At 62.5% G+C, this 230,686-nt stretch carries 189 protein-coding genes, 1 tRNA gene and 10 pseudogenes (2 of these 200 cut by a window edge); 103 read left to right on the forward strand and 97 right to left on the reverse strand.

Annotated elements, in window-relative coordinates:
* The 7 genes from ACZ889_RS23010 to ACZ889_RS23040 all read right to left on the reverse strand — a co-directional run.
* Positions 1-12 carry the beginning of a formate dehydrogenase subunit gamma gene (locus ACZ889_RS23010; protein WP_003248859.1) on the reverse strand. 471 nt of this gene lie to the left of the window's left edge, so only the first 12 of its 483 coding nucleotides appear in the window; it begins with the start codon at positions 10-12; the stop codon falls past the left edge of the window.
* 402 nt (positions 13-414) lie between these two features.
* The gene (locus tag ACZ889_RS23015; protein ID WP_014753898.1) at positions 415-936 is read right to left on the reverse strand and encodes a ProQ/FinO family protein; all 522 of its coding nucleotides are present in this window, start codon (positions 934-936) and stop codon (positions 415-417) included.
* A 122-nt stretch (positions 937-1,058) separates the two neighbouring features.
* Positions 1,059-1,613 carry a helix-turn-helix domain-containing protein gene (locus ACZ889_RS23020; RefSeq protein ID WP_003248854.1) on the reverse strand — a complete coding sequence of 185 codons (555 nt, stop codon included), beginning with the start codon at positions 1,611-1,613 and terminating at the stop codon, positions 1,059-1,061.
* Positions 1,614-1,796: 183 nt separating this feature from the next.
* Positions 1,797-3,155 (reverse strand): aspartate aminotransferase family protein, encoded by a 1,359-nt coding sequence (locus ACZ889_RS23025; RefSeq protein ID WP_003248853.1) that lies wholly within the window; start codon positions 3,153-3,155, stop codon positions 1,797-1,799.
* 69 nt (positions 3,156-3,224) lie between these two features.
* Entirely contained in the window at positions 3,225-3,998 is a 774-nt protein-coding gene (locus ACZ889_RS23030; RefSeq protein ID WP_180689537.1) for a gamma-glutamyl-gamma-aminobutyrate hydrolase family protein, read from the reverse strand.
* Between the two features lie 84 nt (positions 3,999-4,082).
* The gene (locus ACZ889_RS23035) at positions 4,083-5,429 is read right to left on the reverse strand and encodes a glutamine synthetase family protein (protein WP_180689536.1); all 1,347 of its coding nucleotides are present in this window, start codon (positions 5,427-5,429) and stop codon (positions 4,083-4,085) included.
* A gap of 27 nt (positions 5,430-5,456) precedes the next feature.
* Positions 5,457-6,011 (reverse strand): helix-turn-helix domain-containing protein, encoded by a 555-nt coding sequence (locus ACZ889_RS23040; RefSeq protein WP_003248847.1) that lies wholly within the window; start codon positions 6,009-6,011, stop codon positions 5,457-5,459.
* A gap of 213 nt (positions 6,012-6,224) precedes the next feature.
* Here ACZ889_RS23040 and ACZ889_RS23045 point away from each other — a divergent pair, with 213 nt between their 5' ends.
* Positions 6,225-7,118 carry a LysR substrate-binding domain-containing protein gene (locus tag ACZ889_RS23045; RefSeq protein ID WP_004576757.1) on the forward strand — a complete coding sequence of 298 codons (894 nt, stop codon included), beginning with the start codon at positions 6,225-6,227 and terminating at the stop codon, positions 7,116-7,118.
* A gap of 99 nt (positions 7,119-7,217) precedes the next feature.
* Positions 7,218-7,922: an SDR family oxidoreductase gene (locus ACZ889_RS23050; protein ID WP_047604596.1), complete on the forward strand. Its 705-nt coding sequence runs from the start codon at positions 7,218-7,220 to the stop codon at positions 7,920-7,922.
* Between the two features lie 94 nt (positions 7,923-8,016).
* Here the strand turns inward: ACZ889_RS23050 and ACZ889_RS23055 are convergent, their stop codons facing one another.
* Positions 8,017-8,502 (reverse strand): hypothetical protein, encoded by a 486-nt coding sequence (locus tag ACZ889_RS23055; RefSeq protein WP_054889145.1) that lies wholly within the window; start codon positions 8,500-8,502, stop codon positions 8,017-8,019.
* Positions 8,503-8,878: 376 nt separating this feature from the next.
* Positions 8,879-9,805 carry a LysR substrate-binding domain-containing protein gene (locus ACZ889_RS23060; protein ID WP_004576754.1) on the reverse strand — a complete coding sequence of 309 codons (927 nt, stop codon included), beginning with the start codon at positions 9,803-9,805 and terminating at the stop codon, positions 8,879-8,881.
* 186 nt (positions 9,806-9,991) lie between these two features.
* On the opposite strand from ACZ889_RS23060, the gene ACZ889_RS23065 reads away from it, so the two are divergent.
* The 4 genes from ACZ889_RS23065 (at position 9,992) to ACZ889_RS23080 (ending at position 13,860) form a co-directional block, all read left to right on the forward strand.
* A complete protein-coding gene (locus ACZ889_RS23065) occupies positions 9,992-11,338 on the forward strand; it encodes a dicarboxylate/amino acid:cation symporter (RefSeq protein WP_064614117.1) in 1,347 nt (448 codons plus the stop codon).
* 10 nt (positions 11,339-11,348) lie between these two features.
* Positions 11,349-12,257 (forward strand): L(+)-tartrate dehydratase subunit alpha, encoded by a 909-nt coding sequence (gene ttdA / locus ACZ889_RS23070; protein ID WP_004576752.1) that lies wholly within the window; start codon positions 11,349-11,351, stop codon positions 12,255-12,257.
* Positions 12,254-12,862: a L(+)-tartrate dehydratase subunit beta gene (ttdB, locus tag ACZ889_RS23075; protein ID WP_004576751.1), complete on the forward strand. Its 609-nt coding sequence runs from the start codon at positions 12,254-12,256 to the stop codon at positions 12,860-12,862. Before ttdA ends, ttdB begins: the two co-directional genes overlap by 4 nt.
* A 131-nt stretch (positions 12,863-12,993) precedes the next feature.
* Positions 12,994-13,860 (forward strand): isocitrate lyase/PEP mutase family protein, encoded by an 867-nt coding sequence (locus ACZ889_RS23080; RefSeq protein ID WP_108079311.1) that lies wholly within the window; start codon positions 12,994-12,996, stop codon positions 13,858-13,860.
* A 75-nt stretch (positions 13,861-13,935) separates the two neighbouring features.
* Here ACZ889_RS23080 and ACZ889_RS23085 read toward each other — a convergent pair whose 3' ends face one another.
* The 4 genes and pseudogenes from ACZ889_RS23085 to ACZ889_RS23100 all read right to left on the reverse strand — a co-directional run.
* Entirely contained in the window at positions 13,936-14,913 is a 978-nt protein-coding gene (locus ACZ889_RS23085) for a DMT family transporter (protein ID WP_476257843.1), read from the reverse strand.
* Complete coding sequence (locus ACZ889_RS23090) at positions 14,910-15,473, reverse strand: TetR/AcrR family transcriptional regulator (RefSeq protein ID WP_003248835.1); 564 nt, start codon at positions 15,471-15,473, stop codon at positions 14,910-14,912. Before ACZ889_RS23090 ends, ACZ889_RS23085 begins: the two co-directional genes overlap by 4 nt.
* Before the next feature lie 438 nt (positions 15,474-15,911).
* A complete protein-coding gene (locus tag ACZ889_RS23095; protein ID WP_155293966.1) occupies positions 15,912-16,388 on the reverse strand; it encodes a hypothetical protein in 477 nt (158 codons plus the stop codon).
* Between the two features lie 186 nt (positions 16,389-16,574).
* Positions 16,575-16,691 (reverse strand): annotated as a pseudogene (locus tag ACZ889_RS23100) (IS5/IS1182 family transposase); the annotation flags it as partial.
* Between the two features lie 174 nt (positions 16,692-16,865).
* On the opposite strand from ACZ889_RS23100, the gene ACZ889_RS23105 reads away from it, so the two are divergent.
* Positions 16,866-17,483, forward strand: a complete 618-nt coding sequence (locus tag ACZ889_RS23105) for a LysE family translocator (RefSeq protein ID WP_014753910.1) — start codon at positions 16,866-16,868, stop codon at positions 17,481-17,483.
* A 45-nt stretch (positions 17,484-17,528) separates the two neighbouring features.
* Here the strand turns inward: ACZ889_RS23105 and ACZ889_RS23110 are convergent, their stop codons facing one another.
* Positions 17,529-17,837, reverse strand: coding sequence for a chorismate mutase (locus ACZ889_RS23110; RefSeq protein ID WP_012053142.1), 309 nt, complete (start codon positions 17,835-17,837; stop codon positions 17,529-17,531).
* A gap of 446 nt (positions 17,838-18,283) precedes the next feature.
* Here ACZ889_RS23110 and dusA point away from each other — a divergent pair, with 446 nt between their 5' ends.
* From dusA to ACZ889_RS23125, 3 genes are all read left to right on the forward strand, one after another.
* Entirely contained in the window at positions 18,284-19,294 is a 1,011-nt protein-coding gene (gene dusA, locus ACZ889_RS23115) for a tRNA dihydrouridine(20/20a) synthase DusA (protein ID WP_182375230.1), read from the forward strand.
* A 156-nt stretch (positions 19,295-19,450) separates the two neighbouring features.
* A complete protein-coding gene (gene tal, locus ACZ889_RS23120) occupies positions 19,451-20,377 on the forward strand; it encodes a transaldolase (RefSeq protein ID WP_267826451.1) in 927 nt (308 codons plus the stop codon).
* 179 nt (positions 20,378-20,556) lie between these two features.
* The gene (locus ACZ889_RS23125; RefSeq protein ID WP_476257844.1) at positions 20,557-22,410 is read left to right on the forward strand and encodes an alkaline phosphatase D family protein; all 1,854 of its coding nucleotides are present in this window, start codon (positions 20,557-20,559) and stop codon (positions 22,408-22,410) included.
* 144 nt (positions 22,411-22,554) lie between these two features.
* Here ACZ889_RS23125 and rssC read toward each other — a convergent pair whose 3' ends face one another.
* Together rssC and rssB are read right to left on the reverse strand one after the other, a co-directional pair.
* Entirely contained in the window at positions 22,555-23,037 is a 483-nt protein-coding gene (rssC, locus tag ACZ889_RS23130) for an anti-sigma factor antagonist RssC (protein ID WP_161774733.1), read from the reverse strand.
* Positions 23,034-24,215, reverse strand: a complete 1,182-nt coding sequence (gene rssB / locus ACZ889_RS23135; RefSeq protein ID WP_003248822.1) for a two-component system response regulator RssB — start codon at positions 24,213-24,215, stop codon at positions 23,034-23,036. The genes rssC and rssB overlap by 4 nt, the downstream gene beginning before the upstream one ends.
* Positions 24,216-24,485: 270 nt before the next feature.
* On the opposite strand from rssB, the gene ACZ889_RS23140 reads away from it, so the two are divergent.
* Entirely contained in the window at positions 24,486-24,785 is a 300-nt protein-coding gene (locus tag ACZ889_RS23140; protein WP_014859666.1) for a PilZ domain-containing protein, read from the forward strand.
* Positions 24,786-24,819: 34 nt separating this feature from the next.
* Here the strand turns inward: ACZ889_RS23140 and ACZ889_RS23145 are convergent, their stop codons facing one another.
* Positions 24,820-25,527, reverse strand: coding sequence for an MlaA family lipoprotein (locus tag ACZ889_RS23145; protein WP_012053148.1), 708 nt, complete (start codon positions 25,525-25,527; stop codon positions 24,820-24,822).
* 201 nt (positions 25,528-25,728) lie between these two features.
* Here ACZ889_RS23145 and ACZ889_RS23150 point away from each other — a divergent pair, with 201 nt between their 5' ends.
* Together ACZ889_RS23150 and ACZ889_RS23155 are read left to right on the forward strand one after the other, a co-directional pair.
* Positions 25,729-26,292: a hypothetical protein gene (locus tag ACZ889_RS23150; protein WP_014859665.1), complete on the forward strand. Its 564-nt coding sequence runs from the start codon at positions 25,729-25,731 to the stop codon at positions 26,290-26,292.
* Between the two features lie 122 nt (positions 26,293-26,414).
* The gene (locus ACZ889_RS23155; RefSeq protein WP_003248815.1) at positions 26,415-26,678 is read left to right on the forward strand and encodes a DUF4404 family protein; all 264 of its coding nucleotides are present in this window, start codon (positions 26,415-26,417) and stop codon (positions 26,676-26,678) included.
* A gap of 31 nt (positions 26,679-26,709) precedes the next feature.
* Here the strand turns inward: ACZ889_RS23155 and queF are convergent, their stop codons facing one another.
* Both queF and ACZ889_RS23165 read right to left on the reverse strand, forming a co-directional pair.
* On the reverse strand, positions 26,710-27,540 hold the full coding sequence (gene queF / locus ACZ889_RS23160) for an NADPH-dependent 7-cyano-7-deazaguanine reductase QueF (protein WP_012053150.1): 831 nt from the start codon (positions 27,538-27,540) through the stop codon (positions 26,710-26,712).
* 68 nt (positions 27,541-27,608) lie between these two features.
* On the reverse strand, positions 27,609-28,136 hold the full coding sequence (locus ACZ889_RS23165) for a cupredoxin domain-containing protein (protein WP_014859663.1): 528 nt from the start codon (positions 28,134-28,136) through the stop codon (positions 27,609-27,611).
* A 199-nt stretch (positions 28,137-28,335) separates the two neighbouring features.
* Here ACZ889_RS23165 and cinR point away from each other — a divergent pair, with 199 nt between their 5' ends.
* On the forward strand, positions 28,336-29,016 hold the full coding sequence (gene cinR / locus ACZ889_RS23170; RefSeq protein ID WP_476257845.1) for a two-component system response regulator CinR: 681 nt from the start codon (positions 28,336-28,338) through the stop codon (positions 29,014-29,016).
* Positions 29,013-30,365, forward strand: coding sequence for a two-component system sensor histidine kinase CinS (gene cinS / locus ACZ889_RS23175; protein WP_180689528.1), 1,353 nt, complete (start codon positions 29,013-29,015; stop codon positions 30,363-30,365). The genes cinR and cinS overlap by 4 nt, the downstream gene beginning before the upstream one ends.
* Positions 30,366-30,404: 39 nt before the next feature.
* Here cinS and ACZ889_RS23180 read toward each other — a convergent pair whose 3' ends face one another.
* From ACZ889_RS23180 to ACZ889_RS23190, 3 genes are read right to left on the reverse strand one after another with little or no spacing between them, the layout of a single operon-like run.
* On the reverse strand, positions 30,405-31,646 hold the full coding sequence (locus tag ACZ889_RS23180) for a lipoprotein-releasing ABC transporter permease subunit (protein WP_003248806.1): 1,242 nt from the start codon (positions 31,644-31,646) through the stop codon (positions 30,405-30,407).
* A 60-nt stretch (positions 31,647-31,706) separates the two neighbouring features.
* Entirely contained in the window at positions 31,707-32,390 is a 684-nt protein-coding gene (lolD, locus tag ACZ889_RS23185; RefSeq protein ID WP_014753922.1) for a lipoprotein-releasing ABC transporter ATP-binding protein LolD, read from the reverse strand.
* Between the two features lie 7 nt (positions 32,391-32,397).
* Positions 32,398-33,648, reverse strand: coding sequence for a lipoprotein-releasing ABC transporter permease subunit (locus ACZ889_RS23190; protein ID WP_003248802.1), 1,251 nt, complete (start codon positions 33,646-33,648; stop codon positions 32,398-32,400).
* A gap of 93 nt (positions 33,649-33,741) precedes the next feature.
* Here ACZ889_RS23190 and ACZ889_RS23195 point away from each other — a divergent pair, with 93 nt between their 5' ends.
* Together ACZ889_RS23195 and ACZ889_RS23200 are read left to right on the forward strand one after the other, a co-directional pair.
* Positions 33,742-34,326, forward strand: coding sequence for a PilZ domain-containing protein (locus ACZ889_RS23195; RefSeq protein ID WP_476257846.1), 585 nt, complete (start codon positions 33,742-33,744; stop codon positions 34,324-34,326).
* 31 nt (positions 34,327-34,357) lie between these two features.
* Positions 34,358-35,074: a glycerophosphodiester phosphodiesterase gene (locus ACZ889_RS23200; RefSeq protein WP_003248799.1), complete on the forward strand. Its 717-nt coding sequence runs from the start codon at positions 34,358-34,360 to the stop codon at positions 35,072-35,074.
* Between the two features lie 48 nt (positions 35,075-35,122).
* On the opposite strand, the gene sthA is transcribed toward ACZ889_RS23200, so the two are convergent.
* The 3 genes from sthA to ACZ889_RS23215 form a co-directional block, all read right to left on the reverse strand.
* Positions 35,123-36,517, reverse strand: a complete 1,395-nt coding sequence (gene sthA / locus ACZ889_RS23205) for a Si-specific NAD(P)(+) transhydrogenase (protein WP_003248797.1) — start codon at positions 36,515-36,517, stop codon at positions 35,123-35,125.
* A 204-nt stretch (positions 36,518-36,721) separates the two neighbouring features.
* On the reverse strand, positions 36,722-37,720 hold the full coding sequence (locus ACZ889_RS23210; RefSeq protein ID WP_476257847.1) for an FAD:protein FMN transferase: 999 nt from the start codon (positions 37,718-37,720) through the stop codon (positions 36,722-36,724).
* 180 nt (positions 37,721-37,900) lie between these two features.
* Positions 37,901-39,364 (reverse strand): glyceraldehyde-3-phosphate dehydrogenase, encoded by a 1,464-nt coding sequence (locus ACZ889_RS23215; RefSeq protein ID WP_010953137.1) that lies wholly within the window; start codon positions 39,362-39,364, stop codon positions 37,901-37,903.
* A gap of 167 nt (positions 39,365-39,531) precedes the next feature.
* Between ACZ889_RS23215 and mfd the strand changes: the two genes are divergently transcribed.
* From mfd to ACZ889_RS23230, 3 genes are read left to right on the forward strand one after another with little or no spacing between them, the layout of a single operon-like run.
* Positions 39,532-42,981, forward strand: a complete 3,450-nt coding sequence (gene mfd / locus ACZ889_RS23220; RefSeq protein WP_012053155.1) for a transcription-repair coupling factor — start codon at positions 39,532-39,534, stop codon at positions 42,979-42,981.
* A 9-nt stretch (positions 42,982-42,990) separates the two neighbouring features.
* Complete coding sequence (locus ACZ889_RS23225) at positions 42,991-43,563, forward strand: CsiV family protein (RefSeq protein WP_003248789.1); 573 nt, start codon at positions 42,991-42,993, stop codon at positions 43,561-43,563.
* Between the two features lie 4 nt (positions 43,564-43,567).
* On the forward strand, positions 43,568-46,885 hold the full coding sequence (locus ACZ889_RS23230) for a DEAD/DEAH box helicase (RefSeq protein ID WP_476257848.1): 3,318 nt from the start codon (positions 43,568-43,570) through the stop codon (positions 46,883-46,885).
* 368 nt (positions 46,886-47,253) lie between these two features.
* On the opposite strand, the gene nagZ is transcribed toward ACZ889_RS23230, so the two are convergent.
* Together nagZ and ACZ889_RS23240 are read right to left on the reverse strand one after the other, a co-directional pair.
* Positions 47,254-48,252 (reverse strand): beta-N-acetylhexosaminidase, encoded by a 999-nt coding sequence (gene nagZ, locus ACZ889_RS23235; RefSeq protein ID WP_172402813.1) that lies wholly within the window; start codon positions 48,250-48,252, stop codon positions 47,254-47,256.
* Between the two features lie 189 nt (positions 48,253-48,441).
* On the reverse strand, positions 48,442-49,149 hold the full coding sequence (locus ACZ889_RS23240; protein WP_003248784.1) for a TetR/AcrR family transcriptional regulator: 708 nt from the start codon (positions 49,147-49,149) through the stop codon (positions 48,442-48,444).
* A gap of 215 nt (positions 49,150-49,364) precedes the next feature.
* Between ACZ889_RS23240 and lexA the strand changes: the two genes are divergently transcribed.
* Both lexA and sulA read left to right on the forward strand, forming a co-directional pair.
* Complete coding sequence (lexA, locus tag ACZ889_RS23245; RefSeq protein ID WP_003248781.1) at positions 49,365-49,973, forward strand: transcriptional repressor LexA; 609 nt, start codon at positions 49,365-49,367, stop codon at positions 49,971-49,973.
* A 13-nt stretch (positions 49,974-49,986) separates the two neighbouring features.
* A complete protein-coding gene (sulA, locus tag ACZ889_RS23250; RefSeq protein ID WP_003248779.1) occupies positions 49,987-50,463 on the forward strand; it encodes an SOS-induced cell division inhibitor SulA in 477 nt (158 codons plus the stop codon).
* A gap of 50 nt (positions 50,464-50,513) precedes the next feature.
* Here the strand turns inward: sulA and ACZ889_RS23255 are convergent, their stop codons facing one another.
* The 7 genes from ACZ889_RS23255 to ACZ889_RS23285 form a co-directional block, all read right to left on the reverse strand.
* Positions 50,514-50,747: a hypothetical protein gene (locus ACZ889_RS23255; RefSeq protein ID WP_003248777.1), complete on the reverse strand. Its 234-nt coding sequence runs from the start codon at positions 50,745-50,747 to the stop codon at positions 50,514-50,516.
* Positions 50,748-50,797: 50 nt separating this feature from the next.
* Positions 50,798-51,313 carry a DUF6586 family protein gene (locus ACZ889_RS23260; protein ID WP_003248773.1) on the reverse strand — a complete coding sequence of 172 codons (516 nt, stop codon included), beginning with the start codon at positions 51,311-51,313 and terminating at the stop codon, positions 50,798-50,800.
* Positions 51,314-51,502: 189 nt separating this feature from the next.
* Positions 51,503-54,112, reverse strand: coding sequence for a type I DNA topoisomerase (gene topA, locus ACZ889_RS23265; protein WP_003248770.1), 2,610 nt, complete (start codon positions 54,110-54,112; stop codon positions 51,503-51,505).
* 100 nt (positions 54,113-54,212) lie between these two features.
* A complete protein-coding gene (locus tag ACZ889_RS23270) occupies positions 54,213-54,464 on the reverse strand; it encodes a DUF1653 domain-containing protein (protein ID WP_003248769.1) in 252 nt (83 codons plus the stop codon).
* Between the two features lie 75 nt (positions 54,465-54,539).
* On the reverse strand, positions 54,540-55,715 hold the full coding sequence (gene fadA / locus ACZ889_RS23275) for an acetyl-CoA C-acyltransferase FadA (RefSeq protein ID WP_003248768.1): 1,176 nt from the start codon (positions 55,713-55,715) through the stop codon (positions 54,540-54,542).
* A gap of 31 nt (positions 55,716-55,746) precedes the next feature.
* On the reverse strand, positions 55,747-57,894 hold the full coding sequence (fadB, locus tag ACZ889_RS23280) for a fatty acid oxidation complex subunit alpha FadB (RefSeq protein WP_014753932.1): 2,148 nt from the start codon (positions 57,892-57,894) through the stop codon (positions 55,747-55,749).
* Between the two features lie 610 nt (positions 57,895-58,504).
* Positions 58,505-58,942 carry a hypothetical protein gene (locus ACZ889_RS23285; protein ID WP_003248762.1) on the reverse strand — a complete coding sequence of 146 codons (438 nt, stop codon included), beginning with the start codon at positions 58,940-58,942 and terminating at the stop codon, positions 58,505-58,507.
* Between the two features lie 110 nt (positions 58,943-59,052).
* Between ACZ889_RS23285 and ACZ889_RS23290 the strand changes: the two genes are divergently transcribed.
* A complete protein-coding gene (locus tag ACZ889_RS23290; RefSeq protein WP_047604588.1) occupies positions 59,053-59,493 on the forward strand; it encodes a universal stress protein in 441 nt (146 codons plus the stop codon).
* A gap of 107 nt (positions 59,494-59,600) precedes the next feature.
* On the opposite strand, the gene ACZ889_RS23295 is transcribed toward ACZ889_RS23290, so the two are convergent.
* Positions 59,601-61,529 carry an ATP-binding cassette domain-containing protein gene (locus ACZ889_RS23295; protein ID WP_476257849.1) on the reverse strand — a complete coding sequence of 643 codons (1,929 nt, stop codon included), beginning with the start codon at positions 61,527-61,529 and terminating at the stop codon, positions 59,601-59,603.
* Positions 61,530-61,749: 220 nt separating this feature from the next.
* Here ACZ889_RS23295 and ACZ889_RS23300 point away from each other — a divergent pair, with 220 nt between their 5' ends.
* A complete protein-coding gene (locus ACZ889_RS23300) occupies positions 61,750-63,675 on the forward strand; it encodes a transglycosylase SLT domain-containing protein (protein ID WP_003248757.1) in 1,926 nt (641 codons plus the stop codon).
* Positions 63,676-63,786: 111 nt separating this feature from the next.
* Here ACZ889_RS23300 and ACZ889_RS23305 read toward each other — a convergent pair whose 3' ends face one another.
* Both ACZ889_RS23305 and ACZ889_RS23310 read right to left on the reverse strand, forming a co-directional pair.
* Positions 63,787-64,590, reverse strand: coding sequence for an MOSC domain-containing protein (locus ACZ889_RS23305; protein WP_004577097.1), 804 nt, complete (start codon positions 64,588-64,590; stop codon positions 63,787-63,789).
* Between the two features lie 55 nt (positions 64,591-64,645).
* Positions 64,646-65,581: a chemotaxis protein CheV gene (locus tag ACZ889_RS23310; RefSeq protein ID WP_003248753.1), complete on the reverse strand. Its 936-nt coding sequence runs from the start codon at positions 65,579-65,581 to the stop codon at positions 64,646-64,648.
* Positions 65,582-65,932: 351 nt separating this feature from the next.
* Between ACZ889_RS23310 and ACZ889_RS23315 the strand changes: the two genes are divergently transcribed.
* The 3 genes from ACZ889_RS23315 to ACZ889_RS23325 all read left to right on the forward strand — a co-directional run bounded on the left by ACZ889_RS23315 (position 65,933) and on the right by ACZ889_RS23325 (position 68,354).
* The gene (locus ACZ889_RS23315) at positions 65,933-66,442 is read left to right on the forward strand and encodes a hypothetical protein (RefSeq protein ID WP_003248752.1); all 510 of its coding nucleotides are present in this window, start codon (positions 65,933-65,935) and stop codon (positions 66,440-66,442) included.
* Positions 66,443-66,808: 366 nt separating this feature from the next.
* Complete coding sequence (locus ACZ889_RS23320) at positions 66,809-67,705, forward strand: sensor histidine kinase (RefSeq protein ID WP_476257850.1); 897 nt, start codon at positions 66,809-66,811, stop codon at positions 67,703-67,705.
* Positions 67,695-68,354 (forward strand): response regulator, encoded by a 660-nt coding sequence (locus ACZ889_RS23325; RefSeq protein WP_102885181.1) that lies wholly within the window; start codon positions 67,695-67,697, stop codon positions 68,352-68,354. Before ACZ889_RS23320 ends, ACZ889_RS23325 begins: the two co-directional genes overlap by 11 nt.
* Here ACZ889_RS23325 and yegS read toward each other — a convergent pair.
* Positions 68,338-69,225, reverse strand: coding sequence for a lipid kinase YegS (yegS, locus tag ACZ889_RS23330; RefSeq protein WP_003248746.1), 888 nt, complete (start codon positions 69,223-69,225; stop codon positions 68,338-68,340). The two genes, ACZ889_RS23325 and yegS, sit on opposite strands and share 17 nt — an antisense overlap.
* A 256-nt stretch (positions 69,226-69,481) precedes the next feature.
* Between yegS and ACZ889_RS23335 the strand changes: the two genes are divergently transcribed.
* On the forward strand, positions 69,482-70,729 hold the full coding sequence (locus ACZ889_RS23335) for a glycosyltransferase family 4 protein (protein ID WP_180689521.1): 1,248 nt from the start codon (positions 69,482-69,484) through the stop codon (positions 70,727-70,729).
* Here ACZ889_RS23335 and ACZ889_RS23340 read toward each other — a convergent pair.
* Both ACZ889_RS23340 and moaB read right to left on the reverse strand, forming a co-directional pair.
* On the reverse strand, positions 70,718-71,944 hold the full coding sequence (locus ACZ889_RS23340; protein ID WP_180689520.1) for a molybdopterin molybdotransferase MoeA: 1,227 nt from the start codon (positions 71,942-71,944) through the stop codon (positions 70,718-70,720). The two genes, ACZ889_RS23335 and ACZ889_RS23340, sit on opposite strands and share 12 nt — an antisense overlap.
* A complete protein-coding gene (gene moaB / locus ACZ889_RS23345) occupies positions 71,928-72,467 on the reverse strand; it encodes a molybdenum cofactor biosynthesis protein B (protein ID WP_014591793.1) in 540 nt (179 codons plus the stop codon). Before moaB ends, ACZ889_RS23340 begins: the two co-directional genes overlap by 17 nt.
* A gap of 187 nt (positions 72,468-72,654) precedes the next feature.
* Between moaB and ACZ889_RS23350 the strand changes: the two genes are divergently transcribed.
* A complete protein-coding gene (locus ACZ889_RS23350; RefSeq protein ID WP_003248738.1) occupies positions 72,655-72,876 on the forward strand; it encodes a YgdI/YgdR family lipoprotein in 222 nt (73 codons plus the stop codon).
* An 80-nt stretch (positions 72,877-72,956) separates the two neighbouring features.
* A tRNA-Pro gene (locus ACZ889_RS23355) sits at positions 72,957-73,033 on the forward strand.
* A gap of 107 nt (positions 73,034-73,140) precedes the next feature.
* Here ACZ889_RS23355 and ACZ889_RS23360 read toward each other — a convergent pair.
* The 3 genes and pseudogenes from ACZ889_RS23360 to ACZ889_RS23370 all read right to left on the reverse strand — a co-directional run bounded on the left by ACZ889_RS23360 (position 73,141) and on the right by ACZ889_RS23370 (position 76,692).
* A complete protein-coding gene (locus ACZ889_RS23360) occupies positions 73,141-73,908 on the reverse strand; it encodes a methyl-accepting chemotaxis protein (protein WP_409307953.1) in 768 nt (255 codons plus the stop codon).
* A 117-nt stretch (positions 73,909-74,025) separates the two neighbouring features.
* Positions 74,026-74,808 (reverse strand): annotated as a pseudogene (locus tag ACZ889_RS23365) (methyl-accepting chemotaxis protein); the annotation flags it as partial.
* 120 nt (positions 74,809-74,928) lie between these two features.
* The gene (locus ACZ889_RS23370; RefSeq protein ID WP_476257851.1) at positions 74,929-76,692 is read right to left on the reverse strand and encodes an ABC transporter transmembrane domain-containing protein; all 1,764 of its coding nucleotides are present in this window, start codon (positions 76,690-76,692) and stop codon (positions 74,929-74,931) included.
* 210 nt (positions 76,693-76,902) lie between these two features.
* On the opposite strand from ACZ889_RS23370, the gene ACZ889_RS23375 reads away from it, so the two are divergent.
* On the forward strand, positions 76,903-77,076 hold the full coding sequence (locus ACZ889_RS23375) for a PA1571 family protein (protein WP_014591796.1): 174 nt from the start codon (positions 76,903-76,905) through the stop codon (positions 77,074-77,076).
* A 114-nt stretch (positions 77,077-77,190) separates the two neighbouring features.
* Here the strand turns inward: ACZ889_RS23375 and pdxB are convergent, their stop codons facing one another.
* Complete coding sequence (pdxB, locus tag ACZ889_RS23380; protein ID WP_476257852.1) at positions 77,191-78,333, reverse strand: 4-phosphoerythronate dehydrogenase PdxB; 1,143 nt, start codon at positions 78,331-78,333, stop codon at positions 77,191-77,193.
* A 60-nt stretch (positions 78,334-78,393) separates the two neighbouring features.
* Positions 78,394-78,636 carry a sulfurtransferase TusA gene (tusA, locus tag ACZ889_RS23385; protein WP_003248727.1) on the reverse strand — a complete coding sequence of 81 codons (243 nt, stop codon included), beginning with the start codon at positions 78,634-78,636 and terminating at the stop codon, positions 78,394-78,396.
* 316 nt (positions 78,637-78,952) lie between these two features.
* On the opposite strand from tusA, the gene ACZ889_RS23390 reads away from it, so the two are divergent.
* A complete protein-coding gene (locus ACZ889_RS23390; protein WP_012053106.1) occupies positions 78,953-80,131 on the forward strand; it encodes an integrase core domain-containing protein in 1,179 nt (392 codons plus the stop codon).
* Between the two features lie 304 nt (positions 80,132-80,435).
* Here the strand turns inward: ACZ889_RS23390 and rlmM are convergent, their stop codons facing one another.
* Positions 80,436-81,500, reverse strand: a complete 1,065-nt coding sequence (gene rlmM / locus ACZ889_RS23395) for a 23S rRNA (cytidine(2498)-2'-O)-methyltransferase RlmM (RefSeq protein ID WP_003248725.1) — start codon at positions 81,498-81,500, stop codon at positions 80,436-80,438.
* A 224-nt stretch (positions 81,501-81,724) separates the two neighbouring features.
* Here rlmM and acnA point away from each other — a divergent pair, with 224 nt between their 5' ends.
* Both acnA and ACZ889_RS23405 read left to right on the forward strand, forming a co-directional pair.
* Positions 81,725-84,466, forward strand: coding sequence for an aconitate hydratase AcnA (gene acnA / locus ACZ889_RS23400; protein ID WP_180689517.1), 2,742 nt, complete (start codon positions 81,725-81,727; stop codon positions 84,464-84,466).
* Positions 84,467-84,607: 141 nt separating this feature from the next.
* Positions 84,608-86,173: a methyl-accepting chemotaxis protein gene (locus ACZ889_RS23405; RefSeq protein ID WP_102885173.1), complete on the forward strand. Its 1,566-nt coding sequence runs from the start codon at positions 84,608-84,610 to the stop codon at positions 86,171-86,173.
* Between the two features lie 236 nt (positions 86,174-86,409).
* Here the strand turns inward: ACZ889_RS23405 and ACZ889_RS23410 are convergent, their stop codons facing one another.
* The 5 genes from ACZ889_RS23410 to ACZ889_RS23430 all read right to left on the reverse strand — a co-directional run bounded on the left by ACZ889_RS23410 (position 86,410) and on the right by ACZ889_RS23430 (position 89,781).
* Positions 86,410-87,294 (reverse strand): pseudouridine synthase, encoded by an 885-nt coding sequence (locus tag ACZ889_RS23410; RefSeq protein WP_003248719.1) that lies wholly within the window; start codon positions 87,292-87,294, stop codon positions 86,410-86,412.
* A gap of 51 nt (positions 87,295-87,345) precedes the next feature.
* A complete protein-coding gene (locus ACZ889_RS23415) occupies positions 87,346-87,654 on the reverse strand; it encodes a transcriptional regulator (RefSeq protein ID WP_476257853.1) in 309 nt (102 codons plus the stop codon).
* 65 nt (positions 87,655-87,719) lie between these two features.
* Positions 87,720-88,151: a D-Ala-D-Ala carboxypeptidase family metallohydrolase gene (locus ACZ889_RS23420; protein ID WP_047604580.1), complete on the reverse strand. Its 432-nt coding sequence runs from the start codon at positions 88,149-88,151 to the stop codon at positions 87,720-87,722.
* Positions 88,152-88,259: 108 nt separating this feature from the next.
* A complete protein-coding gene (locus tag ACZ889_RS23425; RefSeq protein WP_003248714.1) occupies positions 88,260-88,499 on the reverse strand; it encodes a glutaredoxin family protein in 240 nt (79 codons plus the stop codon).
* Between the two features lie 73 nt (positions 88,500-88,572).
* Positions 88,573-89,781 (reverse strand): ammonium transporter, encoded by a 1,209-nt coding sequence (locus tag ACZ889_RS23430; protein ID WP_003248712.1) that lies wholly within the window; start codon positions 89,779-89,781, stop codon positions 88,573-88,575.
* Positions 89,782-90,093: 312 nt separating this feature from the next.
* On the opposite strand from ACZ889_RS23430, the gene ACZ889_RS23435 reads away from it, so the two are divergent.
* The 8 genes and pseudogenes from ACZ889_RS23435 to dacB all read left to right on the forward strand — a co-directional run bounded on the left by ACZ889_RS23435 (position 90,094) and on the right by dacB (position 99,177).
* Entirely contained in the window at positions 90,094-90,408 is a 315-nt protein-coding gene (locus ACZ889_RS23435; RefSeq protein WP_010953104.1) for an ElaB/YgaM/YqjD family protein, read from the forward strand.
* Positions 90,409-90,417: 9 nt separating this feature from the next.
* On the forward strand, positions 90,418-90,792 hold the full coding sequence (locus ACZ889_RS23440) for a phage holin family protein (RefSeq protein WP_003248706.1): 375 nt from the start codon (positions 90,418-90,420) through the stop codon (positions 90,790-90,792).
* Positions 90,789-91,118 (forward strand): hypothetical protein, encoded by a 330-nt coding sequence (locus ACZ889_RS23445; RefSeq protein ID WP_003248704.1) that lies wholly within the window; start codon positions 90,789-90,791, stop codon positions 91,116-91,118. The genes ACZ889_RS23440 and ACZ889_RS23445 overlap by 4 nt, the downstream gene beginning before the upstream one ends.
* Positions 91,119-91,262: 144 nt before the next feature.
* On the forward strand, positions 91,263-92,594 hold the full coding sequence (locus tag ACZ889_RS23450) for a deoxyguanosinetriphosphate triphosphohydrolase (RefSeq protein ID WP_003248702.1): 1,332 nt from the start codon (positions 91,263-91,265) through the stop codon (positions 92,592-92,594).
* A gap of 282 nt (positions 92,595-92,876) precedes the next feature.
* Complete coding sequence (locus tag ACZ889_RS23455) at positions 92,877-93,494, forward strand: response regulator transcription factor (protein WP_003248700.1); 618 nt, start codon at positions 92,877-92,879, stop codon at positions 93,492-93,494.
* Between the two features lie 8 nt (positions 93,495-93,502).
* Positions 93,503-97,136: pseudogene (locus ACZ889_RS23460) on the forward strand (ATP-binding protein).
* A gap of 41 nt (positions 97,137-97,177) precedes the next feature.
* A complete protein-coding gene (locus ACZ889_RS23465) occupies positions 97,178-97,522 on the forward strand; it encodes a YggL family protein (RefSeq protein WP_003248695.1) in 345 nt (114 codons plus the stop codon).
* Positions 97,523-97,722: 200 nt separating this feature from the next.
* Entirely contained in the window at positions 97,723-99,177 is a 1,455-nt protein-coding gene (gene dacB / locus ACZ889_RS23470) for a D-alanyl-D-alanine carboxypeptidase/D-alanyl-D-alanine endopeptidase (RefSeq protein ID WP_102885170.1), read from the forward strand.
* Positions 99,178-99,307: 130 nt separating this feature from the next.
* Here the strand turns inward: dacB and ACZ889_RS23475 are convergent, their stop codons facing one another.
* Together ACZ889_RS23475 and rlmKL are read right to left on the reverse strand one after the other, a co-directional pair.
* Entirely contained in the window at positions 99,308-101,698 is a 2,391-nt protein-coding gene (locus tag ACZ889_RS23475) for a sensor domain-containing diguanylate cyclase (RefSeq protein WP_180689513.1), read from the reverse strand.
* A 94-nt stretch (positions 101,699-101,792) separates the two neighbouring features.
* On the reverse strand, positions 101,793-103,985 hold the full coding sequence (gene rlmKL, locus ACZ889_RS23480) for a bifunctional 23S rRNA (guanine(2069)-N(7))-methyltransferase RlmK/23S rRNA (guanine(2445)-N(2))-methyltransferase RlmL (RefSeq protein ID WP_012053184.1): 2,193 nt from the start codon (positions 103,983-103,985) through the stop codon (positions 101,793-101,795).
* 562 nt (positions 103,986-104,547) lie between these two features.
* Here rlmKL and rmf point away from each other — a divergent pair.
* The gene (gene rmf, locus ACZ889_RS23485; RefSeq protein WP_003248687.1) at positions 104,548-104,763 is read left to right on the forward strand and encodes a ribosome modulation factor; all 216 of its coding nucleotides are present in this window, start codon (positions 104,548-104,550) and stop codon (positions 104,761-104,763) included.
* 148 nt (positions 104,764-104,911) lie between these two features.
* Here rmf and ACZ889_RS23490 read toward each other — a convergent pair whose 3' ends face one another.
* A complete protein-coding gene (locus ACZ889_RS23490) occupies positions 104,912-105,934 on the reverse strand; it encodes a quinone-dependent dihydroorotate dehydrogenase (protein WP_143999811.1) in 1,023 nt (340 codons plus the stop codon).
* Positions 105,935-106,071: 137 nt separating this feature from the next.
* Between ACZ889_RS23490 and ACZ889_RS23495 the strand changes: the two genes are divergently transcribed.
* The 5 genes from ACZ889_RS23495 (at position 106,072) to cobA (ending at position 111,718) form a co-directional block, all read left to right on the forward strand.
* Positions 106,072-107,286 (forward strand): CmpA/NrtA family ABC transporter substrate-binding protein, encoded by a 1,215-nt coding sequence (locus tag ACZ889_RS23495; protein ID WP_476257854.1) that lies wholly within the window; start codon positions 106,072-106,074, stop codon positions 107,284-107,286.
* Positions 107,287-107,298: 12 nt separating this feature from the next.
* Positions 107,299-107,874, forward strand: a complete 576-nt coding sequence (locus tag ACZ889_RS23500; protein ID WP_476257855.1) for an ANTAR domain-containing response regulator — start codon at positions 107,299-107,301, stop codon at positions 107,872-107,874.
* 184 nt (positions 107,875-108,058) lie between these two features.
* A complete protein-coding gene (locus ACZ889_RS23505) occupies positions 108,059-109,270 on the forward strand; it encodes a nitrate/nitrite transporter (RefSeq protein ID WP_180689511.1) in 1,212 nt (403 codons plus the stop codon).
* Positions 109,271-109,279: 9 nt separating this feature from the next.
* A complete protein-coding gene (locus ACZ889_RS23510) occupies positions 109,280-110,950 on the forward strand; it encodes a bifunctional protein-serine/threonine kinase/phosphatase (RefSeq protein ID WP_476257856.1) in 1,671 nt (556 codons plus the stop codon).
* A gap of 27 nt (positions 110,951-110,977) precedes the next feature.
* Entirely contained in the window at positions 110,978-111,718 is a 741-nt protein-coding gene (gene cobA / locus ACZ889_RS23515; RefSeq protein ID WP_108078209.1) for a uroporphyrinogen-III C-methyltransferase, read from the forward strand.
* An 86-nt stretch (positions 111,719-111,804) separates the two neighbouring features.
* Here cobA and ACZ889_RS23520 read toward each other — a convergent pair whose 3' ends face one another.
* The 8 genes and pseudogenes from ACZ889_RS23520 to ppsA all read right to left on the reverse strand — a co-directional run bounded on the left by ACZ889_RS23520 (position 111,805) and on the right by ppsA (position 120,160).
* Positions 111,805-112,839, reverse strand: a complete 1,035-nt coding sequence (locus ACZ889_RS23520; protein ID WP_010953090.1) for an OmpA family protein — start codon at positions 112,837-112,839, stop codon at positions 111,805-111,807.
* A 111-nt stretch (positions 112,840-112,950) separates the two neighbouring features.
* Entirely contained in the window at positions 112,951-113,517 is a 567-nt protein-coding gene (gene sigX / locus ACZ889_RS23525; RefSeq protein WP_003248665.1) for an RNA polymerase sigma factor SigX, read from the reverse strand.
* Between the two features lie 113 nt (positions 113,518-113,630).
* Positions 113,631-114,455, reverse strand: a complete 825-nt coding sequence (locus ACZ889_RS23530; RefSeq protein ID WP_010953088.1) for a mechanosensitive ion channel family protein — start codon at positions 114,453-114,455, stop codon at positions 113,631-113,633.
* 2 nt (positions 114,456-114,457) lie between these two features.
* Positions 114,458-114,730 (reverse strand): hypothetical protein, encoded by a 273-nt coding sequence (locus tag ACZ889_RS23535; RefSeq protein WP_014591816.1) that lies wholly within the window; start codon positions 114,728-114,730, stop codon positions 114,458-114,460.
* Between the two features lie 87 nt (positions 114,731-114,817).
* Positions 114,818-115,814, reverse strand: a pseudogene (locus ACZ889_RS23540) (zinc transporter ZntB).
* A 27-nt stretch (positions 115,815-115,841) separates the two neighbouring features.
* Complete coding sequence (rraA, locus tag ACZ889_RS23545; protein WP_003248652.1) at positions 115,842-116,333, reverse strand: ribonuclease E activity regulator RraA; 492 nt, start codon at positions 116,331-116,333, stop codon at positions 115,842-115,844.
* Between the two features lie 356 nt (positions 116,334-116,689).
* On the reverse strand, positions 116,690-117,682 hold the full coding sequence (locus tag ACZ889_RS23550; RefSeq protein ID WP_256873100.1) for an alpha/beta fold hydrolase: 993 nt from the start codon (positions 117,680-117,682) through the stop codon (positions 116,690-116,692).
* Positions 117,683-117,784: 102 nt separating this feature from the next.
* Entirely contained in the window at positions 117,785-120,160 is a 2,376-nt protein-coding gene (gene ppsA, locus ACZ889_RS23555; protein ID WP_064614086.1) for a phosphoenolpyruvate synthase, read from the reverse strand.
* Between the two features lie 191 nt (positions 120,161-120,351).
* Here ppsA and ppsR point away from each other — a divergent pair, with 191 nt between their 5' ends.
* Positions 120,352-121,170: a posphoenolpyruvate synthetase regulatory kinase/phosphorylase PpsR gene (ppsR, locus tag ACZ889_RS23560; RefSeq protein ID WP_003248634.1), complete on the forward strand. Its 819-nt coding sequence runs from the start codon at positions 120,352-120,354 to the stop codon at positions 121,168-121,170.
* A 274-nt stretch (positions 121,171-121,444) separates the two neighbouring features.
* Here ppsR and ACZ889_RS23565 read toward each other — a convergent pair whose 3' ends face one another.
* Positions 121,445-126,310 (reverse strand): NAD-glutamate dehydrogenase, encoded by a 4,866-nt coding sequence (locus ACZ889_RS23565; protein ID WP_121783825.1) that lies wholly within the window; start codon positions 126,308-126,310, stop codon positions 121,445-121,447.
* Positions 126,311-126,584: 274 nt separating this feature from the next.
* On the opposite strand from ACZ889_RS23565, the gene ACZ889_RS23570 reads away from it, so the two are divergent.
* Positions 126,585-126,938 (forward strand): hypothetical protein, encoded by a 354-nt coding sequence (locus tag ACZ889_RS23570; protein ID WP_003248629.1) that lies wholly within the window; start codon positions 126,585-126,587, stop codon positions 126,936-126,938.
* A gap of 199 nt (positions 126,939-127,137) precedes the next feature.
* On the opposite strand, the gene ACZ889_RS23575 is transcribed toward ACZ889_RS23570, so the two are convergent.
* Positions 127,138-128,043, reverse strand: coding sequence for a LysR family transcriptional regulator (locus tag ACZ889_RS23575; protein WP_010953080.1), 906 nt, complete (start codon positions 128,041-128,043; stop codon positions 127,138-127,140).
* Positions 128,044-128,166: 123 nt separating this feature from the next.
* Here ACZ889_RS23575 and lysA point away from each other — a divergent pair, with 123 nt between their 5' ends.
* The 8 genes and pseudogenes from lysA (at position 128,167) to ACZ889_RS23615 (ending at position 140,396) form a co-directional block, all read left to right on the forward strand.
* Entirely contained in the window at positions 128,167-129,399 is a 1,233-nt protein-coding gene (gene lysA, locus ACZ889_RS23580; RefSeq protein ID WP_180689506.1) for a diaminopimelate decarboxylase, read from the forward strand.
* A gap of 227 nt (positions 129,400-129,626) precedes the next feature.
* Positions 129,627-130,127, forward strand: coding sequence for a sigma-70 family RNA polymerase sigma factor (locus ACZ889_RS23585; protein WP_014859059.1), 501 nt, complete (start codon positions 129,627-129,629; stop codon positions 130,125-130,127).
* 5 nt (positions 130,128-130,132) lie between these two features.
* Positions 130,133-131,068, forward strand: a complete 936-nt coding sequence (locus ACZ889_RS23590) for a FecR domain-containing protein (protein ID WP_019752143.1) — start codon at positions 130,133-130,135, stop codon at positions 131,066-131,068.
* Between the two features lie 110 nt (positions 131,069-131,178).
* Positions 131,179-133,665, forward strand: coding sequence for a TonB-dependent siderophore receptor (locus ACZ889_RS23595; RefSeq protein ID WP_014859057.1), 2,487 nt, complete (start codon positions 131,179-131,181; stop codon positions 133,663-133,665).
* Positions 133,666-133,972: 307 nt separating this feature from the next.
* On the forward strand, positions 133,973-136,645 hold the full coding sequence (locus ACZ889_RS23600) for a T6SS effector BTH_I2691 family protein (protein ID WP_476257857.1): 2,673 nt from the start codon (positions 133,973-133,975) through the stop codon (positions 136,643-136,645).
* Positions 136,645-137,775, forward strand: coding sequence for a DUF6708 domain-containing protein (locus tag ACZ889_RS23605; protein WP_180689504.1), 1,131 nt, complete (start codon positions 136,645-136,647; stop codon positions 137,773-137,775). Before ACZ889_RS23600 ends, ACZ889_RS23605 begins: the two co-directional genes overlap by 1 nt.
* A gap of 66 nt (positions 137,776-137,841) precedes the next feature.
* Positions 137,842-139,266 (forward strand): annotated as a pseudogene (locus ACZ889_RS23610) (T6SS effector BTH_I2691 family protein); the annotation flags it as partial.
* Positions 139,266-140,396, forward strand: coding sequence for a DUF6708 domain-containing protein (locus ACZ889_RS23615; RefSeq protein ID WP_180689502.1), 1,131 nt, complete (start codon positions 139,266-139,268; stop codon positions 140,394-140,396). The pseudogene ACZ889_RS23610 and the gene ACZ889_RS23615, both read left to right, overlap by 1 nt.
* Before the next feature lie 79 nt (positions 140,397-140,475).
* Here the strand turns inward: ACZ889_RS23615 and ACZ889_RS23620 are convergent, their stop codons facing one another.
* The gene (locus ACZ889_RS23620; protein ID WP_064490993.1) at positions 140,476-141,399 is read right to left on the reverse strand and encodes a LysR family transcriptional regulator; all 924 of its coding nucleotides are present in this window, start codon (positions 141,397-141,399) and stop codon (positions 140,476-140,478) included.
* 269 nt (positions 141,400-141,668) lie between these two features.
* Here ACZ889_RS23620 and ACZ889_RS23625 point away from each other — a divergent pair, with 269 nt between their 5' ends.
* From ACZ889_RS23625 to ACZ889_RS23660, 8 genes are all read left to right on the forward strand, one after another.
* Complete coding sequence (locus ACZ889_RS23625; protein ID WP_003247287.1) at positions 141,669-142,112, forward strand: acetyltransferase; 444 nt, start codon at positions 141,669-141,671, stop codon at positions 142,110-142,112.
* Positions 142,113-142,131: 19 nt separating this feature from the next.
* Entirely contained in the window at positions 142,132-142,956 is an 825-nt protein-coding gene (locus ACZ889_RS23630; protein ID WP_004577449.1) for an AraC family transcriptional regulator, read from the forward strand.
* 108 nt (positions 142,957-143,064) lie between these two features.
* Positions 143,065-143,451: a cupin domain-containing protein gene (locus ACZ889_RS23635; RefSeq protein ID WP_047604560.1), complete on the forward strand. Its 387-nt coding sequence runs from the start codon at positions 143,065-143,067 to the stop codon at positions 143,449-143,451.
* A 169-nt stretch (positions 143,452-143,620) separates the two neighbouring features.
* Positions 143,621-144,331 (forward strand): AraC family transcriptional regulator, encoded by a 711-nt coding sequence (locus ACZ889_RS23640; protein WP_047604559.1) that lies wholly within the window; start codon positions 143,621-143,623, stop codon positions 144,329-144,331.
* A gap of 103 nt (positions 144,332-144,434) precedes the next feature.
* Entirely contained in the window at positions 144,435-145,853 is a 1,419-nt protein-coding gene (locus ACZ889_RS23645; protein ID WP_180689501.1) for an efflux transporter outer membrane subunit, read from the forward strand.
* Between the two features lie 206 nt (positions 145,854-146,059).
* Positions 146,060-147,205 carry an HlyD family secretion protein gene (locus ACZ889_RS23650; RefSeq protein WP_476257858.1) on the forward strand — a complete coding sequence of 382 codons (1,146 nt, stop codon included), beginning with the start codon at positions 146,060-146,062 and terminating at the stop codon, positions 147,203-147,205.
* Entirely contained in the window at positions 147,195-148,709 is a 1,515-nt protein-coding gene (locus ACZ889_RS23655) for a DHA2 family efflux MFS transporter permease subunit (protein WP_014753980.1), read from the forward strand. Before ACZ889_RS23650 ends, ACZ889_RS23655 begins: the two co-directional genes overlap by 11 nt.
* A 93-nt stretch (positions 148,710-148,802) precedes the next feature.
* On the forward strand, positions 148,803-149,540 hold the full coding sequence (locus ACZ889_RS23660; RefSeq protein WP_180689499.1) for a GntR family transcriptional regulator: 738 nt from the start codon (positions 148,803-148,805) through the stop codon (positions 149,538-149,540).
* Positions 149,541-149,593: 53 nt separating this feature from the next.
* Here ACZ889_RS23660 and ACZ889_RS23665 read toward each other — a convergent pair whose 3' ends face one another.
* Both ACZ889_RS23665 and ACZ889_RS23670 read right to left on the reverse strand, forming a co-directional pair.
* Positions 149,594-152,677 (reverse strand): MexW/MexI family multidrug efflux RND transporter permease subunit, encoded by a 3,084-nt coding sequence (locus ACZ889_RS23665; RefSeq protein ID WP_047604555.1) that lies wholly within the window; start codon positions 152,675-152,677, stop codon positions 149,594-149,596.
* A complete protein-coding gene (locus ACZ889_RS23670; protein ID WP_047604554.1) occupies positions 152,674-153,771 on the reverse strand; it encodes an efflux RND transporter periplasmic adaptor subunit in 1,098 nt (365 codons plus the stop codon). The genes ACZ889_RS23665 and ACZ889_RS23670 overlap by 4 nt, the downstream gene beginning before the upstream one ends.
* An 84-nt stretch (positions 153,772-153,855) precedes the next feature.
* On the opposite strand from ACZ889_RS23670, the gene soxR reads away from it, so the two are divergent.
* Positions 153,856-154,311: a redox-sensitive transcriptional activator SoxR gene (gene soxR / locus ACZ889_RS23675; protein WP_003247276.1), complete on the forward strand. Its 456-nt coding sequence runs from the start codon at positions 153,856-153,858 to the stop codon at positions 154,309-154,311.
* Positions 154,312-154,457: 146 nt separating this feature from the next.
* Positions 154,458-154,706, forward strand: a complete 249-nt coding sequence (locus tag ACZ889_RS23680) for a CsbD family protein (protein WP_047604553.1) — start codon at positions 154,458-154,460, stop codon at positions 154,704-154,706.
* A gap of 52 nt (positions 154,707-154,758) precedes the next feature.
* Here ACZ889_RS23680 and ACZ889_RS23685 read toward each other — a convergent pair whose 3' ends face one another.
* The 4 genes from ACZ889_RS23685 to ACZ889_RS23700 form a co-directional block, all read right to left on the reverse strand.
* On the reverse strand, positions 154,759-156,012 hold the full coding sequence (locus tag ACZ889_RS23685) for an OprD family porin (protein WP_476257859.1): 1,254 nt from the start codon (positions 156,010-156,012) through the stop codon (positions 154,759-154,761).
* 63 nt (positions 156,013-156,075) lie between these two features.
* Positions 156,076-157,380 carry a CitMHS family transporter gene (locus ACZ889_RS23690; protein WP_104887274.1) on the reverse strand — a complete coding sequence of 435 codons (1,305 nt, stop codon included), beginning with the start codon at positions 157,378-157,380 and terminating at the stop codon, positions 156,076-156,078.
* A 114-nt stretch (positions 157,381-157,494) separates the two neighbouring features.
* The gene (locus tag ACZ889_RS23695; protein ID WP_104962901.1) at positions 157,495-158,802 is read right to left on the reverse strand and encodes a dicarboxylate/amino acid:cation symporter; all 1,308 of its coding nucleotides are present in this window, start codon (positions 158,800-158,802) and stop codon (positions 157,495-157,497) included.
* A gap of 71 nt (positions 158,803-158,873) precedes the next feature.
* A complete protein-coding gene (locus ACZ889_RS23700; RefSeq protein ID WP_080756776.1) occupies positions 158,874-159,953 on the reverse strand; it encodes a 4-oxalomesaconate tautomerase in 1,080 nt (359 codons plus the stop codon).
* Positions 159,954-160,100: 147 nt separating this feature from the next.
* On the opposite strand from ACZ889_RS23700, the gene ACZ889_RS23705 reads away from it, so the two are divergent.
* A complete protein-coding gene (locus ACZ889_RS23705; protein WP_003247268.1) occupies positions 160,101-160,994 on the forward strand; it encodes a LysR family transcriptional regulator in 894 nt (297 codons plus the stop codon).
* Positions 160,995-161,013: 19 nt separating this feature from the next.
* Here the strand turns inward: ACZ889_RS23705 and ACZ889_RS23710 are convergent, their stop codons facing one another.
* Entirely contained in the window at positions 161,014-161,310 is a 297-nt protein-coding gene (locus ACZ889_RS23710) for a DUF3144 domain-containing protein (protein ID WP_003247266.1), read from the reverse strand.
* 396 nt (positions 161,311-161,706) lie between these two features.
* Between ACZ889_RS23710 and mtlD the strand changes: the two genes are divergently transcribed.
* The 5 genes from mtlD (at position 161,707) to ACZ889_RS23735 (ending at position 168,719) form a co-directional block, all read left to right on the forward strand.
* Positions 161,707-163,851 carry a bifunctional mannitol-1-phosphate dehydrogenase/phosphatase gene (gene mtlD / locus ACZ889_RS23715; protein ID WP_180689497.1) on the forward strand — a complete coding sequence of 715 codons (2,145 nt, stop codon included), beginning with the start codon at positions 161,707-161,709 and terminating at the stop codon, positions 163,849-163,851.
* Between the two features lie 512 nt (positions 163,852-164,363).
* Positions 164,364-165,146, forward strand: coding sequence for an aldolase (locus ACZ889_RS23720; protein WP_004577435.1), 783 nt, complete (start codon positions 164,364-164,366; stop codon positions 165,144-165,146).
* A 44-nt stretch (positions 165,147-165,190) separates the two neighbouring features.
* Positions 165,191-166,078 (forward strand): dihydrodipicolinate synthase family protein, encoded by an 888-nt coding sequence (locus ACZ889_RS23725; RefSeq protein ID WP_014860956.1) that lies wholly within the window; start codon positions 165,191-165,193, stop codon positions 166,076-166,078.
* Positions 166,079-166,227: 149 nt separating this feature from the next.
* On the forward strand, positions 166,228-167,442 hold the full coding sequence (locus ACZ889_RS23730) for a benzoate/H(+) symporter BenE family transporter (protein WP_014860955.1): 1,215 nt from the start codon (positions 166,228-166,230) through the stop codon (positions 167,440-167,442).
* A 59-nt stretch (positions 167,443-167,501) separates the two neighbouring features.
* Positions 167,502-168,719: an MFS transporter gene (locus tag ACZ889_RS23735; protein ID WP_476257860.1), complete on the forward strand. Its 1,218-nt coding sequence runs from the start codon at positions 167,502-167,504 to the stop codon at positions 168,717-168,719.
* A 35-nt stretch (positions 168,720-168,754) separates the two neighbouring features.
* Here ACZ889_RS23735 and ACZ889_RS23740 read toward each other — a convergent pair whose 3' ends face one another.
* The gene (locus ACZ889_RS23740; RefSeq protein WP_476257861.1) at positions 168,755-170,065 is read right to left on the reverse strand and encodes a phospholipase effector Tle1 domain-containing protein; all 1,311 of its coding nucleotides are present in this window, start codon (positions 170,063-170,065) and stop codon (positions 168,755-168,757) included.
* 227 nt (positions 170,066-170,292) lie between these two features.
* Here ACZ889_RS23740 and ACZ889_RS23745 point away from each other — a divergent pair, with 227 nt between their 5' ends.
* From ACZ889_RS23745 to ACZ889_RS23770, 6 genes are read left to right on the forward strand one after another with little or no spacing between them, the layout of a single operon-like run.
* Complete coding sequence (locus tag ACZ889_RS23745; RefSeq protein WP_003247242.1) at positions 170,293-171,252, forward strand: AAA family ATPase; 960 nt, start codon at positions 170,293-170,295, stop codon at positions 171,250-171,252.
* Positions 171,253-171,256: 4 nt separating this feature from the next.
* Positions 171,257-172,201, forward strand: coding sequence for a DUF58 domain-containing protein (locus tag ACZ889_RS23750; RefSeq protein ID WP_014591862.1), 945 nt, complete (start codon positions 171,257-171,259; stop codon positions 172,199-172,201).
* Positions 172,198-172,692 (forward strand): DUF4381 domain-containing protein, encoded by a 495-nt coding sequence (locus tag ACZ889_RS23755; protein ID WP_180689493.1) that lies wholly within the window; start codon positions 172,198-172,200, stop codon positions 172,690-172,692. The genes ACZ889_RS23750 and ACZ889_RS23755 overlap by 4 nt, the downstream gene beginning before the upstream one ends.
* Positions 172,685-173,761 carry a vWA domain-containing protein gene (locus tag ACZ889_RS23760; protein ID WP_180689492.1) on the forward strand — a complete coding sequence of 359 codons (1,077 nt, stop codon included), beginning with the start codon at positions 172,685-172,687 and terminating at the stop codon, positions 173,759-173,761. Before ACZ889_RS23755 ends, ACZ889_RS23760 begins: the two co-directional genes overlap by 8 nt.
* Positions 173,758-175,473, forward strand: a complete 1,716-nt coding sequence (locus ACZ889_RS23765; RefSeq protein WP_108079047.1) for a vWA domain-containing protein — start codon at positions 173,758-173,760, stop codon at positions 175,471-175,473. The genes ACZ889_RS23760 and ACZ889_RS23765 overlap by 4 nt, the downstream gene beginning before the upstream one ends.
* Positions 175,470-177,101 carry a BatD family protein gene (locus ACZ889_RS23770; protein ID WP_180689491.1) on the forward strand — a complete coding sequence of 544 codons (1,632 nt, stop codon included), beginning with the start codon at positions 175,470-175,472 and terminating at the stop codon, positions 177,099-177,101. The genes ACZ889_RS23765 and ACZ889_RS23770 overlap by 4 nt, the downstream gene beginning before the upstream one ends.
* A 72-nt stretch (positions 177,102-177,173) precedes the next feature.
* On the opposite strand, the gene ACZ889_RS23775 is transcribed toward ACZ889_RS23770, so the two are convergent.
* A complete protein-coding gene (locus tag ACZ889_RS23775; RefSeq protein WP_003247236.1) occupies positions 177,174-177,605 on the reverse strand; it encodes a DUF2628 domain-containing protein in 432 nt (143 codons plus the stop codon).
* Between the two features lie 488 nt (positions 177,606-178,093).
* Here ACZ889_RS23775 and ACZ889_RS23780 point away from each other — a divergent pair, with 488 nt between their 5' ends.
* Genes ACZ889_RS23780 through ACZ889_RS23790 form a run of 3 tightly spaced genes read left to right on the forward strand, consistent with a single transcriptional unit; the run spans position 178,094 to position 183,563 of the window.
* Positions 178,094-179,332: an exonuclease SbcCD subunit D C-terminal domain-containing protein gene (locus tag ACZ889_RS23780; protein WP_003247235.1), complete on the forward strand. Its 1,239-nt coding sequence runs from the start codon at positions 178,094-178,096 to the stop codon at positions 179,330-179,332.
* Complete coding sequence (locus tag ACZ889_RS23785; RefSeq protein ID WP_476257862.1) at positions 179,329-182,973, forward strand: AAA family ATPase; 3,645 nt, start codon at positions 179,329-179,331, stop codon at positions 182,971-182,973. The genes ACZ889_RS23780 and ACZ889_RS23785 overlap by 4 nt, the downstream gene beginning before the upstream one ends.
* A complete protein-coding gene (locus tag ACZ889_RS23790) occupies positions 182,970-183,563 on the forward strand; it encodes a glutathione S-transferase (RefSeq protein WP_476257863.1) in 594 nt (197 codons plus the stop codon). Before ACZ889_RS23785 ends, ACZ889_RS23790 begins: the two co-directional genes overlap by 4 nt.
* Before the next feature lie 148 nt (positions 183,564-183,711).
* On the opposite strand, the gene ACZ889_RS23795 is transcribed toward ACZ889_RS23790, so the two are convergent.
* The 11 genes from ACZ889_RS23795 to ACZ889_RS23845 all read right to left on the reverse strand — a co-directional run bounded on the left by ACZ889_RS23795 (position 183,712) and on the right by ACZ889_RS23845 (position 195,774).
* Positions 183,712-183,888, reverse strand: coding sequence for a hypothetical protein (locus tag ACZ889_RS23795; RefSeq protein ID WP_003247232.1), 177 nt, complete (start codon positions 183,886-183,888; stop codon positions 183,712-183,714).
* A 122-nt stretch (positions 183,889-184,010) separates the two neighbouring features.
* Positions 184,011-185,141 carry a lactonase family protein gene (locus tag ACZ889_RS23800; protein WP_004577428.1) on the reverse strand — a complete coding sequence of 377 codons (1,131 nt, stop codon included), beginning with the start codon at positions 185,139-185,141 and terminating at the stop codon, positions 184,011-184,013.
* The gene (locus ACZ889_RS23805; protein WP_003247229.1) at positions 185,107-185,397 is read right to left on the reverse strand and encodes a DUF5629 family protein; all 291 of its coding nucleotides are present in this window, start codon (positions 185,395-185,397) and stop codon (positions 185,107-185,109) included. Before ACZ889_RS23805 ends, ACZ889_RS23800 begins: the two co-directional genes overlap by 35 nt.
* Before the next feature lie 151 nt (positions 185,398-185,548).
* Positions 185,549-187,948, reverse strand: a complete 2,400-nt coding sequence (locus ACZ889_RS23810; RefSeq protein WP_180689488.1) for an efflux RND transporter permease subunit — start codon at positions 187,946-187,948, stop codon at positions 185,549-185,551.
* Positions 187,945-188,985, reverse strand: coding sequence for a WD40/YVTN/BNR-like repeat-containing protein (locus ACZ889_RS23815; RefSeq protein ID WP_180689487.1), 1,041 nt, complete (start codon positions 188,983-188,985; stop codon positions 187,945-187,947). Before ACZ889_RS23815 ends, ACZ889_RS23810 begins: the two co-directional genes overlap by 4 nt.
* Before the next feature lie 271 nt (positions 188,986-189,256).
* Positions 189,257-191,914, reverse strand: coding sequence for an aminopeptidase N (gene pepN / locus ACZ889_RS23820; RefSeq protein ID WP_454238551.1), 2,658 nt, complete (start codon positions 191,912-191,914; stop codon positions 189,257-189,259).
* Between the two features lie 13 nt (positions 191,915-191,927).
* Positions 191,928-192,758 carry a DUF2797 domain-containing protein gene (locus ACZ889_RS23825; RefSeq protein ID WP_003247225.1) on the reverse strand — a complete coding sequence of 277 codons (831 nt, stop codon included), beginning with the start codon at positions 192,756-192,758 and terminating at the stop codon, positions 191,928-191,930.
* Positions 192,755-193,015 carry a YeaC family protein gene (locus tag ACZ889_RS23830; RefSeq protein ID WP_003247224.1) on the reverse strand — a complete coding sequence of 87 codons (261 nt, stop codon included), beginning with the start codon at positions 193,013-193,015 and terminating at the stop codon, positions 192,755-192,757. The genes ACZ889_RS23825 and ACZ889_RS23830 overlap by 4 nt, the downstream gene beginning before the upstream one ends.
* A 13-nt stretch (positions 193,016-193,028) precedes the next feature.
* On the reverse strand, positions 193,029-193,916 hold the full coding sequence (locus ACZ889_RS23835; RefSeq protein WP_060538796.1) for a rhomboid family intramembrane serine protease: 888 nt from the start codon (positions 193,914-193,916) through the stop codon (positions 193,029-193,031).
* Positions 193,913-194,884 (reverse strand): metallophosphoesterase, encoded by a 972-nt coding sequence (locus ACZ889_RS23840; protein ID WP_003247221.1) that lies wholly within the window; start codon positions 194,882-194,884, stop codon positions 193,913-193,915. The genes ACZ889_RS23835 and ACZ889_RS23840 overlap by 4 nt, the downstream gene beginning before the upstream one ends.
* Positions 194,884-195,774, reverse strand: coding sequence for an NAD(+) kinase (locus ACZ889_RS23845; RefSeq protein WP_003247220.1), 891 nt, complete (start codon positions 195,772-195,774; stop codon positions 194,884-194,886). The genes ACZ889_RS23840 and ACZ889_RS23845 overlap by 1 nt, the downstream gene beginning before the upstream one ends.
* Between ACZ889_RS23845 and ACZ889_RS23850 the strand changes: the two genes are divergently transcribed.
* Both ACZ889_RS23850 and ACZ889_RS23855 read left to right on the forward strand, forming a co-directional pair.
* A complete protein-coding gene (locus tag ACZ889_RS23850; RefSeq protein WP_060538795.1) occupies positions 195,773-196,795 on the forward strand; it encodes a DUF1853 family protein in 1,023 nt (340 codons plus the stop codon). The two genes, ACZ889_RS23845 and ACZ889_RS23850, sit on opposite strands and share 2 nt — an antisense overlap.
* A 162-nt stretch (positions 196,796-196,957) precedes the next feature.
* Complete coding sequence (locus ACZ889_RS23855) at positions 196,958-197,503, forward strand: cytochrome b (protein ID WP_003247218.1); 546 nt, start codon at positions 196,958-196,960, stop codon at positions 197,501-197,503.
* Here the strand turns inward: ACZ889_RS23855 and ACZ889_RS23860 are convergent.
* From ACZ889_RS23860 to ACZ889_RS23885, 6 genes and pseudogenes are all read right to left on the reverse strand, one after another.
* Positions 197,494-198,387: a 1-aminocyclopropane-1-carboxylate deaminase/D-cysteine desulfhydrase gene (locus ACZ889_RS23860; RefSeq protein WP_180689485.1), complete on the reverse strand. Its 894-nt coding sequence runs from the start codon at positions 198,385-198,387 to the stop codon at positions 197,494-197,496. The two genes, ACZ889_RS23855 and ACZ889_RS23860, sit on opposite strands and share 10 nt — an antisense overlap.
* Before the next feature lie 236 nt (positions 198,388-198,623).
* Positions 198,624-200,660 carry an NADPH-dependent 2,4-dienoyl-CoA reductase gene (locus ACZ889_RS23865; RefSeq protein ID WP_108079100.1) on the reverse strand — a complete coding sequence of 679 codons (2,037 nt, stop codon included), beginning with the start codon at positions 200,658-200,660 and terminating at the stop codon, positions 198,624-198,626.
* A gap of 263 nt (positions 200,661-200,923) precedes the next feature.
* Positions 200,924-201,832, reverse strand: coding sequence for an AraC family transcriptional regulator (locus ACZ889_RS23870; RefSeq protein WP_014754024.1), 909 nt, complete (start codon positions 201,830-201,832; stop codon positions 200,924-200,926).
* Positions 201,833-201,967: 135 nt separating this feature from the next.
* Positions 201,968-202,426, reverse strand: coding sequence for a phage infection protein (locus ACZ889_RS23875; protein ID WP_476257864.1), 459 nt, complete (start codon positions 202,424-202,426; stop codon positions 201,968-201,970).
* Between the two features lie 347 nt (positions 202,427-202,773).
* Positions 202,774-203,697, reverse strand: a complete 924-nt coding sequence (locus tag ACZ889_RS23880; protein ID WP_476257865.1) for an NADP-dependent oxidoreductase — start codon at positions 203,695-203,697, stop codon at positions 202,774-202,776.
* Between the two features lie 58 nt (positions 203,698-203,755).
* Positions 203,756-203,938: pseudogene (locus tag ACZ889_RS23885) on the reverse strand (LysR family transcriptional regulator); the annotation flags it as partial.
* A gap of 268 nt (positions 203,939-204,206) precedes the next feature.
* Between ACZ889_RS23885 and ACZ889_RS23890 the strand changes: the two are divergent.
* The 3 genes and pseudogenes from ACZ889_RS23890 to ACZ889_RS23900 all read left to right on the forward strand — a co-directional run bounded on the left by ACZ889_RS23890 (position 204,207) and on the right by ACZ889_RS23900 (position 206,347).
* Positions 204,207-204,944, forward strand: coding sequence for an SDR family oxidoreductase (locus ACZ889_RS23890; protein ID WP_012053248.1), 738 nt, complete (start codon positions 204,207-204,209; stop codon positions 204,942-204,944).
* A 29-nt stretch (positions 204,945-204,973) separates the two neighbouring features.
* A complete protein-coding gene (locus tag ACZ889_RS23895) occupies positions 204,974-205,228 on the forward strand; it encodes an Atu4866 domain-containing protein (protein WP_014754027.1) in 255 nt (84 codons plus the stop codon).
* Positions 205,229-205,440: 212 nt separating this feature from the next.
* Positions 205,441-206,347 (forward strand): annotated as a pseudogene (locus ACZ889_RS23900) (helix-turn-helix domain-containing protein).
* A 182-nt stretch (positions 206,348-206,529) separates the two neighbouring features.
* Here the strand turns inward: ACZ889_RS23900 and ACZ889_RS23905 are convergent.
* Positions 206,530-206,649: pseudogene (locus ACZ889_RS23905) on the reverse strand (helix-turn-helix domain-containing protein); the annotation flags it as partial.
* Between the two features lie 296 nt (positions 206,650-206,945).
* Here ACZ889_RS23905 and ACZ889_RS23910 point away from each other — a divergent pair.
* The 3 genes from ACZ889_RS23910 to ACZ889_RS23920 are packed head-to-tail and all read left to right on the forward strand — an operon-like array spanning position 206,946 to position 208,912.
* Positions 206,946-207,710 (forward strand): SDR family NAD(P)-dependent oxidoreductase, encoded by a 765-nt coding sequence (locus tag ACZ889_RS23910; RefSeq protein ID WP_014859533.1) that lies wholly within the window; start codon positions 206,946-206,948, stop codon positions 207,708-207,710.
* 31 nt (positions 207,711-207,741) lie between these two features.
* Positions 207,742-208,029, forward strand: a complete 288-nt coding sequence (locus ACZ889_RS23915; RefSeq protein ID WP_180689481.1) for a putative quinol monooxygenase — start codon at positions 207,742-207,744, stop codon at positions 208,027-208,029.
* Positions 208,030-208,072: 43 nt separating this feature from the next.
* Positions 208,073-208,912, forward strand: coding sequence for an oxidoreductase (locus ACZ889_RS23920; protein ID WP_476257866.1), 840 nt, complete (start codon positions 208,073-208,075; stop codon positions 208,910-208,912).
* A gap of 128 nt (positions 208,913-209,040) precedes the next feature.
* On the opposite strand, the gene ACZ889_RS23925 is transcribed toward ACZ889_RS23920, so the two are convergent.
* Complete coding sequence (locus ACZ889_RS23925; protein ID WP_047604536.1) at positions 209,041-209,385, reverse strand: hypothetical protein; 345 nt, start codon at positions 209,383-209,385, stop codon at positions 209,041-209,043.
* 197 nt (positions 209,386-209,582) lie between these two features.
* Here ACZ889_RS23925 and ACZ889_RS23930 point away from each other — a divergent pair, with 197 nt between their 5' ends.
* From ACZ889_RS23930 to ACZ889_RS23985, 12 genes and pseudogenes are all read left to right on the forward strand, one after another.
* Positions 209,583-210,287 carry a fimbrial biogenesis chaperone gene (locus ACZ889_RS23930; protein ID WP_476257867.1) on the forward strand — a complete coding sequence of 235 codons (705 nt, stop codon included), beginning with the start codon at positions 209,583-209,585 and terminating at the stop codon, positions 210,285-210,287.
* 25 nt (positions 210,288-210,312) lie between these two features.
* The gene (locus ACZ889_RS23935) at positions 210,313-211,302 is read left to right on the forward strand and encodes a fimbrial protein (protein ID WP_476257868.1); all 990 of its coding nucleotides are present in this window, start codon (positions 210,313-210,315) and stop codon (positions 211,300-211,302) included.
* Between the two features lie 70 nt (positions 211,303-211,372).
* A pseudogene (locus tag ACZ889_RS23940) lies at positions 211,373-214,179 on the forward strand (ATP-binding protein).
* Positions 214,176-215,369: a response regulator cyclic di-GMP phosphodiesterase PvrR gene (pvrR, locus tag ACZ889_RS23945; RefSeq protein WP_047604533.1), complete on the forward strand. Its 1,194-nt coding sequence runs from the start codon at positions 214,176-214,178 to the stop codon at positions 215,367-215,369. Before ACZ889_RS23940 ends, pvrR begins: the two are co-directional and overlap by 4 nt.
* 84 nt (positions 215,370-215,453) lie before the next feature.
* Positions 215,454-218,673: pseudogene (locus ACZ889_RS23950) on the forward strand (hybrid sensor histidine kinase/response regulator).
* 69 nt (positions 218,674-218,742) lie between these two features.
* Complete coding sequence (locus ACZ889_RS23955) at positions 218,743-219,390, forward strand: response regulator (RefSeq protein WP_014859525.1); 648 nt, start codon at positions 218,743-218,745, stop codon at positions 219,388-219,390.
* A gap of 117 nt (positions 219,391-219,507) precedes the next feature.
* The gene (locus ACZ889_RS23960; RefSeq protein ID WP_014859524.1) at positions 219,508-220,107 is read left to right on the forward strand and encodes a fimbrial protein; all 600 of its coding nucleotides are present in this window, start codon (positions 219,508-219,510) and stop codon (positions 220,105-220,107) included.
* A 71-nt stretch (positions 220,108-220,178) separates the two neighbouring features.
* Complete coding sequence (locus ACZ889_RS23965) at positions 220,179-220,925, forward strand: fimbrial biogenesis chaperone (RefSeq protein ID WP_012053264.1); 747 nt, start codon at positions 220,179-220,181, stop codon at positions 220,923-220,925.
* Between the two features lie 83 nt (positions 220,926-221,008).
* Complete coding sequence (locus tag ACZ889_RS23970; RefSeq protein WP_476257869.1) at positions 221,009-223,564, forward strand: fimbria/pilus outer membrane usher protein; 2,556 nt, start codon at positions 221,009-221,011, stop codon at positions 223,562-223,564.
* A gap of 50 nt (positions 223,565-223,614) precedes the next feature.
* Positions 223,615-223,737 carry a hypothetical protein gene (locus ACZ889_RS23975; protein WP_257645153.1) on the forward strand — a complete coding sequence of 41 codons (123 nt, stop codon included), beginning with the start codon at positions 223,615-223,617 and terminating at the stop codon, positions 223,735-223,737.
* Positions 223,737-224,855 (forward strand): nitrilase-related carbon-nitrogen hydrolase, encoded by a 1,119-nt coding sequence (locus ACZ889_RS23980; RefSeq protein WP_003247213.1) that lies wholly within the window; start codon positions 223,737-223,739, stop codon positions 224,853-224,855. Before ACZ889_RS23975 ends, ACZ889_RS23980 begins: the two co-directional genes overlap by 1 nt.
* A 4-nt stretch (positions 224,856-224,859) precedes the next feature.
* Positions 224,860-225,900: an AraC family transcriptional regulator gene (locus ACZ889_RS23985; protein WP_476257870.1), complete on the forward strand. Its 1,041-nt coding sequence runs from the start codon at positions 224,860-224,862 to the stop codon at positions 225,898-225,900.
* 327 nt (positions 225,901-226,227) lie between these two features.
* On the opposite strand, the gene ACZ889_RS23990 is transcribed toward ACZ889_RS23985, so the two are convergent.
* From ACZ889_RS23990 to ACZ889_RS24005, 4 genes are all read right to left on the reverse strand, one after another.
* A complete protein-coding gene (locus ACZ889_RS23990; protein WP_476257871.1) occupies positions 226,228-226,953 on the reverse strand; it encodes a transporter substrate-binding domain-containing protein in 726 nt (241 codons plus the stop codon).
* A gap of 55 nt (positions 226,954-227,008) precedes the next feature.
* On the reverse strand, positions 227,009-228,262 hold the full coding sequence (locus tag ACZ889_RS23995; protein ID WP_476257872.1) for an OprD family porin: 1,254 nt from the start codon (positions 228,260-228,262) through the stop codon (positions 227,009-227,011).
* A 110-nt stretch (positions 228,263-228,372) separates the two neighbouring features.
* Positions 228,373-229,689, reverse strand: a complete 1,317-nt coding sequence (locus tag ACZ889_RS24000; protein WP_476257873.1) for an MFS transporter — start codon at positions 229,687-229,689, stop codon at positions 228,373-228,375.
* Positions 229,690-229,749: 60 nt separating this feature from the next.
* A protein-coding gene (locus tag ACZ889_RS24005; protein ID WP_476257874.1) for a lactonase family protein crosses the window boundary here: on the reverse strand, positions 229,750-230,686 show its 3' portion. It continues 116 nt past the right edge of the window; 937 of the gene's 1,053 nt are visible here — the last part of the coding sequence; the start codon falls outside the window, past its right edge — the gene reads right to left on this strand; its stop codon occupies positions 229,750-229,752.

The raw sequence follows: 230,686 nt of genomic DNA on the forward strand, positions 1-230,686 counted from the left end.
TTCATCAGGCATACAGCGGACCTCGGCATCACGGACCCTGCCTGATTTTTTTTAAGGGGCAGGTTTCCGGCGTGTTCTGCTGCGGCGCACCGCCCACGTCACAGTTGCGTGGTACTGGCGGCCTCCTCGCCCACGGCCGCACGTCTGCGCGCACTGACCCTTGGGCATCCTGCTAGCATGGCACTTGTGGCGCCGAGGGGTTGCATGCGAGCGACCAGGCGCATTCTGAAACCGACGAACGTGGTTACGCCCCGGCATCATCTGCCGCGGCTTGCCGATCAGGTGGGTCTTGAAACCATCGTTGCATGCACCAGGCCCTCGAAACCGAACCTGGTCCATTGCCGGGCCTGCCAGACGGCAGCCCCGGCAATGGGCTGCCATCCAGCATGGCTACGGGACAGAACGCGACTGAGTTCAGTCGGTAGACTTCACCGTTGCGGTGTCGGCGGCGGGGGCCGGAGCCTGGGCCTGGACCTGGGCCTTTGACTTCGCTCGATTGCGTCGATCCTGGCTGCGTTGCCGCGCAGCCTGCTGCTTGGCATGCAGCGCCTGAGCGGCGGTCACAGTACCCGCGGCCTGACCGTTCAAGTCAAGGCGCGGAGCATTCTCCACCATGCTCGCCCAGTATCGAGTGCCCCGGCACCACGTGGAAATGCCCAGCTTGAGCTGTTCGCGGGTTAACCCAAGCAGCTCCAGGTGTTGCTCGGCATCCTTGAAAATGCCCTCCTTGAGCGGCACCTTGGGGGCCGGGTTGACCGGGAAAGCCAAGGGAAAATGCTTCTGCAGTGGCCAGATCGCTGCCACCGCCGGGTCCATCTCACGCGGCTTCGCCTGCGGGGGCGACTTGCGCTTGGGCGGTTTCGCGCTCTCGGCCTTTACCTGCCCTTTTTCCGCCCGCAGGCGGTCTCGTAGCTCAGCTAGTTGTTCAAAACCCATTGTTCATTCACTGCTTCGAAGTTGATTGCGTGGTGCAAGGATACCCCATGCAGCCAGCACATTGCTTGCAGGCCAACTTTCCCGGCCAGCCCAGGCACAAGCGCATGCCTGTGCGACGGCCCTCAGCTGAACACCCAAAGCACGCGTGTGGGCTTGTCGGTCAGGTTGGCATACCGAAAACGGGCGTGGGGTTGCAACTGAAAACTGTCATTGGCGTACAGCGTGACCGGGTCAGCATCGCCCAACCATACGGTCAGTTCGCCTTCGAGCACGAAGCAGCCCTGCTCCGAGCTGTCGTCAAGGTACTCCTCGCCACTGCTGGCCCCCGGCTGCAAATGGCTATCGAGCATGGAAAACGCGCCCGTTATGGAGGGCGATGCCAGCACGTCGGTGATGCCACCTGCCAGGTGCAGCGTGCGACGCTCGTGCGGGCGGGTCACCCAGTCGAGCTCACGGGGTTTGTCCAGCTTGTAGAAATAGGCTGTGGATACACCGAGCTCTTCGCTGATGGCTGTGAGATCGGCCACAGTCGGGCGTGACACGCCGCGTTCGACCTGGGACAGAAAGCCCACCGAACGGCCGATGCGCTGTGCCAGCTCGCCCAGTGTCAGGCCCTTGAACTTGCGCAGGTCGCGAATCAGTACTGCCAGGCCTTCGATTTCTTCGTGCACTTTCATGGTTGAATCGCGACTTTCAGACGGGAAATGGATGCCCAGAAAAGTACAGGATTCATTTCACAAAGCAAAATGCTTTGCGGAAGGTGCCTGACGTGAAATGTACGATTGCGGCACCGATCGAGCACCGCGCAGGCGGCGCTCGATCTCACAGGTGCTGAGAACAGCTAACCAGGCCCTCCGTCCTTACCGAACAGCCTCATAGGTCAGGTCAAGGCACTTGCGGGCTTTCTCCACCAGTTCGTCGATCTCTTCGATACTGATCACCAGCGGTGGCGCGATGATCATGGTGTCGCCTACAGCGCGCATGATCAGGCCGTTGTCAAAGCAGTGCTGGCGACAGATCATGCCGACACCTTTGCCTTCATAACGGGCCCGGGTGGCCTTGTCTTTCACCAACTCGATCGCACCGAGCATGCCCAGGCCGCGCACTTCGCCTACCAGCGGGTGGTCGGCCAGTTCGCGCAGGCGTTGTTGCAGATACGGCGCGGTTTTATCGTGCACCTGCTGGATGATCTGCTCGTCACGCAGGATCCGCAGGTTCTCCAGGCCCACCGCTGCCGCCACCGGGTGGCCGGAATAGGTGAAGCCGTGGTTGAAGTCGCCGCCTTCGCTGATCACCTTGGCCACCTCGTCACGCACGATCACCCCGCCCATGGGGATGTAACCGGAGGTCAGGCCCTTGGCGATGGTCATCAGGTCAGGCTTGAGGTCGTAATAATCGGTGCCGAACCACTCACCGGTACGGCCGAACCCGCAGATCACTTCGTCGGCGACGAAGAGGATGTCGTACCTGGCCAGGATTTCCTTGATCTTCGGCCAATAGGTCTGCGGCGGAATGATCACGCCACCGGCGCCCTGGATCGGCTCGGCGATGAAGGCGGCAACGTTGTCCACGCCAACTTCGAGGATCTTCTTCTCCAGTTGCTCGGCCGCCCACACACCGAAGTCGGCCTCGGTCATGTCGCCGCCTTCGCCAAACCAGTACGGCTGCGGGATGTGCACGACATCCGGGATCACCCCGCCCTGCTGGTGCATGCCACTCATGCCGCCCAAGGCGGCGCCCGCCACGGTAGAGCCGTGGTAGCCGTTGATGCGGCCAATGATGACCTTCTTGTTCTTCTGGCCCTTCAGAGCCCAGTAATGGCGGACCATGCGCAGCACGGTGTCGTTGCCTTCGGAGCCGGAACCGGTGAAGAACACGTGGTTCATGCCTTGCGGGGCCACCTCGGCGATCGCCTTGGCCAGCTCCAGCGCGGGCGGGTGCGCGGTCTGGAAGAACAGGTTGTAGTAAGGCAACTGCTTCATCTGCTGGCTGGCGACATCGGCCAGCTCATCGCGACCATAGCCGACCGCCACGCACCACAGGCCGGCCATGCCATCGAGAATCTTGTTGCCCTCGCTGTCCCACAGGTACACGCCCTTGGCCGAGGTGATGATGCGCGGGCCTTTCTCGGCCAGTTGCCTGACATCGCTGAACGGGGCCAGGTGATGGTCGCGGCTCATTGTTTGCCAGGCAAGGGTCTGCGAATTCTGTTCACTCATTGACTTCACTCCATCAAGTTGCGCAGCCGCGCTGCGAGGGTATTTTTTACAGGTGGGAAAGGCCGCTGCTCAGGCAGACAGCAACAGCCTCTGGCGCAGTACCGAGCGGTGCCGGCAGGCCTTGCCGAAGGACTGGAAGATGGCCAGGTAATGGGGGTTATCCATGACCTGGAACTCGGGGTGCCATTGCACACCCAGGGCAAAGCCCTTGCTGCTCTCGACCGAAATCGCTTCCACCAGGCCATCGGGCGCCAGCGCTTCCACCCTCAGCCCGGGGGCCAGTACGTCGATGCCTTGGCCGTGGATGGAATTGACGTCGAATATTGCCGGCAAGCCCATACGGTCGAGCATGCCGCCAGGCTCTACATGCAGGGTGTGGCGCGGCCCATATTGCTTGTCGAGGGGCTCATCCTTGCCTTCGCGGTGGTCCATGAACATGCCGGTCTCGTGGACCTTCTGGTGCAGGGTGCCACCCAGCGCCACGTTCATTTCCTGGAAGCCACGGCAAATGCCGAGTACCGGTACACCGGCGGCGATGGCGGCGCGCATCAGCGGCAACGTGGTGGCATCGCGCAGAGGGTCGTGATGGGTGCCCGCAGCACTGGCCGGGCCGTTGTAGTGGTACGGCTCGATGTTGGACGGCGAACCGGTGAAGATCAGCCCATCCACCACGTCAAGAATATCGGCGCTGTTCATCAACTCACCGAGGCTGGGAATGACGATGGGCAGCCCACACGCCGCCTTGGCTGCCGCGCGCGCGTACTTCTCGCTGATGGTCTGGGTTGCATGCAGCTCAATCATGCTGGTGCATGCGGTAATGCCGATCACGGGCACACGTGGCATATCTTCCTCCGGCAAATCCATATTGCGCGTTGTATTGAAACGGTAGAAAGGGAGGGTGCAGCGTCGCTGTTCCAACCTCGGCACCTACAGGAACCAGCGGTATTCGCGGGCATCGATGTGGTGCATGAAGTCCAGTTGCTCCTGGTATTTGTTTTCGCAATAGACCATCACGAACTCGCTGCCCAGGCCTTCGTTGACCACCGGGTGATGACGCATGGCGGCCAAGGCGCTGAGGGCATCCTTGGGGAAGTCGATGCCGCTCTGGCGGTTGTCGTTCAGCGGGGCGATGGGCTCCACGCCACGATCCAGACCATGCTCCATCCCGGTCAAAATGGCCGCCAGTACCAGATACGGGTTGGCGTCGGCGCCAGCGAGGCGGTGCTCGATGCGCAGGTTGCGCGGGTCGGACTCGGGGATGCGGATGCACGCGTCACGGTCTTCGAAACCCCAGCTGGCCTTGCTCGCCGCGTTGACCATGGCGCCATAACGTCGGTAGGCATTGTGGTTGGGGGCAAAGATCGGCATGCAGTGCGGCAGCAGCTCCAGGCAGCCTGCCACCGCATGGCGCAGCTTGCGCTGTTCGCTTCCCGCCAGGATGTTATTGCCGGCTTCGTCGTACAGGCTGACGTGCACATGCATGCCGCTGCCTGGCGCGTCCAGGTAGGGCTTGCTCATGAAGCTGGCACGGTAGCCGTGCTTCATCGCGATACCGCGGGTACTGCGGCAGAACAGTGCCGACCAGTCCGCCGCACTGAGGGCATCGTCGCTGTGCGAGAAGTTGATCTCGAACTGGCCTGGGCCCAGCTCTGCGGTGATGACGTTCGCCGGCACGCCCTGCTCGTTGGCGCCATCGACCATCTCGTGCAGGACCGACGAGAAGCGCGACAACCGCTCGATGTGCATGTTTGGCTGATCGTCTTCATCCTCGGTTGCCGTGTCACGTGGGTACTGCGGCAGGCCGTTATCAAGCTTGCGGTCGAACAGGTAGAACTCCAGTTCGAACGCCACCACCGGGCGGATGCCACGCTTGGCCAGACGCTGAAGCACACGCGCCAGCACTTCACGGGGCTCGAACTCGATCGGCTTTGCGGTGCCGTCGGACGTGATCAGCATCTGGGCGATCACTTCCTTCTCCCAACGCACCGGCTTCAGCGTACCCGGCACCAGGCGCCGGGCGGCATCCGGGTCGCCGTCGGCGAAGCAATAGTCACCAATCGGGTAAAGGCCGCCCTGGGTCCCCAGCAGCACGCAGTTTTGCGGCAGCTTCAGTGGCGCACCGGCTGCGACTTTTTCCAGCATGTCCATGGGGTAGCGCTTGCCGTAGAAGTGCCCGGGGATGTCCAGCGCAATCAGGTCGACATAGCGAATTGCCGGGTGTTCTGCTCGGAACGAGCGCACTTCAACCAGCAGGTCCGGAAAGATGACACTCATCTTCTTATCCTTGTGAGGTGAACGAATTCAATTGAAGACCCAGAGCACACGGGTGGTTCTGTCCGTCAGGTTGGCGTAACGGAACGGCGCATGGGGTTGCAGCTGGAAGCAGTCGTTGGCTTGCAGGGTCACGGCATCGCCCTGGTCCAGCCACACCGTGAGTTCGCCCTCGAGCACGAAACAGCCCTGCTCGGAACGGTCGCTCAAGTACGCCTCCCCACTGGTGGCGCCCGGCTCGAGAAGGCTGTCGAGCATGGAGAAGGCGCCTGCGATGGTCGGCGAAGCCAGCACGTCGGTGATGCCCGACTCCAGGTACAGCGTGCGCCGCTCGTTAGGGCGCGTGACCCAGCCAATGCTGCGGGGCTTGCTCAGGTTGTAGAAGTACGCGGTTGATACGCCGAGCGCTTCGCTGATAGCGGTGAGGTCTGCCACGGTCGGGCGCGAAACGCCGCGTTCGACCTGGGAGAGGAAACCCACCGAGCGGTTGATGCGCTCGGCCAGTTCACCCAAGGTCAGGTTCTTGAATTTGCGCAGGTCGTGAATAAGGATCGCGAGGGCTTCAACCTCTTCGTGTCTCTTCATCGTTTCGGACTGCCGTGAAATTTTTAGACTTATTTTTCATGAAAATTTACATGAAAAATTTCACGCGTCAAGCTGAACAATGAAAATGTGCAGCCGCCAACAGAGGGCTTGCTGCGCAGCGTGGCGGATTGCCTGCGGTGGCGCGGGTTTCTTTACAGGCGCTCGGCGAGTAGCCTCGTGGGTGAATCCTCCAGCCCGACCCTGTCCATCGCCATGCCAAACGGTTTCCCTGATTTGCCCTCACTCAATGCGCTACGTGTGTTCGAAGTGGTTGCCCGCCACCTGAACTTTCGCCTGGCCGCCGACGAGCTGGGGGTGACCCAGGCGGCAGTTGCACAACAGATACGCGGGCTGGAAGCGAGCCTGAACCTTCGTTTGTTCGAGCGCCTGCCCCGGGGCCTGGCACTGACCGATGCGGGGCTGGGCTACAGCGGCAGCATTCGCAACGCCTTGGCGATGATCGATGAGGCTACCCGCCTGCTGCGGCCACAAGCGTCTCATCTGACGGTCAGCGTGACACCGACCTTTGCCTCCAAATGGCTCATTCCCCGGCTGGGCCGCTTTGCGCACAGCCATCCGGACATCGATTTACGTGTACTGGCCACAGATCGGCTGTCCCACTTCAATACCGACGGCGTGGATCTCGCAGTCCGCTATGGCAAGCCCGACATCGGCGCGGGTTTGAACAGCGAACTGTTGATGGAACAGCGTATCGTCGCCGTGGCCAGCCCAACGTTGTTCGAAGCCAGCAAAGTCCCCACCAGCTTCGAGCAGCTTCAAGCGTTCACCCTGCTTCACGATGCCCATGATTTCTGGCCTCGGTTCCTTGCACAACTGTTCCCGCAACACGGGCAAGCGACTGCCAAAAACCTGCGGTTCAACCAGACTTCATTGGCCATCGATGCGGCCATCAGTGGTCAGGGTATTGCGTTGGCAAGCCTGGCGTTCGTCAGTGATGACCTCGTCGCGGGCAGGCTGACCCAGGTCTTCGCTCAGCAACTCAGGCTCGATAAGTCGTTTTACCTGGTATGGCCACGAAAGTTGCAGCAGCCGGAGTCGCTAGGCATTGTCCAGCGCTGGCTCAAGCAACAAGCAGGCAATAGTTAATCTACTGCCTTGGTGAAGTTTAGCTGTCTCCCTCGCGGCCACGACTGCTGCTAATTTTAGTGCACCTAAGCATTCAGCCATTAACGTTCCGGAGGCAGCATGTCAGTAGAAAAAGTTGCGATCATCACAGCAGGTGGCAGTGGTATGGGCGCGGCTGCGGCACGGCGCCTGGCCGCTGACGGGTTCAAGGTTGGCATCCTGTCCTCCTCGGGCAAGGGCGAAGCGCTGGCTGCCGAGTTTGGCGGTGTGGGTGTAACAGGTAGCAACCAGTCGGTTGAGGACCTGAAACGCCTGGTCGATGCCGTGGTGGAAAAGTGGGGGCGCATCGACGTGCTGGTCAATAGCGCCGGCCATGGTCCGCGCGCGCCAATCCTGGAAATCAGCGACGAAGACTGGCACAAGGGCATGGACACCTATCTGCTCAATGTCATTCGCCCGACTCGCCTGGTGACGCCCTACATGCAGCGCCAGAAAGGGGGCGTGATCATCAACATTTCCACCGCCTGGGCGTTCGAGCCGAGTGAGCTGTTCCCGACGTCTGCAGTGTTCCGTTCGGGCTTGGCCGCATTCACCAAAATCTTCGCCGACCAATTCGCCGGGGACAACGTGAGGATCAACAACGTCCTCCCCGGCTGGATCGACAGCCTGCCGGCCACCGAACAGCGCCGCGACAGCGTGCCGCTCAAACGCTATGGCACCCGCGAGGAAATCGCCGCCACCATCGCGTTTCTCGCCAGCGAAGGCGCTGCCTACATCACCGGGCAGAACATCAAGGTCGATGGCGGCGTCACACGTAGCGTTTGATTGCCCGTTGGCCGCAGCATACGCAACGGCGACCCTCACCTCCTTCGAAGCTATCGGTCAGCGTCACCCTTGCTGGCCGGCGGCGGGTATTAGGTTAGCGAGACGGCGTGCCCATCTGCTGCTGATGCTGCATCATCTGATCCATCATCATCTGTTGCATTCCCATGTATCTGTCCATCATGTATTGGTGCTGCTTCATCTGCTCAGGCGTCATTCCGGCGTAATGGCTGCCCATCTGCCCCCAGCCCATCATGTGGCCGCTCCCCATCATGCGACCGCCCATCATGCCGCCGCAGCACCCCATCATTCCCTTCATCATGAGCATTCCTTGCTGCATCATGGCCTGGTGATCTTGCATGAGTTTCTGGCGCTGGACTGGATCGGTAGTTTTGTGGATCAGGCTCATTTGATCCTGCATTTTTTTCAGGTTTTCTTGAGCCTTCGCCATCTCCTGATCAAATTGCTCAATGTTCATCGACTGTTGAGTCGGCTCGGCGGCGCTGGAGGCCTGCTGGGCAAGGGTTAGAGCAGGAAAAAGAACACCCGCCAAAGCCAGGGCGACGAGTTTGGATGCTGTCATGGTTCAGATCCTTATAGGGAATGGCGGGCAGGGAATGGAACGTTGCTGTTCAGTATAGGTCTCGATTAAGGACGCAAACTGGTGCACGTTGAAAGGTGTCGCTGACACCTAAGCAAGTCGTGAGGGGCGCGCGCAAGCATTCATGGGCTACCGGCGCAAAGTTAAATAATGCGCCATCACCCAAACACTGTGTGTCGACAAGGGTTGTGCCGGCGGCGCCGATGGCAATCCAAACCGCCTCTTCGCGTGGAACGGCCCAACCTTCTGCCGTTCATGCTCGCCCCTGGCTTCATTTTTTAACGCGGGAGGATCGCCAAGAAGACCTCGTGCGCATCATCAGGCGTAACTCAACCAAGCCGATGCGGCTTCGCCAGCGTCATTTCCACGCATCAAGACCGCCAGTAGGGTTCTCAGCTTTGCTTTTGAAAAACTCTCGTAAATGATCCACAAAATAAGCGACTTTCGCAGATAAATTCAGGCGCTCTAAATAGACAGCGTAGATGTCTGCCGGCTCGGTCTCATAATCGTTCAAGACTTCCACAAGCTGACCTGTACGTAGATAACCGGCCAGGTTCCATTCCGCTCGCATCAATATCCCATGCCCGTCCAGCGCCCAAGTCAACGCTACCTCTCCATCGTTAGTACTCAAGCTCCCGTGGACCTTGATGGCGTCGAACTGTTTGCCTTTAGACATACGCCATATCCCGAATGCGGATTCATTTTGACGCAACACGATACAGTTGTGCCGGACCAGGTCTTTTGCCGTCTCAGGAGTTCCGTGGGTACGTAAGTACTCAGGGCTTGCACACAAACGTCGGCGATTAACCGCTATTTTCCTGGCAATGAGCCTTGAATCAGGCAGCTCACCAAAACGGATCGCCACGTCAATTGCGTCATCAGGGAGATGGATAGGCCGGTCCGTCAGGTGAAGCTGAACTTCAACCTCTGGATAGCGCTTGGCGAAGAGTGAGATGGCTGGCCCTACATGGGTGCGGCCGAAGCCCAGCGGTGCATTCACGCGCAACAAACCCTTTGGCTCGGCCCTGCTGCTGGATACCTGCCGCTCCATCTCCTCGATCTCGCCGAGAATGCGTTTTGCATTGATCAGGTACGTCTCACCTTCGGCCGTGAGGCTGATGCTGCGCGTCGTTCGGTTCAACAAACGAACGCCAAGACGCTTCTCCAATTGCGCAAGCCGCTTGGTTACAGCGGGGGGAGTGAGGTTCAGCTCACGGGCTGTCGCTGCCAGGCTGCCAGCCGCCACCAACTGGCTGAAAAAAGCAAGTTCCGACACAGGATTCATAATTAACCTCAAGGAAATAATGTCTTAAATCTGAGTCTATTACACCACTCAGAAAAAACCATTACCTTAGGCCTGCCTGATTAACCACAAAAACGCTGGGCTATTTAGCTTTGCCGGTCTTGCCTGTCTGCCGCTTAGCCCAGTCGCCACATAAATCCGACTCACAACAATAATTCGGAGACGGCAATGGCCAAACGATGGATAAGTAAGCTGTATGTGCAGGTACTGATTGGCGTTTCAATTGGAGTACTGCTAGGCGTGCTCTGGCCGGAGGTCGGCGCAGACATGAAGCCACTGGGTGATGCCTTCATCAAACTGATCAAGATGGTTTTTGCACCGATCATCTTTGCAACCGTGGTTCTCGGCATCGCCAAAATGGAAAACATGAAGGAGCTCGGCCGTGTCGGTGCCCGGGCCCTGATCTACTTCGAGGTTCTCTCCTCTTTCGCATTGGTGCTGGGCCTGATCGTTGTGAACCTGGTGCAACCTGGCCAAGGCATGAACATCGACCCTGCCACCCTGGACAGCAATGCCATCTCTACCTACACCGCTGCTGCCGTTAGCGGATCGGGCGGCTTCACCGACTTCTTGTTGCATGTAATCCCCGGCAGCGTAGTGGATGCCTTTGCCAAGAACGAAATCCTGCAGATTCTGCTGTTCTCGACCTTACTCGGCATTGCGCTGGCCAATCTAGGAGAACGCGGCAAGCCCGTAGTCGATGTGCTCGAGTCGTTTTCTCACGGCATGTTCTACATCGTCGGCATGGTGATGCGCATTGCTCCGCTGGCAGCCTGTGGCGCCATGGCTTTCACCGTCGGCAAATATGGCCTGGGCTCCATCGTTTCGCTGGGCAAGCTGATGGCAACTATGTACGTGACCTGCTTCCTGTTCGTGGTGATCGTTCTCGGCTCAATCGCTCGGATGTCTGGGTTCAGCTTGTGGAAGTTCCTCAAGTACCTGCGGGAGGAGCTGTTCACCGTATTGGGCACCAGCTCATCGGAGTCTGTTGTGCCACAAATGATGAACAAACTGGAGAAGGTCGGCGTCTCGAAACCGGTAGTAGGCCTGGTCATTCCTTCGGGGCTGACTTTCAACCCTGACGGCCAATGCATCTACTACACAATGGCGGCGATATTCATCGCGCAGGCAACCAATACCCCACTGACCCTCATGGACCAGCTGATCGTCCTGGGCGTGCTCCTGCTCACATCCAAAGGCTCTGCAGGCGTCACGGGTTCGGGCTTCATCACCCTGGCCGCAACCCTGGCCACCATGGACAACATCCCTGTAGCCGGCATGGTTCTGCTTCTTGGCGTAGACCGCTTCATGTCTGAGGCTCGCGCCATTACCAACACCATCGGCAACGCCGTGGGCACCATGGCCATCGCCAAATGGGTCGGCGCCCTCGATAGCACCAGGATGAATCAGGTCTTGGATGGCCAAGTGGTGGGCGAGCCAGAAAAAAGCGAATCACTGCCTTCGGCTACCAAGCCTGCCATTGACTCTGACCCAAAAAACCTTGTGATGCACTGAGGAAGTAAACATGGAAACCGTAGACAAAGAAGCCGCTGTGGAATCGCTGACCGACGTCTTGGCGAAGTTCACCGCCTACATCGGCAAGCGCCTGCCCAAGGATGTAAAAGAAAAGACCGCCAAGCTGCGCGCAGCGGAAACCAACCCGCTGGCCATCGCCGTCTACGACTCGATGGCCGACAACCAGGATTACGCTGACAAGCTGAACCGCCCCAGCTGTCAGGATACCGGTGTGATCCAGTATTTCATTTCCGCCGGTGCACGCTTCCCGCTGCTGGGCGAAATGGAGGGCATCCTCGAGAACGCCACCAAGGAGGCGACCATCAAGGGCCCGCTACGCCATAACGCAGTTGAAACCTTCATCGAAAAGAACACCGGCACCAACACCGGCTCGAAGATCCCGTGGCTGGACTGGGAAATCATCCCCGATGCCGACTACGCCATTGTCGATGTGTACATGGCGGGTGGTGGCTGTACGTTGCCGGGCTCGGCCAAGGTGCTGATGCCAGGGCAAGGCTACGAAGGGGTCACAGAGTTCGTCTTCGATGTCATTACCTCCCGCGGTGTCAACGCTTGCCCGCCTTTGCTGGTAGGCGTGGGTGTATCGACCTCGGTCGAGACCGCGGCACGCCTTTCGAAAAAGGCCATCCTGCGCGAAGTGGATTCCAGCCATCCCAACGAAAGTGCAGCGATGATGGAGAAGCTGCTGGAGGAAGGCCTGAACGAAATCGGCATTGGCCCCCAGGGTTTGACTGGCAACAGCAGCGTGATGGGCGTGAACATCGAATCGTCGGCCCGACACCCCTCGACCATCGGCGTCGCGGTATCGACAGGTTGCTGGGCGCACCGCCGCGGCAAGATCCGCATCAATGCCGACCTCACTTATGACATCCTCTCCCATGAAGGCGTAGTACTGTGAAAAAGATCCTGACCACTCCAATAAGTGACGAAGATTTGGCAAGCCTGAACGTTGGCGACGTGGTTTACCTCACTGGCCAGTTGGTGACTTGCCGAGACGTTGCACATCGCCGGCTTATCGAGCTAGGCCGGGAGCTTCCTGTAAATCTTCGCGGCGGCGCCATCTTTCACGCAGGCCCCATCGTCAAGAGAAAGGACGACGGCAGCTTTGAAATGGTGTCGATCGGCCCGACGACTAGCATGCGCATGGAAAAGTTCGAGAAACAGTTCATCGAGCAAACTGGGGTAAAGCTGATCGTCGGCAAAGGCGGTATGGGCCCGGAGACCACCACTGGCTGCCTTGAGAACAAGGCTGTGCATGCAGTGTTTCCAGGCGGCTGTGCAGTCTTGGCAGCGACCCAGGTGGAAGAGATCGAACGCGCCGAATGGCAGGACTTGGGCATGCCGGAAACGCTATGGGTCAACCGTGTACGAGAGTTCGGCCCGCTGATCATTTCTATCGACACCAAGGGCAATAACCTGTTCGAGCAGAACAAAGCCCGGTTCAATGAACGCAAAGGCGCGGTGATCGAGAAGATCAATAGCCAAGTACGGTTCATCAAATAAGCGAATGGGCGGTGAAGGTGATCAACTCCACCGCCCAACACCGCCATCCCCTGCCCTCTCAACGTACTCGCTGAACGTCCAAAGTAGTGGATCGCGACGCGTCATACATCCCAATATGCCAAGAGACAGCCATGCACAACCGCAGTCATCATCAATTGCGAAATGACTTCCGTGTTCTTCTCAACGGTCACGCTTGCTTGAGTACCGCTTCGGTTTTTGACCCTTTATCCGCACGCATCGCTTCGGATCTCGGCTTCGAAGTTGGCATACTGGGTGGCTCTGTTGCCTCCCTGCAAGTGTTGGGTGCTCCTGACATCGCTTTAATCACCCTTAGTGAATTCGCCGAACAGGCCACCCGAATTGGCCGCGTGGCTAGCCTTCCGATAATTGCTGACGCTGATCATGGATATGGCAACGCCCTTAACGCCATGAGGACTGTTGTCGAGCTAGAACGGGCTGGGGTTGCAGCACTCACCATCGAAGATACCCTCCTGCCTGCCCGTTTTGGCAGCGGTGCCCTGGAGCTGATCAGCACCGAAGAAGCCACCGGTAAACTGCGCGCGGCGCAAGAAGCAAGGATTGATAGCTCACTCGCCATCATCGCCAGAACCCACGCTGGTGTGCAGCCGCTACAGGACGTTATCCGTAGAACCAGGGAATTCGAGCGATCGGGTGCCGATGCGGTGTGCCTCGTTGGTGTGAAGGATGTTCATGAACTCGCCGCCATCGCCGATGGATTGACCCTTCCAGTGATGCTAATCACCTATGGCAACAGCGAGCTTCGGGATGCACCTGGCCTGGCAGAACTCGGCGTGCGCATCGTGGTGGATGGCCATCAAGCATACTTTGCCTCGGTTCAGGCCACCTATGAAAGCCTGCGCATACAGCGCCGTCGCCAGGTTAACGCTGACAAATCGGCCTCAACGCTCGTTGCTGGCTATTGCTTGCAAAACGAATATAAAGACTGGGCAGCAAAGTTCATGCTTTTCTCAAAGTAACAACTCAGCACTGTTGATCGCCCCTTTCCGATCCAGGCGACGAATCAATCAAGGGATGATCGCAAACCAGTCCCATCAGTGTCGGCTAAGGTCGGTTATCCCGCCATGTGTCTGGAGGCGTGTTTGCTTGCGGTAAAAGGCGTGAATAGCCCACACCACCCCTACGAACAACAAGCCTGTTCCAAGCGCTTCCATAGGAGACGGCCAGCGTTGGTTGATGAGCAGGCCCATCGTAGTTGCATAAATGGATCCGCTGGCGATCAATTGCCCGCTCAGCGCCAGCGGTAGACGCCGCGTTGCGATTGACCATGCCCAGGCACCTGCAAGGGTGGCCCCTAACCCCTGAATCAGCCCACAGACGATCAGCGCCTGAGTACCTGCCAATCCGCTCGGATGGCTAGCGAAATGAGACAGTTTCAAGTACAGCCCAACCGGGATGAACGCCAGCATTTCGACACTGCACATGAAGATCAACATGGCTGACCACAACATGGGAGACATGCTTGGGCGTCGAGCCAAAGCACTTTCATTCAATAGACCAAAACCGGTCCAGAATGCGATTGCCAGCAACGATGCAAGCAGCCCAAGCAGTAACGATGCGGTTGGGAGCACTGCCGCCGCACGGCTAGCATCAAACACACTCAGATTGACCAGGCTGATGCCCAGACCCGCCACCAGCAGTGGCCCGGCAATGGCGCGCCAGGGCACGCTGGCACTGCGCAGGTTGCCGGCAATCGCAAGCACGATCGGTACTGACCCCATCATCACCGGAGGGATCACCGGCCCGGCTGCCAAGACCGCAGTGGTGATCAGGAAGAAGTAGCCAATGTATCCCAAGAAGCCCAGCAGTGCGGCACAGGCCCAGTCAATCAGTCGCAATTGCCGCACTGCGCTACGGTAAACGAACAGCACCAGCAGGCTACCTAACCCGGCAAAGGCATAGCTCACCACCGCCAGGTCAAAAAGGCTGTAGTCACCGACCAGCCCCGGAAAGATGTAGAGCAGTGACCAGGAAAAGGTGGCGGCAATGGCCGCTAACAAGCCCAGGGTCATACGCCCTGCTCCTGCCTCTGGATCCAGCAATGAGCTATTTGTCGGGCAGTGTCGAATACCCGCATGTCCTGGCCCATCGCGCCGCTGACAAAACTGCCCTCCAGCAAGATAAACAGCCCTTGGGCAACTGCGTCGGGGTCGTTTATACCGGCGCTCATGGCCAAGGCAGCAAGGTTTTCGCGTATCCCTTGCTTATGCCGGCTCACTGCCAAATGCACGGGGTGGCTAAACTGGGGGAATTCAGCCGCACTGTTGACGAACAGGCACCCGCGCTCGCTATCTTTTAAAAGAAAGCGTTCATACAGATCGAAAAAAGCGAGCATGCCACTGACCGGCTCAGGGTGCCTGGCCAAGGTGCACGCTACCTCTTCACGCCAGCGTCGGTCACGCTCCTCAAGGCACGCCACTATCAGCGCATCCTTGGAGGGGAAATGGCTGTAGAGCGTCATTTTGGTAACACCCGCCATCGCGGCAATGGCCGTTACCCCCGTCACGTATACACCTTGCAACAGAAACAGCTTCAGCGCGGCATCAATCAAACGCTCACGGGTATTGTCCAATTCAAGGCACTCCGGCAAAGGGACGGAGCTGACTATACTGACCGGTAAGATTCAGGCCGCATCCAGATACGACCTGAAGCATGGCCGCTACGACACAGAGCGCAGCAGCAAAACGCAGGCCTGGCCAATCAGAGACTTGCTACGCCAGCTAAGCGCCCCCTGTACTTGGGATGCGAATCTGGGCTGTGTGGCTGATCGTGCCGTCTACCCTCTTGCGAAACACCGCTTGGCCCAACGTGTCTTGGGCATGCCGGTGGCAACTGTGTTTACCGAGATCGATCCCGACCCGTGCTGACTCGCTCGTGATGATGGCCTCCAAAACAAAACACCCTGCGAAAGCTTAGCCCTCGCAGGGTGTGGGGGTGACCCATTCATTTAGCCCGATCTACGCTGGGCTTTCGTGCACGCTAAAGCCGGTACGGCATGGATGCGGTCAAATCATCGATCATTTTTTGAAGAAGACCCGACAGCGTTGCTGAGGCCTTTCGAATTATGATCGCCTGGCGTCGTTCGAGAGATGGCCGTGGACTTGGCCAAACCGCGAGTGTCCTTGGAGTGAGCGACACCCGAGGTGGTGGTGCCATGACCGTTGTCGCTGTTGCGCGAGCTTCCGTAATGATTGCCGCTTACCCCATGATCGCGTGTCGCCTTTCCAGCGTGATCACTTCCAAGGCCCTTCCCGCTTCCACTATGCCCTCCCATGCCACCGCCATGTCCGGCGCCGTTTCCACCGCCATGTCCGCCGCCACCGCCATGACCACCGCCGCCGCCGCCACCGCCACCACCACCACCACCACCACCACCACCACCGCCCTTGGCATAGGCGGAACTGATAGGAGAGATATCGGCAGGCAAGAATGCCGTCATCCCGAGTGCCAATGCACAAGCAAAGACAGCAACCAAAGGTTTTTTCATTTTTTGTTCGGCTCCGGAGGCGCGAGTGGGTAGCTAAAGTGCGGGTTGGACCTGACACAGACACCAAAGTTCTCGCATTCCGACAGACTGCCAGGGAAACGCCGATCACGTTTTCCCGAGCGCGTAATGAGCAACATCTCGACCGCGCCAGGCCCATTTTTCGGCCGATAGCGCAGCGTTCAACAACTACCGGCGCCCCATCCACAGGTCCGACAGCGCAAACAACGTGGTCCGTTGTGCAGTGTTCTTGGCCAAGCCACGAAAGCGAGCCTTCACATAACCGAACTGGCGCTCGAGCGGACGACTGTGTCAGCACAGGTAGTCTGCCCCGTCCTGACGTGTTCGGAGAATCCTCGGCCAACCAAGCAGGGCCGAGCCCGCCAGTGCTAACAGCCCTTGAGGTTCCGCCTTGCTATTGGCGTACCCCGCCTTCAGGATGGATGCTTAATCAGGCTTAAGGAGAGAGCCGTGTTTCCCATGAACGTGTGGTTCGCCTATACCGCCGCCTGCGTGCTGTTGGTGCTGGCACCGGGCCCTGACAACGTGTTGGCCATTGGCCGCGGTCTCAGCCAGGGTAAAGTCGCAGCGGCCGTATCCGGCATGGCGTCAGGAGCAGGCATTTTGTTTCACGTTGCAGCCGCTTCGTTAGGCTTGACCCTACTGATGCAAACCTCGGTGCTCGCATTTTGGGTGATCAAGCTCATGGGTGCCGGCTATCTGCTCTGGCTAGGGATCAAGGTGCTGCGCGCTCGTAGCCTGATAAGCTTTCAGCCGGCATCCAGGCAATCGCTGCCCAGCATTTTTCTGACCGGTCTGCTTTCGGCTGCGCTCAACCCCAAGCCCGGTTTGTTCGTGCTGGCGTTCATTCCCCAGTTCGTCGACCCCGCACGCGGGTCGGTCAGCGTGCAGATGTTGGTTTACGGCGTGTGGTTCGCTGCACTCACGGCATTGGGGTTTGCCTTGATGGGTATTTTCGCCACGGGACTGTCTCGCTACCTGTACCGGCGGCCACGGCTGGTGAATGGGCTGAACGTGGGCGCAGGCCTCACCTTCGTCGCGTCTGGCGTCTCGATTGCGGCGTTGAGCCAGAGATAGCAAGCAGGAGAAAGCGGCGGGGCTGCGTATGAGCCCCGCGCTTCATCACGATGCTGAAGCCTCATCGGCCAGCTTCGCATGGGTGTTGAGCTCCTCGGCGATGAAGGCCGAAATCATCGCCCGATAGACCTGTTCCACCACCTCAGCCGAGGCACCGGTTTCGTCAGCCATCTCACGAACCTTCTTGATCACTTGCTCGACCCGGGCAGGCGCACGCACATCATCGGTGGTTTTCTTGAAGCCCGCTGCTTGCGTTACAAGCCTTCCACGTTTGGCGAGAAGCGAAACGAGGCTGCGGTCGATTTCATCGATCCGTTGACGGACTTCGTCCAGAGAGGTGCAAGGTACATCCATTTGCTTGACTTCCTTTTCATGAGCCTGCGATTGATTGGAGCAGGCTGTCGTGGGTGACCGGGTCGTGCAGTGTAGCTTCTATGCTAGGTCCGCTTCACGCTCCTCAGAGGGGTGTAACGCCGCAGGGATATCCCAGTCCATTTCGAATAACCAGCTCACGCCTGCGTGGCGCAGATCGTGAAAATGCAGATCGTCTACGCCAACCATCTTTCGCCCTGGCTTGAGCAGCCTGCTGGCGGGCGAATGTCTGGGACTCTTGGTAGACTAGGACACCCTTTTTCTTGAGGCGGATCTGGACGGTATAGCTAACCGTCGAATCGGCCTTTTTCCTTGCTCTGATCATTGCCATGATTTCCGGTGGTACGAGTGTGTTTGGCGGCGGTAGCCCGCACCACTGTCAAACCCAACACGCCCCCGGAAAATGGTACATAAATGCGTAGCCCAGAATGCTCCTAGAAAACGCTTCAAAGCCACAAACCACGCGCCCTGAGCCGTCACGCCGCTTCAGCGTTGCCCCTATGATGGACTGGACCGACAGACATTGCCGGTTCTTCCTGCGCCTGCTCTCCCGGCAAACCCTGCTCTACACCGAAATGGTCACCACCGGTGCCCTGCTGCACAACGACGCTCACCGTTTCCTGCGCCACGATGCTTCTGAGCACCCGCTGGCCCTGCAACTGGGTGGCAGTGTGCCGGCCGACCTGGCCGCTTGTGCGCGCCTGGCTGAAGAAGCGGGCTACGATGAGGTCAACCTCAACGTTGGCTGCCCGAGCGACCGGGTGCAGAACAACATGATCGGCGCGTGCCTGATGGCTCACCCGGCGCTGGTGGCCGACTGCGTGAAGGCCATGCGTGACGCCGTATCGACGCCTGTCACGGTGAAGCACCGCATTGGTATCAACGGCCGTGACAGCTACGCCGAACTGAGCGACTTCGTCGGCCAGGTGCGTGAGGCCGGCTGCCGGAGTTTTACCGTGCATGCACGCATCGCGATTCTGGAAGGGCTGTCGCCGAAAGAGAACCGCGAGATCCCGCCGCTGCGCTATGACATCGCAGCGCAGTTGAAGAGGGACTTCCCGGACCTGGAGATCGTGCTCAACGGCGGGATCAAGACCCTGGACGAATGCCAGGCACACCTTGAAACCTTCGATGGCGTGATGCTGGGGCGCGAGGCGTATCACAACCCTTATCTGCTGGCCGAGGTGGACCAGCAACTGTTTGGCAGCGATGCGCCGGTGGTCAGCCGTAGCGAGGCATTGGCGCAACTGCGGCCTTACATCGTGACGCATATGGAAAGTGGCGGTGCGATGCACCACGTTACCCGGCATATTCTGGGGCTGGCCCAAGGATTCAAAGGGGCGCGGCGCTTCCGCCAGTTGCTGTCGGCAGACATTCACAAGGCGGCCGAACCCTTGGCGGTGTTTGACCAGGCCGTGGAGTTGTTGCAGGGGCGGTGACCTCAGAGGGAGGGAACCTCGGGCTTGCTTGCGACTCGAATCTTCACCTTTCGTACAGCCCTGTGCGGGCCAGCGGGTCCGCAGGGTTTCGGCGGCCCTTGAGCGGCTGTCGGGCCTCGGGTAATGTCGAGTAAATGCACAGGACAGAGCACGCCCATGACCTCCAAGCTGGAACAACTCAAGCAGTTCACCACCGTGGTCGCCGACACCGGGGACCTGGACGCCATCACCCGCCTGAAGCCGGTCGATGCCACCACCAACCCGTCACTGCTGCTCAAGGCTGCTGCCATCCCGGGCTACGCCGATCTGCTCAAGCAGGTGAAGGCCGACGCCAAGGGTGATGTCGACCTGGCCTGCGACAAGTTTGCGGTGGCGGTAGGCTCGGGCATTCTCAAGGTCATCCCGGGGCGTATCTCCACCGAGGTGGATGCACGCCTGTCGTTCGATGAGCCAGCCCTGCTGAACAAGGCTCGTCAGCTGATCGCCCTGTACGAGGCGGCCGGAGTGCCAAAAGAGCGTGTGCTGATCAAGCTGGCCTCGACCTGGGAAGGCATTCGCGCCGCCGAGCAGCTGGAGAAGGAAGGTATCCAGACCAACCTGACCCTGCTGTTCTCCTTCGCCCAGGCCCAGGCTTGCGCCGATGCCGGGGTGTTTTTGATTTCGCCGTTCGTGGGCCGTATCTACGACTGGTACAAGAAGAGCACCGGCCAGGAATACGTGGGCGCCGAGGACCCAGGCGTGCAGTCGGTTACGCGCATCTACAACTACTACAAGGCCAATGGTTACAACACCGTGGTCATGGGCGCCAGCTTCCGCAATATCGGCCAGATCGAACAACTGGCCGGCTGTGACCGCCTGACCATCAGCCCCGAGCTGCTGCAGCAGCTGAGTGATGACCAGGGTGAGTTGCCGCAGGTGCTGAAACCGGGCAACGCCGGTGAAGCCAAGCAGCACCTGAACGAAAGCCAGTTCCGCTGGGCGATGAACGAAGACGCCATGGGCACCGAGAAACTGGCCGAAGGTATCCGCCAGTTTGCGCGGGACCAGGAAAAGCTGGAGAAGTTGATGGCTGAAAAGGCCTGATACAGTTCGTGTTTGCCTGACGGGCGGGAAGTGTTCAGTATTTTCCGCCCGTTTTGTTTGCCACGCCTTAGTTGTGTATTGAATTCTCGGGCCTGTTCGCGGGCAAGCCCGCTCCTACACCGATCGATGTAAGGGCGGGCTTGCCCGCGAACAGGCCGCCATAGCCACCCGAGCTGTCGATGACCTCCCCTAACCCGTTGCCCCTCGTTCTCGCCGGCCCGGTACTGCGCCGCCTGGAACCCCAGCGTCTGGCCGTCTGGCTGGTCACTACCCAACCGCTGCAGCCCGCGTTCGTCTGCCTGGCAAGCGAGGCCCACGTCGATTGCCAGGTGGTGCCGATTGGCCGGCATGCCTACGTTCACCTGTTGGACATCCAATTCGCCAGCCCCCTGCCCTGCAACCAGTTGCTCGACTATGACCTGCTGATCAATGGCCAGGGTATCGCCGACTGGGCGCCGCACCTGCTCTACCCGGGCGCCCAGCGCCCAAACCTGGTGCTGCGTGAGCGCCTCGACCAGTTGCTGCACGGCTCCTGCCGCAAGCCGCACCACCCTGCTGCCGACGGCCTGCTGTGCGCCGACCGGCTGCTGCAGGGGTGCAAGAAGCCCGAAGACCGCCCCGCCGTGCTAGTGATGACGGGCGACCAGGTTTACGCAGACGATGTCGCGGGCCCCATGCTGCGCGCCATCCATAGCCTGATCTCGCGCCTGGGCTTGTTCGACGAGCAACTGGAGGGTGCGGTGGTAGCCGACAGCCAGGCGCTGTACCAGCACCCGGCCAGCTACTACCACCGCGCCGACCTGCTGCCGGCGCTGGAACGCAACGACACCCTGCGCGAGCGTTTTTTCGGCGGCAAGCGCAAGCCGATCTTCTCGTCCAGCAACGCCGACAACCACCTGGTGACCTTCGCCGAAGTCATGGCCATGTACCTGTTGGTGTGGTCGCCGGTGCCCTGGCAGCTGGTGGACCTGGGCATCCCCAGCGGGCTCAGCGACGAGCATCAAGCCCGATACCAGCAAGAGCTGCCGCTGATCCAGGGGTTTGCCGACAATCTCGGTCAGGTGGCGCGAGTGATGGCCCACCTGCCCTGCCTGATGATCTTCGACGACCACGACATCACCGACGACTGGAACCTCTCGGCGCAGTGGGAGGAAACGGCCTACGGCCACCCATTCTCGCGAAGGATCATTGGCAACGCCTTGCTCGGCTACCTGCTCTGCCAGGCCTGGGGCAACAACCCGGACGGTTGCAATCCGCTGATCGAACAGTGCCAGGTGCTGACCCGCCAGAACCAGGATGAGCTGATTGGCGAGCTGCTGCGCTTCCAGGGTTGGCAGTTCAGCCTGCCGACAGAACCACCGCTGCTGGTACTGGATACCCGCACCCGCCGCTGGCGCAGCGAAAGCAACCTGGCCAAGCCGTCCGGCCTGCTGGACTGGGAAGCGCTGAGTGAATTGCAGCAAGCACTGCTCGATCATCCCTCGGCAGTCATCGTGTCACCTGCGCCGATTTTCGGGGTGAAGCTGATCGAGACGGTGCAGAAGGTGTTCAGCTGGCTGGGCTACCCGCTGCTGGTGGATGCCGAGAACTGGATGGCCCACCGCGGTGCGGCGCAGGTCATCCTCAATATCTTCCGCCACTCGCGCACGCCGGGGCACTACGTGGTGCTGTCGGGGGATGTGCATTACTCGTTCGTGTATGAGGTGCTGATTCGCCACCGCCAGCGCAGCCCGCACTTGTGGCAGGTGACCAGCAGCGGAATCAAGAACGAGTTCCCCCGGCGTTTGCTGGATGTGCTCGACCGGCTCAACCGCTGGTTGTATGCGCCGCGCTCGCCGCTCAACTGGTTTACCAAGCGCCGAGAAATGGAGGTGGTGCCGCGTACGCCCAGCCACAGCAAGGCCGGGGAACGGCTGTGGAATGGTGCCGGGCTGGGACAGGTGTTTTTTGATGAACAGGGGCGGCCGGCGCGGGTGTATCAGCTGGATGCGGGCGGGGGTGAGGCTACAGAGTTTAAAAACCGGGAGCAGTGAGATTCAGAATTTTACAGCCTGTGCCGGCCTCTTCGCGGGTAAACCCGCTCCTACACCTGATTGGGGGTGGACACACATTGGTGTTTGGGCGCAGGCCGTCGTAGGAGCGGGTTTACCCGCGAAGAGGCCGGCAAAGGCTATAGATCAGCTCCGCTCCAGCGCATTGACCAGATCATGGAAGGCTTCGCGGTTGGAGTCATTCAGGCCCATGAGGATCTTGTGCGCCTCCAGCACCTTGGAGCGCACCACCTCTTCATTCTGGTCCTGCGACGGCAAGTCAGTCAGGCAATCGGTGCAGGGTATCGGCCGATCGACAATGTTGAACACCTGATCGAAGCCCATCGACTGCAATAGCCGTGAAATGTCCGGATTGGTAGTCACCACCGTCGGCAGCAGGCCCACCTTCTGCCGCGACAGGATCGACAGCTTCGCCAGCAGGCCCAGTGTGGTGCTGTCGATACTCTCGGTTTCAGTCAGGTCGATGACAATCGCCGAGAAGTTCAGCGCAGTGAAAATCTTCTCGATCGTCGCATCCAGCGCCGAACACAGGGTCAGGCGCACTTCACCAACGAATTTCAGTACGAAGGTACCGCTCTGCTCGGCGAACTGAATTCTACCGGTACTCATTGAAGGTTCCTGCTCAACACCAATAGGGCGATATCATCCGGCATCTCCCCAAGCGTAGCCAATCCAAATCGTTGACGCAGCCCATCCAGACTGCCACCTGCTGCCTTGACGATCTCCGGCAAGGCGGCTTCTTTATCTTTGAGCGTATCACCCGGCAAAAGGTCCAGAATGCCATCGGACATCAGGCTGAGGCTGAACTGCGGGGGCAGTTCCACCACCAGGTCCTGGTAGGTGGCCTCATCGAACAACCCCACCGGCAGGCCGCGGCCTTCCAGGTAGCGGCAATGCTCGGGGGTGTACAGTACCGGCAACGGCAAATGGCCGCCGACAGCGTAGGTCAGCAGGCCGGACTCTTCGTCGATCACCCCGCCGACCATGGTGACGTGCTTGCCCAGCTTGCTGTTGATCAGGCCGCGGTTGATGTGGCTGAGCACTTCAGACGGCTTGAACTCACGCATCCTGCTGCGCTTGAGCTCGAACATGAGGCGCGTGGTCATGAATTTCAACAGCACGGTGACAAAGGCCGACGACGCCCCATGCCCGGATACATCGGCGAGGTAGAAAGCAATGCGCCGCTCGTCCACGCGGAAATAATCGACAAAATCACCCGATAGGTACAACGACGGGATGATCTGGTGCTCGAAGGCGAACTCACCGGCCACCCAGGGGCTTTCCGGCAACATGTTCATCTGCACCTGGCGACCGGCGGTCTGGTCCTCCTGCAACAGGTGCAGGCTAGCCTCCAGTTCACGGTTGGCGGCTTCGAGCTTGTCGCGGTAGCGCTGGTTTTCCAGCACAAGGCGCGAGCGATCGAGGGCGCGGCGCACCGAATGCTCGAGTACGGCCAGGTCTTCCAGCGGCTTGATGAGGTAGTCGGCGGCGCCCAGGCGCAACGCTTCCACCGCATCACTCATGACGCCGGCACCGGACACCACGATCACCGGCAACTGCGGCGCACGCTCGCTGACCTGACGGATCAGTTCGAGGCCGCCCATCTGCGGCATGCGCAGATCGCAGATCACGAGGTCGGGCTGGTGTTCTTCGAAGACCTGAAGCCCCTGCTGGCCATTACTGGCCTGGAGGACGCTGAAACCACTGTCTTCAAGGTAGGCGGCGAGGCTGGCACGGACCACGTCGTCGTCATCGATGATCAGCAGCGTTGCACTGGTTTTCTGCATGTGGGCGAACGGCGCCGATTTAGGTTGGTGCAGCGGTGTCGGCAAGGCAGACGGCCAGCTACGGGAATTCTTTATGGTCACACTCTACTTGAGTTGTAGGACAAGAACACCTGCCCGGCAACTGTCAGAGGTACCTTGTAAGGCGCAGACGGTACTCCCATCCGGCAGGGGTTTCAAGCATGCTGGGGTCGACCTCGCCGCTCTTTACAGGGCAAATCACCGGGAGTTATAAGAAAGTCGACCAGCGCAACCCGACGGGAAGGATGCAGCATGCCCCACACGCCCTCCAGCCATAGCGAGAAACGCGACTTCATTCGCATGCGCATCGACACCGAGGTCAGCCTTTTGCACGAAGGCCAGGTGATTGCGGCAGTGTGCCTGGACCTGTCCAGCGGTGGCATGCAAGTGCAGGCGCCACAGCGCTTTCTGGTGGGTGATCAGATCGAGGTACGGATCGACTCCGACCATCCGGCGCTGAAGGGGCTGCATGCCAGCACCGAAGTGGTATGGATTGCCGACCAGCCGGGCGGGCAGCAGAAGTTCGGGCTGCGGATTCTGGCCATGCATTGAACCCGAGGCCGCTTTGCGGCCCCAGGTTCACAGATCAGAAGTCGTCTTCGACCTCGCCATCCTTCACCTTGAACTCGCGGTTTTGCAGGTAGGCATTGCGAATGAAGATGTACTTGTCACCCTGAATCAGCTTTTCGGCCGAGAGCAGGCTGGCGCGGGTGTCGATCAGGTCCAGCGCGAAGATCGAATTGCGCGTAGGCACGTGGTCGATGTAGCGATAGGGTTTGGTATAGGTGTCCGGGTACTTGGCCACACCGTCACGCACGGTGCTTGGGCCCAGCAGCGGGATGACCACATACGGCCCGCTCGGCACCCCCCAGTAGCCCAGGGTCTGGCCAAAGTCCTCGTCGTTGCGCTGCAGGCCCATCTTGGTACCCACATCGAAGAAGCCACCCAGGCCGAAGGTGGTGTTGACGATCAACCGCGCCGTATCCACGCCCGCCGCATGCGGCTTGAGCTGCAGCACGTCGTTGGCGAGGTTGGTCACGTCCCCCAGGTTGCGAAAGATGTTGTGGATGCCATCTTCGAGGAACTGTGGAGTGACCGCTTGGTAGCCCTTGGCCAATGGTTTGAGGGCATAGGTGTCGAGGGTATCGTTGAAGCGGAAGATCGGGCGGTTGACCGCTTCCCAGGGATCTTCCTCGGTGGCGGCCTGGGTGGCTGCCACGGGCGCCAGCAGCATGCTGGCGCAGACACAGGCCTGGGTGACTCGTTCGATCACACTGGCACCGATCCTACGCATAGATGTTTCTCCATCGAATTTCTCGGCCGCAAGCGCAACAGGTCGCGCTGCTGTTAAGGCGGCAGTATAGAGACTTGCGTGCTGATAAACAGCCTTACACATTTTTGCTGAATATTTTGTGAACAACTGTTGCGCAGCGGCCGATGTCACAAGACGGTAACAATCAACGCATAGCCTTCGAACCATTTGGGGGAAGTTGCCATGGACACTGCGCCCGCCTTCACTGCTGTGCTGTTCGGCTTGCGCGGCTGCCTGGTGCAGGCTACCCATGGCGCGCCATCACCCGCCCCCGGCGCCCTGGCCACCCTTGCCAGCCTGCGTCAGCGCCAAGTGCCGTGCATTTGGCTGGATGACCTCAATACCGCGCAAAGCGAACGCCTGGCCCATGTACTGCCCGACTGGCTGCCAGGGCATGCGGTCAATGGCGTGCGCTGGCCAGCGCCGAACGCTTGCTGGCAGGCACTGATGGCGCTGGACAGCGAGCGCCTGGATGGCTGCGTATTGGTCAGCGGCGACCCGCGCCTGCTGCAGTCTGGCCTTAACGCCGGCTTGTGGACAGTAGGCCTGGCCGCCTGCAGCCCGTTATGCGACCGCACTTCTGCGCAATGGCAAGCCATGAGCCCGCAAGAGCAGGATCTGGCGCGCAGCAAGGCGACGCTGGCGCTGTTCAACCTGGGCGTGCACTCGGTGATCGACCATCTGGAAGCGCTGGACACCTGCCTGGTGGACATCGCCCAGCGCCGGCGCAAGGGTGAAAAACCCTGATACAGCAGCCTTGACGCGGATCATGCAAATCGCCAGCAGGTAGATTACCCTGAAGACAGGCCAGAACCTTTGCCACGCCGCCGAGGTCCATGGCTTGCCAAGCCATTGATGGAGAATAGCCAATGCCTGCCCGCGAATTGCAAGAGCGCCTGAACAGCTTGCGCGAGCAACTGGACCGCAACGTACCGCTTTCGGAAGAAGAGCTGGCCGCCCTGCACGAAGAGGCGCGCCAGATCGAGGCGCAACTGAAACTTGAGGAAGCCACGCCAGACAATAACTTGGTGGACGGCGTGAACCTGGCGATCGAACGCTTCGAGGCCGACCACCCCGACCTCACAGCCACCCTGCGCAGCATTGCCAACTCGCTGCACAGCATGGGGATCTGAAAGAGCGGGGGCCGCAAAGCGGCCCCCTGTATTACTGCCGTACCAGGCGTTTGTTATCCGGGCTGATCGCCCCGGTGCTGCGATACGGGTTGATATCCAGCCCACCGCGGCGCACATAGCGCGCATAGACCGTCAGGTGCTCCGGCTGCAGCAGATTCTTCAAGTCCAGGTAAATCCGTTCCACACACTGCTCATGGAAGTCGGCATGCTGGCGGAAGCTGATCAGGTAGGTCAGCAGGCTGGCGTGGTCCAGCGCCCTGCCCTTGTACTCAACCACCACACTACCCCAATCCGGCTGGCCGGTGACCGGGCAGTTGGACTTCAGCAGATGGCTATGCAGGGTTTCTTCCACCACCCGCGCCGGGTCGCAGCGCAACAGCTCTGGCTGCGGCTGCTCGTAGTTGCTGATGGCCACATCCAGTGCATCGATGCACTGCCCCGGTAACGCCACCACACCCTGGGCTTCAACCTCGGCCAAAGTGCGCACCTTCACCCCCACCGGCTTGCCGGCAGCGGCGGACAGGTCTTTTTCCAGGCATGCCTGCAACGCGTCCAGCGAAGCGAACACCGTCTGGTTCAGCGAGTTGAGGTACAGCTTGAATGACTTGGACTCGATGATGTTTGGCGAGTCCGCCGGGATGGCGAACTCGCCGATCGCCACCACCGGCTTGCCCGAAGGCAGCAGCCAGCTCAGCTCGAAGCAGTTCCAGTAATCCACCCCCTGCCAGGGCAAGGTCTGTGCAGTGACGCCCAGCTCGGCCCACTTGGCAGTACGCGGGATCGGGAACAACTGCTCCGGGGAGTAGGTGGCGATGTATTCGCTGGACTTGCCCAGCGGGGAATGTTCGGCAGCGGGATGCATGGAAACTGACCTAGAGGTTCGAAAATGCCCCTAGTCTACCGGTTTTGCACCCCGCCTTGCAGGGCCAGTCACTCAATGGTCAATGCCCCCACCATACCCGCCTGGTAATGCCCCGGCACGTTGCAGGCAAACTCGATGGGCACCGTTTGGCGGAAGGTCCAGGTCAGCTCGGCGCGTTGGCCGGGCATAACCATCACAGTATTGCCACCCCCGTGACCATGGCCATCGCCGTGGTCCATCATTTGGCCGTGGCTCATCATCTTGCCGTGATCCATGCCTTCGTGGTTCATCGCCTGGGTGAACATCTTGCCTTGCATGGCAACCATTTCCTTCTGGTGTTCGGCATGCATGGCCTTGTCGCCCAGGTTGAATTCGTGCGGCAGGTTGCCCTCGTTGACCAGCACGAAGCGCACCGTCTCGCCGGCTTTTACCTGCAGGCTTTTGGGCTCGAAGGCAATGTCCTTGAGCACCACGTTGACCGTGCGGGTGGCCTTGGCCGCCGGGGCAGGCTCGCCAAAGGCGAAGCTCTGCGCCTGGCTAGCGACAGCCGGCAGGCTGCCCAGGGCAAGGGTGGCGGCAATGAACAGGTGTTTCATGATGACTCCGGGAATACACAGCAGGATGAAGCCACATTAGCCGGGGCGACTGGCAGTTACCTGACAGGCACATTACAACTTCGTCAGTTTGGGCGAGCGGGCACATCGTCACGTATCATTTCACCCACCCCATTATCCCTGTGCTAGCGGTAAAGCGACGCCATAGGCTACGCACAATCTTTCAGAATATGGACAGTGCATGAAACTGCTGATCGTCGAAGACCAGGCCCGCACCGGCCAGTACCTGAGCCAAGGCCTGAGCGAGGCCGGCTTTGCCACCGAGTTGGCTACCGATGGCGAGACCGGCCAGTTCCTCGCCCTGACCGGCGACCACGACCTGCTGATCCTCGACGTGATGCTGCCTGACCGCGACGGCTGGCAGATTCTTCAGGCCGTGCGCCAGGCAGGCCTGGATACGCCAGTGCTGTTCCTGACCGCCCGCGACGCCGTCGAGGATCGCGTGCATGGCCTGGAACTGGGCGCCGACGACTACCTGGTCAAGCCGTTCGCCTTTTCCGAACTGCTGGCCCGGGTACGCAGCCTGCTGCGCCGTGGCACCAGCCCGAGCCAGGACACGACCCTGAGCCTGGCCGACCTGCGCCTGGACCTGATCCGCCGCCGCGCCGAGCGCGCCGGGCTGCGCATCGACCTGACCGCCAAGGAATTCTCACTCCTTGAGCTGCTGCTGCGCCGCCAGGGTGAGGTGCTGCCAAAATCGCTGATCGCCTCGCAGGTGTGGGACATGAACTTCGACAGCGACACCAATGTGATCGAAGTGGCCATCCGCCGCCTGCGCCTGAAGATCGACGACCCGCACCCCAACAAGCTGATCCACACCGTACGCGGCATGGGTTACGTACTCGAAGAGCGCACCGAGTGATGCGCCGGGTTTCCCTCGGTAACCGCCTGGCCCTGCTGTTCGCCGCCTGCACCGCCACTGTCTCGCTGGGCGCCGGCCTGCTATTCAGCCGGGCCAGCGAGCAGCACTTCGTCGAACTTGACCAACAACTGCTGGACTCGCGCCTGTCCTTGTTTCGTACGCAACTGGCTGATGTCAGCACGGCTGATGAGCTCCAGGCCCGCCTGCCTGCCCTGCGCGATGAACTGAGTCACCAGGCCGACCTGGCCTTGCGTATCAGCGCCAGCAATGGCGCCACTTGGTTCGAAAGTCGCAGCGGGCTGCCGCAAGCAGCGCTGGCCACCGGGCTGGCCACCCTGCATGCGCAAGGCATCGACTACCGCAGCCTGTCCGTGCCCCTGAAACAGGGCACCATGCAGTCGCCGCGACTGACCCTGTACCTCGACATCACCCACCACCAGCACTTCCTGCAGGGCATGCAACGGCTGATCTGGCTGACGGTCGGCCTGTCGGCGCTAACCACCGCACTACTGGGTGCCTGGGCCGCCCGCAGCGGCCTGCGCCCATTGCGGCAGATGGGCCAGGTGGCCGCCAGCGTGTCAGCGCGTTCGCTCACCACCCGTCTGCCGGTGGCGCAGATGCCCGAAGAGTTGGCCGAGCTGGCCAGCAGCATGAACGCGATGCTGCAGCGCCTGGACGATGCCTTCCAGCGCCTGTCAGCGTTCTCGGCCGATATCGCCCACGAGTTGCGTACGCCGCTGTCCAACCTGCTGACCCACACCCAGGTCACCCTCACCCGCCCACGTAGCCTCGAAGAATACCGAGAGGCGCTGCATGGCAACCTGGAAGAACTGCAATGGATGGCGCAGATGATCAACGACATGCTGTTTCTGGCCAAGGCCGACCACGGCCTTCTGGTACCGGGGCACGCGCCTTTGGCGCTGCATGACGAGGTGGATGCACTGCTGGAGTACTACGCGCCTCTGGCAGAAGACAACGACGTGCAGATGCTGCGCGAGGGTGAAGCGGTGCTGCACGGCGACCGGCATATGCTGCGCCGGGCGCTGTCCAACCTGCTGGACAACGCCATGCGTTTTACCCCGGCAGGAGGACAGATCAAGGTAACCCTGGGGCCGGGGCCGACGATCAACGTGGCCAATACCGGGCTGGCTATCGACCCGGCCGCTCTACCGCGGCTTTTCGACCGCTTCTACCGGGTGGACCCGGCGCGGCGGGAAGGCAGCAGCGAGCATGCGGGGTTGGGCTTGGCAATTACCCGGTCGATCGTGCAGGCCCATGGCGGGTGCATACGGGCGGAGTGCGAGGGTGGGTGGACCCGATTCGTGATCGAGTTCGCTCAAGATCGGTAACCCTGGGGCGCTTTACGCCCCCAGGATCTCAGGCAAACATCAAACCGCCAGGCCAATCGCCGGCTGCACCTGCGACGCCCGGTAGGCCGGGTAAAGGGTCGCCAGGAAACTCATCACCAGGCCGGCGGTGCAGATGATCGCCACATCCCCCCACTGCAACTGCGACGGCAAGCTGCTGACGAAGTACACATCCGACGTAAAGATGTGCTGCCCGCTCACCCGCTCCAGCCAGCCGACGATCTGGCTCACATTGAACGCCGCAATCACGCCCAGTACGCCACCAATCAGCGTGCCGACAATGCCGATCAGGCTGCCCTGGACCATGAACGTGCCCATGATCTGCGCCGGCGTGGCGCCCAAGGTACGCAGGATGGCAATGTCCGGCCCCTTGTCGTTCACCACCATCACCAGGGTGGCGATGATATTGAACGCCGCTACCGCGATGATCATCATCAGCAACAGGCCGATCATGGTCTTTTCCATCTTCATGGCGCTGAACAGGCTGCCCTGGGTATGCGACCAGTCATCGGCCCGGTAGGCGTCCCCAAGCCCGGCAGCAATCGCCTTGGCCACCTGCGGAGCGGCATACAGGTCGTGCAGCTTAAGGCGCACACCTTGCACCTGGCCCGGCGCCCAGCGCTGCATCTCAGCTGCATCAGCAACATGGATATAGGCCTGCGACCCATCCAGCTCGGCGCCGACCTTGAAGATGCCGACCACGGTGAGGCGCTGCATGCGCGGGGTGATGCCACCCGGTTCCTTGCTGATTTCCGGCACGATCAAGGTCAGCTTGTCGCCGGTGTTCAGGCGGAAGCGGCGTGCGGTCAGCTCACCGATAACCACACCAAACTCACCGGGCTGCAAGCCCTGCAGACGGCCCTGGACGATGTGCTGGCCAACGATGGAAACCTTGCCCTCCTCGGCCGGGTCGATACCACCCACCTGGATCGGCTGCATGGCGCCCTTGTACGACAGCATGCCTTCCATCTCGGTAATCGGCGCCACAGCCATCACCGCCGGATTCTTCATGGCGGCGTCGGCCACCTTGTGCCAATCGTCCAGCGGCTGCACGCCCAGGATGGCGGCATGCGGCACCAGGCCGAGAATGCGCGAGCTCATTTCGCGCTGGAAGCCGTTCATCACCGACAGCACCACGATCATCGCCAGCACGCCCAGCGACAGGCCGATCATCGAAGTCATCGAAATGAACGAGATGAAGTGGTTGCGACGCTTGGCTCGGGTGTAGCGCGCGCCGATAAAGATGGGCAAGGGTCTGAACATGTACGAAATCACCCAATGGAAACAGGAAAACGGGGCAGCACCTGCCACCCCGGCAGTCGATCAGATGGCCACCAGGTGGCCATCGTCGAGCTTCAGCACACGGTCCATCTGCCGCGCCAGGTTGAGGTCGTGGGTGACCACCAGGAATGCCGTGCGCGAAGCGCTGGACAGCTCCTGCATCAGTTCCTGGATGCCCTGGGCGGTATGGTGGTCGAGGTTACCGGTCGGCTCGTCGAGCATCACCAGGCCGGGGCGGTTGACCAGCGCCCGGGCGATCGCCACACGCTGGCGCTCGCCGCCGGAAAGCTCGGCCGGCTTGTGGTTCAGGCGGTGGCCCAGGCCTACCCGCTTGAGCAGCGCCTCGGCACGCTCCCGGGCCTCGGGGATGGGCGTTCGGCCGATCAGCAGCGGCATGCACACGTTCTCGATGGCGGTGAATTCCGGCAGCAGGTGGTGGAACTGGTAGACAAAGCCCAACTCGCGGTTGCGTAGCAGGCCACGGGCACGCTCGCCCAGTGCCGACAACTCTTCGCCAGCCAGCCACACACTACCCTGGGTCGGCCGGTCGAGGCCGCCCAGCAGGTTGAGCAAGGTACTCTTGCCCGAGCCGGAACTGCCAACGATGGCCACCCGCTCACCGGCCTGCAGTTCCAGGTTGAGCCCGGACAGCACCTGCACCGACTCCGGGCCCTCGTCGTAGGACTTGCCCAGGTTGCGGCAACTCAGAACGGCTTTATCACTCATGCGCGACTCACTCATAACGTAGCGCCTCTGCAGGCTGGGTGCGGGCCGCACGCCAGGCCGGATACAGGGTGGCGAAGAAACTCAGGACCAGTGCCGCACCGCAGACCATGTACACGTCCTGGGCCAGGATCTGCGACGGCAGGTAATCGATGAAGTACACGTCGGCGTTGAGGAACTTGTGGCCGATCAGTGTCTCGATGCCGGCGATCGCCGCGCTCACGTTCAGGGCCGCGAAGATCCCGACGACGGCGCCGATCAGGGTACCGATCACCCCGATCACCGTACCCTGGACCATGAAGATGAGCATGATCTGCCCGGGCGTGGCGCCCAGGGTGCGCAGGATGGCGATGTCGCCGCGCTTGTCGTTGACCACCATCACCAGGGTGGAAATGATGTTGAACGCCGCCACCGCCACGATCAGCAGCAACAGCAGGCCGATCATGGCCTTTTCCATACGGATCGCCTGGTACAGGTTGCCGTGGGTACGGGTCCAGTCACGGCTATAGAACTCCTGTTCGCCCAGCTGCTGGGCGATGCTCCAGGCTACGCGCGGCGCCTGGAACAGGTCGTCGAACTTCAGGCGCAGGCCCTGGACCTGGTCGGGCTTCCAGCGGTGCAGGCGGGACAGGTCGCTGATGTTGGTCAGGCCCAGGTAGCCGTCGATCTCCCCCGCGCCAACGTGGAAGGTGCCGACCACGGTGAAGCGCTTCATGCGCGGGAACATGCCAGCGGGGGTCACGCTGACCTCGGGGGCAACGAAGGTGAGCTTGTCGCCGATGGCAACGCCCAGCTTGGCCGCCGCCTTGTCGCCGATCATGATGCCCCACTCGCCCGGCGCCAACTGGTCCAGGCGGCCTTGCAGGACGAAGTTGTCGATGATCGACACCTCGCGCTCGCGAGCGGGGTCGATGCCGTTGAGCAGCACCTTCTGCACCTTGCCATCATGGGTCAGCAGGCCCTGCATCTGGGTGAACGGCGCAACCGCTACCACCTGCGGATTCTGCTTTACTTGTTGGGCAAGGGCCTGCCAGTCGGCAATGGGCTGGCCGCTCTCCAGCGTGGCATGGGGAATCATCCCCAACACGCGGGTGCGCATCTCGTGGTCGAAACCGTTCATCACCGACAGCACCACGATCATTACCACCACGCCCAGGGCGAGGCCGATCATCGAGGTCAGGGAAATGAACGAGACGAAGTGATTGCGACGTTTGGCACGGGTATAACGCGTGCCGATGAATGCGAAAAGAGGTCTGAACATGTCGGGGCTTGTTCGGATGAAAGGGAACGTCCTTGTGGCGAGGCGCCTACGGCGGCTTTACACTCGGACCACCGCCGCTACCTTGGGTTCGCCATGACGACATTAGACGAAGAAGATCGCCGCGAATACTACCGCATCGAAGATCGGATCGCACTTCAAATAAGCCCCCTTAGCGCGGCCGAAGCCCTTGAACCAGATGTGTTGCAAGATGATTCGCCGTTGTTCAACCTGCTCAGCGAGCTGCACCTGGCCGACTTCGAGTCGCAACACCTGTTGCGCCAGCTAAGCGACAAGGACCGCACCCTCGCCGCGTTCCTGCGGGCACAGAACAAGCGCCTCGACTTGCTCAGCGCGGTGGTTGCACAAACCCTGCTTGGCGAGGTCGGCGAGCCGCTGCCGGTGGTCATTTCCGAAGGCGGCATTGAATCCGCCCAAGCCACACAGATTGCCCCCGGCACCCGGGTGAAAGTGAAAATGGTGCTGATGCCGCGCGCCCATGGCCTGCTGCTGCGCGGCAAGATCACCCATTGCGACCCTCGCCCGGAGGGCGGCTTCGAAGTCGGCACCGAGTTCATCGACATGACCGATGCCCAACGACAACTGCTGGCGCGTTACATCCTGCAGCGCCAGCAACAGCAACGGCGCCAGCAGCTGGAACTGAACGACCCCGCCTCCTGAGCCAATTTCTCCCTGATTTGAAGGAACGAACGTGACCCTGATCTACGGCCATCGCGGCGCCAAGGGCGAAGCACCCGAGAACACCCTGAAGAGCTTTCAGCAATGCCTGTCCCATGGCGTGACCCGCTGCGAGCTGGACCTGCACTTGTCATCCGACAACGAACTGATGGTCATCCACGACCCCACCCTCAAGCGCACCACGGGCCGGCGCGGCAAAGTGGTCGAGCACCCGGCCGCCGAACTGGTCAAGATCGATGCCCGCAAAGGCGGCCCGGGCCATGTGCAGCCCTGCCCGATCCCGAAACTGGAAGAGCTGTTCGAAAAATGCCCGTTCGAACACTGGCAACTGGAGGTGAAAAGCGCCTCGCGCACCCGCGCGGCCACCACCGTCCTGGCGATCCGTGAACTGGCCCAGCAATATGGCCTGCTGGACAAGGTGACCATCACCTCCAGCTCACGCGAAGTACTGGGCGCCGCCCTGGAACTGGTGCCAGACGTGAAGCGCGGGCTGGTGGCCGAATACGCCTGGCTCGATCCGCTGAAGGTGGCACAGAACTACGGCTGCGAACTGCTGGCATTGAACTGGACGCTGTGCACCCCCGAGCGCCTGCTCAAAGCACAGGGCCAGGGTTTGCATGTGTCGGTGTGGACGGTCAACGAGCCGGCACTGATGCGCCGGCTTGCTGACTTTGGTGTGGACAGCCTGATTACAGACTTTCCCGGTTTGGCCAAGACCACCCTCGGGTAGGGTTGAAATCGGTCTCTCCGACCGGCTCAGGCCACCGGTCGGAGCCGCTCAAAAAAGCCGGTTCAGGCCGTCATAGGCAGCTACCCGATAGGCTTCGGCCATGGTCGGGTAGTTGAACGTGGTGTTGACGAAGTACTTCAGGTTGTTCTGCTCACCCGGCTGGTTCATGATCGCCTGGCCAATGTGGACGATCTCCGAAGCCTGGTAGCCGAAGCAATGCACGCCGAGGATTTCCAGGGTTTCGCGGTGGAACAGGATCTTCAGCATGCCCTGCGGCTCGCCGGCGATCTGCGCACGCGCCATGCTCTTGAAGAAGGCCTTGCCCACTTCGTACGGCACCTTGGCCTGGGTCAGCTCCTGCTCGTTCTTGCCGATCGAGCTGATTTCGGGAATGGTGTAGATACCCGTCGGCACGTCGTTGACGAAGCGCCAGCTGCCGTTATCGACAATGCTGCCAGCGGCCGACCGGCCCTGGTCATGGGCGGCACTGGCCAGGCTTGGCCAGCCGATCACGTCGCCGGCACCGTAGATGTTCGGCACGGTGGTACGGTAGGCCTCGTCGACCTCGATCTGGCCGCGGCTGTTCACCTTGATGCCGATGTTTTCCAGGCCCAGCTTGTCAGTGTTGCCGGTACGGCCGTTGCACCACAGCAAGGCGTCGGCCTTGATTTTCTTGCCCGACTTGAGGTGCAGGATCACCCCGTTGTCCAGGCCTTCGACGCGCTCGTACTCTTCGTTGTGGCGCACGGTGATGTTGTTGTTGCTGAAGTGGTAGCTCAGCGCCTGGGAAATTTCCGAGTCGAGGAAGCTCAGCAGCTGGCCACGGTTGTCGACCAGCTCGACCAATACGCCCAGGCCACTGAAGATCGAAGCGTACTCGCAACCGATCACGCCGGCACCGTACACAATCAGCTTGCGCGGGGTATGGCTGAGGCTGAGGATGGTGTCGCTGTCGTACACGCGCGGGTGGTGGAAGTCGATGTCGGCCGGGCGGTAGGGGCGCGAGCCGGTCGCGATGATGATGTGCTTGGCGTTGAGCTTCTCGACCACGCCATTCGGGCACACCACTTCCACGGTTTGCTCGTCGGCAAAGCTGCCAGTGCCGAAGAACACGTCGACACGGTTACGGGCATAGTAGCCGGTGCGCGATGCCACCTGCTTGGCGATGACCTTTTCGGCGCTTTTCAGCACGTCCGGGAACGAGAACCAGCGCGGCTCGCCGATGGCACGAAACATCGGGTTGGTGTTGAACTGCATGATCTGCCGCACCGAGTGACGCAGTGCCTTGGACGGAATGGTACCCAAGTGGGTGCAGTTGCCACCGACCTGGCGACGGTCATCGACCATCGCTACCTTGCGCCCTGCTTTGGCGGCATTCATTGCCGCGCCTTCACCGGCCGGGCCGGAACCCAGCACCACTACGTCGTAGTTGTAGACAGCCATGCGTACTCCTTCAGAACTGGCCCGCAAGCCACGGTCGCTCGCGGGGCACGATCATGCCGCCGGGGCGCCATGAGAAAATTCGGGTGCAGTCTAATCAACCCTGAACGCCGCGCACATTAACCCTTGGTCGCGTCGTAGGCCAATTTTGCCCGCACTACATATGCTTCACCCATTCCGTGGCGGCAATCATCCCTGCTTGTGCTTTCACTGGCCTTTCACTGCCCGTTCGAACGCGGGCGTAGCTCGGGAGACGAAGCCTCCCTCTGCTCGAGTCACCAAAACCGCAGCCAAGTCATGCGCCACGGCAAAATCCCAGCCTTGCTGTGGGCCCAGGATGAGTAGCAGCGTCGAATAGCCATCGGCCAGCAGTGCTGAGGCGTCCAGCACCGTAACGGCAGCCAGGTCATGTTCGACCGGGCGCCCGAGGCGGGCATCGAAGGTGTGCGAATAGCGCCGGCCATTCTGCTCGAAATAGTGCCGATAGTCACCCGAGGTTGATACTGAAAGGCTATTGACCGGGATGATCTGGCGGGCGATTTGACGGTCTTCGCGGGGCAGTTCCAGGGCAATACGCCAAGGGCTGCCGTCAGGCTTGCGGCCAACCGCCTTCAGCTCGCCAGTGGCCTCGGCGACAAAACTGCTGACACCCATGGCCTGCAGGCGCGCAGCGATCAAGTCGACAGCATGGCCGGCGACGATGCTGTTGAAGTCGAGCTGCACCGGGGCATCCTTGCACAGGGCTCGACCTTTGACGCGCAGGTGCTGGTAGCCCACACGCTGGCGTACCTGGGCCAGTGCCTGTGGTTCGGGCACCTGCTGGTGACGGGCCTGAGGGCCGAAGCCCCACAGGTCGAGCAAAGGCTCTACCGTGAGGTCGAAGGCGCCATCGCTCTGCTCGGCAAGGTGCTGGCCCAGGCTGACCAACGCGAGCATGTCAGGCGGCAGGGCCAGGCACTGGCCGGCAGGTAAGCGGTTGAACTGGCTTACGATGGAATCGCCGCGGTAGGTCGAGTAGTGGTGGTCGATGTCGTGCAGAATGGTTTCCACCGCCCTCTGCACCAGGGCCGGCTCCGGGCCACCAGGCTCGCGGACATACTGGATGCTGTAGCTGCTGCCCATGGTCGGGCCACCCAGGCGCTCCAGGGTGGGGCCCTGGTTGCAGGCGGTGAGTAGCAGCAGAATGAACAGTAGGGCTGTGCGCACAGTAGGGTTTCTCGGTTGCCGGTGCTGGCCTCTTCGCGGGTAAACCCGCGCCTACAGGGGCAGCGATAATCCTGTAGGCGCGGGTTTACCCGCGAAAGGGCCAGCACTGACAACACACATTCAGAATAAAAAAAAACGGGAACCCGAAGGTTCCCGTTTTTTCATTGCCTTACAAGCGAATCAGCGTGGAAACGCTGGCGGGTTCACACCAGCCATGTCTTCCATCACACGAACCACCTGGCAGCTATAACCGAATTCGTTGTCGTACCAGACGTACAGAACAACGCGGTTGTCGTTGGCGATGGTCGCCTCTGCGTCAACCACACCGGCATGGCGCGAGCCGACGAAGTCGGTCGAAACCACTTCCTGCGAAGCCACGTAGTCGATCTGCTTGTGCAGCTCCGAGTGCATGGCGGTCTGGCGCAGGTACTCGTTGATCTCGTCACGGGTGGTGGCCTTTTCCAGATTCAGGTTCAGGATGGCCATCGAAACGTTCGGCGTCGGAACACGAATCGCGTTGCCGGTCAGCTTGCCCTTCAGCACTGGCAGTGCCTTGGCAGCAGCGGTGGCGGCGCCGGTTTCGGTGATTACCATGTTCAGCGGCGCGGCACGGCCACGGCGGCTGCCCTTGTGGAAGTTGTCGATCAGGTTCTGGTCGTTGGTGAACGAGTGAACGGTTTCGACGTGGCCGTTGACGATGCCGTACTGGTCGTTGATGGCCTTGAGCACCGGCACGATGGCGTTGGTGGTGCAGGAGGCCGCCGAGATGATCTTGTCATCGGCAGTGATGTCACCGTGGTTGATACCGTGCACGATGTTCTTCAGCGCGCCCTTGCCAGGTGCGGTGAGGATCACGCGGGCAGCACCCGGGCAGGCCAGGTGCTGGCCCAGGCCGTCGGCGTCACGCCATACGCCGGTGTTGTCGACAATGAGCGCATTGTCGATGCCGTACTGGGTGTAGTCGACTTCGCTCGGGCTCTTGGCGTAGATAACCTGGATCAGGTTGCCGTTAGCGGTGATGGTGTTGTTGGCTTCGTCGATGGTGATGGTGCCATCGAACGGGCCGTGCACCGAGTCACGGCGCAGCAGGCTGGCACGCTTGACCAGGTCGTTTTCGGCGCCTTTGCGCACGACGATGGCACGCAGACGCAGGCCGTCACCACCACCGGTCTTCTCGATCAGGATGCGCGCCAGCAGGCGGCCGATGCGACCGAAGCCGTACAGGACAACGTCGGTGCCTTTGCGCGCCGAAGCGTTCTGCTGACCGACCACGTCGGCCAGCTCTTCACGGACGAACTGCTCGGCAGTGCGGCCATTGCCTTCCTGCTTGAACTTGTTGGCCAGCTTGCCCAGGTCGACCGATGCCGCGCCCAGTTTCAGCTCGCTCATGGCCTTGAGCAGGGGGAATGTCTCGTGGACGGACAGTTCGGTTTCGTCGGTTTGGCGGTGGCGCGCAAAGCGGTGCGCCTTGAGGATCGAGATAACCGAACGGTTGATCAGGCTGCGGCCATAAATCGAGCTCACCACATTGTTATTGCGGTAGAGCTGACCGATAAGCGGGATCATCGCTTCAGCCAGGGCTTCACGATCAATCCACTCACCAAGACACTGGTCGGGCTTCTGAGTCACGGGAACCTTCCACATGTAGGGACAGAAAAAAGGGGCTACATTATGACGCCCCAACGCGGAACCGGCAATGAGTGCCTGTCACAGTGACGCAAGCCAGCGTTCATGCCCTTTCGAGCCTGACAGCCGGCACTGTCACCGGTACAATCGGTCTCTTTGCCGCAACGCTTGGAGTGCAATCTCCCGTGTCAGTTCTGCGCCTACCGCAAATGTCGGCCACGGCCGGCAAACAAACCTGGGGCAACCTGCCCGGTGCCGCCCTCAGCCTTGCCATCGCCGAAGCCGCCAGCAGCGCTGGCCGCTTCACCCTGCTGCTGACGGCCGACAGCCAGGCCGCCGACCGTCTGGAGCAGGAGCTGCGCTTCTTTGCCCCAGACCTGCCAGTGCTGCCGTTCCCCGATTGGGAAACCCTGCCCTACGACCTGTTCTCGCCGCACCAGGACATCATCTCCCAGCGCATCGCCAGCCTGTACCGCCTGCCGGAGCTGAGCCACGGCATCCTCGTGGTGCCGATCACCACCGCCCTGCACCGCCTGGCACCCACGCGTTTTCTGCTGGGCAGCAGCCTGGTGCTGGATGTGGGCCAGACCATCGACGTGGAACAAATGCGCCTGCGCCTGGAGGCCAGCGGTTACCGTTGTGTCGACACCGTCTACGAGCACGGCGAGTTCGCCGTGCGCGGCGCGCTGATCGACCTGTTCCCGATGGGCAGCAAACTGCCCTACCGTATCGACCTGTTCGATAATGAGATCGAGACGCTGCGCACCTTCGACCCCGAGACCCAGCGCTCGATCGACAAGGTGGATTCGGTGCGCCTGCTGCCGGCACGCGAATTCCCGATGCAGAAGGAAGAAGTGACCCGCTTCAAGGCACGCTTTCGCGAGCGCTTCGACGTCGACTTCCGCCGCAGTGCAATCTTCCAGGACCTGGCCAGCGGCATCATCCCCGCCGGTATCGAGTACTACCTGCCGCTGTTCTTCGAAGAAACCTCGACCCTGTTCGACTACCTGCCGACCGACACCCAGGTGTTCTCGCTACCCGGTGTGGAACAGGCCGCCGAGCACTTCTGGAACGACGTGCGCGGGCGCTATGAAGACCGCCGCGGCGACCTCAGCCGGCCGCTGTTGCCGCCGGCCGAGCTGTTCCTGCCGGTGGAAGATTGCTTCGCCCGGCTCAAGCAGTGGCCCCGGGTGGTGGTCAGCAGCGAAGCGCTGGAGCCTGGCGTGGGCCGCGAGCGCTTCCCGGCGCGCGCCTTGCCCAACCTGGCCATCGAGGCCAAGGCCAACCAGCCGCTGGCCGAGCTGGCCAACTTCCTCGACCAGTTCCCCGGCCGCGTGCTCTTCACCGCCGAATCAGCGGGCCGCCGGGAAGTGCTGCTGGAACTGCTCGAACGGCTGAAGCTGCGCCCGCATACCGTCGAAGGCTGGGACGATTTCATTACCGGTGCCGAGCGCCTGGCGATCACCATCGCCCCGCTGGACGACGGCCTGCTGCTGGACGATCCAGGGCTGGCCCTGATTGCCGAAAGCCCACTGTTCGGCCAGCGGGTGATGCAGCGCCGGCGCCGTGACAAGCGCGGCGAAACCGCCAACGACGCGGTCATCAAGAACCTCACCGAGCTGCGCGAAGGTGCGCCGGTGGTGCACATCGACCATGGTGTCGGCCGCTACCTGGGCCTGGCCACCCTGGAAATCGACGGCCAGGCCGCCGAATTCCTGACGCTGGAATACGCCGAGAACGCCAAGCTGTATGTGCCGGTGGCCAACCTGCACCTGATCGCCCGCTACACCGGCAGCGACGACGCCCTGGCACCGCTGCACCGGCTGGGTTCAGAGGCCTGGCAGAAGGCCAAGCGCAAGGCTGCCGAACAGGTCCGCGACGTGGCCGCCGAACTGCTCGACATCTATGCCCGCCGCGCCGCGCGCAAGGGCTACGCGTTTGCCGACCCGTCCGCCGACTACGCCACCTTCAGCGCCGGCTTCCCGTTCGAGGAAACCCCGGACCAGCAGGCCGCCATCGAGGCCGTGCGCGCCGACATGCTGGCACCCAAGCCAATGGACCGCCTGGTCTGCGGCGACGTGGGCTTCGGCAAGACCGAAGTGGCCATGCGCGCGGCGTTCATCGCCGTGCACAGTGGCCGCCAGGTGGCCGTACTGGTGCCCACCACCCTGCTTGCCCAGCAGCATTACAACAGCTTCCGCGACCGCTTTGCCGACTGGCCCGTGACCGTGGAAGTGATGAGCCGCTTCAAATCGGCCAAAGAAGTGGCCGCCGCCGCCGCGGACCTTGCCGAAGGCAAGATCGACATTCTCATCGGCACCCACAAGCTGCTGCAGGACGACGTACGCTTCAAAGACCTGGGCCTGGCCATCATCGATGAAGAGCACCGCTTTGGCGTGCGCCAGAAAGAACAGTTGAAGGCGCTGCGCAGCGAGGTCGATATCCTCACCCTGACCGCCACGCCGATTCCGCGCACGCTGAACATGGCGGTGGCGGGCATGCGCGACCTGTCGATCATCGCCACGCCGCCAGCACGCCGCCTGTCGGTGCGCACCTTCGTCATGGAACAGAACAAGAGCACGGTCAAGGAGGCGCTGCTGCGCGAACTGTTGCGCGGTGGCCAGGTGTATTACCTGCACAACGATGTGAAAACCATCGAAAAATGCGCCGCCGACCTTGCTGAACTGGTGCCCGAGGCACGCATCGGCATCGGCCACGGGCAAATGCGCGAACGCGAGCTGGAACAGGTGATGAGCGATTTCTACCACAAGCGTTTCAACGTGCTGGTGGCCTCGACCATTATCGAAACCGGTATCGACGTGCCCAGCGCCAACACCATCGTCATCGAGCGCGCCGACAAGTTCGGCCTGGCGCAGCTGCACCAGCTGCGTGGCCGGGTTGGCCGTAGCCACCACCAGGCCTACGCCTACCTGCTCACACCCACCCGTCAGAAGGTGAGCGCCGATGCCGAAAAACGCCTGGAGGCGATCGCCAACACGCAAGACCTTGGCGCAGGCTTTGTGCTGGCCACCAACGACCTGGAAATCCGTGGTGCCGGCGAGCTGCTGGGCGAAGGCCAGAGCGGGCAGATCCAGGCAGTGGGCTTCACCCTGTACATGGAAATGCTCGAACGTGCGGTCAAGGCAATCCGTAAAGGTACCCAGCCGAACCTTGAGCAACCCCTGGGTGGCGGCCCGGAGATCAACCTGCGCCTGCCGGCACTGATCCCCGAGGACTACCTGCCTGACGTGCATGCGCGCCTGATCCTGTACAAACGCATTGCCTCGGCTGCCGACGAAGAGGGCCTCAAGGACTTGCAGGTCGAGATGATCGACCGCTTCGGCTTGCTGCCAGAGCCGACCAAGAACCTGATGCGCCTGACGTCACTCAAGCTGCACGCGGAAAAGCTCGGCATCAAGAAAGTCGATGCGGGGCCCAACGGTGGCAAGCTCGAGTTCGAAGCCGAAACACCGGTCGACCCACTGACCCTGATCAAGCTGATCCAGGGTCAACCCAAACGCTACAAGTTCGAAGGCGCCACCCAGTTCCGCTTCCTGGTACCGATGGAACGCCCCGACGAACGTTTCAATACCCTGGAGGCGCTGTTCGAGCGCCTGACCCCACAGCCTGCCTAAGGAAGACTCATGCGTGCCATCCGTTGCCTGACCCTGCTGCTGGCGCTGTTCGCCCCAGCGGCCTTCGCCGAAGGCCTGTATCAGGTAGAAATGATTCTGGTGCGGCAGAACAGCGTGCCCGCCTTCACCAGCCCGTTCGCCCCCGAAGACTGGAGCGCTGGCGCCCCACGCCTGGCGAAAGAGGCCGAGCGCCCCCCAGCACTTGAAGATGAAGCCACCCGCCTGGAAGCCACCGCCGACTACACGGTGCTGATGCACAAGGCCTGGCAACAGCAGGTGGGCAGCGAACCCAGCCGCATCGCCTTGGGCGAAGGCACCGAACAGTTCGGGCACTTCCCTATCGAAGGCAACCTGAGCATCGCTGAAGGCCGCTTCATCACCGTCGAGGCCAACTTCTGGGTCAACCAGTTGGATGGCAACGGCAACGTGCTGCAAAGCGAGCAGTTCAGGCAAAGCAACAGCAACGTCAAGGGCGGCCAGCTGACCTTTCTCGACGGCGGGCACCTGGCGGTGCTGCTGAAGGTGACCCCACCAGGCACACCGAAAATGCCGGTGATGGACCCGGAGATGATGGAGCAGTAAGCCCATGAAGGACGATGCCGCCGAAATGGTGAACGCCTATCCGAACTGGATTCAATCGTTCAGCAAAGCTGCCCTGCAGCGCGGTGAGCGCTATGCCGAGGAAGGCAGGGCCGAACTGGAAGGCATTCATGGGCCAACCATAACGGCCAGTTGCCAGGGGAGCGGCAACAACCACTACCGGCAACACATCAAGTTGCACGTAGCGGGCGGCCGGTGCCATGTGCGCGGTGACTGCGATTGCCCGGTACGGCAAAACTGCAAGCATTGCGCCGCTGTCCTTTTCTGCGTCAGCGAGCGCTTTTCCAGCAGTAAGGACACGCAAGCCAACCCGGGCGCCTTGTCCGCCGAACTGCAGCACTGGTTGAGCGGCCTGGAGCAGGCCCCACCCAAGACCGACGCGACCGAAGACAAACGCGGGCGCATGGTGTGCTATCAGCTGCAGCTCACCGACGATGCGGGCTGCGCCCTGCTTGTGCGCAAGGGCACGCGAACGGAGGACGGCATCCGCTTCAGCCGCGTCCAGTCCCTTTACGATTTCCTCTACGAGCCACCGCGCTTCGTAACAGACGAAGACATCCGCATTCTGCGCCTGCTCTCGGCCCTGAATCAGGGCGGCGGCCAGGATCGCGGCTACCGACTGAAGGGCCATGAAGGTGGCGAGCTGTTCCAGCGCGCCCTCGAAACCGGGCGGATGTTCTTCGACACCGACCTCCCCCTGCTTCATGAAGGCCCGGTGCGCCACGCCGAGTTTCGCTGGGTACGCCTGGACAACGGAAATTACCGGGGGCGGTGGTACAGCGGCGAAGCGATGCTGCGCTGCGTCATCCCGCTGCTGCCGCTTTACTACCTGGACCTGCCGACCCGTGAAGTGGGCAAGGTCGAGCACAGCCTGGATCCCCACGTCGCCGTACAGCTGACTATTGCACCCGACGTGCCGGAACACCTGGTCGTACCCCTGAGCCACAAGCTCAATGCCCTCAGCCATAAGGTGCCGACCCCGACGCAAGTGCAGGAGCAGGTGCTCGATAACATCCAGCCAAAGCCCCTTCTTGCTCTCGGCAGCCTTGAATACACCGCCTACATGCCGAAAACCGGTCGCATGCAACGGCAAATGCAACACCGCGCCGCATTGGCGTTCGATTATGACGGCTTGCAGGCCAGCGGCACCGACGAAAAGCCGCTGACCCGCCTGGCAGGCAGCACCAGCCAGCGCATTCGCCGCCAGACTCAAGCCGAGCAGGCGCTGCGCAAGGTGCTGCGCGATTTCGGCTTCAAGCCCGCCACACGGCAGAGCAAGGCCCTACCCGACAGCGCCGGCGAAATGCACCAGTTGCCTGACGACGAAGCCTGGCTGCGCTTTGCCCGCGAAGGCCTGCCGCGCCTGCGCGAAGCCGGCTGGGACATCGATATTCACCGCGACTTCGCCTTCAACCTGCAGGAGGTGGACGACTGGTATGCAACCATCGACGAAGCGCCTGGCCATGAATGGTTCGACCTGGAACTCGGCATCGTGGTCGATGGCCAGCGCCACAGCCTGCTGCCGATCGTGTTGCACCTGCTGCGCAGCAGCCCGGAGCTGCTACGCCCTAGCGAACTGGCCCGGCGCAGCGATGATGAACACCTGCTGATCGACCTCAATCGCGGCCGTCTCGATGCCCCGGCTTTGCGCGTCGCCCTGCCCTATGGCCGCATCAAGGCAGTCATGGGCACCCTGGGCGAGCTCTACCTGCACGAGGACACTGCAGGCCCGTCCCTGCGCATGGAGCGCGCCGACGCCGCGCGCCTGAACGAAATAGAAGGCCTGCCCCTGCACTGGGAAGGTGGCGAGCACGTACGCGATCTGGGCCGGCGCCTGCGCGATGCCCGGGACCTGCAGGTAGAACCGCCCACAGGGCTGCAGGCCAGCTTGCGCCCCTATCAGCAGCAAGGCTTGAACTGGCTGCAGGCCCTGCGCGAGATGGGTACCGGCGGCATCCTCGGCGACGACATGGGCCTGGGCAAGACCCTGCAGGCCTTGGCCCATCTGCTGCTGGAGAAACAGTCCGGGCGCCTGAATGCACCGGCCCTGGCAGTCATGCCGACCAGCCTCATACCCAACTGGCTGGACGAAGCCCAGCGCTTCGCCCCCGACCTGCGCGTCCTGGCACTGCATGGGCCGGGGCGCAGCAAGCACTTCACCAAACTCCATGAGTACGATCTGGTCCTGACCACTTACGCCCTGATGCCACGCGACCTGGAACAGCTGCGCCCCCAGGCCTGGCACGTGCTGATACTGGACGAGGCGCAAAACATCAAGAGCAGCAGCAGCAAGGCTGCCCTCGCCGTCTGCGAGCTACAGGCCGGGCAGCGTTTGTGCCTGACCGGCACACCGATGGAAAACAACCTGGGCGAACTGTGGTCGATCTTCCACTTCCTGATGCCCGGCTGGCTGGGCGACCTGAAGCGCTTCAACCAGGATTACCGCAACCCAATCGAACGCCACGGTGACAGCGAGCGCATGGCCCACCTGGCCAGCCGCATCCGACCGTTCCTGCTGCGCCGCACCAAGGAGCAGGTGGCCACAGAACTGCCGGCCAAGACCGAGATGGTGCACTGGGTCGAGCTCAGTGATGCCCAGCGCGATACGTATGAAGCCGTGCGAGTGGCCATGGACCAGAAAGTCCGCGACGAAATCGCCCGCAATGGCGCCGCACGCAGCCAGATCGTGATCCTCGATGCGTTGCTCAAGCTGCGCCAGGTGTGCTGTGACCTGCGCCTGGTCAAGGGGGTAGAAAGCAAAGGCAACCAGGCCGACAAGGGCAAGCTGGGTGCGCTGCTGGAGATGCTCGAAGAACTGCTCAGCGAAGGGCGCCGGGTGTTGTTGTTCTCACAGTTCACCTCGATGCTGGCGCTGATCGAGCAGGAGCTTGAGAAGCGCAAAATCCGTTACAGCCTGCTGACCGGTGATACTCGCGACCGTCGCACGCCAGTGCAGCAGTTCCAGCGAGGTGAAAGCGAAGTGTTCCTGATCAGCCTCAAGGCAGGGGGCGTAGGCTTGAACCTGACGGCGGCGGACACCGTGATCCACTTCGACCCCTGGTGGAACCCGGCCAGCGAAAACCAAGCTACCGACCGTGCCTACCGCATCGGCCAGGACAAGCCGGTGTTCGTGTTCAAGCTGATTACCCGGGGTACGGTGGAAGAGAAGATCCAGTTGTTGCAGCAGGAAAAGGCTGCATTGGCGGCCAGCCTGCTGGACGGCGGGCAGGCTGGGCAATGGCGGCTTGGCGATGAAGAAATCGAGGCCCTGTTTGCGCCATTGCCCGGAAAGCGCGGGCGGTAGACCAAAAGCGGATACAGCCTGTGCGGACCTCTTCGCGGGCAAGCCCGCGCCTACACACGCATCGGTGGTTCGGCACAGGTCGTCGTAGGAGCGGGTTTACCCGCGAAGAGGCCGGACCTGCTGGCCAATTACCACCCGCCGTTCACCGTTGCCGCCGCCACCAAATTCGCGGGTAAACCCGCGCCTACAGGCACGCATCGGTGGTTCGGCACAGGTCGCCGTAGGAGCGGGTTTACCCGCGAAGAGGCCGGACCTGCTGGCCAATTACAACCCGCCGTTCACCGTTGCCGCCGCCACCAAATTCGCGGGTAAACCCGCGCCTACAAGCATGAGATGCGGTACCTGTGAGCGCGAACAGGCCAGCGCAGTCAATCGACCAGCTGAGCTTCCTTCAACGCCCCCAACGCCTCCAGCCAGCGCGGCTGCTGGCGATAATCGGTCCGCGCAAACCCTTGCCCACGCATCCGCGCAATCCGCGGCGATGGCTTGACCTTCATGCGCTGCGCCGCACTCAGCGCCAGCTCCGCCGCCGCCCGGTCATTGCACACCAGGCCCATATCACAACCGGCGCTCAGCGCCGCCTCGATACGGCTGGCCGCGTCGCCCACCACATGCGCACCGGCCATCGACAGGTCATCACTGAAAATCACCCCATCAAAGCCCAGCTCGCCACGCAGGATGTCCTGCAACCAACGCCGCGAGAAGCCAGCGGGCTGGTTGTCAACCTGCGGGTAGATGACATGCGCCGGCATCACTGCCGCCAGCTGCCCACTCAGGCGGGTAAACGGCACCAGGTCGGCCTGGCGCAGTTGTTCCAGGCTGCGCTCATCGGTGGGGATGGCCACGTGCGAATCGGCTTCGGCCCAGCCATGCCCCGGGAAATGCTTGCCACACGCGGCCATACCTGCCGCATTCATGCCTCGGATGAACGCGCCGGCCAGTCGCGTTGCACGCAGCGGGTCACCCTCGAAGGCGCGGCTGCCCACCACGGCGCTACGCTGGTGGTCCAGGTCGAGCACCGGAGCGAAGCTGAGGTCCAGGCCAACTGCCAGTACCTCGGTCGCCATCAGCCAGCCGCACTGTTCAGCCAGGTATTCAGCATTGTCGTTATCGGCCAGCGCACGCATGGCCGGCAGGCGCACAAAGCCCTGGCGCAGACGCTGTACGCGACCACCTTCCTGATCCACTGCCAGGATCAGCTCGGGGCGAATGGCGCGGATGGACGCGCACAGTTCGCGCACCTGGCGCGGGCTGTCGATATTGCGGGCGAAGATGATCAGGCCAGCCACTTCCGGCTGGCGAAGCAGTTGACGGTCTTCGGCGGTCAGCCATTTACCGGCGATATCCACCATCAGGGAGCCTTGCAGGCTGACAGTCATGGGTAATCCTTCATTGAAGACAGAGAGAAGCCCACCGGGGGGCAGCAGACACCGGCAGACACGCGCTGTTGGCCACAGGCGAAGCCATAAAGGCGCTGGTCAGCAAGGGAAATGTGAAGTAGATCGAGATAGGGCATGGGCGCTAGCTTAGCGGAAGCGCCCCGCCACGCCCAGCCTTCAGGCCTTGGCGGTAGCCGAACTGGTCTTGGTTCGCGGACGCAGCTGCGCAGTGGCCATCGCCTCGTCGGTCACACCGCTGTCAGCGCGCATGCCTGCCGCCAGGAACGGCACCATCAGGCGCATCACCTGCTCGATCGAGGTATTGATGCCGAAGTCAGTCTCGGCAATCGCCCGCAAGGCCTTGATACCGGACATGCTGAAGGCCGCGGCACCCAGCATGAAGTGCACACGCCAGAACAGTTCCAGTGGCGGAATGCGTGGCGCAGCCTCGTTCACCAGCAGCATGTAGCGGCGGAACACCTTGCCGTACATGTCTTCCAGATAGCGCCGCAGGTGACCCTGGCTCTGGCTGAACGCCAGACCCAGCAGGCGCATGAAGATCGACAGGTCGTTGTTGCTACGCGGCTGCACGGCCAGCGCCTGCTCTACGAGCATTTCCAGCAGTTCTTCAAGGCTGGGCTTTTGCTCCGGCTTGGCCTGGCGGCGCTCCAGCTCACGCTCGAGACTGGCGCAGAATGGGCCGAGGAAACGCGAAAAAACAGCCTGGATCAGCGCCTTCTTGGAGCCGAAATGATAGTTGACTGCCGCCAGGTTGACCCCGGCCTTGCTGGTAATCAGCCGCAACGAGGTTTCGGCGAACCCCCTTTCCGCGAACAGCTGCTCGGCAGCATCGAGAATGCGTTCAACGGTTTCCGATTGGGCCATGACTACTCCGACTACTCCGCCAGACAAACAGGTGTTTGAAACATACGTTTCAGCCCTGCTTCTGTCAAGGCTCGGTGACTGGGCGGTCGCCATTTAAAAGCGCCAGCCGGCCCACTGCAAGCGCCACCTCTTCTGTTTATTGCGGCTTTTGGCTTGCAGCGCACTCAGTACTGTATATAATCCCAGTCACTGTACAAAAAGACAGAGCGCTTACCATGTTGAAACTGACGCCACGCCAAGCCGAAATTCTCGCGTTCATCAAGCGCTGCCTGGAAGACAACGGCTTCCCGCCTACCCGCGCCGAGATTGCTCAGGAGCTGGGCTTCAAGTCGCCCAATGCCGCCGAGGAGCACCTCAAGGCCCTTGCCCGCAAGGGCGCGATCGAAATGACGCCGGGCGCTTCCCGCGGCATCCGCATCCCTGGCCTGGAAGCCAAGGCCGAAGAAACCGGCCTGCCCATCATCGGCCGGGTCGCTGCCGGTGCGCCGATTCTTGCCGAACAGCACATCGAGCAATCCTGCAACATCAACCCTGCCTTCTTCCACCCCCAAGCCGACTATTTGCTGCGCGTACACGGCATGAGCATGAAGGACGTCGGCATCTTCGACGGTGACCTGCTGGCGGTGCACACCTGCCGTGAAGCCCGTAACGGCCAGATCGTGGTGGCGCGCATCGGCGACGAAGTTACCGTCAAGCGCTTCAAGCGTGAAGGCAGCAAAGTCTGGCTGCTTGCCGAAAACCCCGAATTCGCCCCCATCGAAGTCGACCTGAAAGAACAGGAGCTGGTGATCGAGGGCTTGAGCGTCGGCGTCATTCGCCGCTGATCCAGGAGGCGTCATGCAGCAGTTCATTCACGCACCCGAGCAAGTCCAGTTGCCCCTGTTCGAAGCATTCCTCGCCCAGCCCGTGCTGCCAGGCCTGAAAGCCAGGGAACCGGCACGCAAGAGCAGCCAGCCCGAGCTGTTCAGCGAACTGTCGCTGCGCGGCGCCCCTGGCCACTGCCAAAGCCTGCTGGCGCCCGTGCTGCGCGAGCTGAGCGAAGAGGACGAGGCCCGCTGGCTGACCCTGATCGCCCCACCGCCAAGCCTGACCCAGGCCTGGCTGCGCGATGCCGGGCTCAACCGTGAACGTATTCTGCTGCTGCAACCCCGCAGCAATCAAAGCGCGCTGCAGCTGGCCTGTGAGGCTTTGCGCCTGGGCCTCAGCCACACCGTGGTGAGCTGGCTGGGCAACGTCAATGCCACTGCACGCCAGCAACTGCTACGTGCAGCCAGTGCCGGAAACGCACAAAGCCTGAACATCCGCCTCGGCTGATGTTCAGGCTTTGCCTGTCACTTCAAATAGCCTGATACGCTGCCGCACACTCAGTGCAGCACACGCGGCCCTTCATCACGCTCGAGCTCGCCATCCATCAGGCGACCGGCCATCTGCACGCCCACACTGAGCATGGCCTTGGCCACTTCCACATGCTGACCCTGCAGGAACACCTTGGCGTCTTCCGAGAAATCCAGGGTTACCAGAGAGCCCTCATCCTCGGCGCGACGAAGTTCGATGCGGCCATCAGGCAACTCGACAATTTCCAGAAAAGACGTAGACATAAATGGCAGTTCTCCGCGAAAGGCGATTATTGTACCAGCCGTTGCGGCTATCAGCACTCACTCAACGCGTCGCGGAAACGTCTCACCAAACTTTTGAGGTCGTTGCGCCAGCTTTCCAGCTCGGCACGCGACAGCGCTGGATGCTCAGGCTCATCAAGATTGACGGCTTGAATCAGAGGCTGGGTAACGTCGGTTTTCGGCGCTTTTCTGGCGACCGGTGGTCGGAACAAATCGGCATAAGCACCGAGCATTTGCGCCAGCCAGGTTTCGCGTTGGCGAGCCAGCTCCAGCAACTCGGCCACTTCCGGGATGGCGATACCGTTCAGGGCATCGTCGGCCAGGGCTTGCTCCACCGTTGCGACGACCGGCAGGCGATAGAAGCCCCCGATTTCATGGCACAGCCCCAACAGAGCGCCATACAGGTGGAACAGCGCCGACTCGCGCTCAGCCTGGACCAGGCCTTGGGCATTCATGGCCTGGCTTTGTTCAGCCTTGGCCATGGACTCGAGGGCGAGGCCGGCGAAGAACAGTTTCTGGTTGGTGCGGGTGTAGAGTTCCTGGGCCATTTCAGTGCCCTCCCATAAGGCTACAAGGCGGATATCTGCATCATAAATGATTGGGGCCGCTTTGCGCCCCTTCGCGGGCTTGCCCGCTCCCACCAGTACAGCGCCACATTCAAGGGCGGCGCGATACCTGTGGGAGCGGGCAAGCCCGCGAAGGGGCGCAAAGCGGCCCCAAATCACAGCACCGATGGATCAGCGCTTGTCTTCAACCTTCCAGGCATTGCCGTCGTAAAACGCCTTCCAACCGGTCGGCTTGCCATCGACCTCGGACTGCACGTACTGCTCCTTGGTCTTGCGGCTGTAACGAATCACCGCCGGGCGGCCATCCGGGTCTTTCTGCGGCGCATCGCACAGGAAGTGGTACTTCGGGTCAATCTCATGCTTGTGCGGCACAATCTCCAGCACCAGCGGCGCACGGGTTTCGCGGTTCTTGGGGAACTGGCTGGCAGCCAGGAACAACCCAGAAGCACCGTCGCGCAGCACGTAGGTATCATCGACCTTCTCGCACTTGAGCTCCGGCATGTCCACCTTGTCCATCTTCGGTGGCGCCGCCTCGCCGCTCTTGAGCAGCTTGCGGGTGTTCTTGCATGCCGGGTTGGTGCAGCCGAAGAACTTGCCGAAACGGCCGGTCTTCAATTGCATCTCGCTACCGCACTTGTCGCACTCCAGGCTCGGCCCTTCGTAACCCTTGATGCGGTAGTTGCCTTCTTCGATCTCGTAACCGACACAATCCGGGTTGTTACCGCAGATGTGCAGTTTGTGTTTCTCGTCCAGCAGGTAGGCGTCCATCGCGGTGGCGCAGATCGGGCAACGGTGCTTGCCCAGCAGTACGCGCGACTCCGACTCGCCCTCGTCGTCAGCAGCAATCTCGTCGCCCGGCACCAGGTTGACGGTAGCCTTGCAGCGCTCTTTCGGCGGCAGGCTGTAGCCAGAGCAGCCCAGGAACACACCCGTAGAAGCGGTGCGAATCATCATCGGCCGACCACATTCCTTGCACGGAATGTTGGTCATGGTCGGCTGGTTGGCGCGCATGCCGTCTTCGCTGGACTCGGCAGTCTGCAGCTTTTTGCTGAAATCGCCGTAGAACTCGTCGAGCACGTTCTTCCAGTCACGCTCGCCCTGGGCCACGTCGTCGAGGTTCTCTTCCATGTCGGCGGTAAAGCCGTAGTCCATCAGGTTGGAGAAGCTCTCCGACAAGCGCTCGGTGACGATGTCGCCCATCTTCTCGGAGTAGAAGCGGCGGTTGTGCAGCGTCACATAGCCACGGTCCTGGATGGTGGAAATGATCGCCGCGTAGGTCGATGGGCGGCCAATGCCGCGCTTTTCCATTTCCTTGACCAGGCTGGCTTCGGTAAAGCGTGCAGGCGGCTTGGTAAAGTGCTGGCTCGGGTCGATCTGGATCAGCTTGAGTGCTTCACCCTGAACCATCTCTGGCAGCACGTCGTCTTCGCCCGGCTTGCTCTGCTGTGGCAGCACACGGGTGTAGCCGTCGAACTTGAGGATGCGGCCCTTGGCACGCAGCTCGAAATCGCCGGCAGCGACGGTAACGCTGGTGGACAGGTACTGCGCTGGCGGCATCTGGCACGCCAGGAACTGGCGCCAGATCAGCTCGTACAGCCGCTCGGCGTCACGCTCCATGCCGCTGAGCTTGGTCGGGTGGGTATTCACGTCAGAAGGCCGAATCGCTTCGTGCGCCTCCTGGGCGCCCTCCTTGCTGCCGTAAACCAGTGGCGCCTCCGGCAGGTACTGCTTGCCGAACTCCCGTTCGATGTAGCTGCGTGCCATATCCAGGGCGTCAGCCGACAGGTTGGTCGAGTCGGTACGCATGTAAGTGATGTAACCGGCTTCGTACAAGCGCTGGGCCATCATCATGGTTTTCTTCACGCCAAAGCCCAGGCGGTTACTGGCCGCTTGCTGCAAGGTGGACGTAATGAACGGTGCCGATGGCTTGCTGCTGGTCGGGCGGTCTTCGCGCTTGACCACGCTGTAACTGGAAGCCTTGAGCTTTTCCAGTGCAGCCATGGCCTGAGCTTCGTTCAGCGGCTTGAAGGCCTCGCCCTTCTCGCGCGCCACCTCGAAACGCACCTTGGCGTTCTTGGCGGTGCCGAGGTCGGCGTGGATCTCCCAGTACTCTTCCGGGATGAAGGCGCGGATCTCACGCTCACGCTCAACCACTAGCTTCACCGCCACCGACTGTACACGGCCAGCGGACAGGCCACGGGCAATCTTGGCCCACAGCAGCGGCGAAACCATGTAACCGACCACGCGGTCGAGGAAACGCCGCGCCTGCTGGGCGTTGACCCGGTCGATGTCCAGCTCGCCTGGCTGCGAGAAGGCTTCCTGAATGGCCTTCTTGGTAATTTCGTTGAACACCACGCGCTTGTAGCGGGTGTCGTCACCCCCGATGGCCTCGCGCAGGTGCCAGGCAATGGCTTCCCCTTCGCGGTCCAAGTCGGTTGCGAGATAGATGGTGTCGGCATCCTTGGCCAGGCGGCGCAGCTCTTCGATCACCTTTTCCTTGCCAGGCAGGATCTCGTACTTGGCCTTCCAGCCATGGTCGGGGTCGACGCCCATGCGTGCCACCAGCTGGCGGCGGGCCTTCTCTTTCGGCGAAAGCGCCGGCGCCTCACCCGCAGCCTTGCCACGCTTGGCGGCCGGCTCTTTGCTCGCGCTGGCCGAACCGCTGGTGGGGAGGTCTCGGATATGGCCGATACTCGACTTCACCACGTACTGGTTGCCCAGGTACTTGTTGATGGTCTTGGCCTTGGCCGGGGATTCCACAATGACCAGCGATTTGCCCATGGATCGGAGTATTCCTGAATCTGAAGATAAAAAACGCGCCAAGTGCCAGACGCGGCACCGCTATATATAGTGGCAAAAGTGTGAGGTCAAGCTCGGACGATCACGCGTGCGACTTGCCCAGCAACCCGGGCAGCCCCTCTTCGGCCTTGACCAAAGCAAAGCGTGGCACCTGCTCGCCGTCAAATTCGACGGACTCCTGGAACATCGACAGGGGACGTACCCAGAAGCTGTAATCACCATACAGGCATTGGTAGAACACCATCCACTCTTCGGTTTCGGAGTGCCGCGCAACACTGAAGACACGGTACTCAGGCCCTTTGTAATGCCGGTATACGCCTGGTTGTATCTGCATGTTGCTCACCTCCTGAATAAAACCTGAAAAAACAAAACCGGGGCACTAGGCCCCGGCTGCTGTCCCGCTACGCGATCAGACGCGTTCGAAGACAGTGGTGATACCTTGGCCCAGGCCGACGCACATGGTCGCAACACCCAGCGTACCGCCATTTTGCTTCATGACGTTGAGCAGGGTGCCGGAAATCCGCGCCCCGGAGCAACCAAACGGGTGGCCCAAAGCAATGGCGCCGCCGTGCAGGTTAACCTTCTCATCCATCTTGTCGAGCACTTTCAAGTCTTTCAGCACGGGCAGGGCCTGTGCAGCGAAGGCTTCGTTGAGCTCGATGAAGTCGATATCGGCCATGGTCAAGCCCGCACGCTTGAGGGCTTTCTGGGTCGATGGCACCGGGCCGTAGCCCATGATTGCCGGGTCGACACCGGCCACTGCCATCGAACGGATCACCGCCAATGGCTGGATACCGAGGTCCATGGCACGCTGACCGGACATGACGATCATGCACGAGGCGCCGTCGGTGATCTGCGACGAGGTACCGGCCGTGACCGTACCGCCTTTCGGGTTGAACGCAGGCTTCAGCGATGCCAGGCCTTCGAGGGTGGTTTCCGGGCGAATGGTTTCGTCGAAATCGAACACCTTCAGGAAGCCGTTCTCGTCGTAGCCCTGCATCGGGATGATCTCGTCCTTGAACTTGCCTTCGACCGTGGCCTTGTGGGCCAGCTGGTGCGAACGCAAGCCGAACAGGTCCTGCTGCTCACGGGTGATGCCGTGCATCTTGCCGAGCATTTCTGCAGTCAGGCCCATCATCCCGGAAGCCTTGGCGGCATGCAAGGACAGGTGCGGGTTGGGGTCTACGCCATGCATCATGCTGACGTGGCCCATGTGCTCCACGCCACCGACCACGAACACATCACCGTTACCGGTCATGATCGCCTGGGCGGCCGTGTGCAGCGCGCTCATGGACGAGCCGCACAGGCGGCTGACGGTCTGCGCCGCGGAAGTGTGCGGGATCTGGGTCATCAGCGAGGCCATGCGGGCGATGTTCCAGCCCTGCTCCAGGGTCTGGTTGACGCAGCCCCAGATCACGTCCTCGACTTCTTTCGGGTCAACCTTGCCGTTGCGTTCCAGCAGCTTGCTGATCAGGTGCGCCGACATGTCTTCGGCGCGGGTGTTGCGGTGCATGCCACCCTTGGAGCGGCCCATTGGCGTGCGACCGAAGTCGACAATCACCACGTCTCTTGGATTCAGGCTCATATCAAATCTCTCGCTCTAGCTCGTTGACCGCTCAGTTGAAGAAGCGCTGGCCGTTCTTGGCCATTTCACGCAGCTTGGCGGTCGGGTGGTACAGCGGCCCCAGGTCGGCATACTGATCGGCCAGGGCGACGAATTCGGCCACACCGATCGAGTCGATGTAACGCAGCGCACCACCGCGGAAGGGAGGGAAACCAATGCCGTAGACCAGGCCCATGTCGGCTTCGGCAGCGGTTTCGACGATGCCGTCTTCCAGGCAACGCACGGTCTCCAGGCACAGCGGGACCATCATCCAGTTGATGATGTCTTCGTCAGTGACTTCGCGCTGCTCGAACACGATCGGTTTGAGCACGTCGAGCACGGTGGCATCGAAAACCTTCTTCGGCTTGCCGCGCTTGTCGGTTTCGTAGGCGTAGAAGCCCTTACCGTTCTTCTGGCCCAGGCGGTTGGCCTCGTACAACGCGTCGACTGCCGAGCGGCGCTCGTCCTTCATGCGATCCGGGAAGCCTTCGGCCATGACGTCACGGCCGTGGTGGCCGGTGTCGATGCCGACCACGTCCATCAAGTAGGCTGGGCCCATCGGCCAGCCGAACTTCTCCATGACCTTGTCGATGCGCACGAAGTCGACACCGGCGCTGACCAGCTTGGCAAAACCGCCAAAGTACGGGAACAGCACGCGGTTGACCAAAAAGCCCGGGCAGTCGTTGACCACGATCGGGTTCTTGCCCATTTTCTTGGCGTAGGCCACGGTGGTGGCGACCGCCACGTCACTGGACTTCTCACCACGAATCACTTCCACCAGCGGCATCATGTGCACCGGGTTGAAGAAGTGCATGCCGACGAAGTTTTCCGGGCGCTTGAGCGCCTTGGCCAGCAGGTTGATCGAGATGGTAGAGGTGTTGGAAGCGAGGATCGCATCGTCCTTCACCTGGCCTTCCACTTCCGCCAGTACCGCTTGCTTGACCTTCGGGTTCTCGACCACAGCCTCGACGACGATGTCGACATTGGCGAAATCGCCATAGGACAGGGTCGGGCGAATGGCGTTGAGGGCCTCGGCCATCTTGGCTGGGGTCAGGCGGCCCTTCTCGACGCGGTTGCCAAGCAACTTGGAGGCCTCGTTCAGACCCAGCTGAATGGCTTCTTCGCGGATGTCTTTCATCAGGATCGGCGTACCCTTGACCGCCGATTGGTAGGCGATGCCGCCGCCCATGATGCCGGCGCCGAGCACGGCGGCCTGCTTCACGTCGTGGGCGATCTCGTCATGCGCCTTGGCCTTGCGCTTGAGTTCCTGATCGTTGAGGAACAAGCCGATCAGGCTCTCGGCGACCGAGGTCTTGGCCAGCTTGGCAAAGCCTGCGGCTTCAACTTCCAGGGCCTTGTCGCGACCGAAGTTGGCGGCTTTCTGGATGCTCTTGATCGCTTCGACCGGGGCCGGGTAGTTCGGGCCGGCCTGGCCAGCGACGAAGCCCTTGGCCGTCTCGAAGGCCATCATCTGCTCGATGGCATTGAGCTTGAGCTTTTCCAGCTTCGGCTGGCGCTTGGCCTTGTAGTCCAGCTCGCCACTGATGGCACGCTTGATCAGGTCAAGGGCACCGGCCAGCAGCAGCTCAGGGGCGACCACCGCGTCGACGGCCCCCACTTTCAGGGCGTCTTCGGCACGGTTTTCCTTGCCGGCGGCGATCCACTCGATGGCGTTGTCCGAGCCGATCAGGCGCGGCAGGCGCACGGTACCGCCAAAGCCCGGGTAGATACCCAGCTTGACTTCCGGCAGGCCGATCCTGGCGCTGGTGGACATGACCCGGTAGTCGGCCGCCAGGCACATTTCCAGGCCGCCGCCCAGCGCGATGCCGTTGATGGCGGCAACGGTCGGCACTTCGAGGTCTTCGAAGGCGTTGAAGATACGATTGGCTTCCAGGTTGCCGGCGACCAGTTCGGCCTCAGGCAGCTTGAAGTTGTCGACGAACTCGGTGATGTCGGCGCCGACGATGAACACGTCCTTGCCACTGCTGACGATCACGCCTTTGACCGAGGCATCGGCCTGGATGGCATCGACGGCCTGGCGCAGCTCGTTCAGGGTAAGGCGGTTGAACTTGTTGACGGACTCACCCTTGAGGTCGAACTTGAGCTCGACGATGCCACTTTCAAGAGCCTTAACCGTGATGGCTTTACCTTCGTAAATCATCAACTGATCTCCACGATATGGAAGCTGAACTGTACACGCCGATCACTGCAGCAGAAGCAGGCCTAAGCTGCCTTGCCCCAGGCACACCCGTCAGCGCGCTAGTCGGAAGTATGGCTTGGCGTCATGACATACAAACGCTCAATTCATACGCCCGTTTGATTTGGGTGTGCACACATTCTCCGAAAAGATGGGCGTTGTCAAATGCTCACGAGCACGGCGAAAACGCGACTTTCCAGTCATTTTCTATCGTCCGGGTACAAAACATGATGACAGTGATCGCCGGTCATTCATGTCAGCGATTGACCACAAGCATTGGCTGACTGCTTTGCGCTTGCGCGGCGAGCCAGTGCGACTACACTGGCACTTGCTTGAATGAATAACCCGGCCTGCCTGGCCTTTTCTGCGCAGCAGAACGCAAAGCGGCGACTTGGCACCCCACCCCTTCAGGGTTATGCCGAGCCGCCGCTTTGTCGTTGCAGAACAGATTGACCAGCCTGGATGCCCCGTAGGAGCGGGTTTACCCGCGAAGCAGGCACCGCGCAGTTTGGCACCGGCTCTGCCGGTGTTCGCAGATGAATCCGCGCCTACAGGAGTCGCGCATGGGCGGCGCTCAAGCCAAGGTTTCGAGGGCGTAGGCAACATCCTGCAACACAGCAGTATCGCCACGTTCGGTCCAGTACAGGGCAATCATCCGCGCATCGGCCTCGACCTTGTACACACTCGCCGGCAAGCGCGACAACGCGCCCATGAAACGTGGGTCTTCGCAGGGCTCACGCCACTGGTTCCACCACACCCCGGGGCTGACCTGCCAGAAGCTGAAGCTGTCCTCATGCCCACGGCGCCGGGCTCTGTGATACTGCGGGCAGGGGCTGGGCGGCTCCTTTTCCAGCCAGTGCGGCCACTGCTGCGGCGCCAGTTGCATGGCCAAACCCATGCGCCGCGCCTCCAGGCGCAACTTCATCTGCTCACTCTGCTTGCGCGAGCTGCGCAGCCAGGAAAGCGGACTGAGAATCAGCGCAAGGATTGACACCACCAGCAATACCGTCATATCAGTAGTTCCCATAAAGCGTTGCAAATGAGCTGGTTAGCCATTTTTCACGGTAGACCCGCCCTAAAGCGACCATACTTCTTCTATCGCGATTGTCAGGAGTACCGCTCATGCAATACGAACATTTGTTGGTCGCCGTCGACCTGACCGAAGAATGCGACCCGGTGATCAAGCGCGCCATGGCGCTGGCAGAGCCTTCGAAAGCCAAGGTATCCCTGGTGCACATCGTTGAGCCGATGGCCATGGCTTTCGGCGGTGACGTACCGATGGATCTGTCGCAGCTGCAACAGCAGCAGTTCGACCAGGCCAAGGAGCGCATGGACCGGCTGTTCAACAAATACCCGGGAATCAACCGCGGCGACTCGCACCTGACCTACGGCCAGCCTCGCCAGGAAATTCACCAGTTGGCCAAGGACCAGAAGTGCGACCTGATTGTGGTCGGCAGCCATGGCCGTCACGGCCTGGCATTGCTGCTGGGCTCCACGGCCAACGATGTGCTGCACGGTGCGCCGTGTGACGTGCTGGCGGTACGCTTGCTGAAGAAGGATTGACTGGACCTGAACCCGCCTCTTCGCGGGCCAGTCCGCGCCTGCAAGGGTATGGCAATCCCTGCAGGTGCGGCTTTACCCGCGAAGAGGCCGGAACAGGCTAACGCCCATCAGCTTTCCAGCTCAGCCCAGCGCTCCACCAATACATCCAGCTCGCCCTGCAGCTTCTCGATCCGTGCCAGCACCGCCGAAGTTTCTGCAATCGGCCGCTGATAGAAGCCCGCCGCATTCACTTCTTCCTGGGCTTCAGCCATACGCTGCTCCAGCTCATCAATCTGCCCCGGCAGCATCTCCAGCTCACGCTGCAGCTTGTAGCTCAGCTTCTTCTTCGAAGCGTCTTCCACCACCGGCGCCGCAACAGGCTCAGGCTTGGCCTCGACCTTCTCCACTACCGCGCTGTTGAGCGCAGACTTACCGCCCTTGCTCTCGGTCACACCCAGCAGCTTCGGCGAGCCGCCCTGGCGAATCCAGTCCTCGTAACCGCCCACATACTCACGCACCTTGCCCTCGCCTTCGAACACCAGGGTGCTGGTCACGACGTTGTCGAGGAAGGCCCGGTCGTGGCTGACCATCAGCACGGTGCCCTTGTAGTTGGACAGCACCTCTTCCAGCAGCTCGAGGGTTTCCACGTCCAGGTCGTTGGTCGGTTCGTCGAGTACCAGCAGGTTGGCCGGCTTGCTGAACAGCTTGGCCAGCAGCAACCGTGCACGCTCACCACCCGACAACGCCTTGACCGGCGTACGCGCGCGCTGGGGGCTGAACAGGAAGTCGCCCAGGTAGCTCAGCACGTGCCGGTTCTGGCCATCGATCTCGATGAAATCACGGCCTTCGGCCAGGTTGTCGATCACGGTCTTTTCCAGGTCGAGCTGGTGGCGCATCTGGTCGAAATAGGCCACCTCAAGCTTGGTGCCGCGCTCCACTTTGCCCGCAGTGGGCTCAAGGTCGCCCAGCATCATCTTGAGCAACGTGGTCTTGCCAGTGCCGTTTGCACCCAGCAGACCGATGCGATCCTGCCGCTGCAGGACCATGGAAAAGTCCTTGACCAGCAGGGGCCCGTCCGCGTGATGGAAGCTGACATTCTCCAGCACCATCACCTGCTTGCCGGATTTATCCGCGGCTTCGATCTGGATGTTGGCCTTGCCCTGTCGTTCACGGCGCTCGCCACGCTCCACACGCAGGGCCTTCAGCGCACGCACGCGGCCTTCGTTGCGGGTACGGCGGGCCTTGATACCCTGGCGGATCCACACTTCTTCCTGGGCCAGGCGCTTGTCGAACAGCGCGTTGGCGGTTTCTTCGGCGGCCAGTGCGGCCTCCTTGTGCACCAGGAAGCTGGCGTAGTCACCGTTCCAGTCGATCAGGCCGCCGCGGTCCAGTTCGAGGATACGGGTGGCCAGGTTCTGCAGGAACGAACGGTCGTGGGTGATGAACAATACCGCGCCGTTGAAGCCACGCAGGGCCTCTTCGAGCCAGGCGATGGCACCGATGTCCAGGTGGTTGGTCGGTTCGTCGAGCAGCAGCAGGTCGGGCTCGGACACCAGCGCCTGGGCCAGCAGTACCCGGCGGCGCCAGCCACCGGACAGCTCGGCCAGGGTCTTGTCGGCCGGCAGCTGCAGGCGGCTGAGTGTGCTTTCCACCACCTGCTGCAGGCGCCAGCCGTCGCGGGCTTCCAGCTCGTGCTGGACGTGCATGAGTTTTTCCAGGTCTTCATCGCCCTGGATGTTCATGCTCAGGTGGTGGAACTGCGCCAGCAATTCGCCCACGCCGTCCAGACCAGCGGCTACCACGTCGAACACCGTGCGCTCGTCGGCCACCGGCAGCTCCTGCGGCAACTCACCGATCTTCAGGCCAGGCGCACGCCAGATTTCACCGTCGTCGCCCTTCTGCTCGCCCTTGACCAGGCGCAGCATGCTCGACTTGCCGGTGCCGTTGCGGCCGATGATGCACACCCGCTCGCCACGAGCGATCTGCCAGGACACTTTGTCCAGCAGCGGCATGGCGCCGAATGCGAGGGACACATCGCTGAATTTGAGCAGGGTCATGTTCGTCTCCATAAATCGGGCGCGCATTCTACCTGACTTGGCCTTCGACGGCATCCGCCAGGCCAACCAGTGAGCACCTGGTGACATCTGGTCGAACTTAATATCCCGATACAAGCACAGTGCTTTCACCCACTGCCGGCAAACAGCTAAGCTAAGGCAATAGCTTTCAATAGTGCTGGCTCCGCCGACACTTCCCATGGTTCAACTGCCCGGACGTATCATGCGCAGCCGCCTGTTACATATCGCATCCTGCCTGCTGCTTACCGCTGCCACCTGCGCAGCGCAGGCCACCGACCTGACCCTGCAACGCCAGTACTATGACGAGGCCAAGCGAGCGCTGGCCAAAGGCGACAAAGGCCCGTACCTGCGCTATGCCCAGGCCTTGAGCGACTACCCGCTGACGCCCTACCTGGTCTACGACGAACTCACCGCCCGCCTGAAGAGTGCCAGCAACCAGGAAATCGAAGGTTTCCTTGCCAAGCATGGCGACCTGCCCCAGGCCAACTGGATGAAACTGCGCTGGTTGCGCTGGCTGGCCGAACGCGGCGAGTGGGATACCTTCGTCAAGTACTACGACCCCAAGCTCAACTTCACCGAACTGGACTGCCTCAACGGCCAATACCAGCTCAGCCACGGCCTGCGCGCCGAAGGTTACGCCACCGCCGACAAGCTGTGGAGCGTCGGCAAATCGCAACCTGCCGCCTGCGACACGCTGTTCGGCATGTGGGCAGCCGAAGGCCAACTGACCGAGGCCAAGCGCTGGGAACGCACCAAGCTGGCCGCCCAGGCGCGCAACTACGGCCTGGCCAACACCCTGGTCAAGACCCTGACCACCCTCGGCCCGCAGGGGCGCCTGCTGATCGACGTCGCGCAGAAGCCCGAGCTGCTCAACCAGCCGTCGCGCTTTACCCCGGTCAACGAGGCCATGTCCGACGTGGTCAGCCTCGGCCTTCGTCGCCTGGCCCGGCAGGACCCGGAGCGGGCCATGGCGCTGCTCGACGATTACGCCCAGCGCATGCACTTCTCGCGTGACGAAAAGGTGGCCATCGCCCGCGAAATCGGCCTGACCCTCGCACGCCGCTACGACCCACGCGCGCTCGACCTGATGACCCGCTATGACCCCGAGCTGCGTGACAACACTGTCAGCGAATGGCGCCTTCGCCTGCTGCTGCGCCTGGGCCGCTGGGAGGACGCCTACGAGCTGACCAAACGCCTTCCCCAGGACCTGGCCAGCACCAGCCGCTGGAAGTACTGGCAGGCTCGCAGCCTGGAGCTGGCACAGCCCAACAACCCGCAGATCCCGCTGCTTTACAAGACCGCAGCGCGTGAGCGTGACTTCTATGGCTTCCTCGCCGCCGATCGGGCACAGACACCCTACCAGCTGAACAACAAGCCGCTGCTGCTGAGCCCACAACTGGTCAAGAAGGTCCGCAACACGCCCGGCATCCAGCGCGCACTGGAATTCCACGCCCGCGGCCAGATCGTCGACGGCCGCCGTGAGTGGTACCACGTCAGCCGCCACTTCACCCGTGACGAAATGGTTGCGCAGGCACGCCTGGGTTATGAGCTGCGCTGGTACTTCCCGGCCATCCGCACCATCAGCCAGGCCCAGTACTGGGACGACCTGGACATCCGCTTTCCCATGGCCCACCGCGACACGCTGGTGCGTGAAGCCAAGGTTCGCGGCCTGCATTCGAGCTGGGTATTCGCCATCACTCGCCAGGAAAGCGCCTTTATGGAGGACGCACGCTCACCCGTGGGCGCCAGCGGCTTGATGCAACTGATGCCGGCCACGGCCAAAGAAACCGCACGCAAGTTCAGCATCCCGCTGGCCTCACCGGCGCAAGTGCTGAACCCGGACAAGAACATCCAGCTGGGTGCGGCCTACCTGAGCCAGGTACACAGCCAGTTCAACGGCAACCGGGTGCTGGCTTCGGCAGCCTACAACGCCGGGCCCGGGCGCGTGCGACAGTGGCTCAAAGGGGCCAAGCACCTGAGCTTCGATGTGTGGGTGGAGTCGATCCCGTTCGACGAAACGCGCCAGTATGTACAGAACGTGCTGTCGTATTCGGTGATCTACGGGCAGAAGCTGAATTCACCGCAGCCACTGGTGGATTGGCATGAACGGTATTTCGATGACATGTGATTGCTGTTGAGCCTGTACCGGCCTCTTCGCGGGTGAACCCGCGCCTACAACGACCGCGTAACCCTTGTAGGAGCGGGTTCACCCGCGAAGAGGCCGGCACAGGCAACACACCTATTCCAGGATTTCTACTTCCATCCCCACCTCCAGCCACCCACTGCCATCCACAGCCAGGTTCTGGCCGAACAGCACGTCGCCTTCTTTTTCGCGGAATGTCTTCAGCGTAGCCATCGGCTCACGGTCAGCGCTACGCTCCCCGGTGGCTGGATCGATGGTCGTGAAGATGCACCGCACACTGGGCTTGAGCACGCGAAACGCCAAGCTGCCGATGCGAATCCGCTTCCAGCCATCCTCGGCAAACGGCTCCGCGCCCTGCACCACCAGGTTGGGCCGAAAGCGCCGCATCGACATGGGCCGGCCAATACGCCGGTTAAGCTCATCCAGCGAGCCCTGCCCAATCAGCAGCAAGGGGAAACCATCCGGAAACGCCGCACGGTCACTGTTGAAGCCGTAACCATTGGGCAGGTAACGCGCACGCTGCTCCGGGCAATGTACCAAGCGTACGGCTTTGCCCAGCAACTCACTCAACCAGGCCGCCGCGGCATCGCCAGCGTCCGGCACACGCAGGGTATCGCGCCAGATCGTCACGCCGCGCAGGGCGTCATCGGCAGGCGGTACAGGCACCCGCAACGGCGCCTGTCCAGGGGCTTGCAGCAGCAACTGGCCGCTGTCGTCATCGCTCGCGTCGATCTGGCCAAGTTGTGGCCAGGCACGCTGGGTCAGGAAGCGTCCGTTTTCTTCCTCGACCACCATCCAGCGCCGGTCGCCTTGCAACCCCAGCAACCCCACCGGTGATGCCTTCAGGCTTTGCGCCTGCCCCGACTTCACCGGGTATCGATACAACTCACTGAGAAACATCCCTGCTGCCTCGCTTCATGCCAAAAGCCAAGCTTATACCTGGCCGGCACAACGTTCACGCGGCGGTGGTATCCAGCAGCAGGCGCTGCTTGACCACATCGACCAGGCGATCAGGCTGGAACTTGGAAAGGAAGTTGTCACAGCCCACCTTCTTCACCATGGACTCGTTGAAACTGCCCGACAGCGAAGTGTGCAGCACCACATAGAGCTGGCGCAGACGGGCATCGCTGCGGATCTCGGTGGTCAGCCGATAGCCGTCCATTTCCGGCATTTCTGCATCGGTGAACACCATCAGCAGCTTTTCGCACACGTCCTCGCCGGCGTCGGCCCAGCCCTTGAGCATGCGCAGCGCCTTCAGGCCATCACTGGCCACGTGCAGCTTCATGCCCAACTGAGACAGGGTATCGCGCAATTGCGCCAAGGCCACACTGGAGTCGTCCACCAGCAGCACTTCGCGGCCGCGGGCCCGGGCCAGCACTGGGTCGGCGAGCTTGTCGCCAGAAACCCGGGCGTTGTAGGGCACGATTTCGGCCAGCACCTTTTCCACGTCGATCACTTCCACCAGCTTCTCATCAACCTTGGTGATGGCAGTCAGGTAGTGCTGGCGACCGGCACTGGAAGGCGGCGGCATGATCGACTCCCAGTTCATGTTGACGATGCGGTCGACACCGCCCACCAGGAAGGCCTGCACCGAGCGGTTGTATTCGGTGACGATGATGGTGCTGTCCGGCCCCGGCTGTAGCGGGCGCATACCGATCGCCTGAGACAGGTCGATCACCGGCAGGGTCTGCCCACGCAGGTTGACCACACCACAGACATAGGCGTGGCGCTGGGGCATCAGGGTCAGCTTGGGCAGTTGCAGTACTTCCTGCACCTTGAACACGTTGATCGCGAACAGCTGGCGACCGGCCAGGCGAAACATCAGAATTTCCAGGCGGTTCTCACCCACCAGTTGCGTGCGTTGGTCTACCGTGTCGAGAATGCCAGCCATTGGAAAGCCCCCAGGCTTGAGTCTTAAAAGGTGAAATCATCTACCCTGTATCGGCGGCTTCACGCACACCTTGACCCCTGCGGGAAAATGCCGCGCAGATAATTGATATCACTTTACCATCATGCTTTACTGCCGACACGCCAGGGCAAATCAGGGGCACGACAAAAGTTCCCTACCCTAGCCCTTGATCAGGGAAACCCTTAGCGGCAATCGGGTGCAACCTGATGTTCGCGATATCCTTTAGCCATTAATGTGACGCCATTCTCATTGCATGAATGGAGTCAGGCTTTTGCTAGCTATCGTTTCGGCGTGCCCGCCCCCTGCGCCTACCCCACGCGCGGGGACTTGATGATGGACACTGCCTTATCGTTCGATGACGCCCTGCAGGGCTTCCTGCTGGATGCCCAGGTACTGCTGACCCAGGCCCAGGAATGCCTGCAGCATCTGGAGCTTATAGACAATGACCCGGATGCCTGCAGTTGCCTGAACAACACCCTCGACACTATCGCCCGTCAAGCTACGCGCCTGGGCCTGCGTGAAGTTGCCCACTACACCACCGCCCTGCAACAGTTGCTCGCCCCGGCCTGTCACGGTGGTTGCCTGCAGCGTGAAGCCCTACCCGCCATAGGGGCATGCCTGACCTTGCTGGCCTGGCAGTTGGAGCTGGTCGATAGCCGTACAGGGCGGCTGAACCTGGACATCGGCGAGCAACTGGTGCTGCTGGGTGAATTGGCCAAAGTCGTACAAGCACCCTTTGCGCCAGCCTGCGCGTCCTGCGATGAAGAAGGCAGCGCGTGCATTCACCCGCACAGTGACGTGGCAACCGGCAACCGCCCCAGCCGCTCTAATCGCATGCATTAACCTGACGCAAAGTGCAACTAAGCAACTTGATTGAAACCCGACCATGGTCGAACTTGGAAAGTTCACCAGGCTTTCGGTGCATGCCGTTGAATCATTGCCGCGCTAGTTACAGCACAAGTGGGTACAGCGCGATTAAAGGGTGGCACTTTGCTACCCGAAAAGGCCCGACCAGTAGGCGTTTCAACGCGTTACACGGCCGCGACCAATGCAATGCAAAGTGATAATATGCGCCCCCACAAACGCTTGCTGCCGGAACAACGGTGGCAAGAATGCGTGTTCGAAAAAACATCGAAAGTACTGCGCCAAAGCCTCTGACCAGCATTGTGCAAGGCCTCCATCAGCAATACTTCAGTGGCCTCCCTACCTATGTTTCCACGCTTGAAGACTTCTTTGCATTGCTGCTCCCGCGCCGCCGTGCTGCGTTGGGCAACGGTCGGGCTTTGCGTGGCCTCACTGGTTGCCAACATGGCGCTGTACCTGGCCAACCAGACAATCCCGGCCACCCTGCTGGTGCTGCAGTTGGTCGCCACGCTGGGTGCTGTTGTACAACTGGGCCTGAGCGCCAGGTCGATCCACCTGCGCCCGGCCGAGCTGGCCGAGCGCATGCTCAAGGTGCAAGAAGACGAGCGTCAGCATCTGGGCCGGGAACTGCACGACGACATCGGTCAACTGCTCACCGCTGCCAAGCTGCAACTGCAGTGGCTGCAACGGCGCATGCCCGACGAGTTGCAGGGGCACTGCGACGCCCTGCGCAGCACGCTGGATGACACCCTCGGTAACGTGCGCAATGTTTCCGCGCTGCTCAACCCCCGGCAGTTGGCCAGCCTTGGCCTGGAAGCCAGCCTGCGCACACACCTGGTACGCACCCTGGCCAGCAGCGGCGTGCACTGGAGCCTGGCGTGCAACCAGCGCCTGGGCGGCATCGACGAAGCCGTGGCCATGGCAGTGTTCCGTATTACCCAGGAGGCAGTGACCAACATGCTGCGCCACGCCCAGGCACACAACCTGGTCATCCGCCTGCAACGCACCCCTGAGGGGCTGGCGTTGTCGATCCACGACGATGGTCGTGGTTTCGCCCCTGCCCGGCACCCGGCCGAGGCCGGTCAGCGCGGCTTGGCCGGCATGCAGGAGCGGGTAATCGCGCTGCAGGGCAGCCTCGACATCACCAGTCAGCCTGGCCGAGGCACGCAGATCGAAGCGATGTTCCCGTGGTCCCCGCGCACTCAGCAACGCGCCAGGAGTATTACCAACCATGACCTGTAGACTACTGCTGGTAGATGACCACTCGCTGATCCGCGCCGGGGTGCGCGCACTGGTCTGCGATATCCCCGGCTATGACGTGGTCGGCGAAGCCGACGACGGCAGCCAGCTACTCGACCAGGTACGCACACTGGCGCCCGACATCATCTTGCTGGACATCTCCATGCGTTCGACCAGCGGCCTGGACGCCCTCACCCAACTGCGGGCCAGCGGCAGTACCTGCAAAGTGCTGATCCTGTCCATGCACACCGACCCGGACCTGATCATGCGGGCCCTGGAAAGCGGTGCCCACGGCTACCTGCTCAAGGACACCAGCGCCACCGAGCTGGAACAGGCGCTGGGTGCTGTACGCCACGGTGAGCGCTACCTCAGCCCGGCCATCGCCCACACCGTCATCAACCAGGCGCTGCGGCACACCAAACAAGGCAAGCCAAGCGCTGGAGAACGGCATAATCTGACGTCACGGCAACTTGAGATCCTGCGCCTGATCGTGCGCGGCAAGTCCACCCGGGAAATCGCGGCGGGCCTAGGCCTGTCGATCAAGACCGTGGAAACTCACCGCTCGCAAATCATGAAGCGCCTGCAAATTCACGACGTGGCCGGCCTGGTGCTGTTCGCCGTACGCGAAAAAATCATCAGCCTGGATGACTGAGCAACGGTGACCCGGCCGGCAGGTGCAGGTGCAACGCCGCCGGCCTTGCCTGAAAGCGCAGGTTGGCAGCCTGCAACGGCTCGCCATCGAGGTTGATGTCCAACCCTTGCGAACTCTTGATCTCGACCCATGGCAGCCTGGCCCGAACGAACAGGCCGTCACCGCCCAACAGGTCCCGCAGAGCCCCCACCACTTCCTGTGGTGCAGGCAGAATAGCGACGTCAAGCAAACCGTCGTTGACCATGGCTTCGGGGCACAGCACCTGCCCGCCCCCAGCCTGTCGGCCATTGCCGATACCCAGCGCCAGCAAATCCCCTTGCCAGTGGAAGCCTGGCCCCTGTAGCTCTACCGAAGCCGCCTGTAGCTCACTGAAGCGGGATAACCCGGTGAACAGGTAGGCGGCAGCGCCCAGCACTTTCTTGAGGTCTTCGGAGGTATTGGCGGTGACCTGGCTGCCAAAGCCACCCGTGGCCATGTTGAGGAACAACTGATCGCCAGCCTGCCCCAAGTCTATTGGTTGTGGCGCGATATTCAGCAAGGCCAGCGCCGACGCTGGCTCCAGGGGGATGCCAGCGGCTTTGGCGAAATCGTTGGCCGTCCCCAATGGCAACAAGGTCAGGCTGGCGTTGGTAGCGGCCAAGCCCATGGCCTCGGCCACATCCCGCAACGTGCCGTCCCCACCACCGGCGACGATATGGCTGTAACCCGCCGCCAGTGCCTCGGCGACCAGCCGTTGGGCGTCGCCCGCCTCCCAAGTAACCCGTACATCCAGCACCCAGCCGCTATCGCGCAGGTCGCGCACGGCGCTGCGCACGTCTTCGTTCATCGCCTGCTTGCCGTGCAGCACCAACATTGCCTTGCGCCCTTGCATGTGCGCGTCTCCGTAAAATGGACCACCCCCTATCTCGACCACTGGCCTGCCCGGATCGTTGCATGGCCTGGAAAAAACATTGGGCCGGCGCCAGGCCTGCAACTGATCGCGTCGCCGGTCATTTTTTCCACACTCGGCAATCCCGGCTATGCTCAGCAAATACCCCTATTGCCATGGACGCGCCCGGCAGTGGCTCCCCCACTGCTGTCAACGGGCGCGTTTTGCTATCTGCAGCCTTTTGCGAGGACTTTGGGTCATGCGCATTCTCTGGACACTGCCCTACCTGCCTTGGCCGACCACCAGCGGCCACAAGACCCGGCAATACCATCTGCTGCGCGCACTGGCCCAGCGCGGCCACCGGATTACCCTGCTGGTGCAGTCGAAAATCCCTCTCAGCGATGCAGCACGCGAGGCCCTCGAGCCACTCCTCGAACGCCTGATCGTGCTACCCCGCAGGCCGCTGCACAGCCCACTCAACCTGCTGGCATCACCCATCATCGACTACCCCATGCGGGCAATCATCAATGGCCTGGCGCCTTGCCTGCGGCACCGGTTCGAGCAACTGCTGGACGAACCCTGGGACGTGATCCAGATCGAGCACAGCTACAGCTTCCAGCCGTTCGAAAAAGCCCTACAGGCTCGCAGGCTGCCCTACATGCTTAGCGAGCACACCCTGGAGTCGGTAATGGGCGGCGCCTGCCACGATCGCCTGCCGCTGTGGCTGCGCCCGCTCAATGCCTTCGACCGCTGGCGCTACCGGCGCTGGGAGCACCGTGTGCTGCGCCAGCCCACCGAACTGGTGGCTGTCAGCGCCCATGATGCCGAGCTGATCGCGCAGATCAGTGGGCGCCCGGTGAATGTGGTGGTTAACGGCGTGGACTGTGATTTCTACCAGCAGGTGCAACCTGCGCTGCACAGCCAGCGTCTGTTGTTCGTCGGCAATTTCGAATATGGCGCCAATCTGGAGGCCATCGAATGGGCACTGGACGACATCATGCCGAAGGTGTGGATGAGCAACCCGGCGGTGCGCCTGGCGATTGCCGGGCACGCCATGCCGGCCAACTGGAAGCTTCACTGGAACGACCCACGCATTGAATGGTTCGGCTACCGCCCCGACCTGCGTGAACTGCAACGACGTTCAGCGCTGTTCTTTGCTCCCCTGCGTTATGCCGGTGGCTCGAAGGTGAAAATCCTCGAAGCGATGGCCGCCGGCTTACCCGTGATCACCACCGACAAGGGCGTTTCAGGCCTGACCGTGAACAACGGCGAACACTACTTGGGCAGTGACGACGGTGATCAACTGGCATTGCTGATCACCCAGTTGCTCAATCAGCCCTGGCGCATGAGCCAGTTGAGCGATGCCGGGCGCCAGTTTGCCCGCCAGCGCCACGACTGGAGCGTGGCTGCCCAACAACTGGAGAATGTGCACATACGCCTGACCCAGGCGGCACCGGCCGAGGCAGCGCCGCTGGCCAGTGCCTGGCTGGGCCGCTCAGCCAAGTAGCTCGCTGAAGGGGATGAATGGTACGTTGTCGCCCTGCTTCGGCGTGCTGCCCTCACGCACTTCCACCAGCCCCTCCGCCCAGGCGGCGCTGCGCAGCACACCCGAGCTCTGGTTCTTGTAGATGCGCACGCGGCCCTGTTCGATGCGCGCGCGCAGGTATTCGCGGCGCGTACCCGGCTTGGGCCAGTCAAACCCGGCCGGCATGTCGAACCGCAACGGCGTGACGTCCATCACACCCTGACGACGCAGCAGGTAGGGCCTGGTCAGCAGACCGAAGGTGACCAAGGTCGAGGCGGGGTTGCCCGGCAAGCCAATCACCGGCACGCCCTGGAAGTGGCCGAAGGTCAGCGGCTTGCCCGGTTTGATCGCCAGCTTCCACAACGCCAGTTCGCCAGCCTCGCGCAGGGCGGCACCGAGGTAGTCGGCTTCACCCACCGAGACGCCTCCGGTGGACAGAATCAGGTCTACGCCACCCAGTTCAGCCAGGCAGGCGCGAGTGCGCGCCAGGTCATCCGGCAGGATGCCGGCATCGACCACTTCGCAACCCAGCCGCTGCAACCAGCTGACCAGCAGCCTGCGGTTGCTGTTGTAGATCTGCCCAGGCCCGAGCGGCAGGCCTGGCTCGACCAGTTCGTCACCGGTGGACAGCACCGCCACTTTTACCTTGCGCACCACGTCCAGACGGCCATGCCCCAAGGTCGCCGCCAGGCCCAGTTCGATCGGCCCAAGGCGGGTGCCGGCGCTCATCACCTGCTCGCCCTTGCGGGTCTCCTGACCTTGAGGGCGTATGTTCTGCTCGGTGCGCAACGCTTCGAGAAAGCGCACCCGGCCATCTTCGAGTACTTCGGTGTTTTCCTGCATCTCGACGCAGTCGGCCCCCTCCGGCACAGGCGCGCCGGTGAAGATCCGTGCGCAGGTACCCGGTTGCAGCGGCTGGGGCGCATGGCCGGCGAAAATACGCTGGCTGACCGGCAGCGGCTGGCCCTGCCAATCAGCCAGGCGCAAGGCATAACCGTCCATGGCGCTGTTCGGCCAAGGCGGCAGGTCGAGGGAGGCCACCAGGTCAGTGGCCAGCACGCGGCCTTCGGCTTCGGCCAGCGGCAGGTTTTCGGTCTCGCGGATCGGTGCAGCTTCGGCCAGCGCCAGCAGTTGCTCCAGCGCCTGTTCCACCGGCATCAGCGGCCGGGCCTGGCTGACCTCAGCCACGGCTGTCACAGGCCGCTGCCTGCTTCAGGTGCGCCACGAAGTTGCAAGGGCGATGACGGGCATCAAGCTGCTCGGCCAGGATGCCATCCCAACCGGTGCGCACAGCGTTGGTCGAGCCCGGCAGGCAGCACACCAGCGTACCGTTGGCCAGCCCGGCCAAGGCTCGCGATTGCACGGTGGAGGTGCCAATGTCGGCCACGGAAATCTGCCGGAACAGCTCACCAAAGCCGTCTACTTGCTTGTCCAGCAGGCAGGCCACCGCCTCGGGGGTGCTGTCGCGGCCAGTAAACCCGGTACCGCCCGTAATCAGCACCACTTGCACGTTGTCATCGGCGATCCATGTGGCGACCTGGGCCCGGATCTTGTACAGGTCATCCTTGAGCAGCACGCGCTCGGCAAGGCGGTGACCGGCGGCGCTCAGGCGGTCGACGAACATCTGGCCAGAGGTGTCGGTGTCGAAGGTACGGGTGTCGCTGACCGTGAGTACGGCGATGCTTAGCGCCACGAAGGGGGTATCTGCCTTGGCTTTCATGGGTGTCCGTCACAACAGGATGAGATGGACGCAGTTATATCACAGCGCACCTTTTCCAGCGTTGCCCCCCTCAGCCTTGCCTTGGGTCAAGAGAACGAATTAATCGCTATGCTGCACTTGGAGTGAACTTGCACTAACGTCCTGCGTCATAAAAGTCATCTAGCACCATCGCACTTGGAGAAACACGATGATCAAACGGACCCTACCCGCCTTCCTGCTTGCCTTGGGTTTGGGCGCCCTTGCTGGCTGCTCGACCCCAACCGTCATTACCCTGAACGATGGCCGGGAGATCCAGGCAACCGACAAACCGTCCTACGACGAAGACTCTGGCTTCTATGAATTCGAGCAACTCGACGGCAAGCGCACGCGCCTGAACAAGGACCAGATCCGCACCGTCAAAGAGCTCTGATCAAGGCCCCGTTCAGGCCATGGCCCTTTAAACAACAAGGGCTTGCGGGCAAAAACGGGATGCAGTAGGATTTTGGTCATCGGAGTGTAGCGCAGCCAGGTAGCGCGTCTCGTTCGGGACGAGAAGGCCGCAGGTTCGAATCCTGTCTCTCCGACCAAATCCTTGTCAGAAAGCCCGCCATGTGCGGGCTTTTTGTTGTGTGCGAAAAATACGTCAGTGCGCGGCTTCAGCCTCGATGGGCACCTGCAACTCCTGCAGACCGAGTCAGGCGCTCAGGCGGGAGGTGACTTCGCCCAACTGCCCTGACAAACCATGCAGGCGCTGCCCCGCCTGCTCGGTATGCTGCACCGCTTCCTGGTTGGCCGTGGCAATTCGGGTAATTTCGATCAGGTTACGCGAGATATCTTCGGCCACGCTGGTCTGCTCCTCGGCCGCGGTGGCGATCTGCCGGTTCATGTCGCGGATCGCCTCCACCGCCTGGGTGATACGTTGCAGCATCTGCCCGGCCTGCTCGACCTGCTCAGCCCCTTCCTGGCTGCGTTGCTGGCCGCTTTCGATGGCCTTGACCGCCTCCACCGCCCCTGACTGTACCGCTTCGATGATCTGGTGAATTTCTGCAATCGACGCTGCCGTGCGCTGGGCCAGGCTGCGCACTTCATCGGCGACCACCGCAAAACCACGCCCGGCTTCGCCCGCACGGGCCGCTTCGATGGCCGCGTTAAGCGCCAGCAGGTTGGTCTGCTCAGCAATGCCGCGGATCACTTCCAGCACTTTGCCTATACGTGTGCTGTCATGCTCCAGGTCGCGAATTACCGACGCCGTGCCGGCGATTTCGCGGTTGACCAGCCCGATGATGTCGATGGTCTGCTGCATCACCTGCTCGCCGGCCTGGGCGCTGTGGTCGGCGTCATCGGCCGCGCGGGCAGCCTCGGCGGCGTGGCGAGCGACCTCTTGGGCAGTGGCGGACATTTCGTGCATGGCCGTGGCCACCTGGTCGGTACGCTGGAACTGGTCATGAGTACCGCGGGCCATGTCACCGGCAATACTGCGCAACTGGCCGCTGGCACCTTCCAGCTCCTGAGCGTTGTCCTGCAGCCGGCCGACAGTATCGGCAAGGAAGTCACGCAGGGTGTTGGCCGCCCGCGCCAGGCGCCCCAGCTCATCCTCCCGACGGCTGTCGACCCGGGCAGCAAAGCAGCCTTGGCTGAGCTGCGCGACGTACTCGATCAACTGGCGGATCGGCTCGATCAGGCTACGGTTGACCAGCCACAGGCTGAGCAGCCCCACCAGCACCGCAGAAGCCAGCATCACCAGCAGGCCCAACCATACCGTGCGCTCGGCACTGGCATTGATGCTGGCTGCACGCTGGCGAGCATCGGCGCGCAGTTGCTCGACCAGTTCGCTCATCTGCTCACTGGCGGCACGGTCCACGCCTTTGACCGCCCGGTCGCCCGCTACTGGGTCGCCGCCTGCCGCCAGGAAGGCCTGGCGGCCTTGCGCATAGGCCTGGCCCAACTGGCGGTGGCTGTCGCGTAATTGCTGCAGCGACGCCTTGAGCCTGGCATCGCTGTTGTCGATCAATTGCCCGAGCAGTTGTTGTACTTGCTGTTCGCGGGCCTGAAACTGCTGCCAGTACTTGTCCATCTCCGCAGGCTGGCGCCCGCGCAACAGCACGTTCTTCCATTCCTGCACCTGGATCTTGAACTGCAGGTTGGCTTCGTCAATCAATTGCGAGGCCCGCAGCGGCCCGTCGACCAGCTCGGCGTAGCCACGCACGCTGGACGACAGGAACTGGAAACACACCAGGGCGATCAGCAGCATCGCCAGCACACTGCCGCCGAGCAGCGAGAGAATTTGCACTCTGAGGGATTTACGCAACATCGAGGGTCTCGGAACCAGAGGGAGTAGGCTGAGGCCGCTGTACAGCCCCATTACTGGCAGGCCAAAAAAAAGCTGCCATCACGCAATGGCAGCCAGGTCGAGCACTTACGCAACAGTTGAGGCAAATCTTCTCAGGCAATTACTACAGAAATGTTACAAAGCCACGACACGCTAACCCGTGGTGAACTGCAGCGCTGCCAGCCGCGCATACAGCGGGCTGTCCTCGATCAACTGACGGTGGGTGCCCACCGCCACCAGCCGGCCTTGGTCGATGACCGCGATGCGCTCGGCATGCTGTACCGTGGCCAGGCGATGGGCGATCACCAGCGTGGTACGGCCGGCCATCAGGCTGGGCAGCGCTTGCTGGATCAAGTATTCGCTTTGTGCATCCAGGGCACTGGTGGCTTCGTCCAGCAACAGGATCGGCGCATCGACCAGCAAGGCCCGGGCAATCGCCAGGCGCTGGCGTTGCCCGCCGGAAAGGCCGATGCCGCCCTCCCCCAGTTGTGTCTGGTAGCCTTGGGGCAGTTGCCGGATGAATTCGTCGGCATGGGCGCCGCGGGCTGCTGCTTCGACTTCAGCCAAGGTCGCCTCGGGCCGGCCATAACGAATGTTGGCCTCCACCGTGCCACGGAACAGCGAGGGGTTTTGTGCCACCAAAGCGAACTGCCGGCGTAGCTGGTCGGGATCAAATGCGGTAACCGGCTGGCCATCGAGCAGGATGCGCCCTTGTTGGGGGTCGTAAAAGCGCAGCAACAGATCGAACAGGGTCGACTTGCCTGCCCCGGAAGGGCCAACCAGGGCGACGGTCTGCCCGGGTTCGATGGTCAGGCTCAGGCCGTCGACAGCTGCCACCGTGGGCCGTGAAGGGTAAGCGAACACGACCTGTTGCAGTTCGATATGCCCGCTGGCCCGCGGTTGTGGCAGCACCTGCGCCACGTCGGGGGGCAGGATGGCACTGCGCGCGGCCAACAGTTCGGCAATGCGCTCGGCGGCACCCGCGGCCCGTTGCAGTTCGCCGATCACCTCACTGAGGGTACCGAAGGCACTGCCGACGATCAGGCTGTAGAACACGAATGCAGCCAGCTCGCCTGCGGATATACGCCCGGCGATCACATCCATGCCGCCGACCCACAGCATCACCCCCACCGCCCCCAACACCAGCACGATCACCAGGGTTATCAGCCAGGCACGCTGTGTAATCCGCTTGCGGGCAACAGTAAACGCTGCTTCGACCGTATCGGCGAACAGTTCGCGGTCGTGCGCCTGGTGGTTGTAGGCCTGCACGGTCTTGATCTGCCCCAGCGTTTCAGCCACGTAGCTGCCCACATCGGCGACCCTGTCCTGGCTCTGCCGCGACAGGCTGCGCACCCGACGGCCGAACAACAGGATCGGTGCCAACACCAGCGGCAGCGTTACCACCACGATGCTGGTGAGCTTGGGGTTGGTGATGAACAGCAATACCACACCGCCAATGACCATCAGCGCGTTGCGCAGGAACATCGACAGCGATGAACCGATCACTGATTGCAGCAAGGTGGTGTCCGCAGTCAGCCGAGACTGGATCTCGGAGCTGCGGTTGTCTTCGAAAAAACCTGGGTGCAGGCCGATCAGGTGATCGAAGACGGCACGACGGATATCGGCCACACAACGCTCGCCAATCCACGACACCAGATAGAAACGGCTGAAGGTACCCACCGCCAGCGCCAGCACCAGCAGCAGGAACAGCCCGATGGTCTGATTGAGCTGGTGCGCGGAGCGGGTCATGAAGCCTTGATCCACCAACAGGCGGATGCCTTGGCCCATCGACAGGGTGATGGCAGCGGTGACCACCAGCGCCAGCAATGCCAGCAGCACCTGGCGGCGATAAGGGCGAACGAACTGCCAAGCCAGGCGCAAGGCGCGGCGTTGGCGCGGGGAAACCGATTCGGGCATGGCGACGACCACAAAGGGTGGGGAAGCGGCAGCCTACCACTCATCCCGGTCGGGAGACTGCATGAAGGTTGCTATAACGCATCGATCTAACCAGCTTATGGAGCTTTCACAGGGTTTCTGCTGGACTGTTGCTGCCGTGACCCGGAAGCTGTCACAGGCCAGTCACGGCGCAGGGCTACCCTGAGCTTGAACCTGAAGAGGAGACAGTGCATGAGCTTGCAGCATGGCAGTGATAACCAGAAGCCCCAGACCTCCCCGCAACAGCAAGTATGCGGTTCGATCATCGACGCCAAGGGGCGCGAAGTGCCGATCACCGAGCAGATGATCCAGCAGGCCTGCAAGGCCCTGGAAGAAAGCCGTGTCGAGCGCGTACGCAAAGGTTGATCGGCGAATTTTTTGCAACCCGGCGCTTGCGCCGGGTTTTTATTGGCCCAGCCAGTGGGCTTGGCCGCCCCCACAGGTAACCGCACCTACCTGCAAGATCAAGGCAAGGCGTGCTTAGACCAACACCCCACCCAGGGCACTGACCAACTGCGCCAACTGCGGCGCCTCCCCGTGTAAGCGCACGGCCAGCCCCTCGATCTCGCGCCTTGGCGGGTATTGCTTGCGCAACAGGTCAAACGCCGCTCGCTGTTGCTGCGGATCATCGCTGAGGCTACGGCGGAAATCGGCATCATCACGGCGCGGGTCATACACGGCGCGACACAGGGTGGCCAAGGCCCAGGACAGGTCGGTGCTGGCATCCAGCTCGATCTGTGCCAGCGGTGGTTTGGGCAGCAGCTCGGCCAGCCGCACCTGCTCGTTCACATCGAGGAAGCGGCACAGCGCCTGGTAGATCTGCGCCGTGCCACGCTGGCGGCCATCGAGGCTGTAGCCGGCAATGTGCGGCGTAGCCAGGGTGCACAGGTCGGCCAACTGCAGGTCGACCTGCGGCTCCCCTTCCCACACATCCAGCACCGCGTGCACGTCTTCGCGGTCCAGCAGCAGCTCGCGCAGGGCCACGTTGTCCACTACCGGGCCACGGCTGGCGTTTACCAGCCAGGCACCCGGGCGCAACTGTGCCAGCTGCGCCTGCCCCAGCAGGTGCCAGGTCGGGTGCTGGCCGCCGCGTTGTAACGGGGTATGCAAGCTGATCACATCGCACTGCTGCAGGATGGTTTCGAGGCTGACGTAGTCGCCGCCCTCCGCGGCCTGACGCAACGGGTCGCACACCAGCACCTTCCAGCCCAGGCCATGCAGCACCCGCACGAGGCGGCCACCCACTTCACCCGCGCCCACAACGCCATACACGCGCTCAGGCAATGCCACGCCATCCAGTTCGGCCAGGGTCAGCAGGCTGCCCAGCACGTAATCGACCACGCCGCGGGCATTGCAGCCAGGTGCGCTGCTCCAGCGGATGCCAGCTTCTGCAAAGTAGTCCAGGTCCAGGTGATCAGTGCCGATGGTGCACGTGCCGACAAAGCGTACACGGCTGCCTTCGAGCAACTGACGGTCGACCTTGGTCACCGAGCGCACCAGGAGGATATCGGCGTCCTTGACGCTGGCAGCATCGAGGCTTCGGCCGGGGTAGCGGCGAATTTCACCGAAACCCTGGAAGAAGGCATCGAGCAGCGGGATGTTCTCGTCGGCAACTATCAGCATGGCGCTCTCCTGTCTGGGGAGCGCAGTGTAGGCGCAACGCCGGGCGTGTTCCAGAGCGATTCAGTCGGCTTTCTTGCGGATCCAGTACAGGAAAGTGCCGGCGTCCTCTTGTTGCTGCAGCAGCTCGTGGCCGAGGAAGTTGCAGAACTTGGGGATGTCGCGGCGGGTCGACGGGTCGGTGGCGATGACCTTGAGCAGGCCGCCGGCGGCCAGGTTGCGTACGTGCTGGTGCAGCATCATCACGGGTTCCGGGCAGTTCAGGCCGGTGGCATCGAGGATGGCGTCGGGGGTGAAATCGGTCATGGGGGGCTCCGAAAATGATCGCTATTGTCGCGCATAGCGCGACGCGGTCCAAGCACGGCTTTCAAACCCAGCGCTGAGTCAGGACAGACGAATTTGCTTCTTGCTTCTTGGATGTGGGCATTTAGATTGAGCAGGTATTCGTTCACGCAGGTGGCGCATAGTCACCTTTCCGCCCTTACGGCGGGTCCCTTTTTGTCGTGGCAAAAAGGAACCAAAAACCGTCGGCTGGTATGACTCACCCACATAGGTTACAAATCAGTTCACGCACATAGGTAACAGTCTTTAACTGGCAAGGTCGGTTTTCGAGGATCTGACCATGCCTTGGCGAGAGCTGAAACCTATGGACCTGAAAATGCTTTTCATCGCGGATTACCTGCAAGGGCCGCCCAGCTTCAGCGCCCTGTGCCAGGCCTACGAGATCAGCCGTAAGACCGGCTACAAATGGGTCGAGCGATATGAGAAAGAGGGGCCTTCGGGGCTGGAAGAACGCAGCCGCCGCCGGTTGACGCAGAACTGGGTCGTCCCCGCTGCAGTTCGCGAAGCCATCATCGAACTGCGTAGTCGAGGCGAAACGGAACCTGGTCCGAAAAAGATCCAGGCTGCGCTGCAGGAGCGCTTCCCTGATCAGGCGCCGCCTTCTAAGACAGCGATTTACAACATCCTCAAGAAGGCCGAGTTGGTCAACCCACGCCGTTTACGTCAGCGTGTAGCGGTCTACCCCAAGCCACTGGAGAAGGCAGAGTCGCCTAACCAGCTGTTCAGTGCTGACTACAAGGGCCAATTTCTGACAGGCGCAGGCGTCTGGTGCTATCCACTAACGATCATGGATCACGCCAGCCGCTTCCTGCTCGCCTGCCACAGCATGCCTAATACCAACCTTCTGGAAACGCAGGCCGTTTTCACCCAGGTGTTTCGGGAAAATGGCCTGCCTGAGCGTATTCGTACCGATAACGGTGTGCCGTTTGCCAGTAAAGGACGTGCAGGACTTTCTCAGCTGTCCATCTGGTGGCTGCGTCTAGGCATCATTCCTGAGCGCATTGCACCTGGAAGGCCTGAGCAAAATGGCCGCCACGAACGCATGCATCGGACACTCAAAAGCACGCTGCCATCACCGCCGGCAGTGGCCTGGGAAGCTCAACAGCGGCATTTTGATCGCTTTCGACAACACTACAATTACGAGCGCTTGCATGAAGCACTGAAACAGAAAACACCGGCGTCTTGCTACCAGCCCTCACCACGCCCATTCCCTGAAAAACTTCCTGAGATGACCTACCCCAGCCATGTCGAGAGTTTACCGGCGGATAGCTGCGGCATCATTAACCGCCGTGGCCTGAGGATCTACGTAGGTTACGTGCTCAAGCACCAGACCATTGGGCTGGAGCAAGTCGGAGATGGCATTTGGGATGTTATTTTCGGTCCCATCATCCTTGGTAGAGTCGATGTGCGGGATGCCACTGATGGTTATGTAACACTCAAGGTGTTGTCACCTATGTGAGTGAACTTTTGTGTAACCCATGTGGGTGACCCGTACATCGGCTCCCATCATCCGGCCCCTGCGCTGCGCTCCGGGGTCCCCTCGCTCCGGGCTTGCTCCCGGGAGGACCGCGCTGCAGGCCCCATCCTGGGGCCCAGCGCTTGACGGGCATCCATGCCCGTCACCTCCCTTCGCAAGCCCTGCACTCGGCCTCCTGAAGTCGCAATCTGCGTCGCCTGAACTATCGCGCGCTTAGAAGCAACAGCAAAAGCAGACGCAGAAACAGAAACAGAAACAGAAACAGAAACAGAACGACGTGCTGGCCTCAGCGGGGCTTCAAGTCGAGCCGCCGCAGGTGGCAGGTTACTTCTTCACGGTCGTGGTACAGCTGCTTGCAGGCAATCGACACCTTGATCTTGCGTGCCTTGAATGTTGCCTCCATACGGTCGAGCAGGCGCCGTACTTCGGCATAACGCTGCTTCATCGGCAACTTCAGGTTGACCACCGCCTCGCGGCACAGCCCCTCACCCAGCCAGGTTTCAATCAGCGAGGTGGTACGCGCCGGCTTCTCGACGATATCGCACACCATCCAGTCTACCGGCTGCTTCGGCTGCCAGGTAAAGCCATCGGCCATCAAGTGCTGGACCAGGCCGGTGTCCATCAGGCTTTCGGCCATCGGCCCGTTGTCGATGGCCGTCACCAGCATGCCACGGCGCACCAGCTGGTAGGTCCAGCCACCCGGTGAAGCGCCCAGGTCGACGCCGGTCATGTCGTCACCCAGGCGCTGCTCCCACTGCTCACGCGGAATGAACTGGTGCCAGGCTTCTTCCAGCTTGAGTGTCGAACGGCTAGGTGCCTCACGAGGGAACTTCAGGCGTGGGATGCCCATGGGCCACAAGGCGCTGTTGCTGGCCGATGCAACGCCGACAAATACCCGGCGGCCGCTGATGAAGGTCAGCAGCAAGCGTGGGCGACCGGGGTCGTCGACCAGGCGGCCGGCCTTCTCCAGGGCCTTGCGCAACGGGACTTCGAACTTTCGGCAAAAAGTGGACAATTCCTTGCCTTCGTTGCTGTCCAGCACCTCCAGCCAAAGGCTACCGAACACCGGGAAGTCAGCCAGCTGCGCCAGCAGTACGCTGATGCGGTCACTTTCCGGCAGTTCAACGTAACCGCCACGTGCCCACTGCCGCGGGAAAATCAGCTGGTTGAAACGCAGTTCCCCCATCAAGCGCTCGGCACCGCCCTCCTCGCTACAGACAAACTCGGCACTGGCACTTTGCGGCTTGCCTTTGGCATAGCCGGCAACACCCAGGCGGGCGGCATGTTCGCTGATTTCGGCGCAAACCTCGCCCTCGAAACCGGGCCGGCAATGCATGAACAGGGTATTCATCTCTCACTCCACGACGGCTGGCGCACCACAGGCGCCGGCAGGGCGGCGATGATAAAGGAAGTTCGGAACCTGCGACACGCCCCGCCGGTCCAGAAAAGGGTCAGGTAGCGTAAACCGGTCTAACCTGACCATTCAGCCAGGTCCGTGCCGTGCGGACCGATACAGAGCGGTGCTGCCGGCAAACCGTGAATATTTGCCGGGCACCGGTGCAGAAGGAGTTGGCAATGCCCTCGCTCGATAGCCTGAACACCCTCAAGCCCCTCAAGGTCGGTGACCAGACCTACCACTACTTCAGCCTCACCGAGGCCGCCCGCCAGCTGGGTGACCTGCAGCGCCTGCCCATGTCGCTTAAAGTGCTGCTGGAAAATCTGCTGCGCTGGGAGGATGGCGCGACCGTCACCGGCGACGACTTGCGCGCCATTGTCCAATGGCTTGGCGAACGCCGCTCGGACCGCGAGATCCAGTACCGCCCGGCGCGGGTGTTGATGCAGGACTTCACCGGTGTGCCCGCCGTGGTCGACCTGGCGGCCATGCGCGCCGCCATGGCCAAGGCTGGCGGCGACCCGCAACGGATCAACCCGCTGTCACCGGTCGACCTGGTGATCGATCACTCGGTAATGGTCGACCGCTACGGCACGCCGCAAGCCTTTGCCGAAAACGTCGACATCGAAATGCAACGCAATGGTGAGCGCTATGCCTTTCTGCGTTGGGGCCAGAGCGCCTTCGACAATTTCCGCGTGGTACCCCCGGGCACCGGCATTTGCCACCAAGTCAACCTGGAATACCTGGGCCGCACGGTGTGGACCCGTGAGGCCGACGGCCGCACCTATGCCTTCCCCGATACCTTGGTGGGCACAGACTCGCACACCACCATGATCAACGGCCTGGGCGTACTCGGCTGGGGTGTCGGCGGCATCGAAGCGGAAGCGGCCATGCTCGGCCAGCCGGTATCGATGCTGATCCCCGAAGTGATCGGCTTCAAGCTGACCGGCAAGCTGCGGGAGGGCATCACTGCCACTGACCTGGTGCTGACCGTGACGCAGATGCTGCGCAAGAAAGGCGTGGTGGGCAAGTTCGTCGAATTCTACGGGGACGGCCTGGCCGAGCTGCCCCTGGCCGACCGCGCAACCATCGCCAACATGGCACCGGAATACGGCGCCACCTGTGGTTTCTTCCCGGTCGACCAGGTCACCTTGGACTATCTGCGGCTTTCGGGCCGCCCCGAAGCGACCGTGCAGCTGGTCGAACAGTACTGCAAGGCGCAGGGCATGTGGCGCCTGCCCGGCCAGGAGCCGTTATTCAGCGACACGCTGGCGCTGGACATGGACGACGTCGAAGCCAGCCTGGCCGGCCCCAAACGGCCACAGGACCGCGTAGCGCTGGGCCAGGTCAGTCAAGCCTTCGACCAGTTCATCGCGCTGCAGCCCAAACCGTTGGCCAAAGAAGTTGGTCGCCTGGAAAGCGAAGGTGGCGGCGGTGTAGCAGTGGGCAACGCCGACCAGGCCGGTGCAGTCGACTACAGCCATCAGGGCCAGACCCACACCCTGCGCGATGGGGCCGTGGTGATTGCCGCGATCACCTCATGTACCAACACGTCCAACCCCAGCGTGATGATGGCTGCCGGGCTGGTGGCAAAAAAAGCACTGGAAAAAGGCCTGCAACGCAAACCTTGGGTCAAGAGCTCGCTGGCGCCAGGCTCCAAGGTAGTCACCGACTACTTCAAGGCAGCCGGGCTCACGCCTTACCTCGACCAACTGGGTTTTGATCTGGTCGGTTATGGCTGCACCACCTGCATCGGCAACTCCGGCCCGCTGGACGAGGCGATCGAAAAAGCCATTGGCAGCGCCGACCTCACCGTGGCCTCGGTGCTATCGGGCAACCGCAACTTCGAGGGCCGCGTGCACCCACTGGTCAAGACCAACTGGCTGGCCTCGCCCCCGCTGGTGGTGGCCTACGCCCTGGCCGGCAGCGTGCGCCTGGACCTGACGCGCGACCCACTGGGGTCAGGCAGGGACGGCCAACCGGTCTACCTGCGGGATATCTGGCCGAGCCAGCAGGAAATTGCCGAGGCCGTGGCCAAGGTTGATACGGCGATGTTCCACAAGGAGTACGCCGAAGTGTTTGCCGGTGATGCGCAATGGCAGGCCATCGAGGTGCCACAGGCCGCCACTTACGTGTGGCAGGCTGACTCCACCTACATCCAGCACCCACCGTTCTTCGACAGCATCGGCGGGCCGCCGCCACAAATTGCCAATATTCACGGCGCACGGGTGCTGGCGCTGCTGGGCGATTCAGTGACCACCGACCACATTTCCCCCGCCGGCAACATCAAGACCGACAGCCCGGCCGGGCGCTACCTGCGGGAACAGGGTGTGGAGCCACGCGACTTCAACTCCTACGGTTCGCGGCGTGGCAACCACGAAGTGATGATGCGCGGCACCTTCGCCAACATCCGTATCCGCAACGAAATGCTGGCAGGTGAAGAAGGCGGCAACACGTTGCATGTGCCCACTGGCGAGAAGCTGTCGATCTACGACGCGGCCATGCGTTACCAGCAGGAAGGCACCCCACTGCTGGTGATTGCCGGCCAGGAGTACGGCACCGGCTCGAGCCGCGACTGGGCAGCCAAGGGTACCAACCTGCTGGGGGTCAAGGCCGTGCTGGCAGAAAGCTTCGAGCGTATTCACCGCTCCAACCTGGTGGGCATGGGCGTGTTGCCACTGCAATTCAAGGCCGGGCACAACCGCAAACAACTAGGGCTGACCGGCAAGGAGCAGATCGACGTACTGGGGCTGGACGGCGCACATATCCGCCCCGGCATGAGCCTGCCCTTGCGCATTACCCGCGAGGATGGCCAGCAGGAACAGATCGAGGTGCTATGCCGGATTGATACCCTGAACGAGGTGGAATACTTCAAGGCGGGGGGGATTCTGCACTATGTGTTGCGCCAGATGATCGCCGGTTGAGTCTGGCCGAAGATTCGTTCCGTTCTTGAAACCGAGCGCCGCGGGGGCGGCGCTCGATCTCTGCAATCAATGAATCAAATATCCATTCAATAAAACCAGCGGCTTGCCGATACCTGTCGAAAGCCCTGCGGACTATCACCCATGCGTAACAACCAGCCGATTACCCAGAGAGAACGGACTTTCCCTGCCCAGCAGCGGTTGATCTCCACTACCAACGCCAAGGGTGTGGTCACCTACTGCAACGATGCCTTTATCGAAATCAGTGGATTCACCCGCGAGGAGCTGACTGGCGCACCGCACAACCTGGTGCGTCACCCCGACGTACCGCCTGCCGTGTTTGCCCATATGTGGCAAACCCTCAAGCAGGGCCAGCCGTGGATGGGCATCGTCAAGAACCGCTGCAAGTCCGGTGACCATTACTGGGTCAACGCCTATGTCACACCCATCTTCGATAACAACCAGGTTGTCGGTTTCGAGTCGGTGCGGGTCAAGCCCACCGCCGAGCAGATCCGCCGCGCCGAGGCCCTGTATCAGCGCATCAACCAGGGCAAGCCACCGGTACCGCGCCGCGACAAGTGGCTGCCAGTGCTGCAGGACTGGCTACCGTTCATCCTGATCAGCCAGGTGGGCTTCCTGATCGGCAACTGGCTGGGTCATTCCTGGGGCTTTGCCTTGGCCGCAGGGCTTTCGGTACCACTGGGCCTGCTCGGCCTGAGCTGGCAGCAGCGCGGCCTCAAGCGCCTGCTGCGCCTGGCCGAGCAAACCACTTCCGACCCACTGATCGCGCAGATGTACACCGACAGCCGTGGCGTGCAGGCGCGCCTGGAAATGGCCATGCTCAGCCAGGACGCACGCATGAAAACCTGCCTGACGCGCCTACAAGACAGTGCCGAACACCTGAGCGACCAGGCACGCCAGTCCGATGCCTTGGCGCACAAGAGCTCTACGGGGCTGGAGCGCCAGCGGGTGGAGACCGAGCAAGTCGCCGCCGCGGTAAACCAGATGGCCGCCACCACTCAGGAAGTGGCCAACCATGTACAGCGCACCGCCGATGCCACCCAGGAAGCCAACCGCCTGACCAGCCAGGGCCGGCAGATTGCCGGAGAAACCCGCGAGGCCATCGAGCGCCTGTCGGCGGCAGTGGGCGAGACCGGCCAGACGGTTACGCAACTGGCCAAAGACAGCGACGAGATTGGTGGCGTGGTCGACGTGATCAAGGGCATCGCCGACCAGACCAACCTGCTGGCGCTTAACGCAGCCATTGAAGCGGCGCGCGCCGGTGAAATGGGCCGTGGCTTTGCCGTGGTGGCTGATGAAGTGCGTCAGTTGGCCCAGCGCACCGCCGAATCCACCGGGCAGATCCACGGCCTGATCGCCAAGCTGCAACAGACCGCCAGTAACGCAGTGCTGACCATGGAAACCGGCCACCGCCAGGCACAGGAAGGCGTCGATCGGGTAATGCAGGCCGACGAGGCGCTGATAGGCATCAGCGAAGCAGTGGCCAATATCACCGACATGGCCACCCAGATTGCTGCTGCGACCGAGGAGCAGACCGCAGTGGCTGACGAGATCAGCCGCAACATCAGCACCATTGCCGAACTGGCCGACCAGACCGCCGAACAGGCGCAGCACTCGGCACTGCTGAGCGAAGAACTGACCAGCACGGCGGGCAGCCAGTATTCGCTGGTGGAGCGCTTCAACCGCTGAAGCTCGAGACTTCCGCTGGGGGTGACACCGGCTCTGCCGGTGTTCGCGGGTAAACCCGCTCCTACAGCGGCCTGTGTTCAACCACCGAGGTGCGTCCGCCACCGATCTGTGCCGAACCACCGATGCGTGCGTAGGAGCGGGTTTACCCGCGAATACGGTAGCGGCGGCAACGGTGAACGGCGGGTGGAGATTGGCCAGCAGGCCCGGCCCTTTCGCAGGTGAACCCGCTTGCTGTGTTACCAGTCCAACCGCAAGCGGCTCTCGAAGTAGCGCTCTTCGCCACTCAGCGGGTCCTCGAAACGCAGGCTCTGCGCCAGCAGTTTCAGCGGCCGCTGGTAGTCATCCTCTTCGTTGAGCAATTGCGGATAGAACGGGTCATTGCTGATCCCTGCCCCCAAAGCCGCCATGTGCACACGCAACTGATGGGTCTTGCCGGTCACTGGCGACAGCCCATAGCGCCATCGCTCACCGTTCTTCTCCAGCACCTCGGCCAGGGTTTCACTGTTGGCCTCACCCTCCACCTCATGCATGCGGAAAAATGGCTCGCCATGCACCAGGCGGCTTTTGTGCACCAGCGGAAAGGCATGCTGTGGCATGGCAGCGGCAATGGCCTGGTAACGCTTGTCGATACGCCGCTCGGGGAACAGCCGCTGGTAGGCGCTGCGGCTGTGCGGGTTGGCGGAAAACAGCACGAGCCCGGCGGTGTGCCGGTCGATGCGGTGCAACGGCACCAGGTGCGGGTTGTCCAGGCGCCGGATCAGGCGGCGCAACAAGGTCTGCTCGACGTATTCACCGGTCGGCGTCACCGGCAGGAAATGCGGTTTATCGGCCACCACCAGGTGCTCGTCCACATGCAGCACCACCTCCTGCACCGGGATCGGCCGTTCGTTCGGCACTTCGCGGAAGTAATGCAAACGCATGCCACGCTTGTAAGGCAGGTCGGCGGCAACTGCGTGCCCGTTGGCATCCAGCACCCGGCCACGGGCAAAGCGGTCAAGCCACTGGGCGCGGTCGATGGCCTTGAAATGGTCACACAAGCAATCGAGCACCGTCACCCAGTTACCAGGTGGCAGGCACACCGTACTGGCTTGCTGGCGGGCGGGGTCGAAAGGCGTGGTCATGGCTGGGCTCGAGATGTTCATGGCCGCGCATTATCGCCCAAGCCCGCCCCCTCAACCAACCTGGGCCATCGCCTCGCAGCGCTCCTTCAGCCAGCGCAGTACCTGCACCGGCTCCCAGCGGCCAGGGTCGTAGAGTGCATAGAGCAACCCCTCATAACCCACCACATCCAGCCCTCGGTGGTAACCGGCCCGCTGGAACAAGGCCTCGATCTCGGCGAAGCAGGTATTGAAGTGGACTTTGCCGAACGGCGTGCAGTCGCCCGTCACCAGGCCTTCGAGGCGCAGTTCCAGAACGGCGTCAGCCACCCGATCCACGGGCATGCGGTTGACGCTGTACTTGAGTTGCTCGACATTGAGCATGGCTTCACCTCGATACTGTATTTATATACAGCATACGAACATCCCCTTGCTGCCGTCAATGCGCTTCATTGCAGCCCCGCCAGGTAGCCGCTGCCTTTACGCAGGGTCAGCACCTGCCTGCGCGGCGTGCCGCGCGTCACCGACAGGTGCACCCATTTATCGAATTCCAGGATCAGCTGATCGAAGGGCACCTTACTTTCGCTGACTCGCCGAACGGTCTCGCGCGGGCTGACCTCGATCACCGTGAAGTCCGCCGCCAGCCCTTGCACGTGCTGGCTATCGGAGGCGCCACCGATCAACCGATTGACCCTTTCACTGCGATACCCGCTGCTGATGATGATGGGCGCGTCGAACAATGCACGTACCTGTTCCAGCGCACAGCACAGCAATTGCAGGTTGGCCCTGGCTTCGAGGGGCGGTGCATTATCGAACCCTTCGCGGGCGGCGAGCTGGGAAACGGTCATTTCATCGAAGGTGAAATGTGGAGTGATGAACATGGCGAGCTATTCCGATGATGGAGAAGGTTACCGGCGACGGTGCGCCTCCACCGGATCATCAGCTCGCTTCACAGATCATGGAGCAGGGTTGCAACTCCTCTGCAGCCATCATTGCCCAAGAAAAGCCACCACTTGTTCGGTATCGAACGGCCAGTGCAGCTCGGCGCCGTTGTCACAGCGCCGCAGCACCGGAATGATCAGGCCATAACGTTCGAACAAAAGCTCGCTCTCGGCGATATCGACCAGCTCTACCAGCAGGCCATGATCGACGAGAGGCATCAACACAGCCTCGGCCACTTCGCAGAGGTGGCAGCCGAGGGTGCCGAACAGTTGACATTCAGGCAGCATGTGGCAGGTCCCGGGTTGGCATACACAGAAGCCTATTCTAGGCGCGCCACGCCCACCCTGCATCTGACCTGGCTCAATCCTGGCTGGTAGCACCGATCCGGTGCAGCGACAGGTCCGCGCCCTGGAACTCCTGCTCATGGCTCAAGCGCAGGCCATGCAACGCACGAATGGCTCCGTACACGGCAAAGCCACCGGCCAACGCCACCAGCACGCCCATCAGGCTGCCCAGCAACTGGCTGACCAGGCTGACACCGCCCATGCCGCCCAGCGCCACCTGGCCGAACACGCCACAGGCGATGCCACCCCACACGCCACACAGGCCATGCAACGGCCACACACCCAGGACATCGTCGATTTTCCAGCGATTTTGCGCGGCGGTGAAGGTCCAGACAAAGAGCGCCCCCGCCACCAGGCCGGTGACCAGCGCTCCAACCGGGTGCATCAGATCGGAACCTGCGCAAATCGCCACCAGCCCGGCCAGCGGGCCGTTATGCAGAAAGCCCGGGTCGTTGCGCCCGGCCAGCAACGCCGACAGGGTGCCACCCACCATCGCCATCAGCGAGTTGATCGCCACCAGGCCGCTGACGCCCTGCAAGGTCTGGGCACTCATGACGTTGAAGCCAAACCAGCCGATGATGAGGATCCACGAGCCCAACGCCAGAAAGGGAATGCTCGACGGCGCAAACGCCACCAATCGGCCCTCGCGGTAGCGCCCACGGCGCGCCCCCAGCAGCAGCACCGCCGCCAGCGCCAGCCAGCCCCCCATGGCGTGTACCACCACAGACCCGGCAAAGTCGTGGAACGGTGCGCCGAAGCGTGCCTGCAGCCAAGCCTGCACGCCCAGGTTGCCGTTCCACACCACGCCCTCGAAGAACGGATAGACGAACGCCACGATCAACGCCGTGGCGCACAACTGCGGCACGAACCGCGCCCGCTCGGCAATGCCCCCGGAGATGATCGCCGGAATCGCCGCCGCAAAGGTCAGCAGGAAGAAGCACTTGACCAGCGCATAGCCATGGTCGACAGCCAGTGTTGTCGCCGGCTGGAAGAAGTTGACTCCGTAGGCGATCCAGTAGCCTATAAAGAAGTAGACCAGCGCCGAGATGGCAAAGTCGCTGAGGATCTTCGACAAGGCGTTGACCTGGTTCTTGTGGCGCACCGTGCCCACTTCAAGGAACGCGAAGCCGGCATGCATGGCCAGCACCAGAATGGCGCCCATGAGAATGAACAGGGTGTTGGAACCGTGGACCAGAGAGTCCATAGCGCTGTGCATGTTTTCCATGAAATAGGCAGACCTGCTGAAAAAGGCACCAGGACAGTTCAAGAACCTGCATCCCTGCACCGAATCGGTGCCAGCCCCTACCCTGTTCAGGTGAGCGGGGTGAAGCCTGCGTGGTTTTTTCTTGGGTTTGTCGTGGATTGGGTTAAGGTTTATCGGTATCCGCTGCGCGGGCGCCCTGAATCGGCGCATAACCGGTCACAGGCGCTCCGCAACGTGGCAAAAACATAGCAAGGCCCATACCAGCAGCCGCACTTGAACCTTCCATGCGTGCTGTCACTCGAAGTACCAACACTCATCGACAGGGAGAGACCCATGGCCAGCAAATCGGCAAAGAATGCACAAGAGATATTGATGGCTGACTTCCAGGCCTTGGTGCGCGACACCGAGAAACTGCTGGCCGACACCGCCAACCTGGCCGGCGACCAGGCCGACGAATTGCGCGAGCAGATTCACGAGCGCCTGGCCCAGGCCCGCGAAACCCTGCAACTGACCCAGGACTCGGTCCGTGAACGCGGTCAGGCAGCGCTTGGCAGCGCCGAGCAGTACGTGCAGGAAAACCCGTGGCGGGCAATCGGCATCGCGGCCGGCGTCGGCCTGTTGATCGGTCTGCTGGCCAACCGGCGCTAAGGGGAACCCATGGAGAATGACGCCAACGGCGCCGGCGCTTCGGGTAAGCGCCTGGGCGCGGCCATGCTGGGGCTGCTGCACAGCCACATCGAGCTGTTCGGTATCGAGTTGCAGGAGCAGAAGGGCCGTACCTTGAGCCTGCTGCTGTTCGCCGGCCTGGCGCTGGTGTTCGCCCTGCTGCTGCTGACCGCGCTGTCCGGGCTGCTGCTGGTGCTGCTGTGGGACAGCTATCGACTGGCCGGTATCATTGGCCTGTGCGTGTTCTATGGCATTGCCGCCCTGTACTGCGGCGTGCGCCTGAAGGCGGCGGTGTTCGACGAATCATCGCCCTTCGGCGCCACCCTCGACGAACTTGCCAAGGACAGGGAGCGCCTGTTGCCATGAGCCTGCCAGAACTGCCAAACACGCGTAACCCGCGCGAACTGCGCAAGGCGCTGCTGCGCCTGCGCATGGAGATGCACCGCCAGGAAATCCGTCATGAGTCCGGTCAGTTGCTTGAACCGCTGCGCCGCGTGCGCGGCATGGGCAGCTCGCTACATGAAGGCCTGGGTATCAAGCATGCGCCACTGTGGGGCATCGGCGCTGTGGTGGCGCTGGGCTTTCTCACCGGCAAGGGCGTACGCAGCGGCAACCTGACGCGCCTAGTACGGTTGGGCAGCACCCTGCTGCCGCTGGTACGCCTCTACCTGCAAGGCGGCCGCCGGCCCTGACGCTCGCCCCGGCAGAAGCAGCCTTGTGCTGCGAAGAGGCCCGTACGATCGATACAAATGCATCAAAGGGCCGGCCTTTTCTTCGCAGCACAATGCGCTCCCTGCAGGGTATGCTGCTGCCTTCGAACGACAGGAGACCGCGCCTTGGACTGGCACACCTTGCTTACCCGCGAACGGCTGGGCAAAGCCCTGTACAGCGCCGATGAACTCGGGCGCAGCCCCTTCCACAAAGACCATGACCGCATCATTTTCTCCGGTGCCTTCCGCCGCCTCGGCCGCAAGACCCAGGTGCACCCGGTGTCGAGCAACGACCATATCCATACGCGCCTGACTCATTCGCTGGAAGTCAGCTGCGTCGGCCGCTCGCTGGGGATGCGCGTCGGCGAGACCCTGCGCGACAACCTGCCGGACTGGTGCGCCCCCAGTGACCTGGGGATGATTGTGCAGTCAGCCTGCCTGGCCCACGACATCGGCAACCCGCCATTCGGCCACTCCGGCGAAGACGCCATTCGCCACTGGTTCCAGCAGGCCGCCGGGCGTGGCTGGCTGGACGACATGAGCGATGACGAACGGGCCGACTTTCTCAACTTCGAAGGCAATGCCCAGGGCTTTCGTGTGCTCACCCAACTGGAATACCACCAGTTCGATGGGGGGACCCGGCTGACCTATGCCACCCTCGGCACCTACCTCAAGTACCCGTGGAGCGCCCGCCATGCCGACGCCCTGGGCTACAAGAAGCACAAGTTCGGCAGCTATCAGAGCGAACTGCCCCTGCTCGAACAGATCGCCCGCAAGCTCGGCCTGCCGCAGCTGGAACACCAGCGCTGGGCGCGCCACCCACTGGTGTATCTGATGGAGGCTGCCGATGACATCTGCTACGCGCTGATCGACCTGGAAGACGGCCTGGAAATGGAGCTGCTGCAATACGCAGAAGTCGAAGCGCTGTTGCTTGACCTGGTCGGCGAAGACCTGCCAGAAACCTACCGCCAGCTCGGCCCACGCGATTCTCGTCGGCGCAAACTGGCCATCCTGCGCGGCAAGGCCATCGAACACCTGACCAACGCCGCCGCCCACGCCTTCGTCGAGCAGCAGCAGGCGTTGCTGGCCGGGCAACTGGCGGGCGACCTGGTGGAACACATGCATGGCCCAGCCAAACGCTGTGTACTGCAAGCCAAGGACATGGCGCGCAACAAAATCTTCCAGGACAAGCGCAAGACCCTGCACGAAATCGGCGCCTACACCACCCTGGAGATTCTGCTGAACACGTTCTGCGGTGCGGCCCTCGAGCAGCACGGTGGACGTACGCCATCGTTCAAGAGTCGCAGGGTACTGGACCTGATCGGCAACAATGCGCCAGACCCGCATGCCTCGTTGCACAGCGCCTTTCTGCGCATGATCGACTTCATCGCCGGCATGACCGACAGCTATGCCAGCGAAATGGCCCGGGAGATGACCGGGCGCTCCAGCCCGACCTGAAACGCGTCGGTGCAGCGCGGGCTCGGCCAGGCGCTGCACCACGCTTGCAGGAAACTTCCTACACCGAGGGTAACCACACTAAACGGCACGAATAAAAACTAATGAAAAGTTACCAAAATCGCTTTGACAGCGAGTTAAGCACACCTATTCCGTAGCCCATTTTGTTTTATCTTGTAAGCCGTTTCCCATATAGGCCTAACAGCCATTCCTCGCACGCCTGAGGACTTCCAACTGCGATAAGGTGCCCACTGTCACCCTCAATCGACCGCAGGGAAGTTGAACATGCACTCCATATTTATCGTTGACGACCATCCGGTGATTCGCCTGGCCGTCCGTATGCTGCTGGAAAACCAGAATTACAAGATTGTCGGCGAGTCGGACAACGGCGTAGACGCCATGCAGATGATCCGCGAGAGCAACCCCGACCTGGTCATTCTCGACATCAGCATCCCCAAGCTAGACGGCCTGGAGGTGCTGGCCCGCTTTCAGAGCATGGCCCTGCCCTTGAAGGTTCTGGTACTGACTGCACAGTCCCCGGCATTGTTTGCCGTACGTTGCATGCACTCGGGCGCAGCGGGTTATGTTTGCAAGCAGGAAGACCTGAGCGAACTGCTCAGTGCAATCAAGGCCGTACTGGCCGGTTATAACTACTTCCCCAGCCAGGCAATAAAAAACAACCAGACGACCGACAGTGACCTGCAACTTTTCCGCCAGGTAAATGACCGCGAATTGATGGTGCTTCAACTTTTCGCCCAAGGCCGCAGCAACAAGGAAATTGCCAAGGGCATGTTTCTCAGCAGCAAGACTGTCAGCACCTACAAGAAGCGCCTCATGCACAAACTGCAAGTCAATACGCTGGTCGATCTGATCGAGATGGCCAAGCGCAACGCGCTGGTCTGAACATGGTCATGGCCCGAGCTATCAACTGCCTGCTGCTCGTTCTGCTGCTGCTCAGCGGCGCAACACAGGCTGGCCATCGTGAAGCCGCGTCTTTTACGTTACTGGCGCGCTCATCGGCCCGCCCGGTCCAGCCCGTGCTCACGCCCGAACAACGGCAATGGCTCGAAGGCCAGCAGGAACTGGTACTGGGCACGTCGGCCCCCGACTATCCGCCGTTCGACATCACCGGTGGCGGCAACGACTACCAGGGCCTGACCGCCGAGTATGCAAGCCTGATCGGCAAGGCCTTGCAGTTGCCAGTGAGGGTGCTGCGTTTCTCCAGCCGGCAGGCGGCGGTGGAGGCGCTCAGGCACGGGGATATCGACCTGCTGGGCAGCGCCAATGGCTACGAAGCGGCCAGTGACGGCCTGGCACTGTCGCGCCCCTATGCCGTCGACCAACCTGTACTGGTAACGCGTGAAGATGAAAACCGGGCACTGGACATGGACCTTGCCGGCATGCGCCTGGGTATGCTCTACCACTATTTGCCCAGACAGGAAGTACTCACCGCCTACCCCAAGGCCGAGCTGCTGGCCTTTGGCTCTTCCAGCCAGGCACTGAATGCTGTCGCATTCGGCCAGGCCGACGTGTTCATCGGCGACACCATCTCCACGCACTACCAGCTCAACCGTGGTCATCTGCCCCGCCTGCGCATGGCCAACTTCGGCAAACACGAGGCCATCGGCTTCGGTTTTGCCTTGCGTCAGCAAGATACCGTGCTGCTGGACCTGGTGAACACCATCCTGGACAGGCAAAGCCCGGCCATACGCTCCAGTATCTTCAAACGCTGGAGCGCCGGCAGCGACCTGTTGCTGAGCGATCGCCAACTGCAATTGAGCGCGGCCGAGCAGCAGTGGCTGCAGAAGCATCCCGTGATGCGCGTGGCAGCCGATGACGCGGCTGCACCACTGTCCTATTTCGATGATTCGGGGCATTTCCGAGGCATCACCGCCGACCTGCTGGAACTCATTCGCCTGCGCACCGGGTTGCGTTTCGAAGTGCAGCGCGCCAGTGGCATTGCCGACATGGTCGCCCGCCTCAAGGATGGCCGGGCCGATGTCATCGCCGCACTGGCCAGCGCCGGTAAACCAGGGGACGACCTGCAAATCAGCCGCCCCTACCTCGAAAGCGCCTATGTGCTGGTCAACCACAAGGACAACAACACACTGAGTTCACTGGAGCAGTTGCAGGGGCATCGCATCGCCATTACCCGGGACAGTACCATGAACGCCATGCTGTCCCGGGACTACCCAAAGATAAGCTGGGTCGAGACCGAAAGCGCGTTCTACTCCATGGCGTTGCTCAACAGCGGGGCCGTCGATGCGGTGATCACCACCCTGATCGACGCCAACCACGCCTTGGCCAGCAACCCCGAACTGGTCATCCGCACCTCGGTCGGCAGCGAACCCGCCAACTTCGCCATGGCCACCACGGCTCCGTCACCGGCGCTGCTGTCTATCCTCGATAAGGCTTTGCTGAGTATCTCACCCGAGGAGCTGGGGGTAATCAACAACCGCTGGCGCGGCTTTGGCAGGCATGAGGATGACAACACCAAAGTCTACAGCCGCCTTGCCCTGCAGGTGGTGCTGGCCACGGTCGTGCTCTTGTTGCTGGCCCTGCTCTGGAATGCCCGCCTGCGCCTGCAGATTCGCCAGCGCCAGCGCGCCGAACGCGCGCTGAACGACCAGTTGGCATTCATGCGCGCCCTGCTCAACGGTACGCCCCACCCCATGTATGTGCGCGACCGCGAGGGTTGCCTGAAAAGTTGCAACTACAGCTACCTTGAAGCCGTGCAGGCCCGCTCCGATCAGGTGATCGGCAAAAGACTCAAGGACAGCCTGTTTGCCGATTCCGAGCAGGCTCGGCAGATCCAGGCTGATTACCAGAAAGTCATGGCGGCGGGCTCGCCGCTGATCAAGGACCGCCCACTACGGATCAAAGGCCGGGCATTGACTATCTACCACTGGATCTTGCCGTACCGCGACTCTCTGGGTGAGGTACAGGGGATCATCGGCGGCTGGATCGACATCAGCGAACGCCGGCAACTGGTCATGGAGCTGCGCCAGGCCAAGCAGCAGGCCGACGATGCCAACCGCGCCAAGAGCACGTTCCTGGCGACCATCAGCCACGAAATCCGCACCCCGATGAATGCCGTCATCGGCATGCTGGAACTGGCGGTCAAGCGCGCCGACCAGGGCCGGGTGGACCGCAGCGCGCTGGAACTGGCACACCATTCGGCCAAAGACCTGCTAGGCCTGATCGGTGACATTCTCGACATCGTGCGCATCGAGTCCGGGCACTTGTCCCTGGCCCCGGAGGTGGTCGATCTGGCGGCGCTGGTCGAATCGGTGGCGCGCATTTTCGATGGCCAGGCGCGGCAAAAAGGCCTGGCCCTGGAGGTGCAGATCGCCCCGGCCGCACGCTGCCATGTCCTGCTTGACCCGCTGCGCTTCAAGCAGGTGCTGTCCAACCTGGTGAGCAATGCCATCAAGTTCACCGAGCATGGTCAGGTGCGCATCTGCGTCAGCCTGCTGGATGACGGTACCAGCACACCCGCCGTACTGGAGCTGGAGGTGCGCGACAGTGGCATCGGCATCCACCCCGACGACCTGCAGCGCCTGTTCAACCCGTTCATCCAGGCCAACCCGCACAGCCAGGGCGCCCGCGCAGGTACCGGGCTGGGCCTGGCCATCTGCCGCAACCTGTGCGAAATGATGGGCGGCAGCCTGTCCATGAAAAGCCTGGAGGATGTCGGTACCCAGGTGCGCCTGAAGATGCCCGCTGCAACGGGTGGATGGCGCAGAGCAGCCGAAACCGCTGCCCGAGCAGCTCGACGTGCCCGACCCACGGCTGAACGTGCTGGTCATTGATGATCACCCGGCCAACCTGCAACTGATGGCGCAACAACTTGGCTACCTGGGCCTGGAGCACGCCAGCGCCCGCGATGGGCGGGAAGGCCTGGCGACCTGGCGGGAAGGCGACTTCGATGTGCTGGTACTCGACTGCAACATGCCGCACATGAACGGTTACCAGCTGGCGACTGCCGTGCGCGCCGAAGAACGCCATGGCAAGCGACCACCCTGCACCATCCTCGGCTATACCGCCAACGCACAGCCGGAAGTACGCCGCAAGTGCCTGACCGCCGGCATGGACGACTGCCTGCTCAAGCCCATCAGCCTGAGCACCCTCAGCCAGCGCCTGGCTGGCATTCGCCCGCGCCGCCAGCAACGCCCCCGCCGCAAGCTGTACCAGCTGGACGGCCTGGCCGCCGTGGTCGGGCCTGACCCGGTCGATCGCCAGCGCTTCCTGGAGGCCCTGCACCAGAGCCTTCAGGCCGATCTGGCCAGCCTGATGGCGCTTCACCCGCAACAGGACAGCGGCGCCATTGCCGAGCAGGCCCACAAGGTGCTAAGCGCCGCACGCATGCTGGAAGCCCCTGACCTGATGGCGGCCTGTGAAGCCCTCGAGGCCAGCGACTTGCCCACTGCCCAGGTGCGCCTGCGGCGCCAGGCACTGGCACGGCATATGTGCCGAGTGGAACGTGCCCTGGCCAAGGAATTGGCCACAAGCACGGATACTCAGGCAGGCAACCACACGTGTTAACTGGTAGACTGCGCGGCGTTATTACCTAAGAGGATTGTTTCATGGCCACAAACCGCTCCCGTCGTCTGCGCAAGAAGCTGTGTGTCGACGAGTTTCAGGAATTGGGCTTCGAGCTGAACCTGGAATTCAAGGAAGATCTGGATGACCAGGCAATCGATGCTTTCCTCGACGCGTTCCTGGAAGAAGCCATGGACGCCAACGGCCTGGATTATGTAGGCGGTGACGATTTCGGCCTGGTGTGCTCGGTCAAACGCGGCTCGGTCAGCGAAGAACAGCGCGCTGCCGTTGAAGCCTGGCTCAAAGGCCGCAGCGAACTGACCAAAATCGAAGTCAGCCCGCTGCTGGATGCCTGGTACCCGGAAAAGCCTATCAACAAGGCTGAGTGATACTTGTCAGCTTCGGGCTGAAAGGTTGATTGCTGAAAAGGCCACCCCATTCGGGTGGCCTTTTTATTGGCGATGCTTTTCCGTCGAACGTGACGCATCGCGGCTGCGCTTGGGGCATAATGCGTACTGTTTACGTCGTGGGGCCATCATCTTTTACAGCCCCAAAGCCCTTTTCCCTCGCCGCAGGGTATTCACTCGCTATGATCAAAACGCTTCGTCCCCTCATACTTGCCGGCCTGCTGTTGCCACTTGCCTTGCCCAGCCACGCCGCCGTCAATACCACCCTGCCTGCCAAAGTGCAGCAGGCGCTCAAGGCCAACAAGCTGCAGGACACAGCGCTGTCGCTGGTGATGCTGCCGCTGGATGGCCCCGGCACCCCGACCGTGTTCAATGCCGATGTGTCGGTGAACCCGGCCTCGACCATGAAATTGGTCACGACCTACGCCGCCCTCGAACTGCTTGGCCCGACCTTCCAGTGGAAAACCGAGTTCTACACCGACGGCACCCTGAGCAACGGTGTGCTTAACGGTAACCTGTACCTTAAAGGTGGCGGTGACCCCAAACTGAACATGGAAAAGCTGTGGCTGCTGATGCGTGACCTGCGCGCCAATGGCGTGCGCACCGTCACCGGTGACCTGGTGCTGGACCGCAGCCATTTCGTGCAGCCCAACCTGCCGCAGTTCAACGACGACGGCGGTGATGATAACAAGCCGTTCCTGGTCAAGCCCGACTCGCTGCTGGTCAACCTCAAGGCCCTGCGCTTCGTGGCGCGCAATGATGGTGGCAAAGTCACCGTCGCAGTCGAGCCGCCGATTGCCAGTATCCGTATCGACAACCAGGTCAAGCCGGTAGCCTCAAAGAAATGCACCGGTGATGTACGCTACAACCCGGTGCCCCAGGCCGACGGCATCAGTGTCACGGTCAGCGGCCAACTGGGTGACGGCTGCAACTCGCAAACCTACTTGTCGCTGCTCGACCATTCCACCTACGCCGCCGGTGCCGTGCGCGCAATCTGGAACGAACTGGGTGGCAACATCCAGGGTGGCGACCGCATCGAGAATGTGCCCAAGAGTGCTCGCCTGCTGGCCCGCGCCTTCTCGCCAGACCTGGTGGAAGTGATCCGCGACATCAACAAGTACAGCAACAACACCATGGCCCAGCAGCTGTTCCTGAGCCTTGGCGCGCAGTTCCGCACCGATGCCGATGGTGACGACGCCCGTGCTGCCCAGCGCGTGGTACGCCAATGGCTGGCGAAAAAGGGTATTACTGCGCCGCATCTGGTGATGGAAAACGGCTCTGGCCTGTCGCGTGCCGAACGGGTCAGTACCCGGGAAATGGCCGAGATGCTGAAAGCCGCCTGGAAGAGCCCTTACGCTGCCGAATTCATGAGCTCGATGCCGCTGGTGGGCATGGACGGCACGATGCGCAAGCGTCTCAAGCGCACCGCGATGACCGGTGAAGGGCACATCAAGACCGGCACACTGAACACTGTGCGGGCGATTGCCGGCTTCAGCCGCGACAGCAACGGCCATACCTGGGCGGTGGCGGCTATTCTCAACGACCCTAAACCGTGGGGTGCCTCGCAGGTGCTGGATCAGGTGTTGCTTGACCTGTATCGCCAGCCGAAGCTGGCTGGCAGTACAGCAGCTAATTGATTGGTTAGCCTGTATTGGCCTTTTCGCGGGTGAACCCGCTCCTACAGGGGTGAGCACGGCTTACCAAACCTGTGCAACCTGTAGGAGCGGTTTTCGCCGCGAAAGGCTCGGTACCGGCAACCGACAGCGCTTAGGCCGACTCCCCCTCCACCCGGTCCCGCCCGGCCTGTTTGGCCGCATACACGCCGGCGTCGGCGCGCAACAGCAAGGCATCAGCGCCTTCGCCCGACCGCCAACCCGCCACCCCAAAGCTTGCAGTCACCTGGCCCACGCCTTCCACCGGCACATTGCGCACCCCTTGCCACAACTCCAGCGCCAGCAACCGCGCCTGATCGACATCGCTGCCCGGGCAAAGCACCATGAACTCTTCCCCGCCCAAGCGGCAAAACACATCGGTACGCCGTAAACGCTGACCGATGCGCTGGCACAGGCTACGCAGCACCCGGTCGCCGACGGCATGGCCGAAGCGGTCGTTGATGCGCTTGAAGTGATCGATGTCGAGCATGATCACCGCTAGCGCCAAGCCATCGCGCTGGGCCCGCTCCAGTTCGATCTTGAGCCGCTCCTGGAAGTAGCGACGGTTATGGATACCGGTCAGCGAGTCGGTGACCGACAGCGCCCGCAACTCTTCCTCCACGCCCTTCAGGTCGGAGATGTCAGTCAGGTAGCCATGCCACAGCGTGCAGCCCTGCTCGCCCACTTCCGGGGTCGCCTCGCCACGCACCCAGCGCAGTCCGGCCCGGGGCAGGCAGACCCGATACTCCTCGCGCCAGGGTGACAGGTGTTCGGCCGAATAGCGCACCGAGCGGCGCACGCGCTCCAGGTCATCGGGGTGGATACGTTCGAACACCCTCGAGGCATCCTCACGTAATTGCATGAGGTCGACCTCATAAATGTCATACAGGCCCATGCTGGCATATGGAAAACACGAATGGCCGTTGGCATCCAGGCGATATTGGTAGATGCCGCCCGGCACCTCGGCACTGAGCTTTTCCAGCAACCGGTCACGCGCTGCCAACGCCTCATGCACCCGGCGCCGCTCGGTCACGTCAATGCAGATGGCCAGGTAGCCAACCCACAACCCCTGTTCGTCGAGCATGGCAGTCACTAGCATGTTGGCGACCAGCTGGCTGCCATCAGCCCGTAGCAAGGTCCACTCGCCAGGCTCGGCCCCGTGTTCCTGTACCGTTTCAGCGAACATCGCCTGGCCCCCAGCAATGGCGCGGCCAAAACGCAAGCTCAAGGCATGGGCACGCAGGTTGAGCTCCTCCGGCAGCACCAGGTCTTCAAGGCGCAAGCGGCCGATCGCTTCGCTGGCCGCGTAACCGAGCATGCGTTCGGCACCGGCGTTGAACGTGCTGACCACGCCCTTGAGGTTGGTGGCGATGATCGCCACCTGGGTCGCGGCATCCAGCACACTGCGCAGTTGGTTGTGGGTGCCACGCAACGACTGCTCGCTGACCTGCAACTCGGCAGTACGCTGAGCGACCAGGGCCAGGGCGCGCTGACGCTGGCTGAACAGGCTGTAGAGCAGCACGCTGAGCAACAGGCTCAACAGTCCGCCCAACAACCCGACCGCCATCACCGCCGAGGAGCGGTTCGCCTGCGCGAACGCCTGGCTTGGCTGAATGCTCAGCTGGAAATGGTGATCGGCCAGGCGCAACAACTGATTGCTGGCCAGGGCCAGGGGCGCAACCGGATTCTGCGAATCGAACATCACGACGGGGCCTTGTAACCCGGACGGGTCCGTGATGCGCACGACAAGGTTGTCATCAACCGCTACCGGTCGACCGTCGCTGACCAGCTCGCGCATGCTCAGCAACGCCATCACATAGCCCACTGCCGCACCGCGGGGGTCGGCATCGGAAAATACCGGCGCCACCATCAGCAGGCCGCGCTCAGCCGAGTGGGTATCGAACAGGGCCAATGGCTCAGACACCGCCATGCTGCCCGGCGCCAGCGCCCGCGCCAATGCCGCCTGGGGCCCGCTTTGACCAGCGAGGTCCAGGCCATAAGGCAACCCGGGCCGTTCGCTCGATTGGGTATAGAGCACCGGGAAGTAATGGTCGCGCTGCGAAGCCGGGCGCCATTGGCCTTGCGCGTCCTGGTCACGGATCACATAGCCTGGGCCGGTATGGGCACTGGCCAGGCGCTCGAATTCGGCGCGTTGCGCAGCCTCGACGCGCGGCGCCCAGGCATAGGCCAAGGTGCGTTGCAGCAGTGGTCGGGCATAGCCGTCGAATTCGCGCGGGGTGATCTCGCTGGAAAAACTGAAGAACCGCCGCAGCCCGTCCAGGCGCTGCTGCTGTTCGTCAAAGCGCTCGGCAATACGGCTGGCGCGTTCGCTGGCCAGCAGCTCAAAGCGCTGGCGCAGCTGCTGCTTGTAGAAGGTGTGCGCGGCAAATGCCAAGGCAGCGGTCAACAAGCCGCCCGCCACCAGTGCAAGCAGCGCCATCGCCCAGGCGGACGCCCTCTCTGTGCACAAGCCAAGCAACCGCGCACGCACGCCACACTTTGACATACACCCATCTCGTCACGTCAGCGTCCTGCGGATTATCTTGCCCTGCCCTCAGTTATAGCTATTGGCCATTAGCCGTGCAATGTACCTCGTCGCCTCAACGAAGCTGCAAACGCCAGGCGCGATGGATACGGTTATTACGGGCGAAGTCCGGGTCCAGGGTCTGCGCGCTGATTTCTTCCACCACGTAACGCGCCATCAGGTGCTCGTCCAGCTGGAACTTGCGGAAGTTGTTGGAGAAATACAGCACACCACCCGGCGCCAGACGGGCCATGGCCAGGTCCAACAGCTGAACATGGTCACGCTGCACGTCGAATACACCTTCCATGCGCTTGGAGTTGGAGAAGGTTGGCGGGTCGATGAAGATCAGGTCGTAGCTGTCACGGTTGCCTTCCAGCCACGCCATTACATCGCTTTGCTCAAGGCGGTTGCGCTCGGAATAGCCATTGAGTGCCAGGTTACGCCGCGCCCAGTCCAGGTAGGTTTTCGACAGGTCGACGCTGGTGGTGCTGCGCGCACCGCCCTTGGCCGCGTGCACGGTGGCCGTGGCGGTGTAGCAGAACAGGTTGAGGAAGCGCTTGCCGGCAGCCTCGCGCTGGATGCGCATACGCATCGGGCGGTGGTCAAGGAACAGCCCGGTATCCAGGTAGTCGGTGAGGTTGACCAGCAGCTTGACGCCACCTTCGTTCACTTCCTGGAAGCGGCCCTCGGTAGCCTGACGTTCATACTGGCGCGTGCCGCTTTGCCGCTCGCGACGCTTGAGCACTACACGCTGCGGCGAAATGCCCAGCGCCTGCGGGATGGCAGCCAGTGCATCGAGCAGACGCGCCTGAGCCTTGTCCGGGTCGACCGAACGTGGCGCGGCGTATTCCTGCACGTGTACCCAGTCCTGGTACAGGTCGACCGCCAGGGCATATTCAGGCATGTCGGCATCGTACAGGCGGTAGCAGTCGATCTGCTCGCGACGGGCCCACTTGCCCAGTTGCTTGAGGTTCTTCTGCAGGCGGTTGGCAAACATCTGCGCCCCTTCCGACAGCCGCGCGGGCTCGCTGGCCTGCGGCACCTGCTGGCGGGCTTCGGTGCCTTCAGGCTGCGCTTCGCGGCGTTCACCGGTGACGAACTGGTCAGGCTGCACCTTGAACAGCAGCAGCTTGCATGGCAATGCGCCGTTCCAGAACGCGTACTGCTTGTGGCTACGAATGCCCATGCGCTTGCCCAGTTGCGGCGCACCAGTGAATACTGCTGCTTCCCAGCCCATGCAGGCCTGGCGCAGGCGCTCGCCCAGATTCTGGTAGAGGTACAGCAGGCTGGCTTCGTCACCCAGACGCTCACCGTAGGGCGGGTTGCTGATGACCAGGCCTTTCTGGTTCTGGTCCGGGCGTGGCTCGAAGGTGCTCACTTCGCCCTGGTAGATCTTCACCCAGTCGCCCAGGCCGGCACGCTCGACGTTGTTGCGGCCCGGCTGGATCAGCCGCGGGTCAGCCTCGTAGCCACGGATCCACAGCGGTGGCTTGGCCAGGCCGGCCTGCGCGCGCGCCTGCGCTTCGTCATGCACCTTGCGCCACAGCGCCGGTACATGGCCGAGCCAGGCACTGAAGCCCCAGCGTTCGCGCTTGAGGTTGGGGGCGATATCGGCGGCGATCATCGCGGCCTCGACCAGGAAGGTACCCACACCGCACATCGGGTCGGCCAGCGCACCACCTTCGGCAGCAATACGCGGCCAGCCAGCACGGATCAGCACCGCTGCCGCCAGGTTTTCCTTCAGCGGCGCGGCGCCTTGCTGCAGGCGGTAGCCACGCTGGTGCAGGCTGTGCCCGGACAGGTCGAGGGACAAAATGGCCTCGCCGCGGTCCAGGCGCAGGTGCACACGCACGTCAGGGTCGATCTTTTCCACTGACGGGCGCAGGCCTTCGCGGTTACGCAGCTTGTCGACGATCGCATCCTTGACCTTCAGCGCACCGAAGTGGGTATTGTCGATGCCTGAGCCATGGCCGCTGAACTCCACAGCCAGGGTGCCGTCGGCTGCCAGGTGGTCAGCCCAGTCGACCGCGTGCACACCGTCGTAAAGGTCGTCGGCGTTCTTCATCGAGAAGCGCTTCAGCACCAGCAATACGCGGTTGGCCAGACGTGACCAGACACACAGGCGGTAAGCAGTTTCCATGTCGGCGGCGCCGCGAATGGCCGAGGTGTGCTCGCGCACCTCGTCAAGGCCGAGGCCCTTGGCCTCTTCGGCGAGCAGGCTTTCAAGGCCTTTGGGACAGGTGAGGTAAAGTTCGAAACGGTCCGACATGAGTATTCCAGCGCCTTGGGCTATTTGACTGACGGGGCGACGCATCGCCCCGCGATGTTTGCCCGTACACCTTTCCAGCAGGCGTGCGGGTGGCCTTCTGCGGCACACAACGTGCTTCGGAAAAGCCGGGCCGCCTGACCGATCCGTGCCTGGCCCAGTGGCAAAGACAGCTTAGATCATCAGGCAGTACGCGTAATTCTGGCGATCTGCGGGCCAATGTGACCCTTCGTCGCATTTCAAATTATTTCTGTCATCCGCAAACAACGCTGGCGAAATGACGTCAAAGAACGGCAAACCCCGATCATTGCGGGGCTAAACACCAAACAAGGTTGAGTCGCATTTATTTACTTATCCCCTCACCCTTGGAAAGGTTACGTGCTTATGACAAATCGATCATTCACACCGTGACTCGCATTCGATAGAACTGGTCTCAGGCCGCTTCGCAACGAGGCGGCACTTTCAGCTCGCCACGCCGGCAGCGAGCGCAAACCGGCAGAACGACTCTGCCCGGCCTCGGAGAGGCCGACGGGACATTACAGTCAACAAGTGAGGGCAACACCCTATGAGAAGACTTAAGCGTGATCCGTTGGAAAGAGCATATTCACGTGGCTACCAATACGGGGTCACCGGCAAATCCCGCGAACTTTGCCCCTTCAATCTTCCTTCTGTTCGCCAAGCCTGGATCAACGGCTGGCGTGAAGGTCGCGGTGATAACTGGGACGGAATGACTGGCACCGCTGGCATCCATAGACTCAACGAAAATCACGCCGTTGGCTGAACGAGGACACTGAATTCGATTTACCATGCACGCCCCATCCGGGCGGCGGGCGAAGGCCCAGGGGCCCCTTGACGGGGCCCTTTTTTATGCCTTGGCAAACCTCATCAGCTGTACCCACCCTCCCCCCTGCAGGGGCGGGCTGGTCAGGTTACCGCGGCATTGCCGCGATAGCATCCACCGCTTCGCGAATCAGCGCCGGCCCTTTGTAAATGAAGCCCGAGTATATCTGCACCAGGCTCGCCCCGGCCGCGATCTTCTCGGCAGCATGGCGGCCTTCGGTAATGCCCCCGGCGGCAATGATCGGCAACTTGCCGCCCAGCTCACCTGCCAGCACCTTGACGATATGGGTGCTCTTCTCCAGCACCGGTGCGCCCGACAGGCCGCCCGCCTCGCCACCGTACGGCAATGCTTCGACACCTTCACGGCCCAGCGTGGTGTTGGTGGCGATCACCGCATCCATGCCCGACTCCATCAGCGCGGCGGCCACCAGCGCCGTTTCTTCGTCGCTCATGTCCGGCGCGATCTTGATTGCCAGGGGCACGCGTTTGCCATGTGCACCGGCCAGTTGCTCGCGTCGCTCGGCCAGGGCATCGAGCAACTGCTTGAGCGAGTCGCCGAACTGCAGGCTGCGCAGGCCCGGGGTGTTGGGCGAGCTGACATTGACCGTGATGTAGCTGGCGGCGGTGTAGACCTTGTCCAGGCAGATCAGGTAGTCATCGACGGCACGTTCGACCGGGGTATCGAAGTTCTTGCCGATGTTGATGCCCAGCACCCCCTTGTAGCGCGAGGCGCGTACGCGGTCGAGCAGGTGATCAACGCCCAGGTTGTTGAAGCCCATGCGGTTGATGATGGCCGTGGCTTCCGGCAGGCGGAACAACCGTGGCTTGGGGTTGCCTGGCTGCGGACGCGGGGTGACAGTGCCGATTTCGACAAAGCCGAAGCCCAGCTGGGCGAAGCCGTCGATGGCCGCGCCGTTCTTGTCCAGGCCAGCTGCCAGCCCCACCGGGTTGGCAAAGTTCAAGCCCATGACCGAAACCGGCAATGACGCCGGTTGCTTGCACAGCATGCCGTTGAGGCCCATACGGCCACCGGCGCCGATCAGGTCCAGGGACAGGTCGTGGGAAGTTTCCGGGGAAAGCTTGAACAGCAGCTGGCGGGCCAGGGTATACATGGGCGGGCAAGGCTCAGGGTGAGTGAGGGGGCGATTATAGCCAGCGTGGGGCTGGCAGGACAGCAAATCGTGGAGCGCTTGGCACATCGGTTGCACCTGTTCAGCCCACAGCCTTATCAGTAAGGGCGAGGACTCTTGTGAACACTGTACCCCGAGCAACGCCCCTGGCCTGGGTCAACGGCAGCGACGCGCCGGAAAAAACCAGCCTGAACATCGGCTACATGGCCCTGACCGACTGCGCCTCGGTCGTGGTCGCCGCCACCCAGGGTTTCGCCCAGCAGCACGGCCTTACCCTCAACCTCCAGCGCCAGGGCTCGTGGGCCGGGCTGCGCGACAAGCTGGTCAGCGGCGAACTGGACGCCGCGCATTGCCTGTATGGCCTGGTCTACGCCGTGCACCTGGGCATTGGCGGCGTACCCGCCAGCGACATGGCAGTGCTCATGGGCCTGAACCAGAACGCCCAGGCTATCAACCTGTCCCCTGCCCTGCAGCGCAAGGGCGTGACCAACCCTGAGGCACTGGCGCGCCTAGTGCACCAGCATGGCGCACGCCTGACGTTCGCCCAGACCTTCCCCACCGGCACCCACGCCATGTGGCTGTATTACTGGCTGGCCAGCCAGGGCATTCACCCGCTGCGCGACGTCGACAGCGTAGTGGTGCCACCGGCGCAGATGGCTGCACACCTCCAGGCCGGGCGCATTGACGGCTTCTGCGTCGGCGAGCCCTGGGCCGCCGACGCCGTGAACAAAGGCCAAGGCTTCACCCTGGCCACCAGCCAGTCGATCTGGCCGGATCACCCGGAAAAGGTCCTGGCCTGCGCCCGCGTCTTTGCCGAGCAATACCCCAACAGCGCCCGTGCGCTGATCAAGGCGATCCTCACCGCCAGCCGGTTCATCGAGCAAAGCCCGGAAAACCGCCGCAGCACCGCGCAACTGCTCAGCGCAAGCGCTTACCTGGACACCCCGCTGGACAGCATAGCCCCCCGCCTGCTCGGCCATTATGAGGATGGCCTGGGCAACCAGTGGCAAGACCCACACGCCCTGCGCCTGTTCGACCAAGGCCGGGCCAACCTGCCCTATCTGTCCGACGGTATGTGGTTCATGACCCAGTTCCGCCGCTGGGGCCTGCTGCGCGAAGACCCCGACTACCTCGGCGTGGCCCGGCAGGTCCAGCAACTGCAGTTGTACAGCGAGGCCGCACAGAGCCTGGGCATCGCTTGCCCAGGCCAACCGATGCGCAGCAGCCTGCTGATCGATGGCTCCCGCTGGGACGGCAGCGACCCCTTCGGCTATGCCCGCAGTTTCAGCTTGCATGCCTTGGGCGACCTGCCCGATGCCCGTGTCGGCGCGTGAGGGGGGACGAACATGTTGCGCATCCTGCTGATCGACGACACCCAGAACAAGCTCGGTCGCCTCAGGGCGGCGTTGAGTGAGGCCGGCTTCGAGATCATCGAAGCCCCAGACCTGACCATCGACCTGCCCGCCTGCGTCGAAACGGTGCGCCCGGACGTGGTCCTGATCGATACCGACTCGCCAGACCGCGATGTGATGGAACAGGTAGTGCTGGTGAGCCGTGACCAGCCGCGGCCCATCGTGTTGTTCACCGACGAGCACGACCCCGGAATGATGCGTCAGGCGATCCAGGCAGGGGTCAGTGCCTATATCGTCGAAGGTATCCATGCTGCGCGGCTTCAGCCGATCCTGGACGTGGCCATGGCCCGCTTCGAAAGCGACCAGGCACTGAAGGCGCAGCTGCTGGCGCGCGACCAGCAATTGGCCGAACGCAAGCGCATCGAGCAGGCCAAAGGCTTGCTGATGAAAATGAAGGACTGCAACGAAGAGCAGGCCTACACCCTGATGCGTCGCCAGGCCATGAGCCGGCAGCAGAAGCTGATCCAGGTGGCCGAACAGATCATTGCCATGCATGAGATGCTCGGCTGATGCGCTGAAAAATCCGAGCAAGCCGCCCCGGAAGTTGGCCCATCTCTTGCTGAACAAATCTCACCGGTAGCCAACGGCGGTTACCCCACTTGAATCCCGACAAAGACGTCGCTCTCCCCTCCACACCCATGGAGCGGGTAGCGGCGTCTTTTTCGTTCCGTTGTACTACCGAGTGAGGTGTTCGATGAGTGCCAGCTTCTGGAAATCCGGGCATGTGCCCACGCTGTTCGCCGCGTTTCTGTACTTCGACCTCAGCTTCATGGTCTGGTACCTGCTGGGCCCGTTGGCGGTGCAGATTGCTGCCGACCTGCAACTGAGCGCACAACAACGGGGCCTGATGGTGGCCACGCCGATCCTGGCCGGGGCGATCCTGCGCTTTGCCATGGGCGTTCTGGTCGACCGCCTGTCGCCCAAGACGGCTGGCCTGATCGGCCAGGTGGTGGTCATCGTCGCCCTGGCCGCAGCCTGGTACCTTGGCGTGCACAGCTATGAACAGGCCCTGCTGCTAGGCGTGTTCCTGGGCTTTGCCGGTGCGTCCTTCGCCGTCTCGCTGCCGCTGGCCTCACAGTGGTACCCGCCACAGCACCAAGGCAAGGCCATGGGCATCGCCGGCGCCGGCAACTCCGGCACGGTGTTCGCGGCCTTGCTGGCACCGGCACTGGCAGCGGGCTTTGGCTGGAACAATGTGTTCGGCTTTGCGCTGATCCCGCTGTCACTGGCGCTGGTGGTGTTCGCCCTGTTGGCGCGCAATGCCCCGCAACGGCCCAAGCCGAAAGCCATGGCCGACTACCTCAAGGCACTGGGCGACCGTGACAGCTGGTGGTTCATGTTTTTCTACAGCGTTACCTTCGGCGGTTTCATCGGCCTGGCCAGTGCCCTACCCGGCTACTTCAGTGACCAATACGGCCTGAGCCCGGTCACCGCCGGCTACTACACCGCCGCTTGCGTGTTCGCCGGCAGCCTGATGCGCCCGCTTGGCGGCGCCCTGGCCGACCGTTTTGGCGGCATCCGCACCCTGCTGGGCATGTACGGCGTGGCCGCCATCTGCATTGCCGCAGTCGGCTTCAACCTGCCCTCTGCCACGGCCGCACTGGCGCTGTTCGTCAGCGCCATGCTCGGCCTCGGTGCCGGCAATGGCGCCGTGTTCCAACTGGTGCCCCAACGCTTCCGCCAAGAGATCGGGGTAATGACCGGTCTGATCGGCATGGCCGGTGGCATCGGCGGCTTCCTGCTGGCGGCCGGACTTGGCACCATCAAGCAGCACACTGGCGATTACCAACTGGGGCTGTGGCTGTTCGCCAGCCTGGGCCTGCTGGCCTGGTTCGGCCTGCACGGGGTGAAACAGCGCTGGCGCACCACCTGGGGCTCGGCTGCAGTCACAGCAGCGCGGGTCTGAGGCACGCCGATGAGCCTGCAACTGAGCTTTGCCCAGGCCAGCGCCACCGGGCCGCGCGCGGAAAACCAGGACGCCCTGCGCCTGGTGACACCGGCACCAGAAGTGGCCGCCAGCAAAGGCTACCTGTTCGCACTGGCCGACGGCGTCAGCCAATGTGCCGACGGCGGCCTGGCGGCACGCGCCAGCCTGCAGGCACTGGCCCTGGATTACTACGCCACGCCGGCCACCTGGAGCGTGGCCCAGGCCCTCGACCGTCTGCTGCTGGCGCAAAACCGCTGGTTGCGCGCCCAGGGCAGCGGCCAGCCGTTGTTGACCACGCTTAGCGCGTTGGTGTTGCGCGGCCGACGCTTTACCCTGGCCCATGTAGGCGACTGCCGGGTGTACCGCTGGCACGGGGGGACGCTGCAATGCCTGAGCGAAGACCATGTCTGGGACCAACCGGGCATGCAGCATGTACTGAAACGGGCACTGGGCCTGGACCAGCACCTGCTGGTGGATTACCTGGAAGGCGAGCTGCAACCGGGTGAATGCTTCCTGCTGCTCAGCGACGGGGTCTGGGCCAGCCTGGGCGAACAGCACATCCAGGCCGTGCTGCGCGAGCAAACTGACCTGCAACTGGCCGCCGACACCCTGGTGGCCAGTGCCCACCTCAACGGCAGCAAGGACAACGCCAGCGCCTTGCTGGTGCAAGTCGAACAACTGGGCACGGCCAACCTGGGCGATACCCTGGCGCAACTGCAACAATGGCCAGTGCCCGGCGCGCTGCGCGAAGGCCAGGTGATCGACGGCTGGCAGGTCGAAACACTGCATGCGCACAGCCGCCAGTCCTTGCTGTACAAAGTGCGCGATAGCCAGAACCAGCCTTGGCTGCTCAAGACCCTGCCCCCGGCACGCGAACAGGAACCGGGGGCGGCACAAGGGCTGTTGCTGGAAGAGTGGTTTCTGCGCCGCATCGCCGGCCGGCACTTCCCCGAGCTACACACCGCCAGTCAGCGCCAGCACCTGTACTACGTGATGCGCGAATATCCCGGCCAGAACCTGGCGGCGTTGCTGGCCGAACAAGGCCCGCTGCCCTTGCCGCAATGGCTGGAAGTCGCCCGGCAACTGCTGCAGGCAGTCGGTGTGCTGCATCGGCGCAACTTGCTGCACCGCGATATCAAGCCAGACAACCTGCACCTGGGCCGCGATGGCCAGCTGCGCCTGCTGGACTTCGGCCTGGCTTATTGCCCGGGCCTGTCCGAAGACCCTCTGCACGAGCTGCCCGGCACGCCCTCGTATATCGCCCCGGAAGCATTCGATGGCCACCCGCCCAGCCCGCGTCAGGACTTGTATGCAGTGGGCGTGACCCTGTACCACCTGCTGACCGGACACTACCCGTACGGCGAGGTAGAGGCCTTCCAGCGCCCGCGCTTCGGCCAGCCGGTCAACGCCGCGCGCTACCGACCCGACCTGCCGGAATGGCTGCAGCACAACCTGCTGCAGGCCGTGGCGAGCGACCCGGCGCAGCGCTTCGAAACCGCCGAACACTGGTTGCTGCTGCTCGAGCGCGGCGACCGCCAGGAACTGCCCAGCCGACCCCGGCCGCTGCTGGAACGCGAGCCGCTGAAGGTGTGGCGCACCCTGGCCCTGTTGTCGTTGCTGATCAATCTGATACTGCTGTTCACCCTGCTCAAGGGCTGAACGCGCCTTGCCGATGAGGAAACCCTGATGAATGCAAAAGTATGGCTGGTCGGTGCCGGCCCTGGTGACCCTGAACTGCTCACCCTCAAGGCAGTGCGTGCGTTGCAGCAAGCCGCCGTGGTCATGGTCGACGACCTCGTCAACCCGGCAGTGCTCGAGCATTGCCCGCAGGCCCGGGTAATGACCGTGGGCAAGCGCGGCGGCTGCCGCTCTACACCGCAAGCGTTCATTCAGCGCCTGATGCTGCGCCACGCGCGACAGGGCCGTTGCGTGGTGCGGCTCAAGGGCGGCGACCCTTGCATCTTCGGCCGTGGCGGTGAAGAGGCGCTGTGGTTGCAAGGGCATGGCATCGAAGTGGAGGTGATCAATGGCATCACCGCCGGCCTGGCCGGGGCCACCCAATGCGGGATTCCCCTGACTTCACGGGGCGTGAGCCGAGGGGTGACGCTGGTGACGGCGCACACCCAGGACGATAGCGAGCTGAACTGGGCGGCCTTGGCTCAGGGCGGGACAACGCTGGTGGTCTACATGGGGGTGGCGCGGCTGGAACAAGTGCGCCAAGGATTGCTGGCGGGGGGCATGGCGCCGGAAATGCCGGTGGCGATGATCGAAAATGCCTCGTTGCCGCAGCAGCGGGAGTGCAGAAGCGATGTGCAGGGAATGGTGGAAGCTGCGCGGGCGTTTGGTTTGCGTAGCCCGGCAATCCTGGTGATTGGGGAGGTGGTCGGGGAGCAGCAGGCTGTGGGGCGGATCGCAATCGCAGGCTGACCGCAGGAGCGGCCTTCAGGGCCGGTTAAAACCCAGGCAAAGAAAAACCCGGCCGAGGCCGGGTTTTTCATGAAGCTTCAAACCAATTACTTGGCCTGGGCTTCTACCTGAGCTTCAACGCGACGGTTGACAGCACGGCCTTCTTCGGTGGCGTTGTCAGCAACCGGACGGGTTTCGCCGTAGCCAACCGAGTCAACACGGCTGGATTCTACGCCGTACTGCTGGGTCAGCACTTGCTTGACAGCGTTGGCACGACGCTCGGACAGCTTCTGGTTGTAAGCGTCTGGACCCACGGAGTCAGTGTGACCTTCAACCACGGTGGTGGTTTGTGGGTACTGCTTCATGAAGTCAGCCAGGTTTTTGATGTCGCCGTAGCTGTTAGGCTTGACGACCGACTTGTCGAAGTCGAACTTGACGTCCAGCTCAACGCGAACGACTTCGGCAACAGCCGGGCAGCCGTCGGCGTCAACGGTAACGTTGGCCGGGGTGTCTGGGCACTTGTCGACGTTGTCGCACACGCCGTCGTTGTCGGAGTCGGAGCAGACTTCAGCAACTGGAGCAGGAGCAGCTTCAGCTTGCTTCGGGCTACCGCCGAAGTTCAGGCCAACACCAACGCTCGGGGCCCACTCGGTGTCGCCCTGGTCGATGTTGTACTGAGCTTCTACGCCGGCACGGGCATAGAACATGTCGGTGATGTACCACTTGGCGCCAGCGCCAACGTTGGCGAAGGTGGAGTGGTCACGACCGCCACGGCCGGTCTGGCCCAGCGACTGGTGCGAGAAACCAGCGGAAACGTACGGACGGATGGCGTCGTACGGGTTGTTGAAGTGGTAAACGGCGTCCAGGGCGGTGTTCGAGCCCTTGATGTTCTTGCCGTCTTCGCCACGAGCGTTGTGCACTTCGTCGTAGCCCAGACGCAGCTCAACGTCGTCGGTCAGGAAGTAACCGATCGAGCCGCCGAACAGGTTGCCGTCGTTCTTGAAGTCGCGCTGGCTGTCGAAGAATTCTTTCTTGTAGAAGATTTCAGTCTCGACGGCGCCTTGACCTTGTGCCATAGCGCCAATCGAAGTGGCGGCTACAAGCGAACCAATGGCCAAGCCCAAGGTGTTTTTCAATTTCATCCGTTAAATCCCCATCTGGTGATAGTTAAGCAGTCCCACCACAAACAAGAGGGACAACTCGACGGCGAGTCTAGCAGAACTCGCCGGTTCGTTAGAGATATTTGCACGCCACTAAGTTTCATCAAGGCCGGCAAATTTCTCCCGAAGCTTGTCTAGCGCGCGCTTGTAACGCATTTTCGTCGCGCTCAGGCCCATGTGCATGATGTCGGCAATTTCCTGAAACTCCAGCTCTGCGACAAAACGCAGCACCAGAATTTCCCGGTCAATCGGGTTCACATGCACCAGCCACTTGTCCAGCCCGCCTTTTTCTTCCGGCTTTGGAGCCTTGTCTTCGGACGCCTCTTCAACAGGGTCCAGACTCAAGGCATCCATCAACCGACGTTTGCGGCGCTCCTTGCGGTACTGGGTAATGCACTCGTTGTAGGTGATGCTGTAGAGCCAGGTCTTGAACTTCGACTTACCCTCGAAGTTTTTCAGCCCGTACAGCACTTTCAGCATCACTTCCTGACAGACATCGTCCGCGTCACGGTCGTTCCCCAGATAACGCGCACAGACGTTGAACAGGGTCCGTTGGTAGCGCCGCATGAGCTCTTCATAGGCGCGGGTAACGTGGTACAGCTCCTCATGCGAACGCGCCACCAACTCTTCGTCTGTGAGCTCGCGGGGGTCATAGCGCATGGGCGGCGAATGAACTTTATTCAAAACGGATCTGGCCGACAGTCAGGTCAATGTCGCCGCGCGACCCCGTGGGTCGAATTTCGCGGCGGCATACATTAACAGCTTTTGTGCGGTTAGCGGCTATTGACGCGCTGTTCAAGCAGCTCGCGGTTAGCCAGTGACACCAGTTCGCCATCATCGGTCAGCAGCGTCGTCTTCACCGTACCGATCTCCTCGATATGCCCTTCGACCTCTCCAATCCGCACCTGCTGGCCGACTTGGTACAGCTCGCGCACGTAGATGCCGGCCAGGATCTGCCCGGCAATTTCGCGACTGCCAAGGCCCATTGCCAAGGCAACGGCCAGACCAACGGTAATCAACCCGATAACGATGACGTGGTTCAGCAGGTCGGTTTTCACTTCAAGCTGGCTGATGGCCACCGAGATGCTGATGATGATCACCAGGCCTTGGGTAATACGCCCCAGGCCCGCCGAATATTCCAGGCCGATACCTTCGGCAGCGCCACGCACCAGGCCGTTGGCCACCTGCGCCAGCAGTACGCCAGCCAGCAGCACCAGGGCCGCGCCGAACACCTTGGGCAAGTACAGGGCGAGCATGTCGAGGGTTGCCGAAACCCGCTCAAGGCCCAGCGATTCGGCAGCCGAGACCAGGAAGATGAGCAGCACGAACCAATAGACGATCTTGCCGATCAGGGTCGAGATCGGCACCTGGATGCCGCCCCGACCGAGCATTTTGGTGAGGCCGGTACCGGCCATCAGGCGGTCCAGGCCAAATTTGGCCAACAGTTTGGACAGCAGCGTGTCGAGCAGCTTGGCCACCACGAAACCGAGCAGCACCACGACCAGCGCGCCGAACAGGTTGGGGATGAAGTTCGCTACCTTGGTCCAAAGGGCAGTCATCGCGGTGACCAGGCTCTGGGTCCAGAGATCGAGTTCCATATTCAATCGGCCTTATCTGCTTTGCTGCCAGTGGCAGCGTTGCGGGAAGAGTGTCGACGCACCGGCGCAACATGCGCCGAGCCATTGTTCACGGCAATCAGCAGCGCCTGGCTCCAGCGGCCAAGCAGGCTGAACAGATCACCCGCGCCAACCTGGCGGTTGGCGGTTTTCAGCACGCGACCCAGGCAAGCGGCGTCGTCCCGGTCGTCCCGGTCATTGCCGGAGGGTGACGCCTTGAGCAGGTCGCGCAGGGATTCTTCAAACGGATCGTGCATGGGCACCTCGCGCAGTGTCAGCAAGAGACGAGATGGCCGGGCGACGGGTCACACATCCCGTTGGCACGACGGTTTCAAATTGCACCGCTATACCCATCGCAACCGCCGGAACAGCCACCACTGCCCCACGGCCAACCCCAGCACGACGATGCAGGCGAACAGGAAGCCCAAAGGGTTTTCCGCCCCGGGGATGCCGCCGACATTGATGCCCAGCAGCCCGGTGACGAAGCTCATGGGCAGGAAGATGCAGGTGATGATGCCAAAGCGGTACATGGTACGGTTCATCCGCTCGCTGCGCCGCCGGTCCTCGCTTTCCAGCACCAGCGCAGCGCGTTCGCGGGCCAGTTCCAGCTCTTCGAGGTAGCGGATCAGGCTGTTGTTGAGTTCATTCCAGTAATCGGCGTCGGCATTGGCGAACCAGCTCCATTTGCTGCGCGACAACTGCGCGTAGATTTCCCGTTGCGGGGCGAGAAAGCGGCGCAAGCCAGCGGCACGGCGGCGAATCTGCTGCAGGCTGCCCTGCTCCGGGGCATACCGCTCGTCGGATTCGACCTTTTCTTCCTCCAGGTCGACGAGCTCGGCCCAGGTCGCTGACCAGGCCCTGGACCTTTTCGGTCAGCAACTCGCCCATCAACAGCAACAGTTCCGAGGCCGATTTCGGTCCCCTGCCCTGTTCCAGCAGCTGGAGAATTTCATCGCTGGCGCGCAACGGCCGCAGGCGCAGCGAGATGACCCGCTGCGCCTCGGCGAAGATGCGTACCGAAACCATGTCTTCGGGCTCGGCACCCGGGTTGAGGTTGACCCCCCGCAGGAACAGCAACAGCTGTTCGTCCGCCATGGGCAGCAGGCGCGGCCGGGTGTTTTCTTCCAGCAGCAGCTCGCAGGCGAACTCGCTAAGGCCGCTGTCGTGCAGCAGCCAGGAACGGGTTTGCGGGTGGCTGCGGTCCCAGTGCAGCCACAGGCTCTGCTCCGGTTGCAACTGCAGGTCGTCCAGTTCGGTACGGGCAATCGAGCGCGCGCCGCCTTTGCCATCGAGCACCAGGGCATGCACCAGCCCCCACTGCGCGTTGTCTTCCTCGAACATCAAAGCTCCATCAGCGCGTGCGGCGCATTACTCCGGCATTTTCAGCGGGCTCGGCGAGACCAGCACGCCATTGTTGTCGGCATACACATACTCACCCGGGCGGAAGGTTACCCCGGCGAAGGTCACCACCACGTTGAGATCGCCAATACCCCGTTTATCAGTCTTCATCGGGTGGCTGGCCAGGGCCTGCACGCCAACGTCGGTCTGGATCAGCACGTCGACATCACGCACGCAGCCGTAGATCACCAAGCCTTCCCAACCGTTTTTTGCGGCTTTTTCGGCGAGCATGTCGCCGAGCAGCGCACGGCGCAGCGACCCACCGCCATCGACCACCAGCACTTTGCCCTTGCCGTCGAGTTCGACCTGCTCCTTGACCAGCGAATTGTCCTCGAAACACTTGATGGTAACGATCTGGCCACCGAACGAATCGCGGCCACCGAAATTGCTGAACATCGGCTCCAGCACTTGTACCAGGTCCGGGTAGGCGTCACACAGGTCGGGCGTTACGTAATGCTGCATGGGAAGCTCCTGTCAGTCACAACGAAAGCGGGTATCGGCCAAGGCTACACCTTGGAGGCTGTCGTAGTCATCCGGGACCGGGCAGTCATTTGTATTCATCCTGTATCGGCCCTTCCACGCGTGCCCCGTTCCTGCACAGGAACGCGCCGTTATCCAGGTGTAGGAGCGGGTTTACCCGCGAATACGGTGGCGGCGTCAAAGGTGAACGGCCGGTGGAAATTGGCCAGCAGGCCCGGCCCTTTCGCGGGTAAACCCGCCCCTACGACGGCCTGTGTCCAACCCCCGATGTGCGTCCACCACCAATCCGGTGTAGGAGCGGGTTCACCCGCGAAGAGGCCATGACAGGTACAGCAAACTCAACTGGCAGGCACAGCTTCCGCAACGACAGTGGACGCATGCACCGGCAGCAGCGGGTTGCGCAGCCAGCGCTCCACCAGCGGCCACACCTGCACCTGCGCGGCCTTGCTCACCAGCATGTCGACATGCCCAAAGGCCTCGAAACCTTCTTCACGACCCAGCCGCAGGAACTGCTTGCGCTCGCCGCCCAACTGCTCGAACAGCTTGCGACAGGCCCACACCGGGTCCTGGAAGTCCCCTGCACCGGCCACTGCCAGCAGCGGTACATCCACTTCAGCCAGCCCTGCCCACCAATCGTTCTGCTTGTCGCCAAAGCGCCCGAACAGGCCGTGCCAGCGCATGCTCTCCAAGGCGAGGCCTATCGGCTCGTCTTCAGGCCCACGCTTGAAACGTGGCCCGGATATCTGTCCCCAACGCTTGAGCACCAGCTTCGCGCCCCAAGCCAGCGGCGGCACTTTCAATGGCCAATAGACACGGCTGATCTGGGTACCGAACAACGCCACACTGGCGACTTGCCCAGGCTCCAGGAAGCCGCCACCCAGTGCTGCCGCCAATGTCGTCCCCCCCAGCGAATGGCCCACCCAGTGCGGCGCCTGGCCCGATTGCTCGCGCACGAAGGCGTTGATCAGCGGCAGGTCATCACGGGCGTAGGCAGCAACACTGTTGTGCTTCCAGGCAAGGTTGCGCGGCGACAAGCCATGGCCTCGCATTTCCGGGATCCAGACATCGAAACCGGCGCGCGCAAGGTAGGCGCCCAGGCCAACCCCTTTGGGTGAATACCAGAAACGCCGATTGGAAAAACTGCCGTGCAGGAGAATGACCGGCACGCCTTGGGCCTGAACCTGGTCGGCCAGCCCCAGACGGGTGATGGCGAGCTCGACGCTGGGGTCCGGGCCGTTACCGGCCTTGATCCGATACACGTCTTCGCTGAGATCGCCGCGGCGCTCGGCACTGAGCAGGGCCACGGGGAATAGAGTGCTGCTGCTTTGCATAAGGTTGCTTGGTGCACAAAAAAGGGCGGGGTCCATTGCTGGAGCTCGCCCTGGAAAAAACCAGGCAGGAGGACGCCAGACGTCCCCCCGCGTTTTACTGCATCAGGCCGCGCCTTGGCCTTCGGCCAGGAAGAACCAGGTCTCGAGTACCGAGTCCGGGTTCAGCGACACGCTTTCGATGCCCTGCTCCATCAGCCACTTGGCCAGGTCCGGGTGGTCCGATGGGCCTTGGCCGCAGATGCCGATGTACTTGCCAGCCTTGTTGCAGGCGGCAATGGCGTTGGCCAGCAGCTTCTTCACCGCAGGGTTACGCTCGTCGAACAGGTGGGCGATGATGCCCGAGTCACGGTCCAGGCCCAGGGTCAGCTGGGTCAGGTCGTTGGAGCCGATCGAGAAGCCGTCGAAGTATTCCAGGAACTCTTCGGCGAGGATGGCGTTGGACGGCAGTTCGCACATCATGATCACGCGCAGGCCGTTGTCGCCGCGGGCCAGGCCGTTTTCGGCGAGCAGGTCGACGACCTGGCTGGCTTCGCCCAAGGTGCGCACGAACGGCACCATGATCTCGACGTTGGTCAGGCCCATCTCGTTGCGCACGCGCTTCAGCGCACGGCATTCCAGCTCGAAGCAGTCACGGAACGATTCGCTGATGTAGCGCGACGCACCGCGGAAGCCCAGCATCGGGTTTTCTTCTTCCGGCTCGTACAGCTTGCCGCCGATCAGGTTGGCGTACTCGTTGGACTTGAAGTCCGACAGGCGCACGATGACCTTTTTCGGGTAGAAGGCCGCCGCCAGGGTGCTGATACCCTCGACCAGCTTCTCGACATAGAAGCCGACCGGGTCGTTGTAGCCGGCAATGCGCTTGTCGACGCTGTCTTTCAGGTCGGCAGGCAGGCCCGCGTAGTTCAGCAGTGCCTTGGGGTGCACGCCGATCATGCGGTTGATGATGAACTCCAGGCGTGCCAGACCGACACCGGCGTTGGGCAGCTGGGCGAAGTCGAAGGCGCGGTCCGGGTTGCCGACGTTCATCATGATCTTGAACGGCAGTTCCGGCATGGCATCGACCGAGTTCTGCTTGATGTCGAAGCCCAGCTCACCTTCGAAGATGAAGCCGGTGTCGCCTTCGGCACAGGAAACGGTCACGCCCTGGCCGTCTTTCAGCACCTGGGTAGCGTTGCCGCAACCGACAACCGCCGGGATGCCCAGCTCACGGGCGATGATCGCCGCGTGGCAGGTACGGCCACCGCGGTTGGTGACGATGGCACTGGCGCGCTTCATCACCGGTTCCCAGTCAGGGTCAGTCATGTCGGAGACCAGTACGTCGCCCGGCTGGACCTTGTCCATTTCCGAGACGTCGTTGATGACGCGAACCTTGCCGGCGCCGATACGCTGGCCAATGGCACGGCCTTCGACCAGCACGGTGCCTTTCTCTTTGAGCAGGTAGCGTTCCATGACGTTGGCGCTGGAACGGCTCTTCACCGTCTCAGGGCGGGCCTGGACGATGTACAGCTTGCCGTCGTCACCGTCCTTGGCCCACTCGATGTCCATCGGGCGCTGGTAGTGCTGCTCGATGATCATGGCCTGCTTGGCCAGCTCGCTGACCTCGGCATCGGTCAGGCAGAAGCGTGCGCGCTCGGCGCGGTCGACTTCGACGGTCTTGACCGAACGACCGGCCTTGGCCTCGTCGCCGTAGATCATCTTGATCGCCTTGCTGCCCAGGTTACGGCGCAGGATGGCCGGGCGGCCTGCCTGCAGGGTGTTCTTGTGCACGTAGAATTCGTCAGGGTTGACCGCACCCTGCACCACGGTTTCGCCCAGGCCGTAGGCGCCGGTGATGAACACCACGTCGCGGAAGCCCGACTCGGTGTCGAGGGTGAACATCACCCCGGCAGTGCCGGTTTCCGAGCGGACCATGCGCTGCACGCCGGCAGACAGGGCCACCAGCTTGTGGTCGAAGCCCTGGTGCACGCGGTAGGCGATGGCGCGGTCGTTGAACAGCGAAGCGAACACTTCCTTGGCCGCGCGGATCACGTTATCGACGCCGCGGATGTTGAGGAAGGTTTCCTGCTGGCCGGCGAACGAGGCGTCCGGCAGGTCTTCAGCGGTAGCCGAGGAACGCACGGCAACGGCCATGTTGTCGTTGCCGGCGGCCATTTCGGCGAAGGCCGTACGGATTTCCGAATCCAGACGCGCAGGGAATTCGGCTTCCATGACCCACTGGCGAATCTGCGCGCCGGTCTTGGTCAGGGCATTGATGTCGTCAACGTCCAGCGCGTCGAGCGCGGCGTGAATGCGGTCGTTCAGCCCACTCTGCTCGAGAAAGTCACGGTACGCCTGAGCCGTAGTGGCAAAGCCGCCCGGCACCGACACGCCGGCACCGGCGAGGTTACTGATCATCTCGCCCAGGGATGCGTTCTTGCCCCCCACATGCTCCACATCATGGACGCCGAGCTTATCGAGGGAAACTACGTACTCTACCAAGGTGATCTCTCCACTAACTGTGTTGGAAAAGCTCAAAAGGCGCCCGCCTGTCTTCTATGACTTGGCCGGGCGTTTGTGGCCTGTACCTGGAAAATAGGCGCTGCAAATGTGGCAGAATGTCGACAGCCGCATTCGGCAAACCGAACTTATCATATCCAAGAATCGTCATCAGCTTAAGGCCCAGATCGCAAATGAAACGAACCGCGTTCTTCATCTCCGACGGCACCGGTATCACTGCCGAAACCCTGGGCCAGAGTTTGCTCGCGCAATTCGAGAGCATTCCCTTCAACAAATTCACCCGTCCTTACATCGATTCGCCGGACAAAGCGCGGGCCATGGTCCAGCAAATAAACGCTGCGGCCGAGCGGGATGGGGTCCGCCCGATCATCTTCGACACCATTGTCAACCAGGACATCCGCGAGATCCTGGCGACGTCGAATGGCTTCATGATCGACATCTTTTCTTCGTTTTTATCCCCACTTGAGCAGGAATTGATCGCCCATTCGTCGTATTCCGTGGGCAAATCCCACTCGATTGGTGGCAATTCCAACTACATGGAACGCATCGAGGCGGTGAATTTCGCCCTGGATAACGACGATGGTGCACGCACCCACTACTACGACAAAGCCGACCTGATTCTGGTTGGCGTGTCGCGTTGCGGCAAAACCCCAACCTGCCTGTACATGGCCATGCAGTTCGGTATCCGTGCCGCCAATTACCCGCTGACCGAGGACGACATGGAGCGCCTGCAGCTGCCGGCGGTGCTGAAAAAGCACCACAGCAAGCTGTTCGGCCTGACCATCGACCCCGACCGCCTCACCGCCATCCGCCACGAACGCAAGCCCAACAGCCGTTATTCCAGCTTTGCCCAGTGCGAATTCGAAGTGCGTGAAGTGGAAAGCCTGTTCCGCAGGGAGAACATTCCCAATATCAATTCCACGCATTTTTCGGTGGAAGAGATTTCCGCCAAGATCCTGGTCGAAAAAGGCGTGGAGAGACGGTTCAAGTAACAGCCCCGCCCCCCCCTGTAGGAGCGGGTTTACCCGCGAAAGGGCCGGCCCTGCTGGCCAATCTCCAGCGGCCGTTCACCGTTGCCGCCGCCACCGTATTCGCGGGTAAACCCGCTCCTACACGGAGGTGAAAACGCATCGGTGGAGTGGACCCAGCTCGGTGGTTGGGCACAGGTCGCTGTAGGAGCGGGTTCACCCGCGAAAGGGCCAGCCCAGGCATACAAAAAAAGCCCCGGCATCACTGCCGGGGCTTTGTTTTACCTCACCAGAAGGCTCAGGACGGCACCACCGCTGCCTGCCCGCTCATGGCCAGGTCGACCAGCTCGCGGTTGGCCACCGCGTACATCGCATAGTCAGTGCCCGTGGCATTGCGCAGGTCGTCGAGCATGGCGCGCCAACGCTCCACCATTCCCCGATGCTGCTCTGACCACAGCGCCACGCGGGCATCCATGTCTTGCGGTGCATCGGCCATCTGCAGGACCGAAATGGTGATCGCCCGCTGCTGCAAGTCGATATCGTCGCGGAATGCCTCGCGCGCCAGCGCCTGCCAGTTGTTTTCCACCGGCAGGTTGCTGATTTCCTGCAGGTACCAGGTCAGGTCCAGCGCGCTGCCCACGGCGAAGAATGCCTTGGCCACCTGCGCAGGCTCATGGCCGGTCACATCGGCCGCTTCAATGATCGGCAGCAGGGTGTACAGGTGGCTGGTACCCGCCACCATACGCGCCAGCAACTCCGGCACACCGGCGTCGACAAAGCCCTGGTAGCGGACCATCCAGCGTTCGCGGGTAGGGCCTTCGAGCAGCTCATCCAGCTTCAGACCCAACTGCGCAATCTTCGGCCCGAAGTGCGCAGTATCGCGCCCGGCGTCCTGTTCGTTGCGGCGGCTACGCAGGAACCAGCGGGTGGCACGGCGGCCCAGGCGCATCAGCTCGTCCATCAGGGTAAGCTGGATTTCCGCCGGCACCTGATAGTCCAGCGCCTCGATCTGGCGGAACCAGTGCGGCAGGTGGAAGATGTCGCGCACGATCACGTAAGCACCGGCCACGTTGGCCGGGCTCATGCCGGTCGACTCCTTCAGGCGCTGGACGAAGGTGATACCCATGTTGTTGACCAGGTCGTTGGCGATCTGGGTGCTGACAATTTCGCGCTTCAGGCGGTGGCGGCGCATGGCCTCGGCGAACTTGCTGACCAGGGACGGCGGGAAAGCGGTTTCCATGTCACGGGTCAGGTAGTCGTCGTCCGGCACCAGCGACTTGAGCAGTTGCTCCTTGAGGTCGATCTTGCTGTACGAGATCAGCACCGACAGCTCGGCGCGGGTCAGGCCGTGGCCGGCAGCCAGGCGTTCGGCCAACTGCTCTTCGGACGGCAGGAATTCGATGGCACGGTCCAGCTTGCCCCGCGCCTCGAGGTCGGCCATCAGGCGCTTGTACTCGGCAATCCGCTCGCGGGCGCGGCGGGCAGCCAGCGACAATGCCTGGGTCTGCTTGTAGTTGTTGCCCAGTACCAGCCCGGCGACTTCGTCGGTCATGCTGCCCAGCAGCTGGTTGCGCTGCTTCTCGGTCATGTCGCCACCCTGCACCACTTCGTTGAGCAGGATCTTGATGTTGACCTCGTGGTCGGAGCAGTCCACGCCGCCGGCGTTGTCGATGAAGTCGGTGTTGGTGGCGCCGCCGTTCAGGCCGAACTCGACGCGGCCGAGCTGGGTCATGCCCAGGTTGCCGCCCTCGCCCACCACCTTGCAGCGCAGTTCGTTACCGTTGACCCGCAGCGCATCGTTGGCCTTGTCGCCGACATCGGCGTGGCTCTCCGTACTGGCCTTGACATAGGTCCCGATGCCACCGTTCCACAGCAGGTCTACCGGGGCCTTGAGCAGCGCATTGAGCAACTCGGTCGGGGTCAGGCGGTCGGCTTCGATGGCGAAGCGCTCTTTCATCTGCGGGCTGATGGCGATGCTCTTGGCACTGCGCGGGAAGATCCCGCCGCCTTCGGACATGATGCTGGTGTCGTAGTCGCTCCAGGCCGAGCGCGGCAGGTCGAACAGGCGCTTGCGTTCAGCGAAGCTGGAAGCGGGCTCCGGGTTGGGATCGATGAAGATATGCAGGTGGTTGAACGCTGCCACCAGTTGCAGCTTGTCGGACATCAGCAGGCCATTGCCGAACACGTCGCCGGCCATATCGCCCACACCAATGACGGTGATCGGGTCTTCCTGCACGTTGATGCCGCGCTCGCGGAAGTGGCGCTGCACGCCCACCCAGGCACCGCGCGCGGTAATGCCCATCTTCTTGTGGTCGTAACCGGCCGAGCCGCCGGAAGCAAAAGCATCGCCCAGCCAGAAACCGTAGTCGATAGCGATGCCGTTGGCGATGTCGGAGAAGGTCGCAGTACCTTTGTCCGCCGCTACCACCAGGTACGGGTCGTCATCGTCATGGCGCACCACGTTGGCCGGCGGCACCACGCCACCGTCCTTGAGGTTGTCGGTGATGTCGAGCAGGCCGGAAATGAAGATGCGGTAGCACGCCACGCCTTCGGCGGCAATCTCGTCACGGCTGCCGCCCAGCGGCAGGCGACGCGGCAGGAAACCACCCTTGGCGCCGACCGGCACGATGACCGAGTTCTTAACCTGCTGGGCTTTCACCAGCCCCAGCACTTCGGTACGGAAGTCCTCTTCGCGGTCGGACCAGCGCAGGCCACCACGGGCAACGTTGCCAAAGCGCAGGTGCACGCCCTCGACGCGTGGCGAATAGACGAATATCTCGAACTTTGGCACCGGTTTGGGCAGTTCGGGGATCAGCTTGGGGTTGAACTTGAAGCTGAAGTACGACTTGTTCTGGCCGTTTGCGTCGGGCTGGTAGAAGTTGGTACGCAGGGTGGCCTTGATCAAGTCCAGGTAGCGCCGCAGGATGCGGTCTTCGTTGAGCACCTGCACGTCATCCAGGGCGCTCAGGATGGCCTGTTCCAGGCGCTGCTGCTTGTCGTCAAGGTCGTCCTGGGTAAGCTTGCGCGCCAGGTAGAAGCGGGTCTTGAACAACCGGGTCAGCTCACGGGCGATGTCGGTGTGGTTGTTCAGGGTGCTGGCGATATAGCCCAGATCGAAGCCCAGACGGATCTGTTTCAGGTAACGGGCGTAGGCACGCAGCAAGGCCACGTCGCGCCACGGCAAGCCGGCGGTGAGCACCAGGCGGTTGAAAGCGTCGTTCTCGGCATCACCACGGACGATGTGGATGAAGGCGTCCTGCAGGGTGTCGTTGAGCTGCTGGATGTCCAGGCTCAGGCCTTCGCTGTAGGTGAAGGCGAAGTCGTGGATCCAGTATTCGCGGCCATTGGCATGGCGCAGGCGGTACGGGAACTCGCCGAGCACGCGCAGGCCGAGGTTTTCCAGAATCGGCAGCACGTCGGACAGCGCCAGCGGGGTGTCGGCGTGGTACAGCTTGCAGTGCAGGATGCGCTCGCCAACCTGGGTCAATGGTTGGTAGAAGCTCATTGCCAGCGGCTTGCTTTCCGACAGGTTCAGCACATGCTGCAGGTCGACCACCGCCGAATGCGCGGCGAAGCGCTCGCGGTAACCGGCCGGGAACCCTTTGGGGAATTCGGCAAGGATGTTGGTGCCCTGGGCTTCGCCGAAGTTCTCCACCACCAGTGCCGAGTAGTCGTCATGCCACGAGCGGCAGGCCTGGATGACTTCGCGTTCCAGCTGCTGCGGGTCGATATCGATACGGTTCTTGGGGTCGACCCGCAGAATCAGTTGCACACGGGCCAGTACCGATTCGGAGAAGAAGGTCCAGAACTCGCAGTCGCTGGCCTTCAGGCGCTCCATCAGCACCTGCTGGATCTTCTGCCGCACTTCGGTGGAGTAGATTTCCCGCGGGACGTAGGCCAGGCAGTAGCAGAAGCGGCCATACGGGTCCTTGCGCAGGAACACGCGGATCTTGTTGCGCTCCTGGATCTGCACGATTGCCATGACCGTGCTGAACAGCTCGTCGATCGGCGTCTGGAACAGGTCGTCGCGCGGCAGCACTTCCAGCACCTGGGCCAGTTCCTTGCCCAGGTGGGCCTTGGGATCGAAGCCCGAACGGCGCTCGACTTCGGCCACCTTCACGCGGATGTACGGAATGGCATGCACGCTTTCGCCATACACCGACGAGGTGTACAGCCCCATGAAGCGGTGCTCCTTGATGACCTTGCCGTCGGCGTCCAGCTGGCGGATCGACACATAGTCCGGGTAGGCCGGGCGATGCACGCGGCTGGGCAGCGCGGCCTTGGCGAACGACAGCAGCAGCGGCTCGTTGAGGTAGGCCACAGCGTAGTCTTCGATGCGCAGCTCTTCTGCGGTCAGGCCCACGCGCAGACGGCGCGGCAGGCCGAGGAACGACTGCTCGTCGTAGACCATCTGGCCGCCATCGGCGTCGCCCTTGACGGTGAATTCTTCATAGCCCAGGAAGGTGAAGTGGTTATCCAGCAGCCATTCGAGGAAGGCCTTGACTTCGCCTTTCTCGTTTTGGGCAGGACCAAAGCCGGTCTGTTCCACCTGCGCCACCACTTCACGCAGCTTGGCCTTCATCGGTTCGAAGTCGGCCACCACCACCCGTACCTCGGCCAGCACCTGCTCGATCTCGCGGGTCAGTACTGTCAGCTCGGCGGCATTGGCGCAGCGGTCGATCTCCAGGTACATCAGTGACTCGTAGCGCACGCCCTCGCCCTGGGTGCCCTTGGGCAGCAGTTCCAAAAGCTCGCCTTTGGCGCCACGGCGCACGCTGAGCACGGTGGTTTGCAGGGTGTGGATGCTGTAGCCACGGCGGTTGAGCTCGGTACGCACCGAGTCGACCAGGAACGGCAAGTCATGGTGCAACACTTCGACCACGGTATGGGTCGACTGCCAGCCATTACGTTCGTAATCAGGGTTGTACACCCGCACTTGCGGGTATTCGGGGTCGAAACGCTCGATGATGCGCCAGGCTGACAGGGTGCAGCCGGCCAGGTCGGAAAGCCTGCGCTGGGTGAGTTCGTCCAGAGAGATGATGCCGAAGAACTGCTCGGCGAACAGCGCCACTTGTGGCAGGGACTGTTCGCTGATGTGCTGCGCCAGGGCCGCTTGCAGTTGATGCTGGAAGTCGGCTTTGCTGGCTGCGGTGAAGAACGCCATCTGTGGTACTCCGCTTGGGCTTTGTAATAATTGAAGCGTCGCTGCGTGCGCCGTGTACGGATCAACGATAGCCAACCCGTGGCATGGCGGACGGTAAAAACCAGACGTTGAACGTGCGCAGGCACGCCCAGGGCTCGCCGAAGCTTAACGACTGATCGGTCATCTACGCTTGCAGCGCTGCGACAATTTCGGTCAAGGGGCGGTAACTTTACGTTTATGCCTGTACGCAAGACTGTCAGAATTCCCTTCCGTTTCCTTTGACCCGAGCCTGCTCATGCAAATCAACACCGCCCTGCTGTTCGCCACCCCTTGCGATGACGAGGAAGACAACATGGCGACCCTGTGCTGCCACAGCGACAAGGGTCAGATGTTCCTGCTTACCCGTTACCCGGACGAGGACACCGTCGACCTGACGCTGGATGACGAGCCGTCGACGCTGGATGGCCTTAAAGTGACCCTGAGCGCCAAGCGCCTGCTGATCGAAGTGGCGGCCGGCGACCGGGACGCGCTGAAGGGGGATGAAGCACTGGAAATCAACCTGACCAGCGAGCTGAGTGACATGGATGAAGTGAAGGAAACCCTGGAGAACATCCTGGCCGGTACTGGAACCTTGGTCTGCGAGCTTTGAGCCCTACCCCTGCCTAGTGGGAGCGCGGTCCCTGTGGGAGCAACTGTCTTGCTCAATTTCTAAAAGCTGGCGCGATCCCTGTGGGAGCGGCCTTGCGTCGCGATAGGGCCGCGCAGCGGCTCCAGGATCTCGACATCATGCATAGATTGCTGGGGCCGCTTTGCGGCCCTATCGCGACGCAAGGCCGCCCCCACAATGATCAGGCCAGCGCCTGCTGCATCTCTTTGGCCTGCACCCGCAACGCCTCGCAAAACGGCTCCACCGCTGCCGATGCCGGCCGATGGTCCGGGCGTATCAGCATCACCTGATAGGGCACCGATACCCGTAACCTGCGGATCGGCAACCCGCCTTGCGCCGCCTCCAGCCCGCTCAGCGGGTTGATGATCGCCACCCCCAGGCCTTGCCTGACCATGGCGCACACCGAAGCGGCACTGGTGGTCTCGATGACCGTGCGGCGGTTAACCCCGGCCGCACGAAAGTGCTGATCCAGGCGCTGGCGGTAGGTATCCAGGCTGGCCAGGTTGATGAAATCGACTTCATGGAAATCACTCAGCTCCAGTTCAGCCTTCACCTGCAGCGGGTGATGCTCGGGCAACACGCACACCATGTTGGCACTGAACAGCAATTCACCATACGCGCCGCGCGGTATCTGTTCGACTTCAGTCAGGCCAAGGTCATGCTGCTGGGCAACCAGTGACTCCTCCAGCAAAGGCGACTCCTGCGCCAGAATGCTCACACTCACGCCGCTGTGCTGCTGGTGAAAGCGCTGGCAGGCCTTGGGCAACAAGGTTTGCGAGAACAGCGGCAGGCAGGTGATGGCCAGCCGGCCCTGCTCGAAGTTGCGGATGGCCTGGGCAAAGCGATCGATCCGCTCCAGCCCGACGTAGGCGCGCTCGACCTCTTCGATCAACAGCAGCGCCTGGGCCGTCGCCACCAGGCGCCCGCCCTCGCGCTCGAACAGGTTCAGGCCAGTCACCTGCTCCAGCCGCGCCAGTTCGCGGCTGACGGTCGGCTGCGAGGTGAACAGCAGGCGCGCCGCACCGGTGACACTACCAGCGGCCATGATGGCGCGGAACACTTCGATGTGGCGGACGGACAGTTTCACGGCAGCACCCAGTGAGTCGACAATGGGTATATCAGATATGAATGACTGGCAGAAAAATAGCTATTTTTCTGAATCCCCGCTTTGATTCATCCTCGTGGTCTTCCTTATCCGAGTAGCGCCACCATGACCGCACCCTTCACCCTTCTGGCCGAGGCGGTTCGCCAGCACGGCTCGCCGCTTTGGGCGTACGACGCCAGCACCATCGCCGAGCGTGTCGAGCAGTTGAACGTATTCGACACCGTGCGCTTCGCCCAGAAAGCCAACCCCAACCTGCATGTGCTACGCCTGATGCGCGCCCATGGCCTGGTGCTGGACGCCGTGTCGCTGGGTGAAATGGAGCGGGCCTTCGCTGCGGGTGCGAGCGTGGACGGTGACCCTGCCGGCGTGGTGCTGACCTGCGACGCGCTGGACCGGCCAACCCTGGAGCGAGTGGTGGCAGAGAAGATCGAAGTCAACGCCGGCTCCATCGACATGCTGCGCCAACTGGGTGAACGCTCGCCCGGCCACCGCGTGTGGATCCGCATCAACCCGGGCTTCGGCCATGGCCACAGCCGCAAGACCAATACCGGCGGCGAAAACAGCAAGCATGGCATCTGGCACGAAGAGCTGGACGAGGCGCTGGCGTGCATCAAGGCCCATGGCCTGCACCTGGTGGGCGTGCACATGCACATTGGTTCCGGGGTGGACTACCAGCACCTGGAACAAGTGGCCCGCTCGATGATCGAGCTGATCGGCCGCCTGGGCGTGGACATCGAGGCGTTCTCCATCGGCGGCGGGCTTTCCACGCCTTACCGCAGCACCGACAAACCGGTCGACCTGCAGCGTTATGCGCAGACCTGGGCGGTGGCGCGCAAGGAGATCGAAGCGATGCTCGGCCACCCGGTGCGCATGGAGATCGAACCCGGGCGCTTCCTGGTGGCGGAGTCGGGCTACCTGGTGGCCGAAGTCCGTGCCGTGAAACAGGTGGGGCGCAATACCTTCGTCATGATCGATGCCGGCTTCAACGACCTGATGCGCCCGGCGATGTACGGCGCCTACCACGGCATGACCCTGCTCGATGCCGATGGCCAGGCAGTAGATCGCCCGCGCCAGCCGACCGTGGTGGCCGGGCCGTTGTGTGAATCGGGTGACGTGTTCACTCAGGATGACCAGGCGCTGACCCCGCAGGACCTGCCTCAGGCACAGGTGGGCGACCTGCTGGTGATCCACGATGCCGGGGCCTATGGCGCGTCGATGTCGTCGAACTACAACAGCCGGCCGCTGCTGCCGGAGTTCCTGATCGAGAACGGTGCCCTGCGGATGATCCGCCGGCGGCAGACGGTGCAGGACCTGCTGAGCCTGGAGGCCGGGTTCTAACCACTGCCCTGCAAGCCTGCACGACTCTTTGTGGGAGCGGCCTTGCGTCGCGATAGGGCTGCACAGCAGCCCCACAAATGTAGCCGTGATGCCGAAACCCGGGCCGCTTTGCGGCCCAATCGCGACGCAAGGCCGCTCCCACAGGGTGTGTGCTCGCGGTCCTTGCAATAAGCCCCGCCTCTCGCGACAATGCGATCAATTCCCATTAATATTGCGATCTTGACGCCATGGCAACGCTCGATCCCCAGGCCCTGCACGAGCTGTACAGCGAAAACAACAGCTGGCTGAAGGGCTGGCTGCGCGCCCGCCTGGGCAACGCCGCCGACGCTTCCGACCTGGCGCACGACACGTTCTTGCGGGTAATGACCGCGCGTAACCCGTTGCCGATCCGTGAGCCGCGCAGCTACCTCAGCGCTATCGCCCGCGCCCTTCTGATAGACAAAGCTCGCCGTCGCATCATCGAAAAAGCTTACCTGCAGGCGCTGGCCCTGCGTCCGGAACCGGTAGAGGTGTCGCCGGAGGTGCGCTTGTCCATCATAGAGATGCTGGTGGCCGTGGACAGCCTGCTCGACGAACTCGGCGCCAAGACCCGCGCCATCTTCCTTGCCGTTCAACTCGAAGGCCTGACCTACGGCGCTGCGGCCGAGCGCTTCGGCGTGTCGATCACCACCGTGAAGAATCACCTGATCAAGGCCATGACTCGCTGCCTGCTGGCAGTCGAAGGCTGACGCCCATGGATCTCAAGACACTCGAAGCCGCTGCCACCTGGTATGTTCAGCTCAACGACGGCGCCAATAGCGAGGCCCGCACCCAGGCCTGGCGACAGTGGCTGCAGGCCAGCCCCCTGCACGCAGCCGCCTGGGCGCGGGTAGAAAAGCTGCAGCAGCAATGGGCCATGGTGCCGCCGCAGGCGGCGCTGTCCGGCCTTGGCGCGGCCCAGGCGCAGCGGCGTGACGTGCTGAAAGTGCTGGGCCTGCTGATGGCCATGGGGGGCGGCAGCTGGCTGGCGGCCGAGCAGGTGCCCTATCGTGCCTTGCTGGCCCAGCACAGTACCCGCAGCGGCGAGCGCCGCGCCCTGCACCTGGAGGATGGTTCACAGCTGGAACTGAACGTGGATACCGCGCTGGATGTGCGCTACGCCACAAAGGTGAGGGCGATTCAGCTGTATCAGGGGGAAATTCTGGTGCGTCCGGTCAGCGATCGTCAGCAGCGCCCGTTTATCGTGCACACCGATGACGGCAGCGTACTGGCCCGCAGTACCGCGTTCAGCGTCCGCAAACTGGCGCAGCAGACCCGCGTGGGTGTGCTTGAGGCCAGCGTCGAAGTTCGCCCCCTGCGCCACCCTGATCGAGTGCTGCAACTGCACGCTGGCCAGCAAGTGAGTTTTGATCAGGATGTCGTCCTCGACGCCCATGCCCTCCCCGCCGATTCCACGGCCTGGTTGCAAGGCATGCTCAGCGTGAACGACTGGCGCCTTGGCGATTTCCTCGAAGAACTGGGGCGCTATCGTCCAGGTGTGCTGCGCTGTGCCTCGTCGATCCAGGCCATGAGCATTTCCGGTGCGTTCCGCATTGACGACACCGATATCGCCCTGGCCAACCTGCCGAAAACCTTGCCCGTGAAAGTGCGCTACTTAAGCCGCTACTGGGTGAGTGTGGAGCCCGCCTGAGCAACTGCGGAAAAACTTTCGCCGCAATCTTGCTGATTTCTATTCTCGTCCGTCCCTGACACAAGCCGCGACGACAGCGACTTTCTGCCATGACTCGGAAGGACCACGAAATGCCACACCTGCACCCTACCCCAGCAACCAAGCTCAGCCAGGCCGTCCGCCTGGTGCTGTTCGGCATGTCCCTGGCCAGCGCGCCCGGCCTGTTGCTGATGCCTGCCCAGGCAATGGCCCAAAGCCAGGCCACCTACCATGTCCCCGCTGGCTCACTGGGCAACGCCATCACCCAGTTTGGCGTACAGGCGGGTGTGACCATTTCGTTCGACACCGCACAGACGCGCAACCTCGACAGCGCGGGCCTGGAAGGCAGCTTCAGTGTCGAGGAAGGTCTGGCGCGGCTGCTGGGCAACAGTGGCCTGCAGGCGCAGCGTCAGGGTAATGGTGGCTATGTGCTGGTCGCTGCGCAAAACGGCTCGGCCATGGAACTGGCGCCGATGAACATCGACGCCAACCGCCTGGATGCGACCAGCGAAGGCACCCAGTCCTACGCCGCCCGTGCCATCACCATCGGCAAGGGCGTACACACGCTGAAAGAAACCCCGCAGTCGGTCACCGTGATGACCCGCAAGATGCTCGACGACCAGAACCTCAACACACTGGAGCAGGTACTGGACAAGACCCCGGGCATCACCGTGTATGACTCGCCCATGGGCGGCAAGTATTTCTATTCCCGTGGTTTCAACCTGGATGGCCAGTACCAGTACGACGGCGTGCCCTTGGACGTGGGCGGCAACTACGTGCAGGCCAACAGCTTTTCCAGCGACATGGCGTTCTATGACCGCGTCGAGGTGCTTAAAGGTGCGGCCGGCATGATGAAAGGCTCTGGCTCCTCCGCCGGGGGCGTCAACTTCGTGCGCAAACGGGGGCAGGAAAAAGCCGCCACCACCGTCACCCTGTCAGCCGGCAGCTGGGACAACTACCGCGGGCAAGTGGACGTGGGCGGCCCGCTGAACGCGTCGGGCACCGTGCGGGGGCGCGCCGTGGCGACGCTGCAGGACCGCCAGTACTTCTATGACACGGCCAAGCGCCAGGACCAGATACTGTACGGCGCCATCGACTGGGACGTCACGGCCGACACCACCGTGGGCGCTGGCCTGGCTTACGAGGATGTCGATGCCACCCCTTGCTACGCCGGCCTGCCACGCTACGCCGATGGCAGTGACCTGAAGCTGTCGCGCTCCACCTGCCTGGGGGCCAGCTGGAACGACATGCAAAGCCAGCGTATTACCGGCTTTGCCGACCTCAAGCACCGCTTCAACGATGACTGGACCCTGAACTTCGCCTCGATCTACACCCACAACACCCAGGACATCGAATACGCTTATTCCGAAGGCACGGTACCCGTCGGCGCCAGCACCGCCAGCATGAACGTCCGGGCCGGCCGTTTCGACTACGACCAGGACGACTACGGCTTCGATAGCTATGTCGATGGCAAGTTCGAGGCGTTCGGCCTGCAGCACGAGCTGATCATGGGTGTCAACGCCAGCCGACAGAAAACCCATGATTACTTCGCGCTGATGCTGCTGGACGGCAAGCAGGACCCGTTCAACCCATCCGCGAACTTCACACACCCGTCCAAGGCCGATTACCTGGTCAACCCGAGCCGCGGTGGCAGTGTGCCAACCGATACCACTACCACCCAGTACGGCACTTACGCCAACCTGCGCCTGAAACTGGCAGAGCCACTGACCTTGGTGCTGGGCGCGCGGGTCAGCTGGTACCGTAACAAGAGCGACTCCTATACCCAGTTCTACGATTACTGGGTGCATAATCGCAGCCAGGAAAACGGTCAGGTCACGCCGTTTGCCGCCGTGCTGTACGACCTGAACGAGCAGTGGACCGCCTATGCCAGCTACGCCGACATCTTCCAGCCACAGAGCGACAAGGTGAATGCCGAGCGGCAGGCGTTACAGCCAAAGACCGGCGCCAACTATGAAGTCGGCATCAAGGGCGAGCTGCTCGACGGCGCGTTGAACACCTCCTTCAACCTGTTCCGCACTGTCGAGAATCACCGCGCAGAAACGGACTACGTCGATACCTGCCCCTCAGGCGACGGGTATTGCTACAACGACAGCGGCAAGGTACGCGCACAGGGGTTCGAAGCCGAGATCAGCGGCTCGCCGATCGAGCGGTTGCAGCTGTTGGCGGGCTACACCTACACCCAGACGAAGTACCTGAGTACCATCGAAGACACTGACCCGACCGAACTGACCTTCACCTCCAGCTTCATCCCACGGCACATGCTCAAGGTATGGGGTGACTACCAGCTGGGCGGTGCTCTGGAGCGCTGGACCCTCGGCGCAGGCCTGAACAGCCAGAGCGAGAACTTCCGTACCACCGGCACTACCCGTGTCGAGCAGGCGGGCTACACCGTGTGGAACGGCCGTGTGCAGTACCGCCTCGACCCGAACTGGACTGTCGCGCTCAACGGCAACAACCTGTTCGACAAGAAGTACTACGCCACCATCGGCGCGCCGGCGTGGGGCAACTTCTATGGTGAACCGCGCAATTTCATGGTGACATTGCAAGGGGCGTTCTGAAGTACTTTCCGGGGAACGATCGGGCCGCTTTGCGGCCCTGTCTGGATGCGGACCGTATTTAAAATAGCGACCAGGGTGGCGCCTCCACCCAGTAACGATGGGCCTGCCCCGTGACAGCGGACGGGTTGACGTGAAAGGCGATGAAAACCCTGGTAACGTCAACGATACCGCTTAATCAGAAATTTCCTACGCACCTATCGGAAGCGCAATGCTCCTTTGAGAAGTGATTCCTCGCTAGTGTCCAGCCTCGGGTCGAATGCAACGCTTGCATGCATTTGATGATCATCCCTGCTCGCTGGAGCTATACATGGACTCGTTGAAAGAAACCCTCGAACTGTGCAGGCGCATCACCTCCGGCTACCGCCCGGCCCTGCGCAACAGCCCCGTCGCCGACTGCACCCGCCGCTTCGAACTGCTGCCCCTGCGCTACGCCGCCGTCGGCGGCAACCCGGCACAACGTGCCCGCCTGCCCAAATTGCCGGGCTATCTCAGCCCGTTCCAGGAGGTCGGCGAGCTGACCCATTCCAGCTACGCCATCCGCCCTTTGCGCGAGGGCTTTCTCTACCTGCTGATCAAGCGCCATAGCGCACCGGCCTACGAATGGCACAGCCAGTACCGCGTGGCGCCCAATGGCTCGCTGCTGTACATCAGCAGCGACGCCCCCTGGGCGCCTGCCCCCAGCGCCGGCAATCTGGATGAGATCCTTCGCGGTTTCGGCTGGACCATCACCCTCTACGACCTGGATGACATCCAGGAGCTGCGCCCATTGTTCAGCCCTTCCCCGCTGACCCCGCGCATGCTCGACAACTACCGCCTGCTCGACGACGAATACCGCAGCAGCCTGCCCACGATCGATATCGCCCGCTTCATCCAGCCTTCCGACGCCCCGCCACAGCCCCACGTCCTCAAGCATGACCAACTGAACTGGGTGGCCGACTTCAAGGCCCAAAACGATGCAGACCTGCAGGCACTGCTGGACCTGCAGCCGTTCAACAACGACCAGATCGTCTCGCCGCACGCATCACGCCAAGCGCTGGCACCGCTGGTGAACCACAGCAAACCCCGTGGCGCCGCCATCGTCATCGAAGACGCCATCGGGATCACCCAGGAGCTCAACGCCTGGCGCAACGCCGCTGTCGAGGATGTGAAGACCCAGTGGCTGGCGCGCACTGTGGAACCCGGGGTGGACAACGAACGCAAGCTGCTGGTCGCGCAGTCGTTCCTGGAAATCGAAAAACTCTACCCGCAGATGGTGGCCGAGCAGATCGTCAAGCGCGAAGTCATGGCCGAAAAAGTCCGCAACCAGCCCCACCTGCATCCCGAGATCTACTTGTTCTCCGAACGGGCCAATCAACAGGCAGATGCCCATGATGAACGCATGAAGCCCCACCTGGCGCAGTTCGAGCGCGAGGTCCGCAGCAAAGTCCAGGCCCGCCAGGATGCCGGCGAGTTCCGCAAGCGGTTCGACCAGAAATACGGCCACCTGGTCGACCGCCAGGCCATGCACGATCAGCTCGACGGTTTCGAGCAGGCCATGCAATACGCCCAGCAAGCCGCCGAAGACCGCGCCAAGGACCATACCCGCTGGGTGGTCAGCGAACGCTTGTTGCAAGCGCTGGACCGCTACGACAACGCCGACCTCATCAACGGCCTGGCCTTTGCCGAACAGACCGGCCAGTGCGTGATCGGCATGGAGTTGAGTGAAGGGGGTACAAAGGTGCTGGACCACTGGTGGCGCAGCGACGTAGCAGACCGGGGCAACCTGGCAATACGCGGCATCACCTACAACCAGGAGGACCTGCGGGAAGAACTGGCGGCGCTGCTGGAAGCCGCCAAGGCCGAACCGTCGTCAGCGTCATACTTCGCCCTGCCGGAAGCACTTGCCCGGCAAGCCCATGCCGCTGCCAATGCCTTTGGGCGCATCAACACCCTGTACGAACAGATGCAGGCACAGAGCAGCACGGCCAGCATCGGCCTGTATGCCTGGTACGTCGCGCTGGGGCGGCAAGTGCTGCGCACCGCGACCCCCAACAGCATGGACCGCGCGTTGCACCAGGGTTTGCGGCTGACCTTGTTCGCTTCGGTGCATGAAGCGGCTGTCGATATTCGCCTGAGTGAAGCTGCACGTAGCGGGCAGCCCATCAACCCACAACGCAGTGCAGGCCAGGTATCAAGGTACCTCGACCAGGCCTGGGCTGAAGGGTTGATGCAGGCCCGTAACAGTGACTTCTACAAAGTGCGTGTCTCCGGGCTGGTGTGCCTGCTGGAGGGGATGCTGATGGCCTTCAAAGCGCGCGAACTGCCTGACAGTGATGCGCGGGTGAAGACCGAACTCCTGGCGGCCGCGATGACTACGGCTGCGGCGGGCTTTGAAATTGGAGCCAGCTATGTGGACCAGGTGGTCGCGCGGTACGGCGCGAACAGTGTGACCGGACGAGGAGCAGCGGCCGCTTTAGGGCGTTTGAAACTATGGGGCGCCAGTTTAGCTGGCACCGGGGGGTTGGTACTCGCGTGGTGGGATTATTCGGACAGTTCCAGACATCTCAACGAGTTGCTGGGCACCTCCAAGAACCATCCGGCATACAAGTCTGGTATTTTAGCTTTCACGTATGTAACGCGAGCCACGGCAACCATAGCGCTTTCGTTAGCCGAGCTAGGAAGCGCCATCGCCATTGCGAAGCCGTTATTCGATCATTTATCAAAGAATAGCAGATCAAAAATCATCCATAGCCTGAGCCGCTCAGCCAGTGTACTCGCAGGAAAACTTGGCACACAGGCAGCTCGACTATTATTAGCTCGATTAGTCTTGGGCGCCTTCTGGCTTGGTCTGGTCATGACAGTGATCATCCTCATCCTTGAAGACGACGCACTCGAAAAATGGTGCAAACGAAGCACTTATCGCATTAATAAAGACGCAGATGCCTACGATATAAACGACGAACTCCCCGCACTGCATTCTGCCTTTAGCGAGGTAATTTAATGTTTTTGATTGAGTGGGGCTTTTGGAAAATGGCCACTGAGTCAAGTGCTTCCTGCAAAGCAGACTATGCGCAGAGGAGCCTGCCAGATAAAAGATCTGACAGTAACGTGAGCGACGTGGATCTGGATATTAGCTTCAAGTCTGCAAGCGAGCACCCGCATACTCGGGGTCCCATTTACGCTTTCAACGAAACATATTTCGACATGCGCTGCGGCGGGTCGGAAGAAAAACGCGGCCTGATCACGCTTATGACGCTCGGAGGAGTAGCTCCGACTATTTATGCATGGGCACAACTGACACATGGTTTTTTAGTTTTCAACATCTCCGCCCTACCTGAGTTCAACATACCCATCATCCTGCTTAATACACTTGCACTCTTGATTGGCGCCGGCCTCACTTACCTCTATCTCAGGTATGGTTTCCACCTTACACGCCTCGAGCTATTTACAAGCAGACACCTACTGATTCGCTTCAACAGAAAAACTCAACAAGTCCACCTGCACCGCCCCACTTACTGCGGTGGAATAGTGACATTTCCATGGAGGGAAACTGGCAGCACATCTACTTATCAAGAGGACGATCCGCTCAGCCTCGGCACGCGACTAGGCCTGGTCTGGCACCCCAGCCGCACCGGCTTGCCCCACATGGAAATGGCCCTGCTGGGCAAACAAGGCCAAGGCGGCAGCGAACTGCGTGATGAGTGGGAATTCATCCGTCGTTACATGGAAGAAGGCCCACACGCCGTCCCCCGCCCCCGCCTGAGCACCCAGCTACCCTCACCCATCCAGGCATTCAGCGCCCAGTTCGAAGGCCTTGGGCGTTTCTTCCGCAAAAGCAGCTGGCTGTTCAAAGTTGCACTGCTGTTTGTCTGGCCCGCGTTCATCATCATCGGCACCGGCCACTGGCTCAGCCTGCTGCTGTGCTGGCGACCGCGCTGGCCGAAGGTCATCCGCGAGGCCGGCCTGCCCGGCAAGCCGGTCCCCCCCGTGACAACTCTGAGCGACTACCCACCCGCAATCCAGGCACGCCTGCTCGCCAACGCCGACCGCTGGCAGCTCAAGCCCGGCAAGCGGCCGGAGAAAAAGCCACGCAAACCGCGCACGCCCAGAAGGCCCAAGGAGATCAATTGATGCCATACATCATCCTTGCAGATGGAGCGTACCCATGGACTCTTTGAACCATCACTTCCTGCTACCGCCGAGGACCGCGCCAAGGACCATACCCGCTGGGTGGTCAGCGAACGCTTGTTGCAGGCGCTGGACCGCTACGACAACGCCGACCTCATCAACGGCCTGGCCTTTGCCGAACAGACCGGCCAGTGCGTGATCGGCATGGAGTTGAGTGAAGGGGGCACGAAGGTGCTGGACCACTGGTGGCGCAGCGACGTGGCAGACCGGGGCAACCTGGCAATACGCGGCATCACCTACAACCAGGAGGACCTGCGGGAAGCACTGGCGGCGCTGCTGGAAGCGGCTAAAAGCGAACCACAGTCAGCGTCATCCTTCGCCCTGCCGGAAGCACTTGCCAGGCAAGCCCATGCCGCTGCCAATGCCTTTGGGCGCATCAACACCCTGTACGAACAGATGCAGGCACAGAGCAGCACGGCCAGCATCGGCCTGTATGCCTGGTACGTCGCGCTGGGGCGGCAAGTGCTGCGCACCGCGACCCCCAACAGCATGGACCGCGCGCTGCACCAGGGTTTGCGGCTGACCTTGTTCGCTTCGGTGCATGAAGCGGCTGTCGATATTCGCCTGAGTGAAGCTGCACGTAGCGGGCAGCCCATCAACCCACAACGCAGTGCAGGCCAGGTATCAAGGTACCTCGACCAGGCCTGGGCTGAAGGGTTGATGCAGGCCCGTAACAGTGACTTATACAAAGTGCGTGTCTCCGGGCTGGTGTGCCTGCTGGAGGGGATGCTGATGGCCTTCAAAGCGCGCGAACTGCCTGACAGTGATGCGCGGGTGAAGACCGAACTCCTGGCGGCCGCGATGACTACGGCTGCGGCGGGCTTTGAAATTGGAGCCAGCTATGTGGACCAGGTGGTCGCGCGGTACGGCGCGAACAGTGTGACCGGACGAGGAGCAGCGGCCGCTTTAGGGCGTTTGAAACTATGGGGCGCCAGTTTAGCTGGCACCGGGGGTTCACTGCTGGCGTGGTGGGATTTCACTGATTCGGTTGAGCATTTCAAAAGCAGCCAGAGTGGCGCTACCAAGCAGGTTCAAAAAAACTCCAGACTCTTGGCGGCTACTTATTTTGTAAGAGGGGTCGCTACAGTGACTCTCTCACTTGCTGAGTTAGGAACGGCCGTTGCGACTGCAAAACCTTTTTTCGACTACCTTTCTCAAAATGCCAAGACCAAGCTCGTCAGGATGCTATCCACCTCCTTGGGAGCACTTGCAAAGAAGCTCGGCACGCAGGCTGCTCGGTTATTACTTGCGCGCCTCGTTCTTGGGGCGTTCTGGATTGGCCTGGTCTTCACATTGATTATTTACATACTTGAAGACGATGCTTTGGAAAAGTGGTGCAAACGCAGCAGCTTCCGCCTTGCAAAAAACTCAAAACCGTTTGAAGAACAAGAAGAGCTGAAGACCCTGCACTCCGCATTCAGCGAGGTATTGTGATGTATCTGATCGAATGGGGTTTTTGGCAAATGGCTACTGAATCCGAAGCCGCGCGAAAAGCATATGAAGCAGAACTGACACCGAACGAAAAGCGTCAAGATTTATATGAGGGTGACCTGACTGAAGAAATGCACTTCCAATCCGTTAGTAAGCAACCCTATGCAAGAGGACCTGTTTTCGCGTTCAGCGACACTATTTTAGAAATGCGCTGCGGAGGTTCAGAAGAGAAGCGTGGACTTATTACGCTCGCAACGCTCGGCGCTGTCGCCCCGGCCATTGCTGTGGGACTAATGATCACCACTGGATTTTTATGGATGGACATCACCGATCCGGATGGGCGTTCCGTAATCACTATTCTTTCAACACTTATAATGCTCTCAGTCAGCTCTACCTTAGTGTATCTTTATTCAAAGTATGGAATCCACTTAACCCGACTAGAAATGCTGACTAGCCGTCACTTGCTCATTCGCTTCAATCGAGTAACCCAACAAGTTCACCTACATCGACCGAAATACTGCGGTGGAATCGTAACTTTTCCATGGAATGCAACCGGAAGCACTGGCCTATATCCAGAAGATGACTCACTCAGCATGGGCATGCGACTCGGCCTGATCTGGCACCCCAGCCGCACCGGCCTGCCCCACATGGAGATGGCCCTGCTGGGCAAACAAGGCCAAGGCGGCAGCGAACTGCGTGATGAGTGGGAATTCATCCGTCGTTACATGGAAGAAGGCCCACACGCCGTCCCCCGCCCCCGCCTGAGCACCCAGCTACCCTCACCCATCCAGGCATTCAGCGCCCAGTTCGAAGGCCTTGGGCGTTTCTTCCGCAAAAGCAGCTGGCTGTTCAAAGTTGCGCTGCTGTTTGTCTGGCCCGCGTTCATCATCATCGGCACCGGCCACTGGCTCAGCCTGCTGCTGTGCTGGCGACCGCGCTGGCCGAAGGTCATCCGCGAGGCCGGCCTGCCCGGCAAGCCAGTCCCACCCGTGACAACCCTGAGCGACTACCCACCCGCAATCCAGGCACGCCTGCTCGCCAACGCCGACCGCTGGCAGCTCAAGCCCGGCAAGCGGCCGGCGAAAAAACCACGCAAGCGCTCTGCACCTCAACAGGCCAACAAAAGTGACTGATCAAACTGCACCCGGCGCGCGGGTACATTTGCGACACTTTCACTTCATCGGCAGCCAGTTGCAGCACGATGCAAAGCCATCATCCCATGACCGCTTCCCGTAGTCCGCCCATGTAGTGCTCCAGGCGACTACGCAGCCAACGCTCGGCCGGGTCGCTGTCGGTGGTGCTCAACCAGACCATGGCCAGCTCCAGTGCAGCAGTCTCGAACGGCAGCGTCTCGGCCTGCAGGTTGCCCCAGCGTTCCATACCCTGTGCGGCATAGTCCGGGCAACAGGCCAGCAGGTCGGTACCGGCCAGAATCGCCGGCAGCGAACTGAACTGCGGCACCGACAACACCACCTTGCGTTCACGGCCGATGTCTTTCAACCAGTCATCGACCACACCCTGGGTGTTGGCGGTTGGCGAAACCTGGACATGCGGGCGTTGGCAAAACTCATCCAGTGAAAGCGGCGTGCTGGACTTGTCGGCCCGCACTACCCTGGCTTGCAGGGTGCGTAGCACCTTGCGTTTGGCATTGGCGGGCAGGCCCTTGGTCTGGCTGATACCCACCGTCACATCGCCCGCCGCCAGCAGGTCCGGAATGCGCCAATAGTCCACATGCTGCACGACCACCACCACGTTCGGCGCCTCCACCCGCAGCGCCCGCAACAGCGGCGGCAGCAGGCCCGACTCGACATCATCGGACAAGCCGATGCGGAAGGTCATCTTGCTGGTCAGCGGGTCGAAATCATGGGTCATGCTGAGGGCGACAGACATCGCATCCAAGGCTGGCGTGAGGTACTTGATCACCTCTTCGGCCCTGGCCGAGGGCTCCATGCGGTTGCCCACTCGAACCAGCAACGGGTCGTTGAACATCGCACGCAACCTGGCCAGCGCGGCGCTGACCGTGGGCTGGGCGACGAACAGCTTCTCCGCGGCACGGGTGAGGTTGCGTTCCTGCATCAGCGCTTCGAACACCACCATCAGGTTGATATCGGCTTTGCGCAGTTCGTTGCGGTTCATGGGTGCTCCCGGGCCGTGCTTGTTGTTCGGGTTCAATTCCGGCATCGACATGCATCCTAGCCGAGTCGAAACTTGCACTGCACCCTATGCGATCGCCATTGCCCCCTACTGCGCGACCGGGGTAATCTTCCGCGCTCTTCCCTTCCGGCCTCCCCTGCCGTGCACCGCCCAGGCGTTGACTCGCGAAGCGGTCATTCATGATGCCGACACTTGCATGGCCGCCGCTCACTGGCGCGCCCATCCGCCATCAATACACTCAGGATGACACCATGATCATTCGCCAAGGCATCGCTGCAGACTACCCGCAGCTGCTCGACATCTGGCTGCGTGCTGTTCGCGCGACGCACCACTTCCTGCAACCCTCCGACATCGACGCACTGTTGCCACAGCTGCGCGACGTGTACTTCCCGGCCGTCGAGCTGTGGGTTGCGGTAGACACCGATGACCAGCCACTGGGCTTTATCGGCTTCAATGAAAACCATGTGGAAATGCTCTTCGTCGACCCAGCGCACCACCGCCAGGGCATTGGCCGTGCACTGCTGGATTTCGGCCGCCAGTCACGCAGTGCGATGAGTGTCGATGTCAACGAGCAGAACCCACAGGCAACAGCGTTCTACCAGCGCTATGGCTTCGTCCAGACCGGCCGTTCACCGCTGGATGGCGAAGGTCGCCCGTTCCCTTTGCTGCACATGAGCTTGCCCACCCGGGCGTGAGCAGGAGGCACTCACCGCGATGGCCCGTAAAGCGAAGCCCCTACCGCCGTCCGACTGGGTCATCCGTAGTGCCCAACCGGGCGGTATCGAGCGTATCGAAGCCTGGTTCGGTAGCCACGGCTACGACCCGCATCGCCACGATACCTATTCGATCGGCCGCACGCTGGCCGGCGTGCAAAGCTTCCACTACAAGGGTTCGCTGCGCCACGGCATACCGGGCAACACGCTGGTGTTGCACCCGGACGAACTGCATGACGGCATGGCCGGCACCGACGCAGGCTTTCGCTACCGCATGGCCTACGTCGACCCGGCACTGATCCAGAACGTGCTGGGTGGTCAGCCTTTGCCCTTCATCGCTGGCGGGCTGTCCAGCGACCCTCGCCTGTACCACGCCAGCGAAGCGTTCGTGCAGGCAGTGGACCACGCGCTGGAGCCATTGGAAGAACAGGACGCCCTGTATGACCTGGCGATCGCCTTGCGGGCCGTCGGCGGCAAGCCGCGCGGGCGCAAGCGCCTGGATTACCAGGCAGCCGAACGCGCCCGGGCCTTCATCATGGAACACCTGCATGTGGGCATAACACTGGACATGCTGGAACAGGCCAGCGGCCGCGAACGCTGGAGCCTGTCGCGTGACTTTCGCACACTGTACGGCACCAGCCCCTATCGCTTTGTCACCCTGCGCCGCCTCGACAGCTTTCGCCGAATGATCCTGGACGGCTTCACCTTGGTCGAGGCAGCCCTTGCCGCAGGCTTTCATGACCAGAGCCACATGACCCGGCACTTCACCCGTTGCTACGGCGTACCGCCCTTACGCTGGCTGGAGCGTTTGCGAGCGTCACGCTGAGAAACCGCAGTCGCCCGCGTATCCCGTGGGAGCAGGCGTGCAGGATCGTACAAGAACCGGACTCGCCCGGCGCGATAGGCTGACCACTCCACTTTCCGAGGAACTGTCATGCCTGAGTCCCGTCACCCACACCCCTCCCTGCCAGTGAACCTGGTCCACAAGGCAGCGCTTATCGAACAGCAATGGAGCCCCAGGGTCGTTGCCGAGATGAACGATTACCAGTTCAAGGTCGTGCGCATCGAAGGCGAATTCATCTGGCACGCGCACCCGGAGACCGACGAAGCATTCCTGGTGCTGGAAGGCACGCTGCGTATCGACCTGCCGGATGGCTGCGTGCATGTGAACCCTGGGGAACTCTATGTGGTGCCACGCGGCGTCGAGCACCGGACCGCCGCGCAAGGCGAAGCGAAACTGATGATGATCGAACCGCGGGGCATTCTGAATACCGGTCATGAAGGGGGGGATCGCACAGCAGAGAGCGATGTCTGGATTTAACAACACTCACAACTTTCAAGCTGTAGTCGCTGACTTCACAGCAATAATTAACCATAAAAAATCGCCTTACAGCCATTTGTAACCATGGCAACTCACTCGCAGCCCACACTTCGCAACCCGGGACAGGTTCGCCTCGATATAATTGGATCCAATAACGAGGGTGGCCTGCATGCAAGCACTGGAAAGGGACTACGGACACGGCGATGAAGTGGCCAGCCACTGCCACGCCGAAGACCAGCTGATTTACGCCGCCAGCGGCGTGATGCGGGTCAGCAGCGAGGGCGGCAGCTGGGTGATCCCCGGCGGGCATGCCTTGTGGATGCCCGCCGGGGTCAGCCATGCCATCCGCATGGAAGGCGTGGTCTGCATGCGCACTTTGCTGCTCGATGCCCACATCGAACGCTGCCAGGTCATCGTCGTGTCCGGCCTGCTGCGCGAACTGATCCTGGCGGCGTCACGGGTGCTGAACCTGCGCGACGGCGCGCATGCTCGGGCGCTGATCCTGTACGAACTCGCCGCCGCCCGGCGCATCGATGCCTTCGTCCCTACGCCGCAGCACGCACGCCTGCGTGCCTGGTGCGAGCGCTTCCTGCAGGACCCGGCCCAGGACCTGACCCTGGAGCAATGCGGCGCACAACTGAACATGAGTGCCCGCAGTGTGGCCAGGCTGTTCCAGCGCGAGGTGGGCATGTCGTATGGCCAATGGCGCGCCCGTGCCCGGGTGATGCTCAGCCAGCAGTGCCTGGCCGATGGCAAGCCGATCCTGAACGTTGCGCTGGAGCACGGCTACCAGAGCGCCAGCGCATTTACTGCCATGTTCAAGCGCATCCTCGGCCATGCACCGAGTGATTGGCAAAACGGTACCGCGCGCGAGCACTGAGCCTCAGGTTGTCCCGCTTGCGCGCAGGGTTGTCCCGCTTGCGACAGCGACGCCCATGCAACCCTCGTTAACCTCGTATCACGACCCTTGAGCGACAATCGTGATGCCCTTACTGCACTCATTTCCCGGCCCTGCCCGGCTTGCCACAGCCCTCGGCATGCTCGCTGCACTCGCGGCGTGCGGCCACCAACCAACACCTGCCGAACCCGCTGTAGCGCTGCAGGCAGACCCGCTGGCGAACATGCCGGCCAGCGTCAGCAAACAGCCCCTGCCCGAACGCTGGTGGGCACTGTATCAAGACCCCCAACTCAACCGCTGGGTACAGCAAGCCCTGGCGCACAACCAAGGCCTGGCACAGGCCGAGGCCAACGTGCAGGCCATGCTGGCCGGCATCGGCGAGTTCGACGCCAGGCGCTGGCCGTCTACCGACATGGGCGTTGCCGCTACCTATGGCAGGCGCGCCGATGACCAGACGCTGGCCGAGGCGACCGACAGCAACGCGCCGTCGCAATGGCAATTCAACCCGGGCATCGAGCTGGCCTATCAGGTGGATATCTGGGGCCAGGTCCGCGCCGCCATCCAACGTGCCCGGGTGCAAGCCGAAGCCAGCGCTGCGGCGCTAGACCTGGTACGCCTGCAGGTAGTCGCCCAGACCACCCGCGCCTACATCGACCAGTGCACCTACGCGGCGCGTCTGGAGGCAGCGAAGCAGGCCTTGCAAACCCTCGACCACAGCGTGCAACTCAGCCAGCGCCAGCACCAGGCCGGTGTGGCCACTGCCCTCGACAGCGAGCGCCTGTTGGGCTTGCGGGAACAGGTGCGTGCGCAACTGCCGATGCTCTCAGCCCGGCGGCAGATGGCGCTTTACGAACTGAGCATGCTCAGTGGCCAGGCCTCGGTGGCCGAAGCCACGACCTGCGTAGCCATCCCCACACTGTCGGCGCCGCTGCCGGCTGGCGATGGCTGGCATTTGCTCGAACGCCGGCCAGATGTGCGCCAGGCCGAACGGGAACTGCAGGCGGCCACCCTGGAGACCGACATCGTGCGGGCTGACCTTTACCCAAAGGTCAGCTTCGGCGCTTCGTTGACGTCTTCGGACCATCACCTTGCCAACCTCGGCGCCAGCCGCGCGGTGATGTTCGGCATTGGCCCGCTGATCCGCTGGGAGTTTCCCAACCTGAAGGCCAACCGCGCACGGGTGAGCAAAGCCGAGGCATTGCAGCGGGCGCAGGTCGCCCGTTACCACGGCGTGGCGCTGAGCGCGCTGAAAGACGTGCGCCAGGCACTGGCCCGCTACGACGGTGAGCGACAACGGTTGCAGGCGCTGGACGCAGCCCTGGCGCACAGCCAGCACAGCTTTGCCCTGGCCCAGGGTAACTACCGTGCCGGCACCGTGGACGGGCTGGCCCTGCTCGACAGCGAGCGCGAAATGATCAGCCTGCGGGCCAGCCACACAGAAGCCCGAGGGCGCCTGGCGCAAGCGCAGGTAAACCTGTTCCGCGCGCTGGGCGGGCGGTGGTAGCGAGAAGCAAGACCAGCAGCGAGCACCGCCCACTGTAGGAGCGGGTTTACCCGCGAAGAATACACCGCGGTGGATAGCACGGGCGTCGCCCGTGTTCGCGGGCAAGCCCGCTCCCCCACCAATCGCGCCAGCTTTTAGAAATTGAGCAAGACAGTTGCTCCCACAACGGACAGCCAGCAGGCCCAATTCGAGAATGGAAACCAACCATGAATGTTGCCGTAGACAAACCCTCACTCGCCGAAACTGAACAGCGGCCGAGCGCTAAAACCCGTCGCCGCCTGGCAGTCATCGCCAGCGGCAGCCTGGCCACAATCACCCTGCTGGCCTTCACCAGCTACTGGTTCAGCACCGGCCGCTATCTGGAAACCACCGACGATGCCTATGTCCGCGCCGACTGGGTGGCCCTGAGCCCACGCGTGCCGGGCTACGTAGCCGAGGTCGAGGTGGCTGACGACCAGCCAGTGAAAGCCGGTGATGTGCTGGTGCGCCTGCAAAACCGCGACTACCGCGCCCGCCTCGACCAGGCCCGGGCTGGCGTGACCGAGGCACAGGCGGCACTGGCCGCCGCCCAGGCCAGCCAACAGGTAGCGACCGAGCGCATCGACCTGCAACAGCAAGCCATCCTCCAGGCTGAGGCCGTCGTGCGCAGCGCCACCGCCGAACAGCGCCGCAGTGAACTGGATGTTCAACGCTACCGTGGCCTGGTGCGTGACGATGCAGCGACCGTGCAACGCCTGGAAACCGCCAGCGCCCATGCCAGCCAGGCACAAGCCGCGCTGCAAGGTGCCCAGGCCGCGCTGCGCCAGCAACGCGCTCAACTGGCCATGGCCAAGGCCCGGTCAGCCCAGGCCGAGGCCGAACTGCAACAACGGGCAGCGGCCCTGGCACGCGCCCTGGCCCACCAGCAGCTCGCCGAGCAGGACGAACAGGACACCGTGATCCGCGCGCCGATCACCGGCGTGGTCGGCCAGCGCCGCGTGCGCACCGGCCAGTACGTGGTGCCGGGCCAGCCGCTGCTGGCTGTGGTGCCCCTGCAACAAGCCTATGTGGTGGCCAACTACAAGGAAACCCAACTGGCCCGCATGCGCCCCGGGCAACCGGTAGAAATACATGTAGACAGCTTCGCCAGCCAGCCACTGCATGGCCATGTGGCCAGTTTCTCGCCAGCCTCGGGCAATGTCTTCGCCTTGCTGCCGTCGGACAATGCCACCGGCAATTTCACCAAGATCGTCCAGCGTTTCCCGGTGCGCATTTTGCTCGACAAACCGTTGGATGGCCCGCAGGTACTGCCCGGCATGTCGGTGGTCAGTACAGTCGACACACGCCCCGCAGAGGTTGCCGATGCGCACTGAGCAAACGGTCTCGCTGCGTGCCTGGGTAGCGGTGCTTGGCGGCCTGTTCGGCTGCTTCATGGCGGGCATGAACGTGCATGTCACCAGCGCCGCCCTGCCGGAAATCCGCGGCTCGCTGGGTGCCAGCTTCGAGGAAGGCTCATGGATTTCCACCGCCTACCTGGTGGCGGAAATCGTGATGATTCCACTGACGGCCTGGCTCGTGGAAGTGTTCTCGCTGCGACGGGTGATGTGGACCGGTTCGCTCATCTTTCTGATCGCCTCGGTGGCCTGTTCCTGGGCGCCCAACCTGGAGGCGATGATTGTAATCCGGGTGATCCAGGGGGCTGCGGGCGCGGTGCTGATTCCCCTGTCGTTCCAGTTGATCATCACCGAACTGCCGGCCAGCAAGATGGCCATGGGCATGGCGCTGTTCAGCCTGGCCAACAGCGTGGCGCAGGCCGCCGGGCCGTCGATTGGCGGCTGGCTGACCGATGCCTATTCGTGGCGCTGGATCTTCTATCTGCAACTTTTCCCCGGCATTGCGCTGCTGCTGGCCATCGCCTGGTCGATCGAAGCCAAGCCGATGAAGCTCGAACTGTTACGCAAAGGTGATTGGCTGGGTATCGCGGCCATGGTGATCGGCCTGGGCGGCTTGCAGATCGTGCTGGAAGAAGGCGGTCGGCTGGACTGGTTCGGCTCGCCGCTCATTGTCGGCATGAGCGTGGTCGCTGCCATTGCGTTGGTGGTGTTCGTGGTGACCCAGCTGTTCGGCCAGCGCGCGTTCATCAACCTGCGCTTGCTCGGGCACTACAACTTCGGCGTTGCCAGCGTGGCGATGTTCATCTTTGGCGCTGCCACGTTCGGCCTGGTGTTCCTGGTGCCCAACTACCTGTCGCAGTTGCAGGGGTTCAGCGCGCACGACGTGGGCGTGGCGCTGATCGCCTATGGCGTGGTGCAGTTGCTGCTGGCGCCGTTGATGCCCCGGCTGATGGGCTGGACCAGTGCCAAGTTCATGGTCGCCAGCGGCTTTTTGATCATGGCGCTGGGCTGCTGGCTGGGGGCTAGCCTGAGCGCCGACAGTGCCGACAACGTGATCATCCCGTCCACGGTGGTGCGCGGTATTGGCCAGCCTTTCATCATGGTTGCGTTATCGGTGCTGGCGGTGGCCGGGCTGGACAAGCGTGAAGCCGGCTCAGCCTCGGCGGTGTTCTCGATGTTGCGCAACCTGGGTGGCGCCATCGGTACGGCCGGGTTGACGCAACTGGTGGCGACCCGTGAACGCTTTCACAGTGAGCGCATTCACGAGCAGGTGACGCTGTTCGAGCCAAGCGTGCAGGCGCGTATCAACCAGACGGTGCAAAGCTGGCTGCCGCCTCAGCAGCAAATGCTGGAAGCGTTGGCGGCAACCATTCGACGAGAGGCTTACCTGATGGCCTACAGTGATGCGTTCTACCTGGCGTGCCTGGCATTGGTCGGGTGTGCCCTTGCAGCGTTGCTGCTGCGGGCCAGACAGCAGCATTGAAGGCAGTATCGACCTCTGTGGGCGACCGAAGCGTTCGGCATTCGGCCGCTGTTACACTGTCAACCGATGAAATTGGCGAACCCGAGCAAAGGTATGAACCCGACGCGCTACTCCACCGTGGCAAAGGACTTGATGCAAGCGATTGCCAGCGGCCGCTACCCAGTAGGCAGCCTGCTGCCGACCGAGTTCGAGCTGTGCGACCTTTACAATGTGAGCCGGCACACGGTGCGTGCCGCTATCGACCAGTTGCTCACCCAAGGGCTGGTGTCGCGGCGCAAGCGCGTGGGCACCCGGGTGGAGGCCAGCAGCCCGCGCGGCGGCTATTCGCAGTCGTTGGCCAGTGTGGCTGACCTGGCGCACCTGGCAGACACCCAGCAGCGGGAAATCCAGAACGTGCGCCACTTTGTCGCCGACCTGAGCGAGGCGGCGAGGCTGGGGCTGGTGCCGGGGGAGCATTACTTCTGCGTATCGAGCATCCGCGTCGACAGGCAGCACCCTGCCGCGCCGCTGGGCTGGACCGACGTATATGCGCAGCGCGACTACACCGCGGTCATCGAACTGGCACGCGAGCACCCCGACCAACTCATTGTCGGGTTGATCGAACAGCACTATGGCCGAGCGATCGCAGCGATCGACCAGCAGGTGCGCGCGGTGTTGCTGACAGCGGAAATGGCCAGGGCGCTGAAGGCAGAGGCGGGCTCACCGGGGCTGAAGATCATCCGCCAATACCGCGAGGAAAATGGTGATCTGATGGCGGTCTCAGAGACCGTGCACCCGGATGACCGCTTTACCTTGGTCACCCAGATGCGCCGCGACCGCTCCCCCGCCTGAACCCGCTCGTACAGGGATGGTGCAACTTTCAGCTGATGAACAGGCCGTTGCGCCTAAAGCGCCCCCAGTTGCCTTTCAGCTTCGACCAACTGCCTCGCCCGCGCCGTGCTCACCCGGTGGTCGCGTGCCAGCCAGGCGTAGATCGTCGGTAGCACAAACAAGGTGAACAAGGTCCCCACCAGCATCCCGCACACAATCACCACCCCCAACCCGAAACGGCTGTTGGCGCCGGCGCCGCTGGCGAACAGCAGTGGCAGCACGCCAAAAGTCATCGCCGCCGTGGTCATCAGCACTGGCCGCAAGCGTATTTGCGCCGCACGAACAATGGCGGCGGCACGATCGAGGTTGTCGCGCACCTGAATCTCGTTGGCGAACGCCACCATCAGGATGCCGTGCTTGCTGATCAGGCCGATCAGCGTCACCAGGCCAATCTGTGTGTAGATGTTCAGCGTGGCCCAGCCCAGCGCCAGCGGCAGCAGCGCACCGCAGATCGACAGCGGCACGGTCACCAGAATGATCAGGGGGTCGACCAGGCTTTCGTACTGCGCCGCCAGCACCAGATAGATCACCACCAGGGCGGCGAGAAATGCCCACATCAAGGCAAAGCCCTCCTGCACATACTGGCGCGATTCCGATTGCCAGTCGTGGCTGAAGCCCGGTGGCAGCTCGGCGGTGAGCTGTTCCAGAAATGCCACGGCGTTGCCCATCGATACACCCGGGGCCGGGATCGCCTGCAGGGTACTGGCGTTCTGCTGATCGAACTGCAACAGGCGGTTGGGTGCCACTTCGATATCCAGGCGCACCAACGTGGCTAGCGGCACCAGGCTGCCATCTTCGGCGCGCACATACTGCCGGCTCAACGCCGCAGGCGTCAGGCGTTGGTCCTGGATACTCTGCGGGATGACGTCATAAGAGCGCCCGAACAGGGCGAAGCGGTTGAGGTACTGCTCGCCCACCAGCACCCCCAGCGACTCACCAATGGCCTGCATGCTGATGCCCAGGCTCGCCGCCTTGGCCCGGTCCACGCGTACCTTGACCACCGGGTTGTTGTAGTCGAGGTCGCTGTCCACCACGGCGAACAGGCCGCTGTCGCGGGCGCGTTGCTTGAGCACTTCCATGGTCTGGAACAGCTCGGGGTAATCCCGGGCGCTGCGCAGCACCATCTGCACCGGCAGGCCACCGCTGGAGCCCGGCAGCGACGCGACCTGGAAGGCGAAGATGCTGCTGCCCTCGATATCCGCAACGGCCTGCTGCAACTGCGCCTGCACCTGTGCGGCGGAACGCTCGCGCGCCTGCCAGGCGCTGAGGTTGATGCCACCGAAACTGGCGGCCGGGCCGTCGGTGCCGTTGATGATCCAGGTGTCGGTGGTTTCGGCAATGGACTTCATCACCTGGTCGAGCTTCAGCGCAAAGCGTTCTGCGTATTCGAGGCTGGCATGCTGCGGCGACTTGATGGCGGTCAGCACCGCCGCCTGGTCCTCGGGTGGCGCCAGCTCGCGCTGGGGCAGCAGGTACAGCCAGGGCAGGCTCAGGCACACCAGCAACGCCACGCCGCCACTGATCCAGCGGTGTGCCAGTGTGTAGGCCAGCACCCGTCCATAGGCCCCGCTCAGCGTACCAAACAACCGATCGGCGAGAGTGGCCATGGCGCCATGCTGCTGACCGGGCTGCAGCAACAGCGAGCTCATCACCGGCGACAAGGTCAGCGCCACAATGCCGGACACGATCACCGCCCCCGCCAGGGTCAAGGCAAACTCACGGAACAGCGTGCCGGTCAGCCCGCCCATCAAGCCAATGGGCGCATACACCGCCGCCAGGGTCAGGGTCATGGCGATCACCGGCCCGGCGATTTCCCGCGCCCCGGCCAATGCTGCCGCGACCGGCGACTTGCCCTCCTCGATATGCCGATGCACGTTTTCCACCACCACAATGGCATCGTCCACCACCAGGCCGATGGCCAGCACCATCGCCAGCAAGGTCAGCAGGTTGAGGCTGAAACCGAACATCAACATCAGGCCCGCGGCCCCCAGCATCGACAGCGGAATGGCCACCACCGCGATCAGCACGCTGCGCAGCGAACCCAGGCACAGCCAGATCACCAACACCACGATCAGCATCGCCTCCACCAAGGTGCGCAGCACTTCATGGATCGACGCATCGATGAAGCGTGCGGTTTCATAGGCCAGCGCCACGTTCACGCCAGGCGGCAAGGTCTGCTGGATCTGTGGCAGCAGTTGGCGAATTCCCTCGACGATCACCAGAGGGTTGCCGCTGGGCGTGGGGAACAGCCCCAGGTGCACGGCAGGTTTGCCGTCCATGGTGGCGCTGGTCTGCGTGACCGCCGCACTCAGCTCGACGGTGCCGATATCGCGCAGGCGCACCAGGTCGGTGCCATCGTTGCGGATGATCAGCTCACGGAAGTCTTCGACCCGGGTCAGGTCGGTGTCCACCTGGATATCGGCCAGCACGTACTGCCCGCGCACCTGGCCCGGCGTTGCCTGGTAGTTGTTGGCACGTACCGCCTGCGCCACGTCCGCCGCCGTCACCCCGCGCCCGGCCATCTGCTCACTGTCCAGCCACAGGCGCATGGCCAGGCGCTGCCCGCCGAACGACTGCACCTTGGCCACGCCGTCGATACCGGAGAACTGCGGTTCCACCACCCGTGACAGGTAATCGCTCAGTTCCGGTATCGACAGGCTGTCGCTGGCAAACCCCACATAGGCCACGGCAGTGGAGTCACCTGCTGACAGTTCCACCACTGGGTCGTAGGCTTTTTCCGGCAGGCGATAGCGCACTTGGTTGACCTTGGCCATGGTTTCGGCCAGCGCCTGGGTCGAATCGCGGTTGAGCACCATGCGCAAGGTGATCAGGCTGCGCCCCTGCTGCGACGACGAGGACAGGTAGTCGATGCCTTCGACCGACGACACTGCCTGGGTGATCGGCTGCGTCACGAAACCCTGCATCAACTCGGCGGAGGCACCGGGGTACTCGGTGCTGATGGTAATGGTCGAGCTTTCCAGCAACGGATACTGGCGGATCGGCAACTTGCCCATGGCAAACAGCCCCATCAGGATGATCAGGCTGCTGACCACCAGCGCCAGCACCGGGCGGCGCACGAAGACGTCGGTAAACCTCACGACTGCCGCCCTCCCTGGCTGGCCTGCAGGCTGTCCTGCGCCACTGGCTCGACCGGCATGCCATCACTCAGTTTCAGCTGGCCGGAAACCACCACACGGTCACCGGGCGTCAGGCCGGAGGTGATTTCCACCCGCCCCTGCCAGCGCTCACCGGTGGTTACCTGCACCCGGCTCACCCGGGTGCCATGCTGCGGGTCCTGGGTCGCGACAAACACCGTCTGCCCATAGGCGGTGTAGGTGATCGCGGTTTCCGGCACGGCCAGCACGGTCGACGGCTGCGCAGCATCCAGCCGCACGCCGGCATACATACCCGGCTGCAACTGTCCTTGCGGGTTCGACAAGGCCGCCTGTACCTGCACAAGGCGTGCTGTGCTGACCACCGGGTCGACCGCCACCACCCGCGCCTGGAAGTCTTGCCCACGCACCGCATCCACCGTCAGTGCCAGCACTTGCCCGGCGTGCACTTCGGGGGCGGCCTGCTCGCCCAAGGCGAAGTTCACATGCAACTGGCTGATGTCGGCCAGGCTGACGATGGTCTCGCCAGCGCCCAGGTACTGGCCCTGATGCACACGGCGGATGCCGAGCTTGCCGGCAAACGGTGCACGAATGGCCTTCTGCGCGATCAGCGCCTCGACATGCTGCAGCTCACCACGGGCCACGTCCACGGCCGTGGCGGCGTTGTCCAGCAGCTCTTGCGACACGGCATTCATCGCGCGCAGTTTGCGGCTGCGCTGCAGCACCACGTCAGCGTTACGCAACCTGGCCTGCAACTGCACGCGCAGGGCCTGCTCGGGCGCGTCGTTGAGCTGCACCAGCAACTGCCCGGCCGCGACTGTCTGCCCCGACTCGAAGGCGATGCGGGTAATACGCCCTGGCATCTCGGCCGCCACCTGCACCTGGTTGAACGCCTCCAACTCCCCCGAAGCAAAGCGCTGCCGCGCCAGTTGCACCTGCTCGGCCGTGGCCAGCGCCACCTTGGTCGCCGGCCACACCGCCGCAGCGGGTGGCGCCGAGCCGCTTCCCACCAGCGCATAGGCAGCGGCCAGCGCACCGGCAACAGCGCCGGCCCAGGCCAGTAACGTACGTTTGTTCATGCACAGCTCCGATCACAGGGAAAGCGGTTGCAGGGAAGATCGGGCAGGACTATAAAAGCTCAACTTTACTTGAGGTCAACAGGCATGGCAGCGGACAACACACGGATGCTCACAGTGGGTGAAGTGGCCAAGCGCAGCGGTGTGGCGGTATCTGCGCTGCACTTCTACGAAACCAAGGGGCTGATCGCCAGCGTCCGCACGGCAGGCAACCAGCGCCGCTATCCCTCGCTGGTGCTGCGTACCCTGGCGATCATCAAGGTAGCCCAGCGCACGGGAATTCCGCTGGAGGAAATCAAACAGGCCTTCAGCCGTTATGCCCCCAACAGCAAGCTCACGGCAGCACAATGGAGCGAGATGTCCACGGCCTGGCGCGAAGACCTGAATGCCCGCATTCGCACACTGGAAGCACTGCGCGACAGCCTCGACAACTGCATTGGCTGCGGTTGCCTGTCGCTGGAAGACTGCCCGCTGCGCAACCCCGAGGATGTGCTGGGCAAGGAAGGGACCGGGGCGCGAATCCTCGAAAAGAAGGCGCGCTAACCTCGCGCGCTCATGCCAGGTGCGCCGCTTTGCCGGCGCGCATGACCTGCAGGTGACAAACAGTCGCTTTGAACCATTGCGGCGATTCACCGCCCTAACCCTGTGCTGTTAACCCAAAGCCGCTCACAGGAAGGAACTAAGCCATCATGAAACGCGAACAGATCGAAGGTGTAGCAGAGGACCTGGCTGGCAAGGCGCAAAGCGCCGTAGGTCGCCTGATCGAAGACCCGGCACTGGAAGCCGAAGGCGATGCGCGTCAGGCCGCAGGCCAGTTGACCAAGACCTACGGCGATACCCTGGACACGGTGTCCTCGTTCGTCAAGGAAAAGCCCTTCGCCGCACTGGCCATCACCGCCGCCGTCACACTGGTGGTCTCTCGCCTGCTGCGCCGCTGAACCACGGCGCCTCAGGCGGTTCAGGGCCGGATATCTTGTCCGGCCTGCGCCATCACCAGATGGCGATATCGTAGGTCAGGTAAAGGCGATTGCTGTCTCGGCCGCGGGCGAAATCTGATCGATACACATAGTTTCGCAGCTTTACGCCCAGCCCTTTCAGCGGCCCACCCTGCACCACGTAGGCAATCTCGGCGTCACGCTCCCATTCTTTGATGCCCTCGCCACCTGAGCGGCCATTGTCGCCACTCAGGTAGCGCGTCATGAAGGTCAGCCCCGGCACCCCGGCGGCAGCGAAGTTGTAGGCGTAGCTGGCCATCCAGGTCTTCTCTTCCTCTTCGATGAACTTGCCGATGCCGACGTTGCTGAACGAATAGACCGTTGCCCCACTGATATACGGCAGCCCCGCTTCACCATCGAGCACCTGGTAACCTGCGCCGACGGTATGCCCGGAGTGGGCGTACGACAGTTGGCCGCTGAACATGTCGTTGTCGATGCCACCGCCATACGCCGTACCGCTGTCGCGGCTTTTGAAGTAACGCAGGTCGGTGGTCAGCACGCCGCCGCCCAGCGGCAGGTCGTGCACCAGCCCGGCGAAGTCCTGGCGGTAGAAATGCTCGAGCTCGCCATGGAAATAACTCAGGCGCAGTTGCTTGCTGACGGCATAGTCAGCACCGGCGAAGCTGAAGTCGCCAGACGCTGGGCCGCCATACCCGTCCAGGTACAACCCGGTACTATTGGATGAGTCGCGCTGTTTGAAGCGGTCCAGGTGGCCAGCGGTAAGGGTGAGGTTATCGATGTCGGTGCTGGTCAGCTGGGTTCCCTGGTAAGTCTGCGGCAGCAGGCGTGCATCGTTGTACACCAGTACCGGCGTCTTGGGCAGCAAGGTGCCATGCTTGACCACGGTGCTGCCCAGGCGGGCTTTGGCCGTGATACCGGCGCTGGCGAATTCGTCGGCCGCGTGGCCATCGTCATGCACTGGCAGCAACCCGGTGCCGCTGCGCCCACGGCCGGAGTCGAGCTTGAAGCCGACCAGGCCCAAGGCGTCGAGACCCAGGCCGAGGGTGCCTTGGGTGAAGCCGGACTGGTAATCGAGCAGAAAGCCTTGAGCCCATTCCACCCGTTCGCTTTTGGCAGTGGCGGCGGCGCGGGCGCTCATACCCTGCTCGTCACGGAAATTCTCGTTGAAATACACGTTGCGCAGCTGCAGCTTGAGCTTGCTGTCTTCGATGAAACCGGCGGCACCGGCCACAGGCAGCCAGCCGCACAGCAGGCCACAAGTGGCCCCACGGAAAAGAAATCGGGACATGATGGTTACTCTGTTGTTGTTCTTGGGTGAGTCAGCGGGGCGCCGAGCGGCGCCCTGGGTGCTTCAAACCATGAAGGACAAGGCGCCCGTCAGCAGTGCCAGCGCAGTGATCACCAGAGAGGTGAGCACGGCCCACTTGAAGGTGGCTTTCTGGAAATCACCGATATCCCTGTCGACCATACCCACCAGCAGCAGGGTCGAGGCCACCAGCGGGCTCATGAGGTGAACCGGCTGGCCAAGCACCGAAGCGCGGGCAATTTCCACCGGATCGATGCCGTACGCGGCAGCGGCGTTAGCCAGGATCGGCACAACGCCGAAGTAGTACGCGTCGTTGGACAGCACGAAGGTCAGCGGCATGCTGGTCAGCGCCACCACCAGCGGGAACCAGTGGCTCCACGCTTCCGGAATCCAGTCCACCAGCGTCTGGGCCAATGCATCGACCATCTTGGTACCCGAGAAAATACCGGCAAAGATGCCCGCGGCGAACACCAGCAACACCACGGTCATTGCGTTGCCCGAATGGGCGAGGATGCGCTCTTTCTGCAGGTCCAGCTGCGGGTAGTTGATCATCAGTGCGGCGACGAAACCGATCATGAACAGGATGGCCGCATGCATCAGCCCCAGCACCAGCGCGGTCATCACGGCGATCACCAGCACCAGGTTCACATAGGCAAGGCGCGGGCGCTTGTGCGGGTTGTCGCCGAGGATTTCCTTGATGTAGCAGTTGCCGCCACCGGACTCCAGGGCAATATTGCCGATACGCCGGCGCTCGGCACGGCCCAGCAGGTAGGCGGTGAACACGACCCATGCCGCCCCACCGATGACGGTGGGCAACATCGGAATGAAGTACTCGGTCGCATCCAGCCCGAGCGCGGCAATGGCACGGGTGGCGGGACCACCCCACGGGCTCATGCCGCTCATGATGCTCAATGACAGCATCGACACGGTCGCCAGGATCATCGGGTTCATGCCGATGCGCTTGTACAGCGGCAGCATGGCGGCGCAGGTAATCATGTAGGTCGTGGTGCCGTCACCGTCCAGCGCCACCAGCAGCGACAGCAAGGCCGTGCCGATGGCGATCTTGATCGGGTCACCATTCACCCGCTTGAGGATCTTGCGGATCAGCGGGTCGAACAGGCCGGCGTCGATCATCAGGCCGAAGAACAGGATGGCGAACAGCAGCAGCGCGGCAGACGGTGCGACCATTTTCAGCCCATCGAGCATCATCTTGCCCAGGTCTGGCGCGAAACCGCCAACAAGGGCGAAAACAATCGGCACGATGGTCAGCGCGACGATCGGGGACAGGCGTTTACTCATGATCAGGTAGGTGAAGGTCACCACCATGATCAGGCCCAGAAGTGCGAGCATGGTTTGTTCTCTTGTTTTTATTGTCTATGTGGCCACCTGCAGCGCAGACGGCCCCCTGACCCCCACCCGGCAACGCCTGGTGGGGGCCTGTGAAAAGCTTGAGGGTGTCGGGGCTCAGCCGTGGCGGTGTGGTTCGGCGACCCAGTCGGCTGTTTCAGCAACGGGGCTGACCACCGGCTCGCCGTTCAGGCGGCTGTGCAGCGTCTGGCGGTCACAGGCGTTTTCCGACAACGAAACCACCACCGTCGCCACTGCGTTGCTGGCAAGACTCGTCAGCGCACGGGCTTCCGACATGAAGCGGTCGACCCCGATCAACAGGGCCAGGCCGGCCAGGGGTATGTCGTGGATCACGGTAAGGGTCGAGGCCAAGGCCACGAAACCGCTGCCGGTGACACCTGCCGCGCCCTTGGAGGACAGCAGCATGATCGCCAGCATGGTGACTACCTGGCCCAGGCTCAGGTCGATGTTGCAGGCCTGCGCGATGAACACTGCTGCCAACGACAGATAGATGGCAGTACCGTCCAGGTTGAACGAGTAGCCAGTGGGCAGCACCAGGCCAACCACGCCTTTCTTGCACCCAAGCTTCTCGAGTTTCTCGAGCATTCGCGGCAGCACCGGCTCGGTTGAGGAAGTACCCAGCACCACGAGGAACTCTTCGCGGAAATAGCGCAGCAACTTCCACAGGCTGAAGCCATGGGCGCGGCAGATGCCACCGAGCACCACCAGCACGAAGAACGCGCAGGCGATGTACAACGTCCCCACCAGCTTGGCCAGCGCGCCAAGGGACGTAATGCCGTACTGGCCCACGGTGAATGCCAGTGCGCCGAAAGCGCCGATCGGGGCAAAGCGCATCAGGTAGCCGAAGATGCGGAACACCATGGTCGAGGCCGACTCCAGCACGTCCAGTACCGGCTTGCCCTTTTCGCCCATCGACGAGAGGGCGAAACCGCTGAGTACGGCGATGAACAGGACCGGCAAGACCTCACCCTTGTTGAAGGCACCGATGAAGGTGTCCGGGATGATGTGCATGAAGAAGTCCACCACGCTCAGCTTGGCGGCCGACGCGGTGTACTGGCTCAGGCCCGCTGTGCTCAAGGTGGCAGGATCGATGTTCATGCCGGCACCTGGCTTGAACAGATAGACCGCCGCCAGTCCGATCACCAGGCTGACCACCGTCAGCCCCAGGAACAGCAGCAGGGTCTTGCTCATCAAGCGCCCCAGGGAACGCTTGTCGGTCATGCCGGCGATGCCGGTGACGATGGTGCAGAACACCACCGGCGCGATCATCATCTTGATCAGCTTGATGAACGCATCACCCAGCGGCTTGAGGGCCACGGCCTGTTGCGCCCAGAAGTGTCCGACCACCACGCCCAGCAGGACGGCGCAGAGAATCTGGAAATACAGCGATTTGGCGAGTCTCATGGCATCACCCATTGTTGAAATTGTGCGGATGCGCTTGTTACGAATGTGCAGGTCTGGATCGGTGCCTGGAACTACCCGGCCAACCTGCGGAATGTAGGGGCGTAGACGAACCCTGAGAAGAGCCGCCGGGCGGTTCGCACCACCGAAGCCTGGATCGTCTGGCCCTCGGCACCGCTGCGCGTCAGCGCAACATCGATGCCGCCACTTGGGTGCTCCAGGCGGACCTCGGCCAGTTGCTGCGCGCCTTCGCCCAACAGGTCGACAATCACGGTGCCAGGGCTGACGCAGGCAGTCGCCAGCCCCACCGCTCCCGTGATCGCCAAGGCACGATGGCAATTGTGCGGCATGAAATAGCGAACCTGCAGCGTGCCGTCGTAGCGCGGCTTGGACACCAGCACTGGCTTGGGGATGACCATGCCACTGACGTCGCCCAGGCCCATGGCCTTTCCGGCCTTCAGCCGCAACGCTTCCAGGCGTTCGAGCAGCGCGCTGTTGGCGTCCAGCTGAGCCGGGGTTTCCGAGCCGCTGACACCCAACTGGCTGGCCTCCACCACCATCATCGGCATGGCCATGTCGATGCAGGTCACCGGCACGCCATCAATCACGTCCTGGGCCTTGCCCGTGGGGAACAGCTTGCCGGTCTTGCTGCCGACCGCGTCGAGGAAGGTCAGGTGCACCGGGGCGGCAGTGCCCGGCACCCCATCGATCGCCGTACGGCCTTCGTAGCGCACGATACCGCCGGGCGTTTCGACCAACGAATTGACGAAGGTGCCAGTGTTGAGGTTACGGATGCGCACCAAGGTCTTGCCTTCCTGGCCTTTTACCAACCCCTGTTCGATGGCGAATGGCCCAACCGCACACAGCATGTTGCCGCAGTTGGGGGCCGTATCGACCCGGCGCTGTGCGACCATCACCTGCACGAACAGGTAGTCGACGTCGGCGTCGGCGTGCAATGACGGGCTGATGATCGCCACCTTGCTGGTCTGCGGGCTGCCGCCACCGATGCCGTCGATTTCCAGCTCATGGCCAGAGCCCATGAGGTTGATCAGCAACTCGTCGCGCTCGACCACATTGGCAGGCAGGTCCCAGGCGTGGAAGAACGGCCCTTTGGAGGTACCGCCGCGCATGAGTACGCAAGGAATTCGTTGCATGATTTCGCACTCTTGTTGATCAATGGACATCATTGATGCTGTGAGCAAAAGAGTGACAGGGATGGATAAATCAATCCAATGCAAATATCGTAGCTATTATTGCGATTCAAACATAAATAAAGCGCCAGGCCAGTCGAAGGTTTTCTTATGGAATATGAGCTGCAAGACATCAGATCTTTCGTGAAAATCGCCGAACTGGGCAGTTTTCATGAGGCCGCCGAAGCGCTTCACCTGTCCCAGCCGGCCCTCAGCCGGCGGATCAAGAAGCTGGAGGAAGGCCTGGGCACCTCCCTACTGGAACGCACCACTCGCCGGGTCAGCCTGACCAGCGTGGGCCGCGACTTCCTGCCCAAGGCCAGGCGCCTGCTGGATGATTTTGAAGACTCGATCCTCAGCATCCGCGAGCTGGCCGAACGCCAGACCGGTCAGGTTACCCTCGCCTGCATCCCTACCGCCGCGTTCTACTTCCTGCCGTCGGTGATCCGCGATTACAACGAGCAATACCCGAAAATCCGCATTCGCCTGCTGGACCTTAGCGCCAACGACGGGCTCGAAGCCGTGCTGCGCGGCGAAGCCGACTTCGGCATCAACATGATGAGCGGCCAGCACCCGGACATCGAGTTTGTCTCGCTGGTGCAGGAGCACTTTGTACTCGCCTGCCGGCGTGACCACCCACTGGCGAACCGCGCCTCCGTTACCTGGACAGAGCTGGCTGATTACCGCCTGATCGGCGTCGGCCGCCTGAGTGGCAACCGCATGCTGCTGGACCATGCGTTGTCCGGGCTCAACCTGCGGCCCAAGTGGTTCTACGAAGTGCAACACCTGTCCACGTCACTGGGCATGGTCGAAGCCGGGCTGGGCGTGTCGGCCATGCCCAGCCTGGCCATGCCCAATGCCGACCACCCCACGCTGGTGAGCGTGCCGTTGATCGAGCCGCAAGTCACCCGCACGCTAGGGCTGGTGTACCGGCGCGGCGCATCGCTGTCGCCGGCTGCGGAGAAATTCGTTTCGATCCTGCTGCAGAAATGGCCAAATCGCTGAGGGGAGCGGCGCGCCTGGCTTAGTCGTTCTTGCCCAGCATGTACTGGTCAAAATGCTCGATATGCTCGTCTAAGTTGTCCTCGAGCATCATCCGGTACTGATCACAGAAGTACTTCAGAATCTCTTCCCGTGCCGCACCCAGCTCCGCGCCGCTCTTGAAGCTGCGGGCGCTCATCCAGGCGCTGAAGCGCGCGGCACCGAAGGTCAGCGAGGCGCTTACCTTGCCCAGGTCTTCGAACTTTTCGATCTGCTGGTTCGCCAGTTCGATGTGCGCATCGGCGCGATCGTAAAAGGCCTGGTCGGTAGCTTGGGTCATTGGGGTTCACCTTGTTGCGCAATGCGAGCGGGAGGCCAAGCCTTGCATGTCGCGGCGCATACGTGCAAGGCTGAAAAAGGATCACCCATGACGAAAAGGAAGCAAAGCACCTCATGCTTGGAATCACACGTATCCATCGCTATTTGCGCCCACTGCCTGCAAAACCGACTGCAGCCAGTGGGCGTGACCTCAAGGCCAAACGCGCCACCCACCTCGCCTCAACGGTTGCCAACCTCCTCTGCACGCCCCGCTCCGCCCCGCCTTACCTCTGCGTCACTCCTGAGCGTCCCCCTGTCGAACGTGTGCCCCCGACCTGACTGCCTGCACTGCAGCTCACACACCGTTCTCGCCTGTTGCAGGCGGGATGCCTGACGCAACGACAAGGGGCAACAACCAATGCTTTTCTTTCACGGTAAACACATCTTCAGCGCCATCTTCGATATGGATGGCACCCTCTTCGACACCGAGCGCCTGCGCTTCAAGACACTCAAGCAAGCGTCTCTGGAAATCTTCGGCAAAGCGCTGAGCGAGCAGACCCTGATTGGCTCGCTGGGCCTGAGCGCAAAAAAGGCCGAAGCCCTCGCCAAGGCGCATAACGGCGAAGACTTCCCGTACGCACAAATCCGCCAACGCGCCGATGAACTTGAGCTGGAGTACGTGCGCAATCACGGCGTACCAATCAAGGCCGGCCTGCTGGAGGTGCTGGAGCGCTTGCGCAAATCAGGCCTGACCATGGCGGTGGCCACCTCCAGCCGCCGTGCCATCGCCGAGGAATACCTGATCAACGCCAACGTGCTGAAGTACTTCGACATCACCGTTTGTGGCGATGAAGTCAGCCAAGGCAAACCCCACCCCGAGATTTTTCTGAAAGCCGCCCGCGCGCTCAATTGCGAGCCAGGCCAGTGCTTCATGGTCGAGGACTCGGAAAACGGCATGCTGTCAGCGATGCGCGCCGAAGGGCAGGCGATCCTGATCGAGGACATCAAGCCGCCTGCGCCGGAAATCAAGGCGGGCGCGCTCAAAGCCTACCGCAGCATGCATGAGTTTCTCGCCGACCTGAGCGCGTGCGTACCCGACCTGGGCATGCCTGCATTGAGCGAGCCGTTCCCGGCCTCGATGAACCAGTTCAGCGTGGGCATTCATGGTTTCGGCGCCATCGGCGGCGGTTACCTGACGCAGGTATTTTCCCATTGGGACGGCTACACCCGACCGCGTGAAATCATTGCCGCAACCCGCTCGCGCATGCTGCGCGAAAGCGTCAGCGCCTTCGGCCGCTACAGCGTGCGCTACGGTGCCACATCGTTCGACCAGACCATCGACAACGTGCGCATGATCGACATGGACGATGACGACGCCGTGATCGGCATGTACACCACTGCCGAAATCATCGGCCTGAGCCTGCCCGAGCAGGCCATCAGAAGCCAGGCCAGGGTGATCGCCCAAGGCCTGCTGCAACGCTTCGAGCGCCGAGGCCGGGAGCTGACCCTGCTGATCGTGCTGAACAAGGTTGGCGGTGCGGCGTTCGTGCGGCGTCATGTGCAAGCCGAGCTGGCGTTACTGTGCCCGCCTGCGATCAGCGAGCAGGTTTTGCAAAAGACCCATTTCGCCGAAACGGTGGTCAGCCGCATCGTGTCCAAACTGGGCAATGACGCGCTGGTGCGGCAACTGCGCATCAAGTCGCAGATGTTCCAGAACAGCCTGGAAGACGAGCCCGCAAGCACCTGCAAACCTTCAGCGCCGCAACCGGAGTACGAACGGCTGATCGGCCACTTCAGGCCCTTTGCACAGCCCAGCAGCGCCATGAGCCAGCTGCATCTGGTGCTGTTCAACAGCGAAGCCGACATGCCGCTTTACGCAGAGCGCGGCAGCGATCTGCTCGAACGCCTGCGCCAAGTGAAGACAGTGCCAGACATTGCCCAGATCCAGATCATCAAGAACCGCCTGTGGAACGGCCCGCACGCCATCGTGGCCTGGTACGCCAGCCTGCTGGGCCATGCCTGGGTCGGCCAGGGCATGGGCGATGCGCGGGTGAGTGAACTGGCCGAGCGCCTGATTCGCCAGGAGGTCGCGCCCGCACTGGTGGCCGAATACCCACAGATGGCCGAGGTGGTCGGCCGCTTTGCCGAGGCATTTCTCGAGCGCTGCAAAACCTCGTTCAAAGACCCGTGCGCCCGGGTAGGCCGCGACCCCTTGCGCAAGCTGCAACGCAACGAACGCATCCTCAGCAGCATCGACCTTGCCCGCAAGCACGGTATTGCAACCCCGGCCCTGGCGTTTGGCGCGGCCCTGGCCATTCACCATGCCCTGCAATGCGAGGACGACAAGGATCAGGAAGCCCGGGCGATCAGGCAGGTTTATCGGGATAACCACACCAGCGTCGAGGCCGTGCTTACGCATGACAGTGACTGTAATGGCAAGCGTTTTCCAGGGCTGGACCCGATCACGGATGCGCAGCTGATCACCGCCATTTCAGATGCTTTCCGGCAGTACCCGCAAAGGGATATGGCCACCCGACGGGATGACCTTTGCATAGGCGCATGAGGTACTGCATATGCCTGAAACCATCGCGGTGAATGGCACCGGCTCCGTCGATGTTCGCGGGGCAAGCTCGCTCCCAACTTGATCGCGCTAGCTTTCAGGTGTTGTGCAAGACAGTTGTCCCCACAGGTATTGCATCAGCCTCAAGCCTTCGCGATACCTGTAGGAGCGGGCTTGCCCGCGAAGAATCCAGCGCGGTAAATGGCACCGGCTTCGCCGGTGTTCGCGGGGCAAGCCCGCGCCCAACTTGATCGCGCCAGGTTTCAGCATCTCGTGGTTTTGCTAACAGACGTACCACGCATGCCTGCATGCTCGAATCCTGCATTCAACCTCTGCCGCAGCCGCTGCGGCATGGACAGCCTGAACACTCCATTCCCCATGACGCCTGCCGACCTTCACTTGATATGACACAAGGCTTGCTAATGACACAATGTGTCATTAAGATCGCTGTGTGTCCTGGCAGCGCCATCACGACGATCAGCCAGCGCCCGCCCTTTTCCCTGCAGGTACCGCCCATGACGACCACCATGCACACCCCCAAGGACCAGCTTGTCAAACTCGCCCAGCAACAAATGCTGACGGCGCTGACCGACAACACCTACACCGTACGACAAAAGCTCGCCCTCACCTGCCGCATCCTGTTCGACGGCGGCCACGACTCTGGCCTGGCCGGGCAGATCACTGCGCGTGCGCAGGAACCTGGCACCTACTACACCCAACAACTGGGGCTTGGCTTCGACGAAATCGCCGCCTCCAACCTGCTGGTGGTGGACGAAGACCTGACGGTGCTGCAAGGCCGTGGCATGGCCAACCCGGCCAACCGCTTCCACAGCTGGCTGTACCGCGCCCGCCCCGACGTCAACTGCATCATCCACACCCACCCGCTGCACAGCGCCGCCTTGTCGATGCTGGAAGTTCCGCTGGCCATCTCGCACATGGACCTGTGCCCCCTGTTCGACGACTGTGCATTCCTCAAGGAATGGCCCGGTGTGCCGGTGGGCAACGAAGAAGGCGAAATCATCGCGAACGCGATTGGCGACAAGCGCGCAATCCTGCTTTCCCATCATGGCCTGCTGATCGCTGGGCGTTCGATCGAGGAAGCCTGCGTGCTCGCCCTGCTGTTCGAGCGCGCAGCAAAGATGCAACTGCTGGCCATGGGCGCCGGTGACATCCGCCCCATCCCCGAAGCACTGGGCAAAGAGGCCCACGACTGGATTTCCACCCCCAAACGTCACGGTGCCGCCTTCAGCTACTACGCGCGCCGAGCCTTGCGTGCCCATGGCGACTGCCTGGGCTGATCGAAGCTGTACTCTTTCCTCAACAACGGCAAAGGTGCCTGGTCATGTCTACACCTGTAATTCGCGGCGTTATCGGCTACACCATCACTCCCTTCACGGCAGACGGCACACTCGACCTGGATGCCTTGGGCACGTCCATCGATAGCCTGATTGCAGACGGCGTGCACGCCATCGCGCCGCTGGGCAGCACCGGCGAAGGGGCTTACCTGTCCGACAGCGAATGGGAAACCGTGGTGCGCTTCAGCCAGGTACGTATTGCCGGGCGCGTGCCCAGCGTGGTCAGCGTCTCCGACCTGACCACCGCCCGCACCGTGCAGCGTGCCCGCCTGGCACAGGCCTGCGGTGCTACGGCGGTGATGGTGCTGCCCATCTCTTACTGGAAGCTCACCGAAGCCGAAGTGGTCGCCCACTACAAGGCGGTCGGCGCCGCCATCGACATTCCGATCATGCTCTACAACAACCCGGGCACCAGCGGCACCGACCTGTCGGTGGAGCTGATCCTGCGTATCCTCGGCGAAGTGCCCACTGTGACCATGGTCAAGGAAAGCACCGGTGACATCCAGCGCATGCACCGCCTGTTCACGGCTACAGATGGGCAGGTGGCGTTCTACAACGGTTGCAACCCGCTGACCCTGGAAGCCTTGGTGGCCGGCGCCACGGGCTGGTGTACCGCCGCGCCCAACCTGATCCCGGCACTCAACCTGGCGCTGTGGGACGCCGTACAACAAGGCGATCTGGCCGAAGCCCGTGCGTTGTTCTACCGCCAGTACGAGCTGCTGGAGTACATCACCCGCCGTGGCCTGCCGACCACCATCAAGGCCGGCCTGAAAATGCTCGGCCAGGAGGTCGGCGCCCCACGCCTGCCCCTGCAGCCGCTGGATGCGCAAGGCAGTAATCACCTGAAAAGCTTGCTGGTGGCGCTGGCCAACTGACGCCCAAACCTGCCCGGCAGCCTGTCGCTGTCGGGCAGTCTTTTTCTTCAGGAGCAGCCTTGGGCTGCGAAAGGGCCAATGACGCTGCAGTCGGATTACCCCTTCGCCGCACAAAACTGCTCCTCATCTGACCATTACCAGAGGCAACCATGGACGCGCCTGCTCAAAGCTCTACCACCCCGCTCAGGCTGACAGACATCCTTCACCCGGTGATTGCCGGAATCGTTTCGGTGATCGTCAACTACGGCGGCACGTTCATCCTGGTGTTCCAGGCGGCCAAAGTGGCCGGGCTGAGCCCGGAGCTGACGTCATCGTGGGTCTGGGCGGTGTCGATCGGCGTCGGCCTCAGCGGCCTGGCATTGTCCTGGTACAGCCGCGAGCCGGTCATCACAGCCTGGTCCACGCCAGCCGCCGCGTTCCTGGTCACCGCCCTGGCCAGCGTGCCCTACAGCGAGGCCATAGGTGCCTACCTGCTGTCGGCCGCCGGCTTCGTGGTGCTGGGGCTGAGCGGGTGCTTCGAGCGGCTGGTGCGCGTCGTGCCCGGCGGCATTGCCGCCGGCCTGCTGGCCGGCATCCTGCTGCAGTTCGGCATCGGTGCCTTTGCCAGCCTGTCGGTCGACCCCACCCTCGCCGGGCTGCTGATTGCAGCCTATGTGGCCTTCAAACGCTTCACCGCCCGTTACGCCGTGGTCGCCATACTGCTGCTGGGCCTGGGCTACCTGTTGCTGCAGGGGCAAGTGGGCCTGACCACGTTGCGGCTGGAATTCGCCTCACCGGTTTTCACCGCGCCCACCTTCTCCCTCAATGCGGCCCTTAGCGTGGCCCTGCCATTGTTCCTGATCACCCTCACCGGCCAGTACATGCCCGGCATGCTGGTGCTGCGCAATGATGGCTTCAAGACCAGCGCCAACCCGATTGTCGCCGTCACCGGCATCGGCTCGTTGCTGATGGCGCCCTTCGGTTCACACGCGTTCAACATCGCCGCCATCACCGCGGCCATCTGCACCGGCAAGGAAGCCCATGAAAACCCGGACAAGCGCTGGGTGGCGGGTATCGCCGCCGGTGTCTGCTACATCCTCGTCGGGGTGTTCGGGGTCACGCTGGCGAGTGTCTTCATGGCCCTGCCGGGCACCTTTATCACCACCCTGGCGGGCCTTGCCCTGCTGGGCACCATCGGCGCCAGCCTGGCCAGCGCCCTGGCCGATGCCCGTTCACGCGAGGCAGCACTGATCACCTTCCTGGCGGCGGCGGCCAACATCAGCCTGTTGGGCATTGGCGGGGCTTTCTGGGGCCTGGTCATTGGTCTGCTGGCCCACGTTGTCCTGAACGGTCGCCTGCCCGGTTTGCGCGGCGCCTCCCGCTAAGCGGGCTTTCCACCACCTTGCCGTGCGCCAGGGGCGCACGCTGTTCAACAGGTATCGACATGCCCCACGCTGGCCCCAAGCTGCTTACCCAAATTGCTGCCGTGCACTTCGTCAGCCATGTGCACATCATGCTGATCCCGGCGCTACTGCCCGTGCTGCCCGGCCTGCTGGGCGTGGGCTTCGTAGAGCTGGGCGTAGCCCTGGCGGTGTTCAACATCGTCTCCGCGCTGGTACAGGCCCCGCTGGGTTACGCCGTCGACCACTATGGCGCACGTAAAGTGCTCAAGGCTGGGCTGTTGCTGGGCAGCCTCAGTTTCGTGCTACTGGCGGCCAGCCCCGGGTATGCGGTATTGCTGGTGGCGATGGCCATGGCGGGCCTGGCCAATGGTGTGTACCACCCGGCCGACTATGCGCTGCTGGCCAACGGCATCGAGCCCGCACGCCTGGGGCGGTCGTTCTCTATTCATACCTTTGCCGGTTTCCTCGGTTCAGCCGTTACCCCAGCCGTATTTCTCGGCATCGCCGCGGCGCTCGGCACGCGGGCAGCCCTGGCGGCGGGCGCGTTATTCGGGGTAGCCGCGCTACTGCTGATATCGATACCAGGCAGTGGCGTTTACCGGGTCGCCAGGCGTGCCAACAAACAAGACGCAGGCCCGGCCGCAGCAACAGGCCGCGTACGTTTGTTCACCCCCATGATCGGCGTGCTGACGGTGCTGTTCATACTGCTCAACCTGAGCACCAGTGCCATCGAGAAGTTCTCCGTAGCCGCCCTGGTCCAGGGCCAAGGCCTGACACTGGCCTGGGCCAACGCCGCGCTCACCGCTTTCCTGCTGAGCAGCGCAGCCGGCGTGCTGTGCGGGGGCGCTTTGGCCGACCGTACCCGGCGCCATGGCCTGGTGGCGGCACTGGCCTTCGCGCTGGCGGCTGCGCTGACTGCACTGGTGGCGCTGGGGCTGCTGCAGGGCTGGGCATTGGTGGTCGTACTGGGCGCCATTGGCTTGCTCACGGGGGTCATCGCCCCATCACGGGACATGCTGGTCAAGGCGGCGGCGCCACCCGGGGCCGAGGGCAAAACCTTCGGCCTGGTGTCGACCGGGTTCAACATCGGCGGCGCCATCGGGCCGGTAGCGTTCGGCTGGATGCTCGATCAGCGCCTGCCCAACGGGATTTTCATCGCATCAGTGGTATTCATGCTGCTGACAGTGCTGCTGACCCTGGCACAGGAGATGTATTCAGCCAGAAGGCGCGCGACTGAACAGCTGGCGCGCGCCCTGTAGGCCCGGTGCAGCATTGCCAGGCCACGATCAATCATTCATTGCGCCGGGTTGGCATGCATCACTCGCCCGCCTGCCCCCGGCCGATTGACGAACAGCACATCCAGCACACTGTTGCGCAAGCCCTTCAGTGCATTCCAGTTCGCTGACGCATGCACGTATCTGTCGCGCAACAGCCGCTGTTCTTCCTCGCTCAACCCCACCTGGCCAGTTTCCCCCAAGGCAAAGGCATGCAATTTGCGGCTGATGCCCGACAACTCATCCGGCAGCCAATGCTCAGCCTGCGCCCCCAACGGCGCTAACGGCACACCCGCGCGCACCGCCAACGCCCGCATCACGCTCAAGTACACCCGGGACAAGTGCCCCGCCACGTACCGCTCCCGGTACACCGCCGCATAGACCTGCTTTTGCGCCTCGTCCCGCCGCCCACCGGCGATCGGCTCCTCCCAGGTCATCACGCGCGGCCTGGGTTCGCCCATATCGGCAAACGTCGAAGCCAGCAAGGCGCTCACCTTGGCATGTACGCGGCACTGCTCGACACGCGTGCCTGCAGGCACACACTGGGACTGCGGCTTGCACAGCAGCACCTGCTCCAGAAGGGTCTCCGGGTAACCACCCCCAATATTCGAGTGCACGCCCGGCAGCACGATGTCGTGGCCACTGCGCACCAGCGGGAAGTTATGCCGCCGCTCATCCTCGGCCACCAGTTGCACCACGTGCCGGGCAATACCCGCACCCAGGCCCAGGCGCAGGCCACCGTGGCGGCCGTCTGCAGGGTCGAAGTCACCCTGTAAGGGCGCGATGATCGCCGCCACGGTGTCGAACAGGCCGATAAAGTTGATCGAGGTTTCGCACGCCACCGACAACAGCCCGCCCGCGCCCTCGTGCAGCAGGTTGGCCAGATGCCGCACCGCCGCCGCACCGCGGCTGAAACCGAAAAGATCGAACTCGACCCCCTCCAGCGTTGCCTGCGGATGCGCCTGGCACCACGCCTGCAGTTGCTCGGCCATCGCCTGCAACGCCTCGGCAACCCGCGCCTCGGCCCCTGTGCGCCCATGCCCGGTGGCCGAGGCGTAGACATGGTCGGCTTCACCCGCCAGCGTGCCCACGCCTTCCACATAGCGCTTCAAGAACGCCTGCGGCCCGTCGGCATAGGCCGCATCAGCCGGATACAACGCATGCAACAGGGCCACATTGCTCAAGGCGTTGCCATAGCTGCCGCCCTTGTCACCCTGCTCACCCTCCGTCGTGGCATTGTGCAGGTTGTTACCGGTGCCATCGAAGAACACGCCAAATCGCAGGGTGACCGGCGTAAGGTTTGCCGTGCTGGCGCTGCTCATTTTCATCATCGTGCCTCCTGCTTGTCCGAAAAGCACAAGCAGGCGCCAGCACGCCGTCACGGACCATCAGGCAAAGGCCAGCCATACGTGGGACATTTCTTTGCCCGCAGGCCCGTCTGCAACGATAAATTTACCCGCCGCCATTGGTGGTCGCCCCCCCGGATAGATTAAAGTATCCCCCCTTGCCAAGGCTGCTGCCTCACGCCGCCTCAGGCCCCTACCAGGAACCGTCGCCGATGGAACACCGTGAAGCGCTGATCGCGCTGCGCACTTTTCTTTCTACCCAGATCCTAGGCCAGGAGAAACTGGTCGAACGGCTGTTGATCGTGCTGCTGGCCGACGGCCACATGCTGGTCGAAGGGGCACCGGGCCTGGCCAAGACCAAAGCCATCAAAGAACTCGCAGAAGGCATCGAAGCGCAGTTCCATCGCATCCAGTTCACCCCCGACCTGCTCCCGGCCGACATCACCGGCACGGAGATTTACCGCCCGGAAACCGGCAGCTTCGTGTTCCAGCAGGGGCCTATCTTCCATAACCTGGTGCTGGCCGACGAAATCAACCGCGCACCGGCCAAGGTGCAGTCGGCGCTGCTCGAAGCCATGGCCGAGCGCCAGGTCAGCGTGGGCCGCAGCACCTATGACCTGTCGCCGCTGTTTCTGGTCATGGCCACGCAGAACCCGATCGAGCAGGAAGGCACCTACCCGCTGCCCGAAGCCCAGCTCGACCGCTTCCTGATGCATGTAAAAATCGGCTTCCCCGACGCCGCCGTAGAGCGGCGTATCCTGGCGCAGGCCCGGGGTGAAGCCCTGGGCGGCGAGACCAAGCCTGAGCGCCGGGTCAGCCAGCAGGCCATCTTCGCCGCGCGCAAGGAGATCCTTGGCCTGTACATGGCCGACGCCGTGGAGGAATACCTGGTGCAGCTGGTCATGGCCACCCGCACCCCGGCCAAGTTCGACACCGAGCTGGCCGACTGGATCGCCTACGGCGCCAGCCCGCGTGGCTCCATCTCGCTGGACCGCTGCGCGCGTGCCCATGCCTGGCTGGCCGGGCGCGACTTCGTCAGCCCCGAAGACATCCAGGCCGTGCTGTTCGACGTCCTGCGCCACCGCATCATCCTCTCGTTCGAGGCCGAGGCGGCAGGGATCGACCAGGACCGCGTGGTCCAGCGCATCCTCGACGTCGTCGCCGTTGCCTGACCCCATGCCCACTGCGCAGCTGGCCGAACACGGCATCCGCATTGGCCTTGCCGAGCTGATCGACATGCGCCACCGCGTGCGCGAAATCCAGCTGTTTTCCAAGCCCGGCCAGCGCAGCCCGCTGGTCGGTCTGCACCATTCCAGGCTGCGCGGGCGCGGCGTGGACTTCGACCAGGTGCGCGTTTACCAGGCCGGCGACGATGTGCGCAACATCGACTGGCGTGTCACTGCGCGTACCCAGGAGCCGCACACCAAGCTGTTCCACGAAGAACGCGAGCGGCCGATCTTCATCCTCGTCGAACAAAGCCAACGGCTTTTCTTCGGCTCAGGGCTGATGTTCAAGTCCGTGCTGGCGGCCCAGGCGGCGGCACTGTTCGGCTGGGCAGCGCTGGGCCACAACGACCGCATCGGCGGCCTGGTGTTCGGCGACAACGAACACCACGAGATCAAGCCCCGACGCAGCAAACAGAGCCTGCTGCAACTGCTCAACCGCTTGGCAAAGGTCAACCAGTCACTGCACACCGAAGCCATACCCGGGGCCGACAGCCTCGGCCTGGCCCTGCGCCGCGCCCGCGAAGTGCTGCGCCCCGGCAGCCTGGCCATCGTGATCTGCGATGAACGCTCGCTCAGCGCCCAGGTGGAACAGCACCTGGCCATGCTCTCACGGCATTGCGACCTGCTGTTGCTGCCGGTATCCGACCCGCTCGACCACGCGTTGCCCGCCGCCGGCCTGCTGCGCTTCGCCCAGCGCAGCGCCCAGCTGGAGCTCGATACCCTCGACGCCAACCTGCGCCAGGCCTACCGCCAGCAGGCCGAGGCCCGCATCGAGCGCTGGGAACTGATGGCGCAAAAGCTGAGGGTGGTGCTGATGCCACTGAGCACGCAAAGTGAAATGGTCGAACAACTGCGCGAGTACCTGAACGCCCAGCGGCCACGGAGCGCGTCATGAACCCGCTCGACCAGTTGCACCCACTGATCGCCCCGGCACCGATCAGCCTGTGGCCACCCGCACCGGGTTGGTGGCTGCTGCTGGCCGTCCTGCCACTCCTGGGCTGGGGCCTGTGGCGGCTGCGCCGCTGGCGCCCGGGCAAACGCCGCATCGTGCGCGCCGAACAACCCCTGGACCCGGTACGCCTGGAGGCCTTGGCCGAGCTGGCTCGCCTACCACGCCCGTATGACGGCGCCCCGGCCGGCGCCTGGCTGCAACAGATCAACGCCCTGCTCAAACGCCTGTGCCGCAACCACTACCCAGGCGCCAACAGCCACACCCTCAACGGCCGCCAGTGGCTGGCCTTTCTCGACAACCGCTGCCCGGCCGCCGGCCTGACCCGCTGGATGGTACTGGTCGAAGGCGCCTATAAACCCGAGTGCAAGCTCGATGACAAGGCCATCGCCGGGCTCAGCCAAGCCGTCGAAACCTGGATCCGCAAGCATGTTTGAACTGGCCTGGCCGTGGGTCTTCGCCCTGTTGCCGTTGCCATGGCTGGCGCGCCTGCTGCTGCCCGCCGCCGACAGCGGTGAACCGGTGCTCAAGGTGGGCTTCCTCAGCGAGCTGGAAGGCCTGGCCGGGCGCCGCGCACGGCTCAACCTGCCCACCTGGCGCCAGCAGGCACCGTTCGTCGTCATCTGGCTGTTGCTGCTGTGCGCCGCCGCTCGCCCGCAATGGCTGGGCGAACCGGTGCCGATTGCCGCCAGCGGCCGCGACCTGCTGGTGGCGGTGGACGTGTCCGGGTCGATGGACTTCCCTGACATGCAGTGGCAGAACGAGGACATCAGCCGCCTCGACCTGGTCAAGGCGCTGATGGGCGACTTCCTCCAAAACCGTGAAGGCGACCGCGTGGGCCTGATCCTGTTCGGCAGCCAGGCCTACCTGCAGGCGCCGCTCACCTTTGACCGGCGCACCGTGCGCACCTTCCTCATCGAGGCGCAGATCGGCATCGCAGGCAAGAACACCGCCATCGGCGACGCCATTGGCCTGGCGGTCAAACGCCTGCGCGAACGCCCGGCACAAAGCCGGGTGCTGGTGCTGATCACGGACGGTGCCAACAACGGCGGGCAGATTCACCCGCTGACAGCCGCCCGCCTGGCGGCCCAGGAAGGCGTGCGCATCTACACCATCGGTATCGGCGCCAACCCCGAAGCCAGTGGCACCCCAGGCCTGCTCGGCCTCAACCCGAGCCTGGACCTGGACGAAGCCGCGCTCAAGGAAATTGCCGACATCACCCACGGCGCCTACTTCCGTGCCCATGACGGCGCCGAACTGGACGCTATCGGCGATACCCTCGACCAACTGGAGCCCGTGGCCCAGCAACCGACCCAGGCGCGCACAGCCCAGGCCCTTTACGCCTGGCCCCTGGCGCTGGCGCTGCTGCTCAGCGTGCTGCTGGTGGTAGCCGTGCAGTGGCCCGACAACCTGTTGCAGCGCCTGATGCGCAAGCCGCGCTTCCTGCAGCCGCACCCGGAATGGCGCCAGCGCTTGAAGCGCCTGCGTTTAAGGAGGCGGCGATGATCGACTTGTGGCCCCAATGGCTGCGCCCGCTCTGGCTGCTGGCGGTTCCCGTGCTCGGCTGGCTGCTGTACAAGCTGTGGCACCGGCGCAAGCGCGCCGGGCGCTGGCAGATGATTCTGCCGCCCGCCTTCCACGGTGTGCTGCTGGGTGGCGGCAGCGGCAGCACCAGCAAACTGCCGTGGGTGGCGCTGGGCCTTGCCTGGTTACTGGTGATCCTGGCGCTGCTCGGGCCCAGCTGGCAGCGGCTGGAAGAAAGCCGTCAGCGCCCGGCCGACCCCCTGGTGATCCTGCTCGAACTGACCCCGCAAATGCTCGCCGAGGACAGCCCGCCCAACCGCCTGGAACAGGCCCGGCGCAAGATCCTCGACCTGCTTGAACACCGCCGCGACAGCCAGACGGCGCTGGTGGTGTATGCCGGCTCCGCGCACACCCTGGTGCCGCTGTCCGACGACCTGGCCACCACCCGCAATTTGCTCGAGGCCATCGACCCGTCGATCATGCCAAAACCCGGCCAGCGTGCCGACCTGGCCGTGCAAAAAGGCCTGGCGCTGCTGGCCCAGAGCGGCCTCGGCCAAGGTCGCCTGCTGCTGGTAGGCTCGGCACTCAGCGCCGCCGAGCGCCAGGGCATCACCCAGGCCCTCGGCCGCCAGGGCCCAAGCCTGCTGATGCTGGGCATCGGCAGCCGCGAAGGCGCCCCGGTGCGCCAGGCCAATGGCGAATACCTTAAAGACGACCAGGGCGGTATCCTCTTGCCTCGCCTGGACAGCGCCAGCCTGAAGGGTTTTATCAGCGGCACGGGCGGGCGCTACCGGCACGCCCGCATCGACGACCTTGACCTGCGTGGCCTGGGCCTGTTCGACAACCCGCGGAGCGGGCGCAATGACGGCCAGACCCTGCAACTGGACAGCTGGGCCGACCAAGGTTACTGGCTGCTGATTCCGTTGTTGCTGCTGGCCGCCTGCGCCGGCCGGCGCGGCTGGCTGTTCTGCCTGCCGCTGCTGCTGGCCTTGCCGCAGCCTGGCCAGGCTTTCGAGCTCAACGACCTGTGGCTGCGCCCCGACCAGCAAGGTCAGAAGCTGTTGGAACAAAACCGCCCGGCCAGCGCTGCGCGTCACTTCCAGAACCCGCAATGGCGCGGCATGGCCCTGTACCAGGCCGGCGACTATGCCGGTGCCGCCGAGGCATTTTCCCAAGGCGACACTGCAGCAGCCCACTACAATCGAGGCAATGCCCTGGCCCACAGTGGCGAGCTGGAAGCCGCCCTGGATGCCTACGAGCAAGCCCTGGAGCGTCAGCCCGACCTGCAGGCCGCGCTGGACAACCAGGCGCTGGTGCAGCAACTGCTGCAGCAACGTGAAGCCAAGGCCGAGGAACAACCGCCCGGCAGCGATGCCCAAGACACGCCCGGCAGCGAAACCGAAGGCAACAGCAGCTCGGCCAGCAGCCCGGCCCAAGGCACACCCGGCGACGACCAACAGGCCAGCCCCGAACAACCCGGCGAAAGCAGCAGCAACAGCCAGGCCGCACCCGGCAACCAGGCCGGCGACGACAGTGTCATCCAGCCGCCACAGCGCCCGGTGTCGACCAGCCTCGACGGCGAACAGCGCCAAGCCCTGGAGCAATGGCTGCGGGAAATCCCCGACAACCCGGCAGAGCTGCTGCGACGCAAATTCTGGTATGAACAGCAATTGCATCAGGAAAAATCACGATGAGTCGCCTCGGCGTCTTTCTCTTCACCCTGCTGTGGGCCGTGCTGGCCCAGGCCGAACCTCTGCTGCATGCCAGCGTCGACCGCACCCGCCTGGAAGCGGGAGAAAGCCTGGAACTGACCCTGGAAAGCCAGGACGTCACCCAGTTCGGCAAGCCCGACCTGCGCGCCCTGGAAGGTGACTTCGAAGTGCGCGGCACACGCCAGCTGAACAGCCTGCACACCCTGGACGGCGAAACCCGCGCCAGCACCCGCTGGATCATCACCCTGCTGCCACGGCGCAGCGGTAGCCTGCGCATCCCCGAGCTGCAGCTGGGCCAGTCGCACAGCCAGGCCATCGAATTGCAAGTGCTGCAGGCCGATGCCAGCCGCCAGGACAACGCTCAGGTCTTCATCGAAGCGACCCTCGACAGCCATGACGTCTATGTCCAGGCCCAAGCCGTGCTGACCCTGCGCATCTACCACTCGGTAGCGCTGTACGACGACAGCAGCCTCAGCCCACTGCAACTGGAGAACGCCAAGGTCGAGCCGCTGGGCGAGTCGCGCACGTATGAAAAGGAAATCAATGGTGTGCGTCATGGCGTGATCGAAACCCGCTATGCGGTGTATGCCCAGCAAAGCGGCACCCTCGACATCCCGCCACTGACGTTCACCGCCACGGCAGCCGCCAGCAGCGACGAAGCAGCACAGGCCAATGGCACGGCCCGCGCCGGCCACCAGGTGCAGGTCAGCTCGCTGCCCTTGCGCCTCACGGTACGGCCGATTCCGGCAGCCTGGCCGGCTGGTTTGCCGTGGTTGCCCGCCAGCAGCCTGACCCTGGAAGAGCACTGGAGCCCCGACCCGGGCAGCCAGCAGGTACAGATTGGCGACTCGCTGACGCGCAACATCACCTTGCGTGCCGAAGGCTTGTCCAGCACCCAACTGCCGCCGCTGCCGGCCACAGAAATCATCGGCCTGCGCCGCTACCCTGACCAGCCGCTGTTGCGCAACGAAATCAGCGAACGGGGCATGACCGCCAACCGCGAAGAGCGTGAGGCCCTGGTGCCCACCCACAGCGGCACGCTGGCCTTGCCGGCGCTGGAAGTGGCCTGGTGGAACACCCGCGAAGACCACCTGGAGCACAGCAGCCTGCCGGCGCGCACGCTGAACGTGCTGGACAACCCGGCACTGAGCGCCGACACCCCGGTGGGCGACAACAGCAGCGCCAGCACCCTGCTGTGGCCCTGGCAGCTGTCCACACTGGTGTTCGCCCTGACCACCGTGCTGGGTCTTGCCCTGTGGTGGCGCGCCCGTTCGCGGCCAGCGGTACTGCGCACCGCGCAGAACGGGCCAAGCCCACGTACCTTGCTGGACGACCTCAAGCGCGCATGCCAGGCCAACGACCCCCAGGCTACGCGCCAGGCGCTGGATGCCTGGGCCCGGCAGCAACCGGAAACCCTGGCCGAGATGGCGGCGCGCTTCGTGCCGTTGTCGGATGCGCTGGATGGGTTGAACGGGGCGTTGTACAGCGAGAGCGGGCAGTATTGGCAGGGGGAGGATTTGTGGCGGGCGATTGGTACCATTCCGCCAGCTGAGCAGGTGTTGCTGCCGGCGGGCGAGAGCGGCAGCTTGCCGCCGCTCTATCCCAAGTGATGCGCAGTGGCTGGTTGCGAATTATCAGCTCATGGCCGCCCCTGACAATGCTTGCCGAATGTACCAGCCGAGTCAGATGAACCGCTGCCCCTCGAACGGGTTCCAGCTCTGCTGCCCTTTGGCCTGCTTCAGGTAATAGGCCCGGTTGGTCAGGAAACTGTACAGAAACGCAAACCCCATGCTGATACCGTTATCCAGAGGACGCGGGATTTCGCTGCCCGTCGCCACCTCATAGACGCTCAGCAGCAGCCCGATGCCGATGATGATGGCCAGCATGACCAGGTTCTTCTTCCACAGCCCCAGCACGAACCAATAGATCGGGCCGAAGAAAAAGGCTATGAAATTGTTGTTGATCAGCAACTTCTTCCCGAATGGCAAGGCGCGGAATGCGGCTTTGTAGGACTCGGAGGTGGGGGCGCCGTACTGATCGAAGAAGGCGAAACGCTCCCGCCATTTTGGCTTGAGGTTATCCGGGGATGATTGGGTCTGAGGGATGCCTTCCATTGGTGACTCCTGTGATTGTCGTCCGTGGGTTTCGAATAGCCGTGATCATGGCCGTTTTGGAGGGTAAATCAGCCTACTTTTGAGGGCAAGCTTGATCCCTGGTGCAAAGCGAGAGCCAGCTCACAGAACGTTCAAGGCGGAAATGGCCGAGCGTGTGCTCGACGCTTTGCCGCGACACGTCCGTGGGGCAAACCGAGATGAGCGACACCCTGCTATCAATGTCAGCTTTTCATGGAACCAACGTGGCAACCCGCGTCAACGCCTGGAGTCGCAGGACGCTACCGCGATAAGCCAATGCCATCCATGAACAAGGGGTTTAATGCGCGGGCTTGCCTGTAGGACAACCAGCACCGTGCGCCTATGAGATCAAGCGCTGAACTTTCGGGCCGCACAGCGGCCCCGTGCTTGGGTTACCATACCGCCCTTGCGCAACACCCATCACCCAAGCCAAGCCCTCGCTTGCTCGACTCGACACCAACAGGTCATCCATGCGTCTGTTTCATACCTCCGACTGGCACCTGGGCCAAAGCCTGCACGGCCAGGAACGCGACTTCGAACACGCCTGCTTCCTCGACTGGCTGCTCGGCCAGCTGCGCCTGCGCCAGCCGGATGCGCTGCTGATTGCGGGCGACATCTTCGACACCGTCAACCCACCCGTCAAAGCCCAGGAACGCCTCTACGACTTCATCGTCCAGGCCCATGAGCAACAGCCCAAGCTGGACATTGTGATGATCGCCGGCAACCACGACTCCGGTTCGCGCATCGAGCTGCCCGCCGCACTCATGCGCCGCCTGCGCACCCATGCGTTGGGCCGTGTGCACTGGCTGGACGAGGGTCAGCTGGATGCCGAGCGCCTGTTGATTCCGTTGACCAACGGCCGGGGCAAGGTCGCTGCCTGGTGCCTGGCCCTGCCCTTCCTGCGGCCGGCCGAAGTCACCGGCCCGCAGCTGGGTGACGATTACCTGCAAGGCATCACCCAGGTGCACCAGCAACTGATCGCCGCCGCCCTGAAGAAACGCAAGAAAGACCAGGCGCTGATCGCCATCAGCCACGCGCACATGGCCGGTGGCGCGGTGTCGGAGGACTCCGAACGCAGCCTGATCATCGGCAACGCCGAGGCGCTGCCGGCCAAGCTGTTCGACAAGGCTATCAGCTACGTCGCCCTGGGCCATCTGCACAAACCGCAGAAGGTCAACCGCGAAGAACGCATCCGCTACAGCGGCTCGCCAATCCCGCTGTCGTTCGCCGAAATCAACTACCCGCACCAGGTCCTGGAAGTGGAGCTGGACGGCAACGGCCTGGTCAGCGTCGAGCCACGCCCCGTGCCACGCGCCGTGGCCCTGCAACGGGTGGGCCCGGCACCGCTGGGCGAGCTGTTGCAGCAACTGGCCGACCTGCCCGTGGTCGACCTGCTTGAAGACCCCAACCGCCAGCCCTGGCTGGAGGTGCGGGTGATGCTCGACGAGCCGCAACCCGACCTGCGCCAGCAGATCGAAACCGCGCTTGAAGGCAAGGCGGTACGGCTGATCCGCATCAGCGCCGAGTACGCCGGCCGCAACAACGCCGAGGACGATGACCTGGCCTTTGTCGAGCTGGCCCAGATGACCCCGCAAGACCTGTTCAGCCGCGCCTGGGAGCAAGCCTACGGCAACCCCGCCGACGAGCAGGCGCTGGCCGACTTCGCCCTGCTGTTGCAGGACGTGCAGCAGGAAGAGGAACAGCCATGAAGATTCTCGCCATCCGCCTGAAGAACCTGGCATCGCTGGCCGGCCCGATCGACATCGATTTCACCGCAGAACCGTTGGCCAGCGCTGGCCTGTTCGCCATCACCGGGCCTACCGGTGCTGGCAAGAGCACCTTGCTTGACGCCCTGTGCCTGGCGCTGTTCGGCACCGTGCCGCGCCTCAATGCCATTGGCCGTGAGGCCAAGGTGCCGGACGCCGACGGCGACATCCCCACCTCCGACCCGCGCAACCTGCTGCGCCGTGGCACCGGCAGCGGGTTTGCCGAGGTCGATTTCGTCGGCATCGACGGCCGCCGCTACCGCGCCCGCTGGGAAGCCAACCGCGCCCGCGACAAGGCCAACGGCAAACTGCAGCACAGCCGTCAGAGCTTCTACGACCTCGACAGCGAGCAAGTGCTCGGCAGTGGCAAGAACGAATACAAGCAACTGGTCGAAGCCCGTCTGGGCCTGAACTTCGAACAGTTCACCCGTGCGGTGATGCTGGCCCAGAGCGAGTTCGGCGCGTTCCTCAAGGCCGACGACAAAGACCGTAGCGAGTTGCTGGAAAAGCTCACCAACACCGCGATCTACACCCGCCTGGGCCAGCGTGCCTTCAGCAAGGCGCGCGAAGCCGGCGAGGCGCACAACGCCCTGAAAGAACGCGCCAGCCATCTACTGCCGATGGCTGCCGAGGCACGTGCCGAGCTCGACCAGCGCCTGGAGCAGGCGCAACAGCACTTCAAGGCCGACCAGGCCGGCGAGCGCCAGCTGGAGCAGCAACGCAACTGGCTGAATGAACAACACCAGCTACAGGCCCAACACACCGAAGCCAGCACCGCGCTGCAGGCCGCCGAACTGGACTGGCAACAGCTGGCCGAACCACGCCTGGACCTGGCACGCCTGGAGCGCCTGGCCCCACAGCGTCACCAGTTCCACCGCCGACAGGCCCTGAGCGCACAGCTGGCCCCAATGGCCGCGAAAATGGCCGAACAACAACAGCAGCAAGCCGAACTGCAGGTGCGCACCCGCGAACTCGAACAGGCGCTGGACACTGCGCACCAAGCGCTTGCCGACCGCCAGGCCGAGCACGGCGAGAACGCGCCGCGCCTGCGCCAGGCCTTTGCCGCCCAGGATACGTTGGCACGCCTGGACCAGGAGCTGGCCGCCCAGCGCAGCATCAACCAGCAGGCGCAACAGCAGGTCGCTGACGGTCAGCAGCAACTGCAGCTGCTGGAAGACAACCAGCAGCGCAGCGTGCAACAACTGGCGCAGATCGACACCGCGCTTGCCGACAGCCAGCACCTGGCGGGCCTGGCCAATGCCTGGCACGCCTACCTGCCGCAACTGAAACAGGTGATGCTGATCGGTGGCCGCCTGACCAAGGGCCGAGAAGAGCTACCCGGCCTGCAGGCCCAGGCCAGCCAGGCCAATGCGCGCTTGCAGGCCGAGCGCGACGCCTACGACCTGTTGTTCCGTGAAGCCAAGGCCGAACCCCAGGCCCTGGCCGAACAGATCGACCTGCTCGGCGGCATGCTGCAGGACAACCGCAAACAGCAGCGCGCCGTAGAAGAAATGTCACGCCTGCACGGCCGTGAACAGGAGCTGCGCCAGCAGCTGGATGCCCTGCGCGAACGACAGCAGCAGGCCATGCTGCAACGCCAGCAACTGATTACCGAAGGCACCGCCGCCAAGGCCGAGCTGGAGGCCGCCGAGCAGGCGTTGATCCTCACCCGTCAACTGCTGGAACGGCAACGCCTGGCACGCAACACCAGCGTCGAAGAACTGCGTGACCAACTGCGTGACGGCGAACCCTGCCCGGTCTGTGGCAGCGCCGAACACCCCTTCCATCAGCCAGAAGCGCTGCTGCAGAGCCTGGGTCGCCATGACCAGGCCGAAGAGCACGCCGCGCAGAAGCAGGTCGAAACGCTCAACAACAAGCTGGTGGAGCTGCGTACCCAGCTGGGTGTGGTCAATGCCCAGCTCAAGGACTTTCAGCAGCAACAGCAGCAACTGGGCGAACAGTTGCAACCGCTGGTGGCTCAGGTACAGGCACACAGCCTATGGCCAGCCCTCGCCCCGCAGGACGACAAGGCCCGTAGCACCTGGCTCGACAGCCAGCTGCGTCGCCTGGATGAAGAAATCAGCCAGGACGAGAAACGCCAGAGCGCCCTGCTGGCCCTGCAAAAAGACGCCGCCCGCCTGAACCAGCAATTGCAGGCGGCCCACGACGCCCAGCAACAGGCCCAACGCCATCTGGAGCAACAGCACCAGGCCCTGGCCAACGACGAACAGCTGTTGCAGCAAGGCCTGAACGACCTGGCCGGCGTACTGCCAGAGGAAGCGCTCAAGGCCCTCAACGACGACCCGGCCAATGCCTTCCTCGCCCTCGACCAGCAGATTGCCCAGCGCCTGCAGCAACTGGAACAGCGCAAGGACGAACAGGAAGAACAGCAAGCCCGGCAAGCCCAGCTGGACAAACTGCGCGATCAGCAACAGGCGCGCGTGCAAGGCCTGCAGCAGTTGCAACACACACTCGCGGCCCTCGACGAACAGCGCCAGCAGGCCCAGGCGTCGCTCGGCGAGCTGCTAGGCGAACATGCCAGTGCCGAAGCCTGGCAGCAGCATATGGAAGCCACGCTGGAACAAGCCCGCGCCCTCGATGCCGACACCGCCCAGCGCCTGCAAGATCTGCGCACCCAAGGCGTGCAACTGGCCAGCGAGCTCAAGGCCAATACCCAGCAACAACAGGCACTGGATGCCGAATGCCAACAGTTGCAGGCCCAGATCGCCCAGTGGCGCAGCGAGCATCCGGAACTGGACGATGCCGGCCTCGATCGCCTGCTGGCCATGGATGACGCGCAAGTCAATGAATTGCGCCAGCGTTTGCAAGCCGCGGAAAAAGCCATCGAGCAGGGCCGCGTGCTGCTGCAGGAACGTGAGCAGCGCCTGCAACAACACGCCGCACAAATGACCGTGGACACCTCGGCCGAAGCCTTGGAACACGCCCTGACCGAGCTGCGCGGGCGGCTGGTCAACCATGAGCAGCAATGCGCCGAATTGCGTGCACAACAGGCCGACGATCAGCGCCGGCAGCAGGCCCACCAGGCGCTGGCGGCAGAAATCGAACAGGCCCACCAGCAGTGGCAACGCTGGGCCCGCCTCAATGCCCTGATCGGTTCGGCCTCCGGTGATGTGTTCCGCAAGATCGCCCAAGGCTACAACCTTGATCTGCTGCTGCACCACGCCAACGCCCAGCTACGTCAGCTGGCCCGTCGCTACCGCCTGAAGCGCGGCGGCAGCGCCCTTGGCCTGCTGGTGCTGGACACCGAGATGGGCGACGAACTGCGTTCGGTGCACTCGTTGTCGGGCGGGGAAACCTTCCTGGTGTCGCTGGCCCTGGCGCTGGGCCTGGCGTCGATGGCGTCCAGCACCTTGCGTATCGAGTCGCTGTTCATCGACGAAGGCTTCGGCAGCCTCGACCCCGAGTCGCTGCAACTGGCAATGGACGCCCTCGACGGCTTGCAAGCCCAGGGCCGCAAAGTGGCGGTGATTTCCCACGTACAGGAAATGCACGAGCGCATCCCGGTCCAGATCCAGGTGCGGCGCCAGGGTAATGGCCTCAGTGACGTGGAGGTGTGCGGGTGATCCTCTACTCGTTCCGCCGCTGCCCGTGGGCCATGCGTGCGCGCCTGGCCCTGCGCTATGCCGGCTGCGAGGTGGAAATCTGCGAGGTGGCGATGAAGAACAAGCCGGCAGAGCTGCTGGCCTTGTCGCCCAAGGGCACGGTACCGGTGCTGGATACCGGTGCCGAGGTACTGGAAGAGAGCCTGGACATCATGCGCTGGGCGCTGACGCAAAACGACCCGCAGAATTGGCGGCTACAGGCCAACCCTGCGGCTGCGCAGCAGGCTGAAACACTGATTGCACGCAATGACACCACGTTCAAGGCGCACGTGAACCTGTACAAGTATGCCGAACGTTACCCGGAGCATTCCCGCGAGCATTACCGCCAGCAGGCCGAGGCCTGGCTGGCGGAGCTCGAAGGCTTGCTGGTGGGGCGGGCTTACCTGCTGGCCGACCACCCGAGCATTGCCGATGCCGCGTTGCTGCCCCTGATGCGCCAGTTTGCCGGGGTCGAACCTCAGTGGTTCGCCGAGGCGGCTTATCCGCGTGTGCGGAGCTGGCTGGAGGGGTGGCTGGCTTCGGAGCTGTTCAGGTCAGTGATGGCCAAATGAGTTCACGCGATACCTTGCAGGAGCGGCCTTGTGTCGCGACAGGGGCGCGCAGCGGTCCCAAAATATCTACATCACAGCAGAGATAGCCGGGGGCCGCCTTGCGGCCCTGTCGCGACACAGGCCGCTCCTACAGGACACCGCACAAGGCTCAATGGTGGTGCTTGCCACTCAGGGCCGCATGGAAATTGGCGCTCTGGCGCAGGTACTGCTCGGTGTAGCTGTGGGTGGCAGAAGCCTTGCTGCTGTCGGCATGGGCATGCGCTGGCAGGACGACCGATGCGGAAATGGCGGATGCGGCAATAACCGGGAAGAGATTGAAGTTCATCTGGGCTGACCTCGACGGCGGTGGTTTGACGGTGGCCCTTTTGGGCCTTGGGTCAAACTTACGCCGCCGAGGCCGCACGCAAAAATTCATTGCGGCAGTACCGATTATCACGCTGATCGATATCACTCGATGAACTTGAGGTCCGAGGGTGCATCCTGCTTCAGCGTCTGCACCGTCTCCAGCAGCTTGCCACTGCGCGGATCGCGACGTATCACCACGATCTGGTTGCTCTTCTGGTTGGCCACCAGCAGGAAGTTGTCACTCGGGTCCAGGGCAAACTCCCGAGGGTGATCACCTTCTACCGGGCGACGCTGCAGGAACGTCAACTGGCCGTCCTGCTTGCCCACGCTGAACGCCACAATTTCATTGGCTGTGCCACGGTTGCTAACGTACAGGAAGCGCCCGTCCGCCGACAGGTGCAAGCCACCTGCTGCCTTCGCTGCGGCCTCCTGGCGCTCGGTCAGGGGTAAGCGCTGGCGTTCAACCAGGTTGCCGTCCTGCACATCGAACATCACCACCTCGGCGTTCATTTCCAGGGTGAGGTAGGCGTGCCGGCCCTTGGCGTCGAACAGCAAGTGACGCGGACCGCTGCCCGGCGGCAAGGCCACGGACGCAGGTATCGCCGCTGTCAGCGGGTGGTCCGCACTGGCACCGTCGTAGCGGTAGATGAACACCTTGTCGGCACCCAGGTCGCTGGCATACAGGTGCTGGCCATCCGGCGACAGCACCAGCGAATGCACGTGGGCACCGGCCTGGCGCTCAGGGTTGACCCCGCTCGCCTTATGCCGGGCCTGTTGCACCACGGGCTTGAGCGTGCCGTCCTTGGCCACCGGGATCACCACCAGGCTGCCACCGGGGTCGGGGTTGACCGCGTAGTTGGCCACAAACAGGTAGCGCTGGTCACGGCTGAGGCTGGCGTGGGTGGGCTCGTCGCCCTGGGTGACCACTTGGTTGAGCGGCTTGATTTCGCCGTTGCTGCTGATGCTGAAACTGCTGGCATGGCCCTGCGGGGTCTCATTCACCGCGAACAGCTGACGCTGGTCGGCCGACAGCACCAGCCACGAAGGGCTGACGCTTTTCACCACCTGCAGGGGCGTGGGGCCGATTTGGCCGGCCTTGTCGTCGAAATGGTAGCGGTAGATACCCTGGCTGGCGCCATCGGTGTAGCTGCCCACCAGCAAGGTGGCGGCGTGGGCAGAGATTGTCAGGCTCATCAGGCTAGCGGTCAGCAGGCTCGTCCAGGTCCGGTTCATCTTGGTCATCATCCGGGGCACGAAAGGCACTCATACAGACTAGCCGATGCTCGCCGTTGGCATCGTTGAGTTGCCATTCATCGCCGGAGGCGATAGCGGCGGCGACTTGTTCGGGGGTGAAGGACCAGCGGCGAAGCTGGCGGCCGTCCATGCATTCGACGGTGAGACCGGATGCGTCGGCGGTGAAATCGAAGGCATGCAGGCCGTCAATCAGGAGCATGTCGCAGGACTGCAGGGCGGTGGCGAGGGGGGACATGGGGGTACCTGTGGAAGATGTGGCGGCATTATAACCCTGGTGCTGCTTTGCAGCCCAATCGCGACACAAGGCTGCCTCCACACGGGAACGCGAACCTAGTGGAGGAGCGGCCTTGTGTCGCGATTGGGCCGCAATGCGGCCCCCTTGCGATTCAATGGGCGAAAATCGAGCCCCCCTCCTTGCCCACCATCTTCTCCGGCTTGATCAGGAACCGTGCCAGCGCCGGCAGCAGCCACAGTGCGCCAAACATGTTCCACAGCAGCATGAAGGTCAGCATCAGCCCCATATCAGCCTGGAACTTGATTGCCGAGAAGATCCAGGTGCACACGCCGATGGCCAGGCACAAGCCAGTGAACAACACGGCTTTACCCGTCGAGCGCAGGGTCTGGTAATAGGCCTCCTGCAACGGCAGCCCCGCACGCAGGAAGCTTTCCAGGCGGCTGTAGATATAGATGCCATAGTCCACGCCAATGCCCACCCCCAACGCCACCACCGGCAAGGTCGCCACCTTCACCCCGATGCCCATGTAGGCCATCAGCGCGTTGCCCAGCACCGAGGTCAGCACCAGGGGCAGCACGATGCACAGCGTGGCGGCGAACGAGCGGAAGGTGATCAGGCACATCACTGCCACGCAGATGTACACCAGGATCAGGATGGTCAGCTCGGCCGACTTGATCACTTCGTTGGTCGCTGCCTCGATACCGGCGTTGCCCGCCGCCAGCAGGAACTGCAGGCCTTCCTTGTCATGGCTGTCGGCAAACGCCTTGGCCACGGCGGTGACGCGCTCCAGCGTTTCAGCCTTGTGGTCATTGAGGAACACCAGCACGGGTGCCAATGAGCAGTCGCCGTTGTAAAGGCCGTCGGCCCGGGCGATGGAGTTGTTGAGGATGTCCGGGTTGCGCGACAGGGTTTCCCATTTCAGGCTGCCCTCGTTCATGCCCTTGATCACCTGTTTGGAAACGGTGACCAGGGAAATCGCCGACTGCACGCCAGGGGTGTTTTCCATGGTCCACATCAGCTCGTCGATCGGCGCCATGGTCGAATGGACCGAGCACTTCTCCGACGGTGTCTTGACCATGATCACCAGCACATCGGAACTGGTCGAGTAGTTGCTGATGATGAAGTTGTTGTCCTGGTTGTAGCGCGAGTCGGGGCGCAGCTCCGGTGCGCCCTGGTCGAGGTCGCCGATCTTCAGGTTCTGGCTGTACCACAGGCCACCGCCGAAGGCGAGCAGCGCCAGCACCACCGACACCGGCGCCACCTTGGCACTGGCGAAATTCGACAACAGGCGCCAGAACGGGTGCTCGCGGGTCGCGTCTTTCTTGCTGCGCTCGATGGCCTTCTTGCTGATGCCAACGTAGGAGATGGCCACCGGCAGCAGGATCAGGTTGGTGAACACGATCACTGCCACGCCGATGGAAGCGCCAATGGCCAGTTCGCGAATCACCCCGATGTCGATGATCAGCAGGGTAATGAAGCCCACTGCGTCGGCAAGAATGGCGATCATTCCCGGCAGGAACAACTGACGGAATGTGCGCCGGGCAGCGGTAAGGGCGTTGTCGGCATCACTCGACTGCAGGGCGATGCCGTTGATCTTCTGCACCCCGTGGGAAATGCCGATGGCGAAGATCAGGAACGGCACCAGCATCGAGTACGGGTCCAGGCCAAAGCCCACCGCATGCATCAGCCCCAGCTGCCAGACCACCGCCACCAGCGTGGTGATGAGCACGGCGACAGTGCTGCGGATGCACCAGGTAAACCAGTACAACAGCACCCAGGTGATCACCAGGGCAACGCCGAAGAACATCGCCACCATCACCAGGCCATCGATCAGGTCACCGACCTTCTTGGCAAAGCCGACGATGTGGATTTTTACATTGGGGTTCTGCGCCTGGAACTTGTCACGGATCTTCTCTTCCAGCAGGTGAGAGAACTGCTGGTAGTCCAGCTTCACCTGTTTGCCCGGGTCCTGCGGGTCGGGGTAGCTCTCCAGCAGCGGCACGTCGACGATGCTGGACTTGAAGTTGTTGCCTACCAGGCGCCCCACCTGGCCTGACTTGAGCACGTTGTCGCGCAGGGTATCGAGGCTGTCCTGCGACCCGTTGTAGGTGTTAGGGATGACCTCACCACCGGAAAACCCCTCTTCGGTGACCTCGCTCCAGCGCACGCTGGGGCTCCACAGTGACTTCAGCCCGGCCCGATCGACACCCGGGATGTAGAACACTTCGTCATGGATCTGACGCAGGGTCTCCATGTAGTCCTTGTCGAAGATGTCACCGTTCACCGCCTCCACCGAGATGCGCACGGTGTTGCCGAGGTTGGCCAGGTCGTTGCGGTGCTCCATCATCTGCTCGATGAACGGATGCTGCAGCGGGATCATCTTCTCGAAGCTGGTGGAGGGGCGAATCTGCGTGGCCTGCCAGAACAGAAAAATGCTGACCAGCACGCACAGGGCGATGACCACTGGGCGGTTGTTGAAGATCAGGCGTTCGAGCAGCGTGGCCTTGTCCTGGTGATGCGGGTGCATGGCAATGCTCTCCCTGCTGGTCATGGGCGCACCTCCCGGGCAGCCTGATCAGCCCCTTCGGCGCTGGCCAGGTGTACACCCCCCTGCCCCACCAGCAGCAGGCCGCCGTTGGCCAGGCCACTGACGCCGGCCAGGGCCAGGCGGTCGGCACGGTTGTACACGCTGAAGGTCTGGCCGTCGTCCGTGCTGCGCAGCACGCTGCCACCATTGCCGACCAGCACCAGGCTGCCATCATCGACAAGCGTAGCGCCTGCCAGGCCGAACTCCAGGGTACCGCGCGCGGCCTTGAGTTCGATCGGCTGCCAGCTGTCACCGAAGTCGCTGGAGCGGAACAGGTTGCCGCGAAGGCCGTAGGCCAGCAGGGTCTGCGGCCTGGCGGTGCCGATCACGCCGAACAACGAGCCCTCGTAGGGGCCCTGGACCTTGGCCCAGGTCTGGCCGTTGTCGGTGGAGCGGAACATGCCGCCCTGCTCACCCACGATGAACAGGCCGGCATCGCGCACGTGGGCGATACCGTTCAGGTGCAGCTGGTCCGGGTTGTCCAGCCGCTCGGCCACATCCTGCCATTGCTGCCCGCCATCGGTGGTTTCCAGCAAGGCACCATAGGCCCCCACGGCAAAGCCGTGCTGGGCGTCAAGGAAGGTGACATCGAGCAAGGGCGCTTCACGGGCGAGGTCTTCGAACTGCTTGCTCCAGGTGGCGCCGCCGTCGCTGCTGGCGAGGATCTGCGCGTCATGGCCGACGGCCCAGCCACGCTTGTCGTCGAGGAAAAACACAGCAGTGAGCAATTGCCGGGTGGGTACCCGGGCCTGGGTCCAGGTACTGCCTTGGTCGTCGGAGAACAGAATGTGGCCGCGATCACCCACCACCACCAGGCGCTTGCCGGCATGGGTGGCGTCGATCAACAGGCTTTGGCTGGCCCTGGCCGATTCGGTGGAGTATTCGTCGGCGGCCGCGGCCTGGGCGCTGTCTGCCCACACCCCCAATGCCAATGCCAGCATCGCGCTGGCTGCCCATGGCCAGGCACCACGCCTGGCTGGCGTACGCAACTGTTCCCTCATGACTGCCCCCTTGTTGTGTTCTTTTTGGTGGGTCAATGCATTGCAGGCTTTGCAAAAAGCCTGATCTAGAGGCCTGCAATAGCTTGAGGGGATCGTAGCGGGGATGTTTGCGGGAAGACAACGGGCGGGGTGTTATGTTTTGTTGTCGGCCGGGGAAAGCCGGGGCCGCTGGGCGGCCCTTCGCGGGTAAACCCGCTCCTACAAGGTTACGCCCCCCTGTAGGAGCGGGTTCACCCGCGAAGGGCTGCAAAGCAGCCCCAATTCACAACAATTACGCCAGACTCTTGCTCACAACCTCATACACATCACTGGACAGCTCACCCGAAGCCAGAATCCGCTCCAGCTCACCCTTCATCAGCGCCTGACGCGCATCGTCATACTTGCGCCAGCGGGTCAGCGGCGCCAGTTGCCGCGATGCAATCTGCGGATTCAGCGCATTCAGCTCGATCACCAGGTCCGCCAGGAAGCGATACCCGGAGCCATCGGCAGCATGGAAGTTGACCAGGTTCTGCCCGGCAAAGGCACCGATCAGCGCACGCACCTTGTTCGGGTTCTTCAGGGTGAAGGCCGGGTGTTGCATCAATGCCTTGACCCGCGCCAGCCCACCCGGCAGCGTGCTGGCCGCCTGCACGCTGAACCATTGGTCCATGACCAACGGGTTGTCCTTGAAGTGCTCGGCAAAGGCCGCCAGCGCTTTGGCGCGCTCGGCCTCGAACGGCGAGTTGACCAGTACCGCCAGCGCGGTAAGGCGCTCGGTCATGTTGTCGCAGTGCTCGAACTGCTCCAGGGTCGCGTCCAGCACCTGTTGCTTGCCACTCTGCATCAGGTACGACAGCGCGATGTTCTGCAGGCTGCGGCGGGCAAAGTGCTCGGCCGAGGCCACATAGGCAGTGCTGCGCGACACTTCACGGTTGGCCTGGTAACGCGCCCACAGGGCGTCGAACAAGTGTTCGGCGATCTGCTGGCGTGCGAACTCACGGGCGGCGTGGATGGCGTCAACGTCGGCCACCTGGCTGATCTCGGTAAGGTACGCCTCACCTGGCAGCGAGAGCATTTCGGCCACCATGGCAGGGTCCAGCGATTCGTTGCCCAGCACAGTGCCCAGGGCGGTGATCAGGCGCTGGTCGAGCTTCAGGGCTTCACCGCGCTGATGCTGGCCGATCAGTTCCTGCAGTACCTGCACCGACAGCTGCTGGCCCGCTTCCCAGCGGTTGAAGCCGTCGCTGTCGTGCTGCATCAGGAACATCAGCTGGTCGCGGTCATACGGGAAGCTCAGCTTCACCGGGGCGCTGAAGCCACGCAGCAGCGACGGCAGCGGCTTGGCCTGGATGCCCTGGAAGGTGAAGGTTTGCTCGGCCTCGGTCACCGACAGCACGCGGCTGGTCCCTTGAGCAGCGTCTTCGCCAGCCAGCTGCAGCGGCAGGTCGTTGCCGGCGGCATCCAGCAGGCCCAGCTCCACCGGGATCACGAACGGCAGTTTCTCGGCCTTGTCCGGGGTCTGCGGGCAGCTCTGGCGGAACGTCAGGCTGTAGGTCTGCGCGGCGGCGTCATACGCCTCGCTGACCTCCAGGCGTGGGGTGCCCGCCTGGCTGTACCAGCGCTTGAACTGGGTAAAGTCGACGCCGTTGGCGTCTTCCATGGCCTTGATGAAATCGTCGGTGGTTACCGCCTGGCCATCGTGACGTTCAAAGTACAGGTCGCTGCCTTTACGGAAGCCTTCGCTACCCAACAGGGTACGGACCATGCGCACCACTTCGGCGCCCTTCTCGTAGACGGTCAGGGTGTAGAAGTTGGAGATTTCGATGAAGCTGTCCGGGCGCACCGGGTGGGCCATGGGGCCGGCGTCTTCGGCGAACTGGTGGGTGCGCAGGTAGGCGACGTCTTCGATGCGCTTGACCGTGCGCGAGTTCATGTCGGCACTGAACTCGGCATCGCGGAATACCGTGAAGCCTTCCTTCAGCGACAGCTGGAACCAGTCACGGCAGGTGACACGGTTGCCCGACCAGTTGTGGAAGTACTCGTGGGCGACCACCCCTTCGACGCGCTGGTGCGCAGCATCGGTGGCGGTTTCGGCGCGGGCCAGCACACAGCTGGAGTTGAAGATGTTCAGGCCCTTGTTTTCCATGGCGCCCATGTTGAAGTCATTGACCGCAACAATCATGAAGATGTCCAGGTCGTACTCGCGGCCATAGACTTCTTCGTCCCAGCGCATGGACTTTTTCAGGCTGACCATGGCGTGGTCGCACTTGTCGATGTTCTCGGGCTCGACGTAGATGCGCAGGGTCACCTCACGGCCGGACTGGCGGGTGAAGCTGTCTTCAACGCACCACAGGTCACCGGCCACCAGGGCGAACAGGTAGGCCGGCTTCATGAACGGGTCTTCCCAGGTCGCCCAGTGGCGGCCATCTTCGGCCGGCCCGCTGCCGATCGGGTTGCCGTTCGACAGCAAGACCGGGTAGCGATGTTGCTCGGCGATGACCGTGGTGGTGAAGGTGCTCATCACGTCCGGGCGGTCGAGGTAGTAAGTGATCTTGCGGAAGCCCTCGGCCTCGCACTGGGTGCAGAACATCTTGCCCGACTTGTACAGGCCTTCCAGGGCGGTGTTGCTTTCCGGGTGGATCTTCACGCTGGTATCGAGGGTGAAGCGCTCGGCCTTGGGCTGCACGGTCAGGCTGTCGGCGTCGAGCCGGTAGTCGCCTGGCTGCAGTTCCTGGTCATCCAGGGAGGCGCGCAGCAGTTCCAGCTGCTGGCCATCGAGTTCCAGTGGCGGCAGGCCGGCACCGCGTGCCGGGTTGCGGCGCATGACCAGTTGCGCGTGAACCAGCGTGTGGTCCTCGAACAGCTCGAAGGTCAGGTGCGTCTCGTCGATCAGGTACTCCGGCGCCTGGTAATCCTTGAGGTAGATCACTTGCGGTTGTTCGGTACGCATGTGCAGGTCCTTTTTACTGGAGCACGGCCAACTGGTAGGCCGTGTACTTGCGAATATTGATCACACCGGTGTCGAAGATCAGGTACTGGCCCTTGATGCCCAGCAGCGTGCCCTCGGCCACCGGGTCCTTGTCGAGGTTGAAGCTGACAATCTTCTTCGGGTACGCCTCGACCGGGTAGTTCATCTGCACCACTTCGGCGTCCGGCAGCGGCTGGATCGCCTGCAGGCCAAAGCGCCCCTGCAGTTCGCGCAGGCCGTCGGCGCAGGCTTCGAAGACCTGCTCCCGGATGGCCGGCAGGTCGAGCACCTCGGCATCGCCCTTGAGCAGCGCGCGCCAGTTGGTACGGTCCGGCACCTGGCTGCGCAACACGTCTTCAACCAGGCCCGATTGCTGCCGGGTGGCCACGCGCATGATCGGCAACGCCTGGCTGGCGCCCTGGTCGAGCCAGCGGGTGGGCAGCTGGGTGGCACGGGTGATGCCGACCTTGATCCCCGACGAATTGGCCAGGTAGACGACGTGGTCGGTCATGCAGAACTGTTCGCCCCACGACGGCTCCCGGCAGGTGCCGGCGTCGTAGTGGCATTTTTCCGGGGCCATGATGCACACATCGCACTGGGCCAGCTTGGTCATGCACGGGTAGCAGTAACCCTGGCTGAAGCTGGTCTTGGTGCGCTTGCCGCAATGGCTGCAATGAATGGCGCCGAGGTATTCCAGGCGCAGGCGCTGGCCGATCATGGGGTTGACCGGCACCTGCGTGTCATCCAGGCGGAAGCTGTACTGCACCACCGGTGCCTGCAGGCTTACCGCCATCTTGCTCAACGAGCCACGTGCGAGTTCGATCAATGTACCGAGTCCGACTTGAACAGAATGTTGGCGATGGGCGCGGACTTCGACGCGCATTCCTGAGGGCCCATGTAGCCGGTGCGCTGGTCTTCAGGCAGGTTCTTCATCTCCCAGGCGATGACCGCCTGCAGCGACAGCTCTTTCTGCTCGGCGGTGAGCTTGCGGCCATCGGACCATTTGCCGATTTCCACGGCCAGTTTCAGGCTCTGGTAGATTTCCGGGGTAATGTTTTCAATCATTTGCGCGAAAGTGGACATAGTGTCTCCTGATTCAAGCCGACAGTTTACGCCGGGCCAGCGCCCCACCCAAGAGCCCGGTCAGGCATCCGATGAGCAGCCCGCCGACGTGGGCGGCATTGGCGATCTGGCCAAGGCCGAGCGTGCCGACCACGCCGGTCAGGCATACCACCAGCCAGATCAGCATCATCACCAGCACGCCCTTGGGCAGGTTGAAGTAACGGTCAGGCGCCAGCCACTGGTACAGCCAGATATGCCCGAGCAGGCCGTACAGTACGCCGGACAGGCCGCCAAACAGGCTCGGCCCGCTGGTGTAGTGCTGGGCCAGGTTGGACACCAGGCTGAACAGCAGGGTCAGGCCCAGCAACGCCCACGGGCCCTGGCGCAGTTCGATGCGTTTGCCCAGCTCCCAGTACCACAGGCTGTTCATGGCCAGGTGCAGCACGCCGAAATGCAGCAGCATGGGCGATACCAGGCGCCACCACTGGCCGTCATCCAGGGTTTGCGCCAGCGAGGTGAAGTACAGGTAGTCGCCCTGGACACGGAAGTCGAGGAAGGTGAACCAGCTGATGGTGGTGAAGTTGTCACCAAGCCCCGTAAGGCCGGCGACGATGAAGCACAGCAGCAGGGTCAGGGTGGTGATTTTGCAGGCCTTGGCCTGGGCTGCCAGAGAAGGCTGTGTGGGGGCATTCGCGGGTGAACCCGCCCCTACAGGGTCGGCGCTGGCCGGCAGGTCGGCGTTGCCGTCGGGGTAGCGCTGGTAAAGCTGCAGCACATCTTCGGCCAGGGTGTCGGGGGCCCAGAGGACCTGGGCATCGCCCTCCTCGCTGACCCGGTGCGGTACCTGCAGGCGTTGCAACAGGTGGACGAAGCCGCTGAGGTCGACCGACAGCGGCAGGCGCATCACTTCGATAATGTTCATTGGTTGGCCTGTGGGCGGTCGACGTCGACCCAGACGAACTTGTGTGGGTCGATACGGGTTTCATCATCCAGCCGGTAGGCGACCAGCTTGCCGTAGAGCACGGCGCTGTAGTCCAGGCAGGCCAGGTTGGCGCGGATCGGTGCCGGGCGGCCGCTGCGCCAGTAATGCCCGACGAACAGCATCGGCTGGTCTTCGTCATAGCGCAGCAAGGCGTTCTTCTGGCTGTGGCTGAGCGGGGTGCTGGCCACTTCCTCGGGCAGGGCATCGGGCTGGAACACGATGTCACCGTAGGTTTTCGGGTCTTCTTCCCAGAACTTGGTGCGGAAGAACGCGCGGGTCAGGCCGTCGCCGCCGGTCAGCGTCAGCCCGTCCGGCAGGCGCATGTCGGTACCGCGCAACAGGCGGTTGCACACCGTGTCGGCAAAACTGCCACTGACCGCCGAGGCCTGGATGAAGTGCTCATCGATGCGTCCGTCGGGGTATTGCCGGCGCAGCGGCTCGATCAGCCGCGGGTCCCAGCAGGCGTGCACCAGACGGAAACGCCCTGCATCGATGAACAGCGGCAGCTGGTAGAACCAGTTGACGAAATCGTGCCAATCGCCGGGGTGTTGGGCAAACTGGGTCAGGGTTTCGTCGATCAGCCGGGCATGCCGCGGCGTGTGTTCGCGGACATAGGCCTTGCCGCTGCCAGGCAGCGCCGGGGTGACCCAGCCCAGGGCATTGTATTCGTGGTTGCCCATGATGCAGAACGCCTGGCCGGCTTCGACCATGTCGTGGACGATGTGCAGCGCCTCGCGAATGCGTGGCCCGCGGTCGACGATGTCGCCAAGGAACAGCGCCTGACGTCGCGGGTGGCGCCACACGCCAGCCACGCGCTTGTATCCGAGGGCGTCGAGCAGGCGTTCAAGGGTCAGTGCACAGCCGTGCACGTCGCCGATGATGTCAAAACTTCGCGCCGGATCGAGCATCAGTCGTCACTGCTCCCCAGGCGGCTGCCCCAACCCAGTTTGGTGCGGCAGACCTCGTAGTAATTGTGGTCCAGCGGGTGGATCAGGCGCAGCTTTTGCGGCTTCTTGCTGACCGTGATGGTGTCGCCGGGGGCGCACGTGAAGTGGTTCTGCCCGTCACAGGACACCTGCGGGTAGATCTGCAGGTCCTTGGACACCACGATCTTCAGCTCGCTGTTGCCGTCAACCACGATCGGCCGGCCCGACAAGGTGTGTGGGTACATCGGCACGATGACGATGGCATCGAGCTTGGGGTGCATGATCGGGCCACCGGCCGACAGCGCATAGGCGGTGGAGCCGGTGGGGGTGGCGACGATCAGGCCGTCGGCCTTCTGGCTGCAGACGAACTGGCCGTCGATGTAGATCTCGAACTCGATCATGCGCGTGGACTTGCCTGGGTGCAGCACCACGTCGTTCAGCGCATCGCCCTGGCCGATGGCCTCATGGTGGCGACGCACCTCGGCCTGCAGCAGGAAACGGTTTTCTACCAGGTAGTGGCCGTCGAGCACTTCGGCGACCTTTTGTTCCAGCTCGTCGGGGCGGATGTCGGTGAGAAAACCCAGGTTGCCACGGTTGATACCCAGCACCGGAATGTTGTGCCGGGCCAGCGCGCGGGCAGCGCCCAGCAGGCTGCCGTCGCCGCCGACCACGATGACCAGGTCGCAGACCTCGCCCAGCAGCTTGCGGGTGGACGTCTGCAAGCCATGACCGGGCAGCACTTCGGCAATGGTGTCCTCGAGGATCACGTGCAGGTGGCGATCGAGGAGGAATTTTTTCAGTCGGCGAATGGTGTCGAGCACCTGCGAGCTGCCAAGGCGACCGATGATACCGATATTGCGAAATTGCTCCATGGGGCTCCTGCGAGGCTCTGCGGCGGGTGACGATGCGCCGATTATGGGCGAAACCACCGGGCAGCGGCAAACCGGCTATGCTCGCAGGATGACGCCATTCGCCCAGCTTCACGACCTGCCCCGACAACTGCAGCACTCTACCGTGCGTGACCTGGCATGGGCCCTGTTGTCGCCGCCCCTGCTCAGCGCCCCGCCCTGCCCCCAGCGACACCCGCTGGCGGGCAGCCTGTGGGCGCAGCAGCCGCAACGCCTTGAACAATGGTTGCGGGCCCTGGATGCCGATGAGCGACCGTTGCGCGAGTGGCTGGCGCAATTGGGCAGCCGGCGCCTGGGGCATTACTACGAACGCCTGTGGCAATTTGCCCTGGGCCAGGCGCCAGGCATCGAACTGCTGGCCGCCAACCTGGCGATTCGCGACGGCGGGCGCACCTTGGGCGAGCTCGACGTGGTGTTGCGCGACTGCGACGGCGTGCACCACCTGGAACTGGCGATCAAGCTGTACCTGGGCCCGGAAGGCGCCGGGCACGATCCCCATGCCTGGCTGGGGCCAGGTTGCCATGACCGCCTGGGGACCAAGCTTGCGCACCTGGCGGGGCACCAATTGCCCATGTCCAAGGGGGCGCACAGCCGTCAGGCGCTGGCCCAGCTAGGGGTGGAGCAGGTGCAGGCGCAAATGTGGCTGGGTGGTTACCTGTTCTATCCACGGCCTGGGCATGCCGAGGCGCCGGAGGGCGCCAACCCGCAACATTTGCGTGGGCGCTGGCTTCGTCGGCGGGACTGGGTGATGGCCGAGGGCGAGCGTTGGCAGCCGCTGCAGCGGCATGCCTGGCTGGCACCGGCTAGGGTGGCGTCAGGTGAGTGCTGGCAGGCGGAGCAGTTTGCGGCGTGGCTGCATGTGCTGGAGCGGCAGGCACCGGCGCACTTGCTGGTACGACTGGTGCCTGATGCCGAGGGCGCCTGGCAGGAGGCAGAGCGGGTGTTTCTGGTGGCTGATGACTGGCCGTATCTGCCCGGTAACTGATGTCGCCTGTTCCTGCCCCTTCGCGGGCCCGCCCGCGAAGAGGCAGGTGGCTGGCAACACAATTTTCACAGACCCAGCGCAAAGATTCGTTTCTGGTAACCATTACAATGGTGCCTGAGCGCCAGCAAGAGCGCCTTTCCGACCTGATGACGAGGACCGATCATGGTTTCATCCAACCCCGCGACCCATTACGCGCGCCTGTCCATCGCCCTGCATTGGCTGATGCTGGTGCTGCTGGCCGCTGTCTATGCACTCATCGAACTGCGTGGCCTGTTCCCCAAGGACAGCGTCGAACGCAACCTGATGAAGGACCTGCACTTCATGCTCGGGCTCAGCGTGTTCGTGCTGGTCTGGCTGCGTCTGGCCATGCGCCTGAGCCGCCCGACTCCGCCCATCGTGCCAAAACCACCGGCCTGGCAGACTGGCCTGGCGCACCTGATGCACCTGGCACTGTACCTGATGATGATCGGCCTGCCGCTGGCCGGCTGGCTGATCCTCAGCGCCGCCGACAAACCGGTGCCGTTCTTTGGCCTGGAGCTGCCACATCTGATCGGCCCGAACCCGGACCAGGCCAAGTTCATCAAAGGCTGGCATGAGCGTATTGGCAGCTGGGGCTACTGGCTGATCGGCCTGCATGCACTGGCCGGGCTTTACCATCACTATGTGCAGCGCGACAACACGCTGTTGCGCATGCTGCCTTACAAGTAACCGCGTCGCCCCTGCAGGCCGCCTGTGTGCACGAAGATCAGGCGGCTGCCGGGCTTGAACAGCCCGGCAGCGACCTGATCACGCAAGGCCAGCAGAGCCTTGCCGGTATAGAGGGCTTCGAGCGGCACGTCAGTGTGCTGCTCGCAGTCGGCGATGAACGTCAGTAGCGCATCGTCGAATTTTCCGAAACCGCCACGGCAGGCGTCGTGTAGCTGGTAGCCGTGCGTGCCGGCCAGTGCTGCCACCGTCTCCGGCACCCCATGATCCCTGGGTACGGCCAAGGCGCCATGCACGGCATGCGCCCCTGCCTCCGCCATTACCAGGCCGGCCAAGGTAGTCCCCGTTCCGGCAGCCAACCACCAGGCGTCGTAGTCTGACCACCCCAAGGCCGAGATTTGCGCGCGCGCCTGCTGCATGATCAGCGCGCAGCCCTGCGCACCGGCCAGCCCGCCGCCCCCTTCGGGGATGCAGTGCCAGCCTGGGTAGCGCGCCTGCCAGGAAGCCCAAAAGCCTGGCTCGTTACGCGCACGGTAGCCGCCGTAGCCTAGCCAATGCAGTTTCATGCCCAGCGCCTGCAGGTCACGCACGGTTGGCGTGTCCTGGGCATGGCCGCGTAACAGGCCGACGGTGGCGAAGCCGAAACGCTTGCCGGCAGCGGCCAAGGCGTGCAGATGGTTGGAATGGTTGCCGCCAAGGCTGATCAGGCCTGGAGCATGGCTGGCGCCGGCCTGTTGCAGGTGGTGGCGTAGCTTGAACCACTTGTTGCCGCTGATCAGCGGGTCAATCAGGTCCAGGCGCAGAGTGGCGGCCTGGACCTGGGCTTGCCGCAGCCAGGGCAAGTCCAGAAACTGCAGGGGGGCTGGGGGGAGGTCGAATACATGCATGGATCGCAGTGTACAGGGTAATCCCGCAAGCGCTTGTAATCGATGAGTCGCCCCCGCCGAGGCATCACAGTGCCAGGGTGGCTCGACACAGGCATCGATGCCCCGGCACAGGCCGTCGTAGCAGCGGGTTCACCCGCGAACACCGGCAAGGCCGGTGCCATCCACCGCGTCACCTGTTTCGCGGGCATGCCCGCTCCCACACGTGCAGGTGTCGGGTTCACGCAGCCCCAACGGCCTCAGAGCTCAGCCGCCAACCGCGAGCCTTGGTTGATCGCCCGCTTGGCATCCAGCTCGGCCGCCACATCCGCGCCACCAATCAGGTGCACCGACTGCCCCGCCGCCACCAGCCCTTCCTGCAGCTCGCGCAGCGGATCTTGCCCGGCACAGATCACCACGTTATCCACCGCCAGCACCTGCGGCTCGCCGCCGTCCACACGAATGTGCAGGCCGGCATCGTCGATAGCCAGATACTCGACGCTGTTGAGCATCTGCACCCCCTTGTTCTTCAACCCGGTGCGGTGAATCCAGCCGGTCGTCTTGCCGAGCCCGTCACCCACCTTGGATTTCTTGCGCTGCAACAGGTACACCTGCCGCGCCGGAGCATGCGGCTCGGCCTTGATCCCGGCCACACCACCTCGCGCCTGAAGGTGGGTATCGATGCCCCACTCTTTCCAGAATGCCGCTCGGTCCTGGCTGGTGGCCACGCCCTCATGTACCAGGTACTCGGACACATCGAAGCCGATACCTCCCGCGCCAATCACGGCCACCGACTTGCCCACAGGCTTGCGCTCGAGCAGTACGTCCAGGTAGCTGAGCACCTTGGCGTGCTCCACGCCCGCAATGGCCGGGGTACGCGGGGCGATGCCGGTAGCCAGGATGATTTCATCAAAGCCGCCGCCCACCAGTGCCTGCACATCCACACGGGTATTCAGGCGCAGGTCGACGCCCGTGCTTTTGACCTTGTTGCGGAAGTAACGCAGCGTTTCGAAGAATTCTTCCTTGCCCGGCACCCGCTTGGCCACGTTGAACTGGCCACCGATTTCGCTGGCGGCGTCAAACAGGGTCACCGCGTGGCCCCGCTCGGCCGCCACGGTGGCCGCCGCCAGGCCAGCCGGGCCGGCGCCTACCACGGCAATGCGCTTCACCGTACGTACAGGCAGGTAGTTGAGTTCGGTCTCGTGGCAGGCACGCGGGTTGACCAGGCAACTGGTCAGTTTGCCGCCGAAGGTGTGGTCCAGGCAGGCCTGGTTGCAGCCGATGCAGGTGTTGATTTCATCCGCGCGACCGGCAGCGGCCTTGTTGACGAAGTCCGGGTCGGCGAGAAACGGTCGGGCCATCGAGACCATGTCCGCATCGCCCTCGGCCAGCACCGCCTCGGCCACCTCCGGGGTGTTGATGCGGTTGGTGGTGATCAGTGGAATGCTCACCACGCCCCGCAACTTGGCGGTGACTTTGCTGAAGGCCGCACGCGGCACCTTGGTGGCGATGGTCGGAATGCGCGCCTCGTGCCAACCGATTCCGGTGTTGATCAAGGTAGCGCCGGCCTGCTCGATGGCCTTGGCCAGCAACTCGATCTCGTCCCAGGTGCTGCCACCCTCGACCAGGTCGAGCATCGACAGGCGGAAGATGATGATGAAGTTCGGCCCTACCGCGCCACGCACCCGGCTGACGATTTCCACTGCCAGGCGCATGCGGTTTTCATAACTGCCGCCCCAGCGGTCGGTGCGGTGGTTGGTGTGGGCGGCGAGGAACTGGTTGATGAAGTAGCCTTCCGACCCCATGATCTCGACACCGTCGTAACCGGCACGCTGGGCCAGCACGGCACAATTGACGAAGTCGGCAATCTGCTTCTCGATACCCTCCTCGTCCAGCGCCTTGGGCTTGAACGGGTTGATCGGCGCCTGAATCGCGCTAGGTGCCACCTGGCGTGGGCTGTAGGCGTAGCGCCCGGCATGCAGGATCTGCAGGCAGATCTTGCCACCGGCAGCGTGCACCGCCTCGGTGACGATGCGGTGCTTGTCGGCCTCTTCCTCGGTGCTGAGCTTTGCCGCACCGGAATACACCCCGCCTTCATCATTGGGCGCGATGCCGCCCGTGACCATCAGGCCAACGCCGCCGCGGGCGCGCTCGGCAAAGTATGCAGCCATGCGCTCGAAGCCGCCGGGGCGCTCTTCGAGGCCGGTGTGCATCGAGCCCATCAGGGTGCGGTTGCGCAAGGTGGTAAAGCCCAGGTCCAGCGGGGCAAGCAGGTGCGGGTAGCGGTCGGCGGCCATGGAAAGGTCCCCTGATGGCGTGATCACGGATTGCGGGCACCTCACTGGGTGGCGGGCCCCGTCGTTTGTCTGTCAGCGACATTAAACAGCCGTTTGAAAGGGCTCAATGATCGAAACTGACAAGTTATTGATCCTGGCGCACAGCGAGACTGCTGAGGGCTGACGCATAGGCCCGACCGGTATCAATACCCCTACGCTGCCCCCCTTTACTTGCTTGCGGGGCATAGGGGGAGCCTCTTTGCATGCCCGTTCCACCTTGCAACTCATCCCATCGATCGAATCTTTGCGATGTCCTTGCTTGGAGGGGCTCCGAACATCCGGCTGTATTCTCTGCTGAACTGTGACGGGCTCTCATAGCCCACCGTGAACCCGGCCGTGGAAACATCCAGCCCTTCTGAAATCATCAACCTTCGTGCGTGCTGCAGGCGCAGTTGTTTCTGGTACTGCAACGGGCTCATCGCGGTGATTGCCTTGAATCGGTGGTGAAGCGTGGAATTACTCAAATTGACATAGCTCGCCAACTCATCGATGTGCAGCGGCTGCGCATAGTTGTTGTTCAACCATTCGATAGCTCTTGTCACCCGGTGGGTCTGGCTGTCGTTGATGGCTATCTCATGTAATCGCTGGCCCTGCTGGCCTTTGAGCAACCGGTAGAATATTTCCCTGAGGGCCAGCGGAGCCAATGCCGGGATATCGGAGGGCACATCCAACAGACGTACCAGTCGCAACATGGCATCAAGCAATGGGGTATCAATCCTGTCCAGATAGAGGCCGCGACGAGATGGCTGGCTGGGTACGCCGATCGGGCTGACGTCGGCAATCAGCTGAGCGATTTCTGCCGGGTCGATATCCAGGCGAATGCAGAAGTAGGGCCTCTCTGGAGAGGCCTCGGTCACTTGCCCAGCCAGAGGCAGTGTCACAGAGACAACCAGATAGTTCAGTTGATCGTAGGTATAGCTTTCATCCCACAACTGGATCTGTTTCCGGCCCTGTACAATTATGCACAATCCCGGTTTATGAACCGTATGGATGACGTCTGTTGGCGTGTCGCTGCGTATGAAATGCAACGGATCAATCGCCGTTTGATAGACGCCGTATGTCGGAGCAAAACGTTGCATCGCTGATGCCAGTTCGGCCCTGAGGCGTGTCAGCTCATCGTCCAGATCACTCACTACCGTTACCTCCCCGTTCGGCTGTCCCGATTGCAGAGGATAGGTGGGTTCGCATCCATTTGGGTAGATGCCGAATGGATCATTTGATCTGCCAAAAGCCCGGTTTTTCCGGGCTTTTGGCGCAGCCCAGGCACATCAGGCATTGATGACTCGGTCCGAACCGTCCTCGGCGACCCGACGGCCATTGAGTCGGTCTGCACCGTCCTCGGCGACCCGACGGCCATTGAGTCGGTCTGCACCGTCCTCGGCAACCCGACGGCCATTGAGTCGGTCTGCACCGTCCTCGGCGACCCGACGGCCATTGAGTCGGTCTGCACCGTCCTCGGCAACCCGACGGCCATTGAGTCGGTCTGCACCGCCCTCGGCGACCCGACGGCCATTGAGTCGGTCTGCACCGTCCTCGGCAACCCGACGGCCATTGAGTCGGTCTGCACCGTCCTCGGCGACCCGACGGCCATTGAGTCGGTCTGCACCGTCCTCGGCAACCCGACGGCCATTGAGTCGGTCTGCACCGTCCTCGACCAGGATTGGTGAACACAGGTATTTGCAAGGTTTATGGGTCCAGTTGCCTTGCTCTTTGGCTGGAAGCGCCATCGAACTTGCGCTCAGAACAGTTAAGGCGACTCCAATCATCATTTTGTTAACATTTTTCATGACAGCGACTCCGAAATTAGCGATGGATTCGTTGCCGGTTGTCAGTGCAAAGCGTGACGTTGATGCCTGTATGCTTCCAGGCTTGGTCGCTCTGATGGCCGGCAGCAGCAGTGGGTTCGCTTGCTGCTTGGGCTCAGATTAAGGCGGCGGTAATGAACCCGTTATGGGTTTCCTGCGATGATTTTGCACATTCCTGCGGCGAGGCATCTCGGGGACGAGGCTTCAGCCAGGAGCAGGCATCCCTTTTCTAGGCTTTTCATAAAAAGCCTAATACAGTTAACCGCTGTTCAACGATTGACATCCAGGACACGTTTGCCGCGGGTATGCCCCCCTGAGCTCAGCGTTATAGCGTCGGTCACCTTGGAAAGTGGCATCACCTCAACCTCGACGCGCAACTTCTCCTCAGCAATCAATTGCGCGATCTGTGCTAACTGGCGCCCGTCCGAACGGGTAGCGAAATGTTTGCCGACAGCGTCGTGTTCACGCGCCTTCTGCGGGTCGGGTGGGCTGACGGTAGATACAAGTACACCTCCTCGTTTGACAATCGTCCATGAACGGTCTTGCGTTTCTCCTCCTACCAGGTCGAGAACAACATCGATCTCTTCAGCCAAGTCTTCGAACCGTTGCGCGGTATAGTCAATGACCTGCTGTGCCCCGAGTGAATTCAGGTAGTCTCGGTTGCCGGCCGAGGCCGTTGTCAATACATAGGCACCGGCCAGGCGAGCCAGCTGTACGGCGAAACTTCCTACGCCTCCCGCAGCCCCGTGAATCAACACTGTTTGACCCGACTGTAGGTTGGCGTGTTCATGCAGTGCTTGCCAGGCGGTAAGCGCTGCAGCAGGAATGCCACTGGCGTGGAGGAGCGGCAGGCCGGCGGGCTTATGCGCAAGCCTGTCGGCGGCTGCCACGGCCTGAGTCGCGTAGCCACCGACTATGCCTATGAAACCGAATACCTCATCCCCCACAACAAACCCTTGGACATTTTTGCCAACCGCTGCAACGGTACCGGCAACCTCGACCCCCGGCGTATAGGGCAAAGACAATGGGATGAATTGCTTCATTGCCCCTGAGAGGATCTTCCAGTCAATCGGGTTGACTCCACTCCCCGCGACATTGATTAAAACCTGGTCGTCATTGGGCACCAAATCTGGGATATCTTTGAGTTCCAACCCCTGAACCTGACCGTACTGTGCCACTTGGATAGCTTTCATAGTTTTTCCCATTGGTAAGGTGATGATGCCCCAGACGCTCTGTGCCGCTGCACTTCGACTACTGACGACGGGCGTCCAAGCTGAAGCGGCCTGCACCAAAAGCCAAGGTCTGCAGCAAGCCACCGGCCATCGCGATGTTCTTGAAGAAATGGATGAACTGGGCCTGGTCGGCCAGCGCGCTGTGGAAAATCGCTGCGGTGAGAACACTGAACAACGCCAGTACGACTGCAGCAGTTCGGGTGAGAGTGTGGCTCCATACGCCTTTGCTTAATAGCCGGTTAGTTTCGGCATTTATGTTCGAATAAATAGAAAAGTTGTATCCGGTTCGTGCAGCCCTCAGACAGTCCAGGATCGGGCAAAGGGCTGACATAAGTCGCAGATCAATCATGCAGGATCGTGCATGACCGTCGCAGGAATCACATAACGCTGTTCCCCCCAGGATTCTTACTCTTGCCTTAACACCTGCCGTTCAGCAGGTGCCTCTGAAACCAGGAACAGGAGTGAGAAAAATGCACGGCATCGAACACAAAGTCATCGTGATTACAGGCGCCAGCAGTGGTATCGGCGAAGCCACAGCCCGCCTGCTCGCCAGCAAAGGCGCTCGCGTCGTTCTGGGGGCCCGCCGTACCGACCGCCTTGAAGCCCTGGCCGATGACATTCGTTCAGCAGGCGGTACCGCTGATGTGCTGGCACTGGACGTCACCAGCCTGGACGACATGCAGTCCTTCATCGATTTCGCTGTCGAATTGCATGGTCGCGTCGACGTACTCATCAACAATGCCGGCGTAATGCCACTCTCGAAACTGGAAGCGTTGAAGGTCAATGAGTGGAACCGGATGATCGACGTGAACATTCGCGGCGTACTACACGGTATTGCTGCAACGCTGCCGCTCATGCAACAGCAGCGTGCTGGCCAGATCATCAATATCGCCTCAATTGGTGCCTACGCCGTGAGCCCTACCGCTGCGGTGTACTGCGCCACCAAATATGCCGTCCGGGCAATTTCCGAAGGTCTGCGTCAAGAGGTCGGGGGTGATATTCGAGTCACGGTGATTGCACCAGGCGTTACCGAATCGGAGCTGGCCGACAGCATTTCGGATGAAGGCGGACGCACGGAGATGAGGGAGTTCCGCAAGATCGCGATTCCCGCTGCGGCCATTGCCCGTGCGATTGCCTACGCGGTCGAGCAGCCAGCGGATGTCGACGTCAGCGAGCTGATCGTGCGTCCAACCGCGAGTCCATTCTGATGCTCTATTGACGATAGCGAGGAACAGAGATGGGCAAGCCATATGGAAACCAGAACACATACGTTGGCATGTGGGTGACGGCTGACGGTCGGATTCGCCATGAACTCTTGCCCGGGGGCCGCTACGACGAAGCACGCGGTCGGCAAGCAAGTGCTTACCAGGGCCGCTATTGGTTGGAGGGTGATCACATCGAGTATGTCGATGACACTGGATTTACCGCTGATGGTGAGTTTCGCAACAATGTGTTGTACCACGCCGGGATGGTTTTATACCCCGAACGTTGAAGCGCAAGCCGGAATGGAGACATTCCGGCTTTGTCGTGACTCTGAACCCTGAAAGCCCTGCCGTTGCGTCCAGAGTGTGTTCTCACTGCCGTGACCAGATCAGGTGAAATACACCGCGCTCTGTCCGCCTTGAACCTGTACCTGACCGTACGGCACCCAGGAAGCGAGGCAGCTTTTATCCTGCGTACTCGCCAAGAAAGAGGGAGGACACTATGACCCTGGATGTGACAGAGCGGACTTCTGCCCATGGTTTGGAGGCACACATCCGGGGCAAGCGAATTGCCGCTTCGGACGTGCTGGCCGACCGGGACATCTTGGTGCAGATTTTCAACCGGGAACGTGAGGAAGGTAACTTCATCGTCCCAGCGGTGGCCGAACCCTTGCTGGTCTGGATCATTTCGGGAAACGCTGCCGTACAGGAACGTGAGCTTGGGGGCCAATGGGAAACCAGCGAAGTTGCTAAAGGCGATTTCTTTTTGACCACTTCGGCGCAACCGTATGAGATGCGTTGGAACGTCTCCAGCGCAGACGACTTTGAAGTCATGCACATCTATCTCGGTGTCCCGCTCCTGGAAAAAGCCATCCATGAAATACTGGGCGGGCCTGTCGAGGCCGTTCGCCTGCGGGAAGTGTCAGGCGGGCGTGACGAAGGACTGTCGGTACTGCTGGAGCATGTTCGGCAGGAACTCATGGGACGTGGCGCGAGCCCGCTGTATTTGCAAGGTCTTGCCCAATGCATCGCCGTCTACCTTGCCCGCAATTACCTGGATAGCTCAGCGGACGATCGCCCACGCCGCAACGCTCTCCCTGCGTACAAGTTTCGGCGCGTGCTGGCGGCCATGGAAGCCGATCTGGCTAAGGACTTCAATTTAAGACAATTGGCCGAGGTTGCCGGGATGAGTGAATGCCACTTCAGCCGAATGTTCAAAAAAGCCGCCGGATATTCACCCTTGCAGTTCTTCATCAGGTTGAGGATGGCTCGGGCCCGGCAGCTTCTCCTCGAGACCGATCAGAGCATCATCGATGTAGGCCTGGAGGTTGGGTATTGCAGTCACAGCCATTTCTCACAGGTGTTCAAACGCGAGTGTGGGCGTAACGCCCACGCAATACCGCCAATAGGGGAACACGATGCCGTATAGAAGCTCGGCGAACGCATCGGTTTTTGTTACCGACCGCCCAGTGTGCCTTCAAGATCCCTCCAGCCGAACAGCCAGGGGCTCAGCGAGCCGGCAACCGTGCAGCGGCGTTGCGTAAGCGCGAGCGACACCTTAACTGGCCAACGCAGGAATCGGCGCATTCAGGGCAACGGCAGCCCGGACCGGATGCAACTTGCGCGCTGCTCCAGCAAAACTGCCGACATCGACTACTGCAAGAAATACCCGCAGTTGATCGAGCGTTGGGGTACCCGGGTCTGAAATCATTGCTCTTCTCTCGAACGTTCCGGCTCATATTATCTGAGGTTTGCAGGTAAGCCAGCGGGTCAAAGCCCCGATGAGCCAGGTGTCCCTGTGTTTACTCCGCTCCTGGATGGCGGGGTTGGCTGCGATTCAAAGCATGATTTGCGCTTACGGACCGAGGGACTGCATATCGGCGCAAAATCCCGACAGCCTCGGCAAGCTTACGAAAGCCTCTCTCTGCGCGTTGCGCGACAGTAAAGCCGTTCCTTACAGGCTAGAGCCGGCGAATGTCTCCTCGGCTCACAACGCAGGAGAGCATCATGACTACTATCACGCCCAACATTCCCCATGAAGTCGAAGGCAAAGTCGCGCTGGTCACCGGCGCCGCCAGTGGCATCGGCAAGGCAATTGCGCTTTTGCTGCATGCACGTGGCGCCAAGGTCGTTGCCGAAGATATCGACCCTGCCGTAGAAGACCTCGCACGTCCAGGGCTGGTCCCACTGGTGGCGGACATCAGCGAAGATGGCGCTGCAGAACGTGCCGTAGGCCTTGCCGTCGAGCGGTTCGGCCGGCTGGACATTTTGGTGAATAACGCCGGGATCATCATCAACAAACTGGTCATCGACATGACCCGCGAAGACTGGGAGCGCATCCAGGCGGTTAATACCACCGCGGCCTTTCTGCATTGCCGCGAGGCAGTCAAGGCAATGATGCCTAACAAGTCCGGCGCAATCGTCAATATCGCCTCCTATGCCGCCTACTTCGCCTTTCCAACCATCGCGGCGTACACCGCCTCCAAGGGTGCGCTGGCACAGCTGACCCGTACGCTGGCACTCGAAGCCATCGAGTACGGTATCCGCGTCAATGCCATCGGCGTCGGCGACGTGGTCACCAACATCCTCAATGACGTGGTCGAAGACGGTCCTGGCTTTCTTGCCAAGCACGGCGAAGCGGCCCCCATCGGCCGTGCCGCACAGCCGGAAGAAATTGCCGAGCTCGTCGCGTTTCTCGCGTCCGAACGGGCGAGCTTCATGGTCGGTTCGGTTGTCATGGCCGACGGCGGCATGACCGTGACCGCCGGTTGATCGGTCTATCACCCATAAAGGAGCCCATAGCATGCTCACAAAGCTCGCGTTCTTCACCGCACGCCCCGGGCAAAGCGGTGCCCTCGGCCAGCGCCTGTTGGCGCTGGTCGGCCCCACACGGCAGGAGCCTGGCTGCATCCGTTACGACATCTACCAATCGGGCGACTCGGTCGAGGGGTGGCTCGTTTACGAGGACTGGCACTCGTCCGAGGCCTTTGACGGACATCTGCAGACACCTTATGTGCAGGCCTTCATGACCGAACTCGACACGTTCTGCAGCGAGGTCCCCAAGGTCCATACGTTCGAGCGGCGCGCCTAGACGATCAAGCACTGAACCCGACCACTTGCAGGAGGACCCTACCATGAGTACACAGAACACCTGGCTGGTAACCGGCTGTTCCACCGGTTTTGGCCGCCACATTGCAGCCCATTTGCTCAAGCAAGGCGAGCGCGTGGTTGTCACCGCACGCAAGACCGAACAGGTGCAGGATCTCGCCAGCCTCGGCCAATCGCTGGTACTGCCACTGGATGTAACCGATGCTGAACAGGCCAAGGCCGTGGTGGCTGAAGCTGAACGCGTATTCGGCAGGGTGGATGTACTGGTCAACAACGCCGGTATCGGTTACTTCGCCGCTGTCGAGGAAACAGACCCGCAGGCGGCGCGCCGCCTGTTCGACGTTAATTTCTTCGGCACCTCCCATATGATCCAAGCAGTGCTGCCCGGCATGCGCCAGCGGCGTCAGGGCATGATCGTGAACCTGACCTCCATAGGTGGGCTCGCGGGCTTCCCCGCAGTGGGCTACTACTGCGCGAGCAAGTTCGCTGTCGAGGGGTTATCGGAAACCTTGCGTGCTGAGCTTGAGCCCCTGGGGATCGGTGTCATGACGGTCGAGCCCAGCGCATTTCGCACCGAATGGGCAGGCTCATCGGGTGAAGTGCCGGAACCGATAGCGGACTACGAGGTTACCGCAGGTAAGGCGCGCCGTGCCTACCACGCTTCGGTCGGCAAGCAGGAGGGGGACCCGGCCCGTGCAGCTGCGGCGATTCATACTGCGGTTACTTCGCCTCAGCCACCACACCGCCTGCTGCTAGGCAACAGAGCATTCGATGTGGCGATGGCCAAGCTGTCCGCCATGCGTACGGAGTTCAGCGTCTGGGAAGCCACCGCTCGCGGCGTCGATTTTCCAGCGCCCCAGGTTTGAGAACCAGCGGCTCGCTTCCCGAGCCGCCATCCAAACGAACCGGCGGATTGCCTGTACGGCAATTCATGTTGTGTTGAGAGCTGAAGCTGAAGATGTTCTCCAAAGCGCGAGCGAGCGGCTGCCCGCCCTCAAGGTGAGGTCAGGATCACCACGTAATGGCCTTGGGTCAGCGGCTCGCCGCGCCCGTCGACCAGCCTGTAGGCCTGGTCGACCGTGGCCCCCTGATCGACGCGTACCGCCTGCACCGGCAGTGCCTGGCCGTCCACGCCCTCAATGCCGATGACGCTGTCACGCGCCAGCGCCGGACAGTCATCCATACGCCAACCGGCACTGCCCACGGTAGTCGTGCAGGACGGCTCGACGATGCTGCCAGTGAACTGCAGCATGCCCGAGGCGACGACGGCGCCTGCCTGGGCCTGACCGACCAGGGCCAGACTCATTGCAACACTCAATGCGAATCGCTTGCCGCTCATGGTTTCCACTCCCCGATACCCACGTTTGAGCCTATCGGATGAGCAGTGACCGGGCCGTCTGCGCGCGTGAGGCAGTTCACAAAGCAGGCATTTAAACCGCGCGGCAATTTAAGAAACGTCTCAAAGCCGGGGGCGGCCCAACTGTCTAGGATGCCCAGGCCCTTCCCAGTCAACCTCACCGGAGCCCTGCCCTGACCATGTCGCGCTTGCTTCATACCCTCTCGCGCCCAGCCATGGCGGCGCTGGTCCTGATGGGCCTGGCGTCCGGTGCCTGGGGCCAGCTCAAAGTCGAGGGCACACGCCTCATTTACCCAGGCTCGAACAAGGAAGCAAGCATCAGCGTGGTCAATCGCAGCGACCTCGACACGGTCATGCAAAGCTGGGTCAGCAGTACCGACAAACGCGACGATGCGCCCTTCGCCATCGTCCAACCGTTGGCATTGATACCGCCCAACGGCCGGCACATGCTGCGGGTGCTGTACGCCGGCAAGGGCCTGCCCGAGGACAGGGAGTCACTGTTCTGGCTGAACATCCTCGAGATCCCGCGCAAACCCGAACAGGCCAATACCCTGCAATTCGCCGTTCGCCAGCGCCTGAAGCTGTTCTACCGCCCTGCCGGCCTGCCAGGCTCGGCCAGCGAGGCGGTCGTGGGCCTGGCATGGCGCGCACGTCAGCCTGGCCTGATCGAAGTCAGCAACCCGAGTGCCTTTCACGTTTCGCTGGTCAACCTCCAGCTCGACAGCCCCGGGCAGTCGCGCCAGCTTGCGGACTACGTTCTGCTGCGCCCGGGGGCATCGCTCACCCTCGAGGCGCCCTCGCCCCTGCCCGCGCAAAGTCGCGTGGCGTTCAGCGAACTCACCGATATCGGCCTGCAGAAGCGCCACCACATCGCGCTGCCGTGAACACACCGCCACAGGATACCCACTCATGAACCTGATCCGGAAACACTTGCTTGGCCTGCTTTTCGTCGCCGCCAGTTGCCCCGCCACCAGCTACGCACTGTCCTGCAAGCTGGACCCGTCCATGGCGGCGGTATTCAAGGAGGCACTGGGCACCGCACTGGCGGTACCGGCCGACGCGCCCGACGGCACGATCATCTGGGAATCGGCACCACACTCGGTTCCGGTCATCTGCGCCGACGACTATGAAACCGGCATCAAGGAAGATGTCTATTTCTATGTCAACCCGGCCAAAGCCAGTATAGGCAAGGGCATACGGGTCGGGATTCGCTACGGCTCGCAGAACATCACCCAGACGTCGGGCGCCGTCACCACTGGCTACAACTCGCTTTATGGTTGCAACTGGGCGAACTGTGCGGGCTGGGACAAGGCCCGCTTCATCCTGAACTTCACGGTGTTCATCGAAAAGAACGGCGCAACGCCAACCGACGGACAAGCCAGCACGCTCAGCGAGTACCGGGTATTCCAGTTGGACGGCAAGGGCGGCCTTAACCCAAAACCCGACAGCAACCTCAACTATGTCGTCACCGGCATGAACAACATCCGCTTCGTGCCTTGCTCTCCCGAGTTGACCATCTTGCCTTCGGTGGTCAATTTCCGCCGTGCCCTGGCCAGCTCGGCACAGGTCGGCCAGGTCGCCAGCTCGGCCAGCTTCAGCCTCGACCTGACCAGATCCTGCGACACGCCCTACACCGTCAGCGCCCGCTTCACCCCGGTCGCTGGCAGCGCCAGCATCATCGACAAGCTGCTGGTGCCCGCCAACAACACCTCCGTGGGCATCGCCCTGACCCAGCAGGACAGCAACCAGCCGGTGCCTTTCGCCACCTGGTTCAAGCTGGCCGACCTGGCTGCGCCGGGCGTGATCCACAACCCGTTCCGCGCCGACCTGATCTGGCGCTCGGCGCCCATTTCCGGTCCGTTCGAAGCCACGGCGCTGGTCGACCTGTACTACCAGTAAAACCTTCGGCCAGGCGGCCTTTAAGGATCGTCTGATGTCCAGTTGCCAGCGGCCTGCCTACATTTGCGGGATGCGACTCAAAGCCTACCTGCAACAGATCAACCCCCTTCTCTCCAACCCCGAGGCAGCACGCCGCCTGCTTCGGCTGCTGGCAATCGTGCTATCGGCCGGCATTCTCGGCGCGGCCTACAATTTCCTGTCCTTTACCTTCAACACCGATATCGCTCGGCGCCATGGTGCCATGAGCAGCGCGATCGCCGAGGCCCATACCTTCTTCACCAACCGCGAGGCGCTGCTGGAGAGCCTGAGCCTGGCAGCCGTGCGTCAAACGGCGCCGGGTGTCGACTGGCTGCCCCTGGCACCGGGCGAGGAAGTGCACCTGCAACTGGGCAGCCAGCCAGGCAAGCGCTGGAGCCTGTGGCTGACCCAGCGTATGTGTGCCTACCTCAAGGCCCGGCAGGTCAACCTGCTGTATGTCGACACAGCGGCGCAGGCCCCCATGCGCTGGCTGTACAACGCTGACGCCCAGGCCTCGCTGCCTTCATCTGCCCTGCTGGAGCAGCTGCTGGCTGCTGGGCAGCGGGGCACGGCCCCTCGGGAACTGTGGCTGGCCGACCAGGGTGCCCAAGGTTCGCGCCTGTTCATCTTCCTGCGCCTGGACGCACGCGACCCGGGCTCTGGCTGGCTGGGCCTGGAGATCGACAGCCATGCAGTGTCGCCGTCGCTCGAGGATGCCAGCGCGGGTAAGTTCATGATGTTCAATGCCGACGGCATGCTGGTGTTCACCAACACCCCAGGCCCGGCGCTGGACCGTTCGCTGCACCATCCCGTGGGTAACAACTTCTTCGGCTTCGCCGGCCAGGGGCTCCTGCCAGAGTACCTGGTCATCAGCAAGCCGTTGATGTCCTCGGACTGGCAACTGGTTTACGCGATCGACCTGTCCGCGATCCTCGCCGGTCTGTGGCAGCAGCTGCTGGGTGCCTTGCTGTTCTGCGTGCTCAGCATCACCTTGATTCGGGTGTTGATCCAGCGGTTCGACCAGCGCTTGTTCACCCCCACGGTTGAACGCATCCGCGCGCTGGTGGAAAGCGAGATGTTCAGCCGCGACGTCATCGAAACCGCACCTGTCGCCCTGTGCGTGTTGCGCCGCAGCGATGGCCAGGTGGTGCTGGAGAACCACCTGGCCCAGCAGTGGCTGGGCCAGGACCCGGCACGCGGTGCGCGTAGCGCGCAATGGATCGAGCAGGCTTTCGAGCGACACGAAGGCCAGTGCAGCGACTATTTCGAGAGCGCCGAAGGGCGCCACCTGTACCTGAGCTGCTCGCCAACCCGCTACAAGGGCGAGCCGGTGCTGCTTTGCGCGTTCAGCGACATCAGCGCACGCAAGCAGATCGAGGCCGCGCTGGACGACGCCCGGCGCGCGGCCGACACCGCCAACGAAGCAAAGACCCAGTTCCTGGCGACCATGAGCCACGAAATCCGCACACCGCTGTACGGCGTGTTGGGGACCCTGGAGCTGCTGTCGCGCACCGTGCTCGACGCCCAGCAACGCGATTACCTGCGGGCAATCGAAGGCTCCTCGTCAACCTTGCTGCAGTTGATCTGCGACGTGCTGGACGTGTCCAAGATCGAGGCCGGTCAGCTGGCCCTCGAACTCAGCGAGTTCAGTGCCCCGGACCTAGTCCGCGAGGTGGTCCAGGGCTACAGCGCGGCAGCCAGGAGCAAGGGGCTGCAGCTCTACAGCTGCCTGGACCCACGCCTGCCGGAACACCTGATCGGCGACGTCAACCGGATCCGCCAGATCCTCAACAACCTGCTGAGCAATGCGGTCAAGTTCACCGATTGCGGCCGCGTGGTGCTGCGGGCCAGGCTGCTCAACCGCGACGGCGAACGCTCCTGCCTGTTGTGGCAGGTCTCGGACACGGGCAAGGGCATCGCCGAACAGGACCAGCCGTTCATCTTCGAGCCTTTCTACCAGACCGAAGGCCATAGCCAGGTCATCCCCGGCACCGGGCTCGGCCTGCCGATCTGCCAGCGCCTGACGCAATTGATGAACGGCCAGCTGCGCCTGGTCAGCGAGCTGGGCCTGGGCAGCAGCTTCAGCCTGACCCTACCCCTGGAAGTGGCGTCAGGCCGCACCAGCGCCCCGTTCAACCTGCTGGGCGAACGCATTCACGTGGTATCGCCCGTACACGAACTGGCTGAAGCCATCAGTGGTTGGCTCTGCCGCTGGGGGCGCGTGCGCAGGTCGGCGCGCCGGCGCCAGGCAGCGCCCTGCCCGGCGAACTGCTGGTCGAGCTGCATCCCGGCACTGTCGAACGCTGGCTGGTCGCCGAATGGCCCGGCCCACGAATCCTGGCCAGCGCCCAGGACTGCTGGGAGGCGCGGCACGAGGCCGGTCACTGGCAGGTCAACCTCAACGACCTGGGCGCCCTGCACCATGCTGTCGGCCAGGCCCAGGGCCTGCGCCGTCCCAGGGACCCCGCCGCGCCGGCCCCCTTGACCGAGCCGCTGGGGCTGCACGTGCTGGTTGCCGAGGACAATGTCATCAACCAGTTGATCCTGCGCGACCAGCTCGAGGAGCTCGGCTGCAGCGTGACCTTGGTCAGCGATGGCGAGCAGGCCTTGCAAACCTGGCAGCGCGAGCATTTCGACCTGCTGCTGACCGACGTCAACATGCCCGGCACGAACGGCTACGAACTGACCCGGGCCCTGCGCCAGTTGGGCTGCACCCGCCCCATCGTCGGCGCCACTGCCAATGCCCTGCGCGGCGAGGAAGAACTGTGCCTGGCCGCCGGCATGGATCGCTGCCTGATCAAGCCCTTCAACCTGCAAGTCCTGTTCAACTGCCTGGCCCCGTATCGAGGTAGCCCTTGAAGACCTTTAACATCCTGATCGTCGAAGACCACCCCTTCCAGCATATGTACCTGCAACACTTGTTCAGCGAGCTTGGCAGCTTCAACCTGGAAGCAGCCCGGGATGGCCAGGAAGCGCTGGAGCGCCTGCGCCAGCGTGACTTCGACCTGGTGCTGACCGACCTGCTGATGCCCGGCATGGACGGTGTGCAATTCATCCAGCACCTTGCCGGCCTGCGCCACAAGCCAGGCCTGGCGATCATGAGCGTGGCCTCGCGGCGCATGCTCATGGCGGCGAGCCTGGTGGCCAAGAACCTCGGCGTGGACGTGCTCGGGCTGATCTCCAAGCCGGTCGAACCCGCCGCGCTGCGCAGCCTGATCGACCAATTGCAGTTGCACCATCAGGCACCGGCCCAGGCGGCACCGGCCACGCCCGAGTTCGATCGCCAGACCTTGGTCGATGCCTTGAACAACCGAGCTTTTCAGGCCTGGTTCCAACCCAAGAAGTCCTTGCACAATGGTCGCATCGTCGCGGCAGAGGCCTTGGTGCGCTGGATGCACCCGGAGCAAGGGGTGTTGCTGCCAGGCACCTTCCTGCCAACGATCAATGCCTTTGGCCTGGAGGAAAGGCTGCTGTGGGTGATGCTCAAGCAAGCCATGGATGCCCAGGCGCGCTGGCGCGAACGGGGCTATGACATCCCGGTCTCGATCAACCTGCCGACCCACCTGCTGAATAGCCATGACCTGGCCGACCGGCTGCTGGAATTCGTCCTGCACCACCAAGGCGTGCCCGGCAAGCTGTGCTTCGAGCTGATGGAATGCTCCATTCCCGAAGAGCTGAGCAACTTCTATGCAGGCGCCTGCCGCTTGCGCATGAAAGGTTTCGGCCTGTCCCAGGACGACTTCGGCAAAGGCTACAGCTCGTACATGAGCCTGGTCTCGACGCCCTTCACCGAACTGAAGATAGACCGGGCGCTGGTGCAGCGTTGCGATGAAAGCGAGACCCTGGCCTCGGCCTTGGCCAGCATCGTTGCCCTGGGTCGCAAGCTCGGGCTCACCGTGGTCGCCGAAGGGGTCGAGACGCCTCAGGAGCTCGAAATGCTGCGCAAGGTCGACTGCAACCAGGTGCAGGGCTTTTTGATCTCCCATGCCGTGTCGGCGGAACAGTTCCAGCGCCTGCTGCACAACGACGGTCCCCCGTCAGCCTACTGACCGGCTGTAACTCACAGCGCCGGCCGGGCATCAAAGGTAATATTCGTTGGGTATCGATGCCCCCACGCCCTTGCGGACCCTTGCATGAAACAGTACAACGCCCTGCTGGAAAACCTGGCCCGCAGCTCTCTGCGCCTGAACAAAGGCATGACCGTCCTGCTGGGCCTGGCGCTGCTGCTGGCCGGCTTCAGTCTCTGGTCGCTCGAGCGCCTGATCGACGAACACAGCGACACGGTCAGCATCCATTTCGCCCGGCTGATGGAGAATGTCCAAGAGCAGGAAACCTTCCTCGAGGCCCTCGTGCAACGCAGCGCCAAGGGGGAGCTGCTCGACTACCCACGTGCGCTCGAGCCAGCGCTGGCACCCATGCCCGAGGAAGGGCCGGACATCTACAAGGGCCAGATCTTTCCATTTTCCATGCCGTTCAGCCTCAAATTCGACCCACGCAACCTGGCTGACCGCGAAGTATCGGACATCTTCACCCTGGGGGCGAACCTGGCCAGCTTCTACAGCATGTTCTGGTCGGCCTCTCCGTACCGTTCACCACAGGTGTTCCTGTTCTCGCCGGATGCCCGTTACGACATCACGGTTCCCGCCGCAGGACGCGGGCGGGGCAAGCTGGAGAATGAACCGTTCATCGATGTGATCAGGCAGGTCATTGTGCGCCAGCCTCAGGACAAGGACTGGGGCCCAGGCAGCAGGATCGTCTGGCGCAGCTATGTCGAGCAGCCGGACCAGGCCTCCCCGCCGCGCGTGCTGGCCTACGCCAACGTCCCCCTGCGCTCGGGCAAGGCAGAGGGCCAAGCCACGCAAGTGGCGTCGCTGGTGGACCTGGCCCAGATCGATGATTTCGAACGCATCATGGACTGGACCGTGTATGACCACTTTAACCTCATCACCCCAGCCGGCGAGGTGCTGATCGGCGCGCCCACGCCCCTGAAGGGGGTGCATGAAGGCCTCAACATCAAGCCCGAAGGCCTGGTGTTCCGTCTCCACGAACAGGCCAACGGTGGCTGGAGTGCGATCTACACCGTGACCTACCGGCACTTCTTCCGTTACGCGTTCTGGTCGCTGGCCAGCATCGCCGCCACGTTCCTGGTCCTCATCGGGCTGGGCCGGGTGGCCATCCGCTGGTATCAGCGCCAGGTCATCCTGCCTGCGCGCGCGGCCCACGAGGTCATCACCGAGAGCGAGGCCTTCAGCCGGGTGGTCATCGACACCGCCCCGACCGGCCTGTGCGTAATCCGCAGCGCCGACAACGAGGTGCTGCTGGAGAACCAGCGGGCGCAGCAATGGCAGGGCACCCGCGAGCTGGTCAGTACCCTCGCCTCGGCAGTGGGCAACACCCGCAGTGGCGAGCACTACCTGCAGGTCGAAGGCCGCCACCTGCAGGTCGGTTTCGTGTCGACCCGCTACCACGGCGAAGACGTGCGCCTTTACGCATTCAACGACGTCACCCGCCATGTCGAGGACGCCCAGGCGCTCGACGAAGCCCGGCGCGCCGCCGACGCCGCCAACACCGCCAAGACCCTGTTCCTGGCCACCATGAGCCACGAGATCCGTACCCCGTTGTACGGCGTGCTGGGCACCCTCGAGCTGCTTGGCCTGACGCACCTGGATGCACGCCAGAAAGGCTACCTGCACACTATCCAGCGCTCCTCGGCAACCCTGTTCCAGCTGATCAGTGACGTGCTCGACGTGACCAAGATCGAATCCGGGCAGATGGCGCTCGAACCCGTGCCGTTCTGCCCGCTGGACATGCTCGAGGACACCGTGCGCACCTATCGCGCCTTCGCCGAGCGCAAGGGCCTGTTGCTCTATGCCTGCCATGACGCCCGCCTGCCGGCGCAGGTGGTGGGCGATCCGATACGCATCCGCCAGATCCTCAACAACCTGCTGAGCAACGCCATCAAGTTCACCGACACCGGCCGGGTGGTGCTGCGCACCCGCGTGCTGGCGCTCGACGACACCCACGTGCGCCTGCAATGGCAGGTAGCCGATAGCGGCATTGGCATTTCCCAGGCACAGCAGGCCAGGCTCTTCGAGCTGTTCTACCAGGTCGCCGACGCCTCCAGCGAGGGCGGTGCGGGCCTGGGCCTGCCGATCTGCGGCTGGCTTGCCGACATGATGGGTGGCCAGATCAAGGTGGTCAGTGAGCCGGGGCTGGGCAGCAGCTTTTCCCTCAACATCAGCCTGCCACTGGCCCAGGGGGCGCTGAGCGACAGCCCAAGCGCAGTGCCCGACCCGACCCCGGTGTATGTGCGCGCGCCGATACCGGAGCTTGCCCAGCATGGTGTCGACTGGCTGCAGCGCCTGGGTATCGCCGCGACCCTGACGATTCCACCCCTGGAGAAGGACAACCACCAGGCCCTGCTGGTAGACCTGCTCGACTGCCCGGACGCCGCCACCTGGCATGGCCAGCGGATCTGCGCCAGCAGCGACGGCCCTACCCCCGGCGCGTTCGTCGACGGCTGCTGGCGGGTAGACCTGCATGACGTGCGGGCCATCGCCCAGCTCATCGCGGTCGTGCGCCAGGGCGGGTCGCCCGATGACCAGAACACCGCGCAACAGCAACGCGCCGCTCTGCGCCTGCATATCCTGGTGGCCGAGGACAATCCGATCAACCAGGCGATCCTGCAGGAGCAACTCGAGGCGCTGGGCTGCACCACGGTGGTCGCGGCCAACGGCGAACAGGCCATGCAACGCTGGCAGCCAGGCCAGTTCGACCTGGTCCTGACCGACGTAAACATGCCGTTGATGAATGGCTACGAACTGGCCAGGACCCTGCGCCAGCACGACGCCCGGTTGCCGATCATCGGCGTCACCGCCAATGCACTGCGAGAAGAAGGCCAGCGCTGCCTCGAGGTGGGCATGAATGCCTGGATGGTCAAACCGTTGAGCCTGCAGGCGTTGCGCAGCCATCTGGTCCGTCTGTGTCGGCCAGCAACTGGCCGAAGCGCCCAGCCGTCCGCAAGCGGACAGCCTCAGCGCCTCCCCCTCCCGCTCCCCTGCAGCCACCGATACCGTGCAAGTGTCCGACGCCATGCGCGCGCTGTTCATCACCACCCTGCGCGAGGATATGCAGCAGTTGCGCCTGGCCCTTGAGCAAGGCGACCAGCGGCGTCTTGGCGAGCGCCTGCACAGCATCGCCGGCGCCCTGGGCGCGGTACAGTCCCGGCCCCTGGCCGAGCAGTGCTGTGCGCTGGAAACCGCGCTGGCCGAGTCGCCGCTCGACGCAGCCCTGGCCGATAAGCTGGGGGGGGTGCTGGACAGGCTGTCAGCAATACTCGATGCCCTCGCATAGAATCAACTTCAGCGCTGATAGCGCATGGAAACAACCCTCCCATCCGCACCGGCTAACGGGTCGTCTTTTATGGAAAAACTCAAGGTCATCATCGCCGACGATCACCCCATCGTGCTGCTCGGCGTCCGGGAACTGGTCGAACGCGACCCACGCTTTAGCGTGGTCGGCGAAGCCGTCTGTTCGCAAGGGCTGATCGAACTGCTCGAACGCCAACCCGTGGACATGGTCATCTCCGACTACAACATGCCGGCAGACTCACCCTACGGTGACGGCCTGAAACTGATCGACTACCTCAAACGTCACTATCCCGCTGTCCGCATCCTCGTGCTGACGATGATTTCCAACCCGCTGATCCTGACACGGCTGCAGGAACTGGGCGTGGACGGCGTGATCCAGAAGAGCCAGTTGCATGGCGAAATCGAAAAGGCCCTCAATGCCGTCGCCCGCAACAGCACCTACCGGGCGCCGGCACCGGCAAGGCAGTCGGTGGTCGCCTGTAACACCGCCATCGATCAACGGGTGGAAAACCTGTCACCCAAGGAATTCGAAATACTGCGCCTGTTTGTTGCCGGACAAAGTGTCAGTGAGATCGCCCGCAGCCAACACCGAAGCACCAAGACCATTAGTGCGCAGAAAGTTTCCGCGATGCGCAAACTTGAAGTGAACAGCGATCAGGAATTGTTGGCCTATTGCCTGGCGAGTCATATCTTTAATTAACTAGCGCGCGTCATTGCCCCACCATTAAGATTCGTCTGATGGGCCAGAGAAACCACCTGACTTATTGTGAGCGTGCATTAAGTTGCAGCACTTACTCACTCTCATGTGGACATCAATATGAATAAATTTTCCCTGGCCGCCCTGACCCTCTCGCTCCTGACCGCTTCGGCCGGTGCACTGGCCGTCGAGGCCACCGGGCCAGTCACCGGTGGCAGCGGCAAGATTTCCTTCACCGGCGTAATCAACAATGACGCCTGCTCGGTCGATGGCGCCAACGCCGACCGCGTGATCGCCGTGGACATGGGCAGCGTCGCGATCAAAGACATGGGCACCGCCGAAAACCCGACAGCTGGCCGCGTGACCGGCAAGGACTTCAACCTCAACGTCAACTGCAACCTCGGCACCAAGGTGGCGATGATCTTCGATGCCAACAGCGGCGGCTCGGGCCTGGTGACCGGCAAGAAAGTCCTGGCGCTGACCAAAGGCACCGGCACTGCCGCCAACGTTGGCATTGCCCTGCTCGACCCTAATGGCAACCTGATCGACCTGAGCTCGGCTGCCACTGCCAAGATCCAGAGCGACGTACACGGCACTGGCGCCGAGGGCGGCGACGCCACCCTGAGCTTCTCTGCGGCGTACGTCACCACGGGCGCCGCCGGCACTGCCACCGCCGGTCGCGGTGACGCCACCCTGCCGTTCATCCTGCAGTACGAGTAATCACTTCGCCGCTGCTCCCTGCGCGAGGCTGACCAGCCTCGCCACTTCTTCGCCCCGCAAGGTACCCAACCATGTTGCGTCGTTCTCTGTACCCCGTTCTCGGGTTGCTGGGCATGCTCGTCGCCGCCCAGGCAACTGCCAGCATCTCCCTGAGCGCTACGCGCGTCGTGTTCGACGGTGCGCACAAAGAAGCCAATGTCATCGTGCGCAATGGCAACCAGGAAGTCCTGGTGCAATCCTGGGTAGATGCCGGCGACCGTGCACAGGCACCGTTCGCCATTACTCCACCGTTGGCCAGAGTATTGCCCAAGCAGGAACAACTGCTGCGTATTCTCTATGAAGGCCAAGGCCTGCCGACCGATCGCGAGTCGGTGGTCTGGCTCAATGTCCAGGAAATTCCGCAAGCCAGTACCCAGGCCAATACCTTGCAGTTGGCGGTGCGCCAACGTATCAAGATTTTCTTCCGCCCGGCCAACTTGCCCGGCAATGCCCTGCTGGCCCCCGAACAACTGGTCTGGCAATTGACCCAGCGCGCCGGGAAGCCACAACTGACCGTGAACAACCCCAGCCTGTATCACGTGTCGATGGCCGATATCGAACTTAAAAGCGGGAAACAAACCGTGCTTAACGCCGATTCGACCATGATCGCCCCTGGCGAACAAAAGACATTCACCTCGGTATTTTCCCAGGTGGACGGCCCGTTGACGCTGACGTTCAAGAGCATCAACGACTATGGCGCCCAACATGGATATTCCTTGCGTTTGAACACTGCCCAGCCGGGTAGCGCCAAGCCTGCCGAACCCGCCATCACCTTGTGAAATCGTAGCCCCCACCTCGTGCCCTGGTCGCGTGCGGCCTCCCCGTGCCCAGCCCGTGCCGGGATATGAAATAGGTTTCTGGTATGTCTCTGTCCATCGCCCCCCACCCCGTCGAGGGAGCCGATGCAGGCGCGCACGCGTTCAGTGGCGGCACGCTTCGTCCGGCCTGGAAGCTCAACGCCCTGTCATTGGTCATCTGCACCGCGCTGCCCAGCCTTGCATCGGCGCAGGACGCCGCCCACCTGCAGGGCTTCAACACCACCTTTCTGCAGGGCGCGCAATCGGCGGTCGACCTGCAAATGCTGCTGTCGGCCAACAGCGTGCTGCCGGGCAACTACCGGGTAGACCTGTACAGCAACGAAGTGCTGGTAGGCCGGCGTGACATCGAATTCAACCGCCACCCACAGACTGGGCGGGTGGAACCCTGCCTGACCCTGGAACTGCTCGAGCAGCTGGGTATCGACATGGACAAGCTCAAGGCACAGGGGCGCCTGGATACCGCCTCGGCCTGCCACGACCTGGCCGCACTGATCGACCAGGCCAGCCTGAGCTACGACTCGGGTCACCTGCGCCTGTCCGCCAGCATCCCGCAGGTTGCCATGAAACGCGGCCTGCGCGGCTACGTCGACCCGCAACTGTGGGACGCAGGGGTGTCTGCGGCGTTCGTGAACTATCAGTTCAACACCAGCCGCAGCGCCGGCGATGCCGAGACCCGCATCGCCAACAACCTGAGCCTGCGCAACGGCATCAACCTGGGCAGCTGGCGCTTGCGCAACGAATCGAACTTCAGCAGCGGCACCGGGCAGCCGGACACCTTCAAGAGCAACCGCAGCTATGTGCAGCACGACGTGACCGCGCTCAAAGGCCAGTTCAGCGCCGGTGACATTTTCAGCGACACCGACCTGTTTGACAGCGTGCGCTACCGGGGCCTGAAGCTGGCTTCGGACGAAGGCATGCGCGCCGACAGCGAGCGCGGCTACGCACCTGTGGTGCGTGGCGTGGCGCAGACCAGTGCCAGGGTCGAGATTCGCCAGAACAACTACGTGCTCTACACCGCCAACGTACCGCCCGGCCCGTTCGAGATCAGCGACATCTACCCCAGTGGCTCCAATGGCGACCTGGAAGTCACCATCATCGAGGCCGACGGCCGTCGGCGGGTCACCGTGCAGGCCTTCTCCAGCCTGCCGCTCATGGTCCGTGGCGGTCAGGTCAAGTACAGCCTGTCCGCTGGACGCTACAACAGCAACACGGAGGGCCTGACCACGCCGCAGATGCTCAGTACGACGCTGGCTTACGGCCTGACCAACACCGTGACGGGCGTCGTTGGCCTGCAAGCCACCCAAGACTATAAGGCAATGGCCGTGGGCAGCGGCCTGAACACACTGCTGGGCGCCTTTTCGCTCGATGTCACCCACTCCTCGAGCAAGGCCCAGGGCCAGACCACCCAGGGCAACAGCTTGCGGGCGCTTTACGCCAAGACGTTCACCGGCACCGACACCAACTTTACCCTCGCGGCCTACCGCTACTCCACCGAGGGCTTCCGTACCCTCACCCAGCATGTCGAGGACCTGAGCGCCAACGCGATCAAGCGCAGTGGCAACTCCAAGACCCGCACCGACCTGACCATCAACCAGAGCCTGGGCCGCAACCGCGCGTTCGGCAGCCTGTACCTGACGGCCACCGACCAGCGCTACTGGAACCGCGGCGGTTCGCAGAGCCTGACCGCCGGATACAGCAACAACTGGGGCGAGATCTCCTACAACCTGGACGTCAGCCGCACCAAGGAGCTGGGGAACTCAGGCCCTTCGGGGCAAGATACCCAGCTCAACCTGTCGGTATCGTTCCCACTCGGCAGCCGCGCCCGCGCACCGCGGGCGTTCGTCACCACCAGCACACAGAAGGGAAACGACACCACCCAGGCCGGCATCAACGGCTACCTGTCGGAGACCAGCGACACCTTCTACTCGATCCAGGGCGGCCACAGCCGCACCAGCGGCAGCTCGGCATCGGCCAACCTGAACACCCGCACTTCGGTCGCCGACATCAGCCTGGGCTATAGCCAAGGGCGCGGCTACGACTCGCAGAACCTGAACATTGCCGGCGCCGTGGTTGCCCACCAGGGCGGCATCAACCTCGGCCAGTCGCTCAGTGAGACCTTCGCCCTGGCCGAAGTGCCAGGTGTGAAGGGTGCAAAGATCAGCAGCTATAGCGGTGTGGAGACCGGGCACAATGGCTATGCGGTGATCCCCAGCGCCCAGCCCTATCGCGTCAACTGGATCAGCCTGGACACCAGTGACCTGGGGGGCGACATCGAAATCGACAATGCCACCCAGCAGTTGGTGCCTCGCCGCGGTGCCGTGGTGCTTGCCCGCTATACCGGCAAGAGCGGGCGTCGGGTGCAGTTCGAGCTGTTCGACGAGCGCGGTCAACTGATACCGTTCGGGGCCTCGGTTGAGGACGCCGCGGGCCAGCAACTGGCAATTTCCGACCCGAGCGGCAAGGCGTTGTTACTCCTGGAACAGGACCAGGGCAGCCTGACCATCAAGTGGGGTGAGCGCCAGTGTTCGGCACCTTACAACCTTCCGGAACGGGACAAGGCAGTTAACTATGAACGTCAGCGCCTGGCTTGCCGGCCGTGACACCCGCTCTTGTCTACAGAGAATGCTCATAAGCGCCCGGTAGCTTTGGTATGATCAAACGCGACTCTGCAAGAAGGCAGCGCAACAAGGATTCCGATGCTGATGAAAAAGGCCGCACCATGTCCTTGATTTCCCGCATGGCCACTCCATTTTTAGCGAATACCCACGCTTGATGCGAAAACTCCTGGCAAGCGCCCTGGCGCTGGTGATGATCGCCGCCCTCTGCGGCTATGGCTTCTGGACCCAACAGCGCCCGGAAGGCCACTACCTGTCCGATCTGCGCATCGAACTGGCGCTTAACCATGGCGTCCCGGGCGAGCACGGCAACCTGCTCGGTGTCGAACCACTGCTGTACCCGGGCGACTATCAGAACTTGCAACGCCTGCACCGCAAGCTCGCAGCCTATCTGGAGCAAGCCCGCGCCCAAGGCCTGGTGAACCCGCGCACGGTGGTCGTGCTGCCGGAACACATCGGTACCTGGCTGTGGGCGCGCGGAGAGAAGAGCGAGCTGTATCAAGTTACCCAGAGCCGCGAAGCCCAACAATGGCTGGAACTGAGCAACCCGCTGCGCTATGGCCTCGCGGTTCTTGGCGCTGACGGCGACGACTGGCGCGCCGATGCGCACTTGCGCATGAAGGCCGAGCAGATGGCCGCAGACTACCAGCAGCTGTTCGGCGGCCTGGCCAAGGAATTTGGCGTCACCTTGGTGGCCGGTTCGATCGTGCTGCCCGAACCTTATGTGAAACAAGGCGTACTGCATACCGGCCGTGGCCCGCTGTTCAACAGCAGTGTGGTGTTTGCCGGTGACGGCTCGCTACTGGGACAGCCCCAGCGCCAGCAATATCCCGACAGTGAAATGCGCCGCTACGTCCACGACGGCCGCCAGCACCCGCTGCAGGTCGTGCAGACCCCGGCCGGGCGCCTGGGGATACTGGTGGGCAGTGACAGCTGGTACCCGGAAAACCACCAGCAACTGACTGAACAAGCCGTACAACTGATCGCCAACCCAGCGTTTCTCAGTGGCAAGGGCAGCTGGCAAGCACCCTGGCGGGGAAATCGCCACCAGGATGCCAGCGCCGGGCTGGCCTTGCAGCGCGGCGAAGTCAGTGAACAGGCGGCTTGGCAACGCCTGACCGAAGTGGCCGGAACCGACATCAGCAGTATGAGCGTGTTCATGCGCGGGCAGTTCTGGGAACAGGGCAGCGATGGCCAGGGCTTTGCCCGCCAGTCGGGAGCGTTGCTTGCCGCTCCTCCCAGCCCAGGTGCCCGCCTGCTGAATGTGTGGCTGTAAGCCCATGGCCCGCCCCCGCGTGCGCCTGGGCGAACTGTCGGTTGGTTTTGTCCAGCCTTTGAGCGAAGCCCTGCGCGAGCTGGGCCACGACCCTGAACCATTGCTGCGCCGCTACGGCCTGGACGCGACACGCCTGGGCGAAGCCGGCGCACGCCTGTCCATCCCCCGCTACATGCATCTGGGCCACGCGGCAATCGAAATGAGCGGCGAGGCTGCTCTAGGCCTGCGTATGGGGCGCCTGAGCCGTCTGGCGCATGCTGGCCTGGCCGGGGTCACCGCGGCCCAGGCCCCCACCTTGGGTGAGGCGGCGCGCACCCTGCTGCGCTTCGAGCCGCTTTACGCGGCCAACTACCGTGGCCGTTCCCGCTTTGTGGAAGATGCCCAGGGCGCCTGGCTGCGCTTCTACTCCATCAGCCCGTATAACGACTACAACCGCTTTGTGGTCGACTCACTGCTGGCCGGCTGGCTGGCCCAGTTGACCGACCTTGCCGGCACCCCAGTGCAGGCTGAACGCCTGGAGATCGAGTTTGCCGCACCCTCCTATGCCGCGCGCTATCAACCGCTCTGCAGCACGCCTGTGCAGTTCGCCGCCGACGGCAATCAGCTGCGTCTGAGCCGCGCCACCTTGCAACTGGCCAATCCAGGGCATTGCCCAAGTACCTGGCAGCACCTGTTGCAGCTGTGCGAGGCAGAAATGCTGCAACGCACAAGGGTCCGCAGCCTGGGTGAGCGCATCACCCACCTGCTGGGACCCCTGCTCAATGGCGGCCGCGAACCGGACCTGGAGGAAGTGGCACTGCAACTGCAACTACCCACCTGGACCTTGCGCCGTAAGCTGGCCGAGGAAGGCACGCGCTTTCGGGATTTGCTCAATGAAACACGGCGCGACCTGGCCGAGACCTATATCCGCGATACGGAGCTGGCGTTCGGCGAGATTGCCTTTCTGTTGGGTTTCGCTTCGGCAGAGGCCTTCCAGCGCGCATTCAAGCGCTGGACGGGCCTTACACCGGGGGAGTTCCGCCGCAGCCAGCGACGCGCAGGTTAAAGCTCGGTGGCGTCGTCAGCCGGTTCCGGGGTGTCCAGTTCGTAAGCCTGGGTTTCGAGTAGTTCTTCCTGGTATTCATCCATAGCCCTGCGTCCTCTTTACTCATTTTGTCTTCGTAGGTGTCGCCTTCAAGCTAAGCAGGTGGCATGAAGGAATGATGACAAGCTTATGATCTGGTACGTAGCAACCGTTAGATCTCTGCGCTCTATGCATACTAGGACAAAGTTTTCATATGCAGGTTCTGCCTAATTTCCCCCTCAGCGGATCGACATGGGCATTCAAGATCGGTAAGCGGTTTCTCGGCTGCGCCATGCGTTCCGGCAACGCTCAGCGGGGAGCACTGACGTCTGTCTGTCCGCTAGCGAGCAACGCGCCGCGGACGAAGCCCTCGGCAAGACGGCGCTCGACAAAATTGCGCACATAGGCGGCGCCTGCTTCACGTCCGCGAGGTACGGCCATGGCTTGCCGGATCGACGTGAATGCACCGTCAAGCACGCGATAGCGTTGATCACTGGCGGCGACCCTTTCCAGCGGCTGACGTACGCCTGCAGCAGCATCCAGATCGCCCTCGATAAAGAGGTCCACTGCGCCGGCAGAAGTTTCAGCCCGGACCAGCCCGGCATGCTGCAGCGTGCGCGTGAGATACAGGTCATAGGCTGCACCTTTCCCCACAGCCAGGCGAAGGCCAGGCCGGTCCAGCTCGTCAACGTGCTGGAACGGTGCTTCTCGCTTGACCAGATAGGTACCCTCGATCAGCACATAGGGCTCACTGAACGCGATTTGCGCCTCACGCACGGGTTCGATGGCCAGAAACGCCAAGTTCCAAGCCCCTTCTTCCAGTGCAGCAAAGACTTTTCCCGCAGCATCGAAAGTGCGCATGTGCAAGGTGACACCCAGCTCTTCGGCCAAAGCCTTGGCCAGGGCTACGGATACACCCTGCGGCTCGCCCGTCGAGCCTAGCTGGGCCAACACCGGGTTGCCGAGGTTGATCGCGACGCGCAGGGTGCCGTCAGGGGCCAGATCTTTGAGGACGCTGGTGGCGATAGTGTTCATGCAGGTCTCCTATAGAAGTCGTGTGATACTTTTCCCAGCCATGTCGGCAAAAACGTCACCAAACCGGCAAGGTATACGAAACGATCAGACGGTTTTCATCTGCGCCACGGGCGAAATTGGAACGATAGACTGCGTTGCGCCAGCGCACACCGACATTCTTCAGCGCGCCGGACTGGAACACATAGGCGATATCGGTGTTGCGCTCCCACTCGCGACCTTCATCGCCACGCGTAGCGGCATCGGCTTGATCACCCTTGACGTAGCGTGTCATGAAGGTCAGCCCCGGGATGCCAACCGCGGCGAAATTGTAATCGTAACGCAGCTGCCACGAGCGCTCGCCGGGTTCGGCGAAATCATTGATCTGGATGTAGTTGGCCAGGTAGGGATCGGTGCCGTCGAGAAATGGCATTGAGGTATCGCCGTTCATTTTCTGCAGGCCTAGGCCCAGCGCATGGCCGCCCAGGCTGTAGGTGAACAGGCCGCTGAGCGCGCCGCTGTCGATCGCACCGCCGCGAGCATTGCCGGCGTCATCGCTGAGCATGTAGCGCAGGTCGCTCTTGAGCTTACCCGGGCCAATGCTCCACGTATGGCCGATGCCGAAAAAGTTCTGACGGTACACATCCTCAAGTTCGGCGTACTGGTAGCTTAGGGTCAGCGCCTTGCTCACCGCGTAGTCGGCGCCGCCGACCCAGTATTCGTCGCCTTCGACAGCACCGGCAAAGCGGCGGTTCTTGTTGTTCAGGCTGATCTTCTGGGCGTCGCTCGAGTCGCGATCGGTCACCCGGTCCAAGCGTGCACCGGTCACGGTCAGGCCAGCGATCTCGTTGCTGGTCAGCAGCCCGCCCTCGAAGGTCTGTGGCAAGATACGGCCAGTGTTGGCTTGCACTGTCGGCAACTTGGGAATCAGGGTGCCGTACTTGAGTTCGGTTTCGGCCATCTTGACCTTGGCCGTCAGGCCCAGGCGGGTGAACTCATTGGCGGCGCGGCCGTTGTCATGCACCGGCAGCAAACCGGAGCCTGCACGGTCGGGGCTCGAGTCAAGCTTGATACCTAGCATGCCCAGAGCATCAAGGCCAAAGCCTACGGTGCCTGGGGTATAGCCCGAGCGGAAGTCGAGCAGAAACCCTTGAGCCCATTCCTCCCGCTTGGACTGGCCAGTGCCGTCACGAAAATCACGGTTGAAGTAATAGTTGGACATCTGCAGGTTGAGCTTGCTGTCTTCGACAAAGCCCCCTGCGTCAGCAGTACCGGCGAGCACGCAAGGTGACAGGGTAATCAGAGTGCGCAGGATGTTCTTGTTGTTGTGCATCTGGCGGTTCCGTTTGGTTAACACAGGAATGCCCGGCCTGGACGCTCAGTCCGGGCTTGGAGAAGTGCAAAGGAGTCCGGCGGATGGGGGCCGCGTGGCAGCCCCCACGATCAATGTGCAGAAGCTGCCATCGGTTGATCCGGCTCTTTGTTATTGACCCGCATCAGCGCTGTCATCAGGAACGCGATGAGCAGCAGCGCACTGAGGAACAGCAGGCCTGTGGCCGCGCTCTGGCTGTTACCCTTGACTACGCCAATCATCGACGGACCAACAAAACCACCGAGGTTGCCGATCGAGTTGATCACCGCAATGGATACTGCAGCGGTGGCGCGGTCGAGGAACAGTGTCGGCAGCGCCCAGAACGGCGACTTGAAACTGTACAACCCAGACAGCGCAACACAGATCATCGCCATCGAAGCAATCGGGCTGGCTAGCATGCCGGCGCCGACTAGGCCCAGTGCAGCGATTGCAAGGGGGATGGCCGAGTGCATCTTGCGCTCGTTGCGCCGATCAGAACTGCGCGACCAGATAATCATCGCCGCGGTTGCAACGATATACGGCAGCATCGCGATCAGGCCGATCTGGGTATGGGTCAGGTCGCTGGAGAAGCCCTTGATGATCTGCGGCATCCAGTAACCGACGCCCAGGCTACCGCACTGATAAACGAAGTAAATGAACGCGAGGTACAGCACCTTTTTGTTGACCATGGTCTTGAACACACCCAGGCGCTTGACGTTCTTGCGGCTCTGGCGGTCGCGTTCAAGCTCGGCCAGCAGCCACTCTTTTTCCTGCGAGGTCAGCCATTTGGCCTGCTCGGGTTTGTCGGTCAGGAAGAAGAAGCAGGCAATGCCCAGGAACACGGCAGGCACGCCTTCGAGGAACAGCATCCAGCGCCAGCCGCTCCAGTCGAGCCACTTGATGTTGTCCATGATCCAGGTCGAAAGCGGTGCGCCGATGATGTAGCTCACCGGAATCGCCGCGGTGAACAGCGCCACCGTGGTGGCCAGCTCACGCGAGCGGAACCAATAGGTGAGGTAGACGATCACGCCCGGAAAGAAGCCCGCCTCGGCTACGCCGAGGAAGAACCGCAGTACATAGAGCTGGTTGGCCGTCTGGGCAAACGCCGTGGCTGCGGCGATGACGCCCCAGGTCACCAGAATGCGAGCAATCCACACCCGCGCACCAAACTTGTTGAGCATGACGTTGCTGGGCACTTCGAACAGGAAGTAACCGATGAAGAAGATTCCGGAAATGAAACCGAAGGCTTCGCTGGTCAACGCCAGCTCCTTGTTCATCTCTAGCGCGGCATAGCCGATGTTGGCGCGGTCAAGATAGGACACGATGTACAGCAGGAACATGAACGGGATGATGCGCAAGGTCACCTTGCGGACAATCGCCTGCTCGTCGACAGTATTGTTGTTGTTCATAAGGACCTCATCTGGAACGGACCGTAGCCCGTCCCTTAATTGTTATCGTTGTAACGGGTGTCAGGCAGAAAAGATCATGCACACCGGACTTCCGGTCGAAACCGAGAAGCCGGTCTTGCTGAGTGCACCACTGCACGGGTCGACTGCAAACGAGACGATGCTGTCGCTGTCTTCATTGAGCGCGAACAGAAAGCGCTGATCAGGTGTCAGGGTGAAGAAGCGCGGCGTCTTGCCTTCGGTGGGAACGAACTCGACCGGGCTGAGCAGCCCACTGACCTGGTCGATGGCGTATACCGCGATGCTGTCGTAACCGCGATTCGAGGCGTAGAGGAAACGCCCGCTACGGTCGATTTCAATTTCCGAAGCGCGGCTGTTGCCGGTGTAGCTTGCGGGCAATGAAGGGAGCACCTGGATCGGCTGTAGCGCGCCGCTATGTGGGTCGAAACGATAGCTGGTGACACTGGAGTCCAACTCGTTGATCACATAGGCGAACCCCGCCTTGGGATGCATTGCAATGTGGCGCGGGCCGGCACCTTCACGCGCAGCAATGAAGGGTTGCTCGGCAGGATGCAACCTGCCGTTGTCGAAGCGGAAGCTGAACACTCGATCGAGCCCCTTGTCCGGTACCAGGACAAAGTTGCCGGACGCATCGAACGGATTGAAATGCGGCTTGGCGAACGGCTGTTCGACGCGGTGCGGGCCGACTGGGCCGTCAAGTGTGAGCAAATGGTTGACACTGCCCAGCGCGCCGTTTTCGGCCACATTCAGCACGGCCAAGGTGCCGGTGATGTGGTTGGACACCACCATGAAGCGCTCGCTTGGGTCCAGCGCCAGGTGCACCGGGTTCTTGCCCTCGCAGCTCTGGCGGTTGAGGAAGGTCAAGGTCCCACTGGCCTTGTCGACGCTGAAGGCGCTGACTTCGCTGCAGTCGCCGTGAACGGTATACAACCGGTCTCCGGCACGGTTGAGGGTAAGGAAGGAAGGGTTGACCAGATCA

The organism is Pseudomonas sp. TE3895, assembly GCF_056278855.1.

What these genes read in the sequence shown, in the direction of transcription:
- ACZ889_RS23015 (WP_014753898.1), bottom strand. Translation starts at nt 936, where the DNA reads ATGGGTTTTGAACAACTAGCTGAGCTACGAGACCGCCTGCGGGCGGAA.
- ACZ889_RS23020 (WP_003248854.1), bottom strand. Translation starts at nt 1,613, where the DNA reads ATGAAAGTGCACGAAGAAATCGAAGGCCTGGCAGTACTGATTCGCGAC.
- ACZ889_RS23025 (WP_003248853.1), bottom strand. Translation starts at nt 3,155, where the DNA reads ATGAGTGAACAGAATTCGCAGACCCTTGCCTGGCAAACAATGAGCCGC.
- ACZ889_RS23030 (WP_180689537.1), bottom strand. Translation starts at nt 3,998, where the DNA reads ATGCCACGTGTGCCCGTGATCGGCATTACCGCATGCACCAGCATGATT.
- ACZ889_RS23035 (WP_180689536.1), bottom strand. Translation starts at nt 5,429, where the DNA reads ATGAGTGTCATCTTTCCGGACCTGCTGGTTGAAGTGCGCTCGTTCCGA.
- ACZ889_RS23040 (WP_003248847.1), bottom strand. Translation starts at nt 6,011, where the DNA reads ATGAAGAGACACGAAGAGGTTGAAGCCCTCGCGATCCTTATTCACGAC.
- ACZ889_RS23045 (WP_004576757.1), top strand. Translation starts at nt 6,225, where the DNA reads ATGCCAAACGGTTTCCCTGATTTGCCCTCACTCAATGCGCTACGTGTG.
- ACZ889_RS23050 (WP_047604596.1), top strand. Translation starts at nt 7,218, where the DNA reads ATGTCAGTAGAAAAAGTTGCGATCATCACAGCAGGTGGCAGTGGTATG.
- ACZ889_RS23055 (WP_054889145.1), bottom strand. Translation starts at nt 8,502, where the DNA reads ATGACAGCATCCAAACTCGTCGCCCTGGCTTTGGCGGGTGTTCTTTTT.
- ACZ889_RS23060 (WP_004576754.1), bottom strand. Translation starts at nt 9,805, where the DNA reads ATGAATCCTGTGTCGGAACTTGCTTTTTTCAGCCAGTTGGTGGCGGCT.
- ACZ889_RS23065 (WP_064614117.1), top strand. Translation starts at nt 9,992, where the DNA reads ATGGCCAAACGATGGATAAGTAAGCTGTATGTGCAGGTACTGATTGGC.
- ttdA (WP_004576752.1), top strand. Translation starts at nt 11,349, where the DNA reads ATGGAAACCGTAGACAAAGAAGCCGCTGTGGAATCGCTGACCGACGTC.
- ACZ889_RS23080 (WP_108079311.1), top strand. Translation starts at nt 12,994, where the DNA reads ATGCACAACCGCAGTCATCATCAATTGCGAAATGACTTCCGTGTTCTT.
- ACZ889_RS23085 (WP_476257843.1), bottom strand. Translation starts at nt 14,913, where the DNA reads ATGACCCTGGGCTTGTTAGCGGCCATTGCCGCCACCTTTTCCTGGTCA.
- ACZ889_RS23095 (WP_155293966.1), bottom strand. Translation starts at nt 16,388, where the DNA reads ATGAAAAAACCTTTGGTTGCTGTCTTTGCTTGTGCATTGGCACTCGGG.
- ACZ889_RS23105 (WP_014753910.1), top strand. Translation starts at nt 16,866, where the DNA reads ATGAACGTGTGGTTCGCCTATACCGCCGCCTGCGTGCTGTTGGTGCTG.
- ACZ889_RS23110 (WP_012053142.1), bottom strand. Translation starts at nt 17,837, where the DNA reads ATGGATGTACCTTGCACCTCTCTGGACGAAGTCCGTCAACGGATCGAT.
- dusA (WP_182375230.1), top strand. Translation starts at nt 18,284, where the DNA reads ATGCTCCTAGAAAACGCTTCAAAGCCACAAACCACGCGCCCTGAGCCG.
- tal (WP_267826451.1), top strand. Translation starts at nt 19,451, where the DNA reads ATGACCTCCAAGCTGGAACAACTCAAGCAGTTCACCACCGTGGTCGCC.
- ACZ889_RS23125 (WP_476257844.1), top strand. Translation starts at nt 20,557, where the DNA reads ATGACCTCCCCTAACCCGTTGCCCCTCGTTCTCGCCGGCCCGGTACTG.
- rssC (WP_161774733.1), bottom strand. Translation starts at nt 23,037, where the DNA reads ATGAGTACCGGTAGAATTCAGTTCGCCGAGCAGAGCGGTACCTTCGTA.
- rssB (WP_003248822.1), bottom strand. Translation starts at nt 24,215, where the DNA reads ATGCAGAAAACCAGTGCAACGCTGCTGATCATCGATGACGACGACGTG.
- ACZ889_RS23140 (WP_014859666.1), top strand. Translation starts at nt 24,486, where the DNA reads ATGCCCCACACGCCCTCCAGCCATAGCGAGAAACGCGACTTCATTCGC.
- ACZ889_RS23145 (WP_012053148.1), bottom strand. Translation starts at nt 25,527, where the DNA reads ATGCGTAGGATCGGTGCCAGTGTGATCGAACGAGTCACCCAGGCCTGT.
- ACZ889_RS23150 (WP_014859665.1), top strand. Translation starts at nt 25,729, where the DNA reads ATGGACACTGCGCCCGCCTTCACTGCTGTGCTGTTCGGCTTGCGCGGC.
- ACZ889_RS23155 (WP_003248815.1), top strand. Translation starts at nt 26,415, where the DNA reads ATGCCTGCCCGCGAATTGCAAGAGCGCCTGAACAGCTTGCGCGAGCAA.
- queF (WP_012053150.1), bottom strand. Translation starts at nt 27,540, where the DNA reads ATGCATCCCGCTGCCGAACATTCCCCGCTGGGCAAGTCCAGCGAATAC.
- ACZ889_RS23165 (WP_014859663.1), bottom strand. Translation starts at nt 28,136, where the DNA reads ATGAAACACCTGTTCATTGCCGCCACCCTTGCCCTGGGCAGCCTGCCG.
- cinR (WP_476257845.1), top strand. Translation starts at nt 28,336, where the DNA reads ATGAAACTGCTGATCGTCGAAGACCAGGCCCGCACCGGCCAGTACCTG.
- ACZ889_RS23180 (WP_003248806.1), bottom strand. Translation starts at nt 31,646, where the DNA reads ATGTTCAGACCCTTGCCCATCTTTATCGGCGCGCGCTACACCCGAGCC.
- lolD (WP_014753922.1), bottom strand. Translation starts at nt 32,390, where the DNA reads ATGAGTGATAAAGCCGTTCTGAGTTGCCGCAACCTGGGCAAGTCCTAC.
- ACZ889_RS23190 (WP_003248802.1), bottom strand. Translation starts at nt 33,648, where the DNA reads ATGTTCAGACCTCTTTTCGCATTCATCGGCACGCGTTATACCCGTGCC.
- ACZ889_RS23195 (WP_476257846.1), top strand. Translation starts at nt 33,742, where the DNA reads ATGACGACATTAGACGAAGAAGATCGCCGCGAATACTACCGCATCGAA.
- sthA (WP_003248797.1), bottom strand. Translation starts at nt 36,517, where the DNA reads ATGGCTGTCTACAACTACGACGTAGTGGTGCTGGGTTCCGGCCCGGCC.
- ACZ889_RS23215 (WP_010953137.1), bottom strand. Translation starts at nt 39,364, where the DNA reads ATGTGGAAGGTTCCCGTGACTCAGAAGCCCGACCAGTGTCTTGGTGAG.
- ACZ889_RS23225 (WP_003248789.1), top strand. Translation starts at nt 42,991, where the DNA reads ATGCGTGCCATCCGTTGCCTGACCCTGCTGCTGGCGCTGTTCGCCCCA.
- ACZ889_RS23230 (WP_476257848.1), top strand. Translation starts at nt 43,568, where the DNA reads ATGAAGGACGATGCCGCCGAAATGGTGAACGCCTATCCGAACTGGATT.
- ACZ889_RS23240 (WP_003248784.1), bottom strand. Translation starts at nt 49,149, where the DNA reads ATGGCCCAATCGGAAACCGTTGAACGCATTCTCGATGCTGCCGAGCAG.
- lexA (WP_003248781.1), top strand. Translation starts at nt 49,365, where the DNA reads ATGTTGAAACTGACGCCACGCCAAGCCGAAATTCTCGCGTTCATCAAG.
- sulA (WP_003248779.1), top strand. Translation starts at nt 49,987, where the DNA reads ATGCAGCAGTTCATTCACGCACCCGAGCAAGTCCAGTTGCCCCTGTTC.
- ACZ889_RS23255 (WP_003248777.1), bottom strand. Translation starts at nt 50,747, where the DNA reads ATGTCTACGTCTTTTCTGGAAATTGTCGAGTTGCCTGATGGCCGCATC.
- ACZ889_RS23260 (WP_003248773.1), bottom strand. Translation starts at nt 51,313, where the DNA reads ATGGCCCAGGAACTCTACACCCGCACCAACCAGAAACTGTTCTTCGCC.
- topA (WP_003248770.1), bottom strand. Translation starts at nt 54,112, where the DNA reads ATGGGCAAATCGCTGGTCATTGTGGAATCCCCGGCCAAGGCCAAGACC.
- ACZ889_RS23270 (WP_003248769.1), bottom strand. Translation starts at nt 54,464, where the DNA reads ATGCAGATACAACCAGGCGTATACCGGCATTACAAAGGGCCTGAGTAC.
- fadA (WP_003248768.1), bottom strand. Translation starts at nt 55,715, where the DNA reads ATGAGCCTGAATCCAAGAGACGTGGTGATTGTCGACTTCGGTCGCACG.
- fadB (WP_014753932.1), bottom strand. Translation starts at nt 57,894, where the DNA reads ATGATTTACGAAGGTAAAGCCATCACGGTTAAGGCTCTTGAAAGTGGC.
- ACZ889_RS23285 (WP_003248762.1), bottom strand. Translation starts at nt 58,942, where the DNA reads ATGACGGTATTGCTGGTGGTGTCAATCCTTGCGCTGATTCTCAGTCCG.
- ACZ889_RS23290 (WP_047604588.1), top strand. Translation starts at nt 59,053, where the DNA reads ATGCAATACGAACATTTGTTGGTCGCCGTCGACCTGACCGAAGAATGC.
- ACZ889_RS23295 (WP_476257849.1), bottom strand. Translation starts at nt 61,529, where the DNA reads ATGACCCTGCTCAAATTCAGCGATGTGTCCCTCGCATTCGGCGCCATG.
- ACZ889_RS23300 (WP_003248757.1), top strand. Translation starts at nt 61,750, where the DNA reads ATGCGCAGCCGCCTGTTACATATCGCATCCTGCCTGCTGCTTACCGCT.
- ACZ889_RS23305 (WP_004577097.1), bottom strand. Translation starts at nt 64,590, where the DNA reads ATGTTTCTCAGTGAGTTGTATCGATACCCGGTGAAGTCGGGGCAGGCG.
- ACZ889_RS23310 (WP_003248753.1), bottom strand. Translation starts at nt 65,581, where the DNA reads ATGGCTGGCATTCTCGACACGGTAGACCAACGCACGCAACTGGTGGGT.
- ACZ889_RS23315 (WP_003248752.1), top strand. Translation starts at nt 65,933, where the DNA reads ATGGACACTGCCTTATCGTTCGATGACGCCCTGCAGGGCTTCCTGCTG.
- ACZ889_RS23320 (WP_476257850.1), top strand. Translation starts at nt 66,809, where the DNA reads ATGTTTCCACGCTTGAAGACTTCTTTGCATTGCTGCTCCCGCGCCGCC.
- ACZ889_RS23325 (WP_102885181.1), top strand. Translation starts at nt 67,695, where the DNA reads ATGACCTGTAGACTACTGCTGGTAGATGACCACTCGCTGATCCGCGCC.
- yegS (WP_003248746.1), bottom strand. Translation starts at nt 69,225, where the DNA reads ATGCAAGGGCGCAAGGCAATGTTGGTGCTGCACGGCAAGCAGGCGATG.
- ACZ889_RS23335 (WP_180689521.1), top strand. Translation starts at nt 69,482, where the DNA reads ATGCGCATTCTCTGGACACTGCCCTACCTGCCTTGGCCGACCACCAGC.
- moaB (WP_014591793.1), bottom strand. Translation starts at nt 72,467, where the DNA reads ATGAAAGCCAAGGCAGATACCCCCTTCGTGGCGCTAAGCATCGCCGTA.
- ACZ889_RS23350 (WP_003248738.1), top strand. Translation starts at nt 72,655, where the DNA reads ATGATCAAACGGACCCTACCCGCCTTCCTGCTTGCCTTGGGTTTGGGC.
- ACZ889_RS23360 (WP_409307953.1), bottom strand. Translation starts at nt 73,908, where the DNA reads ATGGCCCGCGGTACTCATGACCAGTTCCAGCGTACCGACCAGGTGGCC.
- ACZ889_RS23370 (WP_476257851.1), bottom strand. Translation starts at nt 76,692, where the DNA reads ATGCCCGAATCGGTTTCCCCGCGCCAACGCCGCGCCTTGCGCCTGGCT.
- ACZ889_RS23375 (WP_014591796.1), top strand. Translation starts at nt 76,903, where the DNA reads ATGAGCTTGCAGCATGGCAGTGATAACCAGAAGCCCCAGACCTCCCCG.
- pdxB (WP_476257852.1), bottom strand. Translation starts at nt 78,333, where the DNA reads ATGCTGATAGTTGCCGACGAGAACATCCCGCTGCTCGATGCCTTCTTC.
- tusA (WP_003248727.1), bottom strand. Translation starts at nt 78,636, where the DNA reads ATGACCGATTTCACCCCCGACGCCATCCTCGATGCCACCGGCCTGAAC.
- ACZ889_RS23390 (WP_012053106.1), top strand. Translation starts at nt 78,953, where the DNA reads ATGCCTTGGCGAGAGCTGAAACCTATGGACCTGAAAATGCTTTTCATC.
- rlmM (WP_003248725.1), bottom strand. Translation starts at nt 81,500, where the DNA reads ATGAATACCCTGTTCATGCATTGCCGGCCCGGTTTCGAGGGCGAGGTT.
- acnA (WP_180689517.1), top strand. Translation starts at nt 81,725, where the DNA reads ATGCCCTCGCTCGATAGCCTGAACACCCTCAAGCCCCTCAAGGTCGGT.
- ACZ889_RS23405 (WP_102885173.1), top strand. Translation starts at nt 84,608, where the DNA reads ATGCGTAACAACCAGCCGATTACCCAGAGAGAACGGACTTTCCCTGCC.
- ACZ889_RS23410 (WP_003248719.1), bottom strand. Translation starts at nt 87,294, where the DNA reads ATGACCACGCCTTTCGACCCCGCCCGCCAGCAAGCCAGTACGGTGTGC.
- ACZ889_RS23415 (WP_476257853.1), bottom strand. Translation starts at nt 87,654, where the DNA reads ATGCTCAATGTCGAGCAACTCAAGTACAGCGTCAACCGCATGCCCGTG.
- ACZ889_RS23420 (WP_047604580.1), bottom strand. Translation starts at nt 88,151, where the DNA reads ATGTTCATCACTCCACATTTCACCTTCGATGAAATGACCGTTTCCCAG.
- ACZ889_RS23425 (WP_003248714.1), bottom strand. Translation starts at nt 88,499, where the DNA reads ATGCTGCCTGAATGTCAACTGTTCGGCACCCTCGGCTGCCACCTCTGC.
- ACZ889_RS23430 (WP_003248712.1), bottom strand. Translation starts at nt 89,781, where the DNA reads ATGGAAAACATGCACAGCGCTATGGACTCTCTGGTCCACGGTTCCAAC.
- ACZ889_RS23435 (WP_010953104.1), top strand. Translation starts at nt 90,094, where the DNA reads ATGGCCAGCAAATCGGCAAAGAATGCACAAGAGATATTGATGGCTGAC.
- ACZ889_RS23440 (WP_003248706.1), top strand. Translation starts at nt 90,418, where the DNA reads ATGGAGAATGACGCCAACGGCGCCGGCGCTTCGGGTAAGCGCCTGGGC.
- ACZ889_RS23445 (WP_003248704.1), top strand. Translation starts at nt 90,789, where the DNA reads ATGAGCCTGCCAGAACTGCCAAACACGCGTAACCCGCGCGAACTGCGC.
- ACZ889_RS23455 (WP_003248700.1), top strand. Translation starts at nt 92,877, where the DNA reads ATGCACTCCATATTTATCGTTGACGACCATCCGGTGATTCGCCTGGCC.
- ACZ889_RS23465 (WP_003248695.1), top strand. Translation starts at nt 97,178, where the DNA reads ATGGCCACAAACCGCTCCCGTCGTCTGCGCAAGAAGCTGTGTGTCGAC.
- dacB (WP_102885170.1), top strand. Translation starts at nt 97,723, where the DNA reads ATGATCAAAACGCTTCGTCCCCTCATACTTGCCGGCCTGCTGTTGCCA.
- ACZ889_RS23475 (WP_180689513.1), bottom strand. Translation starts at nt 101,698, where the DNA reads ATGTCAAAGTGTGGCGTGCGTGCGCGGTTGCTTGGCTTGTGCACAGAG.
- rlmKL (WP_012053184.1), bottom strand. Translation starts at nt 103,985, where the DNA reads ATGTCGGACCGTTTCGAACTTTACCTCACCTGTCCCAAAGGCCTTGAA.
- rmf (WP_003248687.1), top strand. Translation starts at nt 104,548, where the DNA reads ATGAGAAGACTTAAGCGTGATCCGTTGGAAAGAGCATATTCACGTGGC.
- ACZ889_RS23490 (WP_143999811.1), bottom strand. Translation starts at nt 105,934, where the DNA reads ATGTATACCCTGGCCCGCCAGCTGCTGTTCAAGCTTTCCCCGGAAACT.
- ACZ889_RS23500 (WP_476257855.1), top strand. Translation starts at nt 107,299, where the DNA reads ATGTTGCGCATCCTGCTGATCGACGACACCCAGAACAAGCTCGGTCGC.
- ACZ889_RS23505 (WP_180689511.1), top strand. Translation starts at nt 108,059, where the DNA reads ATGAGTGCCAGCTTCTGGAAATCCGGGCATGTGCCCACGCTGTTCGCC.
- ACZ889_RS23510 (WP_476257856.1), top strand. Translation starts at nt 109,280, where the DNA reads ATGAGCCTGCAACTGAGCTTTGCCCAGGCCAGCGCCACCGGGCCGCGC.
- cobA (WP_108078209.1), top strand. Translation starts at nt 110,978, where the DNA reads ATGAATGCAAAAGTATGGCTGGTCGGTGCCGGCCCTGGTGACCCTGAA.
- ACZ889_RS23520 (WP_010953090.1), bottom strand. Translation starts at nt 112,839, where the DNA reads ATGAAATTGAAAAACACCTTGGGCTTGGCCATTGGTTCGCTTGTAGCC.
- sigX (WP_003248665.1), bottom strand. Translation starts at nt 113,517, where the DNA reads ATGCGCTATGACCCCCGCGAGCTCACAGACGAAGAGTTGGTGGCGCGT.
- ACZ889_RS23530 (WP_010953088.1), bottom strand. Translation starts at nt 114,455, where the DNA reads ATGGAACTCGATCTCTGGACCCAGAGCCTGGTCACCGCGATGACTGCC.
- ACZ889_RS23535 (WP_014591816.1), bottom strand. Translation starts at nt 114,730, where the DNA reads ATGCACGATCCGTTTGAAGAATCCCTGCGCGACCTGCTCAAGGCGTCA.
- rraA (WP_003248652.1), bottom strand. Translation starts at nt 116,333, where the DNA reads ATGCAGCATTACGTAACGCCCGACCTGTGTGACGCCTACCCGGACCTG.
- ACZ889_RS23550 (WP_256873100.1), bottom strand. Translation starts at nt 117,682, where the DNA reads ATGCAAAGCAGCAGCACTCTATTCCCCGTGGCCCTGCTCAGTGCCGAG.
- ppsR (WP_003248634.1), top strand. Translation starts at nt 120,352, where the DNA reads ATGAAACGAACCGCGTTCTTCATCTCCGACGGCACCGGTATCACTGCC.
- ACZ889_RS23565 (WP_121783825.1), bottom strand. Translation starts at nt 126,310, where the DNA reads ATGGCGTTCTTCACCGCAGCCAGCAAAGCCGACTTCCAGCATCAACTG.
- ACZ889_RS23570 (WP_003248629.1), top strand. Translation starts at nt 126,585, where the DNA reads ATGCAAATCAACACCGCCCTGCTGTTCGCCACCCCTTGCGATGACGAG.
- lysA (WP_180689506.1), top strand. Translation starts at nt 128,167, where the DNA reads ATGACCGCACCCTTCACCCTTCTGGCCGAGGCGGTTCGCCAGCACGGC.
- ACZ889_RS23585 (WP_014859059.1), top strand. Translation starts at nt 129,627, where the DNA reads ATGGCAACGCTCGATCCCCAGGCCCTGCACGAGCTGTACAGCGAAAAC.
- ACZ889_RS23590 (WP_019752143.1), top strand. Translation starts at nt 130,133, where the DNA reads ATGGATCTCAAGACACTCGAAGCCGCTGCCACCTGGTATGTTCAGCTC.
- ACZ889_RS23595 (WP_014859057.1), top strand. Translation starts at nt 131,179, where the DNA reads ATGCCACACCTGCACCCTACCCCAGCAACCAAGCTCAGCCAGGCCGTC.
- ACZ889_RS23600 (WP_476257857.1), top strand. Translation starts at nt 133,973, where the DNA reads ATGGACTCGTTGAAAGAAACCCTCGAACTGTGCAGGCGCATCACCTCC.
- ACZ889_RS23605 (WP_180689504.1), top strand. Translation starts at nt 136,645, where the DNA reads ATGTTTTTGATTGAGTGGGGCTTTTGGAAAATGGCCACTGAGTCAAGT.
- ACZ889_RS23615 (WP_180689502.1), top strand. Translation starts at nt 139,266, where the DNA reads ATGTATCTGATCGAATGGGGTTTTTGGCAAATGGCTACTGAATCCGAA.
- ACZ889_RS23620 (WP_064490993.1), bottom strand. Translation starts at nt 141,399, where the DNA reads ATGAACCGCAACGAACTGCGCAAAGCCGATATCAACCTGATGGTGGTG.
- ACZ889_RS23625 (WP_003247287.1), top strand. Translation starts at nt 141,669, where the DNA reads ATGATCATTCGCCAAGGCATCGCTGCAGACTACCCGCAGCTGCTCGAC.
- ACZ889_RS23630 (WP_004577449.1), top strand. Translation starts at nt 142,132, where the DNA reads ATGGCCCGTAAAGCGAAGCCCCTACCGCCGTCCGACTGGGTCATCCGT.
- ACZ889_RS23635 (WP_047604560.1), top strand. Translation starts at nt 143,065, where the DNA reads ATGCCTGAGTCCCGTCACCCACACCCCTCCCTGCCAGTGAACCTGGTC.
- ACZ889_RS23640 (WP_047604559.1), top strand. Translation starts at nt 143,621, where the DNA reads ATGCAAGCACTGGAAAGGGACTACGGACACGGCGATGAAGTGGCCAGC.
- ACZ889_RS23645 (WP_180689501.1), top strand. Translation starts at nt 144,435, where the DNA reads ATGCCCTTACTGCACTCATTTCCCGGCCCTGCCCGGCTTGCCACAGCC.
- ACZ889_RS23650 (WP_476257858.1), top strand. Translation starts at nt 146,060, where the DNA reads ATGAATGTTGCCGTAGACAAACCCTCACTCGCCGAAACTGAACAGCGG.
- ACZ889_RS23655 (WP_014753980.1), top strand. Translation starts at nt 147,195, where the DNA reads ATGCGCACTGAGCAAACGGTCTCGCTGCGTGCCTGGGTAGCGGTGCTT.
- ACZ889_RS23660 (WP_180689499.1), top strand. Translation starts at nt 148,803, where the DNA reads ATGAACCCGACGCGCTACTCCACCGTGGCAAAGGACTTGATGCAAGCG.
- ACZ889_RS23670 (WP_047604554.1), bottom strand. Translation starts at nt 153,771, where the DNA reads ATGAACAAACGTACGTTACTGGCCTGGGCCGGCGCTGTTGCCGGTGCG.
- soxR (WP_003247276.1), top strand. Translation starts at nt 153,856, where the DNA reads ATGGCAGCGGACAACACACGGATGCTCACAGTGGGTGAAGTGGCCAAG.
- ACZ889_RS23680 (WP_047604553.1), top strand. Translation starts at nt 154,458, where the DNA reads ATGAAACGCGAACAGATCGAAGGTGTAGCAGAGGACCTGGCTGGCAAG.
- ACZ889_RS23685 (WP_476257859.1), bottom strand. Translation starts at nt 156,012, where the DNA reads ATGTCCCGATTTCTTTTCCGTGGGGCCACTTGTGGCCTGCTGTGCGGC.
- ACZ889_RS23690 (WP_104887274.1), bottom strand. Translation starts at nt 157,380, where the DNA reads ATGCTCGCACTTCTGGGCCTGATCATGGTGGTGACCTTCACCTACCTG.
- ACZ889_RS23695 (WP_104962901.1), bottom strand. Translation starts at nt 158,802, where the DNA reads ATGAGACTCGCCAAATCGCTGTATTTCCAGATTCTCTGCGCCGTCCTG.
- ACZ889_RS23700 (WP_080756776.1), bottom strand. Translation starts at nt 159,953, where the DNA reads ATGCAACGAATTCCTTGCGTACTCATGCGCGGCGGTACCTCCAAAGGG.
- ACZ889_RS23705 (WP_003247268.1), top strand. Translation starts at nt 160,101, where the DNA reads ATGGAATATGAGCTGCAAGACATCAGATCTTTCGTGAAAATCGCCGAA.
- ACZ889_RS23710 (WP_003247266.1), bottom strand. Translation starts at nt 161,310, where the DNA reads ATGACCCAAGCTACCGACCAGGCCTTTTACGATCGCGCCGATGCGCAC.
- mtlD (WP_180689497.1), top strand. Translation starts at nt 161,707, where the DNA reads ATGCTTTTCTTTCACGGTAAACACATCTTCAGCGCCATCTTCGATATG.
- ACZ889_RS23720 (WP_004577435.1), top strand. Translation starts at nt 164,364, where the DNA reads ATGACGACCACCATGCACACCCCCAAGGACCAGCTTGTCAAACTCGCC.
- ACZ889_RS23725 (WP_014860956.1), top strand. Translation starts at nt 165,191, where the DNA reads ATGTCTACACCTGTAATTCGCGGCGTTATCGGCTACACCATCACTCCC.
- ACZ889_RS23730 (WP_014860955.1), top strand. Translation starts at nt 166,228, where the DNA reads ATGGACGCGCCTGCTCAAAGCTCTACCACCCCGCTCAGGCTGACAGAC.
- ACZ889_RS23735 (WP_476257860.1), top strand. Translation starts at nt 167,502, where the DNA reads ATGCCCCACGCTGGCCCCAAGCTGCTTACCCAAATTGCTGCCGTGCAC.
- ACZ889_RS23740 (WP_476257861.1), bottom strand. Translation starts at nt 170,065, where the DNA reads ATGATGAAAATGAGCAGCGCCAGCACGGCAAACCTTACGCCGGTCACC.
- ACZ889_RS23745 (WP_003247242.1), top strand. Translation starts at nt 170,293, where the DNA reads ATGGAACACCGTGAAGCGCTGATCGCGCTGCGCACTTTTCTTTCTACC.
- ACZ889_RS23750 (WP_014591862.1), top strand. Translation starts at nt 171,257, where the DNA reads ATGCCCACTGCGCAGCTGGCCGAACACGGCATCCGCATTGGCCTTGCC.
- ACZ889_RS23755 (WP_180689493.1), top strand. Translation starts at nt 172,198, where the DNA reads ATGAACCCGCTCGACCAGTTGCACCCACTGATCGCCCCGGCACCGATC.
- ACZ889_RS23760 (WP_180689492.1), top strand. Translation starts at nt 172,685, where the DNA reads ATGTTTGAACTGGCCTGGCCGTGGGTCTTCGCCCTGTTGCCGTTGCCA.
- ACZ889_RS23765 (WP_108079047.1), top strand. Translation starts at nt 173,758, where the DNA reads ATGATCGACTTGTGGCCCCAATGGCTGCGCCCGCTCTGGCTGCTGGCG.
- ACZ889_RS23770 (WP_180689491.1), top strand. Translation starts at nt 175,470, where the DNA reads ATGAGTCGCCTCGGCGTCTTTCTCTTCACCCTGCTGTGGGCCGTGCTG.
- ACZ889_RS23775 (WP_003247236.1), bottom strand. Translation starts at nt 177,605, where the DNA reads ATGGAAGGCATCCCTCAGACCCAATCATCCCCGGATAACCTCAAGCCA.
- ACZ889_RS23780 (WP_003247235.1), top strand. Translation starts at nt 178,094, where the DNA reads ATGCGTCTGTTTCATACCTCCGACTGGCACCTGGGCCAAAGCCTGCAC.
- ACZ889_RS23785 (WP_476257862.1), top strand. Translation starts at nt 179,329, where the DNA reads ATGAAGATTCTCGCCATCCGCCTGAAGAACCTGGCATCGCTGGCCGGC.
- ACZ889_RS23795 (WP_003247232.1), bottom strand. Translation starts at nt 183,888, where the DNA reads ATGAACTTCAATCTCTTCCCGGTTATTGCCGCATCCGCCATTTCCGCA.
- ACZ889_RS23800 (WP_004577428.1), bottom strand. Translation starts at nt 185,141, where the DNA reads ATGAACCGGACCTGGACGAGCCTGCTGACCGCTAGCCTGATGAGCCTG.
- ACZ889_RS23805 (WP_003247229.1), bottom strand. Translation starts at nt 185,397, where the DNA reads ATGTCCCCCCTCGCCACCGCCCTGCAGTCCTGCGACATGCTCCTGATT.
- ACZ889_RS23810 (WP_180689488.1), bottom strand. Translation starts at nt 187,948, where the DNA reads ATGACCAGCAGGGAGAGCATTGCCATGCACCCGCATCACCAGGACAAG.
- ACZ889_RS23815 (WP_180689487.1), bottom strand. Translation starts at nt 188,985, where the DNA reads ATGAGGGAACAGTTGCGTACGCCAGCCAGGCGTGGTGCCTGGCCATGG.
- pepN (WP_454238551.1), bottom strand. Translation starts at nt 191,914, where the DNA reads ATGCGTACCGAACAACCGCAAGTGATCTACCTCAAGGATTACCAGGCG.
- ACZ889_RS23830 (WP_003247224.1), bottom strand. Translation starts at nt 193,015, where the DNA reads ATGTCCACTTTCGCGCAAATGATTGAAAACATTACCCCGGAAATCTAC.
- ACZ889_RS23835 (WP_060538796.1), bottom strand. Translation starts at nt 193,916, where the DNA reads ATGAACATTATCGAAGTGATGCGCCTGCCGCTGTCGGTCGACCTCAGC.
- ACZ889_RS23840 (WP_003247221.1), bottom strand. Translation starts at nt 194,884, where the DNA reads ATGCTCGATCCGGCGCGAAGTTTTGACATCATCGGCGACGTGCACGGC.
- ACZ889_RS23850 (WP_060538795.1), top strand. Translation starts at nt 195,773, where the DNA reads ATGGGGCTCCTGCGAGGCTCTGCGGCGGGTGACGATGCGCCGATTATG.
- ACZ889_RS23845 (WP_003247220.1), bottom strand. Translation starts at nt 195,774, where the DNA reads ATGGAGCAATTTCGCAATATCGGTATCATCGGTCGCCTTGGCAGCTCG.
- ACZ889_RS23855 (WP_003247218.1), top strand. Translation starts at nt 196,958, where the DNA reads ATGGTTTCATCCAACCCCGCGACCCATTACGCGCGCCTGTCCATCGCC.
- ACZ889_RS23860 (WP_180689485.1), bottom strand. Translation starts at nt 198,387, where the DNA reads ATGCATGTATTCGACCTCCCCCCAGCCCCCCTGCAGTTTCTGGACTTG.
- ACZ889_RS23865 (WP_108079100.1), bottom strand. Translation starts at nt 200,660, where the DNA reads ATGGCCGCCGACCGCTACCCGCACCTGCTTGCCCCGCTGGACCTGGGC.
- ACZ889_RS23875 (WP_476257864.1), bottom strand. Translation starts at nt 202,426, where the DNA reads ATGGCGCTTCCAGCCAAAGAGCAAGGCAACTGGACCCATAAACCTTGC.
- ACZ889_RS23880 (WP_476257865.1), bottom strand. Translation starts at nt 203,697, where the DNA reads ATGAAAGCTATCCAAGTGGCACAGTACGGTCAGGTTCAGGGGTTGGAA.
- ACZ889_RS23890 (WP_012053248.1), top strand. Translation starts at nt 204,207, where the DNA reads ATGCACGGCATCGAACACAAAGTCATCGTGATTACAGGCGCCAGCAGT.
- ACZ889_RS23895 (WP_014754027.1), top strand. Translation starts at nt 204,974, where the DNA reads ATGGGCAAGCCATATGGAAACCAGAACACATACGTTGGCATGTGGGTG.
- ACZ889_RS23910 (WP_014859533.1), top strand. Translation starts at nt 206,946, where the DNA reads ATGACTACTATCACGCCCAACATTCCCCATGAAGTCGAAGGCAAAGTC.
- ACZ889_RS23915 (WP_180689481.1), top strand. Translation starts at nt 207,742, where the DNA reads ATGCTCACAAAGCTCGCGTTCTTCACCGCACGCCCCGGGCAAAGCGGT.
- ACZ889_RS23920 (WP_476257866.1), top strand. Translation starts at nt 208,073, where the DNA reads ATGAGTACACAGAACACCTGGCTGGTAACCGGCTGTTCCACCGGTTTT.
- ACZ889_RS23925 (WP_047604536.1), bottom strand. Translation starts at nt 209,385, where the DNA reads ATGAGCGGCAAGCGATTCGCATTGAGTGTTGCAATGAGTCTGGCCCTG.
- ACZ889_RS23930 (WP_476257867.1), top strand. Translation starts at nt 209,583, where the DNA reads ATGTCGCGCTTGCTTCATACCCTCTCGCGCCCAGCCATGGCGGCGCTG.
- ACZ889_RS23935 (WP_476257868.1), top strand. Translation starts at nt 210,313, where the DNA reads ATGAACCTGATCCGGAAACACTTGCTTGGCCTGCTTTTCGTCGCCGCC.
- ACZ889_RS23955 (WP_014859525.1), top strand. Translation starts at nt 218,743, where the DNA reads ATGGAAAAACTCAAGGTCATCATCGCCGACGATCACCCCATCGTGCTG.
- ACZ889_RS23960 (WP_014859524.1), top strand. Translation starts at nt 219,508, where the DNA reads ATGAATAAATTTTCCCTGGCCGCCCTGACCCTCTCGCTCCTGACCGCT.
- ACZ889_RS23965 (WP_012053264.1), top strand. Translation starts at nt 220,179, where the DNA reads ATGTTGCGTCGTTCTCTGTACCCCGTTCTCGGGTTGCTGGGCATGCTC.
- ACZ889_RS23970 (WP_476257869.1), top strand. Translation starts at nt 221,009, where the DNA reads ATGTCTCTGTCCATCGCCCCCCACCCCGTCGAGGGAGCCGATGCAGGC.
- ACZ889_RS23975 (WP_257645153.1), top strand. Translation starts at nt 223,615, where the DNA reads ATGATCAAACGCGACTCTGCAAGAAGGCAGCGCAACAAGGATTCCGAT.
- ACZ889_RS23980 (WP_003247213.1), top strand. Translation starts at nt 223,737, where the DNA reads ATGCGAAAACTCCTGGCAAGCGCCCTGGCGCTGGTGATGATCGCCGCC.
- ACZ889_RS23985 (WP_476257870.1), top strand. Translation starts at nt 224,860, where the DNA reads ATGGCCCGCCCCCGCGTGCGCCTGGGCGAACTGTCGGTTGGTTTTGTC.
- ACZ889_RS23990 (WP_476257871.1), bottom strand. Translation starts at nt 226,953, where the DNA reads ATGAACACTATCGCCACCAGCGTCCTCAAAGATCTGGCCCCTGACGGC.
- ACZ889_RS23995 (WP_476257872.1), bottom strand. Translation starts at nt 228,262, where the DNA reads ATGCACAACAACAAGAACATCCTGCGCACTCTGATTACCCTGTCACCT.
- ACZ889_RS24000 (WP_476257873.1), bottom strand. Translation starts at nt 229,689, where the DNA reads ATGAACAACAACAATACTGTCGACGAGCAGGCGATTGTCCGCAAGGTG.